At 62.2% G+C, this 227,640-nt stretch carries 201 protein-coding genes, 5 tRNA genes and 8 pseudogenes (1 of these 214 running past the window's edge); 109 read left to right on the forward strand and 105 right to left on the reverse strand.

From position 1 onward, the window contains the following. From AC56QQ_RS15535 to AC56QQ_RS15545, 3 genes are all read right to left on the reverse strand, one after another. A protein-coding gene (locus AC56QQ_RS15535; protein ID WP_497128372.1) for a sarcosine oxidase subunit alpha crosses the window boundary here: on the reverse strand, positions 1–2,927 show its 5' portion. Its footprint begins 67 nt before the window's first position; only the first 2,927 of its 2,994 coding nucleotides appear in the window; its start codon is at positions 2,925–2,927; its stop codon lies beyond the left edge, outside the window. Continuing rightward, positions 2,924–3,220: a sarcosine oxidase subunit delta gene (locus tag AC56QQ_RS15540; protein WP_497128375.1), complete on the reverse strand. Its 297-nt coding sequence runs from the start codon at positions 3,218–3,220 to the stop codon at positions 2,924–2,926. Before AC56QQ_RS15540 ends, AC56QQ_RS15535 begins: the two co-directional genes overlap by 4 nt. Positions 3,221–3,310: 90 nt before the next feature. Further along, a complete protein-coding gene (locus AC56QQ_RS15545; protein ID WP_269906303.1) occupies positions 3,311–4,570 on the reverse strand; it encodes a sarcosine oxidase subunit beta in 1,260 nt (419 codons plus the stop codon). Between the two features lie 196 nt (positions 4,571–4,766). On the opposite strand from AC56QQ_RS15545, the gene AC56QQ_RS15550 reads away from it, so the two are divergent. The 15 genes from AC56QQ_RS15550 to AC56QQ_RS15620 all read left to right on the forward strand — a co-directional run bounded on the left by AC56QQ_RS15550 (position 4,767) and on the right by AC56QQ_RS15620 (position 22,737). Beyond that, positions 4,767–7,256 carry a mechanosensitive ion channel family protein gene (locus AC56QQ_RS15550; RefSeq protein ID WP_497128378.1) on the forward strand — a complete coding sequence of 830 codons (2,490 nt, stop codon included), beginning with the start codon at positions 4,767–4,769 and terminating at the stop codon, positions 7,254–7,256. Positions 7,257–7,476: 220 nt separating this feature from the next. After that, on the forward strand, positions 7,477–7,740 hold the full coding sequence (locus AC56QQ_RS15555; protein ID WP_269906300.1) for a hypothetical protein: 264 nt from the start codon (positions 7,477–7,479) through the stop codon (positions 7,738–7,740). 228 nt (positions 7,741–7,968) lie between these two features. Then, positions 7,969–9,402, forward strand: a complete 1,434-nt coding sequence (locus AC56QQ_RS15560) for a UbiA family prenyltransferase (RefSeq protein WP_497128381.1) — start codon at positions 7,969–7,971, stop codon at positions 9,400–9,402. A gap of 2 nt (positions 9,403–9,404) precedes the next feature. Further along, positions 9,405–10,757, forward strand: coding sequence for an FAD-binding oxidoreductase (locus AC56QQ_RS15565; RefSeq protein WP_497128384.1), 1,353 nt, complete (start codon positions 9,405–9,407; stop codon positions 10,755–10,757). A gap of 124 nt (positions 10,758–10,881) precedes the next feature. Beyond that, complete coding sequence (locus AC56QQ_RS15570; RefSeq protein WP_091575504.1) at positions 10,882–11,313, forward strand: EamA family transporter; 432 nt, start codon at positions 10,882–10,884, stop codon at positions 11,311–11,313. After that, positions 11,310–12,317: an NAD-dependent epimerase/dehydratase family protein gene (locus tag AC56QQ_RS15575; protein WP_497128387.1), complete on the forward strand. Its 1,008-nt coding sequence runs from the start codon at positions 11,310–11,312 to the stop codon at positions 12,315–12,317. Before AC56QQ_RS15570 ends, AC56QQ_RS15575 begins: the two co-directional genes overlap by 4 nt. A gap of 105 nt (positions 12,318–12,422) precedes the next feature. Next, the gene (locus tag AC56QQ_RS15580) at positions 12,423–13,853 is read left to right on the forward strand and encodes an aspartate aminotransferase family protein (RefSeq protein ID WP_497129021.1); all 1,431 of its coding nucleotides are present in this window, start codon (positions 12,423–12,425) and stop codon (positions 13,851–13,853) included. Positions 13,854–13,871: 18 nt separating this feature from the next. Continuing rightward, positions 13,872–15,104 carry a hypothetical protein gene (locus AC56QQ_RS15585; protein WP_497128390.1) on the forward strand — a complete coding sequence of 411 codons (1,233 nt, stop codon included), beginning with the start codon at positions 13,872–13,874 and terminating at the stop codon, positions 15,102–15,104. Next, on the forward strand, positions 15,101–15,859 hold the full coding sequence (locus tag AC56QQ_RS15590) for an FkbM family methyltransferase (protein ID WP_497128392.1): 759 nt from the start codon (positions 15,101–15,103) through the stop codon (positions 15,857–15,859). Before AC56QQ_RS15585 ends, AC56QQ_RS15590 begins: the two co-directional genes overlap by 4 nt. Positions 15,860–16,007: 148 nt before the next feature. Continuing rightward, positions 16,008–18,569: a GcvT family protein gene (locus AC56QQ_RS15595; protein ID WP_497128394.1), complete on the forward strand. Its 2,562-nt coding sequence runs from the start codon at positions 16,008–16,010 to the stop codon at positions 18,567–18,569. Between the two features lie 93 nt (positions 18,570–18,662). Continuing rightward, the gene (locus tag AC56QQ_RS15600; protein WP_497128397.1) at positions 18,663–19,511 is read left to right on the forward strand and encodes a DUF1194 domain-containing protein; all 849 of its coding nucleotides are present in this window, start codon (positions 18,663–18,665) and stop codon (positions 19,509–19,511) included. Between the two features lie 105 nt (positions 19,512–19,616). Next, positions 19,617–19,958: a peptidase inhibitor family I36 protein gene (locus tag AC56QQ_RS15605; protein WP_497128399.1), complete on the forward strand. Its 342-nt coding sequence runs from the start codon at positions 19,617–19,619 to the stop codon at positions 19,956–19,958. Between the two features lie 159 nt (positions 19,959–20,117). Beyond that, positions 20,118–21,068, forward strand: a complete 951-nt coding sequence (locus AC56QQ_RS15610; RefSeq protein ID WP_497128401.1) for an ABC transporter substrate-binding protein — start codon at positions 20,118–20,120, stop codon at positions 21,066–21,068. A 107-nt stretch (positions 21,069–21,175) separates the two neighbouring features. After that, the gene (locus AC56QQ_RS15615) at positions 21,176–21,949 is read left to right on the forward strand and encodes an ABC transporter permease (RefSeq protein WP_091575491.1); all 774 of its coding nucleotides are present in this window, start codon (positions 21,176–21,178) and stop codon (positions 21,947–21,949) included. Then, on the forward strand, positions 21,946–22,737 hold the full coding sequence (locus AC56QQ_RS15620; protein WP_497128403.1) for an ABC transporter ATP-binding protein: 792 nt from the start codon (positions 21,946–21,948) through the stop codon (positions 22,735–22,737). Before AC56QQ_RS15615 ends, AC56QQ_RS15620 begins: the two co-directional genes overlap by 4 nt. A gap of 17 nt (positions 22,738–22,754) precedes the next feature. Here the strand turns inward: AC56QQ_RS15620 and AC56QQ_RS15625 are convergent, their stop codons facing one another. The 3 genes from AC56QQ_RS15625 to AC56QQ_RS15635 form a co-directional block, all read right to left on the reverse strand. Further along, positions 22,755–23,693, reverse strand: coding sequence for a GlxA family transcriptional regulator (locus AC56QQ_RS15625; protein ID WP_375162704.1), 939 nt, complete (start codon positions 23,691–23,693; stop codon positions 22,755–22,757). A 344-nt stretch (positions 23,694–24,037) separates the two neighbouring features. Beyond that, a complete protein-coding gene (locus AC56QQ_RS15630) occupies positions 24,038–24,172 on the reverse strand; it encodes a hypothetical protein (protein WP_013894968.1) in 135 nt (44 codons plus the stop codon). Between the two features lie 360 nt (positions 24,173–24,532). After that, positions 24,533–24,718: a hypothetical protein gene (locus AC56QQ_RS15635; protein ID WP_489861935.1), complete on the reverse strand. Its 186-nt coding sequence runs from the start codon at positions 24,716–24,718 to the stop codon at positions 24,533–24,535. Between AC56QQ_RS15635 and AC56QQ_RS15640 the strand changes: the two genes are divergently transcribed. Further along, positions 24,699–24,938 carry a hypothetical protein gene (locus AC56QQ_RS15640; RefSeq protein WP_497128405.1) on the forward strand — a complete coding sequence of 80 codons (240 nt, stop codon included), beginning with the start codon at positions 24,699–24,701 and terminating at the stop codon, positions 24,936–24,938. The two genes, AC56QQ_RS15635 and AC56QQ_RS15640, sit on opposite strands and share 20 nt — an antisense overlap. A 12-nt stretch (positions 24,939–24,950) precedes the next feature. Beyond that, positions 24,951–25,850 carry a LysR substrate-binding domain-containing protein gene (locus AC56QQ_RS15645; RefSeq protein ID WP_497128407.1) on the forward strand — a complete coding sequence of 300 codons (900 nt, stop codon included), beginning with the start codon at positions 24,951–24,953 and terminating at the stop codon, positions 25,848–25,850. A gap of 33 nt (positions 25,851–25,883) precedes the next feature. Here AC56QQ_RS15645 and AC56QQ_RS15650 read toward each other — a convergent pair whose 3' ends face one another. From AC56QQ_RS15650 to AC56QQ_RS15690, 9 genes and pseudogenes are all read right to left on the reverse strand, one after another. Then, positions 25,884–26,837 (reverse strand): alpha/beta hydrolase, encoded by a 954-nt coding sequence (locus tag AC56QQ_RS15650; protein WP_497128409.1) that lies wholly within the window; start codon positions 26,835–26,837, stop codon positions 25,884–25,886. 233 nt (positions 26,838–27,070) lie between these two features. Next, positions 27,071–27,256: a hypothetical protein gene (locus tag AC56QQ_RS15655; protein ID WP_091575661.1), complete on the reverse strand. Its 186-nt coding sequence runs from the start codon at positions 27,254–27,256 to the stop codon at positions 27,071–27,073. A 189-nt stretch (positions 27,257–27,445) separates the two neighbouring features. Continuing rightward, complete coding sequence (locus tag AC56QQ_RS15660; RefSeq protein ID WP_497128411.1) at positions 27,446–29,515, reverse strand: ASKHA domain-containing protein; 2,070 nt, start codon at positions 29,513–29,515, stop codon at positions 27,446–27,448. Positions 29,516–29,525: 10 nt separating this feature from the next. Continuing rightward, positions 29,526–30,499: pseudogene (locus AC56QQ_RS15665) on the reverse strand (methyltetrahydrofolate cobalamin methyltransferase). An 80-nt stretch (positions 30,500–30,579) separates the two neighbouring features. Further along, positions 30,580–31,671: a methylenetetrahydrofolate reductase gene (locus AC56QQ_RS15670; protein ID WP_497128413.1), complete on the reverse strand. Its 1,092-nt coding sequence runs from the start codon at positions 31,669–31,671 to the stop codon at positions 30,580–30,582. Further along, positions 31,668–32,273 carry a methylenetetrahydrofolate reductase C-terminal domain-containing protein gene (locus AC56QQ_RS15675; protein ID WP_497128415.1) on the reverse strand — a complete coding sequence of 202 codons (606 nt, stop codon included), beginning with the start codon at positions 32,271–32,273 and terminating at the stop codon, positions 31,668–31,670. The genes AC56QQ_RS15670 and AC56QQ_RS15675 overlap by 4 nt, the downstream gene beginning before the upstream one ends. Beyond that, the gene (locus AC56QQ_RS15680) at positions 32,266–32,568 is read right to left on the reverse strand and encodes a virulence factor (protein WP_489861930.1); all 303 of its coding nucleotides are present in this window, start codon (positions 32,566–32,568) and stop codon (positions 32,266–32,268) included. Before AC56QQ_RS15680 ends, AC56QQ_RS15675 begins: the two co-directional genes overlap by 8 nt. A gap of 204 nt (positions 32,569–32,772) precedes the next feature. Then, the gene (locus AC56QQ_RS15685) at positions 32,773–33,546 is read right to left on the reverse strand and encodes a formyl transferase (RefSeq protein WP_497128417.1); all 774 of its coding nucleotides are present in this window, start codon (positions 33,544–33,546) and stop codon (positions 32,773–32,775) included. 106 nt (positions 33,547–33,652) lie between these two features. After that, entirely contained in the window at positions 33,653–34,228 is a 576-nt protein-coding gene (locus tag AC56QQ_RS15690; protein ID WP_497128419.1) for a DUF4893 domain-containing protein, read from the reverse strand. Positions 34,229–34,350: 122 nt separating this feature from the next. Between AC56QQ_RS15690 and AC56QQ_RS15695 the strand changes: the two genes are divergently transcribed. Then, complete coding sequence (locus AC56QQ_RS15695) at positions 34,351–35,274, forward strand: NAD-dependent epimerase/dehydratase family protein (RefSeq protein WP_497128421.1); 924 nt, start codon at positions 34,351–34,353, stop codon at positions 35,272–35,274. Between the two features lie 8 nt (positions 35,275–35,282). Here the strand turns inward: AC56QQ_RS15695 and AC56QQ_RS15700 are convergent, their stop codons facing one another. Beyond that, positions 35,283–35,912, reverse strand: a complete 630-nt coding sequence (locus tag AC56QQ_RS15700) for a DUF1638 domain-containing protein (protein WP_497128423.1) — start codon at positions 35,910–35,912, stop codon at positions 35,283–35,285. Between the two features lie 65 nt (positions 35,913–35,977). Here AC56QQ_RS15700 and AC56QQ_RS15705 point away from each other — a divergent pair, with 65 nt between their 5' ends. Continuing rightward, complete coding sequence (locus AC56QQ_RS15705; protein WP_256751310.1) at positions 35,978–36,133, forward strand: entericidin domain-containing protein; 156 nt, start codon at positions 35,978–35,980, stop codon at positions 36,131–36,133. Positions 36,134–36,207: 74 nt separating this feature from the next. Here AC56QQ_RS15705 and AC56QQ_RS15710 read toward each other — a convergent pair whose 3' ends face one another. Beyond that, a complete protein-coding gene (locus tag AC56QQ_RS15710; RefSeq protein WP_091575474.1) occupies positions 36,208–36,906 on the reverse strand; it encodes a corrinoid protein in 699 nt (232 codons plus the stop codon). A gap of 290 nt (positions 36,907–37,196) precedes the next feature. Here AC56QQ_RS15710 and AC56QQ_RS15715 point away from each other — a divergent pair, with 290 nt between their 5' ends. Further along, a complete protein-coding gene (locus tag AC56QQ_RS15715) occupies positions 37,197–38,771 on the forward strand; it encodes a trimethylamine methyltransferase family protein (protein ID WP_497128425.1) in 1,575 nt (524 codons plus the stop codon). 37 nt (positions 38,772–38,808) lie between these two features. Here AC56QQ_RS15715 and AC56QQ_RS15720 read toward each other — a convergent pair whose 3' ends face one another. Further along, entirely contained in the window at positions 38,809–39,285 is a 477-nt protein-coding gene (locus AC56QQ_RS15720) for a hypothetical protein (RefSeq protein ID WP_497128427.1), read from the reverse strand. A gap of 61 nt (positions 39,286–39,346) precedes the next feature. On the opposite strand from AC56QQ_RS15720, the gene AC56QQ_RS15725 reads away from it, so the two are divergent. From AC56QQ_RS15725 to AC56QQ_RS15735, 3 genes are all read left to right on the forward strand, one after another. Further along, positions 39,347–40,057, forward strand: a complete 711-nt coding sequence (locus tag AC56QQ_RS15725; protein WP_497129023.1) for a hypothetical protein — start codon at positions 39,347–39,349, stop codon at positions 40,055–40,057. A 106-nt stretch (positions 40,058–40,163) separates the two neighbouring features. Next, positions 40,164–40,901: a dienelactone hydrolase family protein gene (locus AC56QQ_RS15730; protein WP_497128429.1), complete on the forward strand. Its 738-nt coding sequence runs from the start codon at positions 40,164–40,166 to the stop codon at positions 40,899–40,901. Positions 40,902–41,011: 110 nt separating this feature from the next. Next, positions 41,012–42,190, forward strand: coding sequence for a BaiN/RdsA family NAD(P)/FAD-dependent oxidoreductase (locus tag AC56QQ_RS15735; RefSeq protein WP_497129025.1), 1,179 nt, complete (start codon positions 41,012–41,014; stop codon positions 42,188–42,190). Between the two features lie 60 nt (positions 42,191–42,250). Here the strand turns inward: AC56QQ_RS15735 and AC56QQ_RS15740 are convergent, their stop codons facing one another. The 6 genes from AC56QQ_RS15740 to AC56QQ_RS15765 form a co-directional block, all read right to left on the reverse strand. Next, complete coding sequence (locus AC56QQ_RS15740) at positions 42,251–42,658, reverse strand: DUF1801 domain-containing protein (protein ID WP_497128431.1); 408 nt, start codon at positions 42,656–42,658, stop codon at positions 42,251–42,253. A gap of 47 nt (positions 42,659–42,705) precedes the next feature. Next, positions 42,706–43,098 carry a VOC family protein gene (locus tag AC56QQ_RS15745; protein WP_497128433.1) on the reverse strand — a complete coding sequence of 131 codons (393 nt, stop codon included), beginning with the start codon at positions 43,096–43,098 and terminating at the stop codon, positions 42,706–42,708. A 144-nt stretch (positions 43,099–43,242) separates the two neighbouring features. Further along, positions 43,243–43,701 (reverse strand): DUF1801 domain-containing protein, encoded by a 459-nt coding sequence (locus AC56QQ_RS15750; RefSeq protein ID WP_497128436.1) that lies wholly within the window; start codon positions 43,699–43,701, stop codon positions 43,243–43,245. 2 nt (positions 43,702–43,703) lie between these two features. Further along, positions 43,704–43,925, reverse strand: a complete 222-nt coding sequence (locus AC56QQ_RS15755) for a hypothetical protein (protein WP_269907863.1) — start codon at positions 43,923–43,925, stop codon at positions 43,704–43,706. A gap of 57 nt (positions 43,926–43,982) precedes the next feature. Next, entirely contained in the window at positions 43,983–44,393 is a 411-nt protein-coding gene (locus AC56QQ_RS15760) for an SRPBCC family protein (protein ID WP_489861918.1), read from the reverse strand. After that, on the reverse strand, positions 44,390–44,713 hold the full coding sequence (locus tag AC56QQ_RS15765; protein ID WP_497128438.1) for an ArsR/SmtB family transcription factor: 324 nt from the start codon (positions 44,711–44,713) through the stop codon (positions 44,390–44,392). The genes AC56QQ_RS15760 and AC56QQ_RS15765 overlap by 4 nt, the downstream gene beginning before the upstream one ends. 169 nt (positions 44,714–44,882) lie before the next feature. On the opposite strand from AC56QQ_RS15765, the gene AC56QQ_RS15770 reads away from it, so the two are divergent. The 3 genes from AC56QQ_RS15770 to AC56QQ_RS15780 all read left to right on the forward strand — a co-directional run bounded on the left by AC56QQ_RS15770 (position 44,883) and on the right by AC56QQ_RS15780 (position 48,421). Beyond that, positions 44,883–45,443 carry an RNA polymerase sigma factor gene (locus AC56QQ_RS15770; protein WP_256750674.1) on the forward strand — a complete coding sequence of 187 codons (561 nt, stop codon included), beginning with the start codon at positions 44,883–44,885 and terminating at the stop codon, positions 45,441–45,443. A 2-nt stretch (positions 45,444–45,445) separates the two neighbouring features. After that, positions 45,446–47,560 carry a vWA domain-containing protein gene (locus tag AC56QQ_RS15775; protein ID WP_497128440.1) on the forward strand — a complete coding sequence of 705 codons (2,115 nt, stop codon included), beginning with the start codon at positions 45,446–45,448 and terminating at the stop codon, positions 47,558–47,560. A 165-nt stretch (positions 47,561–47,725) separates the two neighbouring features. Further along, positions 47,726–48,421: a glutamine amidotransferase-related protein gene (locus AC56QQ_RS15780; protein ID WP_497128442.1), complete on the forward strand. Its 696-nt coding sequence runs from the start codon at positions 47,726–47,728 to the stop codon at positions 48,419–48,421. A gap of 577 nt (positions 48,422–48,998) precedes the next feature. Here AC56QQ_RS15780 and AC56QQ_RS15785 read toward each other — a convergent pair. Beyond that, positions 48,999–50,030 (reverse strand): IS110 family RNA-guided transposase, encoded by a 1,032-nt coding sequence (locus AC56QQ_RS15785; RefSeq protein ID WP_497123285.1) that lies wholly within the window; start codon positions 50,028–50,030, stop codon positions 48,999–49,001. A 154-nt stretch (positions 50,031–50,184) separates the two neighbouring features. Here AC56QQ_RS15785 and AC56QQ_RS15790 point away from each other — a divergent pair, with 154 nt between their 5' ends. After that, entirely contained in the window at positions 50,185–50,454 is a 270-nt protein-coding gene (locus tag AC56QQ_RS15790; RefSeq protein ID WP_497128444.1) for a hypothetical protein, read from the forward strand. A gap of 18 nt (positions 50,455–50,472) precedes the next feature. On the opposite strand, the gene bmt is transcribed toward AC56QQ_RS15790, so the two are convergent. Together bmt and AC56QQ_RS15800 are read right to left on the reverse strand one after the other, a co-directional pair. Further along, complete coding sequence (gene bmt, locus AC56QQ_RS15795; RefSeq protein WP_497128446.1) at positions 50,473–51,495, reverse strand: betaine--homocysteine S-methyltransferase; 1,023 nt, start codon at positions 51,493–51,495, stop codon at positions 50,473–50,475. 110 nt (positions 51,496–51,605) lie between these two features. Then, the gene (locus AC56QQ_RS15800) at positions 51,606–52,463 is read right to left on the reverse strand and encodes a helix-turn-helix domain-containing protein (RefSeq protein WP_497128448.1); all 858 of its coding nucleotides are present in this window, start codon (positions 52,461–52,463) and stop codon (positions 51,606–51,608) included. A gap of 228 nt (positions 52,464–52,691) precedes the next feature. On the opposite strand from AC56QQ_RS15800, the pseudogene AC56QQ_RS15805 reads away from it, so the two are divergent. Together AC56QQ_RS15805 and AC56QQ_RS15810 are read left to right on the forward strand one after the other, a co-directional pair. Then, positions 52,692–53,701: pseudogene (locus AC56QQ_RS15805) on the forward strand (fatty acid desaturase). A 91-nt stretch (positions 53,702–53,792) separates the two neighbouring features. Continuing rightward, a complete protein-coding gene (locus tag AC56QQ_RS15810; RefSeq protein WP_497128450.1) occupies positions 53,793–54,620 on the forward strand; it encodes a phosphate/phosphite/phosphonate ABC transporter substrate-binding protein in 828 nt (275 codons plus the stop codon). Here AC56QQ_RS15810 and AC56QQ_RS15815 read toward each other — a convergent pair. From AC56QQ_RS15815 to AC56QQ_RS15825, 3 genes are all read right to left on the reverse strand, one after another. After that, positions 54,585–55,940: a M24 family metallopeptidase gene (locus AC56QQ_RS15815; protein ID WP_497128452.1), complete on the reverse strand. Its 1,356-nt coding sequence runs from the start codon at positions 55,938–55,940 to the stop codon at positions 54,585–54,587. The two genes, AC56QQ_RS15810 and AC56QQ_RS15815, sit on opposite strands and share 36 nt — an antisense overlap. A 9-nt stretch (positions 55,941–55,949) precedes the next feature. Continuing rightward, complete coding sequence (locus AC56QQ_RS15820) at positions 55,950–58,520, reverse strand: GcvT family protein (RefSeq protein ID WP_497128454.1); 2,571 nt, start codon at positions 58,518–58,520, stop codon at positions 55,950–55,952. A gap of 96 nt (positions 58,521–58,616) precedes the next feature. Next, positions 58,617–60,194: a trimethylamine methyltransferase family protein gene (locus tag AC56QQ_RS15825; protein WP_497128456.1), complete on the reverse strand. Its 1,578-nt coding sequence runs from the start codon at positions 60,192–60,194 to the stop codon at positions 58,617–58,619. Between the two features lie 260 nt (positions 60,195–60,454). Here AC56QQ_RS15825 and AC56QQ_RS15830 point away from each other — a divergent pair, with 260 nt between their 5' ends. The 8 genes from AC56QQ_RS15830 (at position 60,455) to AC56QQ_RS15865 (ending at position 70,048) form a co-directional block, all read left to right on the forward strand. Beyond that, positions 60,455–62,362, forward strand: coding sequence for a phospholipase D-like domain-containing protein (locus tag AC56QQ_RS15830; protein WP_497128458.1), 1,908 nt, complete (start codon positions 60,455–60,457; stop codon positions 62,360–62,362). A gap of 173 nt (positions 62,363–62,535) precedes the next feature. Then, positions 62,536–63,711 (forward strand): MFS transporter, encoded by a 1,176-nt coding sequence (locus AC56QQ_RS15835; protein WP_489861907.1) that lies wholly within the window; start codon positions 62,536–62,538, stop codon positions 63,709–63,711. Between the two features lie 92 nt (positions 63,712–63,803). Further along, positions 63,804–64,964: an MFS transporter gene (locus AC56QQ_RS15840; RefSeq protein WP_497128460.1), complete on the forward strand. Its 1,161-nt coding sequence runs from the start codon at positions 63,804–63,806 to the stop codon at positions 64,962–64,964. Between the two features lie 85 nt (positions 64,965–65,049). Further along, positions 65,050–67,113, forward strand: coding sequence for a prolyl oligopeptidase family serine peptidase (locus AC56QQ_RS15845; RefSeq protein WP_497128462.1), 2,064 nt, complete (start codon positions 65,050–65,052; stop codon positions 67,111–67,113). 68 nt (positions 67,114–67,181) lie between these two features. Next, the gene (locus tag AC56QQ_RS15850) at positions 67,182–67,307 is read left to right on the forward strand and encodes a capsid protein (RefSeq protein WP_091575440.1); all 126 of its coding nucleotides are present in this window, start codon (positions 67,182–67,184) and stop codon (positions 67,305–67,307) included. Positions 67,308–67,358: 51 nt separating this feature from the next. Beyond that, positions 67,359–68,738 carry an aspartate aminotransferase family protein gene (locus tag AC56QQ_RS15855; protein ID WP_497128464.1) on the forward strand — a complete coding sequence of 460 codons (1,380 nt, stop codon included), beginning with the start codon at positions 67,359–67,361 and terminating at the stop codon, positions 68,736–68,738. A gap of 136 nt (positions 68,739–68,874) precedes the next feature. Then, positions 68,875–69,240 carry a hypothetical protein gene (locus AC56QQ_RS15860; RefSeq protein ID WP_497128466.1) on the forward strand — a complete coding sequence of 122 codons (366 nt, stop codon included), beginning with the start codon at positions 68,875–68,877 and terminating at the stop codon, positions 69,238–69,240. A 163-nt stretch (positions 69,241–69,403) separates the two neighbouring features. After that, complete coding sequence (locus AC56QQ_RS15865) at positions 69,404–70,048, forward strand: cytochrome c oxidase assembly factor Coa1 family protein (RefSeq protein WP_497128468.1); 645 nt, start codon at positions 69,404–69,406, stop codon at positions 70,046–70,048. 281 nt (positions 70,049–70,329) lie between these two features. Here AC56QQ_RS15865 and mmsB read toward each other — a convergent pair whose 3' ends face one another. The 3 genes and pseudogenes from mmsB to AC56QQ_RS15880 form a co-directional block, all read right to left on the reverse strand. Further along, positions 70,330–71,214, reverse strand: a complete 885-nt coding sequence (mmsB, locus tag AC56QQ_RS15870; RefSeq protein WP_497128470.1) for a 3-hydroxyisobutyrate dehydrogenase — start codon at positions 71,212–71,214, stop codon at positions 70,330–70,332. Between the two features lie 157 nt (positions 71,215–71,371). Then, a pseudogene (locus tag AC56QQ_RS15875) lies at positions 71,372–71,731 on the reverse strand (four helix bundle protein); the annotation flags it as partial. A gap of 60 nt (positions 71,732–71,791) precedes the next feature. Continuing rightward, positions 71,792–72,958, reverse strand: a complete 1,167-nt coding sequence (locus AC56QQ_RS15880) for an isobutyryl-CoA dehydrogenase (RefSeq protein ID WP_497128472.1) — start codon at positions 72,956–72,958, stop codon at positions 71,792–71,794. A gap of 144 nt (positions 72,959–73,102) precedes the next feature. Between AC56QQ_RS15880 and AC56QQ_RS15885 the strand changes: the two genes are divergently transcribed. Both AC56QQ_RS15885 and AC56QQ_RS15890 read left to right on the forward strand, forming a co-directional pair. Further along, positions 73,103–73,717, forward strand: a complete 615-nt coding sequence (locus AC56QQ_RS15885) for a dimethylsulfonioproprionate lyase family protein (RefSeq protein WP_497128474.1) — start codon at positions 73,103–73,105, stop codon at positions 73,715–73,717. After that, positions 73,717–75,192, forward strand: coding sequence for a cobyric acid synthase (locus tag AC56QQ_RS15890; RefSeq protein ID WP_497128476.1), 1,476 nt, complete (start codon positions 73,717–73,719; stop codon positions 75,190–75,192). Before AC56QQ_RS15885 ends, AC56QQ_RS15890 begins: the two co-directional genes overlap by 1 nt. Before the next feature lie 8 nt (positions 75,193–75,200). On the opposite strand, the gene AC56QQ_RS15895 is transcribed toward AC56QQ_RS15890, so the two are convergent. The 4 genes from AC56QQ_RS15895 to AC56QQ_RS15910 form a co-directional block, all read right to left on the reverse strand. Continuing rightward, positions 75,201–75,620, reverse strand: coding sequence for a VOC family protein (locus tag AC56QQ_RS15895; protein WP_497128478.1), 420 nt, complete (start codon positions 75,618–75,620; stop codon positions 75,201–75,203). 72 nt (positions 75,621–75,692) lie between these two features. Then, positions 75,693–76,523, reverse strand: a complete 831-nt coding sequence (locus tag AC56QQ_RS15900; RefSeq protein WP_497128480.1) for a helix-turn-helix domain-containing protein — start codon at positions 76,521–76,523, stop codon at positions 75,693–75,695. Between the two features lie 101 nt (positions 76,524–76,624). After that, positions 76,625–76,795, reverse strand: a complete 171-nt coding sequence (locus AC56QQ_RS15905; protein ID WP_080511798.1) for a hypothetical protein — start codon at positions 76,793–76,795, stop codon at positions 76,625–76,627. A gap of 52 nt (positions 76,796–76,847) precedes the next feature. Further along, a complete protein-coding gene (locus AC56QQ_RS15910) occupies positions 76,848–77,633 on the reverse strand; it encodes a TSUP family transporter (protein WP_497128482.1) in 786 nt (261 codons plus the stop codon). A 216-nt stretch (positions 77,634–77,849) separates the two neighbouring features. Here AC56QQ_RS15910 and AC56QQ_RS15915 point away from each other — a divergent pair, with 216 nt between their 5' ends. Continuing rightward, positions 77,850–78,281: a TerB family tellurite resistance protein gene (locus tag AC56QQ_RS15915; protein ID WP_497101024.1), complete on the forward strand. Its 432-nt coding sequence runs from the start codon at positions 77,850–77,852 to the stop codon at positions 78,279–78,281. 35 nt (positions 78,282–78,316) lie between these two features. Here the strand turns inward: AC56QQ_RS15915 and AC56QQ_RS15920 are convergent, their stop codons facing one another. The 5 genes from AC56QQ_RS15920 to AC56QQ_RS15940 form a co-directional block, all read right to left on the reverse strand. Continuing rightward, a complete protein-coding gene (locus tag AC56QQ_RS15920) occupies positions 78,317–79,942 on the reverse strand; it encodes an ABC transporter ATP-binding protein (RefSeq protein ID WP_497128484.1) in 1,626 nt (541 codons plus the stop codon). Then, positions 79,939–80,808 carry an ABC transporter permease gene (locus tag AC56QQ_RS15925; protein WP_497128486.1) on the reverse strand — a complete coding sequence of 290 codons (870 nt, stop codon included), beginning with the start codon at positions 80,806–80,808 and terminating at the stop codon, positions 79,939–79,941. The genes AC56QQ_RS15920 and AC56QQ_RS15925 overlap by 4 nt, the downstream gene beginning before the upstream one ends. Beyond that, positions 80,805–81,752, reverse strand: a complete 948-nt coding sequence (locus AC56QQ_RS15930) for an ABC transporter permease (RefSeq protein WP_497128488.1) — start codon at positions 81,750–81,752, stop codon at positions 80,805–80,807. Before AC56QQ_RS15930 ends, AC56QQ_RS15925 begins: the two co-directional genes overlap by 4 nt. A 254-nt stretch (positions 81,753–82,006) precedes the next feature. Next, positions 82,007–83,485 carry an ABC transporter substrate-binding protein gene (locus AC56QQ_RS15935; protein ID WP_497128490.1) on the reverse strand — a complete coding sequence of 493 codons (1,479 nt, stop codon included), beginning with the start codon at positions 83,483–83,485 and terminating at the stop codon, positions 82,007–82,009. Positions 83,486–83,646: 161 nt separating this feature from the next. After that, positions 83,647–84,927 carry an acetylornithine deacetylase/succinyl-diaminopimelate desuccinylase family protein gene (locus AC56QQ_RS15940; RefSeq protein WP_497128492.1) on the reverse strand — a complete coding sequence of 427 codons (1,281 nt, stop codon included), beginning with the start codon at positions 84,925–84,927 and terminating at the stop codon, positions 83,647–83,649. Positions 84,928–85,217: 290 nt separating this feature from the next. On the opposite strand from AC56QQ_RS15940, the gene AC56QQ_RS15945 reads away from it, so the two are divergent. The 3 genes from AC56QQ_RS15945 to AC56QQ_RS15955 all read left to right on the forward strand — a co-directional run bounded on the left by AC56QQ_RS15945 (position 85,218) and on the right by AC56QQ_RS15955 (position 88,405). Next, entirely contained in the window at positions 85,218–85,646 is a 429-nt protein-coding gene (locus AC56QQ_RS15945) for a L,D-transpeptidase (protein WP_497128494.1), read from the forward strand. Between the two features lie 279 nt (positions 85,647–85,925). Further along, a complete protein-coding gene (locus tag AC56QQ_RS15950; RefSeq protein ID WP_497128496.1) occupies positions 85,926–87,020 on the forward strand; it encodes a carboxylate--amine ligase in 1,095 nt (364 codons plus the stop codon). 161 nt (positions 87,021–87,181) lie between these two features. Continuing rightward, positions 87,182–88,405 (forward strand): NAD(P)-binding domain-containing protein, encoded by a 1,224-nt coding sequence (locus AC56QQ_RS15955; RefSeq protein WP_497128498.1) that lies wholly within the window; start codon positions 87,182–87,184, stop codon positions 88,403–88,405. Here the strand turns inward: AC56QQ_RS15955 and AC56QQ_RS15960 are convergent. The 11 genes and pseudogenes from AC56QQ_RS15960 to AC56QQ_RS16010 all read right to left on the reverse strand — a co-directional run bounded on the left by AC56QQ_RS15960 (position 88,384) and on the right by AC56QQ_RS16010 (position 100,033). Then, positions 88,384–89,217: a class I SAM-dependent methyltransferase gene (locus AC56QQ_RS15960; protein ID WP_497128500.1), complete on the reverse strand. Its 834-nt coding sequence runs from the start codon at positions 89,215–89,217 to the stop codon at positions 88,384–88,386. The genes AC56QQ_RS15955 and AC56QQ_RS15960 overlap by 22 nt on opposite strands. A 142-nt stretch (positions 89,218–89,359) precedes the next feature. Next, complete coding sequence (locus tag AC56QQ_RS15965) at positions 89,360–90,355, reverse strand: lipid A biosynthesis lauroyl acyltransferase (RefSeq protein WP_497128502.1); 996 nt, start codon at positions 90,353–90,355, stop codon at positions 89,360–89,362. Positions 90,356–90,359: 4 nt separating this feature from the next. Then, positions 90,360–91,387, reverse strand: a pseudogene (locus AC56QQ_RS15970) (zinc-binding dehydrogenase). A 36-nt stretch (positions 91,388–91,423) separates the two neighbouring features. Continuing rightward, the gene (locus tag AC56QQ_RS15975; protein ID WP_497128504.1) at positions 91,424–92,701 is read right to left on the reverse strand and encodes a beta-ketoacyl-ACP synthase; all 1,278 of its coding nucleotides are present in this window, start codon (positions 92,699–92,701) and stop codon (positions 91,424–91,426) included. Positions 92,702–92,751: 50 nt separating this feature from the next. Beyond that, positions 92,752–93,942 carry a beta-ketoacyl-ACP synthase gene (locus AC56QQ_RS15980; protein ID WP_497128506.1) on the reverse strand — a complete coding sequence of 397 codons (1,191 nt, stop codon included), beginning with the start codon at positions 93,940–93,942 and terminating at the stop codon, positions 92,752–92,754. Positions 93,943–93,996: 54 nt separating this feature from the next. Then, positions 93,997–94,278: an acyl carrier protein gene (locus tag AC56QQ_RS15985; RefSeq protein ID WP_006335407.1), complete on the reverse strand. Its 282-nt coding sequence runs from the start codon at positions 94,276–94,278 to the stop codon at positions 93,997–93,999. A 232-nt stretch (positions 94,279–94,510) separates the two neighbouring features. Further along, positions 94,511–95,653, reverse strand: coding sequence for a slipin family protein (locus AC56QQ_RS15990; protein WP_497128508.1), 1,143 nt, complete (start codon positions 95,651–95,653; stop codon positions 94,511–94,513). 359 nt (positions 95,654–96,012) lie between these two features. Next, a tRNA-Asn gene (locus AC56QQ_RS15995) sits at positions 96,013–96,082 on the reverse strand. A 2-nt stretch (positions 96,083–96,084) separates the two neighbouring features. After that, positions 96,085–96,154 (reverse strand) — tRNA-OTHER (locus AC56QQ_RS16000). A gap of 212 nt (positions 96,155–96,366) precedes the next feature. Then, complete coding sequence (locus AC56QQ_RS16005) at positions 96,367–96,915, reverse strand: histidine phosphatase family protein (RefSeq protein WP_489861884.1); 549 nt, start codon at positions 96,913–96,915, stop codon at positions 96,367–96,369. Between the two features lie 97 nt (positions 96,916–97,012). After that, the gene (locus tag AC56QQ_RS16010) at positions 97,013–100,033 is read right to left on the reverse strand and encodes a caspase family protein (RefSeq protein WP_497128510.1); all 3,021 of its coding nucleotides are present in this window, start codon (positions 100,031–100,033) and stop codon (positions 97,013–97,015) included. A 145-nt stretch (positions 100,034–100,178) separates the two neighbouring features. Between AC56QQ_RS16010 and AC56QQ_RS16015 the strand changes: the two genes are divergently transcribed. The 3 genes from AC56QQ_RS16015 to AC56QQ_RS16025 all read left to right on the forward strand — a co-directional run bounded on the left by AC56QQ_RS16015 (position 100,179) and on the right by AC56QQ_RS16025 (position 103,924). Further along, entirely contained in the window at positions 100,179–101,129 is a 951-nt protein-coding gene (locus AC56QQ_RS16015) for an AEC family transporter (RefSeq protein ID WP_269907926.1), read from the forward strand. A gap of 222 nt (positions 101,130–101,351) precedes the next feature. Then, complete coding sequence (locus AC56QQ_RS16020) at positions 101,352–102,809, forward strand: NAD-dependent succinate-semialdehyde dehydrogenase (protein ID WP_497128512.1); 1,458 nt, start codon at positions 101,352–101,354, stop codon at positions 102,807–102,809. Between the two features lie 92 nt (positions 102,810–102,901). Further along, positions 102,902–103,924, forward strand: coding sequence for an aldose epimerase family protein (locus AC56QQ_RS16025; RefSeq protein ID WP_497128514.1), 1,023 nt, complete (start codon positions 102,902–102,904; stop codon positions 103,922–103,924). A gap of 2 nt (positions 103,925–103,926) precedes the next feature. Here the strand turns inward: AC56QQ_RS16025 and AC56QQ_RS16030 are convergent, their stop codons facing one another. Further along, on the reverse strand, positions 103,927–104,847 hold the full coding sequence (locus tag AC56QQ_RS16030) for a sugar kinase (protein ID WP_497128516.1): 921 nt from the start codon (positions 104,845–104,847) through the stop codon (positions 103,927–103,929). A gap of 151 nt (positions 104,848–104,998) precedes the next feature. Here AC56QQ_RS16030 and AC56QQ_RS16035 point away from each other — a divergent pair, with 151 nt between their 5' ends. After that, positions 104,999–105,448 (forward strand): FixH family protein, encoded by a 450-nt coding sequence (locus tag AC56QQ_RS16035; protein ID WP_497128518.1) that lies wholly within the window; start codon positions 104,999–105,001, stop codon positions 105,446–105,448. 7 nt (positions 105,449–105,455) lie between these two features. Continuing rightward, positions 105,456–106,655, forward strand: coding sequence for a cytochrome-c peroxidase (locus AC56QQ_RS16040; protein ID WP_497128520.1), 1,200 nt, complete (start codon positions 105,456–105,458; stop codon positions 106,653–106,655). Between the two features lie 98 nt (positions 106,656–106,753). Here AC56QQ_RS16040 and AC56QQ_RS16045 read toward each other — a convergent pair whose 3' ends face one another. Continuing rightward, a complete protein-coding gene (locus AC56QQ_RS16045; RefSeq protein ID WP_497128522.1) occupies positions 106,754–107,206 on the reverse strand; it encodes an Lrp/AsnC family transcriptional regulator in 453 nt (150 codons plus the stop codon). 163 nt (positions 107,207–107,369) lie between these two features. Here AC56QQ_RS16045 and putA point away from each other — a divergent pair, with 163 nt between their 5' ends. Continuing rightward, entirely contained in the window at positions 107,370–110,981 is a 3,612-nt protein-coding gene (gene putA, locus AC56QQ_RS16050; protein WP_497128524.1) for a bifunctional proline dehydrogenase/L-glutamate gamma-semialdehyde dehydrogenase PutA, read from the forward strand. Between the two features lie 7 nt (positions 110,982–110,988). Here putA and hmuQ read toward each other — a convergent pair whose 3' ends face one another. From hmuQ to AC56QQ_RS16070, 4 genes are all read right to left on the reverse strand, one after another. Beyond that, positions 110,989–111,303, reverse strand: a complete 315-nt coding sequence (gene hmuQ / locus AC56QQ_RS16055; RefSeq protein WP_497128526.1) for a heme-degrading protein HmuQ — start codon at positions 111,301–111,303, stop codon at positions 110,989–110,991. A 67-nt stretch (positions 111,304–111,370) separates the two neighbouring features. Then, positions 111,371–112,111 carry an energy transducer TonB family protein gene (locus AC56QQ_RS16060; protein WP_497128528.1) on the reverse strand — a complete coding sequence of 247 codons (741 nt, stop codon included), beginning with the start codon at positions 112,109–112,111 and terminating at the stop codon, positions 111,371–111,373. Positions 112,112–112,478: 367 nt separating this feature from the next. Continuing rightward, entirely contained in the window at positions 112,479–112,922 is a 444-nt protein-coding gene (locus AC56QQ_RS16065; protein ID WP_497128530.1) for a hypothetical protein, read from the reverse strand. Positions 112,923–112,927: 5 nt separating this feature from the next. Continuing rightward, positions 112,928–115,147 (reverse strand): TonB-dependent hemoglobin/transferrin/lactoferrin family receptor, encoded by a 2,220-nt coding sequence (locus AC56QQ_RS16070; protein ID WP_497128532.1) that lies wholly within the window; start codon positions 115,145–115,147, stop codon positions 112,928–112,930. Positions 115,148–115,347: 200 nt separating this feature from the next. On the opposite strand from AC56QQ_RS16070, the gene hemP reads away from it, so the two are divergent. The 5 genes from hemP to AC56QQ_RS16095 are packed head-to-tail and all read left to right on the forward strand — an operon-like array spanning position 115,348 to position 119,460. Next, the gene (hemP, locus tag AC56QQ_RS16075; protein WP_023757683.1) at positions 115,348–115,554 is read left to right on the forward strand and encodes a hemin uptake protein HemP; all 207 of its coding nucleotides are present in this window, start codon (positions 115,348–115,350) and stop codon (positions 115,552–115,554) included. 22 nt (positions 115,555–115,576) lie between these two features. Next, positions 115,577–116,638: a hemin-degrading factor gene (locus AC56QQ_RS16080; RefSeq protein ID WP_497128534.1), complete on the forward strand. Its 1,062-nt coding sequence runs from the start codon at positions 115,577–115,579 to the stop codon at positions 116,636–116,638. 11 nt (positions 116,639–116,649) lie between these two features. After that, positions 116,650–117,540, forward strand: coding sequence for a heme/hemin ABC transporter substrate-binding protein (locus AC56QQ_RS16085; RefSeq protein WP_497128535.1), 891 nt, complete (start codon positions 116,650–116,652; stop codon positions 117,538–117,540). A gap of 11 nt (positions 117,541–117,551) precedes the next feature. Next, positions 117,552–118,655, forward strand: a complete 1,104-nt coding sequence (locus AC56QQ_RS16090) for a FecCD family ABC transporter permease (protein WP_497128536.1) — start codon at positions 117,552–117,554, stop codon at positions 118,653–118,655. A gap of 16 nt (positions 118,656–118,671) precedes the next feature. After that, the gene (locus AC56QQ_RS16095; protein WP_497128538.1) at positions 118,672–119,460 is read left to right on the forward strand and encodes a heme ABC transporter ATP-binding protein; all 789 of its coding nucleotides are present in this window, start codon (positions 118,672–118,674) and stop codon (positions 119,458–119,460) included. A 37-nt stretch (positions 119,461–119,497) separates the two neighbouring features. Here AC56QQ_RS16095 and rirA read toward each other — a convergent pair whose 3' ends face one another. Further along, entirely contained in the window at positions 119,498–119,962 is a 465-nt protein-coding gene (rirA, locus tag AC56QQ_RS16100; RefSeq protein ID WP_091575374.1) for an iron-responsive transcriptional regulator RirA, read from the reverse strand. Positions 119,963–120,239: 277 nt separating this feature from the next. On the opposite strand from rirA, the gene AC56QQ_RS16105 reads away from it, so the two are divergent. Continuing rightward, the gene (locus AC56QQ_RS16105) at positions 120,240–121,535 is read left to right on the forward strand and encodes a DUF445 domain-containing protein (RefSeq protein WP_497128540.1); all 1,296 of its coding nucleotides are present in this window, start codon (positions 120,240–120,242) and stop codon (positions 121,533–121,535) included. A gap of 67 nt (positions 121,536–121,602) precedes the next feature. Here the strand turns inward: AC56QQ_RS16105 and AC56QQ_RS16110 are convergent, their stop codons facing one another. Continuing rightward, positions 121,603–122,043, reverse strand: a complete 441-nt coding sequence (locus AC56QQ_RS16110) for a DUF4826 family protein (protein WP_497128542.1) — start codon at positions 122,041–122,043, stop codon at positions 121,603–121,605. Positions 122,044–122,184: 141 nt separating this feature from the next. Between AC56QQ_RS16110 and AC56QQ_RS16115 the strand changes: the two genes are divergently transcribed. Together AC56QQ_RS16115 and AC56QQ_RS16120 are read left to right on the forward strand one after the other, a co-directional pair. Further along, a complete protein-coding gene (locus tag AC56QQ_RS16115; RefSeq protein WP_497128544.1) occupies positions 122,185–122,613 on the forward strand; it encodes a phasin family protein in 429 nt (142 codons plus the stop codon). A 169-nt stretch (positions 122,614–122,782) separates the two neighbouring features. Further along, on the forward strand, positions 122,783–123,280 hold the full coding sequence (locus AC56QQ_RS16120) for a MaoC family dehydratase (protein ID WP_489861867.1): 498 nt from the start codon (positions 122,783–122,785) through the stop codon (positions 123,278–123,280). Between the two features lie 49 nt (positions 123,281–123,329). On the opposite strand, the gene AC56QQ_RS16125 is transcribed toward AC56QQ_RS16120, so the two are convergent. Then, the gene (locus tag AC56QQ_RS16125) at positions 123,330–124,790 is read right to left on the reverse strand and encodes an MFS transporter (RefSeq protein WP_497128546.1); all 1,461 of its coding nucleotides are present in this window, start codon (positions 124,788–124,790) and stop codon (positions 123,330–123,332) included. Between the two features lie 140 nt (positions 124,791–124,930). Between AC56QQ_RS16125 and AC56QQ_RS16130 the strand changes: the two are divergent. After that, positions 124,931–125,804, forward strand: a pseudogene (locus tag AC56QQ_RS16130) (LysR family transcriptional regulator). A gap of 17 nt (positions 125,805–125,821) precedes the next feature. Here AC56QQ_RS16130 and AC56QQ_RS16135 read toward each other — a convergent pair. Next, a complete protein-coding gene (locus AC56QQ_RS16135; RefSeq protein WP_497128548.1) occupies positions 125,822–127,225 on the reverse strand; it encodes an aminotransferase-like domain-containing protein in 1,404 nt (467 codons plus the stop codon). Between the two features lie 106 nt (positions 127,226–127,331). On the opposite strand from AC56QQ_RS16135, the gene AC56QQ_RS16140 reads away from it, so the two are divergent. Next, positions 127,332–128,195 (forward strand): DMT family transporter, encoded by an 864-nt coding sequence (locus AC56QQ_RS16140; RefSeq protein WP_497128550.1) that lies wholly within the window; start codon positions 127,332–127,334, stop codon positions 128,193–128,195. Between the two features lie 29 nt (positions 128,196–128,224). On the opposite strand, the gene AC56QQ_RS16145 is transcribed toward AC56QQ_RS16140, so the two are convergent. The 3 genes from AC56QQ_RS16145 to AC56QQ_RS16155 form a co-directional block, all read right to left on the reverse strand. Further along, entirely contained in the window at positions 128,225–129,265 is a 1,041-nt protein-coding gene (locus AC56QQ_RS16145; RefSeq protein WP_497128552.1) for a zinc-dependent alcohol dehydrogenase family protein, read from the reverse strand. Between the two features lie 123 nt (positions 129,266–129,388). Further along, on the reverse strand, positions 129,389–130,039 hold the full coding sequence (gene maiA / locus AC56QQ_RS16150; protein WP_497128554.1) for a maleylacetoacetate isomerase: 651 nt from the start codon (positions 130,037–130,039) through the stop codon (positions 129,389–129,391). 4 nt (positions 130,040–130,043) lie between these two features. After that, on the reverse strand, positions 130,044–130,739 hold the full coding sequence (locus AC56QQ_RS16155; RefSeq protein ID WP_497128556.1) for a fumarylacetoacetate hydrolase family protein: 696 nt from the start codon (positions 130,737–130,739) through the stop codon (positions 130,044–130,046). 175 nt (positions 130,740–130,914) lie between these two features. Here AC56QQ_RS16155 and AC56QQ_RS16160 point away from each other — a divergent pair, with 175 nt between their 5' ends. Further along, positions 130,915–131,655, forward strand: a complete 741-nt coding sequence (locus AC56QQ_RS16160) for a response regulator (protein WP_497128558.1) — start codon at positions 130,915–130,917, stop codon at positions 131,653–131,655. On the opposite strand, the gene AC56QQ_RS16165 is transcribed toward AC56QQ_RS16160, so the two are convergent. Both AC56QQ_RS16165 and AC56QQ_RS16170 read right to left on the reverse strand, forming a co-directional pair. After that, positions 131,652–132,992: a hybrid sensor histidine kinase/response regulator gene (locus AC56QQ_RS16165; RefSeq protein ID WP_497128560.1), complete on the reverse strand. Its 1,341-nt coding sequence runs from the start codon at positions 132,990–132,992 to the stop codon at positions 131,652–131,654. The genes AC56QQ_RS16160 and AC56QQ_RS16165 overlap by 4 nt on opposite strands. 1 nt (position 132,993) lies before the next feature. Then, the gene (locus AC56QQ_RS16170) at positions 132,994–134,178 is read right to left on the reverse strand and encodes an FIST N-terminal domain-containing protein (protein ID WP_489861860.1); all 1,185 of its coding nucleotides are present in this window, start codon (positions 134,176–134,178) and stop codon (positions 132,994–132,996) included. Between the two features lie 245 nt (positions 134,179–134,423). Between AC56QQ_RS16170 and AC56QQ_RS16175 the strand changes: the two genes are divergently transcribed. The 4 genes from AC56QQ_RS16175 (at position 134,424) to AC56QQ_RS16190 (ending at position 139,643) form a co-directional block, all read left to right on the forward strand. Beyond that, entirely contained in the window at positions 134,424–134,924 is a 501-nt protein-coding gene (locus AC56QQ_RS16175; RefSeq protein ID WP_489861859.1) for a (2Fe-2S)-binding protein, read from the forward strand. A 135-nt stretch (positions 134,925–135,059) separates the two neighbouring features. After that, complete coding sequence (locus tag AC56QQ_RS16180; protein ID WP_091575352.1) at positions 135,060–137,411, forward strand: xanthine dehydrogenase family protein molybdopterin-binding subunit; 2,352 nt, start codon at positions 135,060–135,062, stop codon at positions 137,409–137,411. A gap of 12 nt (positions 137,412–137,423) precedes the next feature. After that, positions 137,424–138,221, forward strand: coding sequence for an FAD binding domain-containing protein (locus tag AC56QQ_RS16185; protein ID WP_497128563.1), 798 nt, complete (start codon positions 137,424–137,426; stop codon positions 138,219–138,221). Positions 138,222–138,620: 399 nt separating this feature from the next. Beyond that, on the forward strand, positions 138,621–139,643 hold the full coding sequence (locus AC56QQ_RS16190) for an acyltransferase family protein (protein WP_497128565.1): 1,023 nt from the start codon (positions 138,621–138,623) through the stop codon (positions 139,641–139,643). A 15-nt stretch (positions 139,644–139,658) separates the two neighbouring features. Here AC56QQ_RS16190 and AC56QQ_RS16195 read toward each other — a convergent pair whose 3' ends face one another. The 3 genes from AC56QQ_RS16195 to AC56QQ_RS16205 form a co-directional block, all read right to left on the reverse strand. Beyond that, positions 139,659–140,147, reverse strand: a complete 489-nt coding sequence (locus AC56QQ_RS16195) for an SRPBCC family protein (protein ID WP_497128567.1) — start codon at positions 140,145–140,147, stop codon at positions 139,659–139,661. A gap of 69 nt (positions 140,148–140,216) precedes the next feature. Further along, positions 140,217–140,714 (reverse strand): GNAT family N-acetyltransferase, encoded by a 498-nt coding sequence (locus tag AC56QQ_RS16200; protein WP_497128569.1) that lies wholly within the window; start codon positions 140,712–140,714, stop codon positions 140,217–140,219. Then, positions 140,711–141,469 (reverse strand): copper homeostasis protein CutC, encoded by a 759-nt coding sequence (locus AC56QQ_RS16205; protein WP_497128571.1) that lies wholly within the window; start codon positions 141,467–141,469, stop codon positions 140,711–140,713. The genes AC56QQ_RS16200 and AC56QQ_RS16205 overlap by 4 nt, the downstream gene beginning before the upstream one ends. 205 nt (positions 141,470–141,674) lie before the next feature. Here AC56QQ_RS16205 and AC56QQ_RS16210 point away from each other — a divergent pair, with 205 nt between their 5' ends. Both AC56QQ_RS16210 and AC56QQ_RS16215 read left to right on the forward strand, forming a co-directional pair. Then, positions 141,675–142,103 (forward strand): SRPBCC family protein, encoded by a 429-nt coding sequence (locus AC56QQ_RS16210; protein ID WP_497128573.1) that lies wholly within the window; start codon positions 141,675–141,677, stop codon positions 142,101–142,103. Between the two features lie 124 nt (positions 142,104–142,227). After that, entirely contained in the window at positions 142,228–142,683 is a 456-nt protein-coding gene (locus AC56QQ_RS16215) for a carboxymuconolactone decarboxylase family protein (protein WP_497128575.1), read from the forward strand. Between the two features lie 132 nt (positions 142,684–142,815). Here the strand turns inward: AC56QQ_RS16215 and AC56QQ_RS16220 are convergent, their stop codons facing one another. From AC56QQ_RS16220 to AC56QQ_RS16240, 5 genes are all read right to left on the reverse strand, one after another. Beyond that, the gene (locus AC56QQ_RS16220) at positions 142,816–143,247 is read right to left on the reverse strand and encodes a cupin domain-containing protein (protein ID WP_497128577.1); all 432 of its coding nucleotides are present in this window, start codon (positions 143,245–143,247) and stop codon (positions 142,816–142,818) included. 1,319 nt (positions 143,248–144,566) lie between these two features. After that, positions 144,567–144,761 (reverse strand): hypothetical protein, encoded by a 195-nt coding sequence (locus AC56QQ_RS16225; RefSeq protein ID WP_497128580.1) that lies wholly within the window; start codon positions 144,759–144,761, stop codon positions 144,567–144,569. 1,073 nt (positions 144,762–145,834) lie between these two features. Then, the gene (locus AC56QQ_RS16230; protein ID WP_497100921.1) at positions 145,835–146,113 is read right to left on the reverse strand and encodes a hypothetical protein; all 279 of its coding nucleotides are present in this window, start codon (positions 146,111–146,113) and stop codon (positions 145,835–145,837) included. A gap of 598 nt (positions 146,114–146,711) precedes the next feature. Beyond that, complete coding sequence (locus AC56QQ_RS16235; protein ID WP_497128583.1) at positions 146,712–147,287, reverse strand: nucleoside/nucleotide kinase family protein; 576 nt, start codon at positions 147,285–147,287, stop codon at positions 146,712–146,714. A gap of 37 nt (positions 147,288–147,324) precedes the next feature. Continuing rightward, complete coding sequence (locus tag AC56QQ_RS16240) at positions 147,325–147,657, reverse strand: hypothetical protein (RefSeq protein ID WP_497128586.1); 333 nt, start codon at positions 147,655–147,657, stop codon at positions 147,325–147,327. 1,296 nt (positions 147,658–148,953) lie between these two features. Between AC56QQ_RS16240 and AC56QQ_RS16245 the strand changes: the two genes are divergently transcribed. Then, complete coding sequence (locus tag AC56QQ_RS16245; protein ID WP_497128589.1) at positions 148,954–150,279, forward strand: tyrosine-type recombinase/integrase; 1,326 nt, start codon at positions 148,954–148,956, stop codon at positions 150,277–150,279. A gap of 240 nt (positions 150,280–150,519) precedes the next feature. On the opposite strand, the gene AC56QQ_RS16250 is transcribed toward AC56QQ_RS16245, so the two are convergent. Together AC56QQ_RS16250 and AC56QQ_RS16255 are read right to left on the reverse strand one after the other, a co-directional pair. Further along, entirely contained in the window at positions 150,520–150,933 is a 414-nt protein-coding gene (locus AC56QQ_RS16250; protein WP_497129027.1) for a Ros/MucR family transcriptional regulator, read from the reverse strand. Between the two features lie 717 nt (positions 150,934–151,650). Then, positions 151,651–151,857 carry a helix-turn-helix domain-containing protein gene (locus AC56QQ_RS16255; protein WP_497129029.1) on the reverse strand — a complete coding sequence of 69 codons (207 nt, stop codon included), beginning with the start codon at positions 151,855–151,857 and terminating at the stop codon, positions 151,651–151,653. Between the two features lie 156 nt (positions 151,858–152,013). Here AC56QQ_RS16255 and AC56QQ_RS16260 point away from each other — a divergent pair, with 156 nt between their 5' ends. Continuing rightward, complete coding sequence (locus tag AC56QQ_RS16260; protein WP_497128592.1) at positions 152,014–152,700, forward strand: hypothetical protein; 687 nt, start codon at positions 152,014–152,016, stop codon at positions 152,698–152,700. A gap of 348 nt (positions 152,701–153,048) precedes the next feature. On the opposite strand, the gene AC56QQ_RS16265 is transcribed toward AC56QQ_RS16260, so the two are convergent. Together AC56QQ_RS16265 and traA are read right to left on the reverse strand one after the other, a co-directional pair. After that, a complete protein-coding gene (locus AC56QQ_RS16265) occupies positions 153,049–153,261 on the reverse strand; it encodes a helix-turn-helix transcriptional regulator (protein ID WP_140623337.1) in 213 nt (70 codons plus the stop codon). Between the two features lie 129 nt (positions 153,262–153,390). Continuing rightward, positions 153,391–156,390 (reverse strand): Ti-type conjugative transfer relaxase TraA, encoded by a 3,000-nt coding sequence (traA, locus tag AC56QQ_RS16270; protein WP_497128596.1) that lies wholly within the window; start codon positions 156,388–156,390, stop codon positions 153,391–153,393. 313 nt (positions 156,391–156,703) lie between these two features. On the opposite strand from traA, the gene AC56QQ_RS16275 reads away from it, so the two are divergent. The 7 genes from AC56QQ_RS16275 (at position 156,704) to AC56QQ_RS16305 (ending at position 167,712) form a co-directional block, all read left to right on the forward strand. Next, on the forward strand, positions 156,704–157,735 hold the full coding sequence (locus tag AC56QQ_RS16275) for an IS110 family RNA-guided transposase (protein ID WP_497123285.1): 1,032 nt from the start codon (positions 156,704–156,706) through the stop codon (positions 157,733–157,735). Between the two features lie 315 nt (positions 157,736–158,050). Further along, positions 158,051–158,377 carry a conjugal transfer protein TraD gene (locus tag AC56QQ_RS16280; protein ID WP_497129031.1) on the forward strand — a complete coding sequence of 109 codons (327 nt, stop codon included), beginning with the start codon at positions 158,051–158,053 and terminating at the stop codon, positions 158,375–158,377. A 1-nt stretch (position 158,378) separates the two neighbouring features. Then, complete coding sequence (locus AC56QQ_RS16285; protein ID WP_497128599.1) at positions 158,379–158,600, forward strand: conjugal transfer protein TraD; 222 nt, start codon at positions 158,379–158,381, stop codon at positions 158,598–158,600. A 686-nt stretch (positions 158,601–159,286) separates the two neighbouring features. After that, entirely contained in the window at positions 159,287–159,781 is a 495-nt protein-coding gene (locus tag AC56QQ_RS16290; protein ID WP_497128603.1) for an HNH endonuclease, read from the forward strand. Between the two features lie 886 nt (positions 159,782–160,667). Further along, positions 160,668–166,040: a glycoside hydrolase family 99-like domain-containing protein gene (locus AC56QQ_RS16295; protein ID WP_497128606.1), complete on the forward strand. Its 5,373-nt coding sequence runs from the start codon at positions 160,668–160,670 to the stop codon at positions 166,038–166,040. Then, a complete protein-coding gene (locus AC56QQ_RS16300; RefSeq protein WP_497128609.1) occupies positions 166,037–167,005 on the forward strand; it encodes an NAD-dependent epimerase/dehydratase family protein in 969 nt (322 codons plus the stop codon). The genes AC56QQ_RS16295 and AC56QQ_RS16300 overlap by 4 nt, the downstream gene beginning before the upstream one ends. 59 nt (positions 167,006–167,064) lie before the next feature. Next, a complete protein-coding gene (locus tag AC56QQ_RS16305) occupies positions 167,065–167,712 on the forward strand; it encodes a class I SAM-dependent methyltransferase (RefSeq protein WP_497128612.1) in 648 nt (215 codons plus the stop codon). A 90-nt stretch (positions 167,713–167,802) separates the two neighbouring features. Here AC56QQ_RS16305 and AC56QQ_RS16310 read toward each other — a convergent pair whose 3' ends face one another. Both AC56QQ_RS16310 and AC56QQ_RS16315 read right to left on the reverse strand, forming a co-directional pair. Continuing rightward, entirely contained in the window at positions 167,803–168,528 is a 726-nt protein-coding gene (locus AC56QQ_RS16310; protein ID WP_497128615.1) for a class I SAM-dependent methyltransferase, read from the reverse strand. Between the two features lie 936 nt (positions 168,529–169,464). Continuing rightward, positions 169,465–170,259 (reverse strand): hypothetical protein, encoded by a 795-nt coding sequence (locus AC56QQ_RS16315; protein ID WP_497128618.1) that lies wholly within the window; start codon positions 170,257–170,259, stop codon positions 169,465–169,467. A gap of 502 nt (positions 170,260–170,761) precedes the next feature. Between AC56QQ_RS16315 and AC56QQ_RS16320 the strand changes: the two genes are divergently transcribed. After that, positions 170,762–171,427 carry a class I SAM-dependent methyltransferase gene (locus AC56QQ_RS16320; RefSeq protein WP_497128620.1) on the forward strand — a complete coding sequence of 222 codons (666 nt, stop codon included), beginning with the start codon at positions 170,762–170,764 and terminating at the stop codon, positions 171,425–171,427. Between the two features lie 199 nt (positions 171,428–171,626). Here the strand turns inward: AC56QQ_RS16320 and AC56QQ_RS16325 are convergent, their stop codons facing one another. From AC56QQ_RS16325 to AC56QQ_RS16335, 3 genes and pseudogenes are all read right to left on the reverse strand, one after another. Beyond that, positions 171,627–172,103, reverse strand: coding sequence for a DEAD/DEAH box helicase family protein (locus AC56QQ_RS16325; protein ID WP_497128623.1), 477 nt, complete (start codon positions 172,101–172,103; stop codon positions 171,627–171,629). Positions 172,104–172,279: 176 nt separating this feature from the next. After that, positions 172,280–172,351, reverse strand: a pseudogene (locus AC56QQ_RS16330) (hypothetical protein); the annotation flags it as partial. 384 nt (positions 172,352–172,735) lie between these two features. After that, a tRNA-Asn gene (locus tag AC56QQ_RS16335) sits at positions 172,736–172,810 on the reverse strand. Positions 172,811–173,033: 223 nt separating this feature from the next. On the opposite strand from AC56QQ_RS16335, the gene AC56QQ_RS16340 reads away from it, so the two are divergent. From AC56QQ_RS16340 to AC56QQ_RS16380, 9 genes and pseudogenes are all read left to right on the forward strand, one after another. Continuing rightward, positions 173,034–173,291 carry a PGPGW domain-containing protein gene (locus AC56QQ_RS16340; protein ID WP_256750595.1) on the forward strand — a complete coding sequence of 86 codons (258 nt, stop codon included), beginning with the start codon at positions 173,034–173,036 and terminating at the stop codon, positions 173,289–173,291. 457 nt (positions 173,292–173,748) lie between these two features. Beyond that, positions 173,749–173,822: transfer RNA gene (locus AC56QQ_RS16345), tRNA-Cys, on the forward strand. A gap of 90 nt (positions 173,823–173,912) precedes the next feature. Next, positions 173,913–174,580 (forward strand): annotated as a pseudogene (locus AC56QQ_RS16350) (protein-L-isoaspartate O-methyltransferase family protein). Positions 174,581–174,763: 183 nt separating this feature from the next. Then, positions 174,764–176,149 carry a TolC family outer membrane protein gene (locus AC56QQ_RS16355; RefSeq protein WP_497129033.1) on the forward strand — a complete coding sequence of 462 codons (1,386 nt, stop codon included), beginning with the start codon at positions 174,764–174,766 and terminating at the stop codon, positions 176,147–176,149. A 218-nt stretch (positions 176,150–176,367) separates the two neighbouring features. Continuing rightward, positions 176,368–177,225 (forward strand): PopZ family protein, encoded by an 858-nt coding sequence (locus tag AC56QQ_RS16360; protein WP_497128626.1) that lies wholly within the window; start codon positions 176,368–176,370, stop codon positions 177,223–177,225. 204 nt (positions 177,226–177,429) lie between these two features. After that, entirely contained in the window at positions 177,430–180,213 is a 2,784-nt protein-coding gene (locus tag AC56QQ_RS16365; protein WP_497128629.1) for a valine--tRNA ligase, read from the forward strand. A gap of 359 nt (positions 180,214–180,572) precedes the next feature. Continuing rightward, positions 180,573–181,787, forward strand: coding sequence for an outer membrane protein transport protein (locus tag AC56QQ_RS16370; RefSeq protein ID WP_497128631.1), 1,215 nt, complete (start codon positions 180,573–180,575; stop codon positions 181,785–181,787). A gap of 284 nt (positions 181,788–182,071) precedes the next feature. Beyond that, positions 182,072–183,796, forward strand: coding sequence for a dihydroxy-acid dehydratase (ilvD, locus tag AC56QQ_RS16375; protein WP_497128634.1), 1,725 nt, complete (start codon positions 182,072–182,074; stop codon positions 183,794–183,796). Continuing rightward, on the forward strand, positions 183,783–184,610 hold the full coding sequence (locus AC56QQ_RS16380) for a tetratricopeptide repeat protein (protein WP_091575314.1): 828 nt from the start codon (positions 183,783–183,785) through the stop codon (positions 184,608–184,610). Before ilvD ends, AC56QQ_RS16380 begins: the two co-directional genes overlap by 14 nt. A 52-nt stretch (positions 184,611–184,662) precedes the next feature. Here AC56QQ_RS16380 and AC56QQ_RS16385 read toward each other — a convergent pair whose 3' ends face one another. The 4 genes from AC56QQ_RS16385 to erpA all read right to left on the reverse strand — a co-directional run bounded on the left by AC56QQ_RS16385 (position 184,663) and on the right by erpA (position 186,635). Further along, on the reverse strand, positions 184,663–184,962 hold the full coding sequence (locus AC56QQ_RS16385) for a hypothetical protein (RefSeq protein ID WP_489861843.1): 300 nt from the start codon (positions 184,960–184,962) through the stop codon (positions 184,663–184,665). 120 nt (positions 184,963–185,082) lie between these two features. Further along, positions 185,083–185,877, reverse strand: coding sequence for an exodeoxyribonuclease III (xth, locus tag AC56QQ_RS16390; protein WP_497128636.1), 795 nt, complete (start codon positions 185,875–185,877; stop codon positions 185,083–185,085). 7 nt (positions 185,878–185,884) lie between these two features. Beyond that, positions 185,885–186,277, reverse strand: a complete 393-nt coding sequence (locus AC56QQ_RS16395) for a VOC family protein (RefSeq protein ID WP_497128638.1) — start codon at positions 186,275–186,277, stop codon at positions 185,885–185,887. Positions 186,278–186,287: 10 nt separating this feature from the next. Continuing rightward, positions 186,288–186,635, reverse strand: a complete 348-nt coding sequence (gene erpA, locus AC56QQ_RS16400; RefSeq protein WP_111547384.1) for an iron-sulfur cluster insertion protein ErpA — start codon at positions 186,633–186,635, stop codon at positions 186,288–186,290. 76 nt (positions 186,636–186,711) lie between these two features. On the opposite strand from erpA, the gene AC56QQ_RS16405 reads away from it, so the two are divergent. The 13 genes from AC56QQ_RS16405 to AC56QQ_RS16465 all read left to right on the forward strand — a co-directional run bounded on the left by AC56QQ_RS16405 (position 186,712) and on the right by AC56QQ_RS16465 (position 202,708). Continuing rightward, positions 186,712–187,926: a deoxyguanosinetriphosphate triphosphohydrolase gene (locus AC56QQ_RS16405; RefSeq protein ID WP_497128640.1), complete on the forward strand. Its 1,215-nt coding sequence runs from the start codon at positions 186,712–186,714 to the stop codon at positions 187,924–187,926. A gap of 75 nt (positions 187,927–188,001) precedes the next feature. Then, entirely contained in the window at positions 188,002–189,759 is a 1,758-nt protein-coding gene (gene argS / locus AC56QQ_RS16410) for an arginine--tRNA ligase (protein ID WP_497128642.1), read from the forward strand. 103 nt (positions 189,760–189,862) lie between these two features. After that, on the forward strand, positions 189,863–193,186 hold the full coding sequence (locus AC56QQ_RS16415; RefSeq protein ID WP_497128644.1) for an SPOR domain-containing protein: 3,324 nt from the start codon (positions 189,863–189,865) through the stop codon (positions 193,184–193,186). A gap of 170 nt (positions 193,187–193,356) precedes the next feature. Beyond that, entirely contained in the window at positions 193,357–194,376 is a 1,020-nt protein-coding gene (gene nagZ, locus AC56QQ_RS16420) for a beta-N-acetylhexosaminidase (protein ID WP_497128646.1), read from the forward strand. 60 nt (positions 194,377–194,436) lie between these two features. Further along, positions 194,437–195,237 (forward strand): segregation and condensation protein A, encoded by an 801-nt coding sequence (locus AC56QQ_RS16425; RefSeq protein ID WP_489863462.1) that lies wholly within the window; start codon positions 194,437–194,439, stop codon positions 195,235–195,237. Then, positions 195,234–195,998, forward strand: coding sequence for an SMC-Scp complex subunit ScpB (scpB, locus tag AC56QQ_RS16430; RefSeq protein ID WP_497128648.1), 765 nt, complete (start codon positions 195,234–195,236; stop codon positions 195,996–195,998). The genes AC56QQ_RS16425 and scpB overlap by 4 nt, the downstream gene beginning before the upstream one ends. Positions 195,999–196,167: 169 nt before the next feature. After that, the gene (locus tag AC56QQ_RS16435; protein WP_095087696.1) at positions 196,168–196,389 is read left to right on the forward strand and encodes a twin-arginine translocase TatA/TatE family subunit; all 222 of its coding nucleotides are present in this window, start codon (positions 196,168–196,170) and stop codon (positions 196,387–196,389) included. A gap of 29 nt (positions 196,390–196,418) precedes the next feature. Then, positions 196,419–197,144: a Sec-independent protein translocase protein TatB gene (tatB, locus tag AC56QQ_RS16440; protein ID WP_497128651.1), complete on the forward strand. Its 726-nt coding sequence runs from the start codon at positions 196,419–196,421 to the stop codon at positions 197,142–197,144. Further along, positions 197,141–198,016, forward strand: a complete 876-nt coding sequence (gene tatC, locus AC56QQ_RS16445) for a twin-arginine translocase subunit TatC (RefSeq protein WP_091575296.1) — start codon at positions 197,141–197,143, stop codon at positions 198,014–198,016. The genes tatB and tatC overlap by 4 nt, the downstream gene beginning before the upstream one ends. A gap of 199 nt (positions 198,017–198,215) precedes the next feature. Then, the gene (serS, locus tag AC56QQ_RS16450; protein WP_497128654.1) at positions 198,216–199,520 is read left to right on the forward strand and encodes a serine--tRNA ligase; all 1,305 of its coding nucleotides are present in this window, start codon (positions 198,216–198,218) and stop codon (positions 199,518–199,520) included. Next, a complete protein-coding gene (surE, locus tag AC56QQ_RS16455) occupies positions 199,520–200,278 on the forward strand; it encodes a 5'/3'-nucleotidase SurE (RefSeq protein WP_489863461.1) in 759 nt (252 codons plus the stop codon). Before serS ends, surE begins: the two co-directional genes overlap by 1 nt. Then, positions 200,275–200,934: a protein-L-isoaspartate(D-aspartate) O-methyltransferase gene (locus AC56QQ_RS16460; protein ID WP_256750576.1), complete on the forward strand. Its 660-nt coding sequence runs from the start codon at positions 200,275–200,277 to the stop codon at positions 200,932–200,934. Before surE ends, AC56QQ_RS16460 begins: the two co-directional genes overlap by 4 nt. A 244-nt stretch (positions 200,935–201,178) precedes the next feature. Further along, positions 201,179–202,708 carry a peptidoglycan DD-metalloendopeptidase family protein gene (locus AC56QQ_RS16465; RefSeq protein WP_497128656.1) on the forward strand — a complete coding sequence of 510 codons (1,530 nt, stop codon included), beginning with the start codon at positions 201,179–201,181 and terminating at the stop codon, positions 202,706–202,708. Between the two features lie 98 nt (positions 202,709–202,806). On the opposite strand, the gene AC56QQ_RS16470 is transcribed toward AC56QQ_RS16465, so the two are convergent. Beyond that, the gene (locus AC56QQ_RS16470) at positions 202,807–203,682 is read right to left on the reverse strand and encodes an ATP-binding protein (RefSeq protein ID WP_489861833.1); all 876 of its coding nucleotides are present in this window, start codon (positions 203,680–203,682) and stop codon (positions 202,807–202,809) included. 293 nt (positions 203,683–203,975) lie between these two features. On the opposite strand from AC56QQ_RS16470, the gene yajC reads away from it, so the two are divergent. The 6 genes from yajC (at position 203,976) to AC56QQ_RS16500 (ending at position 209,661) form a co-directional block, all read left to right on the forward strand. Further along, positions 203,976–204,317, forward strand: coding sequence for a preprotein translocase subunit YajC (gene yajC / locus AC56QQ_RS16475; RefSeq protein WP_010909882.1), 342 nt, complete (start codon positions 203,976–203,978; stop codon positions 204,315–204,317). Positions 204,318–204,368: 51 nt separating this feature from the next. Further along, the gene (secDF, locus tag AC56QQ_RS16480; protein WP_489861832.1) at positions 204,369–206,921 is read left to right on the forward strand and encodes a protein translocase subunit SecDF; all 2,553 of its coding nucleotides are present in this window, start codon (positions 204,369–204,371) and stop codon (positions 206,919–206,921) included. 28 nt (positions 206,922–206,949) lie between these two features. After that, a complete protein-coding gene (locus tag AC56QQ_RS16485; protein WP_497128658.1) occupies positions 206,950–207,342 on the forward strand; it encodes an Mth938-like domain-containing protein in 393 nt (130 codons plus the stop codon). Position 207,343: 1 nt separating this feature from the next. Next, a complete protein-coding gene (locus AC56QQ_RS16490) occupies positions 207,344–208,192 on the forward strand; it encodes a phytoene/squalene synthase family protein (RefSeq protein WP_497128660.1) in 849 nt (282 codons plus the stop codon). A gap of 84 nt (positions 208,193–208,276) precedes the next feature. Beyond that, on the forward strand, positions 208,277–208,711 hold the full coding sequence (locus AC56QQ_RS16495) for a hypothetical protein (RefSeq protein ID WP_497128662.1): 435 nt from the start codon (positions 208,277–208,279) through the stop codon (positions 208,709–208,711). After that, complete coding sequence (locus AC56QQ_RS16500) at positions 208,711–209,661, forward strand: sterol desaturase family protein (RefSeq protein WP_489861828.1); 951 nt, start codon at positions 208,711–208,713, stop codon at positions 209,659–209,661. Before AC56QQ_RS16495 ends, AC56QQ_RS16500 begins: the two co-directional genes overlap by 1 nt. A gap of 6 nt (positions 209,662–209,667) precedes the next feature. On the opposite strand, the gene trmFO is transcribed toward AC56QQ_RS16500, so the two are convergent. The 3 genes from trmFO to AC56QQ_RS16515 all read right to left on the reverse strand — a co-directional run bounded on the left by trmFO (position 209,668) and on the right by AC56QQ_RS16515 (position 211,787). Further along, positions 209,668–211,080, reverse strand: a complete 1,413-nt coding sequence (gene trmFO, locus AC56QQ_RS16505; RefSeq protein ID WP_497128664.1) for a methylenetetrahydrofolate--tRNA-(uracil(54)-C(5))-methyltransferase (FADH(2)-oxidizing) TrmFO — start codon at positions 211,078–211,080, stop codon at positions 209,668–209,670. Between the two features lie 375 nt (positions 211,081–211,455). Then, the gene (locus AC56QQ_RS16510) at positions 211,456–211,596 is read right to left on the reverse strand and encodes a DUF1127 domain-containing protein (RefSeq protein WP_256750565.1); all 141 of its coding nucleotides are present in this window, start codon (positions 211,594–211,596) and stop codon (positions 211,456–211,458) included. A 50-nt stretch (positions 211,597–211,646) separates the two neighbouring features. Further along, positions 211,647–211,787, reverse strand: a complete 141-nt coding sequence (locus AC56QQ_RS16515) for a DUF1127 domain-containing protein (RefSeq protein ID WP_013531315.1) — start codon at positions 211,785–211,787, stop codon at positions 211,647–211,649. A gap of 237 nt (positions 211,788–212,024) precedes the next feature. Between AC56QQ_RS16515 and AC56QQ_RS16520 the strand changes: the two genes are divergently transcribed. From AC56QQ_RS16520 to AC56QQ_RS16530, 3 genes are read left to right on the forward strand one after another with little or no spacing between them, the layout of a single operon-like run. Then, positions 212,025–213,143: a DUF2157 domain-containing protein gene (locus tag AC56QQ_RS16520; protein ID WP_489861826.1), complete on the forward strand. Its 1,119-nt coding sequence runs from the start codon at positions 212,025–212,027 to the stop codon at positions 213,141–213,143. Further along, a complete protein-coding gene (locus tag AC56QQ_RS16525) occupies positions 213,140–213,724 on the forward strand; it encodes a GDYXXLXY domain-containing protein (protein WP_489861825.1) in 585 nt (194 codons plus the stop codon). Before AC56QQ_RS16520 ends, AC56QQ_RS16525 begins: the two co-directional genes overlap by 4 nt. A gap of 28 nt (positions 213,725–213,752) precedes the next feature. Continuing rightward, positions 213,753–215,201 carry an aromatic amino acid lyase gene (locus AC56QQ_RS16530; RefSeq protein ID WP_489861824.1) on the forward strand — a complete coding sequence of 483 codons (1,449 nt, stop codon included), beginning with the start codon at positions 213,753–213,755 and terminating at the stop codon, positions 215,199–215,201. Between the two features lie 28 nt (positions 215,202–215,229). Here the strand turns inward: AC56QQ_RS16530 and AC56QQ_RS16535 are convergent. Beyond that, positions 215,230–215,314 (reverse strand) — tRNA-Leu (locus AC56QQ_RS16535). 342 nt (positions 215,315–215,656) lie between these two features. Here AC56QQ_RS16535 and tig point away from each other — a divergent pair. Both tig and AC56QQ_RS16545 read left to right on the forward strand, forming a co-directional pair. Further along, positions 215,657–217,132, forward strand: coding sequence for a trigger factor (gene tig, locus AC56QQ_RS16540; protein ID WP_489861823.1), 1,476 nt, complete (start codon positions 215,657–215,659; stop codon positions 217,130–217,132). A 161-nt stretch (positions 217,133–217,293) separates the two neighbouring features. Next, complete coding sequence (locus AC56QQ_RS16545; protein ID WP_497128666.1) at positions 217,294–217,818, forward strand: hypothetical protein; 525 nt, start codon at positions 217,294–217,296, stop codon at positions 217,816–217,818. Between the two features lie 94 nt (positions 217,819–217,912). On the opposite strand, the gene AC56QQ_RS16550 is transcribed toward AC56QQ_RS16545, so the two are convergent. From AC56QQ_RS16550 to AC56QQ_RS16600, 11 genes and pseudogenes are all read right to left on the reverse strand, one after another. Next, a complete protein-coding gene (locus tag AC56QQ_RS16550; protein WP_497128668.1) occupies positions 217,913–219,229 on the reverse strand; it encodes a M20 family metallopeptidase in 1,317 nt (438 codons plus the stop codon). After that, the gene (locus AC56QQ_RS16555; RefSeq protein ID WP_497128670.1) at positions 219,229–220,188 is read right to left on the reverse strand and encodes an ABC transporter permease; all 960 of its coding nucleotides are present in this window, start codon (positions 220,186–220,188) and stop codon (positions 219,229–219,231) included. Before AC56QQ_RS16555 ends, AC56QQ_RS16550 begins: the two co-directional genes overlap by 1 nt. Continuing rightward, positions 220,185–221,171, reverse strand: coding sequence for an ABC transporter permease (locus AC56QQ_RS16560; protein ID WP_497128672.1), 987 nt, complete (start codon positions 221,169–221,171; stop codon positions 220,185–220,187). Before AC56QQ_RS16560 ends, AC56QQ_RS16555 begins: the two co-directional genes overlap by 4 nt. 8 nt (positions 221,172–221,179) lie before the next feature. Further along, positions 221,180–222,166, reverse strand: a complete 987-nt coding sequence (locus tag AC56QQ_RS16565) for an autoinducer 2 ABC transporter substrate-binding protein (protein WP_497128675.1) — start codon at positions 222,164–222,166, stop codon at positions 221,180–221,182. A 34-nt stretch (positions 222,167–222,200) separates the two neighbouring features. After that, a complete protein-coding gene (locus AC56QQ_RS16570; RefSeq protein WP_497128678.1) occupies positions 222,201–222,971 on the reverse strand; it encodes an ATP-binding cassette domain-containing protein in 771 nt (256 codons plus the stop codon). A 93-nt stretch (positions 222,972–223,064) separates the two neighbouring features. Beyond that, positions 223,065–223,841: a glutamine amidotransferase gene (locus AC56QQ_RS16575; RefSeq protein ID WP_497128680.1), complete on the reverse strand. Its 777-nt coding sequence runs from the start codon at positions 223,839–223,841 to the stop codon at positions 223,065–223,067. A 72-nt stretch (positions 223,842–223,913) separates the two neighbouring features. Next, positions 223,914–225,101 (reverse strand): carbohydrate kinase family protein, encoded by a 1,188-nt coding sequence (locus AC56QQ_RS16580; protein ID WP_497128682.1) that lies wholly within the window; start codon positions 225,099–225,101, stop codon positions 223,914–223,916. 293 nt (positions 225,102–225,394) lie between these two features. Next, positions 225,395–225,559, reverse strand: a pseudogene (locus AC56QQ_RS16585) (JAB domain-containing protein); the annotation flags it as partial. A gap of 154 nt (positions 225,560–225,713) precedes the next feature. Continuing rightward, positions 225,714–225,905, reverse strand: coding sequence for a hypothetical protein (locus AC56QQ_RS16590; protein ID WP_497128684.1), 192 nt, complete (start codon positions 225,903–225,905; stop codon positions 225,714–225,716). Between the two features lie 857 nt (positions 225,906–226,762). Then, a complete protein-coding gene (locus AC56QQ_RS16595) occupies positions 226,763–227,053 on the reverse strand; it encodes a hypothetical protein (RefSeq protein WP_497128686.1) in 291 nt (96 codons plus the stop codon). A gap of 58 nt (positions 227,054–227,111) precedes the next feature. Beyond that, positions 227,112–227,342: a helix-turn-helix transcriptional regulator gene (locus tag AC56QQ_RS16600; protein ID WP_497128688.1), complete on the reverse strand. Its 231-nt coding sequence runs from the start codon at positions 227,340–227,342 to the stop codon at positions 227,112–227,114. Positions 227,343–227,640 lie beyond the last annotated feature (298 nt).

Genomic DNA, 227,640 nt, shown 5'->3' on the forward strand with positions numbered 1-227,640 from the left:
CGGTTGCGCAGGGGATCGGAGACATGCGCGCGCGTGCCGCGCCGCGCCTTGCCGCCCTTGACCAGGGCGAGCGCGATATGCTTGCCCAACGCCGGCGAATAGCAACAAGCGGTGATGTGGCCGATCGAGCCGTGCGGATTGGCCTCGTCAATCTCCTCGACGATGTGCGCGCCGCCATTCAGTGGCCGATTGTCGAGTGCGATCACGCCGACCAGTTCCAGGCGGTCAGACGCAATCAGGCCCTCGCGGTCCATCATCGCCGAACCGATGAACGGCTTTTTCTTCGACAGCATCCAGTCGAGATGCAGGTCGCGCGCCGTAGTGCGGCCGTCGATTTCGGCGCCGGTGACATGGCCCTTCTCGATGCGCATCGTGCCCAGCGCCTCGAGCCCGTAGGTGACCAGCCCGAACGGCTTGCCGGCCGCGATCAGCGCTTCCCAGACATGGGTGCCATGGCCGGCGCCGGAATAAACCTCGAACGCCATTTCGCCGGAGAAGGAGAGCCGGCAGATCATGACCGGTACGCCTGATATCTCGCCGCGCACGATGCCCATGAAGGGCAAGGTGGCGTTGTCGACTGCCGTGCCGGTGACACAAGCGGCAAGGATCTGCCTGGCCTTCGGCCCGCCAATCGCGGCGCCCGCCCATTCGTCGGTCACCGAGGTGACGTGGACTTTCAGCTCCGGCCAGATGACGTCGAGGAAATATTCCAGATGCTGCATCACCTTGCCGGCGTTCGCAGTGGTGGTGGTCATCAGGAAATCCTGCTCGTCAAGCCGCCAGGTGGTGCCGTCGTCAAAGGCGAGGCCGTCCTCGCGCAGCATCAGCCCGTAGCGCGCCTTGCCGACCGCCAGCGTCGAAAACATGTTGGTGTAGACGCGGTCGAGGAATGCGGCGGCATCAGGACCTTGCACGGCAATCTTGCCCAGTGTCGAGACATCGACAATGCCGGCGCTTTCGCGCGTCGCCTTGGCCTCGCGCACATAGGCCTGCTCGACCGTTTCGCCTGAAAGCCCGTAGATCATCGGCCGGTACCAGAGGCCGGCCGAATACATGGTCGCGCCATTGGCGACATGCCAGTCATGCATCGGTGTCAGCCGCTCGGGCTTCAGGTCGCCGAAGCGCTCCGCCGCCAGCGAGCCGATCGAGACCGGTGCAAAAGGCGGCCGGAAGCGCGTCGTGCCGACCTCGGGGATCGGCTTGCCCAGCGCTTCGGCCATGATGGCAAGGCCGGGGATATTGGAACTCTTTCCCTGGTCGGTCGCCATGCCAAGCGTGGTGTAGCGCTTCAGATGCTCGACCGAGACGAAGCCTTCGCGGTGCGCCAGCCGCACATCTTCCGCCGTCACGTCGTGCTGGAAATCGACAAAGCTCTTGCCCTTGGCCCGGATTTCAAAAACCGGCGCCGGGTCTGGATCTCCTGGGACGGCTTCGACGGTGGGCAATGCAATCGGCGTGCCTGTTCCGCCGGCCGCGGCAAGGCCGGCGGCGCGGCCTTCGGCGATCGCCTCGGCAGTCGAAAAGCTGCCGGTGAAGGCGCCAGCACCGATCCACTTTTGTGTCGGCTTCGGTGGCAGGAAGGCCTGACGCGCGGCATTCCATTCCGCCTTGGCGCCGGCCTGGCTGGCCAGATGGATGGTCGGCGACCAACCACCCGACATCAGCAGGCAATCGGCGTGGATGCTGCGTGCATCGCCGGTGAGTGTGCCATTGGCCATATCGAAGCGCTGCAGCTTGAGGCCGGACAGCGCCCTGCCACCCTCGGTGGCGACGACGGCATGGCCGGGAAAGATCTCAGCCTCGACTTCCTCGGCCAGCTTGCGCATCTCGGCTGAAAGCTCCGGCCGGACATCGGCGATGGCGACGATCAGAGCGCCGGCCTTCTTCAGGGCAAGGGCGGCGCGATAGGCGCTGTCGTTGTTGGTGAACAGCGCGATCCGCTCGCCCGGCAGCACGCCGAACTCGTTGGCATAGCGCTCGGCGGCATGCGCCAGCATCACGCCCGGCCTGTCATTGCCCGGGAAGACCAGCGGCCGCTCAAAAGCACCCGTGGCCAAAACAACAGACTTGGCGCGGATCGCCCAGTAGCGATGGCGCGGCTCGCCCTTGCCGGGTTGCTCCTTGTGGTCGCTGACCCGCTCGAGCGCGGCAAGCGTGTTGTTGTCGTAATAGCCCCAGACCGTGGTGCGCGGCAAAAGCCGGACATTGTCGCGTCCTTCGAGCTGGGCGACGGTGCGCCGCGCCCAATCGGAGGCCGGTGCGCCATCAATCGTCTCGCCCGACCAGTTGGCCGAGCCGCCGAAACGCGGCTCGAGATCGGCCACCATGACACGGGCGCCCTGATCGGCGGCGGCCTTGGCGGCCATCAGCCCGGCGGGGCCGGAACCGACCACCAGCACATCGCAAAAAGCATTCATGCGTTCGTAGCGGGCCGGGTCCTTTGCCGATCCGGCGCTGCCGAGGCCGGCGGCGCGGCGGATGAAATGCTCGCAGACCATCCAGAAGCGCGTACCCTTCAGCGGACCGACCACCGGTCCCATGAAGGTCTTGTAGTAGAAGCCGGCCGACAGGAGCTTGCCGCCGAGCTGGTTGACGGCGTTGATATCCCAGGCCAGCGACGGAAAACGGTTCTGGCTAATCGCCACCAGCCCGTCATGGATATCGACCATGGTCGCCGGGATGTTGGGCTCGCGGACCTCGCCCCTCAACACCGTCACCAGGGCGTTGGGCTCCTCAACGCCAGCGGTGAGCAGGCCGCGCGGACGGTGGTATTTGAACGAGCGCCCGAAAAGGCTGATGCCCTTGGCCAACAGGGCCGATGCCAGCGTGTCGCCGGCATGGCCGGTATAGGCCACACCGTCAAAGGTGAAGCGGATGGTTTTCAGCCTGTCGATGCGGCCGCCGGTGTCGGTGCGGCGCGGGCTCATGACTTGCCCTCGGTCTTGCGACGCGCGCTCGAGGTGTGATCGCCGCGCGCGAAGGCGACACTGGAAATCTCATGCGTGAGCGTGTTGCGCACGACCCGCAGATGCGCGCGGCAACCGCCGGAATGCTGCCAGATTTCGTTGTGGTCGCCGGCCGGGTTCAGCCGGTCGTAGACATAGGCGTTCCACGCTTCGAAATTCTGCGATGCGGGGTCGGGGCGCTCGCGGTTGCCGTCACCCTGATAGGTGAACTCGATGACATCGCGAGGGCCGCAATACGGACAGGTGATCAACATTGAATTCTATCTTCTTGTTTGACCGTGATCCGGTCGGAAAGCCGGGTTTCCATTTTTCGCTGGCGCGGTCCTTCGGTTCCGGATCATGGTCTAATGCAGCCGCGGGTTTGCGCCCTGGCCCTTGTCGTCGATCACCAGACCGCGGTGGAAGCGGTCGAGCGTGAAGGGGGCGTTGAAGTCGTGCGGTTGATCCTTGGCAATGGTCCAGGCAAAGCACCAGCCGGAAGCCGGCGTCGCCTTGAAGCCGCCATAGCACCAGCCGCAGTTGAGGTACATGCCGGGCAGGGGACCGGTGGTGATGATCGGCGAGCCGTCCATCGACATGTCGCAGACGCCGCCCCAGGAGCGCAGCATGCGCACGCGGGCAAGGCCCGGGAACAGCGCCAGCATCTCGCTCATCACTTCGTCGACGATGGGCAGATTGCCGCGCTGGGCGTAGCTGTTGTAGCCGTCGAGGTCGCCGCCATAGACAAGGCCGCCCTTGTCCGACTGCGACATGTAGAAATGGCCCATGCCGAACGTCACGACGGTGTCGATGAAGGGCTTCAGCGATTCCGTGACGAAGGCCTGCAGCACATGGCTCTCGATCGGCATCGTCTCGATGCCGGCCAGTTGCATGACGCGTCCGGTGCTGCCGGCCACGGCAACCGCGACCTTCTTGGCGCGGATGTCGCCACGCGAGGTTGACACGCCGGTGACGCGGTCGCCATCGCGCAGGAAGCCGGTGACCTCGCAATTCTCGATGATGTCGACGCCGCGTCGGTCGGCGCCGCGCGCATAGCCCCAGGCCACCGCATCATGGCGGGCGGTGCCGGCGCGCCGTTGCATCAGGCCGCCGACCACCGGGAAGCGTGCGCTGTCGGAGATATCGAGCGCCGGGATCAGACGCTTGATCTGCGCTGGCGTCATCAATTCGGCGTCGACGCCGAGATGGCGCATGGCATTGCCGCGCCTTGCATAGTCGTCGAACTGGGCCGGCGTGTGCGCCAGGTTCAGGCAGCCGCGCTGCGAGAACATGACGTTGTAGTTGAGCTCGTGCGACAGGTTCTCCCACAGCTTCATCGAGTGTTCGTAGAATCGGGTGTTCGCGGGCAGCAGATAGTTCGAGCGCACAGCCGTCGTGTTGCGGCCGACATTGCCGGAGCCGAGCCAGCCTTTTTCCAGCACGGCGACATTGGTGATGCCGTGTTCCTTGGCGAGATAATAAGCTGTCGCCAACCCATGGCCGCCGCCGCCGATGATGATGACATCATAGGACGCCTTCGGATCCGGCTTGCGCCAGGCCGGCTTCCAGTCCTTGTTTCCCTTGAGCGCGTTCGCGAGCAGCGAAAAGGCCGAGTACTCTGCCATCATTGTCATCCGGTTCGGGCGATGCGGCAGACTATAGGGCAGGCCGCATCCGCAAAGCCAGTATTGCGCCATCGCCTTTCGACTGGCCGACGCCTTTGGCTACGACCCAATGCGACGGCTTGCCCCATGATATGGCCGTCTTTATCAAGGACAGGCTTTCAAACTGCTCTTTGCGCCCGTGAGTCGCCGACAAATCATGCTTTTGAGATTGCTTCGCCTCGTTTTGGTTTTCGCGCTCGTCGTTTCGGCGTCGCCTTCGTTTGACGCGATGGCGCAAGCGCTCGGCCAGGGCGCGGCCGGATTGATCACTGATCAGCAGAAAGTCATCCAGGGCCTGACGGCCAAGACTGACGATCTCGAGAAGAAAATACAGCAGGACGGTGACGACGATGCCTCACTGGTGGATATCCGTCTGCAACTGGAGGATCTGTCGCGGGCGGCACTAACCAGTGCGCTGGCTTTCCGTTCGCGCCTCACCGACATCAACAATCGCATCGAGGTGCTGGGCCCGCCGCCGGCGGCGGGCCAGCCGCAGGAGCCCGACATAGTGACGGGCGAACGCCAGGCGCTGGCGTCGGAAAAGGCCGAGATCAACGCGGTCGTCGCCGCCGCGCAGAACCTGTCGATCCGTATCAGCGGACTGATCGACAAGATCGGCAACATGCGCAGCGCGCTGTTCCGCAATCTGCTCACCAAGCGCTATGTGCTGTCCGATGCGCTAAGCCCGCAGGTCTTTTCGGATGCCAGTGACGAGTTCGGCAATTTCTACAAGGCGGTTTCGTCCTGGCTGAGCTTCGCCTTCAAGTTCAAGTTCCAGGCCGTCCTCGCGGCAACCTTCGTGGCGCTCGGGTTGGCGCTGGTGCTGCTGGTCGGCGGCCGGCGCCTGTTCGGGCGGGTATTCGAGGCCGACCCCGCAAACGAAGACCCGTCCTACCTCAGCCGCCTGTCGGTGGCCTTCTGGTCGACATTGCTGCCGACCCTGGCAGTCGGCGCCTTTCTCGGTTCGACCATCTTCTTTTTCAATTATTACAATGTGTTGCGCGGCGACATAGGCCTCTTCCTCAATGCGCTGGCGACGGTCATCGGGGTGGTGTTCTGCGTCAACCGGCTGACCAATGCGGCGCTATCGCCGCGGCTGCCGAACTGGCGTCTTATCCCGGTCGAAACGGGGCCGGCGCGCTGGCTGGTTCGCCTGGCTACCGCCATGGCCGTGGTCATCAGCGTCAACACTTTCCTGTCGGTCATCAACGACAAGATGGGCTCGCCGCTGTCGCTGACCATCGCCCGCAGTTTCGTCGCCACAATCATCGTCGGCATCATCCTGATCCTGATGGCGATGCTGCGACCGTTCAAGGCGCGCGATGGAAGCTGGCGGCCATGGCCGGCATGGCTGCGTTACCTGTCGCTGGCGCTTGGTCTGTTCACCATCATAACGGCCTTGCTTGGCTATATCGGCCTTGCCCTGTTCGTGTCGCTGCAGGTCGTGGTCACCGGCACCGCCTTGATCACTGCCTATATCGGCTTCCTGTCGGCGCGGGCGATCGGCGAGGAGGGGGCTTTCGCCAACACCTCGGTAGGGCGCTGGCTATCGGCCAATTCCAGCTACGAGGATACGGCACTCGACCAGCTCGGCCTTGTCGTCAGCGTCGCCATCAACCTGATGATCGTGCTGGTGTTCCTGCCGCTGATCCTGCTGATGTGGGGGTTCCAGCCGGGCGACATCCAGGCGTGGGCCTACAAGCTGGCAACCGGGATCAATATCGGGTCGGTGACGATTTCGGTCACCGGCATCCTCTCCGGCATCGTCGTCTTCATCATCGGCTATTTCCTGACGCGCTGGTTCCAGGGCTGGCTCGACGGGTCGGTGATGGCGCGCGGCAAGGTCGATACCGGGGTGCGCAACTCGATCCGGCTGGCGGTCGGCTATGCCGGCGTTGCCCTTGCGGCGCTCGTCGGCATCTCGGCGGCGGGCATCGACCTGTCCAGTCTTGCGCTGGTCGCCGGTGCTCTTTCCCTCGGTATCGGCTTTGGCCTGCAGAATGTCGTGTCCAATTTCGTCTCAGGCCTGATCCTGCTGGCCGAGCGGCCATTCAAGGTCGGTGACTGGATCGTGGCCGGGGATGTCAGCGGCACGGTCAAGAAGATCAGCGTGCGCGCGACCGAGATCGAGACCTTCCAGCGTCAGTCGGTGATCTTGCCCAATTCGAACCTGATCAACAATTCTGTCGGCAACTGGACGCATCGCAACAAGCTCGGCCGCATCGACATCAAGGTCGGCGTCGCCTATGGCAGCGACGTCAAGCAGGTCCATGCCATCCTGCTGGAGATCGCGCGCAACCATCCGCTGGTGCTGAAGAACCCCGAACCCTTCGTGCTGTTTTCCAATTTTGGCACGGCCGCGCTCGAATTCGAGATCAGGGTTTTCCTGGCCGATGTGATGAACGGCAACATCGTGCAGAACGACGTCCGCTTCGCCGTGCTCGAAAAATTCAACGACGAGCACATCGAAATTCCCTCGACGCCACGCGCCGTGGTCGAGACCAAGAAGCCCAAGGCCTGGCCGATCGACGATGACAAGATCGAGGCCGACTTCGCCGAACAGGAACAGGTGAAGGCCGAGGCCGAGGCGGAGAAGAAGCGACTGGCCAAGACCGGGCGCAAGGTGCGCAAGCCCGATCCCGACTAGGCTTCTTGTTGCCTGTCAGCCATTCACGATCAGCGCGGGCAGCGCGGCGCGAAGGTCGGTCTCGCCGTGTCTGTAACCGGTGTCGGAGAAGCCAAAGCCGATTGCGGCATGAATGCGGCATTCAGTTGCGGTTCAGCTTCCATCTCATATAAGCTCCCATGCAAAGGCGAAAATGCCTTGCGAAATGCAACAGAGGCGGTGGGAACACCGATATTGCAACATGTGGAAGTCTCTCGTCGCTGCCGTCGCCCTGGTCGCTGCCATCGGCTCGGCCAATGCCGCGAGCGCGGTCAACAAGGACGCCGAGACCCGCACGCTGGTCGTGACGGAGGGCGGCAGCAAGACCGACCTCGCGCTGGCCGCTGGTGAAACCGTCGAATTCTGCCCCAATGGCTGCTTCGTCACCTTGCCCAACGGCGACCTCGAAGCCCTGACCGGTTCTGAAACGGTCGAGATATCGGGTGGCGTCGCCCGCATCAAGTAAGTCTCGACGGTATGATAGGAAAGGCCGGGCATTCGCTCGGCCTTTTATCGTTTCCGGTAGCAGTTGTTTAACAATGACGCCGGAAATACAGCCGCGGCAGCCGCCTGCAACCGGACGTTTTAACGTTCGCTACGCCATCCCCCGCTATACCAGCTTTCAAGACGCCGAAACGCGGCGCGCAACAAGATTCCGGTTTCCCGGATCATACGCTGGCAGGGCAGGACGGACATGGATGCGCGCTCGGACAGGAACGCAATACCGCTTGCGGTCGATCTCGACGGCACGCTGATCGCGACCGACCTGTTGTGGGAAGGACTGTTCATCCTTCTCAAGAAGAACCCGCTCTATATTTTCCTCGTGCCTTTCTGGGCCGCCAGCGGACCGGCGCGGCTGAAGCAGGCGATCGCCCAACGCATCGACATCGACCCGGCGTCGCTGCCCTATCGCGAGCCGCTACTCGACCGTATTCGCACCGAGCACGCCGAAGGCCGCAGGATCGTGCTGGCGACCGGCACGCCACGCAAGTTCGCCGACGCCATCGCGAACCATCTCGGCATTTTCGACCGGGTGCTGGCAACCGACGGTCTCGACAATCTCACTTCGGGCAAGAAGCGCGCCTCGCTGATCGCGGCCTATGGTGACGGCGGTTTCGATTATGCCGGCAACAGCCGTCACGATCTCCAGGTCTTCGATGCCGCGCGCGCCGCGATCGTCGTGGCGCCCGACCGTCACGCCGCTCGCTGGCAAGCGGCACACGGCGCCGAGACCATGCCGGTACCGAAGCCGACATTGCGGACCATCATCAAGATGCTGCGTGTCCATCAGTGGCTGAAGAACTCGCTGATCGCGGTGCCGATGGTGCTCTCGCACGAATATTTCAACTCCGACATGATCTGGGAATGCCTGCTGGCGTTCATCTCGTTCAGCGCGGTGGCGTCGGCCATCTACATCCTCAACGATTTCTTCGACCTCGCGCTCGACCGCAAGCACGTCACCAAGCGCAACAGGCCGTTTGCGAGCGGCGCCCTGTCGATCCCGTTCGGCCTTGGCTCGATCGTTGTGCTTCTGGCGATCGGCATCGGCACCGCGCTGCTTTTGCCGGTGGAATTCCTGGCCGTGCTCGGCGGCTACATGGTCGTCACGACAGCCTACTCGCTGTCGTTCAAGCGCATGCTGCTGGTCGACGTGCTGACGCTCGCCGGCCTCTACACGATCCGCGTCCTGGCGGGTGCGGCCGCGACCGGCGTCGACGTCTCGTTCTGGCTGCTTGCCTTCTCAATCTTCTTCTTCCTGTCGCTGGCGCTGGTGAAGCGCTTTGTCGAATTGCGCACCACCGCCATTCCGCCTGGCGAGCGCATCGCCGGCCGCGGCTATCGCACCGAGGACCAGGAGATTGTCGCCCAGGCCGGCATGGCCTCGGCCTTCTCCTCGGCGCTGGTTCTGGCGCTCTACATGGACAGTGTTTCGGTGCGCGAGCTTTATCCGCATCCGTGGCTGATCTGGCCGCTGGCGCCGATCGTGCTCTATATCACCATGCGCGTCTGGATCCTCGCCCGCCGCGACGAGATGCATGACGACCCGGTCGTCTTCATCATCCGTGACTGGCGCAGCCAGATCGTCGTGCTGATCGGCGCGGTGCTGCTGGTCATCGGGGGCTGGTAGGCATGGCTGGCGAACGGCTCCAGAGTTTTGGCCTCGCCACGCCGCCAGCGCCACGCGCGATCGGCGCCGAGGATGGCATTGCGCTGCTGAGGGCAGGCCAGGCCGAGCCGGCGTCGCTGCTGGCCTATGGCAATGGGCGCTCCTATGGCGATTCCTGCCAGAACGAGGCCGGCACGATCGTCGACATGCGGTCGTTGAACCGTATCCGAGCCTTCAACGCCGAGACGGGTCTTATCGAGGCGGACTCCGGCGTGCTCCTCTCCGACATCATCGCCCACGCCGCGCCATACGGCTTCTTCCCGGCGGTTGTTCCGGGCACGCAATTCGTCACGCTCGGCGGCGCCATCGCCAATGACGTCCATGGCAAGAACCATCATCGGCGCGGCACCTTCGGCTGCCATGTCGAGACCTTCACGCTGCTACGGTCCGATGGAAAGACCTATCGCTGTTCGGCGACAGACAATCCGCGGTTGTTTCGGGCGACGATCGGCGGCATGGGACTGACCGGCCTTATCCTGTCGGTCTCGATCCGGTTGATGCGGGTTCCTTCACTCGACATCGTCGAGAAGGCGACGCCGTTTTGCGACCTTGGCGAGTTCTTCGGCTTGGCCGAGGCCGCTGATCAGGCCAATGAATACGCGGTCGCCTGGATCGACCAGCTTGCCGGCGGTCGCAACAGCGGCCGTGGGTTGCTGTTCACCGGTAATCATGCCGAGCACGGTTCGCATGCCGCCTCGCGTGCCGGCGGCAATCTCTCGATACCGGTCCAGCCGCCGTTCAATGTGCTCAATCGCCCGTTCCTGACCGCATTCAACGCCGCCTATCGTTGGAAGAAGGGGCGGTCGACGGCGCCGCGCCAGGTCGGCTACCACAGTTTCTTCTTTCCGCTTGACGGCGTGCGCGACTGGAACCGGCTTTACGGGCCGAAAGGGCTTTTCCAGCACCAGAGCGTGATACCGGAAGCGGCCGCGCGCGCCGTGGTGCCGGAGCTACTCGCCGCCGCCAGGCAAGCCGGGCAGGGGTCGTTCCTCACCGTGCTGAAACGCTTCGGCAGCGTACGCTCGCCGGCGCTGCTTTCATTCCCGCGTCCCGGCTACACACTGACGCTTGATTTCCCCAACAGGGGAGCGGCGACGCTGGCCTTGCTGCGGGAACTCGACCGCATCACGGTCGAGGCCGGCGGCGCGGTCAACCCCTACAAGGACGCCCGCATGGGCGCCGATATCTTCGCTTCGTCCTTTCCTGAATGGCCGCGGCTGGAGGCGCTTCGCGATCCAGCCTTCATGTCAAGCTTCTGGGCGCGGACCGCAAAGAAGCTCGACACGCGGCGCGGTGCTGTCGAAGCCGCGGAATAGATAGAATTTGAAACAATCTTGGTTAGCATATCGATAATACTGCGGTTCACTCAAAAAACTCTTTTGACTTCACGAAATATTCGCGGGTTTGTAATAGGAAACGTGAAGGGGTGGCTTGGAAAACATGAAATACATCGTCTTCATTCTCTTTACGGTCATGACCAATGCCGCGGCGCAGCTGATGCTGAAGCAAGGCATGATGTCGCTCGGGCCGATCTCGTTCGAAGGCGTCAACCCGCTCATCAAACTGTTGCAGATCGTCTTCAGCCCCTGGGTGTTCCTTGGCCTGTGCACCTTCGTCATCTCGATGGCCTCGCACCTCTATGTACTGTCCAAGGTCGAGCTTTCCTTCGCCTATCCGTTCCTCAGCCTCGCCTATGTCGCCGTCGCCATCTTCGCTTATTTCGTCTTCCGCGAGGATCTCAATGGCTGGCGCATCGCCGGCATCGCCTGCATCTGCGTCGGCACGGTGCTGATCGCGCAAAGTGGGCGCGGGCATGACGAGGAAACGGCTTCCCTTTCGTCCGACAAGATTCACAGCGAGACCGTTCGATGAGACATGTGATTTTCGGCGGCGACGGTTTCGTCGGCCGCCACCTTGCCCCGAAGCTTGTGGCCGATGGTGAGGAGGTTGTCGTCGCCGACATCGTCAAGAGCGACCTGCCGCACTATCGCACCGTCCGTTTCGTCCAGTGCGACGTGACCGAGGCTGCCTCGGTGGCCTGTGTCGGCATCAAGCCGGACGACATGGTCTACAATTTGTCGGCCAAGATGCTGTCGCCGATCCAGGTGCGCGCCAAGCGGCACGATTTCTTCTTTCCAGTCAATTTCCATGGCACCGAGCACATCATGCAGGCCATGGACAGAGCCGGCGCACCCAAGCTCGTCCACTATACGACCGACATGATCTACGGCCACACGGTCACGCAGCCGATGACCGAAGAGCACCCGGTCGCGCCGCTTGGCGAGTATGGCTGGTCGAAGCAGAAGACCGAGGAACTGGCCGCCGAATGGCGCAAGCGCGGCATGTCGATCTCGCTGTTTCGCCCGCGCCTGATCATCGGCCCCGGCCGGCTCGGCATCCTGGAAAAGCTGTTCAAGCTGATCGACTGGAATCTGCCCGTGCCGATGATCGGTTCGGGCCGCAACCCGTATCAGTTCATCTCTGTTTTCGATTGTGCGGAAGCTGCCCGCGCGGCCTGGAAGGCCGGCGTGCCAAACGAAGCCTATAATCTCGGCTCGCTCAACCCGCCGCCGGTGAAGAAACTGCTCGGCGATCTGATCCGGCATGCCGGCTCGAAGTCGATCCTGCTGCCCACGCCGGGCTGGGCGGTCAAGCGCACGCTCGACCTGCTCGATCTCATGAACATGCCGATCATGGACCCGGAGCAATATCTGATCGCCGACGAGGAGTGCGTGCTCGACGTCTCCAAGGCCGGACGCCAGCTCGGCTGGGTGCCGCAGTATCGCGACGAGGACATGCTGATCGCCGCCTACAGCGAGTACCGCGCCAAGAAGGCCGGTCACGCTGTCGCCGCCAAACATGTGCCCGCCGAATAGCGGGCTCGCAAAACAGCTTTCGTGGCGCACGATCCTGCTCGTGCGCGCAGACAGGAGATTGAAATGACCGTCATGGCCAAGCCCGAACAGACGAATGCGCGCACCATGGTCAGCGCGCCGGCGCTGTCGCCCGCCACCATAGCCAAGCCCGACCTGATCAGCGTCGAGCAGGCCAAGTCGATGGATGTCGCGCGCATGACCGACCTGTTCAAGGCGCATCTCAATCCTGGCCAGCTGCATTTCATGAAGCTGCTCGGCTTCCACAAGATCAAGATCGAGCGCGCCGAAGGCATGTTCTACATCGACCAGAATGGCCGCAAGATCCTAGACTTCTTCGGCGGTTTCGGTTCCCTGGCCTTCGGCCATAACCATCCGCGTATCCTGGAGGCGCGGAAAAGATTCCAGGAGGAGAAGCGGCAGGAAATCGCCATCGCCTTCATGTCGCAATATGCGGCGGCACTTGCGCACAACATTGCCAAATGCTCGCCGGGCGATCTCGACATGGTGTTCCTCGGTTCGTCCGGCTCCGAAGCCATGGAAGCCGCGGTGAAGCTTGCCGAGCGCGCCGCCGGCCCGAAGCGGCCGAAAATCGTCTATGCCGAGAATTCCTTCCACGGTAAGACCAAGGGCGTGCTGGGCATTACGGACGGCCAGCTCTATCGCGCCGACTTCAAGATGGCGGACAACACGGTCCGTATTCCCTTTGCCGACATCGAGGCGGTCGAGCGCCTGTTCCGCTCCGACCCGGAGGTCGGCGTCATCGTGCTCGAAACCATCCAGGGCGGTGGTGGCATCATCCAGGCGCCCGCCGAATACTGGCAGAAGCTGCGCGCCCTGTGCGACCAGTATGGCGTGCTGTGGGTCGCCGACGAAGTGCAGTGCGGCTATGGCCGCTCGGGCCGCTTCTATGCCTTCGAGCATTACGGCGTGATTCCCGATGTGACGGCTCTGGCCAAGTCGCTTGGCGGCGGCAAGGCGGCGGTCGGCGCGATGATTGCCCGGCGCGAGGTCTACATGAAGGCCTATGGCACGCCGAAGACGGCAATGATCCATGCGATGGCGACTTTCGGTGGCATGGGCGAGGCCTGTGTCACCTCGATCGAGGCGCTCAACGTGCTGTATGACGAGGGGTTGATCGACAACGCCGCCGTCACCGGCGACTATCTGCTGCAGCGGCTGCAGGCACTGAAGGAGAAGTACCCGAAGATCATCAAGGACGTGCGCGGCAAGGGCCTCATGGTCGGCCTGGAGTTCCACGACTTCTCGCAAACCTTGCCGATGGTGCTGCGCCCGATCGTCAGCGTGCTCGACGACAAGCTGAAGGGCTCCCTGTCGGGCTTCGTCGGCGCGCTGCTCTTGCGCGACTATGACGTGCTCGTTGCCTTCACCGAATACAATCGCAACGTCATCCGGCTCGAGCCACCGCTGATCTGCCAGCGCGAGCATGTCGACCGCTTCGTCGATGCCTTCGACAGCCTGCTGTCGCGCGGCATCGTGTCGATCGTGAAGGATTTCGTCAAAAGCCAAGTCCGCTAGATAGAAGTTCGCTGAGCAATGCTGACCAAATCTCCCACCGCGAAAAACCCGCTCGACCGGCTCACCGAGGCCGGTCTGGCGTGGGGCGAGGGGACTTATGCGCGGCTGGCCGCGCCGATCGGCGCGGCGGCCTTCGCGCTCTATATTCTTTTGACGGCGTTTACGGCATGGGTGATGCCCGACGCCAACTGGGACATGCTGCCCTATCTCGCCATATCAGAGGAAGGCAGCTATCCCGATGCGCAGGCGCTGCATGACTACGCCTACAACACTGTCAAATCAGGTGTTTCGGCCGCCGATTACAAGACGTTGACCGATGATGGCGGCGGCTTCCGCAGCCACATGACGGAAAATGCCGCCGACTTCCACTCGCTGCTTGGCATGTACCGGATCAAGTTCCTCTACGCCGAGATCCTGTCGACGATGAGTTCTGTGATGTCGCCGGTCGAGGCGATGCGGCTCGTCTCGGTGTTCTCCGTCTTGCTGTTCGGCGCGATCGCCTTGCTCTGGCTGCGCTCGCAGAAGGCATTGGCGTTGGCGCCTGTGGTCGGCGCTGTGCTGATCATGGCCGATTTCGGCGATGCGGCGCGTGCCTCGACGCCCGATCTGTTGTGTTCGGCGCTGTTTCTCGGCGGGCTCTACGCCTATGTCCGGGGCCACGAGGTGGCAACCGCGGTCCTGCTCTTCCTCGCCTTCATGGCGCGGCCGGACACTATAGTTTTCCTGGCTATTTTCGCGGTGCTGTTGGTCGCGTTCCGGCAGAAGGCATGGGGCGCGCTGGCCGGCTTTGCGGCTTCCTTCGTCGCCTATTTCGCCATCTCGCACTGGGCCCATCATCCCGGCTGGTGGCCGCATCTGTGGTTCTCCAGCATCGAGCAGCATTACAACATGGACGGGTTCGAGCCGCCATTTTCGGTCACAGCCTATCTCCGGGCGTTTGCCACGTCGCTGCTGCGCGCGGTCAGCCTGAACAGCTGGGTCGGCGTGTCGGTGCTCGCACTGGCCGGCTGGTATGCGGCCGGCCGCGCCGGCTTCCGCCTCGACCGTCGTGCAGGCATCCTGTTTGCGGCGCTGGTGCTCGGCGCGCTGGCGAAGTTCGTCGTCTTCCCGATTCACGACACCCGCATCTATTTCCCGCATCTGGTCCCGCCATTCCTGCTGCTGGCGACGCCGCTGATGGCACTGTGGGCGACAGTGGCCCGTGGCCAGCAGCGCGCCGCCTTGCACGTCATTCCTGGAGACAAGTCATGAGTTCCGTATCCAGCCTGGCGCGCATTGCCCTGTCGCTTGGTCTTCCCGAGGGCGTACTCGATCGGGGGCCGTCGCTGCGCGGGACAAAGTTCCTGGCCAAGGCGGCGCTGAAGGCGCGCCTCAATGGGGCGGGACGGCCGTTCCAGATGGTCAATGTCGGGGCCTGCGACGGTGCGCTGTTCGACGACGTCACGCCATGGCTGCACAGGATTGCTGGCGCTCGCGCCGTGCTGGTTGAGCCGATCCCCTATAATCAGAAACGACTGCGCGCCAACTATCCCGACACGAGCCGGTTTATCATCGAGCCGGTGGCTGTCACCAAGACGAAGGGGACGATCACCGTCCATACCTTCGATGCCGCCGCGCTCGAGGCGGGTACGCTGCCCATCGAGTTCATAGGCTGCTCGTCGGTCACCGACACCAATCTGATGTCGGGCAAGAATGCCTGGGGCGAGGCCGACGCCAACTTCAACAAGTTCGCACCGCATCTCAGGGATATCGAGGTGCCGTCGGAAACGCTGCAGACATTGCTCGACCGCAACGGCATCACCCACATCGACGCCTTCCTCGTCGATTGCGAGGGCGCCGATTGGATCGTCTTCGAACAGCTCGACCTCAAGCGCTATCGTCCAGGCATGATCAAGGTCGAGGTCGGCGCGCTGCCGGCAGCGGAGATCGGCCAGGTCGTGGTCAAGATGAAGACCGCGGGCTACCAGGTCGGCTTCCAGGCCGAGGACATCTGGGCCTTCGCCTGAAGGGTAGCGATTCCTGATTCATATCGGGTCGCGCCGCATCTGTGGCGTGTCGCAAACAGGCGGTAGCCTGGTGGCCGTCGCCTGCATATTGTGCGCCGATCAAACGGGCGCCGACGCAGCCCGCAATAGCACTTTGGAGTCGCGGGCAATGGCAGAGTTTCCGAAAAAGGCGAAGGTCGTCATCGTCGGCCTGGGCGGTATTGTCGGCGCGTCGATCGCCCACCACCTGATCGAGCGCGGCTGGGACGACATTGTCGGCATCGACAAGTCCGGCATCCCGACCGACATCGGCTCGACGGCGCACGCCTCCGACTTCTGCTATACGACCAGCCACGATTTCCTGTCTTGCTGGACGACGCTCTATTCCATCGATTTCTACGAGAAGATGGGCCACTACGCGCGTATCGGCGGCCTTGAGGTCGCGCGCGTCGGCGACGACAGCCGCATGGAGGAAATCAAGCGCAAGATCGCCTCGGCGAAGGCCTTCGGCACCCGCGCGCGCCTGATCGAACCCGCCGAGATCAAGGAAAAATTTCCGCTGATCGAACAGGACATGGTGCAGGGCGGGCTGTGGGACCCGGATGCCGGCCTCGTCATACCGCGCTCGCAGACCGTTGCCGGCAAGCTGGTCGACCAGGCCGAAGCCTCCGGCAAGCTGAAGTCCTTCGCCAACACGCCGGCGAGGTCACTCGTCGTCAAGAACGGCCGCATCAGCGCCGTGGTGACCGATCGTGGCACCATCGAGGCCGACTATGTCATCGTCTGCGCCGGCATCTGGGGCCGGCTGATCGCGGAGATGGTCGGCGAGGATCTTCCGGTCATGCCGATTGACCATCCGCTGACTTTCTTCGGGCCCTACAATGAGTTCGCCGGCACCGGCAAGGAGATCGGCTGGCCGCTGCTGCGCGACCAGGGCAACTCGGCCTATATGCGCGACACCGGCGACCCCAAGACCGCCGAGGGCGGCCAGATCGAATGGGGCTATTACGAGGAGACCAATCCGCGTCTCTGCCATCCGCGCGACCTGCTGGAGAAGGACCAGGCGCGGCTTTCGCCGTCGCAGCGCGACCTCGACATGGAACAGATCCCGGCGCCGCTCGAGCGCGCCATGGAACTGACGCCGATCCTGGGTGAACTCGGCTACAACGAAAGCCATTCCTTCAACGGCCTGCTGCAAGTGACGGCGGATGGCGGCCCGTCGATGGGCGAGAGCCAGAAGGTGCGGGGCCTGTGGTATGCCGTCGCCATCTGGGTCAAGGACGGCCCCGGCATGGGCAAGCTGATCGCCGACTGGATGACCGACGGCCGCACCTCGATCGACCACCACGCCATCGACTATGCGCGCTTCTATCCGCACCAGATGAAGGAGCAGTTCATCTGGGATCGCTGCACCGAGACGGCGATGAAGGTCTACAATCCGGCGGTGCACCCGCGCGAGCCGTTCTCCAAGGGCCGCAACATCAGGCGCTCGCCGTTCTGGGAGCGCGAGAAGGAACTCGGCGGCTATTTCATGGAACTGGGCGGCTGGGAGCGGGCGCACGGCTATGCCGCCAACGAGCACCTTTTGGAGAAATACGGCAACCGGGTGCCGGTGCGCGAGAATGAGTGGGACAACCGCCATTTCTGGCGCGTCTCCAATGCCGAACATCTGGCGATGAGCGAGGATTGCGGCATCGTCAACCTGTCGCACTTCGCCATGTATGACATCGAAGGCCCAGACCATGTCGCGCTGCTGGAATGGCTGTGCGCGGCCAAGATCGGTGGCGACAACAACGTAGGCAAGGGCATCTACACCCACTTCCTCGACGAGGAAGGCATGGTGCGCGCCGACTTTACCGTGATCCGCATGGCCGACCGCTGCCGTTTGATCGACGGCGCCGACGCCGGCCCGCGCGACTTCCAGTACATGCGCCGCACCGCGCAGGACAAAGGCTTTGATGTCACCATCACCGACGTGACGGAAAAATTCGTCACCATCGGCATCTGGGGTCCGAATGCCCGCGCTACACTGCAAAAGGTGGTCGAAAATCCGGACGGGCTTTCGCACGAGAACTTCCCCTTCGCGGCGATCAAGCCGGTCCGGATCGGCGGCAAGGATGTCACCGCTTTCCGCATTTCCTATGTCGGCGAGCAGGGCTGGGAATTGCATATGCGCTACGAGGACGGCCTCGCCGTCTGGGACGCGCTACGCTCGACCGGGGTGATGCCGTTCGGCGTCGAGACCTATGCCAACACCCGCCGCATGGAAAAGAGCCTGCGCCTGCAGAACGCCGATCTTCTGACCGAGTACAATCTGCTCGAAGCCGATCTCGCGCGTCCAAAGGTCAAGGAGAACGATTTCTGCGGCAAGGCCAAGCATGTGGAGTATCGCGCCCGTGAGCATCAGCCCGCCATGCTGTGCACGCTTGTCATGACCGACAATGTCGATGCGAAAGGCGTTGCCCGCTATCCGGTCGGCACGATGCCGGTGATGGACCCGAAGACGGGCGAAACGCTGGTCGACGAACTCGGCCGCCGGTCGTTCACCACTTCGATGGCCTATGGCCCGACCATCGGCAAGAACATCGGTCTCGCCTACCTGCCGTGGGCCTATGCCCAGGAAGGCCGCAAGCTTGCCATCGAATATTTCGGCGAGACCTATCCGGTGGAAGTGGCCGCCGTCGGTTACAAGCCACTTTACGACCCGGAGAACCTCAAGCCGCGCAGCTGATTGCCTGATGGAGCAACGGACTGATCGCAAAAGCCTGGCCTTCGGCCGGGCTTTTGTCTTTTTAACGGGGCTGTTTTCGCTTACCCTCGGAGAATGTCTGCTTCCTCATACGCAAGACATGTCCTGTCGAGCGGCGCCGCGCTGGCGCTGATGCTTTGGCTGGCACCTGCGTCCCTGGCCGACGAGCCGGTCGACGTCGAACTGGTGCTGGCGGTCGATGTGTCGCTGTCGATGTCGGCGGACGAACTCGAGATCCAGCGTCACGGCTACGCGGCGGCGCTGACACATGACAACGTGCTGCAGGCCATCGCCGACGGTGCTTATGGCAAGATCGCCGTCACCTATGTCGAATGGGCCGGCACCACCTGGCAGCGCGTCATCGTGCCGTGGACGGTGATCGCCAACCGTGCCGACGCCGAGCGGGTGGTTGCGCGATTGTCCGCCCAGCCGCCCAACAGCGCGCGGCGCACCTCGATTTCCGGCGCGCTGGAGTTCGGCAGCGACCTCTTCACCGAAAGCGGCTACCAGGGGACGAAGCGGGTGATCGACATTTCAGGCGACGGTCCCAACAACCAGGGCGCGCCGGTCAATCTGATCCGCGATGGCGTGGTCAAGCAGGGCATCGTCATTAACGGCCTGCCGCTGATGACCCGGGGCGGCTTCACCGGCGCCTACGATGTCAACAATCTCAATCGCTACTACAGCGATTGCGTCATCGGCGGTCCCGGAGCCTTCATGATCCCGGTCAACGACTGGACGCAATTTCCCGAAGCCATCCGCCGCAAGTTGGTGCTGGAGCTTGCCGGTCCGGCCTCGCCGCAATGGGCGGCCGAGGAGGCAGATCATCCGCCGGTGGTGCTAGCTCAGGACAGGTCCGCCACCGACTGCCTGGTCGGCGAGAAAATGTGGCGTAACCGCAGCTGGATGTTCGACAGCCGCTAGGCCGGATCTCGTGTTGCCACAGGCTTGCCTCGTCGCCCGAAGCAGTGGCAAATTGGGACCACCCGCGAAGGGTCGGGGCCGCGGTCAAACCGAGGAAACATCAGAATGAAACGTCTTGTAATCCTGACTGCGGTCGCATCCGTGCTCTATGCCGACGGTGCGAACGCCCAGTACAACGATCAGCCCGCCTGCGTCATGTTCGAGCATGTGAATTTTCGCGGACGGTCGATCGAGATGGAGGCCGACGATGCCGTCAGTTTTCGCGGCGGCCAGTTCTGGAACGACCGCGTGTCCTCGGTGTTCGTGCGCCGTGGCTGCACGCTCGTCGCCTATGAGCACACTGGCATGAGGGGGGAATGGATCGAGATCAGGCGCAGGGCCCGTGAGCTCGGAGGCGACTGGAACGACCGCATCTCGTCGGCGGAATGCTATTGCGACGGCTACTGATACTGGATTTCAGGCGGCCGGGTGCCGTTTCGGCAGCCGGGCGCCAATCGGGTGCGTGTCGCCGCCCGGTCCACCCATGTGCCTCACCAAGCTGTTGATTGACAAGCCGATTGGCGTCTGTGAACAATTCCCCATCCAGGAAACAAAAGGGGAACTGAGATGACCAGGATCGCCGTTTTTGCCGCAACATTGACGCTTGCCGCCGGTCTGTCCGCACCGGTGATGGCCGCAACATCGCTCACCATCGGCATCAGCGGATGGACCGGATTCGCGCCGCTGACGCTTGCCAAGCAGGCAGGTATCTTCAAGAAACACGGTCTCGACGTGACCTTGAAGAAAGTACCGCAAGCGAGCCGGCCGCTTGCCATCGCCAGCGGCGACCTGCAATGCGCTGCCACCACGGTCGAGACCTGGCTGGTGTGGAACGCCAGCGGGGTGACTACCAAGCAGATATTCCAGCTCGACAAATCCTATGGCGCCGACGGCATCGTCGCCCGCAACGACATCAAGACCGTCGCCGATCTCAAGGGCAAGAATGTCGCGTCCTCGGCACCGGGAACGTCGCCCTATTTCATGCTGGCCTGGGTGCTGAACAAGAACGGCATGTCGACCAAGGACGTGACCGTCGTCAACCTGGAGCCGGACGCCGCGGCGCAGGCCTTCCTTGCCGGCCAGAACGACGCCGCTGTCACCTATGAGCCGTTCATCTCGGCCGTGCGCGACAAGTCCGATCAGGGCCACATCCTGGCGACCACGCTCGACTACCCGATGGTGCTCGACACGGTCGGCTGCACGCCCGAATTCCTCAAGGCCAATCCCGACGCGGCAAAGGCGCTCGCCGACAGCTATTTCGATGCGCTCGACCTGATCAAGAAGGACCCGCAGAAATCCTACGAGATCATGGGCGCCGATGTGAAGCAGTCGGCCAAGGAGTTCGAGGATTCGGCGAAGTACCTGAAATGGGCCGACCGGGCGGAGAACAAGCAGTTCTTCACCAAGGAATTCCAGGACTTTTCCAAGACCGCGGGCGAACTGCTGCTGCAGATGGGGCTGATCAAGGAAGCGCCCGACGTTTCCACGCTGGCCGATACCAGCGCCGTGTCGAACTGACCGTCCGGCTTCTGACCACAATGCGGCGGCGCCCGGCGCCGTCGTCTTCTCCTGGACAAAGCACGATTTGAGCACGGGGACGATTTGAAGATGGGGACGATTTGACGATGCGCCCCTTGCATCCAGTCCCGCCGGGCATCCGGACCGTGCTCGGCATATCCTTCTTCGTGCTGTTCGTTGCGTTCTGGGCGTGGATCACGCTTGGCGGCCACGTCAATCGCATCTTCCTCGCCGATCCGCTGTCGATGCTCCGGGACGGTTGGCGGCTGCTCGTCGAGGATCGTTTCTGGCTCGACATACTGATCACCATCTGGCGGGTCTTCGGCGGCTTCCTGCTAGCGTCCGTTGTCGCGGTGCCGCTCGGTATCGCGATGGGGGCCTGGAAGCCGGTGGAGGCGTTTCTGGAGCCATTCGTCTCCTTCGCCCGCTATCTGCCGGCCTCCGCCTTCATTCCGCTGCTGATCCTGTGGGCGGGCATCGGCGAACTGGAAAAGCTGCTCGTCATCTTCGTCGGCTCGGTGTTCCAGATCATCCTGATCATCGCGGTCAAGGTCGGCTCCACGCGGCGCGACCTGGTCGAGGCCGCCTATACGCTGGGTTCCACGAACAATGGCATCGTCAGCCGGGTGATCATGCCGGCCAACGCGCCGGAGATCGCCGAGACGCTGCGGCTGGTGCTCGGCTGGGCCTGGACCTATGTCATCGTCGCCGAGCTGATCGGCTCGTCTTCCGGCATCGGCTACATGATCATCAACAGCCAGTCGCGGCTGGCGACGGGACAGATCATCTTCGGCATCATCATCATCGGGTTGATCGGGCTGTTGTCCGATTTCGCCTTCAAGGCGTTCAACCGCTGGCTCTTTCCATGGAGCCTGGCGTGAGCAAGCTGCTGATCGAAAATGTCAGCCGCACCTTTGCCGGCGTGCGCGGTGGTCAACCGGTCAAGGCGTTGATGCCGATCGACCTGGCGGTCGCCGCCAACGACTTCATCACCATCCTTGGGCCGTCCGGCTGCGGAAAGTCGACGCTGTTGAGGATCGTCGCGGGCCTGGAAGCGCCGAGCGAAGGCCGTGTGCTGCTCGACGGCAAGGCGGTCAATCGGCCTGGCCCCGATCGCGGCATGGTCTTCCAGTCCTACACGCTTTTCCCCTGGCTGACGGTCGCCGAGAACATCGCCTTCGGCATGCGCGAACGTGGCATGGCCGAAAAGGAGCGGGACGGGATGGTTGCTTCCTATGTCGACCTCGTCGGACTGAAGGGGTTCGAGAACCATTGGCCGAAGCAGCTTTCCGGCGGCATGCAACAGCGCACGGCGATCGCCGGGGCGCTTGCCAACGATCCCGAGATCCTGTTGCTGGACGAGCCGTTCGGCGCGCTCGACAACCAGACGCGCGGGCTGATGCAGGAACTGCTGCTCGGCATCTGGGAACGGCGCAAGAAGACGGTGCTGTTCGTCACCCACGACATCGAGGAGGCCATCTTCATGGCCTCGCGTGTGATCGTGATGACGGCGCGGCCTGGCCGCATCAAGTCGGATGTCGCCGTCGACCTGCCGCATCCGCGCCATTACACGCTGAAGACCAGCCCGGAATTCTCGGCGCTGAAGGCAAGGCTGACCGAGGACATCCGCGTCGAGGCGATGCGCACGGCGCAGGCGCAGCCGGCCTAGGTTCGTGGATTGCCGGATCAGGCCGCCAACAACTGCTTGCGGTCGACGCGCTCCTGCTGCGGCGAGCGGGCGTAGAGCTCGCGGTAGCATTTCGAGAAATGCGAGGCCGAGACGAAGCCACAGGCGACCGCCACCTCGACCACCGGCATCGACGACTGGATCAGCAGATGCCTGGCGCGGTCGAGCCGGATTTCCAGATAGTAGCGGGCGGGGGAGCGTCCCATCTCGGTGCGGAACAGCCGCTCGATTTGGCGGCGCGACAGGTCGACATGGTCGGCGATCTCGATCAGCGACAGCGGCTCGGACAAATTGCCCTCCATCAACTCGATGATGGTCAGCACTTTCGAGTTCTGCACGCCGAGGCGCGCGCGCAGCGGCAGGCGCTGGCGGTCTGTCGGGCTGCGCACGCGGTCGGTCAGCACCTGCTCGCACACGCGGTTGACGAGGTTCTCGTCGAAATCGTCGCCGATCAGCTTCAGCATCATGTCGAGTGCGGCCGTGCCGCCGGCGCAGGTGTAGACGTTCTGGTCGATCTCGAAGAGATCGGCAAAGACGTTGGCCTTCGGGAACGCCTCGGAAAAGCCCGGCAGGTTCTCCCAATGGATGGCACAGCGCTTGTTGGACAGAAGTCCGGCGGCCGCCAATATGTGCGCGCCGGTGCACAGGCCACCGACGGCGACGCCGCGATTGTATTCCTCGCGCAACCAGGCGAAGGCCGACTTGTTCTGGTAGCGCTCGACATTGATGCCGCTGCAGACGATGGCGATATTAGGTCGCTCGGGGCCGGCCATCTTCTTGCGTTCTTCTTCCAGCGAGGTGTTGACCGCGCATTCGACACCGTTCGAGGCGCGCACCGGCTTGCCGTCGATGCTGGCAAGGCGCCAGCGATAGGCTTCGTAGCCGAGCATGCGGTTGGCCGAGCGCAGCGGGTCGAGCGCGGTCGCAAAGGCGATCATGGTGAAATCGGGGACAAGGAAGAATACAAACGATCGCTTGATCGGATGCTTTACGGCGTTCAAGGGAACCTCACGCTGCGATGGCGCGAACAGGATGTCGCGAATAGCATAGCGACATCAGGAAAAACCATTCCTGTCAATCGGCTACGCCGTCCGAACGAGATTAAATTTGCGACACGGGTCGCAAATGGGCAATTGGCGGGCAGCGCGCCCTGGAAGCGGGCCGCGACTGTTCAAAGGATAGTCAGAGTCCACGGCGCAAGACAAAAACGCCGCCTCGGCCGGGGCCGGGCGGCGTTGCAGTCAAAAAAGCAGCGGCAGGGAAGCGCTGCCTGGAAAAATCTTCAGGCGACGAAGCCGAGGCGGGCCGCGGCCATTGCGCCGGTCTGGCCGGGCATGGTGTTGGCAAGACGCTGACGCTCGAGAGCGGTGGTCAGGTTCATTTCGCGGCGGGCAAAGAGGCGGGCAAAAAGCTTCATGATCATCTCCATTTGTTGCTCAGACGGGTCGCCTTCGCTTGATGGAGTGGGGCAGCTCGTTTGCTGGCGCTGATATAGGCTTGCGCTGCGTAAAACTAAATCGCAAAAGCGAAGCGCTTGACATGAAAAGCGACACAAAATGCGACAAGTTTGGGCAGGGTGCCTGAAATTTGGGGCCGGGTGCCTGAAATTTGCGATTATTTACAAGGCATTAAATGAAAACATGAGCCGCTATGCGGCTTGCTCATATGCGCCATGCAGCCGTCGCATGGCTTCAAAATTCATTTGAATACAAATTAAATAGAGAAGGCCTGCCGGGCTGTTTCGCGCGGCAGGCCTTCAGCACTTGATACACACGATCTACTTTGCTCCAGCCCAGGATCCGATGCCGTTGCGGATACCGGTCCTGCTGTCGGAAGCTTCAGGCCAACCGATGTCCTTCTGCAGTTCGATCGGCAGGGAGCGGATGGCGCGTTCGGTCTGGTAGCGGGCACGGGCCGCGCTGAATTCGGTCGCGATACGACCGATGGATGACAGGATAGACATTTCATTCTCCTTGCTTGCCGGGCTGGAAGGGTTCCAGCGCTGGATGGGTGAGGTGTTACGCGTGGTGTGTTTCAGCTTCATTTCATGTCGATTGCAGGTTTGTGTCGTGGTCGTTTCGTGGCTGCTTGTGGCAGCAACCTGCTTCGATGGAGTTGACTATCCTCCCAATCTGATGTTCAATCAAACGAAATGGAATGATGCTTTGTATCAGAAAAATTGAAGATCACTTCCCATGAACGCCCCACTCAATCATCCGCTGCCATTGCTCGATCTCGACGTTTTGCGCACCTTCGTGGCGATCGCCGAGACCGGCAGCTTCACCACAGCCGCCAACGCCGTCTTCCGCACGCCGTCGGCTGTCTCCATGCAGATCAAGAAGCTGGAGGACATTCTTGGCCGCTCGGTGTTCGCGCGCGACGCGCGCTCGGTGACGCTGACCACGGACGGCGAAATGCTGCTCGGCTATGCCCGCAGGCTGCTGTCGATCAACCGCGAGGTGGTGTCGAAGTTCATCATTCCCGACATCGTCGGCGTTGTCCGGCTCGGCTCCCCGGATGATTATGGCGAGCGCGTGCTGCCGCATGTGCTGAAGCGTTTCGCGCAGTCGCATCCGTCGATCGCCGTCGACGTCACCATCGACCAGAGCATCAATCTGCGCCGGCGCATGGACGACCGGGCGCTCGACATCACGCTCCTGACCAATTCCTACAAGACCAGCGCGCTCGGCGCCGAGGTGCTGTTGACCGAGCCGATCGTGTGGGCTGGCGCCAAGGGCGGCTGCGCGCATCTGCGCGAACCCTTGCCGGTGTCGCTGTGGGAAGAGGGCTGCGCCCGGCGGGCCGGGGCGCTCGACGCGCTCGGCCGCGAGGGCCGCAATTACCGCATCGCCTATATGAGTGCCCACACAGCCGGCCAACGTGCCGCGATCATGTCCGACCTTGCGGTGGCGCCGCTGCCGAAGTCGTTCCTCGGCAACGACATGGTCGAACTCAGCCCGAAGGACGGCATGCCCGACATCGGCACCTATAATCTGGCCATGGTGGTGGCGCCGGACGCCAGCGCGCCGGTCAAGGCCGTTGCCGACCATATCCGGGCGACCTTCGAAGTGTTCCGGGAAACCGGAAAATTCTGATCCGCCAATAGTGCCGGATCCAAAGTAGAGGCGCTACTCCGCCGCCTCGGCGGAGGGCGCTTCAAATCTTGTTCTCGTGTCCTGCCTGATCGGCGAGCGGCTCTCGTTGAGGAACGCGACGATGTGTTGGCGGGCGCGACGTGATTCCGGCATGTCGATCAACGGCCAGACGTGGAACATGCCTTCCTCGTGAACGACATCGACCTCGACACCGGCCGCACGTGCCTTTTCGGCGAAGATCAGATTGTCGGGGGTCAACAGATCGCGCGAGCCAGTCAGAAGCAGCGTTTTCGGCAGCACCGACAGATCGCCATAGACCGGGCTGATGTGCCAGTCGCTGCGGTCGATGCCAGCACTGTAGAGCCTGATCGCTTCCAACCCGCCGGGGATGCCGAGCCAGGGATCGTTACGCTCCGCCTCGAACACCGCGGGGTTGGCGAGCGACATGTCGAGCCCGGGCGAGATCAGCACATGGCGCGACGGCAGGGGCAGGGCCTCTTCCGCGGCCATCATGGTCAGGACCACGGCCATGTTGCCGCCGGCGGAATCACCCATGAAGATGATGTCCTCCGCCTCGGTCTCGTCGAGCATTTGCCGGTAGACATCGCCGACCATGCCGAACATGGCATGGAAGTCATGTTCGGGGGCAATGGGATAGATCGGCACCGTGATGCCATAGCCGAGCCGGTCGGCCATCTCGGCAATCAGGTGCCAATGATAGGGTGTGATTTCAAAGACATAGGCGCCGCCATGCAGGTAGAGAATCCGCTTTTGTTCACCGGCTCTGGGTGCGATTTCGTAGACCGGGAAGCCGTCGATGGTTCGTGTTTCGATGGCGAGGCGCTGGTGCAGCGAGGCCGGCGGATGGTGGTCCTCCGTCTTGCGCGCGGCAGCGATCCAGCGCTGCAGGTTTTCCGGGCTGGAAAACGCCTTCTTGCGGCTGTGCCTGAGCACGAAAGACACGACGTGGCTTTTGAAACTTGGCATGCGAATACACGAACTTCGGCAAGAGCCGACTAAGAGAAACCTCCACTATCTGCGAAGATCGTACCTTGGCCCGAAATGTCAAGTTTTACGCTCTGTCCACACGCGGGTGTGATCCGAGCCGCAGGGTCAACGGCGCGGCAGGAGTGCCGCGCGCAGCCTATTGCTGGTGGCCGCCGGGGGTGTGCGAGATCCCCGGCGGGCGCCGAGCAGTTTGCATTTGTCGGCGAATGTCATCAGCGCGGCGTACCCAGAAGCAGCGCGGTGAGCGCGGCCTGCGGGTCGCTGGGCGGCGATGCCGGCCAGCCGATGTCCTTCTGGACATGCGCCGGCAGGTTGTTCATGGCCCGGATCGACTTCTTCCTGTCATGGGCAATCTTGATGGCCACACCATAGCGGCCGAGGCTTTCGAACATCGACATTTTGGTTTCCTCCGGAAGGTCACTACAGCGGGAAGACATTTCCGGCCGGCCCTTCGATGGCGGCTTAAATGCACCGCGCATGTATCGGATGGATTTCGCGAAAACAGCGGTTCGGTTTCCGGATCCGTGCGATCCGGAAACATTTGCATGCAAATGAAATGAGGGCGCGGCTTGCCCGCGAACGTCAGGTTACTCCCGGCCGCGCCGGGCCGCGTGGCCTTCGCGCGAACGCCGGCGCGGGGCGGCGTCGCCCGCAATGCCATCCTCGCTGACTGTCTTGCGTGGCGGCAGTTTCACCGCCGCCGACAGTTTCGGGAACGGATCGACCTTGTTCGGCAGCGCCATGGCGTAGACGAAATGCTCCTGGAATTTCGGTTCCAGCGCCGTCTCGATCTTTTCGATCTTGCTGACCGTGTCCTCGATCTCGCGGCGATAGCCGCGATTGAGCAGCGCCATGCGCGCACCTGCGCCGGCGGCGTTGCCGACAGCCGACACCTTGTCGAGGTCGCAATCGGGGATCAGGCCCAGCACCATGGCGTATTTCGGATCGATGAAGGAGCCAAAGGCGCCGGCGAAATGGATGCGGTCGACATGGTCCGTATGCTGCTTCTCCATCAACAGCTTGGTGCCGGCATAGAGCGCTGCCTTGGCAAGCTGGATGGCGCGCACGTCGGTCTGGGTAATGGTGATCTTCGGCTCACCTTCCTTCAGCACATAGGAGAAGGTGCGGCCGTTGGCGGTAACGCGCGGCGAGCGGGCGGATAGCCCGCCGTCGATGACACCGTCCTCGGAGATGATGCCGGCGAGATACATTTCCGCCACCACCTCGATGATGCCGGAGCCGCAGATGCCGGTGACACCGGTTGCCTGCACGCTGTCGAGGAAGCCCGGCTCGTCGGACCACAGTTCGGAGCCGATGACGCGGTATTTCGGCTCCAGCGTGTCGGGATCGATGCGCACGCGCTCGATGGCGCCGGGCGCCGCGCGCTGTCCGCCGGAGATTTCCGCGCCCTCGAAGGCCGGCCCGGTGGGAGACGAAGCAGCCACGACCCGCGCACGATTGCCAAGCACGATCTCGGCATTGGTGCCGACGTCGACGATCAGCATCATCTCGTCCTGGCGATGCGGGCCTTCCGACAGCGTCACCGCTGCCGCATCGGCGCCGACATGGCCGGCGATGCAAGGCAGCATGTAGAGCCTGGCGCCCTGGTTGAGCTTGAGGCCGATATCGGATGCCTTGATGTGCACCGCGCCGGAGACGGCCAGTGCGAAGGGCGCGCCCCCGAGCTCGGTCGGGTCGATGCCGAGGAACAGATGGTGCATGATCGGATTGCCGACGAAGACGGAATCCAGGATGTCGTTGCGCTGAACATTGCCCTCGGCGCAAACCTTGTCGACCAGACCCGAGATCGCCTCGCGCACGGCGACCGTCATGCCTTCGCGGCCATCCGGGTTCATCATCACATAGGAGACGCGGCTCATCAGATCCTCGCCGAAGCGGATCTGCGGGTTCGATGTGCCGGACGAGGCGGCGACGCGACCCGACAGCAGCGACACCAGATGCATGGCTATGGTGGTCGAGCCGATGTCGCAGGCCAGGCCATAGGCCTCGTTCTTGAGCCCAGGCCATAGCGCAACGACGCGCGCGGTCTCGGTGTCGGCATCCTTGTAGATGGCGGCGGTCGCGGTCCAGTTGCCCTTGCGCAAGATGCCTTGCACCTGCGGCAGCAGATGAAAATCGAAATCGAGGCTTTTCAGACCCCAGTCGTGCATCAGCGCGATCTTCAGCCGGTCGAGATCGCCGAGCGGCTTGTGCATGTCGGGTTCTTCGATTTCGACATAGCACATGCGAATCGCCGCATCGCGGGCAATCACCCTGGTGTCGGCATCCTTGCGGATGGTTTGCGCATTGATGACCGTATCCTGCGGCACATCGATGACGAGATCGCCGAGGATCTGCGCCGAGCAGGAGAGGCGGCGCCGTTCAGGCAGGCCGCGGACGCGCTCATAGCGCTCTTCCTTGGGCCCCTTGGGCGTGATGTGGTCGTTGGAGGAGACGATCTTGTGCTTGGCGAAATTGCCTTCCTGCACTTCGATCTGGCAGCGCCCGCAAGTGGCGCGTCCCCCGCAGACGCTTTCGACATAGACGCCGAGTTGGCGCGCGGCATCGAGCACCGGCGTGCCGACTGGAAACCGCCCGCGCTTGCCAGACGGCATGAACAGCACGAGCGGATCGGTGATGTTGGCGGGTGAATTCACGATTGCGCGCTTATCCCCGACCCATCCGGGCCTCACGGCCGCCACGGCGACGACCGCCGTTGCTGGCGCCATCGCCCGGCGCATTGACTTGCGTCGGTGCGGCAACCGCCTGGCCGCCTTCGGCCGGCTTGTAGTCCTTGTAGGTCCTGATCCAGTTGGTGCAGTTCTCGTCGGTGCCGTTGAGCACATTGGCGCCGCGCACGGCTTCCATTTCCTGCGGGCGCACCGGGTTCATGATGGCCGATGTCATGCCGGCGCCGATCACCATCGGGATGAAGGCGGCGTTGATGCCATGGCGGTGCGGCAGGCCGAAGGAGATGTTGGACAGGCCGCAAGTGGTGTTGACCTTCAGCTCCTCACGCAGGCGGCGCAGCAGCGCGAACACCGGCGGCCGGCATCGCCCAGCGCGCCGATCGGCATGACCAGCGGGTCGACGACGACATCATGCGCGGGAATGCCGAAATCGGCGCAGCGCTGCACGATCTTCTTGGCGACCGCGAAGCGAACGTCCGGATCCATGGAAATGCCGGTCTCGTCGTTGGAAATGGCGACGACCGGCACGTTGTATTTCTTGACCAGCGGCAGGATGGCTTCGAGCTTTTCTTCCTCGCCGGTGACGGAGTTGACCAGCGGGCGGCCCTTGGCGACCTTCAGCGCCGCCTCGATCGCGGCGGTCACGGAACTGTCGATCGACAGCGGCAGGTCGACCAGCCCCTGCACGATCTCCAGCGTCTGCACCAAAAGGCCAGGCTCGGTCTCATTCGGGTTGACCGAGGTGACGCCGGCGTTGACGTCGAGCATGGTGGCGCCACAGGCTGCCTGCTCAAGCGCGTCCCGGATCACCGTCTCGAAATTGCCCGCGATCATCTCCGCGGCCAGTTTCTTGCGGCCGGTCGGGTTGATGCGCTCGCCGATCACGCAGAAGGGCTGGTCGAAGCCGATGATGATTTCTCGTGTCGCCGAGGCGACGATGGTACGGGTCATGAATTTTCTCCGCCGTGATATAAAGAGTTCTTTATATCGTTATCTGATTTCGATCAAGCGAATGGTGACCGTTTGCGCCATCAATGCGCGGTCTTCACCATGTCCACCTGGGTTTCGGTAATCTCATCGTGCAGTATGTGGTCGAGCCGGTCGGCGACGAGCTGATCGTCGCGGCGGATTTCGCGTTTCCAGGGCTGGCGGCCCTTGAGCACGCCCGATTCATCGACGATCTCGGCAACATATTCCTCCTGGCGATAGGCCATCACATGGACGCCGGAAACGCCGGGGATTTCCTTGACCTCGTTGATGATGTCGATGCAGAGCTGCTTGCCTTCCTTCTTCTGGTCCTGGGCGCCTTCCAGTCGCTTGATGACCGAATCGGGGATGTGGATGCCCGGCACGTTCGAGCGGATCCATTTGGCCGTCTTGGCCGAGGCCAGCGGGCCGACGCCGCACAGGATGAAGCACTGTTCGGTGTAGCCGAGGTCGCGGACCTTCTGCATGTAGGCGCGGAACATCGGCACGTCGAAACAGTACTGGCTCTGCACGAATTGCGCGCCGGAGGCGATCTTCTTGCCCAGGCGATGCGGGCGGAAGTCGATGGGCGGCGCGAACGGGTTGATCGCCGCGCCGAGGAAAAGCTGCGGCGGCGTCGTCAGCTTGCGGCCGGACAGGAACTTGCCGTTGTCGCGCATGATGCGGCAGGTCTCGAGCAGCGACATGCAGTCGAGGTCGAAAACCGGCTTGGCGCCGGGCTGGTCGCCGGCCTGCACGCCGTCGCCGGTAAGGCACAGCATGTTGGCGACGCCCATCGCCGCGCCACCCAGCACGTCGCCCTGGATGGCGATGCGGTTCTTGTCGCGGCAGGCGATCTGCATGATCGGCGCGTAGCCCATGCGGGTCAGCAGCGCGCAGATGCCGACCGACGACATGTGGCAGTTGGCGCCCGACGCATCGACGGCGTTGATGGCGTCGACCCAGCCGTCGAAGATCCCGGCACGGTTGTAGACGTCTTCCGGGTCGGCACTGTCGGGTGGGTTGAGTTCCGTCGTCACCGCGAACTCGCCACGCCGAAGCACGCGCTCCAGACGGCCGCGCGAGGTGTGGCCGGGCAGGGGATCGAGCGGCAGATGGATGCCGGCCGGGTTTTCGTCGCGCTGGCCTCCGATCATGCCGATGCCCCGGTCTTGGTGGCGGCTTCGCGCGCGGCGGCCGCCTGCGCGGTGACCCGCAGCCAGGCCGAGGTTTCACGCAACGACTGGTCGACAGGCTTCTGCACGGTCAGGATCCTGTCGCCATGCACCATGTTCTGGGAGCCTTCCCAGGCCTTGACCCAGACGCATGGCATGTCGGGCTCGACCTCGCAATTGCCGTTGGCGCGTACGCCGCCGCAAGGGCCGTTGCGCAATTGCTTGGGGCAGTTCATCGGGCACGACATGCCAGTCGAGGAGAGAATGCACTGGCCGCACATGCGGCAGTCGAACATGAAACCCTTGACGCGCTTTTCGACGAATTTGATCGGCCCCTCGACCCTGCTATAGCCGATGCCTTTCCACAAGGGATGCAACAGCAGGAACGTGTCGGCGAATTTGGCATAGAACCACTCGAGCAGCTTCGAGTGCCGCACCGACCAGAGCCGCACCGCGAAGGAACGCTGAACGCGCCGCTGCGGCGACACATCGGCCGGCTTGTAGTCGGATTTCGGGGCTACCTTCTTGTTCAGAGTGGCCTGCGTAACTGTCGGGCCATCCTTGGCAGGGGCGGTTTCAGACATTTTCTTTCCCGCCGGCTTTGACGAGAGCGACCAGCCGGTCGCGGTCGTATTTCGTGTCGAGGTCCTGAAAGGCCTTTTCGACCTCGGCTTCGAGGTCGTCACCGACAGGAACAGGATCGGCCTTGCGCCACTCGGCCAGATAGTCGTCGGTGCCGCCGGCGCCGGTGCGCATGGCGCACATGTCGATCGCCTCGGTGAAGCGCAGCGGCAGTTCGCGCTTGGCGTTCTGCCGGCCCTTCTTGACGATGACCTGGGCGGGGATGTCGCGCCAGTAGACGACGATCAGATCGGCCATGAATTCTCACTCCTAGAAGGATCGAGCATTGCCGCATGTGCTGTGGTGCTGCTTGTTATGGGACGACGCGCGCGCATTCAAAAGCGACGCATTTGGATGTCGTAAAATGAAAGGCGCGTTTATTCGTTTGCGGCTTGTGCCGGCGGCGGATTCGACGCGCCAGGAAAACCGGCGCCCGGCCTCGGGTTTCGGGCGCAAAACGCGTCACCAGATGCCGGTTCTCAGGCCTGTCCAGAGATAGAACCAGATCGTCGGATGATACCATTGTCGCGATGGCAGGCCCGGGTCGATGGTGGCGAGTTTCCCGGCCAGTACGTCGCTGACCGCCTCGACGCAGATCCCGCGCGAGAAGGCCGCCTGCCGCAGCGCGTAGCTCGAAATACTGTCGCCGCGCTCAGGCTTGCCGCGCGCCTGCCGCAGCACGCCGCCGGTGTCGACGCCGGCATCGACCAGCAGCACGGTGGTGCCAAAATTCTCCGCGTCATCGCTCACCAGCGCCCAGTAGCCGCCGTTCATGCCGCGATATTTGGGCGTGATTCCGGCGTGATAATTGATGACGGGGCAAGGGATTTTCGACAACGTTTCCCGCGTCAGCATGCGGCAACCGGCGAGAAACACGACGCCCGGCTTGAGCCCTGCGATTGCCTCCAGGCATTCCGGCGAATTCGCCGAGGCAACGTGGATGATCGACTGGCCCGGCCTCGGTTCGGTCTGCAGCTTCTGCTCAGCGATCATCCGCGCGGCATGGCCGGCGAAGAAGCGCTTTCCCAGACGCGTCAGCACCATCGTGCCCAATTGGCCAATGACAGAAATCCAGCCTTGGCGGCGGGCGCGCCTGAGTAGCAATTGTTTTTTTGATTCAGGGGTTTCGAGGATGACGCTGACAGACCCCAACCGATCGGCGATGGCGTTGACGATCGCCCAGATGTGCGGCCCGCCCTCGGTGACGACCACAATATTGGATTTCGGGGGTTCCATGGTTCGCGACGCACCGCTGAACAAGATGCGGCCTGTACCGGCCTTGGCTGGCCGGATGCTAGGGCGTCCGGGTTAATCCTTGATGATCAGGCCTTCGATGGCCGGATCAGCGCTTGAATTCGATGATATCGAGCTTGGATTCGTAGTAGGGCGCGGGAAATTCAATACGCCATTCCTTGGCGCTGTTGCGGAAGGTGTAGCCGACCTGGTCGGTTTGCGGGCCACTGCCATAGGGCTTTGCCGGATCATTGTTGACGTAGGCTGAGCCGAGATAGATCGCGCGTTTCTCGCCGTCGTCGAAGAAGCGGCCCTTGGTGCGCTGCGAGCCGCTGATCTTTTCCAGCCGCCAGCCGGAACCGTCATCTGTCACCTTGCATTTGAACCACCCGTAGATGACGAGCGGGGGAAGTCCGCCGGCCTTGATGGTGCGGCATTGCCAGTTGCCGGTCAGATCCTTGTCGGAGAAAGACACCAGCGGCTTCGCCAGCAAGGCATCGAGCTGCTTGACCTCGGCGGGGTTGCCCGCTCTGGCCTCGGCAAGAGCCGCCTTGCGCGTCTCGCCATATTTGTCGAGCCGTGCCTTGTCGGCGGCGGTGATGAGTTTCTGCACCTCACCGTCGGCGAGCGCGGGCAGGGTGCAGCAGAGCACGCCGACAAGGGCGAAAAGCGGGCGAAGGGTCATGGCAGGCCTCCCTGTTGATGTCCGGAGCAGCGCCGCCGCTCATCTGGCGCACAACTTACCGGGTCGCAGGCGCCTGTCATCCGTGCTTAACAGCGTCACGGTCAAAAATCATGGTGTGCCGAATGCGAATCTTGCTCACAGGGTCGTCGGGTTGGCTGGGCAGCGCGCTGGCGCCCCGCCTGCGAGAGCTTGGTCACGATGTCACCGGCCTCGATCCCGTGCCATCGGTGGAGACCCACATTGTCGGTTCGATCGCGGATCGCGACCTTGTCATGCGCACGGTCCGCAACAGCCGGATCGACGCGATCATCCACAGTGGCGCGTTGCACAAGCCGAACATCGAGAACCGCGCCTACAGCGATTTCGTCGCCATCAATGTGCAAGGCACGCTCAACCTTCTCGATGCGGCGGTGGTGGCCGGCGTACAGCGCTTCGTCTTCACCTCGACGACCTCGCTGATGATTTCGCAAGCGATACGCGACGGATTGACGGGCGGTGCCCGCAAGGCGGCCTGGCTGACGGAGGAGATGTCGCCCGAGCCGCGCAACATCTACGGCGTCACCAAGCTCTCGGCCGAGCATCTCTGCCGCCTCTATCACATCCAGCATGGGCTGTCGGTGGTGGTGTTGCGCACGGCCCGCTTCTTTCCCGAAGCCGATGACATGGCGCATGCGATCGAGCAGTCGGACGCCAACACCAAGGCCAATGAATTGCTGTTCCGCCGGTTGACGGTGGAGGACGCGGCCGATGCCCACATCCTTGCTCTCGAAGAAGCGCCGCGGCTCGGTTTCGATACTTTCATCGTCTGCGCGCCAACGCCGTTCCGGCCTGATGACTGCGCGGCACTGATCGCCGACGCGCCATCGGTTGTCGCACTCTATTTTCCGGAATTTCCGGGGCTCTACGCGCGAAAAGGCTGGACGATGTTTTCCTCCATCGACCGCGTCTACGACGCGTCGCGGGCGAAGGACAGGCTGGGTTTCGTCTGCAAAACGAGCTTTGCCGATGTGCTTGCCGGGCTTGCGGGCGAGGAGGGCAGGGCCTAGTCCGCGCGTCAGGAATGCGTCGCGGCCTGCGCCATTCCGGCCGTCAGGTCGCCATAGCCGGTCGCGCGGCGTTCATAGACGAGGCCGAGCATTTTCGCGGCCTTTTCGGCGACCTTGTCGAGCTCCGGATCGTCGGTCTGGGCCAGATAGATCAGCTTCTCATAATTGCCAAAATAGTCCTTGATCAGCTCTGGGTGCTTGTCGAGCCCGAGCGGCTTCATGAAGAAGGCGTCGAACTGGCGGCACAGGAAGTCGGTCATATAGAAGGACATCATGTCGCCATCGGCGACCTTCGCATAGGCTTCCATGCCCTGATAGAAAGCGAAGCAATGCGGGCCGGCCATGCGCTCGACGCCATGCTTCTCGCAGATACGGTCGAGCAGGCCGCCGGTTCCGCAATCGGCATAGCCGACGAAGATGTGCTCGTAGCCCTCGGCCTTGGCCTTTTCGATGGCCTTGTCCATGGCCGGCGCGATGCGGTCCGGATAGAAATGAAACTCCGCCGGCAGGCAGGTCAATTCGAGGTGATCCAGCCCCAGCTGTTCCTTGACGGCCAATACCTCGCGCGCAATCATCCCGCAGGCGATGACGAGCAACCTGTCCGCTTCGGTCGATTTCCTATTTTGTGTCTTGGCCATGGAACCCAGCTAAGCCGGTTTTCGTTGCTGTGGGGCGAATCTACCGAGAGAGGGATAAACCGTCCATGAAAACACAGACATATGCAGTCATAGCGTTGCTCGCCAGCGTGTTGCTGGTTTCGGCATGCGCGAACACCATCCGTGGCGTCGGCAAGGATGCTGCCAATACGGTCAATGCTACACAGAATGCCGGCAAGAGAGTTGCCAACGCCGCTCAGTGAGCCGAATTTCCCTTGGCGAGGCATACATTGCCTCGCCTCAAGTGAGGCGGCCGCCATGATTGGCGGCCTTTTATTCAGGCCGAAGCGCGCACGTTGTGCTTGCGCTTCATGTAGTCCTTGGCGGTCTCGACCGCCACCGCGGCGTCGCGACAATAGGCGTCGGCGCCAACGGCCTTGCCGAATTCCTCGTTCAGCGGCGCGCCGCCGACCAGCACGACATAGTCGTCGCGGATGCCCTTTTCCTTCATCGTGTCGATGACGACCTTCATGTAGGGCATGGTCGTGGTCAGCAGGGCCGACATGCCGATGATGTCGGGCTGATGCTGCTCGATCGCATCGAGATATTTCTCGACCGCGTTGTTGATGCCGAGGTCGATGACGTCGAAGCCGGCGCCTTCCATCATCATGCCGACGAGGTTCTTGCCGATGTCGTGGATGTCGCCCTTGACGGTGCCGATCACCATCTTGCCCTGCTTGGGCGCGCCGGTGGCGGCCAGCAGCGGGCGCAGGATGAACATGCCGGCCTTCATGGCATTGGCCGAAAGCAGCACTTCCGGCACGAACAGAATGCCGTCACGAAAATCCTCGCCGACGATGCGCATGCCTTCAACCAGCGCCTCGGTCAGCACCTTGTAGGGCACCCAGCCGCGCTCGAGCAGGATCTGCGTGCCTTCCTCGATCTCTTCCTTCAGCCCGTCATAAAGATCGTCGTGCATCTGCTGCACCAACTCGTCGTCGGAAAGTTCGGAAAGGATGATCTCGTCGTCGGACATATGTATCGAGCTCCTGCCGGCATCGCGACCGTGTCGCAAAGCACAAAATATTCGCGTTCATACCTAACCCGCTAGGGGCATGCATCCATAGCTGATTTGCGACTTCCCGCAAAAGGAAAGCGACCGCAAATCTATTGGATTTCTTGTCGATTTTGCGACAGGCGTTGGCGCTGACGGGCCGTTTCGAATAGGGTGCATGGCTACGATCCGGCAAGCAGCGGCGATATGCGGCCGCAACGGTTCCGGACCTGTCCATATTCGGGCCAGGCGATACTCAGGGAAGAGCGATCATGAGCGAGCACGCGGCAGTCGACCAAGAGGCGTCAAACGCGCGGCGCGGACGCGGCGCGAGCGGTGGGGCTGCCGCACGGCGTGCGGCGCGTTCGGGCGGCGGTCCCGGCACCCAGCTCACCTACATCAAGCGCAAGATCAACGTCTACGAGGTGCTCGACGAGGAAGGCCTGGCGCTGATCGAGAAGAACACCGACACGGTGCTGGAAGAGATCGGCATCATCTTCCGCGACGATGCGGAAGCGCTGCAGCTGTGGAAAGAAGCCGGCGCCGACGTCAAGGGCGAGCGCGTGCATTTCCCCAAAGGCCTCTGCCGCTCGCTGCTCAAGACCGCGCCGTCCGTTTACACCCAGCATGCCCGTAATTCCGAACGCTCGGTGCAGATCGGCGGCAACGCCACTGTCTTCGCGCCGGTCTACGGCCCGCCCTTCGTGCGCGACCTCGATGGCGTCAGGCGCTACGCGACGATCGAGGATTTCCAGAATTTCGTGAAGCTCGCCTACATGGCGCCATCGATCCATCATTCCGGTGGCACGGTTTGCGAGCCGGTCGACGTGCCGGTCAACAAGCGCCATCTCGACATGATCTATTCGCACATAAAGTATTCGGACAAGCCGTTCATGGGGTCGGTGACGGCGCCGGAGCGCGCCGAGGATACGGTGGCGATGGCCAAGATCGTGTTCGGCGACGATTTCGTCGAAAACAACACTGTGCTGACCAGCCTGATCAACGCCAACTCGCCGATGGTGTTCGACGAGACCATGCTTGGCGCGCTGAAGGTCTATGCGCGCCACAACCAGGCCTGCATCGTCACGCCGTTCATCCTCGCCGGCGCGATGAGCCCGGTGACGGTTGCCGGCACGCTGACGCAGGTGCTGGCCGAGGTGCTGGCCGGCGCGTCGTTCACGCAGCTGATCCGCCCCGGTGCACCGGTGCTGTTCGGCACCTTTGCTTCCTCCATCTCGATGCAGTCGGGAGCGCCGACCTTCGGCACGCCGGAGCCGTCGCTGGTGTCCTATGGCGCGGCACAGCTTGCGCGTCGCCTCGGCCTGCCGTTCCGCACCGGCGGCTCGCTGTGCGCCTCGAAGATCCCGGATGCGCAGGCGGCTTACGAGAGCGCCAACACGCTGAACTCGACCATCCTGGCCGGCACCAATTTCGTCCTCCACTCGGCCGGCTGGCTCGAGGGTGGGCTGGCGTCCTGCTACGAAAAGTTCATGATGGACATCGACCAGCTCGGCATGACGCAGAAGTTCTCCGAAGGCGTCGACCTGTCGGAAAACGGCCAGGCGATGGACGCCATCCGCCAGGTCGGCCCGGGCAGCCACTATCTCGGCTGCGACCACACCCAGGCGAATTTCCAGACCGCTTTCTACCGTTCCAACATCGCCGACAACAATTCCTACGAGCAATGGCTGGCCGAGGGTGAGAAGACCGCGCCGCAGCGCGCCAACGAGCTCGCACGCCGCTGGCTGGAAAGCTACGAGGCGCCGCATCTCGACCCCGCCATCGACGAAGCGTTGAAGGACTTCATCGCCAAGAAGAAGGGGTCGATGCCCGACGCCTTCACCTGAAAGGAGCCCGAGTCAGGCGGGGCTAAAGTCGCCAACATCATCCACAAGGAAGTCTGGCGGAGTGCATTCTCCGATCCGGACAAGAAGGGATGATTCTTGCGCGGAGGCCGAAATGGCTCGAAGGAGTGCTTTCAAGGGTATCGCGAACGACGTGATCAGCTCGTTTGTAAGCCGCAACAACGACGTTGACGGATATTGGGGCATCGGGATGCTCCATTCGTCGGCGCGAGAAAATTCGACATCCAAAGTTAGAGTGGAATTGGCTGACGAGTCGTCTCCGGTTCCACAAGTCCTTGCTTCGCTTATAGAGCGGTATCGTTCCATGATCGAAGAGCAGGCTGCGGATAAAGGCTTGAGGTTTCGGGCGTGTTCGATTGAAGTCGAGTTCGATTTGCCTCGAAATAGCTCCGGCATTGATCTTTGCAGGGGTGACGAAAGCGCCTTCAGATGCTTGCTGACAATCGTCGATGATCGGGGAAAGGCTTGGAAACATATGATTTCCGGTTGTTCCCATCCCCACGATCCCGCCCGAGAGTCTCGTAGCAGCAGAGCTTCGTAGCGCTATCGTGTCCGACATGACGTCGCTTGGGCAACAATCGCAGAATGCTCGACGCCGTGTTGACGGCATTGGCGAGGCCTTGGCCCCTCATGGTCTCATTCTTCGCGGCGGCTTCGATTTCACAGCAAGTGATACGCCACCGTATGGTTTGTCGGGTGCGCACGCCAAATCCGTGCTGCTGGTGGGTCAGGCGGGGGCGGCGCCCTGGCCGCATTTCCTGGGCTGGCGAGAGCGGCAGCCGCAGACAATCGCCAATCCGTTGGACAACTGGTCGCGGCAGGTCATCGGCGCCGTGGCGGACACATTCGGGGCGAGGGCGGTTTCGCCCTCGGACAAGCCCTATTTGCCATTCCAGCAATGGGCGATGCGGGCGGAAGGGCTGAAGCCGTCGCCGCTCGGTATTCTCGTGCATCCGCAATACGGGCTTTGGCATGCCTATCGCGGCGCATTGCTGTTCGAGGACGAGATCGCGCTTCCAGAGCAGGCCGCGGCAATCCACCTTTGCGACGCCTGTGTCGAGAAACCTTGCCTGAAATCCTGTCCGGTCGATGCCTATTCCAGGGAAGGCTTCGCCTACCAGGCCTGCCTGGCGCATGTGCGTGGCGCGGACGGGGCGCCTTGCCGAGCCGGCGGCTGTCTCGACCGCAATGCCTGCCCTTACGGCGCGGACTATCGCTATCCCCCCGAGGTCCAGGCCTTCCATATGGCGGCATTCGCCGGTCTGTAACTCGTCACGCGACCTTGCACGAAATGTTGACTGCCAGGTTCAGGGAATGCCTTGCCCCGGCGGCTCGCGCGGATATGTATCGCCCAACCAGCGAACGGAGCGGGCGATGACGAGACAGGACCTCCAGATCAAGACCAATGACGGCACGGCAAAGGCCGGGCTGTTCCGCCCGTCAGTCGCGTCCCCGGCCAAGGCCGGCGTCATCCTCTACATGGACGCCTTCGGTCCGCGGCCGGCGCTCCATGGCATGGCCGAGCGGCTGGCGAACGTGGGCTATGCCGTGCTGGTGCCGGACCTGTTCTACCGCAATGCGCCCTACGGGCCGTTTGACGCCAAGACTGCCTTCGTCGAGGAGAAGACGAAGGCAGCACTGATGGCACTGGTCAGCGGCACCACGCAGGACATGACCATCCGCGACAGCGCCGCGTTCCTCGATGCGCTCGCCGGCGAAGGTGTCACCGGGCCGATCGGTACCGTCGGCTATTGCATGGGCGGCGCACGGTCACTGAACGCCGCCGCCAGCTATCCCGAGAGGATAGGGGCGACCGCGAGCTTCCATGGCGGCAATCTGGCCAGCGACGCCGCCGACAGCCCGCATCGCAAGGCAGCCTCGATCAAGGCGCGTCTCTATGTCGGCACGGCGGGTGTCGACAGGAGTTTCCCGCCGGAACAGTCGGCGCGACTGGCCGAGGCGCTGCGGGTTGCGGAAGTCGACCACACAATCGAGAACTATGTCGGCATGGCGCATGGCTGGTGCGTGCCGGACCACAGCGTCTTCGATGCGACCGGCGCCGAGCGCCACTGGAAGCGGTTGACGACGCTCTTCGCCGAGACGCTGAGCTAGAGCCCTTCGTTCGGCTGTTCTTGTCTGTTGGCTGTCCGGCCTGTTCGCGGTATCAGGCAGCATAAGTGGCGCGCCCCAGAATGAGTGGGTCGAGCGGGAACGACTGGCTGATGCAATCCTATGATGTCGTGATCATCGGCGCCGGTGCCGCCGGAATGATGTGCGCCGCGGAGGCGGCCAAGCGCGGCCGTTCGGTGCTGATCCTCGATCACGCCGCGATGCCTGGCGAAAAGATCCGGATCTCGGGCGGTGGCCGGTGCAACTTCACCAACATCCACGCCAGCCCCAAGAATTTTCTGTCGGCGAATCCGCATTTCTGCATTTCGGCGCTCAGCCGCTATACGCAGCGCGACTTCATCGCGCTCGTCGAACGCCACCGCATCGCCTATCACGAGAAGACGCTGGGGCAACTGTTCTGCGACGGTTCCGCGCGCCAGATCATCGACATGCTGGTCTCGGAAATGCAGGGCAGGGGCGCGGAGCTGGTACTGTCGACCGAGGTGACGGATGTCCGCAAAACCCTGGAAGGGTTCGTGCTCACTCTCTCCACCGGCACGGTCGCTTGTCAGTCCCTGGTCGTGGCGTGCGGCGGCAAGTCGATCCCCAAGATGGGGGCGACGGGCTTTGGCTATGAGCTTGCCGAACGGTTTGGCCTTGCCGTTGTCGAAACACGGCCGGCGCTGGTGCCGCTGACCTTCGACGCAAAAACGCTCGAACGGCTGGCGCCGTTGGCCGGCAATGCCGTCGACGCGGAAGTCGCTTGCGGCAAGGCGCGGTTTTCCGAAGCGATGCTGTTCACGCATCGCGGCGTCAGCGGACCATCCATCCTGCAAATCTCGTCCTATTGGCGCGAGGGCGACGAAATCCGTATCGCCATGCTGCCGGGGGTGGATGTGGCTGACCTCATTCGCGCCGCCAAGCACGGCAATGGGCGTCAGGCGGTGCAGACGGTGGTGGCAAATCACCTGCCGAAACGGCTTGCACAATCAATCGCCGAGCGCACCGGGATCGACGGCAATCTTGCCGATCTTTCGGACGCCCAGATCAGAACCGTCGCCGCAGCAGTCAATGACTGGCGCATCAAGCCGGCCGGTTCGGAGGGCTACCGCACCGCCGAAGTGACGCTTGGCGGGGTGGACACCAACGGGCTTGACCAGAAGACAATGCAGGCGAAATCCGTGCCGGGCCTGTTCTTCATCGGCGAAGCCGTCGATGTCACGGGTTGGCTGGGTGGCTATAATTTCCAGTGGGCGTGGTCGTCGGGCTGGGTGGCGGGGCAGGCGGCGTAAGGTCAAAAGCGTCCACCTTGGCCGGCTTGTCTTTCGCCTTATCGCGCGCCTGATATCTCGTTACTCCTGAGCCTTCGCTCGAGTAGAGGCGGGCGCTTTCTTCTTCGTTTTGGCCTTGTTGTAATCGATGGCGGCACGGACGAGCTGTTTCAGAGCACTCTCATCGATCTTGTCACCCTCGAAGAGATCGATCGCTCGCCACACCTTGCCGCCAAAGCCGTTGTTGAACAGCTTGTCGGGATCGGGCAGGCTGGCGCCGTGGGAAAAAGTGAGCTTCACCTTGTCCTTGTGGGCGTTGCCGATCGCGACGATCCCGTCGCGGGACCATACCGGGCTGCCCATCCACTTCCACTCCTCGATCATCTCCGGGTCGGCTTCAAGGACGGTCTTGCGGACGCTGGCGAGCGTCTTGCCGCGCCAGTCCGTCAGTCCTGCAATCAATTGGTCGATCTGTTCCGATGGAGTCATTGGGCACCTCGAATTCCTGTGTCTCGCCGCGTTTCAATTGCCGCCCATCACCAGCGCGCCAGCTGGGTGATTTGAACGAGGTTGCCGCAGGTGTCGTTCAACTGGGCGATGGTTGAGCCGGTCACCTCGGTCGGCGGCTTGGTGAAGGTGGCACCGTTCGCCTTGATGCGCTCGTAGTCGCCCTTGATGTCGTCGGTGAAGAACATGACCGCCGGCTGGCCCTGCTTGAAGATGGCTTCCTGATAGGCTTTGGCGGCCGGGTTGTCATTGAGTGCGAGCTGCAGCTCTGTTCCATCGGGATCATCGGGGGAGGTCACGGTCAGCCAGCGATAGGGCCCGTTGCTGAAATCGGCCTTCTTAGTGAAGCCCAGCACGTCGGTGTAGAAGCGCAGTGCGTTTTCCTGGTTGTCCACATGGATGGTTGTCAGCTTGATCTTCATCGATATTCCTCCTTTGTCGCGTTCGGTGCCGCCCTGTGTGGGGTCGGGCTTTGAACCGTGTCGTCAGGCTTTCAACCGGTCCGCGCCAGCATCCGCATCAGACCGCGATGCGCTTGGCGTCCGATAGGGCTGTTCCTGCAGTCGCTACGGAATCCAGCCGGGCAGGGCGGCCGCCTGCTTTACCCAAGCCGCCATTTGCGCCTCGTCGAACTCGTCGCCTTCGCGGATGTCGATCCAGCGCGCGTCCTTGCTTTTCACCGTGCCGCCGGGCGGAACCGGCCGCAGCGACATGCCGCTGAAGAAGGTCACCTTCACGTAGTGGGCAAAGACATGGAACGTCGTGAACCAGCCCTGGCCCTCGATGCCGTAGAACGGTGAGTTCCATCTTACCGCCTTGCGCAGGTCAGGCACGTTCCGCTCGATGAGCGCGTCGAGGCACTCGCCCAGGCCGCGCTTCCAGCCCGGCATTGCGGCGATATGCGCCTGCACCGGAGCGTTGCCGTCGCCCTTGGCGATTTGCGGGTTGCCGCCCGAGAGCAGGACCGGTGCGGCCTTGGCCGCGACCTTGGTCGATTGCCCTTGCGTCCTGGCCACTCCGCCCATTCTTATCCGCTTGCTCGCTGCGCGCCGCGTCCCTTGGCGACATACGGCAGCACGAACATGTACAAGCCGCTGAACAGCAGCAAGAAGAGCGGTAAGAGCGGCGAGTAGACCACCCAGGCGGGAGGCTGCCCCAATGCCATGGCGACGAAGTTGGCGATGACGGTCAGCGTAAAGATGATCGACAGCCAGCGATGAATTTGCCGAACCCAATAGTTCCAGTCCAATGAGACCTCCCGTCAAAACGAGCCGAAGCGGACCAGCGATCCGCCTGCCGGCGAGTTTCAATCTATCCGCGCCAGGACCTCTTCCAGGGCTGCGAGGAACTTCGGCCATCCGACCGTGGCGCCACGGTAGTAGGGCTGCTGATCCGACCGGAAGCCGGTTTGCTCCATGCGCAGGTGGGTTCCCGTGCTCGTAGCCGTGAGCGTCCAGGTGACCACGCTCTCGAGATCCTTGGTGTCCCAGGTGTAGGACAGCGTCTTGTTGGGCTCGACCGTCTGGACCTGACAGTCGACGCCGCCCCAGTCCGCGCTAAGATTGAAACGGTGGTCCACGACTGGCTTGAAGTTGTTCTTCATGAGCCACTCCTCGATCAGGTGCGGTTGGGTGAGCGCGCGCCAGATCTTTTCCGGCGGATACGGTATCTCACGTTCGACAATGACGGAGCGCGTTTCGGTCGCAGTGTTGGTCATTGGTCCATTCTTTTGAGCAGATTTTCGAGGTCGTCGAACCGGCTCTGCCAGAACGCGTTCATCTGGTTCGTCCAGTCGGTCAGCGGCGCCAGCGCGGCGAGCTGGGCGCTGTAATGGGTCTGGCGTCCCTCATGGCGGTCGCGCACCAGGCCGGCTTGCCTGAGAAGGCCGAGATGCTTTGACACCGCCGGCTGCGAGACCCCGGACTGCGCAGTCAGGGCTCCGACTGTCTGCTCGCCCTCCCGGCACAGGCGCTCGAAGATCGCCCGGCGCGTGGGATCGGCGAGCGTTCTGAAGAGCGTGTCGTGCGCGTTCGTCATTTGGGATCGATAACTCTCTGGCTATTGATCGACGTATAACCGTTGAGATATGTATGAGTCAAGCGGGAAGGTGTTCCGGGGCGTCGATGGTCAGGATCCCGGCTGTTTCCAAAAAAATCTTTCCATCGCCCCAAGGAATCACCATTAGCCTTCGTCCAACAGGCAAATGATGGCGATGATGCTGGATGAGAGCGAAGCCTCCGACGCCGAACTGATCGGGCGGGCGAAGGGCGGAGACAGGGGGGCCTTCGGCAAATTGCTGGAGCGTCACTACGACTTCGTCTATCGCGCCGCCTATCGTTGGTGCGGCAAGAAGGCGGATGCCGAGGACATCGCCCAGGAAGTCTGCGTCCGGCTTGGCCGGGCGATTCGTGACTATCGTGGCGGCGGCGCTTTCACGACATGGCTTTACTCCGTGACCTTGAACGCCGCGCGCGACATGATGCGCAAGTCCGCCCGCGACATGGCCAAGACCGAGGCCTACGGCGTTCATGCGCTGATTTCTGGCGAAGCTTCAGCCGAACCGGAAGACCCGGCCGAGGCGCTGTGGGCGGCGGTGCGGCAATTGCCGGACAAGCAGCGCGACGCCGTGCTGCTTGTCTATGGCGAGGGCCTGAGCCACGCAGCCGCCGCCGAGGCGATGGCGATCTCGGAGACGACGGTTTCCTGGCACATCCATGAAGCGAAGAAACGGCTGAAGACGCTGATGCGCTCGGCCGGGGAAGTGTGACCATGGTCGACGACAACGAACTCAGCAGACTGCGCGACATCGCGGCGCCGGCACCTGCCCAGGATGCCAAGGCGCGCGCTTTCGAAGCCGCGCTGCGCGCTTTCGATCAGGAAAATATTTCGACAGTTACCCAAGGATCGGTTGGCGGTCTTCGTCTCACAGAGCGAGCACAAAAGCTCTGGAGCGAGATCATGCAAAAGAAACTTTTCGCCACGCCGGCCATTGCCGGGCTCGTTGCCCTGCCGATCGCCGGATACGCCACCTTCCATCTGCTGAGGGAACAGCCGCCCAAATTCGGCGGCGACGAGAAGATCACCGAGACGCTGGCCGACAAGCCCGCGACCATCAAGCCGACAACCGCCGAACCGAAGCCGGCTCCCACCGAACTGGCGAAGGACAAGAAGGCCGACACGGATGTGGAAAGCCGCGACGCTGCCGACGCGCTGCTTGCCCCAGCTTCGCCGCCGAAAGCCGATGCTCCGGCGAAAATCAACGAAACAGAATACGGCACTTTGCAGACCAATAAGCAGGCGCCCACGCCTGCCCCGACTGGTGGGTTTGCGCTCGATGGCGCGACAAGTGCGCCCAGCACGTCGCGGGTCGCCCGCATGCCGGCTGCCGAGTCCAAGCTGATGGCGCCGCAGCAGCCGGCCATGGCGCCGGCCGATCAGGTTGTCCGCCAAGAGGAAAACCGCGACCGCGTCCAGGATTTCAAGACCAATCCGGTGCATGCCGCGCTCGAGGATCCGGTCTCGACCTTCTCGATCGATGTCGACACCGCTTCCTATTCCTTCGTGCGCCGTTCGCTGAAGGAGGGGTTCGTGCCGCAGGCCGACACGGTCCGCGTCGAGGAGATGATCAACTACTTCCCCTATGACTGGAAGGGGCCGGATTCCGCTTCGACGCCGTTCAACTCGACGGTCAGCGTCATGCCGACGCCGTGGAACACGCACACCAGGCTGATGCACGTCGCCATCAAGGGGTTCGATATCAAGCCGACCGAGCAGCCCAAGGCCAATCTGGTCTTCCTGATCGATGTCTCGGGCTCCATGGATGAACCCGACAAGCTGCCGCTGCTCAAATCGGCATTCCGGCTGTTGGTGAGCAAGTTGAAGGCCGACGACACGATCTCGATCGTCACCTATGCCGGTGACGCCGGCACCGTGCTGATGCCGACCAAGGTTGCCGAGAAGGACAAGATCCTCAACGCCATCGACAATTTGCAACCTGGTGGCTCGACCGCCGGCGAGGCCGGCATCAAGGAGGCCTACAGGCTTGCCCAGCAGTCCTTCGTCAAGGACGGCGTCAACCGGGTGATGCTGGCCACCGATGGCGATTTCAATGTCGGACAGACCGACGATGACGACCTGAAGCGGCTGATCGAGAGCGAGCGCAAGACCGGTGTCTTCCTGTCGGTGTTCGGCTTCGGCCGCGGCAATCTGAACGACCAGATGATGCAAACAATCGCCCAGAACGGCAATGGCACCGCGGCCTATATCGACACGCTGGCCGAGGCGGAAAAAGTGCTGGTCGAGGATGCCTCCTCGACGCTGTTCACCATCGCTAAGGACGTGAAGATCCAGGTCGAGTTCAATCCGAACAAGGTCTCGGAATATCGCCTGATCGGCTACGAGACGAGGGCGTTGAACCGCGAGGATTTCAACAATGACCGCGTCGATGCCGGTGAGATCGGTTCCGGCCACTCGGTCACCGCGATCTACGAAATCACGCCCAAGGGCAGCGGCGGCGAGCAGATCGATCCGCTGCGCTACGGCCAGGCGGCGGTGAACAATGGCGGCGTCGCCAATGCGGACGAATATGCCTTCGTCAAGATCCGCTACAAGCTGCCGAACGAGGACATCTCGAAGCTGATCACCACGCCGGTGACGTCAGCCAACGAGGTGGCGTCCTTCGACCAGGCCAGCACCGACCAGCGGTTCTCGGTTGCTGTCGCGGCCTTCGGCCAGAAGCTGCGCGACGAGGATGCGACCGCGAAGTTCGGTTACGACAAGATCATGGAGATCGCCACTGCCGCTCGAGGAGCCGACCCGTTTGGGTACAGGTCCGAGTTCCTCTCGCTTGTGCGCCTTGCCTCGGCGCTGGGCGGTAATCGGTAGTGGTGATGACGGCCGGTTTCTTTCAGATGGGATCGTTCTGATAGGGGAAACCGACCCACGGGCGGGTGAGGCAGGCCGGCGAGGGATTCATTCCCTTGCCGGCCTTTTTTTCGTTGCAACGCGGCCTGCCGTCACTCATTCATCGGCAAGATGAAAGGCACAGCCATGACGAGACGTGTTGTTCTGGTGCGGCACAGCGACGAGCCGGCGGACGACCGTGTTTTCGCCTATCTCCGGCAAAACGGCTATGAGCCGGTCTTGCGTCGGGCCTATGCCGGAGAGGCGCTGGATGCGGACGACGCTGTCGCGGGCGGCGTGGTCTATGGCGGCATGTACAACGTCTACGATACAGCGCTGCATCCATTCTTGCTGGACGAATACCGGTTTATCGACTTCTGCATGAAGTCCGATATTCCGTTGCTCGGTATCTGCCAAGGTGCGCAGCAGATTGCGTGGCATCGCGGTGCGCATGTTGGCCCGCCAGCGACCGGCATGCATGAATTCGGCTATTATCCACTCTATCCGGCCGTGGGCGCCGAAGATTTCCTGCCTGCGTCGATCCATGTGACACAATCCCATTGGCATGGCTTTGAACTGCCGGACGGCGCCGAGCACCTCGCCTCGAGCGCCCTGTTTCCCAATCAGGCTTTCCGCATCGGCGACAAGGTCTACGGACTGCAATTCCATGCGGAGGTCACGCCGACCGGTTTTGAGCGCGTGCAAAATCGTCCGGGCGCGAACTATGGCAAGCCGGGTGCACAGACGCGTGAGGAACAGGATCGGCTCATGAGCCTGCACGACGCCGCGCAAGCTGCCTGGTTCCACGGCTTCTTGCGGAAGCTTTTTCCTCCGTTGATTTAGCCGCATCCACGCCGGTGCTCGCGGCGGGATAGCTGGTTTCGTTCGACGATCGCAGCCAGGGGGTGGTCCATACGCCGAGCGTGCGCATCGAACGCCTTGCGCGCTCGTTTTCCGAATCGAGGTCAGAAAAAAATCGTTGCCGACGTTCGCTGACGCGGCCCTGTGGGTTCCGGGGTTATGCGCAGGATCGTTAAATTGCACGGTTTTTCCGGAACTGGATCGCAATTCCTGCTTGCTATGCAATAGCTCATGGTTGTCTAATCGCTCTCATCTGGTCAACTCCATTTCTAGTCGGGCGATGGATTGCACCGCCGCAGGTTGGAACGAAGAATGGGCATGCCCGCAGTGGCCGCTTTCGCGCGAGTCATAGGCGAGTGCCGGGAGCAGGGTTGTCTCCGCGATCGGCATTTGGCCGTCGCATTATGGGTCTTCGCAGGCGAGGCCTTCCTGTGTTTGCGCCGCAGTCTCCGGAGAGCTGCAATCACGAGAACGGAATGGTCTGACCCACGTCCCGGCAGGGACGCCTCGGCGCGCTAGAATGACGACGCGCTGAGAGTGTAGAGCTGGGTTGCCTAGGCTAGGCGCTGGCCCCAGCCGATCGGTTGAAAGCTTCTCCTGACTTAAGCATCGCGTGCATGATGACTGACAGTTTACGCGCCACCGCGATCGCTGCGCGCTTGAAGCCCAGGCGCTCACGTAGCTGGAGTCCCCAGGTCTTGAGGCTGCTCTCGTTCTTGGCGCCGGTTCGGGTGAGGATCACCAGCGCTGCTTCATAGAGCAAGCTGCGCAGGCGTTTGTCACCTCGTCGTGAGATGTGGCCGTCATAGTCGACCTCACCGGACTGGTAACGCCGTGTGGTCAGGCCCAGCCAAGCGCCCACCGCGCGTGACTTGCGGAAATTGTCGGGGTCCTCAATCGCTGCGACATAGGAAATAGCCGTCACCGCACCAATGCCGGGGACGGTCATCAGCAACTGAGCCCGCTGACTTTTGCGCACCGTCGCAAGTAGCTGACGATCGAGATCGGCCGCGCGCTTGCGAACGTCGCGCCAGGCTTCGAGCAGCGGCAGCATGATCCGAGCCAGACCTTCTTCGCCGTCCAGAAGGTTCCGGACATTGTTTTCGAACGCGCCTCCTTTGCCCCGCGGAACGATGAGCCCAAACGTCTTCATTGTTCCGCGTATCTGGTTGCCAAGTTGCGTCGAGATGAGGATGAATTGATTGCGTGCCGCCACCAGCGTGCGGATCAACATCGTGTCGTACGACTTGACTCGGACCGCTTTGAAGAAGCCCGCTTCGGCAAGCCGGGCTAACCCATCCGCGTCATTGGCATCGGTCTTGTTGAGCGTTTCGCTCAGCACCTTCTGCGCATGGCGCGCTTCGATGCAGATCGCAGGCAGACCTTTAGCCGCCAACGTGTGATAGAACCAAGTTGCCAATGGCCCAGTCTCGAAGACGACGCGGCTGGCGTGCGGTGCATGCTTGCGGATCACTTGCGCCAGTATCTGAGGGTCAGAAGGACATTTTCCACGCCAAATCCGCTCACCATCCTGGCGGATCGAAATTGCGGTGTCCTTCAAGGAAACATCAAGGCCGACATACTGCTCCATGGTTGCTCTCCGTCCGATATTTGGGCCCGGCGCCAATCGTGAGCCCGCTTCCGATTCTATCGAGGAGCAACCGCCTTCACCATCCGCCGTCCCGACGGAATAGATCGTGAGTCGCGCCGCGATTAGCCCATGTTTGGGCTTGAGGGGGCCGGAATTGCTGATCAGGAATGTTGCGAGCCCGACGCCGAATACAAGGGGCATATCGGCTGCCTCGTCCGCGCCGTCCGAGGAAACCAGGCGTATCAGCGACGATGTCGCCGCTGCCCACAGCACCGCCATGTCGGCGCTGAACAACGACCGCTTTCGCGTCATGCTGGAGCAGATCACCGACCCGAGCGCTTCTGGCGCGCTGATGACGATGCGCAGCGATGCGGGCACCGACTTCAAGTCGGCGCAGTCGAGCTACGCCGATAACAGCGAATAATCGAAGAGACGAATCGCGTCAGGCCCGGCCGCGGCGACGCTCGCGACGGGCTTCGCTGGTCTCGGCGGTGTTTTCCGTCGCCACCTTGTTGCGCATCGGACCGATGCGCTCGACAATCGCGGCTACAGTCGGGCGATCCGCCTTGGTGTGCGCGTCGAGCGCCTTGCGCATGGCGGCAAGGTGCTGGAACGAGGTGCCGCAGCAGCCGCCGACAATTTTCGCGCCGGCATCGACGGCAAGGCGCACATAGTCGGCCATCAGTTCCGGCGTGCCGGAATAATGGATCTCGGTGCCGCGAAATTCGGGGATGCCGCAATTGCCCTTGACGATCACTGTCGCCTGCGGCCTCGCCTTGGTCATGTCGAGCAGCGAAGCGAGGATGTCGGACGCGCCGACACCGCAATTGGCGCCGACGCCAAGCGGCGCTTCGGAAAGGCCATCGACGACTCCGTGGATGTCCTTCGGCAGCAGCCCCATCATGGTGCGGCCGGCGGTGTCGAAGGACCCGGTGTAGGTGTAGGGCAGGCCGACGCGTATGGCGGCTTCGGCGGCGGCACGGATCTCGTCGGGGGCCGACATGGTCTCGATCCAGGCGACTTCGGCGCCGCCGGCCTTGAGACCCTCGATCTGTTCGGCGAAGGCGTCGACCGCCTCGTCATAGGTCATGGCACCAAGCGGCACCAGCAACTCGCCGGTCGGGCCGACCGAGCCGGCGACGATCACCTTGCGGCCGGCCTTGTCGGCAACGGCGCGGGCGATTTCGGCGGCGCGCTTGTTGAGCGCGTGCACGCGATCCTGCGCATGATGCAGCTTCAGCCGGTGACGGGTGCCGCCGAAGGAATTGGTGAGGATGATATCGGCGCCGGCATCGACGAAATTCTGATGCAGGCTGGTGATGGTGTCGGGCGCCGTCTCGTTCAGCAACTCGGGGGCCTCGCCGGCCTCCAGCCCCATGGCGAACAGGTTGGTGCCGGTGGCGCCATCGGCCAGCAGCACGCCCTTTTCAGCCAGCAGCGCATCGATCGGGTTGGTGGTCGTCATCGGATTGGCTTTCATGTTTCGAAGTCGGATAAGGATATAAAGAAGTCTTTATGTGTAGTCAATGAAATAGCGGGCGCGGCATCGCCGATGCGGACGCCCTCGCACCGAGCTCAGGGGGTGCCTGACGGGAACGACATGCCGGCCAGCCTCTGCGCGAAGCCGGCTGCCTCATGCGCGTTGATGTCGGCGGCGCGGATCAGATTGTCGAAGTGGCGGATCAGCGTCTGGATCGGCTGGGTGGCGTTGAGCACCAGATACATGTCGCCGACGTAGATGGCGGCGCGATAGGGCCCGAAGATGGTGTAGGGGATCGAGTAGCGCATGCGTCCGTCATAGAGGAACAGGCGGAAGGTCGGGTAGAGGTCGTCGAGCAGCGTGGCCATGTGCAGAAGCTGGGCGCGGCGGTCGGCTTCCGGAAAACGGTCCCACACACCCAGCCCGCGCGCGAAAATCTCCAGCGTGTGGCGCGGCATGCAGACTTCCATGTCGGTTTCCGGCCGCCGGTTGTAGTCGATGCGGTATTGCGTTTCGCCGGCCTGCGCCAGGCGGCTCTTGTTGGTGATGCCCGCCTCGTAGTCGACCAGCGCCTCGGTGCGCAGAAGATCCGGAATGCCGGCCGGCACGTAACGGATCTTGGTGCCGGCCGCCTCGGCGTGCCATTTGGCCAGCAGCGTACGGTCGAAGCCGTCGGGCGCCTCCTCGATCTCCAGGCTTTCGCGGATTTCGCCGGTCAGGCCCTCGTCCTGGCTGAGGCCGAGAAGCCAGTCGAGCGATACCTTGAACTCGGCGGCGATGTTGAGCAGCGTCTCGGCGCGGGGCAGGCGGGTCGAGGCGCCCGACAGCAGCTGCGAGAGCGCCGAGCGGTCGATGCCGACCGCGGTTGCGAAGGCCGACTGGTTGAGGTCGGACCGTGTCAAGAGCATTTTCAGGCGTTCGCGGAAGATGGTCGACAGATCGCGCTTGTCCATCTCGGTGCTCCAGTCCGATTGAGGAAAAATTTGCGCCGAAGCCCCTCTGGAGCTGCCTCAGGCGTAAATGAATCCCTAAGTATGTTTACAATGTATAACATGTGCGGCTGAAAATGCGCAATCGCAACAGTTTGTGCGCGTTGTCGCGTTGCTGCAACCCAACACTCCTGACACAATGCTGTCAGGAATCACAGGGATTCCGGCGACTGAGGGGCGGTGGTCGATAGCATGACGAGCAAGAGCATCAGGCAACGCAGCGTACCGGCCATCGAGTGGCCGACCGTGTTTCTCGCTTTCTTCTGTTACGGAACATGGCTCGCCACCGGCTTCCTGCTTTGGCCCACTCATCCGATCCTGGCGCTCGCCATCCTGGCCTTTACCGCCGCGCTGCAATCCTCGCTCATGCACGAAGTGCTGCATGGCCATCCGACCCGCAACGCGCTGGCCAACGAAGCCTTTGTCTTCCTGCCGATCGGTCTCGTCTGGCCGTTCCGCCGTTTCAAGACCATTCATCTGCGCCACCATGCCGACGAGCGGCTGACCGATCCGCTGGACGATCCGGAAAGCTACTACCAGGCGCTCTGGCTGCATGAGGAACTGCCGCCGCTGATGAAATTCCTGCTCAAGATCAACAACACCATGGCTGGCCGCCTGGTGCTCGGCCCTGGCTGTCCTGCATCGGCTTCTTCATCGACGACGCCAGGCAGGTGATGGCCGGAGACAAGGCAATCCGCAAGGCGTGGCTGCTGCACGCGATCGGGCTCGCCATCGTAGTGCCGATCGTTCAGTTCGGCTTCGGCATTCCGCTGTGGCTCTATATCCTGGTCCCGGTCTGGCTCGGCCAGTCGCTGATTTCAATCCGCACCTTCGCCGAGCATCAATGGTCCGAGTATCCGGAGGGCCGCACGGTGATCGTCGAGCGCTCGCCGCTGTCGTTCCTGTTCCTCAACAACAATCTGCACCTCGTCCACCACAAGAGCCCGACAGTGGCCTGGTACCGACTGCCAAAACTGTTTCGCGACCGCCGTGATGAATGGCTGCGATTGAACAATGGCTATGCCTATCCGAACTATTTCGCGCTGATCAAAGCCTATGCCTTCAAGGCGAAGGAACCAGTCGTGCATCCGGTCCTGCGGCGCGCGCCGGAGCCGGGCAGGGCCTTCAAGCCGCGCGTCAGGGCCCGCAGCATCAACGGGCTTGGCAGCGCGCCCGTCCCGGCCGAGCCGCCGAAGGAGTAGTTCCGGCGTATCCGGGATCCGTGTCGGCCAATTCTGATTGGGCGCCGTGTTTTTGAGATCCTTTCTCCAGACATGGTGATTGAGTGTCGGCATGAGCGAATTGGTTGCGGCGTTGCCGATGTATGACTGGCCTGAGGTGCGCGACGAGGTCGACGCCCAATGGGCGCTGCTGCGCGATGCCTTCAGGCAGAAGGGTATCGACGCGCCGCAAACCATCGCACGCCGCAATGCCGACTTGCCGCCGGTTCCGGGCGGCATTCGTGATGCCCAGGGAGCATTGATCGCGCCCGATCCGGCGACATTGCCGCCCGACGAATTCGATTTCCACAGATTGTGGCTGCACCCGGCGTTGCTGTTCGCGCAGACTTGCTGGGGACCAATGGAGCTCGGCCTGTCCAGGCATGTGCAGGTGGTCGCCCAGCCAAGCTACGATGCCTATGAAGGCGGGCAGGGCGAGCTTTATTCGAGTGCGGTGGTGATGCGGACAGGCGAGGGGCCGGAGGCTCGATCGCCGGCGGACGGCGGCGCTCTCATCCCGCTGGATCTGATCCGCGGCAGGCGCTTCACCTTCAACAACCTCGATTCCATGTCGGGCCTCATCGGGCTGACGCGCGACCTGGAAGCGATGGGCGAAAGTCTTGATATCTTTTCGTCGCGCAGCGAAAGCGGCGGTCACCGAAGCTCGATTGTCGCCGTGGCCGAAGGCAAGGCGGATGTCGCGGCGATCGATTGCGAAAGCTGGGCGCTGGCGCAGCGTTTCGAGCCAGCGGCACAGAAGGTAGCAGTGGTCGGCTGGACCAGACGGCGCAAAGGCCTGCCATTCATCACCGCCAGGACAACGCCGGAAAAGACAGTCACGGCGCTCCGCGAGGTCCTTGCCAGGCTAGCCGAGCAGCCTCGCATCCAACGGGTAGGTTGAAAGCTTCTCGTTACCGCTCTCGGTGATGAGGATCTGCTCTTCGATCTTGACGCCCTCGCGGCCGCCAAGCCTGCCGATATAGCTTTCCACGCACAGCACCATGCCAGGTTCGAGCACACCATCAGGCGTGTCAGCGGTCCAGTCGCTGGCATGCGGCAGGGTCGGATATTCGTCGGCCAGACCGACGCCGTGATAGAGGACGCCGTAGCGCGTCGGGAAGCAGTCTCCGGGCGGTATCACTGAGCGTTCGACCAGATCGCGGAACGAGATGCCGGGCCGCATCAATTGGGTGTTGTGCTCGATCTGGTCGGCGGCGATGCGGAAGAGGTCACGTTGTGCATTGGTCGGTTTTGCGTCGCCGCACAGCCATGTGCGCGACAGGTCGGCGCAGAAGCCGTAAGGGCCGATCAGGTCGGTGTCGAAGGCAACGAGATCGCCGGCCTCGATGATGCGCGACGAGCATTCCTGGAACCATGGATTGGTGCGCGGCCCTGACGCCAGCAGCCGCGTTTCGATCCATTCGCCGCCGCGCGCGATGTTGCCGCGATGGAGTTCGGCCCACAATTCGTTCTCGGAAATCCCCGGCTTCAGCGCATGCTCCATTTCGCCCATCGCCGCCTCGCAGGCGACGATGGCGCGGCGCATGGCGAGGATTTCGTCCGGCGATTTGATCAGCCGCGCGTTTTCCATCACCGCCTCGCCGTTGCCGATCGAAATACCGAGGCGGGCCAGTTCCTCGACGCCTTCCGGGTTGATGTGGTCAACCGCAATGCGGCCATTGCCGTCACCATGTTCCTTCACCAGGTCAGCGATGCCGGCCGCCCAACGGCGGACTTTCTGCTCCGTCAGTTCGCCGCCATAGAGATACATCCACGAGACGGCTGGCCGCACCTCGTCGACGACTCCGGAATGGTCGGACAGGTGCTCGCAGGAAAAATAGTCGAACAGCACCACCGGCCCGTCGGTGGCAACGAAACAATGCCGCGTCGGATTGTGCGCCACCCACAGCTGCATGTTGGTGGAATCGGTCGCATAGCGGATGTTGACGGGGTCGTAGAGCAGGGCGCCGGCATAGCCGCGACGTTTCAGCTCGGCGCGGATGCGCTCCAGCCGGTATTTGCGCATCGCCGGAAGATCGGGGGCGGCAATGCCTGCCGCCACCCATTCTGCCTCCGCCTGTGCGCCATAGCCCAGAACATGCTGGTTGAGCGAAGCCGCCTTCTGGCGGGAGGCGTCACGCAGAGCCTCGATCGAGCCCGGCTCGAACGGCATGATCTTGCGATGGCGGCCAAAGCTGCCCTTTGGCACCGCGCTGTCCATGGTCGTGCCTCAGGTCCGCATTTTCTCACCGCTCGGGTCAAAGGGCGCTTCGACGTTGATGCGGGCCGGCCGGCGGTGTCCAAGAATCTCGATCTCGAACAGCCCCGCACTTTCGTCCTCGGCAAGGGCCGCTGGTACATAGCCCTGCGCCATCGACTTCCGCACATAGTGGGCATAGCCGCCCGACGTGACCCAGCCGACCACACGCCATTCGCCGTCGACGATGCCGCGCACGGCGGAAGCGCCTTCGGCGGCTTTGGATCCACGCACTTCCTTGCACTTGTCGTCGAAGCGTGGCGCGCCGTAGCCATGCGGCTTTTCCACCGTGCCGTAGTCCTTGCTGACCTTGGCCCAGATCGGCTCGTCGCCCATCACGTCGGCGTCGGCAGCGTCGACGATGAAGGAGACGCGGCGCAGTTTCGGCCCTTCGGCGTGTTCCTTGGCGGCGGCCTCGCGGCCGATGAAGTCGTTCTTCTCAAGCTTGATGAAGCGGTCCATCGAGCCTTCGAACGGCCCGTAGATCGGCCGCAACTCGCGGAACCAGGTCGGGAAGTTCTTTTCCAGCCGCATCGACAGCAAAGCGCGCATGCCGAAATCGACGAGGCCGAACTCCTCGCCGGCATCCTTGATCGCCTTGTACACCAAGCGCTGGTAGGCCGGCGCCATCCAGATCTCGTAGCCGAGGTCGCCGGTGTAGGTAATGCGGTTGACCATGCAGGGCGCGCCGCCGACCGCCATCTCGCGGAAATCCATGAAGCGGAAGGCTTTTGTCGAGATATCGACATCAACCAGCTTCTGCAGCAAGTCGCGGGATTTCGGCCCGGCGATCGACAGGCCGACCAGCGTCTGGTCGAAGCGGTGGATGCGCACTGAACCGTCCTTCGGCAGATGCTTTTCGAACCAGCGCATGTGGTACTTCTGCGCGGCCGACGAGCCCCAGATCATGAAGCGGTCTTCCCCGGCCTTGGCGATGGTGAAGTCGCCGATCAGCTTGCCGAATTCGTTGATCATCGGCGTCAGCACGATGCGGCCGGTCTTCGGCATGCGGTTGGTCATCAGCCGGTTGAGGAACTCTTCCGCCCCCGGTCCCGACACTTCGTATTTGGCGAAGTTGGCGATCTCGGTGACGCCGACGCGCTCGCGCGTGGCGCGCACTTCCTCGCCAATCGGACCAAAGTCGTTGGAGCGGTGGAAGGAGACGATGTCCTTCGGCTCCTTCCCCTTTGGAGCGAACCAGAGCGGGGTTTCGAGACCCCACGAGTCGCCCATGACGGCGTTGTTCGCCAGCATCGTGTCGTAGAGCGGCGTCGTCTGCGCCGGGCGTGCCGCCGGCAGTTCCTCGTTGGGGAAGCGGATGGAGAAGCGGCGCGAGTAGTTTTCGCGCACCTTGGCATTGGTGTAGCGCAGGCCGGCCCATTCGCCGAAGCGGGCGACATCCATGCCCCAGACGTCGAAGCCGGGATCGCCATGGACCATCCAGTTCGACAGCGCCAGGCCGACGCCACCGCCCTGGCTGAAGCCGGCCATGACGGCGCAGGCGCACCAGAAATTGGTCAGGCCCTGCACCGGGCCGACCAGCGGGTTGCCGTCGAGCGCGAAGGTGAAGGGGCCGTTGATGATCTGCTTGATGCCGGCCTTCTCGATGCCGGGGAAATGCTTGAAGCCGATCTCCAGCGATGGTGCGATGCGATCGAGGTCGGGCGGCAGCAACTCGTGGCCGAAATCCCACGGCGTGTTGACCGGCGACCACGGCTTGCAGGCTTTTTCATAGGTGCCGAGCAGGATGCCGTTGCGCTCCTGTCGGGTGTAGATTTCGCCCTTGAAGTCGAGCACGCCGATCATCTCGCGGCCGGTCGACTTGTTGAATTCCTCGACCTCCGGCATCGGCTCGGTCAGCAGATACATGTGCTCCATGGCCAGCACCGGCAGTTCGACACCGACCATGCGGCCGATCTCGCGCGCCCACAGGCCGCCGCAGTTGACGACATGCTCGGCCTTCACCGTGCCTTGCTCGGTGACGACGTTCCAGGTGCCGTCGACTTCTTGCGTCAGTTCGACGACACGGTTGCGCAGCACGATCTCGGCGCCCAGCTTCTTCGCCGCCTTGGAATAGGCGATCGTCGTGCCGGACGGATCGAGATGGCCTTCGACCGGGTCCCACATGGCGCCGACGAAATTGGTCTCGTCCATCAGCGGGAACATCGCCTTGGCTTCGGACGGCGTGATCAGTTCGGTGTCCATGCCGAGATAGCGGCCCTTGGCGTGGGCGAGACGCAGGAAGTCCATGCGCTCGGGCGTATCGGCCATCATCACGCCGCCGGTCAGGTGCAGCGAGCAGGACTGGCCGGAGATCTCCTCGATCTCCTTGTAGAGCTGCACCGTATAGGCCTGCAGCTTGGCGACGTTGGGGTCGCCGTTCAGCGTGTGGAAGCCGCCGGCCGCATGCCAGGACGAGCCGGAGGTAAGCTCCGAGCGCTCGATCAGCATGATGTCGGTCCAGCCAGCCTTGGCCAGATGATAGAGAACCGAACAGCCGACGACGCCGCCGCCGATGACAACCGCTTTTACGTGAGATTTCATCAAGATAGGTCCGTTTTTGCGTAAACTGAATCAGGTTTTTTGATCGGCGGCGGGCGGCGCCTCGACGCCGAAATCAAGCTCGTCGCCGCGTGATGATCAAAAATCGGTCGGCGCGCCGCCTTCGGACCGCCGCTTGGCGACGAAGGCGTTGAGTTCCTCGCGGATGGCCGGGTCCATGTAAGGTTCGTCATAGGAGGCCAGCCGCTCCTTCCACACCTTGTTGGCCTTTTCGAGCGCCGTCGGCGAACCGGCTTCCGCCCAGGTCTCGAAATTGCGCCAGTCGGAAAGGATCGGCGAATAGAAGGCCGTCTTGTAGCGGTCCTGGGTGTGCTGGGTGCCGAAGAAATGACCGCCTGGACCGACGGACTGGATGGCGTCGAAACCGAGCGCCTCTTCGGAGAGGTCGAGCGGGGTCAGGAATTCCGCCACCATCTGCAACAGGTCAATGTCGAGGATGGTCTTCTCGTAGGAGCATCGCAGGCCGCCCTCGAGCCAGCCGGCCGCGTGCATCATCAAATTGCCGCCGCCCTGGATTGCGCCCCACAGCGAGAACACGCTCTCGTAGGCCGCCTGCGCGTCGACCGTGTTGGCGGCGCAGGTGTTGGAGGTGCGGTAGGGGATGTTGTAGCGGCGGGCAAGCTGGCCGCCGACGAGCTGCGCCTTCATGTATTCAGGCGTGCCGAAGGCCGGTGAACCGGACTTCATGTCGACATTGGAGGTGAAGCCGCCATAGCCGACCGGCGCGCCCTTGCGCACCATCTGGGCAAAGGCGATGCCGGACAGCGCCTCGGCATTCTGCTGCACCAGCGCGCCGGCAATCGTCACCGGCGCCATCGCGCCCGACAGGGTGAACGGCGTGACAATGACGACCTGGCCCTTGCTCGACATCTGGATGATGCCTTCCATCATCGGCACGTCGAGCTTCAGCGGCGAATTGGTGTTGATGATGGTGAAGACGGACGGTTCTGCGAGCAACTGCTCATGGCTGATGCCGCGCGCGATGCGAGTGATCTCGATGCCGTCGACGTTGCGTTCCTTGCCGAGCGAATAGATGTGGAACACCTTGTCGGTCAGCGTGGCGAGGTCGCGGATGCACTCCAGGTGGCGGACGGACGGATGGATATCGGTCGGCTCGACAGGATAGCCGCCCGTGCAGTTCAGGATGTTGTGCATCTGCGCGAGCTTGAGGAAGTTGCGGTAGTCCTGCTGGTTGCCGGGCCGGCGGCCCCGATCGAGGTCGGAACAGTTGGGCGCCGACGCCATCATCGAAAGGATCAGGTTGTTACCGCCAAACTGTACGTTGTGCGCGGGGTTGCGGGCATGGATGGTGAATTCCGAAGGGCAGTGCGAGACCAGCTCGAGGATCATGTCGCTGTCGAAGCGCACCCGCTCGCTGCCATCGCGCACGTCGGCGCCATGCGCCTTCATGATGCGGCGGGCTTCGTCGTGCAGAACGTCGACGCCGATCTCCGTCAGCACGCGCAGGGAGGCGAGGTGGATCGATTCCAGCTCGTCGTCCGAGACCAGCTTGGTCGGCGTCATCGGGATTTTCAGCTGACGGAAGGGCGGTTGCTCGAACGCGGCCGAGCCGCCGGCGCGCTTTCCGGCGCGGCCGCCGCGACGGGCACGGTCGTTGGCCAATGCCGGTTCTGCAGGTTGTAGGGCGGCGGTCATGATGGTCCTCGTACGATGCGATAGCGGGCGGCATAATGGACCGGCGGCTGTCCAGCCATTGCGGAGGCGGCGACCACTAGGGCGAGGGAAGCGACATGCCGGGACGGCAGCCGCGCGGCCGCGACATCCCCTTGGCCACATCGGCCCGCCGGCGGGCGCCTGAGCGCGGCCGATCGGACGGATGCCAATGTAAAGCGCGTTACAGTACTGTCTTTTACTTCTGACATATTTGCGCGTTGAACTTTCGTGGAGGGACAGCCATGCCTGACGTCATCAAGGTGCGTGCCGCGACCAACAACGAAGTCGCGTTCCTTTCCTGGGATATTGACGGGATGATCCCGGGCTGCCTCGGTTTCGAGATCGTACGCCTCTACCCCGATACCGGCGAGGAACGCTGCCTGGCCTCCTGGGTGCCGTTCAAGGGGCAGCGCAATCCGAGATGGATTCCGCAGGACACCGGCGTCTGGCCGGTGCAGAAGACATTCTGGCGCGATCTGACCGTGCGGCGCCGGCGCGACAGCCTCGATGTCAGGCCGGAGGGCGAGATGATCGCCTACCGCGTGCGTCCGGTCGGCGACATGAAGCCTGGCCTCGATCAGGTGCCGGTGCGCCCCGATCAGGTCGTTGACGGTAAACCCGCCTATACCGGGCCGGCGCGCCCGCTCGGCTATCTCGGCCAGGGTGCCGTCAGCCCACCGATCTTCCTGGGGCAGATGTTCGGCAAGGCGCGCGTTGCGTTCACCAACGGCGTGCTGTCGACGCAATGGATGTCGCACGCGCTTCAGGAGGCCGGCATCAAGGTCGGCCAACGCGACAAGATCAGGGCGGTGCTGCAGGATCCGACCAGCAAGATACGCGCCTATCTGCATGGCGATGTGCCTGATGTGCTGACCAGCCTCCTGAAACGCGCCAAGACCGAAGGCGGCACCGTCAGGCTTGCCCTCTATGAGCTTGGTGACGACGAATTGTGCGACGCCATCATCGCCGCCAAGGATGTCGTCGAGGTCATCCTTTCCAATTCGGGCAGGGACGACCAGACCAAGGCCTGGGACGCAGGCAATGCACCTTACCGGAAGCGCCTGCACGATGCGGGCGTGGTGGTGACGGACCGCTTGTTCAACAACAACCATATCGGCCACAACAAGTTTGCCGTCTACCGCGATGCCCAGGGCAAACCGCAAGCGGTGATGACCGGCAGCACCAACTGGACGTCGACGGGCATTTGCGGTCAGTCCAACAACGCCTTCATCCGCGACGATCCTGATATGGCAGAGGTGTTCGACGCCTATTGGCAGCGCATGAAGGCCGATGTGTTCCCACCGCCGGCTTCGGAGAGCGCTGCCGGTCATGTCGTGCAGACGCAGGGCGTGCCGTTCCGCAAGGAAAACCACCTGCCAAACCCGTTCAACGGCGCCTCGGTGGCGTTGGACGGCATGACGGTGTGGTTTTCGCCGAACGACCCGAACCGCAACAAGAAGGACATCTCGGTGCGTCCGGTCGACCTCGAGGATGTCTTCGCCCGCATCAAGGCGGCCAAGCGGGCGGTGCTGTTCCTGGTGTTCAACCCTTCGCTGCTCGGCGAAAACTCGATCGTCGACCAGGCCGTCGCGGCAGCGAAGGCCGATCCGAAGCTGATCGTGCAAGGCGCGATCAGCGACGAAACCGCGATGCCCAACTATGTCGCGCCGACCAAGGATCCGGTCACCCACAAGTCGAACAAGGACGGCAAGTCGCCCTTTGTCTATCCGGAGAAGGTCTGGGAGGCGCCCAATGTCTCGATCGTGCGGGCCGCAAACCTGACCGGCGCCACGATCGCCCGCGACTTCCAGGCGGAGGTGCTGACGGTCGGCCATGCGATCGTACACGACAAGATCGTCATCATCGATCCGATGGAGGACAACGCCACCGTCATCACCGGCAGCCATAACCTCGGCTACAAGGCTTCCTACGAAAACGACGAGAATCTGGTCATCGTGGAAGGCGACAAGACATTTGCAGCGGCCTATGCCGTGCACATGCTCGACGTCTTCGACCACTACAAGTTCCGCGCCTGGCGCAGGACGATCGGCAAGGGGCCTTCAGACGATGACGGGATTTCCATCGACGACAAGTGGCTAAAGCCCTATGCCGACGGCAAGAAGGGCGCGATCGCCCGCTATTTTCCATAGCGCCGCCGCGTTTTGCATCCGAGATTCGTTCAATCTGGACCGATCGGCTTCGGCCGGCCGGTCGATCCCGTTGGTGCAAACGGATCTCCGATCCGGGCCTTCCTTTCCTCTGGTCGAACCAGTAGCTAGTGAGGCTTGCAGGCCGGATGGCCAGCCCTCACATGGATGACAGCATGGTCGCGACCGGCTCGAGCGAAGGCGAAGCGGGGACGCAGTGGGCAGCGCTCGCCGGCGTTACCGCCGCACTTGCCATGTTCGGCGCGGCGCAAGGGCTGAGCTCGCCGCTGTTCACGCTTTTGATGCAGAAGCAAGGCATGTCACCTGGTTTGATCGGCCTGTCGGCGGCGATGATGCCGCTCGGGCTGATCCTGTCGGCCTCATTCGTGCCGGCGGCGGTGCGGCTGGTCGGTGCGCGAAACCTGGCGGTCGGCTGCTCGCTGATCGGTGCGCTTTGCTTTCTGGGGATCGGCTATCTGCAGAACTGGGTGGCCTGGTACGTCATCCGCTTCATCATCGGCGTGGTCATCAACCCGCTGTATATCCTTGGCGAGGTCTGGGCGTTGTCGCTGGCGCCGCCTTCGCGGCGCGGCCGGGTGATGGGCGTGTTCAACACGCTGATGGGCGCTGGCTACGCAGCGGGGCCCTTCACCCTGACTCTGGTCGGCACATCGGGCTGGGCGCCCTTCAGCGTCGGTGTCGGTGGCTTCATGCTCTGCGCCGTCATTCTGCGCCTTGTCTCCTCAAAGCTCACCGGGTTCGAGGATGACGGCCAGCCCTCCGGCAGCTTTGTCGGTTTCGCCCGGTTGGCGCCGGCGCTGCTGCTGGCCGTGCTGGTCTCGGCCGCGGTCCAGCAAAGCACCTATGCGCTGGTCCCGGTCTTCGGTGCCGGTTATGGCCTGCCGGAAGCCGTGCTCGCCGCGCTGGTGATGGCGCTGTCCCTGGGCAATATCTTGCTGCAGATCCCGCTCGGGCTGCTCGCCGAACGGTTCGGCGGCCGCCCGATGATCCTGGCCTGCGCGATGGCGACGACCGCCTGCGCGCTTCTGCTGCCGCTGCTGATCTTGACACCACTGATCTGGGGCGTGTTGCTGGTGATGGGCGCGGTCGGCTACGGCGTCTATACGATGGCGCTGGTCGAACTCGGCAGCCGGTTCAAGGGCACGCTGCTCGTCACCGGCAACGCGGCCTTCGCCTTGCTGTGGGGCGTTGGCGGTATCGTCGGCCCGCCGGGCGCCGGCCTGCTCATGCAGGGCATCGGTCCGCTGGGGCTGCCCGTGGTGATCGCCGGTCTCGACGCGGTTCTGATCGCCTTCGCTTTGTACCGCTCCTCGCGACGTCGAGCCTCCTGACATGGATCTGGCTGGAGCAAGCGCTTTCCTCCGGCGGCGCCTACCGCGGTTTGATCAAACCGTTAATCCTACCGCGCAGCAACGATAGGACCATGGCCGCGACGGATTCGGAAACTGACGAAGGAATACAATGGGCAGCGATCACCGGCGTGATCGCGACCGTGTCGGTGTTCGCCATCGCGCAGGGGCTGTCCTATCCGTTGTTGAGCTTCATCCTGCAGCGTCAGGGCGTCTCGCCGGCGATGATCGGCCTGTCGGCGGCGATGACGCCAGTCGGGTTCATCCTGTCGTCGCCGCTGATCCCGGCGCTGGCGCGGCGGTTCGGGGCAAGGCGCACGGCGCTCACCTGTGCGGCTCTTTCGGCTGTTGTGCTGGCGCTGATCGGCTGGACGCAGAATGTCTATCTGTGGTTTCCGCTACGCTTCCTGATCGGCGTCGTGACCAATCCGCTCTACGTGCTGAGCGAAATCTGGGTGATCGCGCTGGCGCCGCCTTCCCGGCGCGGCCGCGTCATGGGCGTCTATTCGACGATCATCTCGGCCGGCTTCGCGGCCGGGCCGCTCTGCCTGCTTGCCGTCGGCACGGAAGGCTGGCCGCCATTCCTCGTCGGCATTTCCGCCTTCGTGCTGTGCGGCGTCTGCCTGGCTTGCGTGCTGCCACGCCTGCCGAAGGTGGACGAAGCCGGCCATCGGGTTTCCGTCCTGGGCTTTGTGCCGCTGGCCTGGCTGCTCTTGTTCGCCGTCGTGGTGGCTGCCGGCTTCGAACAAGCAGCACTGGCGCTGCTGCCGGTCTACGGGACCTACCACGGCATCGCTGAAGCCCGCATGTCGGCGCTGCTTTCGGTGATGATTGCCGGCAACATCGCCATGCAAGTGCCGCTTGGCTTGCTGGCTGAAAGGCTGACGGCGCGGTCTGTGCGACTGGTCTGCATAGCCATGACGATTTTTGGATGCATGCTGTTGCCGCTTCTCATCGAAACGCCGCTGATCTGGCCGATGATCTTCGTCTGGGGTGCCGTCTCCTACGGCATCTACACGATGTCGATCATCGAGCTCGGCGAGCGATTCACCGGATCGACCTTGATCGCCGGCAACGCCGCCTTCTCCTTGATGTGGGGCGTCGGCGGTATCTCCATGCCGCCGCTGGCCGGAAGCGCCATGGATGTCCTGGGCGCCGGCGGCCTGCCGATCACGCTCGGTCTGCTGTGCCCGGCGCTGGCGCTCGCCAGTGTCGTTGGTCGAGGGAAAGCCTGAATCCTTGGCCAAGGCGTCGCGGCTATTGAATATCGGGCACGGCATGTCGATGTTGCATGCCGAAGCCTTGCCTATCGGAGATTCCATGACCAAGCCCATCACGAAGCCAGAATCCAGCACTGAAGATCCCTTCCTGTGGCTGGAGGACAGGACAGCCACCCAGTCGCTCGACTGGGTGCATCGCCAGAACGAGGTCACGGTCGGCGAATTGCAGGGCGACCCGTCCTATCAGGCGGCGTTCCAGACCGCGCTCGACCTGATGACGGCCGAGGACAACATCGCGGTCGGCTCCGCGCTGAAAGGCCACGTCTACAATTTCTGGCAGGACAAGACCAACGTGCTTGGCCTTTGGCGCCGCACCACGGTCGCTTCCTACAAGACCGAGAAACCCGACTGGGAAACGATCATCGACTTCGACCAGCTTGCGGCGAAGGAAGGGATCAAATGGGTGTTCAGTGGCGCCAGCCGGCTCTATCCGGACTTCAACCTATGCCTTGTCTCAATGTCGCCGGATGGCGGTGATGCCAGCGAGATGCGCGAATTCGACATAGAGACCAAATCCTTTGTCGATGGCGGATTTCGTGCTCCCGCCTCGAAATCAGGTTTCGGCTGGCTGGACAAGGACACCGTCATCGTCTCGGCGGCCTTCGAGGAGGCGGACAAGACCGAGTCGGGCTATCCGCGCGTCGTCAAGCTGTGGAAGCGCGGCGCCAAGCTGGAAGACGCGACACCGATCTTCGAGGCGCAGAAGGAAGATCTCGCCGTGGGTGCCGCTCTCGAGTTCGATGGCGACAGACGCTATCTGGTTCTGGCCAGGACGCTCGATTTCTTCGCCTCGCACATCTTCCTGCGCCTGCCTTCCGGCGAGAACAAGCGTCTGCCGCTGCCTGATGACATGACCGACACCGCAATCTTTCGGGATCAACTCGTCTTCGGCGTGCGCAGCCCGTGGACGGCGCCCGACGGCACGCTGTGCAAGCCCGACGGCCTCTATTCGCTGGATCTGGCGCGGTGGGTCGAGAGCGGCGTGCTCGGACCCGTGGAGACCTTGTTCGAGCCGCCGTATCGCGTGTCCATCGCCGGCATTGCCCGTACGCAGGACCGGCTGTTCATCAACCTGATGGACAATGTGCGCGGCAAGGTCGTCGTCTGCGAACGCAAGGAGGGAGGCTGGTCGCTGAAGCCGGTCGCGCTGCCCGAAAACGGCAATGTCGGCATCAGCCATGCCGAGCAGTTCGGATCGAGCGTATCTTTCTCCTTCACCGATTTCCTGACGCCGAGTTCGATCATCTGGTCGGACGACAATGGCGAGACGCTGGCCACCGTGAAGTCGCAGCCGGCGCGTTTCGATGCGTCGCCGCTGATTTCGGAACAGTTCGAGGCGCGCTCGAAGGACGGCACGATGATCCCCTATTTCGTCGTCCGGCGGCGCGACCAGAAGGGTCCGGTGCCGACGCTGCTCTATGGCTATGGCGGCTTCGAAGTGCCGCTGCTGCCGGGCTATGCCGGCGTGCGTGGCAGGCTGTGGCTGGAGAAGGGCAACGCCTATGTGCAAGCCTGCATCCGCGGCGGCGGCGAGTTCGGCCCGGCCTGGCATCAGGCGGCGCTGAAGGGCAACCGCCAGAATGGGTTCGACGACTTCGCCGCGGTCGCCCAGGACGTCGTCAGTCGCGGCATCGCGACGCCTTCCTCGCTCGGCATCCAGGGTGGCTCGAATGGCGGCCTGCTGACCGGCGTTTCCTTGACCCAGCACCCCGAGCTTTTTGGCGCGGTCATCATCGAGGTGCCGTTGCTCGACATGCTGCGCTACACCGAATTGCCGCCCGGCGCTTCGTGGATGGCCGAATATGGCGATCCCTCAAAACCGGAAGACGCGGCGTGGCTTTCGGCCTATTCGCCCTACCAGCACGTCGACGCCGGCGCCGCCTATCCGCCGGTGCTGCTGACCACCTCGACGGCGGATGACCGGGTTCATCCCGGTCATGCGCGCAAGATGGCCGCCCGCCTGCAGGAGGCAGGCCATGCAAGGACGCTGTTCTTCGAGGAGACCGAAGGCGGACATGGTGGCCGCGGCGACCGCCGGCCGCAGGCGGCGCAGACGGCGATGAAGTACGTCTTCCTGCAAAGGGCGCTGACCGCCAAGGCTTGAACTCATTCCCTGGGCACTCTTGCAAAGGGTGGTTCACCTCGACCGTCCTTTGCTCTAAGGTGCCGGCCATGGCTCACGTCAGGATATCGGCTCGCGCATTCCGGGTCGCGGTGACACCGTCACCGCGCACGCTGCGTGCCGAGCTTTTGCGGCTGTGCGCCCGCATCGGGTATTCGCCACCTGCCTTCCTCTGATGAATTCGCCCCCGGCACGGCCGGATAGAATCCAGAGGAAAGATCAGACCCATGACCTATCAGAACTATTCGCTGAAGCAGCTTCAGCAGATCGACGCCGCGCATCATCTCCACCCGTTCACCGACCACAAGGAACTGCGCGAGGTCGGCTCACGCATCATCACCCACGCCAACGGACCGTTCATCTACGATTCCGAAGGGGCCGAGATCCTCGACGGCATGGCCGGGCTGTGGTGCGTCAACATCGGCTATGGCCGCGACGAACTGGCCGAGGCCGCCTACACCCAGATGAAGGAATTGCCTTACTACAACTCCTTCTTCAAATGCTCGACGCCGACGCCGGTGCTGTTGTCCAGGAAGCTGGCCGAGATCGCGCCGAAGCACGTCAACCAGGTTTTCTACGGCTCGTCCGGTTCGGAAGCCAACGACACGGCGCTGCGTCTCGTGCGCCATTACTGGGCGCTGGAAGGCAAGCCGGAGAAGAACCGCATCATCTCGCGCAAGATGGCCTATCACGGCTCGACCGTTGCCGGCACTTCGCTTGGCGGCATGGATGCCATGCACAAGCAACTCGGCGGCGCGGTGCCCAACATCGTCCATGTGATGATGCCTTATGCCTATGAGTTGGCGCTGCCCGGCGAGAGCGATCACGATTTCGGCCTGCGTGCGGCAAAGGCGGTCGAGGATGCGATCCTCGAAGCCGGCGCCGACAAGGTTGCCGCCTTCATTGGCGAGCCAGTGATGGGGGCGGGCGGCGTGAAAATACCGCCGGCCAGCTATTGGCCGGAAGTGCAGCGCATCTGCCGCAAATACGACGTGCTGCTGATGCTCGACGAGGTTATCACCGGCTATGGCCGCACCGGCGAATGGTTCGCCGCGCAGACCTTCGGCATCGAACCGGACACCATCACCACCGCCAAGGCGCTGACCTCAGGCTACCAGCCGCTGTCGGCGCTGCTGGTCGGCGATCGCATCGCGGCGACGCTGGTCGAGAAAGGCGGCGAGTTCTATCACGGCTACACCTATTCCGGTCATCCGGTGGCCTGTGCCGTGGCGCTGAAGAACCTCGAGATCATCGAGAATGAAGGGCTGGTCGATCGCGTCAGGAACGAAACCGGCCCTTATTTCGCCAAGGCCCTGCAGGAACGCATTGCCGGGCATGATCTGGTCGGCGAGGTGCGTTCGATCGGGTTGATGGGCGCGATCGAAATCGTCAAGGACAAGGCGACCAAGGAGCGGTTCCTGCCATCGGGAAGTGCGGCGGTCACCGTCCGCGACCACGCGATCGGGCAAGGCATGATGCTGCGCGCCACGGGCGACACGATGATCCTGTCGCCGCCGCTGATCTGGACCCGCGACACCATCGACATGGCTTGCGAGCGCATAGCCAAGGCGCTGGATCTGGCGCAAGCGGATCTGCGCAAGCGGTAGGTTCGAACCTCGACCGGGCGTTCTTCGACAGGAACGCCCGGTGAGAAACATGCTGTCGCGATGGGGAACGATTCCACCTTCGGCGCGTAGTGTGTCAGGCAGCAACCGATTCGGTTGCGACAAGGGGTTCGTTTTCATGAGAAAAACTGGCAAGAGCCGACGCGTGCAAGAAGCAACCAGCATCGGTGGCGACCTGATGCTGGCGCCGATGGTGGCGATGATGCGTCTGCCCTTGATGGCCATGGATGCCGGGAGCGGCCAGCCATGGAGCACGGAGACGGCCCGCGCGGTGAACGAGAAGACCGTTGCAATGGCCGAAGGCGCTTTTGCGGCGCATATGTCTATCCTGCAGTCGGTATCGCGGTTCTGGCCGGAAGTCTTTTCCGGCCGCACGCCGTCGCTGTTCAACGGCGTCGCGGCGGAACTGTCGATCGGCGCCGCGCTGAGGCCGGCCAGCCGCGCCGTAAAAGCGAACTTTCACCGGCTGTCCAACAAAGCCTGACCGAGGCGATCCATTAGACCTATTTGACTGTCGGCCAAACGAAAACCGATTACGGTTTTCGGGATGATGGTCTAGAACCCGCTGAGGCACATTTGCCTGAAGCGCGTTATGCATGTCCGTACCCCAAGCCGATTCTTGGGCGACATGCATCAGAGGGGGTATGATGGCAGGACAAGCGCTCAACGAGCCCGCTGAAATTCCGGCCGAACTTGATCGCTGGAACTGGGGCGCTTTCTTCCTCAACTGGATCTGGGGTATCGGCAACAGCACCTTTATCGCACTGCTGGCGGTGATCCCGTTCGTCAACATCATCATGATCATCGTGCTTGGCGCGCGCGGCAGCCGCTGGGCCTGGCGGAACCGGGCGTGGCGCGATGCCGAGCAGTTTCGCAAGACCCAGCGCAACTGGGCGATCGCCGGCCTTGTCGTCTGGGTGGTTGGGATCGGCGGCTGTGCGACGATGGTGGGCAGCATTCCCTACCTGCTGAAAGGCAGCGATGCCTATCACATGACCATGGACAAGCTTCGCGCCGACGATCGCGTCAAGGCCGCTCTCGGCGACGTCGTGACCGACAATTTCTGGGTCGGCGGCCATCTCAATGTCGACGCGAATGGGTCGGGGGAGGCTCAGTTCAGCATTCCGGTCCATGGCGCCAAGGGCAAGGGCACTGCGTTCTCGACCGCTACCCGAACAGCCGGCACATGGAGCGTGCGTCTGCTGGTCGTCAAGGTGGAAGGGGTCGATGCACCGATCGTGCTGCTCAATGAGGATCATGTGCCAATTCCGAATGCGGCGATCGGAATATAAATCGGGATCGTGTAGCCAGGTCGGCAAAACGCAAAAACCGCGCTCCATCGGGAACGCGGCTTTGCCAGATACGCATGGCGCTTCGCTACTCAAACACTTGGCGAAACTTACGGGCTCCGGTACGCGAGACCTGATCCGGAGCGCCGGGCGGATGCGATATGTCCGCCTCGCAATCCGTTTTATAGAGACATCGTTACCGCGGAGTTATCGAGAGCTTAAGCAAACCTAAATTTGGCGCGTTTGTCGCGAGGTCCGCGAAAAAATCCAATTATATTAGCGGCTTATGGATTGCTTCCGCGTAGAAAATTAATGATGCCGGAAAAATCGGCGCCGGCGTGCCCCTGGGCGTTGAACAGCGCATAGAGCTGGGCCGCCTCGGCGCCCAGCGGTGTCACCGCGCCAGACCCAAGTGCTGCTTCCTGCGCCAGCTTCAGGTCCTTCAGCATCAGGGCAGCGGCAAAACCGGGCTTGTAGTCGCGGTTGGCAGGCGAGGTGGGCACCGGGCCGGGCACCGGACAGTAGGTGGTCAGCGCCCAGCACTGGCCGGACGAGGTCGAGGCGACGTCGAACAGCGCCTGATGCGACAGGCCCAGTTTTTCCGCCAGCACGAAGGCTTCGGCGACGCCGATCATCGAAATGCCGAGGATCATGTTGTTACAGATTTTTGCCGCCTGTCCGGCACCGTCGCCACCGCAATGGACGATGCGGCCAGCCATCGGCTTCAGGATCGGCTCGGCGGCGGCGAAGGCATCGCTGGAGCCGCCGGCCATGAACGTCAGCGTGCCGGCCGCCGCACCGCCGGTGCCGCCCGAGACCGGCGCATCGATCGACAGCAGGCCGTGTTTTGCGGCGACGGCATGCGCCTTGCGCGCCGATTCGACGTCGATGGTCGAGGAATCGATGAACAGCGCACCTTTCCTGGTCCTGGGGGCGATGTCCTCATAGACCGACAGCACATGCTTGCCGGCCGGCAGCATGGTGATCACCACGTCGGCGTCCTTCACCGCGGCCGGCGCGTTGGCCATGATGACGACGCCGTGGTCGCGGGCGACCGTGAGGTTCTCCGGCATCAGGTCGAAGCCATGTACCGCGTGCCCGGCCTTGACCAGATTGGCGGCCATCGGATTGCCCATGTTGCCGAGGCCGATGAAGGCGATGATGGTCATAGCGACGCTCCATGATTGGGTAAGGCGGTAGGCAGTAGGCAGTGGGCAGTAGGCAGTAGGCAGTAGGCAGTAGGCAGTAGGCAGTAGGCAGTAGGCAGTAGGCAGTAGGCAGTAGGCAGTAGGCAGTAGGCAGTAGGCAGTAGGTACGCAACTCGGGGGCAAGTTTGATAATGAGTTGCCGAAGCATTTTTCCGAGACCCTCGGTCGCTAACAGCATCTGATGAACTTGATCATGCGTGGCGATTCCGATGCGTTCAGCGATTTGGAGGTGTGTCTCGAACTCCTTCAATGACCCTTGGGCGATCCTGAGAAATTGCTGATAGGATCCTCTATTGTCTCGGCCGTAACCTTCCGCGATGTTTGCAGGGATAGAGGTTGCTGAGCGGCGGATTTGACTGGTCAACCCATACAATTCCTCTTTCGGCCATGTCTTGGTCAAGGAGTAGGTGGCGACGGTCAAATCCATCGCCTGCTGCCACACGATAAGATCCTTGTACGAGTTGATCTTGCCTGTCATCTCACTGCCTACTGCCTACTGCCTACTGCCTACTGCCTACTGCCTACCGCCTACATTTTATTACCGGCCGATCAGGGCGCGCGCGATGATGACGCGCATGATCTCGTTGGTGCCTTCGAGGATCTGGTGCACGCGAAGGTCCCGCACAAGCTTCTCGATGCCGTAGTCGTGCAGGTAGCCGTAACCGCCGAGCAACTGCAGCGCATCGTTGGCGACGGTGAAGCCGGTGTCGGTGACGAAGCGCTTGGCCATCGCAGACCATTTCCCAGCATCCGGCGCCTTGCGGTCGAGCTTGGAGGCGGCGGCATAGAGGAAGATGCGTGCCGCCTGCAACTCGGTCTCCATATCGGCCAGCCTGAACTGCAGCGCCTGGAACTGGTTGATCTTCGAGCCGAAGGCCTTGCGGTCGGCGGTGTAAGACAGTGCCTTGTCGAGCGCCGACTGCGCGCCGCCCAGCGAACAGGCAGCGATGTTCAGCCGGCCGCCATCGAGGCCGGCCATGGCGATGCCGAAGCCGGCGCCTTCACCCGACAAAAGGTTTTCCGCCGGTACCTTGCAGTCCTCAAAGATGACCTGGCGGGTCGACTGCATGTGCCAGCCCATCTTGTGCTCGTTGGCGCCGAAGGAAAGGCCGGGTGCATCCTTTGGCACGACGATGGTGGAAATGCCTTTCGGCCCCTCGGCGCCGGTGCGCACCATGACGGCATAGACATCGCTGTCGCCGGCGCCCGAGATGAACTGCTTGGCGCCGTTGAGGACATAGTCGCCGCCGCTCTTCACCGCGCGGGTTTTCAGCGCCGCGGCGTCCGATCCCGAACCCGGTTCGGTCAGGCAATAGCTCGCCAGCCATTCCATCGAGGTGAGCTTCGGCAGAAAGCGCTGGCGCTGCTCGTCATTGCCGAAGCGGTCGATCATCGAGGCCACCATGTTGTGGATAGAGATGAACGACGAAAAGGCCGGATCGGCATGTGACAACGCCTCGAAGATCAGCACCGCGTCGAGCCGGCCGAGCGCCGAACCGCCGACATCGTCGCGGACATAGATGCCGCCGAGGCCAAGCGGCCCGGTCTCGCGAATCACGTCGGCGGGGAAGTGTTTCCTTCGGTCCCAGTCGAGTGCATTCGGCGCGACGCGATCGGCGGCGAACGCCTGCGCCATCTCCTGGATGGCGCGCTGTTGCTCGTTGAGTTCGAACTGGCTGGTGCTCGCATCGACCGCGGCGTCCATGGCGTGCTCCCTATATGCTGGCCAACTAGCCCGCTGGCCTGTCGTTTTTGGCTTTGCGCGCGCACCAATCTAGACCAATGATGCCGCCGCGCAACCCGACCGTCCGCGGAGCGGCTGTGCATCAATGCATGTCCGGAGCGAGATGTGACGACAAAATTCGATGATCTGCTTGGACGGTTCCACGGCTATCTCGCTTCGGGGGATGACGCCCTGGTGCGCGACGCCGTGGCGCGCATAGGCTGGGCAATGCCAGCCCGTGCCCTCGAGCCACATCCGCTCGGCTGCCTGCGTCATCTCGATCGCGCCGCCGAACTGGCGCCGGTGGAAGCCAGACCGCTGGTGCGGATGGTCGCGGATCAGCGCAACGATCTCTGCTGGGGGCAGACCTACAGCGAGGCGGATTTCGGAAAAGAGTTCATCGACAATTACGGCTGGCTCGAGGTGTTCGGGACGCGCGGCCATTTCGTCAACGACGAGGTCGCCGCCGGCCTGCTGTTGCTTGGGCCTGATATCGTCTATCCAGACCACCACCACGTCGCCGAGGAAATCTACATTCCGCTGACCGGGGACACCGAGTGGCGGATGGGCGAGGGCGGCTTTCGCATGCGCGCGGCCGGCGAGGTGATCCACCACGCCTCGAATGTCGGCCATGCCATGCGAACGGCCGAGGAGCCTCTCCTGGCGCTCTATATCTGGCGTGGCGGGCCACTGGCGCAGAAATCGAACATCACCGGAACCGTCGCGCGGGGCAGGGACTGATGGCCAGGGCGATCATGCTGCAAGGCACCGGTTCGGATGTCGGCAAGACGGTGCTGGTCGCCGGCCTTTGCCGTGCGGCCAGGAACCGTGGGCTGAAGGTGCGGCCGTTCAAGCCGCAGAACATGTCGAACAATGCCGCCGTCGCCGATATCCCCGGCGACAACAATGCCGGTGGCGGCGAGATCGGCCGCGCGCAATGGCTGCAGGCGATCGCGTGCGGCGTAGCACCGAGCGTCCACATGAACCCGGTGCTGCTCAAGCCGCAGACCGATGTCGGCGCCCAGGTCATCGTGCAGGGCAAGGTGTTTGGCGAAGCGCGGGCGCGCGACTACCAGGCGCTGAAGGGCCGTCTGATGGATGCGGTGCTCGATTCCTGGGCGAAGGTCGGCGAGGGCGCCGACCTCGTCATTGTCGAGGGTGCCGGCTCGCCAGCCGAAATCAACCTGCGCAGCCGCGACATCGCCAATATGGGCTTTGCCACCCGTGCCGACGTGCCGGTGGTGCTGGTTGGCGATATCGATCGCGGCGGCGTCATCGCTTCGGTCGCCGGCACGCATCTGATCCTGCCGGAAGACGACCGGCGCATGATTGTCGGCTACCTCATCAACAAGTTCCGTGGCGACGTCTCGCTGTTCGATGACGGCCTGAAGGCGATCGAGAAATTCACCGGCTGGCGCTGCTTTGGCGTCGTGCCCTGGCTGAAGGCGGCGGCGCGGCTGCCCTCGGAGGATTCGGTGGTGCTGGAGCGGCTGGCATCAGGCGAGGCGCGTGCGCTGAAGGTAGCGGTGCCGATGCTTGGCCGCATCGCCAATTTCGACGATCTCGACCCGCTCAAGGCCGAACCGCAGGTGGAAGTGGTGTTCGTGCCCCCTGGAAAGCCGCTGCCGGCCGATGCCGGGCTAGTGGTCATTCCCGGCTCCAAGTCGACGATCGGCGATCTCCTGAGATTTCGAGAGAATGGCTGGGACCGGGATCTTGCCGCGCACCGCAAGCGCGGCGGCCATGTCGTCGGCATTTGCGGCGGCTTCCAGATGCTCGGCCGCACCGTGCGCGATCCCGACGGCATCGAAGGCAGCGTCACCGAGGCCGAAGGGCTCGGCCTGCTCGATATTGAAACGGTGATGGAGCCAGAGAAGACCGTGCGCAATGTCAGTGCCCGGTCGGTGCAATTCGACCTGCCGCTCGAGGGCTACGAAATCCATCTCGGCCGCACCACCGGGCCAGATACGCTGCGGCCGTCCGCCACCATAAACGGCGCCGATGACGGGGCGGTGTCGGCCGATGGCAAGGTGTTGGGCACCTATATGCATGGTCTGTTTGGCGCCGACGCGTTTCGCGGGAAATTCCTGGAAAGTCTCGGCATCAAGGGCGGTGGCATCGACTATCGCGCCGAGGTCGAGCGGGCGCTTGACGAGATCGCTGCCGAACTGGAAATCCACCTCGACTGCGACGCGATTTTCGCCCTGGCGCGCTGAAGGCCAGTTCAGGCCCTTTCGCCCGCCTTCGGCCAGTAGGTGCCGAACGACCACACATTGCCTTCCGGATCGCGGCAGATGAACTCACGGCTGCCATAGTCGCGGTCCGTCAGTTCCTGGATGATCGTCGCACCGGCTTTTTTCGCCTTTGCGTAGGCGGCGTCGGCATCATCGACTGCGATATAGATCGACTTGCCGCCGCCCGAGCCGGGTTCGCCAACCATCTTGCCGTAGTCGTCGTCGCGCACCGTGCCCAGCATGATCATAGAAGAACCGAAGACCAGTTCGGCATGGTGCACGACATCGCCTTCGCCATAGCGGGCGCGGACGCTGAAGCCGAAGGCTTCGCCCAGCCAGTCGATCATTTTTGCTGCATTCTTGTAGCGCAGGGCTGGGTACAGGCGGGGCGCTTCTGTGGTGGTGGGCATGGGAAACTCCTTCATCCGAGTTGGCCGATGCCCCATCCTGGGCGAAGGCCGTTCCAGCGTCTTGAAGAAATGTTACCTGGCCGAAAGCGCCCCCGGCGTCTGGCCGGCAAGGTCGCGGAATTCGCGCACCAGATGCGCCTGGTCAGCGTAGCCGCAATCGGCGGCGATATCCGCCCAGTCGACGGTCTGCTGCCTCGCCAGGCCGAGCGCGCGGTTGAAGCGGACGATGCGTGACAGAGTCTTGGGGCCGATGCCGATAGCGTTGGAGAAGCTGCTGGCGAGATGTTTGCGGCTCCAGCCCAGCCGTTCGGCAAGCGATGAGATGCGGGTCCGGCCACCAGACATGATGATGCGGTCATAGGCCCAGGCAATTTCGAGCGGCGTTTCGACGGCATTGCCGAGGCGGGCGGCGACGAAGGTCTCGGCGATGTCGAAACGCGCCGTCCAGTCCGGCGCGTTGCCAAGCCTTTCGCGCAGTGCCATGCCTTCAGCGCCGAGCACGTCGTCGAGAACGACCATGCTGTCGGTCAGTTCGCTCATCGGTCGGCGGAAGAAGCGGCGTGCGCCAAGCGGCGTGAAATTGACCTGGACGCAGCAGGCGCAGCCGAAGGATTCGATTATCACCGGCCCGGCAAAGAGGCCGGCGGCGAAGCTGCCGAAGCGGTCATTGTCGCCCGGCGCCTTGCCAAGCCCGATGGCGAAGGGCTCGGCGAAGCTGATGACCAGCGGCACGGTCAGCGACGCATATTCGATGGCGCGGAGATGGCCGGACGCGGTTTCGCGGTAGCCGCAGATGTCGGTGACGATGCCTTCAAGTCCAGGATTGGGAAGGCGCCGGCGCATCTCGAACCGTCCGGCGACCGAGCGATCCTGGTCCTGCTGGCGCTGCGTCTCGACTGGCATCGGCCATCCTTCCGCGGGAAAATCTAGCAGACCCTGGATCAGAATCAAAAGCGCCCGGCTTTTGGCCGGGCGCTCCGTATCCCCACTTCAAGGGAAACGTATCAGGCGCCGCGCATCAAACAACCGGCGGCAAGCACGATGTAGGCGATAAGCACGATCCACACCGATGCGAGTGGAATGAACGCAAGAACGCCAAGCGCGGCGAGAATGCCGATGATGGCGATAACAAGGGATATGATGAAAACGATCTGGGTAGGTGCGCTGAGATTCATGCGTGGCTCCTCCGACATGATTCGAACACCGGCATTCTATCAGGACGTGTGATCACACACCAATCATGACCCGCAAGGGGTTCGCCGGGTCGGCCAGCAGCTTCACCGCCAGCGCCACGCAGACAAGCACCAGCAGCGGCTTGATCAGTTTGGCGCCGATGCGCATGGCCAGGCTGGCGCCGAGGCGAGCGCCGAGGAACTGGGCAACGCCCATCATCAGGCCGATCTTCCAGTAGATGACACCGACAGCGGCGAAGACGATGAAGCCGCCGATGTTGGAGGCGAAGTTGAGCAATTTGGTGTGCGCCGTCGCCTTGAGCACGCCGTATCCGGCAAGCGCCACGAAGGCCAGCATATAGAAGGAGCCGGCGCCCGGTCCGAACAGGCCATCGTAGAAGCCGATTGCCGGCACCAGGGTCAGGCCGAACAGGAACGGCGACAAACGCTCGGCCCGGTCGACGTCGTTCATGTTGGGCTTGAGCGCGAAATAGAACGCAATGGCGATCAAAACCAGGGGCAGGAGGGCGCGTAGGAGATCGCCCGGCACGATCGTGGCCAGCAGCGCGCCGGCAGCGCTTCCCGCAAGTGCCAGCAGCGCCGAGGGCAATTGGCGGCGCAGGTCGACATGACCCTTCGAGGCATAGTGGATGGTCGCCGACCCGGAGCCGAACATGCCCTGCAGCTTGTTGGTTCCAAGCGCCTCGACCGGCGAGAAACCGGCAAGCAGCAGCGCCGGAATGGTGATCAGCCCGCCGCCGCCGGCGATGGAATCGACAAAGCCCGCGGCAAAGCCGGCGAACGCCAGCATGGCGACTGTCTGGATGCTGAGGTCGATCATCGAATGCGTGGGGAAATCCGGTCGGGCAGGATACCGGGCGTTCGACCACGGCCGACCTGTTTGCGCAAGGCCGATTTCGCGCTACCTCTATCCAGGCGCGCCGCGCTTGGACGGAATCACACGACGCGCTTGGTTTTTTTGATGTGCATGTCGTTATGCCAAAACCGCCGCGCAGTTTTGGGCTACATGCACTGGACGAATCGGAAAGGGACCATGATGGCGTTCGCATTGCTGGACCAGATACGCTCGATCTTCGACGGCGACCCGGGCGTGCGCAAGGTGGCGGACGATCCTGTCCTGTCGGCGGAGCTTCTGATGCTGTTCCGCATGATCCTGGCCGACGGATCGGTCAGCGAGAGCGAGATGGTTGCCTTTCGGCGTATCTGCAAGGAAGCCTTTGGCATTCCGGAAACCAGCATCGACAGCGTCATCGAGTATCTCAACGAGTTCGGCTACGAGACCAACGGCTCGCAGGCCGTTGCGCTGTTTCGCGATCTCGACATCGAGCGGCGCACGCAACTGGCTCGCCATATGGCCGAGATCGCCAAGGCGGATTCGCAACTGGCCGAGAGCGAAGTGCGCCTGTTGCGCCGCACGCTCGACCTGCTCGACATCAGCCCGGTCGATGTGGTGAAGTCGGAAGAATAGGCTCCATCTGAGTTCGACGGCAGCCCGGCTGCTGCTCACCCCTGTTCCTGCATCCGGCGTGCAATCGCCCGATGCAGGTCCGGCGCAGCAGTGACCAGGGCCTGCGCCGCCTCGGACCGAGGATGATCGAACACCTCGTTCGTCTTGCCGCGCTCGACGATCTTGCCGTCCTGCATGACCAACACCTCGTCCGTGATGGCGCGGGCGACGGTCAGATCGTGGGTGATGAAGAGATAGGCGATGCCGAGCTTCTGGTTGAGCTCGGCGAACAGGTCGAGAATCTGCGCACGGATCGAGACGTCGAGCGCCGAGACCGGCTCGTCGGCGACGACCAGCTTGGGGCGGGTGATGATGGCGCGGGCGATCGACAGCCGCTGGCGTTGGCCGCCCGAGAACTCGTGCGGGTATTTGTCCATGTCGCGCTGGTCGAGGCCGACTTCGTGCAGCGCATGCGCCACCATCTCGCGGCGCTCGGCGCGCGTTGGTTTCTTGTCCAGTACATGCAGGGGTTCGGCGACCAGTTTTTCGACCTTCTGGCGCGGATCGAACGAGCCGTAAGGATCCTGAAAGACAACCTGCATGTCGCGCCCGGCAGGCTTCAGTTCGGCTTCGCTCTTGCCGGTGATGGTCTCGCCGCGAAACCGGATCGTGCCCGAGCTCGGCCGGTCCAGCGCCAGGATCATGCGGGCGAGCGTTGACTTGCCGCAGCCGGAGCGGCCGACCAGCGCTATCGATTGACCCGGCGCTATCGACAGGGAGACATCGTCGACGGCGCGGACATCAGGCGCGCGCCACAACAGCGAGCTGCGGCGGCCGGGATAGTCGCGGGTCACGCTCTCGACCTGAAGCAAGGCTTGGCCGCCCGACGCGGCGCCATGCGGCCTGGGGCGCGCCGGAACATGCATCGAGGCCTGCGCCAATTGACGCGTGTAGGGGTGGGACTGTTCGGACAGTGTGCGCGCCGTATCGCCGGCCTCCATCACCTCGCCGCGTCGCAGGATGGTGATACGATCCGCCATCTCGGTCACCACGGCGAGGTCGTGCGAGATCAACAGCAGTCCCATGCGGCTTTCTGTGACGAGATCGCGCAACAGGTCGAGGATCTGTGCCTGCAGCACGACGTCGAGCGCCGTCGTTGGCTCGTCGGCGATCAGCAGTTTTGGCTTCAATGCGCAGGCGATGGCGATGACGACGCGCTGGCGCTGGCCGCCGGACAGTTCGTGCGGATAGCGCGACAGCGGGAATATTGCCGAGGGAAGGCCGACGCGGTCGAGCATTTTTCGCGCCCGTTCCTCGGCGTCCGCGCGGCTCGCCCTGGTGTGCCAGCGTATGCCTTCGGCCACCTGTTCGCCGATGGTCTTGACCGGGTTGAGCGCCGTCATCGGCTCCTGGAACACCATGCCGATGTCGTCGCCGCGCAGCGCGCACATCTGGTCCTCCGTTGCCGCGAGGATGTTGATGCCGTCGAACGAGACGCGCCCGGTGGCTCGCGCGGCATGCGGCAGAAGCCGCATCACCGTCAGCGCGGTCATCGATTTGCCTGAGCCGGATTCGCCGACCAGCCCCATGACCTCGCCGGGCGCGACGGAAAGCTCCACGTCCTTGAGGATCGGCGTGTCGCCGATGGTCAGCGACAGGTTGTCGATTTCCAGCAGGCTCATCGCTGCCGTCGCGATTTCGGGTCGAGGATGTCGGCGATGCCGTCGCCCAGGAGGTTCAGCCCGAGCACGGTGACGACGATGGCCATGCCGGGAAAGATCGCCATCCACGGCGCCACCACCATACGGGTCTGTGCGTCGAACAGCATGCGGCCCCAGCTCGGCATTGGCGGCTGCGCGCCCAGGCCCAGATAGGAAAGCCCGGCCTCGGCCAGGATACCCAGCGCGAACTGGATGGTGCCTTGCACCAGGAGCAGCGTGGCAATGTTGGGCAACACATGTTCGACGGTGATCTGCGTGCTGCTCTTGCCGGCGGCGCGCGCGGCGAGAATGAACTCGCGCGGCCAGATCGCCAGCGCGCCGGCGCGGGCGACCCGCGCGAACACCGGAATGTTGAAGATGCCGATGGCGATGATGGCGTTGACGGCGCCCGGTCCGAAGATGGCGGTGATCATGATGGCCGACAGCAGCGCAGGGAAGGCGAAGACGAGATCGTTGAGGCGCATCAGCGCATCGTCGACGAGCCCACCACGCGCGGCGGCAAAAGCGCCAAGCGGCACGCCGACGCCCATGCCGATGCCGACCGCGACCAACGCCACGGCAATCGAGTTGCGGGCGCCGACCATGACCATCGACAGGATGTCGCGTCCGAAATGGTCGGTGCCGAACCAATGCGCCAGCGAGGGTGCCTGCGTCTTGTCCGATATGACCAGCCTGGTGACGTCGTAAGGCGTCCAGACGTAGGAGGCGATCGCCATCGCCAGGATCAACAAGGTGATGACGAAACCGGCAACGAAGGCGCTGTTCCTGAACGCCTTGGCCATGATGCCGCTGAACGTCTCCTCGGGGATGTCGATGTGCAGCGTCATTGGCGGCTTCTCAGGCGCGGATCGACGACCGCGTAGGAGAGGTCGACGACGAGGTTGACGGCAATGACGGCGGCGACCAAAAGCATGACGACGCTCTCGACGACGATCAGGTCGCGCTGGGTGATCGCCCGGAACACCAACCGGCCGAGGCCGGGCAGGTAAAAGACATTCTCGATGATGATGGTGCCGGCAAGCAGGAAGGCGAACTGCAGGCCGAGGATGGTCAGCACCGGGATCATGGCGTTGCGCAGCGCGTGCCGCCACAAGACGGCGCGATAGGGCAGGCCCTTGGCGCGGGCGGTGCGGATATAGTCCTCGTTCAGCACCTCGATCAACGCCGAGCGGGTAACGCGCGCCAGGATCGCCGCCTGCGGCAAGGCAAGCGCCACCGCCGGCAGCAGCAGCGATTTCAGCGCCGGCCAGACGCCGGCGGCCCAGCCAGGAAAGCCACCGGCCGGCACCAGCCGCAGCCAGACGGCGAAGACATAGATCAGCATCAGCGCGAACCAGAAATTGGGCACGGCGACGCCAAGCTGCGCGGCGCCCATAGCCACGGTGTCACCGGCCCGGCCGCGCCGGCTGGCGGAAAACAGGCCGACGGGAATCGCGATGATGGTGGAGAGCGCGAGCGCGATCAGCGCCAGCGGCAGCGAGACGGCAAGCCGTTCGCGCACGAGATCGATGACCGGCACCGAATAGGTGTAGGAGCGGCCGAAATCGAGGCTGAGCAAACCACCGGCCCAGCGCAGATAGCGCAAGGCAAGTGGTGCGTTGAGACCCATCTGGTTGCGCAGCAGTTCGACTTGGTCGGCGCTGGCGTTCATGCCCAGCATCAGGCGCGCCGGGTCGCCGGGGAGAACCTCCAGCACGGCGAACACCACTATCGAAGCCAGCACCAGCGTGGCGAGGGCGATGGCCAGGCGCTTGAGAAGATAGGCGGTCATGGAAGCTCGACGCCAGCGTCGTCATCCTGGGGCGAAGCAGGAGCGAAGCGACGTCGCGAAGACCCCAGGATCCATGCCGTGACGGAGTTCGAAGAGCGCGACGATCCAAAGCTCGCGTCGCCTCTTTCTATCTTCACTGCTGCGTCTCCCAGATTCTGCACCGTACGGGCGTTCGCAAGTCACGGAATGGATCCTGGGGTCCGCGCTGTTCGCTGCGCTCACTGCTTCGCCCCAGGATGACGAAATCCAGAGGTTCAATCCGACCACTTTACCTTGGTCAGGTCATTGGCCTGGATCGGCGCGTTTTCCCACAAGCCTTGCAGCTTGGCGTCCCAGACACCAACCTTGGGCAGTTCGAAGAGGAAACCGACCACGGCATCGTCGGCCAGGATCTTCTGCGCCTGTCCCAGCAATTTCTTGCGCTTGGCTTCGTCGGAGGTGAGGTTTAGGTCGGCGATGAGCTTGTCGAAGGCCGGATTGTCATAGTTGAAATAATAGTCCTTGCGCGAATAGATATCGATGTCGCTGGGCTCGGTGTGCGAGACGATGGTCAGGTCGTAGTCTTTCTTGGTGAACACCTGGTCCAGCCACTGCGCCCATTCGACCGGAATGATTTCGAGGTCGATGCCCACGTCGCGAAGCTCCGAGGCGATGATCTCGCCGCCGAGCCCGGCATAGGCGGGCGGCGGCAGTTTCAACGTCGCCTTGAAGCCATTTTCCAGCCCGGCTTCCTTCAACAGTTCCTTGGCCTTGGCGACGTCATGCGGGTAGCGGCCGGTGAGGTCGACATAGTCCTTGTTGGCTGGCGACATGTGCGAACCGATCGGCTGGCCGAGGCCCGCCGAGGCGCCGTCGATGATCGCCTTGCGGTCGAGTGCGTAGGAAATCGCTTGCCTGACCTGCAGCTTGTCGAAGGGCGACTTCTTGTTGTTGATCGACAGGATGGTTTCACCTTCGGTCGAACCGATCACCACCTTGAAACGCGGGTCGTCCTTGACCTGGGCGACGCTGTCGGCATCGAAGAATGGAAAGGCCTGGATGTCGCCGGAGAGCAGCGCCGGCACGTAGGCGGCGGCGTCCGGCACGATGCGGAACTCGGCCTTGTCGAGGGACGCCGGCGTGCCCCAGTAATTGTCGGACTTCACCAGCGTGATCGAAGACCCCTTGGCCCAGCTCTGGAATTTGAACGGGCCGGTGCCGATCGGTTTCTCCTTGTTGGTGTCGGCTGTCTCCGGCGCCACGATCACCGCGTCGCCCCAGCCCATATTGTAGAGGAAAGACCCTTGCGGGTTCTTCAGAGTGACCTTGACCGTCGCCGGATCGATCACATCGACCTTGTCGATGGCGGCGAACAGGCCCTTTTGCGCATTGACCGAATTGTCGGCACGGGCCCGGTCGAGCGAGAATTTCACGTCGTTGGCGTCGAAGTCGGTGCCGTCGTGGAATTTCACCCGGGTGTGCAGCTTGAAGGTATAGGTCTTGCCGTCGTCGGAGATGGTCCAGCTTTCGGCCAGATCCGGCAGCACCTCGCCCTTTGGCCCGATGCGGGTCAGACCCTCGAACACATTGGCGTAAAGCACCTCGTCGATCGCCGCTGCCGCGCCGGCGGTCGGATCCAGGTGCGGCGGTTCAAGCGGAATGCCGATGACCAGGTCGGTTCGCGCGGCAAATGCAGAGGTGCCAGTGGCCAGTGCCAGGACCGTCGCGGCCAGAATGGTTTTCCACAATTTCATCGTGCAACTCCCCATGTGTCAAACACGTGCTCAAACCCGGGCGATAGAAGCGTGATTTTGCGGTGGAGTAAATTGCGTTTCGTACTGCCCGACGGCGTGGCTGGAAATGTTTTTGTCCTGACAGCCCGATTGCCAGGTCGAAGTCTTTCGCCATGCAGGGATCATCCCGCGACCGTACCCCGCAGCAGCACGTTGAGGCCGATCGCCATCACCTTGGCCGATTCCACCATGTCCGATATCCCGACCCATTCGTCCGGCCGGTGGGCGAGGTCGAGAATGCCCGGACCATAGGCGATGCAATCATAGATGTGACCAATGCGGGCTATGTGCTTCTGGTCGTAAGTGCCTGGCGAAATGACATAGTCGGGTTCGCGGTCGAAGATCGCCATGATGCCTTGCGCCACCGCCTTGACCACCGGCGCGTCGCGCTCGGTCATCAGAGGCAGCACTTCCATCAGGTCACGGATCTCATAGTCGAACTTCTTGCGCTCGCGCTTCAGCCGATCGAGAATGCCTGTCACTTCGCCTTTGACCGTGTCGAGATCCTCCTCGAGCAGGAAGCGGCGATCGATTGTCAGCCTGCAGGAATCGGGCACGTTGGGCGAGGGCAGGCCGGGCCGGAAATCCTCGGTCTGTCCGCCATGGATGGAGTTGATGTTCATGGTCGAGCGCTTGGCGCCTTCCGGCACCACCGGCATGCGCGTCATCTTGCGATCGAGGGCCGGAAACAGCTCGTCCTCGAAAGCCTGCAGCACGGCGCCCATGTGGCGTACCGCATTGTCGCCCAGAAACGGCATCGAGCCGTGCGCGATCTCGCCCTTGGTCTCGATCTCCGCCCACCAGACGCCGCGATGGCCAAGGCAGATACGGTCCTTGTTCAAGGGCTCGGGGATGATGACGTGGTCGACCCTGGGTTTCGAGAAATAGCCAAGCCTGGCCAGGTGGGCGACGCCGCCGAAGCCGCCGGACTCCTCGTCGACGGTGCCGGATATCTCGATGGCACCTGGAAAGTCGGGAAAGACTTCCATGAAGGCTTCGGCGGCGATGATCGAAGCGGCCAGGCCGCCCTTCATGTCGCAGGCGCCGCGGCCGTAGACCTTGCCGTCCCTGACGACACCGGCGAACGGATCGAGGGTCCAGCCGTCACCAGCTTCGACTACGTCGATATGCGAGTTGAAGTGGACGCAGGCGCCGGGCGACCTTCCGTCGAAACGGGCGACGACGTTGACGCGCGGGTAGCGATCGGTGTCACCGGGGGTGCCCTCGGCGCGGATGAATTCGGTTTCGAAGCCGCGTTTCCTCAGCCGCGCGCCGATGTACTCGGCACAGGGCCGGTAGGCCTCGCCGGGCGGGTTGATGGTCGGAAAACGGATCAGGTCGGCGGTCAGCGCGACAACATCGTCGCGCCGGTCATCGATTGCCTGGAGGAGTCGTTCGTTCATCGGCAGAGTTGAGCAGCGAACGGCGTGGCATTGCAAGCCTGTTTGCGCCACCGCCAGCGTGGCGGGTTTGGAGCCGCTGGCGCCCTGACAGCTTCAGCGGCCGGCAACGTCAGTCCACATCAAAGTGCGACGTGTCGTTGTGGCAACTATCGCGGGAAATCATTCAAATTCGCTGCTTTGGATTGGCGAATTGGTCAAGGACTGTGTGGTATCTCATTCACCTGCCATTAAAAAGATGAAAAACAACGTGATGGCAGGCAGGCAAGGGGCAATCAAAGGGGTTTGATCGCATGAAAAAGACAGTTCTCATGGCAGCAGTGTTTGTCGCGATGCTGTTCGGTGCTTCGGGGCAGAGCTGGGCAGCCAGTCTCGTTGCAAACATAGACGTGTCGTCGCAGACGATGACGGTAAGATATGGCCTGTCGGTTTACCGGTGGAGCGTGTCCACCGCGCGTCCAGGCTATTTCACACCGCGCGGCACCTATCGGCCGCAGCGCACGGCTCGGATTTGGTATTCGCGCAAATATCATATGTCGCCAATGCCCTATTCGGTTTTCTTCCATGGCGGCTATGCCATCCATGGAACCGGCGCAGTCAGGCAGCTCGGCCGGCCGGCATCGCATGGTTGCGTGCGGCTGCACACCGCCAACGCCGCGACCTTCTATTCGATGGTGCGGGAAGTGGGTTTCGGCAACACGCGGATTGTGGTGACGAACTAGGTCTGTCGCGCATCGTCCAGGCCGCGGCTCAGTCGTGACTTATGCTAGATCGGTTCAGTGTCGATAGAGCCACTGAACCGCTTTGGCTGTTGGTTTTTATGCGCTTGCATTTTCAGGCCAGTCAATCGGTGCGCCGGGAAACTTGCCGTTTGCCGGAATAGACAGATGCTTTCCCAGCCTGAAATCGACGATCGTGTTTCAAGTCGACCCGCCGGAGTGGTCATTCTCGGTGGCGCGCATGGGACGCTGGCGCTGGCCAGAAGCCTTGGCGCACAGAAAGTGCCTGTCTGGCTGGTGAGCGCCGATACACCTTTGCCGCGTTTCTCGCGTTATGCTCATCGACAGATGACGTGGCCCGGCCCCGATGATGGCGGCGCGGTTGCCTTCCTGCTCGATCTGGCCGCGACCCAGGGACTGGACGGCTTTCTCCTGATCCCTGGCGGTGATCCTGAAGTGCGGCTGGTGTCGCAATCCATCGACCAACTGTCTGATGTCTTCGACGTGATGCTGCCACCATGGGAGCAACTGAAATGGGTTTGTGAAAAACCGCTTCTGTATCGCCGGGCCCAGGAACTGGCAGTCGCCATTCCGTTGACGCACGAGTTCGCTTCGCTTCAGCAGGCAACGGCCGCCGAGCTTCGCTTTCCTGTCGTCCTGAAGCCGAATATGGGCGGGAGCAGCCGTTTTGCGCGCGCGAAAGCCATTCTCGCCAACGACCAGGCGTCGTTTTTGACAGCCTACGGACGGGCTGCCGAAGAGATCGGCATTGAGAATGTTGTCGTTCAGGAAATGATACCGGGGGGAGGAGAAAGTCAGTTCTCCTATGCGGCGCTGTGGAACCGGGGAGCGCCGGTGGCGGAATTTACCGCCCGCCGTACACGGCAATATCCGGTCGACTTCGGCTATACCAGCACGTTCGTGGAGGTCGTCGACGAACCGCAACTGATCGACGCCGCGCGCCGGCTGCTTGGGTCGATCGCGCATCACGGATTGGTGGAGGTCGAATTCAAACGCGACCCTCGCGATGGCTCGATGAAGATACTCGACGTCAATCCGCGGCCCTGGACATGGTTCGGGCTCGCCGCCGCCGCGGGCGTCGATCTCGGCGCCATGCTTTGGGCGATCAAGTCGGGCCACAAGATCGAGACGGCCTCGGCGCGGCCAAATACGTCCTGGATGTATCTGGTTCGGGACATGGTCGCGGCCGGCAAGTTGATCTCACGTGGTCGGCTGACAAGGCGAGCTTATTTGCGCTCATTCGCCTCGGTGCGAGCATGGGCGACATTCGCGGCAAGCGATCCCATGCCCGGCCTTATCGACATACCATTGACTGTCTGGAGAGTGCTGACGAGGCGGATACTTCGTAAGCTGTGAAAACAATTAACTGATAGGGCCAGTTAATCTGCCGGCCCCTGCGGCAGGACCCGTTCTATTTCCGCATTCTTAACCTGGGAATGTTTAGGACGATGACGTGCCGGAGTGAACTCCCGGTTGAGATCAGGCCACCAGAAAACAGATCCGCGAGACCAACTGACATGACCGCTTCCATGCCCAGGACTGATTGCGAGGTGGCTGTGATCGGCGCTGGACCCTTTGGGCTGTCCGTTGCCGCCGCCCTCAAGGCTGCGCGCGTCGAAACGCTTGCGCTTGGCGGCGCAATGTCCTTCTGGCGCGACCATATGCCAAGGGGCATGAGGCTGCGCTCGCCCTGGCACGCGACCTATATCGGCCACACGAACGGTCCGCTCTCGCTCGACTCCTATGCAGGAATCCTTGGCATCTCGCCGCGCGAACCGCTTTTGCTCGAGAACTTCGTCGACTATGGACTGTGGATACAGGCCCAGACGGTTCCGGATCTGGATACGCGGATGGTAAGTCGCGTCGAGGCGGCGAACGGAGGGTTTCGTCTCGCCCTGGCCTATGGAGATGCCGTCCACGCGCGTCGCGTCGTCATCGCCACCGGTCTGATGAACCAGCAGATGATACCCGCCGTCTTCAATGGATTGCCCGGCGAACTGGTCAGCCATGCCAGCGAGCATGCCGGCTACGAGGCTTTTCGCGGCAAGCGCGTCGCTGTCGTCGGTCGCGGGCAAAGTGCGTGCGAATCCGCTGTGTTGCTCAAGCGAAGCGGGGCGGATGTCGAACTTGTCTGCCATGGCGACATCCATTGGCTGGGCTATCGAGCGCTGTCGGGAAAGCAAGGATGGAGTTTACGCGATTTCGCTTCGGAGCGTCTTGCGTCTCCCTCCAGGGTTGGCCCGTTCCCACTGTCCTGGCTGGTCGAAGTTCCAGGCTTTGTGCACCGCTTTCCGGAGGCAGCCCGGGCCGGGCTCAACAAGCGCAGTCTTGGTGCCGGCGCGTCAGGCTGGCTGAAGCCGGACTTCGACGGAATAAAGGTCAATGCCGGCAGCAGGATTGTCGGCGCCGCCGCCAAGGGGCACGCCATTGAACTGCGGTTCGAGAAGGATGCCGCCACCTTCGATCACGTCCTGCTCGGCACCGGCTACCAGATCGATATTGCCAGGCTCGGATTGTTCGCGCCCGCCATGCTTGCCGCGATTGCGCGCCGGGAAGGGGCTCCCGTGCTCTCGGCGGGGTTCGAGTCGAGCGTTCCAGGCCTGCATTTCGTCGGCGCGAGCGCGGTCGGTAGTTTCGGCCCGCTGATGCGGTTCACCGCCGGTACGCCATACGCGGCCCGAAACGTCACGCGTTTCGTCCGGAAGGCCGGAAGCAGGGGCTATGCCGCGAGCCGAGATTGAAAGACCGCATAGTCGACGGTTCGGATCGCATCGAGGAAGTGAGGCATCGGCGGCACGGGAAGTTCCGCGAAAATGCCGGCCTCGCGGATCGCGGGCCTCGCCCAATCGATGGCGCGGTGGCTTGAGCTTCCGTAGACGATGAAACAGTCCCGCGGCCGCCGTTCGAGCGACGACACGAGATTGTTCAGCACGATGTCGAAAACATCCTTTGAAAAAGGATTGTAGAAATAGACCACCAGGGGTGCCTCGGGAAATTCGTAAGCCGCCGCATCCGCCTGGACGACACTGAGCGCCCGGCATTTCTGCGACGGATCCCTGAAGCGCTCGATGTTGCTTCTGGCGATTTCCACCAGCTCGCGGGCGAACTCGACGCCGATGATGGTTGCGAATGGATATCGCGACGCCAGCAGCAGTGTTCGCGACTTTCCAGAGCCGATGTCGATGAATGTGTGATCCTGGAGATCGCGGGGCAGCGACCGCATGATGAAGTCAAAGGTTCTGGGCGAGGTGCAGACGGCTTCATTGCCCTTGCCGCGATGCGGGCCGACGACATCCAGCGCGCCGAGCTGGATGGAGCCGGCGGTGTCGACGCCGTGCTGGCGATCCCATTTTCGCGCGAGAAGGTCGGCGAGGATGTAACGGAGATTTCGCAGGACAAAGCCAACGCTTGCGCCGAGTCCATGCCGGCGGACGAGCCTGATCGGCTCCAGCAAGCCCCGCTGACGGATATAGGACCATGCCCTGCCGAAACGGCCATACGAACGATCTTCGAGGCCATCCCGATCCAGGCGACGCGTCTCGAGATTTGCCATGCAACGGGCTCCATCCCAGCCGATGAACATCGTTCGGGATACTTGCACCGTGGTCCTTTAAGATTCCCTGACCAGTGAAGCTACGAATGTCAGTATCGGATCATCGGGGTGGTGCATGGCTGGCATACCCTGATGATCGATCTCAGGCATCCGCGACCGGCGCTTTTGCCTGCGGGGGACGCTTTCCGCGCCTGCCGCTGATCTCCCACCTCTTGTGGAACCACATCCACTGACCAGGGTCTTCGCGCACCCAGCGTTCGACCACGTCGTTGAGAAGCTGGGTGGTGGCGTGGACGTCCACGCTGCCGTCGGCGGTGCGCGGCAATGCCAGTTTGTCCTCGATCTCCAGCCGGAAGCGGTTGCCTGGCAGCCTGACGCAGCGTGCCGGATAGACGTCGCAGTCGTAGTGACGGGCGAGGGTGCCCAGCACCCGGTTGCTCTGGCAGGGACGGCCGAAGAATGTCGTGTCCAGGCCATTGGAGAATTTCTGGTCGACAAGGACGCCGATATTGCCGCCGTTTTCCAGCACCCCCGCCAACGCAAACGAAGCGCCGGCCATCGACGGCAGCAGCGCTCCCATGGTCGAGCGGCGCGTCGAAAGGATATAGTCGGCAAGGTAGGGGTTGTTGGGCGGGCGAAACAGCGCCGTGATGTTCATGCCGAAGGTCGCCGCGGCCACCGGCAGCAGTTCGAAATTGCCGAGATGGCCGGTGAAGACGATATGCGGCTGCTTTTCGGCCGCGATCTCGGTGAAGTGCTCTACTCCCTTGACCTCGACGCGGCCGGGCTTGGTGGCGGCCGGGTCATAGTCGAACAGGGCATCGAGGAAGATATACTCGGCGGCGAGCCGGGCCATGTTGCCCCACATGTCGGAGGCGATGGCCTGGATCTCGTCTTCGCTCTTTTCCGGATAAGCCTTGCGCAGATTGTCGACGGCGACCTGATGACGCCCTACCTTGGGGCCGATAAGGCGCGCCACGCGATCGGCGAAATTCAGCGCACTGTCGGCCGGCAGCAGGCGCAGTATCGAGATGATCAGCATCGCCGCGCGTGCAACCAGCCAGTAATTCAACTGGCGCAACTGCCTGCCGTAACGATATCTCAAGTCCCGGCGAAGCTTCTTGAACACAGAGGTCAAGGCTTTAGCCGACGCGCAGAATGATCTTGCCGAACACGTCGCGGCCTTCCATGCGCTTCAGCGCGGCATCGATGTCGTCGAAGCCGACTTCGGTGTCGATGACCGGCGCGACCTGTCCAGCCGCCATTTTCTGCATGGCGTTGGCCATGTTCTCCATGCGGCAGCCGAAGGATCCGAGCAGTTTCAATTGCTGCTGGAAGAGCTGCATCAGGTTGATCTGCGTCGACACGCCCGAGGTCGAGCCGCAGGTAACCAGGCGGCCGCCGCGCTTCAGGCACAGCATCGAGGCGGCAAAGGTGTCGGCGCCGACATGTTCGAAGACGACATCGACGCCCTTCTTCTTGGTCAGCTTGCGTACGACGCCTTCGAAACGGTCCTCCCGGTAGTTGATCACGTGGTCGGCGCCGAGCGCCTCGGCCTTGTCGATCTTGTCGTTCGAGCCGACAGTGGTGATGATCGTGCAGCCCATCCGCTTCGCCAGCTGGATGGCCGCCGAGCCGATGCCGGATCCGCCGGCATGGACAAGGATCGTCTCGCCGGGCTGAAGCCGGCATTGTCGAACAGCATGTGCTCGACCGTGCCGAAGGTGACGGGCGCCACCGCGGCGCCGATATCGGTCACGCCGGGCGGCGCGGGGACGAGCAGGCGCGCCGGCAGGTTGATCTTTTCCTGCGCGAAGCCGTCGAGATGGAAGCCGTGAACGCCCGAAACATGTTCGCACAGATTGTCGCGGCCTTCGCGACAGGCCCGGCACAGGCCGCAGGTGCGGGCGCCATAGATCGACACCAATTGCCCGGGCAGGAGGCCGGAAACGCCAGGACCGACCGCCTCGACCTCACCGGAGGCCTCGGCGCCGATGACCAGCGGCAGCTTGCGCTTGGCGAAAGCCATGCCGCGCCAGCCCCAGACATCGATGTGGTTCAGCGCCACCGCCTTGATGCGCAGCGTGACTTCGCCGAGTGCGGGCGGTGGCGGGGGCGGCAGGTCCACCGTTTCAAGGCGGCGGTCCTCGATGAGTTGCAGTGCGCGCATGGAGCCCGTCGGTTCTGTTGAGCGGAAAGCGCTCGCTTAGACCGGTTCCCGCGCCATGACAAGGCAAGTGTTCTGGCCGCCAAAGCCGAAGGAGTTCGACAGGACAGTGCGAACCTCGGCGTTGCGCTTCTTGTTCGGCACCACGTCGAGCACGATCGCCGGGTCAGGATTGTCGTAGTTGATGGTCGGCGGAATGACGCTTTCGCGCATGGTCATCAGCGAGAACGCGGCCTCGACAGCTCCGGCCGCCGACAGCGTGTGGCCGATCATCGACTTGTTCGACGAAACCGGCATGGAGCTTATGCGCTCGCCGAACACGGTCGACAGCGCCAGATGTTCCATCTTGTCGTTCTCCGGTGTCGACGTGCCATGGGCGTTGACATAGTCGATCTCGTCCTCACCCAGGCCGGCATCGGCGAGCGCGGCGCGAACCGCGGCGATGGCCGGCGAAGCGTCCGGCTTCGAGCGGGTGCGGTGGAAGTCGTCGGCCTTCTCGCCGCAACCGCCCAGGATGCCGAGGACAGTCGCGCCGCGAGCCAATGCAGCCTCGAGCGATTCCAACACCAGCGCCCCGGATCCCTCGGCCAACACGAAGCCGTCGCGATCCCCGGAGAAAGGCTTCGATGCCTTTTCGGGGATGTCGTTGTGCGTGGACAGCGCCGAAAGCAATGAGAAACGGATCAATGCCTCGGCGGTCGCGGAACCGTCGGCGCCGATCGACAGCGCACGGTCGCATTCGCCGCGTCGGATCGCCTCGACACCGAGCTGGATCGCGGTGGCACCCGAAGCGCAAGCCGTCGACAGCGTGATCGGCAGACCGCGTGTGCCGAGGCGGTCGGCAAGGCGGTCGGCGATCGAACCGAACTGGGTGGTCTCGAAAATATCCAGCTCTTTCAGGCTGCGCGCCACCCGAAGCAGTCTTTCGGCGGCGGTGTCATCCTTGTCCTTGTCGGAATTGTAGAGCGAGAAGCGCTCGGCCCAGTCGAGTTCGACCGGCGGCGATGCGAGGAAGAGCGGCCCGCCGAAATCGCTGGAATCAAGACCGGCTTCGGCCACCGCTTCCAGGCCCGCGAGCTCGGCCAGCTCGTAGGTGAGTGGGCTAGCACCTTTCGAACTCGACGCCAGGAAATCGACCATGCCGGAGATGCGGGTGTTCAGTTGATCGATGGGAAAGCGGGTGATCGGGTGAATGCCCGACTTGCCCGAAGTCAGCGCCGCCCAATTGTCGGTTTTGCCGACACCAAGGGAGGTCACCACGCCGATGCCGGTGACGGCGACGATCGGCCTGCCCATGTGATCGTTCAGTTTGGCCATCCGGTAGCCCTCGAGCGTTATCGTTGCAGCATGGTGCGTGGAGCGCCGCCTTAGGCGGCGGTGACCAGCGCCATGCCCTCGAATTGGTGATAGCCGATCGCCGTTGCAAGGACGGTTGCGGGAATGCCTTCGAACGGCTTCTCGGCAGTGGCATCAAAAACAGGGTAAGCGGCCTTGCGGTCGACAGCCAGTGCAGCCAGCGCCACGGCGAAAGGAAACTGCGCTTCCTTCATATGTCCGGTCAGCGTCGAGAAGCCGCGCACGGCGATCGCCGGATTGGCATCGAGCGCTGTTTTTTCCGCGGTGGTTGCCGCATGAGCGCCCGACGCGCCTGAGATGGCAAGCAGTTTGCCGTTCGGCAATGCCACCTGCTTGAGCAACGCGGCGATCTCGGCGTCAAGTTCTCCCTGCCGCCGTCTGGCGCGGCCGGAGACGATCGGCCCGAGTTCGGCATAGATCTTGCGCCCCCGGCTTGTCGCGTGTTCCCGCTGTTCGAGAACCAGGAAGGCACCGCCCGATCCGGTGACGACGCCGCCACCCTCAGCACCCTGTCTTTGCCATACTGGTTTCCAGGGGCCGCGATGCAGGTAGCCGGCGAGCTCGTAGCCGAGCAGCATGTCGGAATGTTCGGTCTGGAAGGCGCCGCCGACCAGGATGTGCGTCGACTGGCCGGAGCGGATGCGCGCGGCGGCCGTCTCGACGGCGGCAACGCCTGCACCTTCTTCGCCCATGAAGGTCCGCGACGACCCCGTCACCTTGTGGACGATGGAGATATTGCCGGCCAGCAGGTTGGAGAGCTGGGCCGGGAACAGCGTCGGCCGCAGTTCGGTGGTCAGCTTCTCGTTGAGCAGCACGTCGCGGTCGTTGCGGCTTTCCGAAGCGGCGAGAATGGCGGCATCGACCGCCTCGTCGCGCTCGCCACCGCCGGCGGCCACCACCATGTCCATGGTCGCGCAGAGCTCGTCATTGCCCTTGATGCCGGCATCGTCCAGCGCAAGTCCTGCAGCATAGGTGCCGAGCCTCTGCCATGTTTCCATCTGGCGCTGGTCGCCGCGCTTGGCGATCTGCAGGTTCCAGTCGATCTCGGGCAGCGGATGGACGGTGTAGGGCGCGAACCGCGCGGTTTCGAGCACCGGCTCCAGGCCCGGTTGCGCGAGCTTGTGCCAGTGCGCATCCGAGCCCTCTCCCAGCGAGGAGACAAGGCCAATGCCTGATATGACGACGTCGTGGGGGCTGCTCATGGGCGGCTTTGTGGGTCAGGCGGTGGAGCGCGTCAAGATCGCGCTCAGCTGACGTCAGGCGTTCTTGGCGGCGACCAGCGCGTCGATCTTGGCGCACAGGTTCTTCATGACGAAGTAGTCGTCGGTCGAAGCCTTGCCGTCATTGACCTCCTGCGTCCACTTTTCCAGCGGCACCTTGATGCCGAATTCCTTGTCGATGGCGAAGACGATGTCGAGGAAATCGAGGCTATCGATACCGAGATCGTCGATCGTGTGGCTCTCGGGGGTGATGGTGTCGATATCGATCTCGCTGGTATCGGCAATGATCTTGGCGACTTTGTCGAACGTGGTGGACAACGGCTTTTCCTTTGGTTGCGGGCGGAATCTGTCCGCATGTGTTTGGGCGCTGTCTAATCGGTTTTTCCCGGCAGGAAAAGGCCCGATGCGCCGGGCGCAGATGGGAAGCCTGCTCTGCAAAGGCAAGAAGGGCCGCCGGCAGGCCCGGCGGCCCTTCCCATTGACGTGACGTCAGTCTTTTTTCGATGCATGTCGTTTTCCCAAAGCCGGAACCACTTTTGGGCGACATCCATCAGCTGTCGCGGAGCTTGACGAGGTCGTTCAGCAGTCCGCCCGTTCCGTTGTGGACGGTCAGCCGCTCGACCTTGCCGGCGATGGTCTCCAGAGCCTCGAGCTCCTTCAGGCGCAGCATCACCGGGTTCTCCGCCATCACCCTGGCCGTGTTGAGCAGGGAACGCGTGGCGTTCGTCTCCTCGCGGCGGCGGATGATGTTGGCCTCGGCCTGCTTTTCGGCCGACACCACCTGGTTGAGGATCTCGCGCATCTCGCCCGGCAGGATGACATCCTTGAGCGCGATATCGCTGACCTCGACCCCGATCTCGGCCATATCGGTGCGGACCTTGCCGGCGGCCTCCTCGTCGATCGTCACCTTCTTTTCAAGGATCTGGTCGAGCGTCAGCGCGCCCAGCGTCTTGCGAAAGGCGTACTGGAGGGCGCGGTAAAGAGCTTCGGAGAAGTCCTTCACAGCGCTCACCGCCTTGACCGGGTCGATAACCCGGTATTCGGCGGCAATGTTGACGCGGATCGTGACGCGATCCTTGGTCAGCACTTCCTGCCCGGCGACGTCGAGCGACTGGCGCTTGAGGTCGACGACCTTGATCTGCACCATGCGCCCGACGTTCCAGAAGCCATGCACGCCCGCGGCAAGCGTCCGCACGAGGACACCGTCGATGAAGAGCAGCCCGGCTTGACCGTCGACGACCGGATGGACGGACATCAACTCCGTCTTCCGGGCCTGGCCAAGCCGACGCATGACCGCTGGATCGATGGCGAGATCGGCGGATGTGTCGATCATCGTCACCTTCCACGGCCCGGCATCCGTCCACAGCACGAGCTTGCGGTCCGGCGCCAGCACGGCATGCAGGTTGCCGTCCCGCTCGATGACGGCGACGTCCGTGCGCCCGGTGCGAACGACGGTGAAATGACGCGCGGCCACATCGGGTAGCTTGTCGAACAATGCCTTCTCGTACGCCGAAACGAATTCCGGGTTCTTCAGATCGTGCCGGGACACTTCAAGGCTTCCGCGCCGGTTGGCGAGCCAATGTTCGCCCGGCATCAGGACGGCCTTGATCTCACCCTTGTAGAGGGTGAGGGCACGTTCGTTTTCCCTTACGAGGACGCGCTCGCGTCCAAGAACCTTATCGAGAACAGTCATTGTCTTACTCCTGTCGGGCATGGCCCCATGCGAGGCGTCAAGTCATGCGTCGATCTTCCCTTTCGTTTTTCGTTCATGTCGTCACAGTCCGGGCACGAATGATCCGGGGACTGGTGGCATCAATCCGTGGCGGACCTTCGGGAGCGGATCACGAGGCAGCGAAGCGGGCGCCGAAGGCCTTGGCCTCCCTTGCCGGCGACGCTGCGCCTTGATCGTCACCGCGGGCCTGGCCGCGAGCCGATGGCGTCAGACTTTCAGGACTGTCCGCGCCCGAGGGCTTGGGCTGTCCGTCAGGTCTTTCGCATTCCAGTCCCCGGACCGTTTTCAGATAACACCTGGCAGGGTGCTGGCTTATCAGGCCAATGGAGAAGGAATCGAACCTTCGACAGTCAGATCAACAATCTGATGCTCTAACCAAACTGAGCTATCCGTGGTGGGTGGAGGGACTCGAACCCCCGACCTCCGGACCCAAATCCGGCGCTCTTCCGCTGAGCTACACCCCAATCCCAATCCCCAAAGCGGCGCCGTATACAGGGCGGCAATGCCGCCTGCACGGGCGGAGACGAAAGCTCCAGCCGTTGTGCTCGCTTCGGTTCTCGTGACCGGGAGCGCGCCTATAGCCCCTGCGACGGGTTGTCGCAAGCGGCATTGTCGTGGCCAAATCTCGGCTTCATTCAGAGGTGGCAATTCGGCAACACTGGCGATGCCGGCCTTCAGAATGTCACGCGGCCGAGTACGCGCAGGCCATCGCCTTGCGGCTCGACGATCACCGCTTCGCCCTCGCGCGGCGCGACGCCGGTCAGCGCCACGATATTTTCGAGATGAGTGACCATGACCAGATTGTCGGAGCCGGAATAGCCGCGGATCTCTGTCATGATGGCCGTGATCTGGGCGGCTTTCTCCTTCTCGTCGGTTTTCAGGAGATCAAGCGGCGCGAACGGCTTCGGCTCGGCCTCGAAGGCGATGCGGGCAGTGTCGAGGCACCGGCAATAGCGACTGGACAACACGCGATCGATGGGCGCTGCACGGGCGGCAAACAAGGCGCCGATCTTGCTCGCCTGCTGCTTGCCGCGTGCCGACAGGTTGACCTGGGTGGCGCAGCTGCCGATGTCGAAATTGGCCGGATCGGTGGTGCCGGTGACCATGGCATGACGAAGCAGCACGACATGGCCGCCGTCACGCAGCAAAGCCCAGCCGGCATCCGTCGCACTGGCTGCCGTGGGCACGGCGAGCAGAAGCAAAGCCAGCACAAATCGAATCATCGGCTATCCTTCTGCGGTTCCCGGCAATGGGTTCCGGTGGCAGGACATATAGGGACGGCAAAGCCGGACGAAAGACAAGGCGCGGTCGGCGGGAGCCCTACTTCTTGGCCATCTGCTTCTTCACCAGATCGATCTTCTGGTCGGTGAGCGGGATGGGAATCGTGTAGCCGGCTTCGGTGAAACCCTGCTTCGCGCTCTCGAAGAACTCGATCGCCTTCTGATATTCGGCCTTGCCGCCGCCATAGCTGGCGCGGTTCCAGTGGATGTCGCCGAGATTGTTCTGTTCGAAGGCCCACTGCATGGGCTGGCTTTCCCTAGTGAAAACCTTCAGCGCCGCCATGAAGGCGGCCTCGGCATCGCCAAGATATTTGTCGGTCCGTTCGAGATTGCCAAGATTGAGCAAGCTCATGCCGATGCCGTTCTGGGCGTTGGCCCAGTCGATGGGCGCAGCCTCAAGGGTCAGCACTTCAAGCGCCGCCTGACGCGCCGCGACGGAATCGGCCAGGGTCTTGGGATCGGCATTGCTCATGCTTAGCCAGTGCAGCGCCGAGCCGAGGCCCGCCTCGCACAGCGCCCATTGCCGCGGGTTCGTCTCTCGCTTGTATTCACGCAAGGCATCGCGATAGGCGGTGGCCGCCTCGCTGTAACGTTCCGGTTTGTCCGTCAGGCCGCCAAGAAGCTGCAGCGTGTTGCCGAGATTGTAGTGGCTCATTGCCCAGTCGAGGGGGAATGCCCTTCTGGTGTAAACCCGGCGGGCCGCCTGAAATGCGGCTACCGACTCTTCGAGCCTGGCCGGGTCGCGGGTGCGCTGGCCCAGCGTCTGGTAGATCGAACCGAGATTGTTCTGGGCCGACGCCCAGTCCATCGGAAAACGCTGCCGGGTGAACACCGTCAATGCGTCGCCATAGGCAACCGCGGCCTCCTCGAGCGCTCCGGTGCCCATGTCGAAGCGGGCGACACCGCTGAGCGCATTGCCGAGGTTGAGCCGGCTGGTCGCCCACGACACCGGGAAGGTTTCCCTGGTTCGCACCTGAAGCGCGGCGCGGAAGGCGTCGGCCGCCTCGTTGATCTTCGCCTTGTCGTTGAGCTGAATGCCGAGCGACACAAGCGTGTTGCCGAGATTGTTCTCGACCATCGCCCACTCCACCGGCGCCTTTTCGCGCGTGTATTCCTCAAGCGCCAGCCGGTAGGCCGCTTCCGCTTGTGTCAGATGCTCGCCGGCGGGCTCACGCTCGGAAAGCGCGTACAGCGCGATACCGAGATTCATCTGCGATGCCGCCCAGTCGAGTGGCACCTTGTCGCGGGGCCGCTTCTCCAGCGTGGCCCGCATTGCCGTCACCGCTTCATTCAATCGCTTCGGGTCGCTCTGCCGTTCGCCGAGCTTCAACAGCACATTGGCCAGGTTGTTCTGTGCGGCGGCCCAGTTGAGGTCGTCCTTCTCGCGTTCGAAGACGACAAGCGAATCGCGAAAGATCCGAGCCGCTTCTTCGAGATGCGCCGTTTCGGTCTCGCGCTCGCCGATCGTCTGCAGCACCACCGCCATGTTGTTGCGGGTGATCGCCCAGTCGCGGTTCTGTTCGCCATTGGGAATGAAGTTCAGGATGATGCGGTAGGCGTCGATGGAACGCTGCAGCGCATCCAGGTCGCCGGTCGCATAGCCATAAGCGTTCAGCGCCTCGGCTTCCTGGTTCTTGTAGTTCCAGCGCAGCTTGTCATCCCACTTCTCGACCAGCGAAAACGCCTTGGCGTAGTCATTGGCGGCGGGTTGGTAGTCGAAGGCCAGCGCCGAGGCATCCGCCCGCCTGGCGTAGATCGCGGCATCGGCAAGGCGCTTCCGCTTGACCAACTCCTCGGCCTCGTCGACCGCGTTGCCGGTCTGCTCGACCCGGCCGACGGCCTCATCGAGGAATTTGCGCGCCGTCGCGATCGCGCCCTGGCCGATGGCCTTGTCGGCGGAGGCAACCAGGCGCTTGATCTCCGGATCGTCGGTGCGCAGCGCGGCGCGCTCGGACATCATCTTCTTCAAGCGCTCGGCCTGGGCGTCCAGCAGCTTTTGCAGATCGGTCGGATCCTCCGGCATCTTCTCGTTGCCGAGCGCCTTGAGCACGCCATAGAGTGCGTCGAGCGGCACGCCGTCCTGCAGCGAGGCCAGCTCCACCTGCGCCCGTTTCGGGCCGGGCAGGTCGGAAATGGTCAACAGCAGCTGCCGCCTTTCGCCGGTGATCAGCCCGTCGTCGCCTGTCGGTTCGGGTGGCGCGATGCCGAAATAGAGCAGCCGGCGCAGGCTCTCATTAACCCAAGGACGCTGCTTTGCCTTGGTGTCGAGATAGACTTCCTCCGTCACCATGCGCATGACCGAGCCGAATTCCGTGCCCTTCATCGCCGCGAGATGGCGCAGCAGCGCCGCCGCGTAGGGGCTGTTCTCGCCGGCGGCGCCATCGAGCGCCGGGCGTCCCGGCTCCGCGGCAAAGCCGACCACGGTGCCAAGGCTTTCGTCCGTCGCCGGCGTGTTGCCGAGGGCCTTGGCGCCGCGCACCGGCTCCAGTCCGCCTGCACCAATGGGCGAAGCCGAAGCGGTCGGTGCGCGCCGTACCTGGGCATCCGGCGGAAACGGATTGGTGCGACAGGCATCGAGCAGCATGATCGTCACCGGCACGGTCTTTTTCAACGCGTCCATGACGATGGAAATTGGCACCAGCGCCTGGTCGGCGTCCTTCAGCGATGAAACGTCGGCATCGACCGGCACCAGATAGTTCTCGCCGCCGGCCTCGATGCCGTGGCCGGAATAATAGATGAAGGCGACGTCGGCGCCTTCGGCATCCTCCGTGAAACGTTCCAGGTCGCGCTTCAGCTTCGCGGCATCTCGATCGGTGACGCTGCGGGCGTCGAAGCCGAGATCGGTCAGCATCTTGGCCATGTCGCGGGCGTCATTGGCCGGGTTGGGAAGCGCGGCGATGTGTTCGTATTTCGACTGGCCGATGATCAGCGCCACGCCCTTGAGGTTCTTCGTCTCGGCGGCCTGAAGCGTCGTCGCGGCAAGGCAAAACAGCACGGCGACGAAAGCCGTCAGCCACGTCCGATGGAAAAGATGCTGTTTTGAAGTTTCGACAAACGTCATTTGTCGTTTCGTGTCCGCCCTGAAGATCGCAAGCCCTCTATAACGCTGCCAGTCTACCATGATCAAATTCGGGCATGATCAAATTCGGGCGCGATCAAATTCGGGCGCGATTGCGCCGCGACCGTGGCTCGCCTATCCCTGAAAAATGTCTCCGCTCACCGAAACCGTCCTCTTTGTCTTCAGCCTTGTGGCGCTCGGCTATCTCGCCGGGTTTACCGGCTATCTGAAGCCGGCGAGCGGCGAGGGGATAGCCGATTTCGCGGTCAGCGTGGCGATGCCGCTGCTGTTGTTCCAGACGATGGTGACGTCCGATTTCCACGGCGTGGCGCCGTGGCCCCTGTGGGGTGCGTATTTCACGGCAGTGGCAATCACCTGGGCCGCCGGCCATTTCGTCACCACGAGGATATTCGGACGGGATGCACGCGCCGGCGTGGTCGGTGGCGTGTCGTCGGCCTACTCCAATGTCGTCCTGCTGGGCGCTCCCTTCATTCTTGGCATATTCGGCCCGAGCGGCTTCGAAGTGCTGTCGCTGCTGGTCTCCGTGCACTTGCCGATCATGATGATGGCCTCGATCGTCCTGTTCGAGATGTTCGGCCGGAGCGGCGGCGAACCAGTGCATCCGCTGCGCATCATCCGGAGTTTCCTGAGGCGGCTGTTCATCAATCCGCTGATCATCGGCATTCTGGCGGGGCTTGCATGGCGCCTCGGCGGCGCGCCGCTGCCGGACCTCGTCATGCGGCTCGTCAATGCGCTGGCCGATACAGCCGGGCCGGTGGCGCTGTTCGCCATGGGGCTCAGCCTGCGTCGCTTCGGCGTTTCCGGCAATGTCCGGCCTGCGCTGGCACTTTCGGCGCTGAAGCTGTTCCTGATGCCGGCGCTGGTCCTCGCGCTTGTCTGGTTGCTCGGCCTGCCGCCGTTGACGGCCAAGGTGGCCGTCGTGGTTGCAGCACTGCCGTCGGGCGTCAATTCGTATCTCATCGCCGTCCAGTTCAACACCGGGCAGGCGCTGGCGTCCAACCAGATGACCATCGCCACGGCCTGCGCCGTCGTCACCACAGCCTTCTGGCTGACGGTGGTCGTGCACGTCTTCGGCTAGGGTATGTCGATATTCAGGTGATGCCGGCCCGCGAACGGCATAACATAGGTCGGCCTGCTCTCGTCTCGCGCTGGCCCAACCCCTATATGCCATCTTGCGATTGCTTGCGGGCCTTGCCCTAGGTAAAGAGCAGTGGCTCCGGCGTGCCGGCTTCCATGGCCCAGCGCACGCCCAGCGCAGAATTCACAGACCGGCCCTTCAGCGCCGAACGGAGGATAGACCATGCTTCAGAAAACCAGCCATTTCATGCGGCAGGCCAATCTCATCAACGGCGAATGGGTGCAGGCCGACAGCGGCCAGACGGTCGATGTCAACAACCCGGCCACCGGGCTCAAGATCGGCACCGTGCCGAAGTCGGGCAAGGCCGAGACCCGCCGCGCCATCGAGGCGGCCGAAGCCGCCTTCAAGTCATGGCGCAAGACGACCGCGCTCGAGCGCTCGAAGCTGCTGCGCAAGCTGCATGACGCGATGATGGACAATCAGGACGTGCTGGCCGAACTCTTGACCATCGAGCAGGGCAAGTCGCTGTTCGAATCCAAGGGCGAGATCGGCTCGGCCGCGGCCTACATCCTGTGGTTCGCCGAAGAGGGCCGCCGCACCTATGGCGACGTCGTGCCCTCGCCATGGGCGGACCGCCGCATCCTGGTGACCAAGGAGCCGGTCGGCGTCATCGCCGCCATCACGCCGTGGAACTTCCCGTCCTCGATGCTGGCCCGCAAGCTCGGGCCGGCTCTCGCCGCCGGCTGCACCGCCGTGGTCAAGCCGGCCTCGCAGACGCCGTACTCGGGTCTCGCCCGGGGCGCGCTCGCCGAGGAAGTCGGTTTCCCCAAGGGTGTCATCAACATCCTGACCGGTGCCGCCGGCGAGATCGGCGACGAGATCTGCGCCAACCCGCTGGTCAAGAAGATCACCTTCACCGGGTCGACCGAGGTCGGCAAGATCCTGATCCAGAAGTCTTCCGTCACCGTCAAGAAGGTCTCGATGGAGCTCGGCGGCAACGCGCCGTTCATCGTCTTCGATGACGCCAACCTCGAGCGCGCCATCGCTGGTGCAATCACCGCCAAATACCGCAACTCAGGCCAGACCTGCGTCTGCACCAACCGCTTCCTGGTTCAGGCCGGCGTCTATGACAAATTTGTCGAAGGGCTTGCAGCGGCCAGCAACGGGCTGAAGGTCGGTTCCGGCCTTGAGGATGGCGTGCAGCAGGGACCGCTGATCGACGTGAAGGCGGTCGAGAAGGTCGAGGAACTGATCGCCGACGCCACCGCCAAGGGCGGCAAGGTCGTCGCCGGCGGCAAGCGCCACGCGCTCGGCGGTTCGTTCTTCCAGCCGACGGTCATCGCCAACGCGACGCCCAAGATGCGCTTCATGAAGGAAGAGATCTTTGGCCCGGTCGCGCCGGTGTTCAAGTTCGAGACGGAAGAGGAAGCCATTACGCTCGCCAACGACACCGAATTCGGCCTCGCCTGTTATTTCTACACTGGCGATCTCGGCCGCGCCTTCCGCGTCATGGAGGGGCTGAAATACGGCATGGTCGGCGTCAATGAAGGCCTCATCACCACACCGGAAGCGCCGTTCGGCGGCGTCAAGGAATCCGGCCTCGGCAAGGAAGGCGGACATCAGGGCATCGAGGACTACCTCGACACCAAATATGTCTGCATCGGCGGCCTCGGCCTCTGATAGACTATCGCTGAGGCGGGCAGGCCTACGACCTGCCTGCCCAGGATCTGAAAACCAGCCGAAATCCTCTGGATCAACTGACGTTTGCGGGCATGGCGATGAAGGATGGCGAGGTTTTCGGCACGACGCAGGCAGGCGAGCCGGTGCGTCGCTTCACCATCAGGGGCGGCGGTCTCACCGCCAACATCATCGGGCTCGGTGCGATCATCCAGGATTTGCGGCTGACCGGGCACGATGCGCCGCTGGTGCTCGGCTATGATCGCCTGGAAGCGTACGAGACGGATACGGCCTTCTTCGGAGCTGTCGTCGGCCGCTATGCCAACCGCATCCGCGACGGCCGTTTCACCATCGCCGGCAAGCGCTACCAGACCGAACGAAATTTCCTTGACAAGCACACGCTGCATGGCGGCTCGCAAGGCTATTTCCACCGGCCGTGGGCAGTTTCGCTGCATGGCAGGGATTTCGTCACGCTGACCCTGCACGATCCCGACGGCACGATGGGTTTTCCCGCCGCGCTCGACGTCACCTGCACCTACCGGCTGAAGATCCCCGGCACGCTGAGCGTCGAACTGACCGCCACCTGCGAGGAGCCGACGCTGTGCAATCTCACCCAGCATTCCTATTTCAACCTCGATGATGGCGGCGCCGGCGACATTCTCGATCACAGGATGATGCTGAATGCCGGTGCCTATCTGCCGGTTGACGGCGACATGATCCCGACCGGCGTGGTCAAGCCGGTTGACGGCACGCCCTTCGATTTCCGCCAGGCACGGCCGCTGCGCATGGAGACCGAGGGCGAGCAACTGCCTTACGACCAGAATTTCTGCCTTGCCTCGACGCGCGGACCGCTTCGGCAGGCCGCGTGGGTGCAAGCAGCGAACTCCGGTGTCGAGATGGAGGTCTGGACCACGGAGCCCGGCATCCAGCTCTATACCGGCCAGTACGTGACACCGCGCGCGGGGTTGGAAGGGCGGGCCTACAAGGCTTTTTGCGGCTTCTGCCTGGAGCCGCAGGTATGGCCGGATGCACCGAACCGGCCGTATTTTCCGCAGGCGACACTGTGGCCCGGCGAGGCCTATCACCACGTGACGGAATATCGCTTCCGTCTGCCTTGATCTTAGCCCTCGAACGCCGCCCGCAGCGTCTCGAACGGCGCCAGCGCGCCGCGAACCTGTACCACGGCGGCGGCGACGCGATGGGCGCGGCGTGCGGCTTCCAACGGGTCATGGCCGGCAAGACGGGCCGCAAGATAGCCGCCATTGAAGGAATCACCGGCGCCCGTCGTATCGACGGGCGTGGCGACATGGATTGCGGGGACTTCGCGCAGCGTTCCGTTTGCGGTGATCAGCGCCGGCGCTTCGCCATTCTTGACGACGACTTCGCCGACCAGTTTTCCGATCCGCGCGGCGGTCGCCTGCGGCGCCTTGTCATCAAACAGCATCTGCTCGTCGAGGAAGGTCGGCAAGGCGATGTCGGTGACGGCAAGCGCTTCGACGATCGCCGCTTGCGCATCCTGGCGCCCGCGCCAGAGCCGTGGCCGGTAGTTTGGATCGAAGGCGACAGTCGAGCCAGCCGCCCGCGCCTTGGCCACGGCCGCCAGCAATGCGGCGCGCGCGGCATCGTCCAGAATTGCCAAGGTGATTCCAGAAAAGTAGACAAGCGATTGATTTTCAAGGTTTTTCGATAGTGCTGTTGGATCCGAGGCGAGCTGCCGGGCGGCGGCATCGCTGCGCCAGTAGGTGAAGGAGCGCTCGGCGCCGTTCAGCGTGATCGCGTAGAGGCCGGGCCGTGCCCCCGGTATGACCGGGCTGGAACCGATGCCGATGCCGTTTTCGGCGAAGAAGGCGATCTGGCCTTGCGAGAAGGGATCATCGCCGAAGGCCGAGACATAGGTTGCCGGCCGATCGCCACTCAACGCATGCAGCGCCCACAGCGTGTTGAACGTGTCGCCGGCAAAGCCCATGCGCCAGTTCGGGCCCGTCTGACCCGACAGTTCGAGCATGCATTCGCCGATCGAGGCAACGCCGTTTCCCGCCATGCACAGTCCTCCAGTGACTCCGGTGCTGTAGCTTTTTGCCACCGACAGCGCCATGCTTGGCAAGCGGGCTTTTTTCCGCCACAGCGTTTTCCCACAGGCTGGCGGGATGTGATCCGCCTGGCAGAACGTTGTCTGCAGAAGAGGAACCGGTTTGGCATCGATATGGCGTTATCTTCTGGCAGGTCTGGGTCTGGCTGCTTTGCTGGCTTGCATTCTCGCTGTGGTCTACCTGACGGCGCCGCGATCGTCGCAGCCTGCCGGTCCGGATGTCTCGCGGACGAAGCCGACCGACAACGGGCTGTTCGTGGCAAGCTTCGCGCCGGAGCGCGGCGTTGTGCGACTGGGCGAACTGGAATCCTGGCTGCTGACCCTGAAGACAAAGGCTGGAGCGCCGGTGGAAGGCGCGGCGATCGCGATCTCCGGTGGCATGCCGCAGCACAATCACGGCCTGCCGACCAGCCCACAGGCGACCGACTATCTTGGCGATGGACGCTATCGGATCGAGGGGCTGAAATTCACGATGAGCGGCTGGTGGCAACTGCATTTCGCCATCTCGGCCACCGCCGGTTCCGACACGGTGCTGTTCAACGTGGTGCTGTGAGCGGCCAATGAAGCGCCTTTCATGTGTTCTGGCGCTGATGGTGGCCGTCATGCTTGCCGGCTGCGGCAAGCCGGATTTTTCCGACGCCGAGAAGCAGACCATCGCTTCGCTGGCGTTGTCGAGGCTGCCGCCGCTCAAACCCGACACCACCAACCGTTTCGCCGATGTGCCGGCGGCCGCGGCACTTGGCTCGACGCTGTTCTTCGACCTGGGGATGAGCCGCGACGGCACCGTGTCGTGCTCGACCTGCCACAAGATCGACCGCCAGTTCCAGGACGACCTGCCGCAAGCGGTGGGCGTCGGCCACACCAACCGGCGCACGATGCCGCTGGCCGGCGTGGCGCGCGATCCGTGGTTCTTCTGGGATGGCCGTCGCGACAGCCTGTGGGCGCAAGCGCTGACGCCGCTCGAAAACCCGCTGGAGCAGGCGGGAAACCGCGCCGCCTACGCGCATTACATCAAGGCGCGCTTCGGCGAGCGCTATGAGCGCATCTTCGGGCCGCTGCCGGATCTTTCCGCCATGCCATTGAATGCCAGCCCGCTTGGAACCGATGCCGAGAAGGCTGCACGGAACGCGATGAGCGGAGCGCAACGCGACGCGATCAACGGCGTCTATGCCAATATCGGCAAGGCGATCGCCGCTTTCGAACGCTCGATCGAACCGACGCCGACGCGCTTCGACCGCTTTGCGCTGGACCTTAGCACCGGAGCCGAACCGAAAGGCGATGCCGTCTTTTCCAAGGATGAAGTCCTTGGGCTGAAACTGTTCATCGGCAAGGCCAATTGCGTGAGCTGTCACAACGGTCCGCGCTTCACCGACAACGGTTTCCACAACACCGGCGTACCCCCCGTCGTGGGCCTGCCGCCGGATCGCGGACGCATCGATGCGGTACGCCAGGTCGAGGCCGATCCGTTCAACTGCTTCGGCGCCTTCCGTGATGGCGACGTCAGTGCCTGCGGTGAACTGCGCTTCGTGGTCAAGTCCGCACCGGAACTCATCCGTGCTTACAAGACGCCCTCGTTGCGCGGCGCGGCAACGCGGCCGCCCTACATGCATGCCGGGCAGTTTTCCTCGCTCGACGAGGTGGTGGCGCATTACGCCAAGGCTGCCCCGAGTGTCGAAGGCGTGTCGGAGGTCCATCCGCTGGAGCTTTCAGACCGTGAACGCGGGGCGCTGGTGGCCTTCCTGAAAACGTTGTCCGAGTGAGTCTGGTCCATCCCGATAGTGTCGGGATGGGGCTCTATTTTCTTTTTGTTTGACCATGATCTAGTCCGAAAACCGGCTTCCACTTTTCGGGATCATGGTCATCGGTCCTTGACCGTCTCCATCGCCACGAAAGTCGAGGTCTGGGCGACATGGGGCAGGGCAGAGATGCGCTCGCCCAGCACGCGCCGATAGGCGGCGATGTCCCTGGTGCGGACTTTCAGGAGGTAGTCGAAGCTCGATGCCATCATATGGCACTGCTCGATCTCCGGTACGGCCTGCACGGACCGATTGAAGGCGTCGAGCGCGGCGGAACGGGTATCGGACAATTTCACCTGGACGAAGGCGACATGGCCTTCGCCCATGCGCTCACGGTCGATGATCGCCTGGTAGCCCCTGATGAAGCCGTCCTTCTCCAGCCGTTTGACCCGCGCCTGTACCGGCGTCTTCGACAGGCCGACCTTTGCCGACAGTTCGGACATCGAAAGCCGGCCATCGCTTGCCAATGCCGACAAGATATTCCGGTCGATGCGGTCCAATTGGTCTTCTATCATCGAAATCGCAGTCCATTCTCCTACTTTAAGACGATATGATAGATAGAATGACCTGCCATGTCGATTTCTTTGGACCGGCTGAAATTTCGGAGCTGTGCTAGCTTGCGCCATTCGGTCCGGTGACCGCCGGCCCCATCCCCTTTGCTCGATCCACGGGACAGCCATGCCAGCGCTCGATGCCATCCGCCAGCAGATCCGCGCCAACTATTTGCCCGACGAAGACGGGGCCGTGAAGCGGCTGGCCGAGGCCACAGAGCTATCGGCGAAGGACCGCAAGGCTATCTCGGCCCGTGCCGCCGACCTGGTGCGTGCGGTGCGCGGCTCTTCCGATCCCCGGCTGATGGAAGTGTTCCTTTCCGCCTACGGCCTTTCCACCAAGGAGGGCGTGGCGCTGATGTGCCTGGCCGAGGCGCTGTTGCGCGTGCCGGACACCGAGACGATGGACGATCTCATCGCCGACAAGATCGCGCCGCACGACTGGTCGGCGCATTCCGGCGGTTCGAGCTCGATCTTCGTCAACGCCTCGACCTGGGCGCTGATGCTGACTGGGCGTGTCCTGGATGAGGGCGAGGGCGGCATCGAAGGCACACTGCGTTCGATGGTGCGGCGGTTGGGCGAGCCGGTCATCCGCAAGGCGGTGGCCGCCGCCATGCGCGAGATGGGCGAACAGTTCGTGCTCGGCCGCACCATCGCGGAAGCCGTCAAGCGCGGCCGGCCGATGACGCAGAAGGGTTATCTCTATTCCTTCGACATGCTGGGCGAGGCGGCCCGCACCGAGGCCGACGCGCTTCGCTATCACAAGGCCTATGCCGACGCCATTTCCTCGCTTGATGCCGGCTCCAACGGCCCGGACATCCGCCAGAACCACGGCATCTCGGTCAAGCTTTCGGCGCTGCATCCGCGCTACGAGGTGGCGCAGAAGGAGGAGATGCTGCCGGTCATGGCCGAGCGGCTGCTGTCGCTGGCGCTCGCAGCTAGACATTCGCGCATGGGCCTCAACATCGACGCCGAGGAGGCCGACCGCCTCGATCTGTCGCTGGACGTCATCGAGCGGGTGCTGGCCGAGCCGGAACTGGCCGGCTGGAATGGTTTTGGGGTTGTCGTCCAGGCCTATGGGCCGCGCGCGGCCTTTGCCATCGACTGGCTCTACGCGCTGGCCAAGAAGTATGACCGCAACATCATGGTGCGGCTGGTCAAGGGCGCCTATTGGGATACCGAGATCAAGCGCGCGCAGACACTTGGGCTCACGGGCTATCCGGTCTTCACCCGCAAGGCCAACACCGACGTTTCCTACATAGCCTGTGCGAAGAAGCTGCTGTCGATGACCGACCGCATCTATCCGCAATTCGCCACCCACAACGCCCACACCGTCGCCGCCATCCTGTCGATGGCTGGTAATCGCGACTCCTTCGAGTTCCAGCGCCTGCATGGCATGGGCGAAGCGCTGCACGAGACGGTGCGGCAGGCAGAAGGCACACGCTGCCGCATCTATGCCCCGGTCGGCGCGCATTCGGACCTGCTTGCCTATCTGGTCCGCCGGCTGCTGGAAAACGGCGCCAATTCCTCCTTCGTGCATCAGCTGACTGACGAAGACGTCGAGCCGGAGGATATCGCCCGCGATCCGCTCGAGACGGTCGAGAACCAGGGTCCGGCCGCCAATCCGGCGATTGCCCGGCCTTCCCAGATCTTCGGCACCGGCCGTCGCAACTCGAAGGGTTTTGACATCACCGACACGGTGACGCTGGCGGCGATCGACAAGGCCAAGGCGGCGTTCGCTGGCCGCGATCGCTGGCATGCCAAGCCGATCACGCGGGCGGCCGGCTACGGCAAGCAGCGCCCGATCGTCAATCCGGCAAAGCCTGACGAAGTGGTTGGCACGGTCAGCGAGGCCGCCGCCAAGCAGGTGGCGACAGCCGTGCGCTTCGCCGTGGAAGCGCAGCCGGCCTGGGCAAAACGCCCGGTTTCCGAGCGCGCTGCCATCCTCAACCGCGCCGCCGATCTTTATGAGGCGAATGCCGTCGAGTTTTTCGCGCTCGCCACCCGCGAGGCCGGAAAATCGCTGGCCGACGGCGTCGCCGAGGTGCGCGAGGCGGTGGACTTCCTGCGCTACTACGCCACCGAGGCGGCCAATGCCGAGACGGGCACGCAAGCGCGCGGCGCCATCGTCTGCATTTCGCCGTGGAATTTCCCGCTCGCCATCTTCACCGGCCAGGTCGCGGCGGCGCTCGTCACCGGCAATTCGGTCATCGCCAAGCCGGCCGAGCAGACGCCGCTGATTGCCTTCCGCGCCGTCGAACTGCTGCGCGAGGCCGGCGTGCCGGAAGACGTCATCCAGCTTCTGCCCGGCGATGGCCCGTCGGTCGGTGCGCCGCTCACCGCCGATCCGCGCATTGCCGGCGTCTGCTTCACCGGTTCGACTGAGGTCGCGAAGCTGATCGAAAAGCAACTGGCGGAAACCGCTGCGCCCGATGCCATGCTGATCGCCGAGACCGGTGGATTGAATGCGATGATCGTCGATTCCACCGCGCTGCCTGAGCAAGCGGTGCGCGACATCCTCGCCTCGGCCTTCCAGAGCGCCGGCCAGCGCTGCTCGGCGCTACGCGTGCTCTATGTGCAGAAGGATGTCGAGAAGAAGATGCTGGAGATGCTGAAGGGCGCCATGGAAGCGCTCAGCATCGGCGATCCCCGGCATATCTCAACCGATGTCGGCCCGGTCATCGATGACGAGGCGCAAAGCTCGATCCGCGACTACTGCACCAAAATGGGGCTGCAGGGCCGGCTGATCGCCAAGCTGGAAGCACCGAAGGATGGGCGCTTCGTCGCGCCGCATGTCTTCCGGGTCAAGGGCATCGAGGAAATGGAGCGCGAGGTGTTCGGGCCGGTGCTGCATGTCGCGACGTTCGATGCCGACCAGATCGACGCGGTGATCGCCGCCATCAACCGCAAGGGCTATGGCCTGACCTTCGGCCTGCACACCCGCATCGAGGGCCGCGTGCAGCATTTCGTCGACGGCATCCATGCCGGCAACATCTATGTCAACCGCAACCAGATCGGCGCCGTCGTCGGGTCGCAGCCGTTTGGCGGCGAGGGGCTGTCCGGCACCGGGCCGAAGGCCGGTGGCCCGCACTATCTCCGCCGCTTCCGAAAAGGGCCGGAGGCCGGCACGGATCTCGCCGAGGGCCACAAGGTGACGGCAACGGAACTCGCCGACAATCTGCCCGATCCCGCGCTTGGCGGCTGGTCGACGCGGCCCGACCGGGTCGCCATCCTGAGGAAGCATCTGCGTGGCAAGGGCGCGGCGGCCATCGGTGCCGCCGCCGGCATCGATTTCGGCCAGGTCGACCTGCCCGGGCCGACCGGCGAGGCCAACACGTTGTCGCTGTCGCCGCGCGGACGGGTGCTGTGTCTCGGTCCCGATGCCGACACGCTGCTGGCGCAGACCATCCAGGCGCTCGCCGCCGGCAATGCGGTGCTTGCGGTGGCGCCGGGCGCACCGGCGGCACTCTCCGCATTGACCGGCAAGGGCCTGCCCCTGGCGGCCATCGACGGCCGCCCGGATCCGGTCGAAGCGCGTTCGCTGCGTGTCGATGTTGTTGCTTTCTCGGGCACGCCCGAGGCCGCACGCATCGTGCGCAAGGTGATTGCCGATCGCGCGGGACCGATCGTGCCGCTGGTCAGCGAGGTGCTCAATCCCGCCGCCTATGCGCATGAACGCGCCGTTTGCGTCGACACCACGGCAGCCGGCGGCAATGCGAGCCTGCTGGCGAGCGCTTGACCTTGGTCTAAGCGCCCTCGACGACGGAAAAACCCTCGAACTGCGGGTGGCCGAGATAGTGGACCTTTGTCGTGCCGACATTTCTGTGGGCGGCGCGGAAATTCTCCGACCTGGTCCAGGCGATGAAATCGTCTTGGCTCGCCCACACAGTGTGCGAAGCAAACAGCGTGTAGCCTTCGGCTTCGTTGACCGGACCGCGCAGCAGATGGAATTCCCGGAACCCCTTCATCTCCGAAAGGCTGGAATCACGGTTCTTCCATACGGCCTCGAAATCGGCTTCCGAGCCGTTCTGCACCTTGAAGCGGTTCATGGCGATGTACATTGGGTCCCTTTCAACATTGGTGGATTGCAACGATTGGTGGATGGTTGAGACGGCGAGGCGAAGGCTCTCAAAACGGACCGATTGCCCCGGTGAAGACCAAACTGTTGCCGACTTTCGGCGGAATGGGCGGGAAGGGCGCTGCCTTGCGGATGATGCCGAGCACGACCTGATCGAAGTTTTCCGATCCGGAGCTTTGCAGGATTCGCAGATCATCGATGCCGCCACGGCTGCCGATGACGAATGTCACAACGGCATTGTTGCGGGCGGTCAGTTGCACCGAAGGCGGCACAGCACGATTGACACGGCTCAGCTTTCTGATGACGTCGCCGCGGTAGCTGTCTTCCGTGGCACTGCCTGCCTCTTTCTGTTTCTTGCCCTTGCTGGCTGCCTGCGCCAGCCGGTCCTGGCCATCCGCCGTGCCCCGCTTTGCATCCGCTGTCTTTGAAGAGGTAGCCGCCGGACTCGGTCTGGCGCTGGGGATCGGCGGTTGTTCTGGAACCGGGGCAGGCGCCTCGGTGTCTTCGGCCTGAACAGTCGGCTGTACCGGTGTCTCGGTCTTGGGAGCCACGCTCTGGTTGTCGGAACGTGGGGCGCCAGCCACCAATATGTCAGGCGTGACGGTCGGCTGTTTGGCGGGTTCCGGCAAAGGTTTTGGGGGCTGCTTCGTTGCTTCCTGCACGGGCTGTGAAGGTTCTGTTGGCGGCGCCGGCTTGGCCGGCTTTGCTGGCTGTGGTTTGGTTGGTTGCGGGTTCGGCACCAGCGCAACATTTATTGCCGCCGGGTCCTTATCCAGCGCGCTGCCGACCACATTGGCGCCCGCCTGATCTGTGCCTTGCGACTGCATCGTGTCCCTGGAATCGAATGTCCCGGGAGGCGAGATCAGAAAGGCCGCCGCCACGGCGGCGTGGAGCAGGCAGGAGATGACGATCGCCGCTCCCCACTTGCCGTTCCAGGCCGCTGGCCGGGCCTGCGCAAGCGGCTCGGTTGGCTTGATCGCCAGTTCGGCGCTGGCTTCGGGGAGAGGACTGATTGCACGCATGTCGCGGGACGAGACCTGCAGCGAGCCGTGCGGAATTGTCAAATCAAGATCGCTTGGTCGAAACGACAAAGCATGGGGGCCGGCCAGCGGCCATGCCACGGTATTCTGCGCGAATGCCGGGTGCAGTCCCACTGCTTCAGACGCCGAAAGCGATACCGGTCCTGGTATCCGTCTTCAGCTTGCGCATGCAGGCGTTCGGTTCGACGCCGGTGCCGGCGCATTCGGTGGCGCTGTTGATCAGCACGCGGCTGACCTTGGCACAGTCGGCGCCGGCCAGATCGAAGCGCGTCACCTTGGTCTTGCCGACAGGCAGGTCCTTGAAGTCGAGCACGGTCAGCCGGTCGACGACGCCGGCTTCATTGAAAAGTGCGATCTCGAACGCGGCCTTGGAAAGGTCGGCGCCAAGATTGTTGTTGACCACGAAGGTCAGGCGGCAACCCTTTTCGGAAGGTTGTGCGCCATTGAGTTCAAGCGTCAGCGCCGGGACCGGCGCGGACTCTTGTGCCCGCGCCGGAACCACCGCAAGCGACATCGCCAGCGTCGAGGTCAGCAGACGAAGCGATGCCGTCAAGCCTGTCATGGCCGTCAGCCTCCAAAACGCATGGTCGCCGCCAGCTTCAACGTTATGCCCGGTTCATAGACCGCGACTGTCGTGCCGCCGTTCAAGGGGTTGGCGTATTTGACATCGAACAGATTGTCGGCGCGGAAATCGACCTTCAGATTGTCGGTCGCCTGATAGCTGGCGAAGGCATTGACCAGCGTGTAGTCCCCGGCCACTGCATTGCCCTTCGGTTTGCCATTGTACTGCACCTCGCCGCCGACGGTCAGCCTGTCTTCGAGGAAGCGCAGTCCGAGCTGCGCCGTAACCTGCGAGGATGGGATGGTGGCGAGGTCTGCTCGAACGCCCTCGTAGGAGATGGTGTGGCCGTTGGTGATCGAGGCCGAGAGGCCGGCATAGCCCCATCCGGCGTCATAAACCCCTTCCAGTTCAAAGCCGTTGATCTTGGCCTTGGCGAAGTTCTGGTATTGATAGCAGATCGGGATGTATCCTGGGTTGTTCATCAGTTGATCCCAATCGACCGGGCAGGCGCTTGTCGGGTCGCTGAACGAAGCTCCGAAGGATGTACCCTCGATGTAGTCGTCCACATCGTTGTTGAAATAAGCCGCCTTGATGCGGAGCGCGTCGCCCGCCTCGAGGATGTCGTTCTGCTTGTAGTTGACACCGAATTCGACTGTCTTGCCGGTCTCGGGCCTCAGGTTGGGATTGGGCAGGAACGGGAAAGTGACGCCGGCCGGATGGTTGCCGCTGATCAGCGTTTCCGTCAGCGAAGGCGAGCGGTAGCCTTCCGCATAGGTACCATAGAATTGCAGTCCCGACAGGCTTGGGGTGTCGAAAGGCGTGACCCCGACGGTGATCCGTGGCGAAAGCCGGTCACCTGATGTCTCGTGGGTGCTGTCCTTGAGGCTATAGCTGTCATAACGCAGCCCGGCGATGATTTCGAGCCAGTCCCAGGTGAGCTTGTCCTGGACATAGGCGCCAGACACGTTGCGCTTGCCCGAAGGGGTGTAGAAACTGTCGCCGCCCGCGGTGCCGCCAGTCTTGACGTCATCATTCACCCAGTCGCCGCCATATGTCAGTTCGTGCGCGACGCCGCCAGTTTCGAATCTCGACGTGTTCCAGATATCGATCGCTGCCGTACCGACGTCGAAGGTCGATGTCGAACCCGCCGGGAGGACTATGGAATCACCGGTGGTCGGATCGAACCGGTTGAGCGGGACGAGGCTGGTCAGGCCCAGATTGGTCTTGTTGTAGGAGGTGTTGATATGGAGATCGAGCCAGCTCTTGTCTTCGTCAGTGATGTTGTAGCGGGCGGTGAAGGTGTTCGACTTCAGGTCTGCATCATTGATCGGAACACCACTGCTGATCTCGCTCCAGCCGTCGCTTGAACCGACCCAGCCGAGCTTCAACTCACTGTTGTCGGTCGGGCGGATGGTGGTCTTGAGCAGGCCGCTCAGCACGTCGAAGCCGGTGCCCTTGACCGTGTCGCCACCGCCATCCTTGTAGTCGTTAAAGTCGCGGTAGACGATGTTGCCCAAGACATCCCAGTTCTCATTGAAGCGGTAGGCGCCGGATGCGCTGGTGGTCCAGCCCTTGCCGTTGCTTTCGTAACGTCCAGTTACCGAAGCGCCCCATGTTTCTTCCGGCTTCAGGAAGTCCTCGGCGTCCTTTGTATCGAAGAAGACAACGCCGCCGATGGCGCCCGAACCATAGGTGTTGGCGACGGGACCCCGGATCACGTCCACGGATTTGACGAGCTCGGGATCGATATAGAAGGTCGACTGCGTGCCGTGGTCGGAGCGCTGGAAGTCCTGGCGCGCGCCGTCGACGATGACCGCGACGCGACCGAAATCCTGCAAGCCGCGAATGTTGATGCTGGTGCTGACGCGCCTGGCGTCGGCTTGCGCGGCGACACCGGGCACGCCCAACAGCATCTCATTGGGCGTCGTTGCCATGCGGCGGTCGAGCTGTTCCTGGCCGACATGGCTTGCCGAGGCCAGCGATTCGATCGCCGTTTCGCCGGTACGGCTGAGTACCAGGATCTTGTCGAGCAGGGTAGCTCCGGCAGACGCTGCTTTTTCCTGGGCAGCCTTCTTCGATTGATCCGTCTGCTCGCCCGCCGGCTGCGTTGCCTGTTGGGCGTGGGCTGATGGCGCGGACAAGGCGATCGCCGCCACGCTTGCCAATAGAGCCGCTATACCGTTCGCCGCCGACCGGCCGCGCCATTCCCAATTCATCAACCCCATGCCCCAACTCCAAAATCCAGGTTCGATGCTGGCTGGCCCGGGGCTGGCTGGCATTTTTCATCGTGTCCGGCGTCTTAAATGTTGACTCATTTGCTCCGGTATTGCACTGACTAGTAAACATGATTATTCGAGTCAAGAAATGAATCGGAATTTATGCAGCGCCTAGCCAGATGCCCGGCACAGGAAAGGGATCGACCCAGATGAACACGCACAATCCCAATGACTTTCGCTATCGCGTCCGCCGTTCCGACGATGCCTCCGCCCGTTTTGATCGGGTTCCGCTGGCGGTGCGAACGCTCTCCAGCAACACCCTGTTCCAGGGCGAGCACGAGATCGGCATCGAACATCACGGCGCGCTCTATCGGCTGAAGATCACCCGCCAGGGCAAGCTCATTCTCAACAAGTAAGGCAAGGCAGTAGGGACGAGACATGGACCAGCGCGTAAAACCCGCCCCGCATGAAATCCGGCGGGCACGGACAGAGAATCCGAAGGCGCGCGAGCGTGACCTGGCCGCGCAACTTGGTATTTCGGAGGCCGAACTGGTCGCCGCGCATTGCGGCGACGGCGTCGTCCGCATTGAGCCGCGTGTCAACGATCTGCTGACCGGCCTCGAGGCCGTCGGCGAGGTCATGGCGCTGACCCGCAACGAAAGCGCGGTGCACGAGAAGATCGGCGTCTACGACAAGGTCGTCACCGGTAACCACAATGCCATGGTGCTTGGCGAGAACATCGACCTGCGCATCTTCCCGAAAGTCTGGGCGCATGGTTTTGCCGTGGAAAAACGCGATGGCGACCAGATCCGCCGCAGCCTGCAGTTCTTCGACGCGGCCGGCGAGGCCGTGCACAAGGTGCATCTGCGGCCGGCTTCCAGCCTCTATGCCTATCAGAAGCTGGTGGCTGCGCTCGAATCGTCGAACCAGGAGCCGTCGGTCGACATTTCAGGACCACCCTCCGACGACGAGATCCATGGTGACGAAACGGCCGCTAATCTCAACGATCTGCGCGACCGCTGGAGCCGGTTGACCGACGTGCACCAGTTCTTCGGCATGCTGAAGACGCTGAAGCTCAGCCGCCGCCAGGCAGTGCGCATGGTCGGCCAGGATTATGCCTGGCTGCTCGACAATGACGCCGTCGGGGCCATGTTCCATCATGCCGCCGGGGGCGAAATGCCGATCATGTGCTTTGTCGGCAATCGCGGCTGCATCCAGATCCATTCCGGCCCGGTCAAATCCATCAAGCCGATGGGGGCCTGGATCAACGTGCTGGACGAGACTTTCCACCTGCATCTGCGAACCGACCACATCCACGAGGTGTGGGCGGTGCGCAAGCCGACCAAAGACGGTCATGTCACTTCGCTCGAAGTCTATGCCGCCGACGGCAAGATGATCATCCAGTTCTTCGGCAAACGTCACGAGGGCGAAAGCGAGCGCGACGACTGGCGGTTCCTGGCCGAGAACCTGCCGCGCATCCCAAGTCCGACCGCGGCCTGAGGAGAACGACAATGGGTTGCTTTTCCAGGATCGTCGTCGGGCCGGCGATCGGCCTCTCCCTGGCTTTTGCCGCGCTGCTGCCGTCCAATGCCAGCGAAGGCACGGCCGTGTTTGCAGACCCGGCGAGGATCGCGGCCATCGGCGGCTCGATCACCGAGATCGTCTATGCGCTCGGCGAGGAGAACCATCTGGTGGCTCGCGATTCCACCAGCAATTATCCGAAAGCGGCTCTCGATCTGCCTGACGTCGGCTACATGCGCCAGCTGTCCCCGGAGGGTGTCCTGTCGGTCAACCCGACCGGCATCCTGGCGCTGCACGGCAGCGGCCCCGGGGAAGCCGTCGATGTGCTGAAGAAGACGAGCATCCCGTTCATCGAAGTGCCCGAGCACTATAGCCACGAAGGCATCCTCGAGAAGGTCCGCATCGTCGGCAAGGCGCTCGGCGTCGATGCCAAGGCTGAAGTCCTGGCCAAGGCGCTTGATGCCAAGCTCAGCGCCGCCGAACAGAAGACGGCCTCGATCAAGGAGCGCAAGCGCATCCTGTTCGTGCTGTCGATGCAGGGCGGCAAGATCCTGGCCGCCGGCAGGGAGACCGCAGCCGACGGCATCATCAAGCTGGCGGGTGGCGTCAATGCCGTCGAGGGTTTTTCCGGCTACAAGCAGATGTCCGACGAGGCGATCATCACCGCCGGTCCGGACGTAATCCTGATGATGAGCAATGCCGGGCCCCCGGTATCGGACGACGAACTGTTCGCCAATCCGTCCATCGCCTCGACGCCGGCGGGTGCCACACACAAGCTGATCCGCATGGATGGTGCCTATCTGCTCGGCTTCGGGCCGCGCACGGCCGACGCCATCCACGACCTCGCCGTCTCGCTCTATGGCGGGCAGGTCACGGACTGAGCGCGCAGATCATGGCCGATCAATCGATCGCCGACCCGGTGAAGGCGATGACGAGTGCATCCGAAGGCGGCCGCTCGGCGCGCGCCCGCATCGTCATCCTGCTTTTGTGGCTGGGGCTCGTCATTGCCGCTTTGCTGTCGCTGACGTCTGGAGCGTCGGACGCGTCGGCGGTCGATGTTATCAGGGACGGGCTGTTCGGCGCGATGCCGGGCGATGCCGCGTTGAGCGCCCGCGACAGCCTGATCGTCTTCGACATCCGCCTGCCGCGCGTCATTCTCGGCATGCTGGTCGGGGCAGCGCTTGCGGTTTCCGGCGCCGTCATGCAGGGACTTTTCCGCAATCCGCTCGCCGATCCTGGCCTGGTCGGCGTGTCGGCTGGTTCGAGCCTTGGCGCCGTTGCCGTCATCGTGCTTGGTGGGACAATGCTGGCACCGCTGACGGCCTTGCTCGGAACACTCGCGCTGCCTCTGGCGGCTTTTTGCGGCGGCCTAGCCACGACATTGGTGCTTTATCAGGTTGCCACGCGGCAGGGCCGCACCTCGGTTGCCACCATGCTGCTCGCCGGCATCGCGCTGGCGGCGCTCGCCATGGCGCTGACCGGCATCCTGATCTTCCTGGCGGACGACCGCCAGTTGCGCGACCTGACCTTCTGGCAACTCGGATCGCTCAGTGGCGCGACTTGGGCGAAGATCGCTTCGGTCGGGCCGGTCATCGTGCTGGCGCTGGCGGCGATGCCATTCCTGGCGCGCGGGCTCAACGCGCTGGCGCTGGGCGAGGCGACAGCAGGCCATCTCGGCATTCCGGTGCAGCGGCTGAAATACACCGCGATCATCGGCGTTTCGGCGGCGGTGGGTGCCTCGGTCGCCGTCAGCGGCGGCATCGGCTTCGTCGGCATCGTGGTGCCGCATCTGCTGCGCCTGCTGATCGGTCCGGACAATCGCTATTTGCTGCCGGCGTCGGCGCTGCTCGGCGCCTCGCTGCTGCTCTTGGCCGATGCCGTCGCCCGCACCATCGTGGCGCCGGCCGAACTGCCGATCGGCATCGTCACCGCGATATCAGGTGCACCGTTCTTCCTGTGGATCCTGCTGCGCAAGCGCGGCGTGGTTGATTTGTGAGACTTGGGAGGCCTGGATGATCGAGGCAAGGGATGTTTCGGTGGATATCGCCGGCAAGCGTATCGTTGGCGGTGTCGATTTCGATGCGCGGCCCGGCGAAGTGGCGGCAATCGTCGGCCCCAACGGCTCCGGCAAGACGACCTTCCTCAAGGCGTTGTCCGGCGAACTCGCCTATACAGGGCGCGTCGACCTCAATGGCCGCGATCTCTCGGCGATGAAGCCGGTCGAGATCGCCGTCCAGCGGGCAGTGCTGCCGCAGGCGACGACGCTGTCGTTCCCGTTCACGGTGCGCGAGGTTGTCAAGCTCGGCCTTGTCGGCGGCCGCTCGGGTGTCTTGCCCGGCGAGGATGCACGGTTGCCGGAGCGGGCGCTGGCTCGCGTCGATCTCGACGGTTTTGCCGGACGTTTCTACCAAGAGCTTTCGGGTGGCGAGCAACAGCGCGTCCAGCTTGCGCGCGTGCTGTGCCAGGTCTGGGCGCCGCTGCTCGACGGCCGGCCGCGCTATCTGTTCCTCGACGAGCCGGTTTCCAGCCTCGACATCAAGCACCAGCTGATCATCATGAACATCGCCCGTGACTTCGCCAGAAGGGGCGGCGGCGTCGTCGCCATCCTGCACGACCTCAACCTGACGGCCATGTATGCCGACCGGATCTTCGTCATGCATCGCGGCAGGCTGGCCGCCACCGGGTCGCCGCAGGAGGTGCTGAGTGATGATCTGATCGAGAAAGTGTTCGACTGCCGGCTCAAGGTCGGCGTGCTGCCGGCCGGCAATATGCCGTTCGTGCTGCCGCAATCTGTCGCTTAGGCCTCAACAGACCCAGCCCACCCACGATGTGGCTGGGTTAGGCGGCCGGGGCGCGGCGCTCCACCAGCATGTCGATGCCGAGCAGGTTGCGCACATTTGGCCGTGCCGCAACGAGGTCGGCGATCGTATGGCGCGACAGCACAGCGAAGAATGCGTTCAGCGCCTCGCGCAGCGCCGAATTCAGCGCGCAACTGTCGACCAGCGGGCACTCGGCGGCATCGTTCTCGAAGCACTCGGCCATGGCGAAGCTTTCCTCGGTCACGCGCACGACGTCGAACAGGCTGATCGCTTCGGCGGCGCGACCCAGCCTGACGCCGCCATTCCTGCCCCGTACAGTCTCGACCAGGCCGTGCTCGACCAGCGGCTGCAGGATCTTGAACAGGAAAAGCTCCGAAACCGAATAGGCGGCTGCGATCTCCGGAATGCGGCTCAACCGGTCATTGTTGGCCGCACAATACATCAGGATGCGCATGGCATAGTTGGTCTGGCGGGTAAGCCGCATCTTGTCCTCACAAGGCGCTGGTGCGATGCAACAACGCCAGATTTCAAAACTCTGCTGGCGCGGCTTTGATCCGAGATTTTTCGGATTCGCCACGCTGGCCTGGGCGGAATATGGCCTATACCTTGGAACAATTCCAGACTAGCTGGGCGTAATAGATGAATATCCTCGTCAACTTTGTGTGCGCGACCGGACAAGATACGGGCGAAGTCCACTGTCGCGCGCATTTCGTCAGGCGAAACACTAAATAGGCCTGAGATCGACGAGGAGCGGCTCATCCATGTCTCAATCGGCCTCTTCCCTGGCGCCCGCGCGTTTCGATGCCGACGCGGATGCCAAACTTTCCGCGCTGCGGTGGACAAAATTCATCGCCACCGCCGCACTGGCGCTTTGCGTGGCGGTGTTTGCGCTCGCCAAGTCGTTCGAGAGCACCTATCCGTGGCTGGGGTTCGTCGCTGCTTTTGCCGAGGCGGCGACCATCGGTGGCCTCGCCGACTGGTACGCGGTGGTGGCGTTGTTCAGGCGGCCGCTCGGGCTGCCGATCCCGCACACCGCAATCATCCCCGAGAACCAGAACCGCATCGCCGACAATCTCGGCCGCTTCATCGAGGTCAATTTCCTGGCGCCGGAACCGGTGCGCGAGAAGCTTGCCGAGGTCGATTTTGCAGCACTCGTCGCCGACTGGCTGGCCGATGCCGAACGCGCCGCCGGCCTCTCGCGCTTCGTCGTGCGGCTGGTGCCGCAGACCCTTGCCGCCGTCGAGCAATCCGGCCTGCGTGGCTTCGTCACCAACCGTATGCTCGAGCAGATCGAAAAGGTGCCCTTGGCGCCGTTGGCAGCTGAACTCTTGTCGGCACTCACCGATGACCGCCGCCACCAGAAACTTTTCGACGAGTTCATCAAGGTGATCGGCCGGTTCCTCAACGATGAACAGGCCTTGGCGACGATGCGCGAGAAGATTCGCGAGGAACTGCCGTCGCTGTTCAACCTGTTTCGCGCCGACGCCTACCTGTTGAAGAAGATCGTTGCCTCGGCCGGCTCGTTGCTCGACGAGGTGCGGGCCGATCCAGACCACCCGATGCGTGCCGAATTCGATCGCTTCGCCCAAAGCTTCGTCGAGCGGCTGCGCACGTCCAAGCAATACGCCAAGCGTGCCGAGAAGATGAAGCGCGATTTTCTCGCCAGACCCGAAGTCAGGGCGCTGGCCGGCGACATGTGGGCAAGCCTTAGCCAGTTCATCGAGCAGGACGCCAAGGCGCCGAATTCGGTGATCCGCGCGCATCTCGCCAACATGTTCGTCGAGGTGGGGCGGCATCTCGCAGGCGATGCGCAGATCCGGGCCGACATGAACCAGGGGTTCGTGGTGGCTCTCTCGTCGTTCGTGGAGAGTCAGAAGAGCAGCGTGTCGAAATTCATCGCCGACCAGGTCAAGCGCTGGGACCTTGCCCAACTGACGCGGCTGATCGAGATGAACATCGGCAGGGACCTGCAATATATCCGCTTCAACGGCATGATCATTGGCGGGCTTGCGGGTGTCGTGCTGTACGTGGCCGAGCGGCTGTTCCTCGCCGGCTGACGAGCAGTATAGCAGTATATGATAGCCCCGCCGTTCCGTAGCGGTGTTCGCTAGCAGGTGGAAGCAGTCATAAATCAGCCCAGATGCTTGGATCGTCGGCCCAACCCAGGAGTATTTCTGCCCTTGAAGCGAGGAGAGGAATTAACGCGGGTCGATGCCGAAGATCGCTACCAATAGTAAAGCCTTCAACCTCCCTGCCATGAGACCATTCCGCTGCAACCGTTTGCCAGCGGGTTCCTATGTCTTTCAAGGCTCCACGCGGTGTGCGATCGGTTCCGCAGGGGACATAGTCGGTGGGAAGGTCGCCGGAAATTACCCACCATCCCACCCAATTCGGGCGCGCAATGCTCTCAATTGCCCAAACGGCGACATGCGGATGGACGTGCCAAGCGGGCCATTCTCCAACACGGCCATGCACTAGACCTTCATTCCGCAAATAGTCGATTACTCGATGGCGCTCGCTCAAGCACCACTGGTCTTCTTCAGCTTCTTCATCTGGCTTTTCCATATCACCAATGTCTCATGGGAAAAGTCGGACAGCAATGTTCGAGAGGATTCTTGGTAGTCCTGACCGAATGGACTCATGGCACGCGAGTGCTATTCTCCCAATGAGGGTACCCGCATCCGCGGTGACAGGGGAGAAGACATCATGGCAAAACAACCGGAATCCGATTCCTTCATGGACATGTTCGGCAGGTTCGGCCGCGACCTGAAGGTGCCCAATGTCGATATCGAGGCGATCCTTGCCCATCACCGCAAGAACCTCGAAGCGCTGGAGAAATCGGCGCGAGCCAGTGCCGCCGGCGCATCCTCGCTGTTTTCCAGGCAACGCGAAATGCTGCAGGACACGCTGCGTGAGATCGTCGACATGGCGCAGGACTACAAAGTGCCGGGCAATCCGCAGGAACTGATGGCCAAACAGACGGAATTTGCCCGCAAATCCTTCGAGGCGGCGCTGAAGAACGCCGGCGAAGCGGCTGAACTGGTCAAGAAATCCGGCACCGAATCGGTCGACATCCTGCGCACGCGCATCAAGGAGGCGATGGAGGAAATCCGCGCCGGCTACGAGAAGAAGTAGCGTTCTCTGACAGTCTTGAAAGCCAAGGATTCCCGATTTGACCTGCCGTTGTGCCGGGAGGCATGGGACGGTTGCGGCCGGATTCGGCGGAACGGATTCATGCAGGACGAATTGACAGAGGCCGCCAGTTCGTGATCCGGAGGCGGGGCAAGCGATCGGGAAAGCAGGAATGACCGAAGTACGGCCTAAAACGCCGCCGACCTACGAGCAGTTGAGGACGATGGCCGGGCAGGAGCTAGGCGTATCGGAATGGACGACGGTCGATCAGAACCGTATCGACCAGTTCGCCGAATGCACCGGCGACCACCAATGGATCCATGTCGATCCTGAAAGGGCGCGGCGGCAAAGCCCGTTCCGCACGACGATCGCGCATGGCTACCTGACGCTGTCGATCATCGGCGCGCTGGCGCTGGGCATGGGGATCGTGCCGGAGAACACCCAGGCCGCTTTCAACTATGGCTTTGACAAGGTGCGGTTCCTGGCGCCGGTCAAGGTCGGCGCGCGCATCAGGTTGCGCATCACCCTGCTTTCCATGGAGGACAGGGGTCCCGGCCAATATCTGATGAAGGCTGCCAACACGGTGGAGATCGAAGGCGAGGAAAGGCCCGCTCTGATGGCTGAAACGCTGGTCATGCTCTACGAGCGCCGCAAGCGGGCAGGGGCCTGAGCGTTCGACGATATCCGCTTCGATGGCCTGCCGCCAGACAGGTCGCGCGTCACGAAACTCCGGGTTCCAAGATGCTCGCGGCGCGAGCCGAGAGCAGCGCGAGGAACAGCGCGACCAGCGCCAGGGCCGTTGCCGTCTGGAAGGTGACCTGCATCCCATGGGCGGCTGCCGCTGAACTCAGGATATCCTGTCCAATGCCTGGCTGCCCGCCGGCCGACGCGATGGCGAATATGGCGCCCATCAATGACGCGCCGGTGATGAGGCCAAGATTGCGCGAAAGATTGAGCAGGCCGGAGACGACGCCGCGCTCGCCGGCGCCGACACCGCTCATGACGGCCGCATTGTTGGACGTCTGGAACAGAGCGTAGCCGAAGCAGGTGACGGTGATCGGGACGACATAGCTGGCAATGCCGAGTTTGGTCATGGCCAGCGACAGCAGGAATGTGCCGGTGGCGAGGCCAAGCAGGCCGATGACCATCATCCTGTGGGCTCCGAAGCGATCGGCAAGGCGACCGGCCGCCAGCGCCGAGAGGGTCGAAACCAGAGGGCCGGTCGAAAGCACGAGGCCGACCATCGCGGCATCCAGACCGAGGCCGCGGGACAGGTAGAACGGGGCAACCACCAGGGTCGCCATCATCACGGTGGCGACGATGAGGCTCATGACCAGGCTGGCGCTCAGCTGGAGGTCACGGAAGCTGGCAAGCTGGATCAACGGGGTTTTCACTTTCGTCTGCACCCTGGCGAACAGAAGAACGCCGATGCCGGCCGCGACCAGCAGGCCGATGTTGAGGACGCCGAAATTGCCTCTGCCAAGCGTCATGGCCAACGCATAGGCGGCCAGCGTCAGGGCCAGCAGGGCGGTACCGGTCGCATCGAACTTGCCCCGGTCGGCCTGCACTGTCTTGCCGCGGGCCGGCAAGGCGCGATAGGCGAGAGCGAAGGTCACCACGCCCAAAGGGACATTGACGAGGAAAATCGCGCGCCAGCCGAGACCGGCGATCAAAAGACCGCCGAGCGACGGGCCAAGCGTCGTGCCGATCGCCGACATGGCGCCGAGCAGGCCCATGGCGCTGCCAGTCTTGGCCTTGGTCACGGTTTCGGCGACAAAGGCCAGCGTCAGCGCCATCATCAACGCCGCGCCCAGCCCTTGTATGGTGCGCGCGGCGATTAGCAACCACAGCGTCGGCGCCAGGCCGCAGAGCACCGAAGCCGATGTGAACAGCGCGATGCCGCCAAGCAGCAACGGCCGGCGCCCGAACATATCGGCCAACCGTCCGGCGCTGACGATCAACGTGGTGATGGCGAGCAGATAGGCGAGAACAACCCATTGCACGGACTGGAACGACGCCCCGAATGTCTGCATCAGCGAGGGAAGGCCGACACTGGCAATGCTGGTTCCCAGCGACGACAGCAGCGTGGCGAGCGACAGGCTTGCCAGCGCCCAGCCGGTGGATTGGGTCTGTTGCGGCGCCGATACGCGCCCGTCCAGATTTTGCTCAACGATTGCCACGGCGATCTCCTTTCCATCGGCCCCGGAACCGGAGCTGTCGGAGATCTAGTTCCTTGGCGGATATGGCGGAAGGCGCAGCCTTTGCATCTTATTCATGCATGAAACGCCACATCATGATGGATCCATGCTACGATCCCGTCATGTCTTCACCTGATCTCAATCTGCTCGTCGCCCTGGATGTCCTGCTGACGGAAGGCAGCGTGGCGCGCGCCGCCAATCGCCTTCGCCTCAGCCCATCGGCGATGAGCCGGACGCTGGCACGGCTGCGTGAAACAACTGGCGATCCGCTGCTGGTCCGCGCCGGTCGCGGCCTTGTTCCGACACCGCGCGCGCAGGAATTGCGGCAGCAGGCCGGTCGTGTCGTTCAGGATGCGGAAGCCCTCCTGCGTCCTGCCAAGCTTCTCAATCTCTCAAGCCTCGACAGGACGTTCACGCTGCGCACCAATGAGAGCTTTGTCGAGGAGTTCGCGCCGCGTCTTGTTGCCCGCATCGAAGCGGAGGCGCCTCTCGTGCGGCTGCGTTTCGCGCCGAAGTTTGACAAGGATGTCACGTCGCTGCGCGAGGCGGCGATTGACCTGGAAATCGGCGTTGCCGGTGAAACTGGACCCGAGATGCGCATTCAGGCGCTGTTTCGCGACCGCTTCATCGGCGCCGTTCGATCTGGCCATCCCCTGAGCGAGGGCATTGTGACGCCGGAGCGCTACGCGGCCGGCCGCCACATCAGTGTTTCGCGACGTGGCCGCGAGAAAGGGCCGATCGATGAAGCCCTGGAGCGGCTTGGACTCCGGCGGACAATCGTGTGCATGGTTTCCGGCTTTTCGGCCACGCTTGCCATGGCGCGCGCATCCGACCTGATCGCCAGTGTGCCCGAGCGGCACACCGAAGGCGCGCGCGCCGGCATGCACAGCTTTCCGCTGCCGGTCGCCACGGTCGAGGTCACCACGCCTCGATGCCGATCCGGCGCAACGCTGGCTACGCGACTGCGTGCGGGAGATCTGTGCGGCTTCTCGCTGACTGACGACCGTACGAAATCAACGCGCCATTGCCGTCTCGAGCACCTTGAAAATCCGCTCGTCTTGGCACTGGGCAACGTTGAAGCGCAGGAAGCGGCTGGCCGTCCGGGACAGGCTGAACGCGTTGCCGGGCGCCAGCACGATGTTGTCGGCGAGAGCGTGGCGGGCCACGTCGGCCGCATCCACGCCATCCGGCAGGCCGCACCACAGGAACAGGCCGGCCGGCTGGTCGATCCAGGGCGTAATGCCGATCGCCTTCAGGCGAGTGCTGGTCTCGCCCATGGCGCGCGAGAGCTTCGCGCGCAGCAAATCCATGTGCTTGCGGTAGCTGCCGTCCTTCAAGAGAGTCAGCACCAGTTCGGCGGCAAGCCGCCCGCCGCCGAACGTCGTGGCAATCTTGAGATCGGTCAGGCGCTCGATCCAGTCGCGCGGTGCGGCGATGAAGCCGCAGCGCACCGACGCCGACAACGTCTTGGAGAAGCTGCCGATGTGAACAACGCGGCTCAGGCCATCGAACGCCGCCAGCCTGGGAGCGGGGACATGTTCGAAATCGGCGAAGATGTCGTCCTCGATGATGGTCAGCTCCGATTGGTCGGCGAGTTTCAGCAGTCGATGCGCGGTGACCGGTGACAGGATCGCGCCGGTCGGATTGTGGATGGCGGAATTGGTGATGTAGAGGCGCGGCCGGTGTTCGGCCAGCGCCTGTGCGAACAGCTCGATATCCGGCCCCGACGGCGTGTAGGGAACGCTGACGACCTTGGCCCGGTGCGCGCGCAACAGAGCGTGGAAGTTGAAATAGCAGGGGTCGTCGACCAGCACCGTATCGCCGGGCTCGATCAGAAACCGGCACAGGAGGTCGATGGCCTGCGTGCCCGATTCCGTCAGTATGATCTGTTCAGGCGAGGCTTCGATGCCACGCCCGGCCATGCGCCGTGCCAGAAGTTGGCGCAGCGGCGGCAGACCAAGCGGCGTGCCGTAGTCCGCCAGGGCCACGTCGTCGGCACGCGCCGCCGTACGCAGCGCCCGGCGGAGTCCTGCCTGCGGCATCCAGGAAGCCGGCAGCCAGCCGCAGCCGGGTTTCAACATATCGTCGCCGGCGTCGAGCGACTGTCGCGAGATCCAGAGCGGATCGACGGCGCGGTCGAGCCGGGGGCCGATCTCGGCCAGCGATAGCGGCGCCAGCGATCCGGCGGCATAAAAGCCCGAGCCGGGCCGGGAGCGGATCGCGCCTTCCGCCGCGAGCCTTTCATACGCTTCGACCACGGTGGATTTGGACACCTGCATGCATTTGGCGAAGGCTCGGATCGAGGGCAATCGCGCTCCCGGCGTCAGGCTGCGCGCGGCGATCCGCTGACGGATAGTCGCCATCACACCCTCGACAAGGGTTCGCACGCCGTCGGTTTCCAAAGCGAAGTCCGTCATCCGTACTGCTCGATATGCCATTACAGTTTTGTGAAATTGTACCCCATTGTCTCTGGCTAGACCATATGCGCCGGCCCGATAGAGGGCGAAAGAAATGGAGCCTGGAATGGACAAGACCGCGAGCGGCTGGGTGAACGGATTCGTCGGCGTGCTGATCTTCAGCGGCTCGCTGCCGGCGACGCGCGTGGCGGTCATGGATTTCGACCCGACCTTCGTGACATCGGCCCGGGCCGCGATTGCCGGACTGCTTGGCCTGGCAATGCTGCTCCTGTTCCGGCAGAAGCGCCCGGAGCGGGGGGATCTGTTGTCGTTGGTGATCGTGGCGCTGGGCGTGGTGGTCGGCTTTCCCTTGCTGACCGCTCTGGCACTCAAGCACGTCACCTCGGCCCACTCGATCATTTTCATCGGCCTGCTGCCGCTGGCGACCGCGATCTTCGGCGTGCTGCGTGGCGGTGATCGTCCTCGTCCGGCGTTCTGGCTGTTTTCGTGCGTGGGCAGCGCGCTCGTCGCGGGCTTCGCGTTTATCCAAGGGGTGACCGCCTCGCCGGTGGGCGACGGTCTGATGCTTGCGGCCATCGTCGTCTGCGGCCTGGGCTATGCCGAGGGAGCGGCGCTGTCACGTAGGCTCGGCGGCTGGCAGGTGATCTGCTGGGCGCTGGTGCTGTCGCTGCCGGTCATGCTGGTGCTGACTTTTGCAACGCTACCGCCGTCCTTCGCCACCGTCGGCTCCAACGCCTGGATCGGCCTGGCCTATGTCTCGCTGTTCAGCATGCTGATCGGCTTCGTGTTCTGGTATCGTGGCCTGGCACAGGGCGGCATCGCCGCGGTGGGCCAGTTGCAGCTGCTGCAGCCCTTCTTCGGCCTGGCACTGGCCGCGACGCTGCTGCATGAACAGGTCAGTTCGTTGATGGTTGTCGTCACGCTCGGTGTGGTGCTGTGCGTGTTCGGCGCGAAGAAGTTTGCGCGGTAGAGGTCTTCGCGGGAAGGTGGCTCCCGCCGTTAGAACTTCGTCACCACACCGATGCCGATGCCCTCGAAGCCACCCATCGCCATCAATGCGGCCGGCGCTTCGTCGAGGCTGATCTTCTTGCCGACCAGCAGTTCGGGCTTGAGCTTGCCGTGGCGGATCATTTCCATCATCGCTGGGTAGCGATAGGCCTGCATGCCATGGCTGCCGAGAATCTCGAGTTCGAAGGCGATCACCTTGTCCATCGGCACCTGCGGGCGGGCGTGCTCGCCCAGCATCAGGCCGACCTGCACATGGCGACCGCGCCGGCGCAGGTTCGCAATCGAGTTGAACGAGGTGGTGGGGTGGCCGAGCGCGTCCATCGACATATGCGCGCCGCCATTGGTGATCTGCTTGACCGCCTTGACCACATTCGGCGTCGTGGACGCATTGATGGTCGCCACGGCACCGATCTTCTTGGCGAACTCCAGTTTCTCGTCGGTGAGGTCGATGGCGATGACATTGGCGCCCATGGCGCTGGCGATCATGATCGCCGACAGGCCGACGCCGCCGCAGCCATGCACCGCCACCCATTCGCCCGGTGTCACCCGGCCCTGGTCGACGATGGCGCGGAACGAGGTGACGAAGCGGCAGCCGAGGCTGGCGGCGGTGGCGAATTCCATTTCGTCAGGCAAGCGCACGAGATTGGTGTCGGCATGCTCGATGCCGACATATTCGGCGAAGGAGCCCCAGGCGTTGAAGCCGGGCTGGGACTGGTGTTCGCAGACCTGATGGTTGCCCGAGGTGCATTCGAAGCAGCGGCCGCAGCCGACGGCGAAGGGCACGGTGACACGCTCGCCGGCCTTCCAGCGGGTCACCTGCTTGCCTGCGGCAACCACGATGCCGGCCAGTTCATGACCCGGCACGTGCGGCAGCGTGATATCGGCGTCATGACCCATCCAGCCATGCCAGTCGCTGCGGCACAGGCCGGTCGCCTCGACCTTGATGACGACGCCATCGGCAGCCGGCTTCGGATCGGGAACGGTCTGGATCGTCGGCGCTTCGCCGAATTTCTCGAAGACGACGGCTCTCATTGGTCACTCCACCCTTCACGCGGCCCTCAGGAAACGATAGCCGATTCCCTGTCCGGTCAAGCGGAAATCGATTCCGCCAGACATGCTGCTCCGGATGCTGATGCTGCGTGGACCAATGAAGCCCTATTCGGCATCGACCTGGTTCTGGGGAGCGGCTTTCTGGAAGGCGGGCAAAGCCATGCAGGCGGCGTTGATACGGGCGATCGTTGGGTAAGGTGTCATGTCGACGCCGAAGCGGGCATTGCTGGTGACCTGCGCGGCCAGGCAGATGTCGGCCAGCCCCGGCGTGTCGCCATGGCAGAACTTTCCGGTCTCTTGCGACGACGCGAGGATCTTTTCGAGCGGCTGAAAACCCTCGTTCACCCAGTGACGGAACCAGTTGGTGATGTCCTGGTCGCCGGCACCGAACAGTGTGCGCAGCGAGGTCAGCACGCGCAGGTTGTTCACCGGATGGATGTCGCAGGCGATCATCTGCGCCAGCATCCTGACATGGGCCCGGCCGATCGCGTCCTTGGGAAGCAGCGGCGGTTCGGGATTGGTCTCGTCAAGAAATTCGATGATCGCCAGCGACTGGGTCAGCAGCGTGCCATTGCTCAACACAAGGGCCGGCACCAATCCTTGCGGATTGACCGCGAGATAGGCGGGCTCCAGATGCTCGCCATGGCGCAGATGATGGGGAATGTAGTCGTAGGTCAGTCCCTTCATCTCCAGCGCGATCCGCACCCGATATGAGGTGGAGGAGCGATAGTAGTTGTGCAGGACGATATCGCTCATGCGGTCACTTCGGCTGGCCGATGGTTATTTCGATCGTGCCGATGCCGTCGACGCCGCCAGTCATTTTGTCGCCGGCACGAACCGCGCCAACGCCGGCCGGCGTGCCGGTGAAGATCAGATCGCCTGGCTGCAATTCCATGGCCTCGCTGCAGATCGAGACGATATCTGATATCGGCCAGATCAGCTCGGTGAGGTCGGCGTCCTGCCTGACCTTGCCGTTGACGGCGAGCCAGATGCGGCCCTTTTGCGGGTGGCCGGATTTTGCCGCGGGGATGAGCGGGCCGCAGGGGGCGGAACGGTCAAAGGCTTTCGACCAGTCCCAGGGTCGCGCCATCTTCTTGGCTTCGTCCTGCAGGTCGCGGCGGGTGAGGTCGATGCCGACGCCGTAACCCCAGACATGATCCAGCGCCTGCTCGCGGGCGATGCGGAAGCCCGGCTTGCCGATCGCGGCAACGAGTTCGATCTCGTGGTGCAAATTGCCGGTCAAGGGTGGGTAGGGGATCGTCGCCCCGGAATCGACCACCGCGTCGGCCGGCTTTGTGAAGAAGAAGGGCGGATCGCGCTCGTCATTGCCGAACTCGCGGGCATGCGCCGCATAGTTGCGGCCGACGCAGAAGATGCGCCGCACCGCGAAACGTTCCGGCGAACCCGCAATGGCCACCGATGCGATTGCTGGCGGGGGAAGGACGAACTCTGTCATGTAAGGTCTCTGCTTGGTTGCCGGAACATTCGACCGATTTGGATGGCCGGGCAAGACGATTGTCATCGGAAACGCCGGACCCGGCTCTTTCCAAGAGATGGCGATATACTATTTGGCAATAATCTGGCCATGCTGGCGAGATTATTCTGATCGCCTCTGAACTGAAATGAACTCCATGACCGCAGTCCACGATCGCGCCCGGTTCCTGATCATCGACGACCACCCGCTGTTTCGCGAGGCGCTGCACAGCGCGGTGCAGATGGCCTATCCGGAAGTTGACACGGTGGAGGCGCGCTCGATCACCGAGGCGCTCGAGCTTCTGGCCGGCGCCAAGCCGTTCGATCTTGCGCTGCTCGACCTCAGCATGCCCGACGTGCACGGATTTGATGGCCTGCTGCAACTCAGGACCCGTTATCCGCGCCTGCCGGTGGTCATCGTCTCGGGCTATGAGGAGCCGAAGATCATTTCCGAGGCGCTGTCTTACGGCGCGGCCGGCTTCATTCCGAAATCGGCGCGCAAGAGCGACTTGGCTGCTGCCATCCGCTCGGTGATGGAAGGCGCGATCTACGTACCGGAAACCTATGAAGGCCGTACACCGGACGCCGATAGCGTCGACCGTGCCGACATGGTGCAGCGCCTGTCCACGCTGACGCCGCAACAGTTGCGGGTGCTGCAGATGCTGCGCCAGGGCCTGCTCAACAAGCAGATCGCCTATGAGCTGCAGGTCGGCGAAACCACGGTCAAGGCGCATGTCTCCGAAATCCTGCGCAAGCTCAATGTCTATAGTCGCACGCAGGCTGTCATCGAGGTTTCGAAGCTGGACAATGCGGAGCTGTTTCGGGATCAGGGGGATTTTGACCTTTCACCTTGCCCGACGCTACGGGCAGCTTCCAACAGGGGAATGGTGGAGGGCTAAGCCAGCAGATGCGCCAGCAGCGCGCGCAGTTGCGCCGGCTTCACCGGCTTGCGCATCAGTTCGATGCCACCCGCACGGGCTGCCTTGGCGACGGCTTCGGAACTATCAGCGGTGACGATCAGCGCCGGCACGGCGCGGCCGAGATAGTCGCGGACCTCGGCGATGGTGGCGGTGCCGAGATCGCCGCCGTCGAGATGCTGGTCGGCAATGACGATGTCGGGCACCCAGTCGGTGTCGCCGAGCAGATCGAGCGCATCGTCGGTCGAGGTCGCGGCCCGCACCAGGCATTGCCAGCGTTCGAGCAGGAAGGTCATGGCCTGCAGCACCTCGGCATCGTTCTCGACCAGCAGCACCTTGGTGCCGAACAGGCCGTAGCCGCGCGGCCGCTCCATGTCGGCGAGATTGGCGATGGCGTCGGCGGGGGCGCCGATGCCGACCGGAACATCGATGTGGAAGATGGTGCCGCGCCCGACCTTCGATGAAAATGTCACGGGATGGCCGAGCGCGCTGGCCATGCGGCGCACGATGGCGAGCCCGAGCCCAAGACCACCGCCGTCCAGTTCGGCATTGGCCGGCGAGGTGCCGCGGTGGAATTCCTCGAACACCGCCTCGCGCTGGTCGTCGGGAATTCCGCAACCGGTATCGGCGACGTCGATGCGAATGGTGTCGCCGCGATGCCCGGTGCCGACAAGCACGCCGCCCGAGCGCGTATAGCCCAGCGCGTTGGAAAGAATGTTCTGCAGGATGCGGCGCAGCAACGTCCGGTCGGAGCGGACCACGGCATTGACCGGCCGGAACTTCAGCGACAGCCCCTTCAGTTCCGCGACCGGCTGGAAATCCGAACGCAGCGACGAGAACAGCGCCTCCAGGCTGACGTCGCCGATGTCGGGTTGCACCACGCCGGCGTCGAGCTTGGAGATGTCGAGCAGCGTGCGCAGCAGGTCCTCCATCGTCTCCAGCGAGCGCTCGACCTGCCGCACCAGCTTCCTGCCCTCGTCGCTGGTCTGCACTTCGGCGAGCGCCGAGACGGAGAGGTGGGCGGCGTTCAGCGGTTGCAGCACGTCGTGGCTGGCGGCGGCGAGGAAGCGGGTCTTGGACAGGTTCGCCAGTTCGGCGTTTTCCTTGGCGGCGCTGAGATCGATGTTGGATTGTTCCAGCCTGCGCAGCGTCGAGTGCAACTCCTCGGTGCGCGTACGCACTCGATTTTCCAGCGAAATCGCGGTCTGGAACAACGAGAAGGCGTTGCCTTGCTGGTCCATCGATCGCTCGACGCGGCTGACCAGCGCCGCGTTGATCTTCTTCAGCCTCTCGAGGTCGTTGATGTCCCTGAGCGGCATCTTATTCCGCCGCCTGGCGTTCGCCAAAGGCGATGCCGGTGAAAGTCTGGTTCAAATGCATGGACCGGTACTGTTCGCCATAGGTGCCGAAGCCGATGACATTGTTGACCCGGTAGAGCTCCGAAATGTCTCGGAAGACCTGACGGTTGCGCGCGTCCAGCCGGCGCAGCACGCAGTCGAAGCCGAGGATCATGTCGATGCCGCCAAGCCTCTCCTCGACATCACGCAGCGCGGCGCGCGTCGATTCGACCATGTCCATCGGCTGGGCGATCGACAGCACGACGCCGTCGTCGATGGCGCAGAAGAACGACAGCGAGCCGTCCGGGTGCATCTTCTGAATGGAGCGGCAATAGTATTCGCCGCCCACCTTCACCACCACCGGATGCGAGGCAAAGCTCAGCGGCGTCAATGTCTGCGGGAGGATACCGACAGAGGCGGCATATTCCTCCGCCGCGTTGGTGGCGTTGAACTCGCGCACGATGCGGTGATCGGGATCGGATGACGTCACCACCAGCTTTTCGTCGGTGGGAACGAAATTGTCGGTCTTGAAGACATGGAAGGGAATTTCCGTGGCGATCAGCACGATGATGGCGCTGTCGGAGGTGACCCTGCCATTCGAGATCAGCCGTGTCGTCTCGAATTTCAGGTCATCGCCAGCCGAGCCGCCGAGCAGCGGTATGTCGTCGAGACCCCAGTGGATGGCCGAACTCACCGCCTCCTCGGCATAGGAGAGCCCATCGATGAAGCAAAGCGCGAACGTGTTCCTGGTCTGCTCGTGGCCGACGCGCCCACGCAACGCGCGCCTCAGCGCCTCGACCTCACCGGTGATCCTGTCCATGCCCGAGGAGGACAGATCGTCGACCATCGTGCTGACCGCGGTGAATGACGCGGAGGGAAGCAGCATGGCGAGCACGTGGCCGTCCTCGAGGCCTTGCGGCGTGATCTCGCCGGCGGTCGAGCAACCGGCGTGGTGGAGCGCCGGCGCATGGGTCTTGAGTGCCCGGGAAAGGGCGCTGGCCTCGACCAGGCTTTGGGAAAAGAACAACAGGGCAAAGCCGGCATCGATGGCGGCGGCCTCAGTGGCCACCGCACGTGCAAAGGCGTTCGGGTCGGGCTCGTCCGAGGTGAGCACCGACAGACCGCATGCATAGCGGGTCCTTGAACTGGCCAGCGGCGTCCTCCGCATTTCCTCCGACGCTGTTTTTATGCGCGTCGGGCGCGCGGGCGTCGCATGGCATTGTTGTCTCCAATCGGCGTTTTGGCAATGGGGCGACCGGATTGCACGTTTTGCCGGCCATGACCGAAAGTACAATGAGCCGAGTTTTCGACGTGCTGTTTTTTGTACGTTATGCGGTGTACGAATAACGCATGGCCGAAGCGCCAACACCGCGTCGGCAGCGTGATGACCAAGGTTATACCCAGGGAGGATTCATGTCGGACGTTTCGTTGATGGTGAACGGAAAGCGGGTCAGCGGCGTTGCCGAGGATCGAACGCTGCTGGTTCATTTCTTGAGGGAGAATCTCGGCCTTACCGGCACGCATGTCGGTTGTGACACCTCGCAATGCGGTACCTGCGTCGTGCATGTAGACGGCAAGGCGGTCAAGTCGTGCACGATGCTCGCGGTACAGGCCTCCGGCTCGACCATCGTGACGATCGAAGGCCTGGCCAATGGCGCCGACCTGCATCCGGTGCAGGCCGCGTTCAAGGAGCATCATGGGCTCCAGTGCGGCTTCTGCACGCCGGGAATGATCATGACGGCGACCGACATGATCAACCGCCACCCCGAAGGCCTCGACGAGGCGACGGTGCGCGCCGAACTCGAAGGCAATATCTGCCGCTGCACCGGCTACCACAACATCGTGAAGGCGATCCTCGCCGCATCGAAGACGATGTCCAAGGCGTCGAAGGGCAAAGCCAGACAGGCTGCCTAGGGAAAACGCGAATAGGGAATGGCGAACAGGGATCAGCGCGGTCAGTTCCTCTGACCAGGCGCCAACCCATCCCAACCGCCCCTTGCTATTCGCTACTCACTATTCGCTATTTCGGCAATTCGGGAGGAATTTCTGATGGGTATTGAAGGTGTTGGCGCTCGTGTGGCGCGCAAGGAAGACAAAAGGTTCATCACCGGTGCCGGCCGCTATGTCGACGATATGGTGGTCCCCGGCATGAAGCATGCGGCCTTCGTGCGCAGCCCGCACGCGCATGCGCAGATCAAGAAGATCGACGTCAAAAAGGCACAAGCCATGCCCGGCGTCATTGGCGTGCTGACCGGCAAGGAGCTCAAGGCCGACGGTATCGGCAACCTCATCTGCGGCTGGATGATCCACTCCAAGGATGGCTCGCCGATGAAGATGGGGGCGTGGTCACCGCTGGCCTTCGACAAGGTGCGGTATGTCGGCGATGCCGTCGTCATCGTCGTCGCCGAGACCAAGGGGCAGGCGCGTGACGCGGCCGAGGCGGTCGAGATCACCTACAAGGAGCTGAAGGCCGTCGTCGACGCCTCGAAGGCGATGGACAAGGGCGCGCCGCAGATCCATCCCGAGGCCGACAACAACCTGATCTTCGACTGGGACATCGGCAACGCCGACGATACGGCGGCAGCCTTCCAGAAGGCGGCTCATGTCGTCAAGATGGACATCATCAACAATCGCCTGGTGCCCAACGCCATGGAGCCGCGCGCCGCCCTTGGTCATTACGACAAGGCGGAGGACCACTACACCTGCTGGACGACGTCGCAGAACCCGCATGTCGCGCGGCTGGTGATGAGCGCCTTCTACAATGTCGCGCCGGAAAACAAGCTGCGCGTCATAGCACCGGACGTCGGTGGCGGCTTCGGCTCGAAGATCTACATCTACCCCGAAGAGATCGTCTGCCTTTGGGCGTCGAAGAAGACCGGCGTGCCGGTCAAATGGGTGGCCGACCGCACCGAGAGCTTCCTCACCGACGCGCATGGCCGCGACCATCACACCCACGCTGAAATGGCTTTCGACAAGGACCACAAGATTCTTGGCCTGAAGGTCGAGACCAAGGCCAATCTCGGCGCCTACATGTCGCTGTTCTCGTCGGCGACGCCGACCTATCTCTACGCGACGCTGCTGTCGGGCCAGTACAACATCCCGGCCATCCACGCCAATGTGAAGGCGATCTACACCAACACCGCGCCGGTCGATGCCTATCGCGGGGCGGGGCGGCCGGAAGCGACCTTCGTCATGGAGCGCATGATGGAGACCGCGGCGCGCCAGTTCGGCGTTTCGCCGGCGGAGCTGCGGCGCAAGAACTTCATCACCTCGTTCCCGCACCAGACGCCGGTCATCATGTGCTATGACGCCGGCGACTACGCGGCCTCTCTCGATGCCGCGATGAAGGCGTCGGACTATGCCGGCTTTGCCAAGCGCAAGGCCGCCGCCGCCAAGAAGGGGCTGCTGCGCGGCATCGGCATGAGCTGCTACATCGAGGCCTGCGGTATCGCGCCGTCGGCGGCGGTCGGCAGCCTCGGGGCCGGTGTCGGCCTTTGGGAAAGTGCCGAGGTTCGCGTCAACGCGGTCGGCACGATCGAGGTTCTGACCGGTTCGCACAGCCACGGCCAGGGCCATGAAACGACCTTCGCGCAACTGGTCAACGAGCGCTTTGGTGTGCCGCTCGATTCGGTCTCGATCATTCACGGCGACACCGACAAGGTGCAGATGGGCATGGGCACCTATGGTTCACGCTCGGGCGCGGTCGGCATGTCGGCGATCGTCAAGGCGCTCGACAAGGTCGAGGCCAAGGCCAAGAAGATTGCCGCCCACCTGCTCGAGGCCGATGAGGGTGACATCGTCATCGAGAACGGCGCGCTGAAGGTGGCCGGCACCGACAAGAACGTGCCGTGGTTCCAGATGGCGCTCGCCGCCTATACCGCCCACAATCTGCCGGGCGGGATGGAGCCCGGGTTGAAGGAGACGGCGTTCTACGATCCGTCGAACTTCACCTTCCCGGCCGGCTGCTACATTTGCGAGGTCGAGGTCGACCCGGAAACCGGTACCACCGAGATCATCCAGTTCGTCGCCGCCGACGATTTCGGCAACATCATCAACCCGATGATCGTCGAAGGCCAGGTGCATGGCGGGCTGGCGCAAGGCATCGGCCAGGCTCTGCTCGAGGGGGCCCACTATGACAATAGCGGCCAGCTTTTGACCGCGAGCTACATGGACTACACCATGCCGCGCGCCGGCGACCTGCCGTCGTTCAAGGTCTCGACCTCGAACACGCCGTGCCCGGGCAATCCGCTCGGCATCAAGGGTTGTGGCGAGGCTGGCGCCATCGGCTCGCCGCCGGCGGTGATCAACGCCATCACCGACGCCATCGGCAGCAACGATCTCGCCATGCCGGCTTCGCCGTCCACCGTGTGGGCAGCGATCCGCGCGACGACGAAACACTGAGGAGGAAGAAGCATGTATTCGGTCAACTATCACCGCGCCGCCTCGGTCACGGATGCCGCCAAGCTCGTCAAGACCGGCGACGCCAAGCTGCTGTCGGGCGGCATGACGCTGATCCCGGCCATGAAGACGCGGCTCGCAGCACCTTCCGATCTTGTCGACCTGTCGCGGATCAAGGAACTGCAAGGCATCAAGGTGTCGGGCAAGACTGTCACCATCGGCGCCGCCACCACGCATTACGATGTCGCCCGGGACGAGAAGCTGAAGAAGGCCTGTCCGGCGCTTGCCCATCTCGCGTCGCTGATCGGCGATCCGGCGGTGCGCCACCGGGGAACGATCGGTGGCTCGATCGCCAACAACGATCCGGCGGCCGACTATCCGGCGGCGCTGCTGGCGCTCGGCGCCACCATCGTCACCAACAAGCGCCAGATCGCCGCCGACAAGTTCTTCAAGGGCCTGTTCGAGACGTCTTTGAAGGACGGCGAAATCGTCACCGCCATCACCTTCACGGCGCCAGCCAAGGCGGCCTATGAGAAGTTCCGCAACCCGGCATCGCGCTACGCGATCGTCGGCGTGTTCGTGGCCAAGGGCAAGGACGGCGTCAGCGTTGCCGTCACCGGCGCCGGCGATGACGGCGTCTTCCGCTCGAAGGAGATCGAGGCAGCGCTCGCCAAGAATTTCGCGGCCGCCGCGCTCGACGGCGTCAAGGTGCCGGCGAAGAATTTGATGACCGACATCCACGCCTCGGCCGACTACCGCGCAAATCTGATCGCGGTGATGGCCAAGCGCGCGGTGGCGGCAGCCAACGCCTGACGACAAAGCGGTTCATCGTTCACGAAAACGCCGAACCGCTCCCTCTCTTTGTCTTGAGGCAATTCCCAGGGGAAAGCGCTATGCGCTTTTCCCGGGAAAACCGTCTCACACTTTCCCCTGGAATCGCTTGGTAGTTGCCGACATGGAAAGGGGCCTTCGCGGCCCCTTTTCGTATGTGGCGGGCTGTAGTCGTCCAGTTCCTGAAAGAATCGTTGCCGCACCAACCTCCTTTGCTTCAAGCAGTTCCGGCCGCTCGCTGCCCCTGAAACTGCCGTGGCAGCAATCTCGCACTTGCACAAATTGATATTGCACTGCAATATGATTTGGGGCGGGAATGCGAGCCGGGTTCGGACAGCGTACCGCCGTACCCTTTCGCATGACCAATGCGAAAGGATCGGAATGTCCGACATTTCCGCAACCCATATGGTTCGGTCTCTAACCGTCACCGACAGATCGGCCAGGACAAGATTGGCCTATCTCGACGGCTGGCGCGGCCTGTCGATAGCCCTGGTGCTGATCGGCCATTTTTTCCCTGTTCCCGGAATCAATCTCGGGGTGCTGGGCGTCGAGTTCTTCTTCGTACTCAGCGGCCGGCTGATGGCCGAGATCCTTTTCATCGAACACTACCCGCTGAAGAAATTCTTCAAGCGCCGCTTCTCGCGCATCTATCCGGCTCTGCTGGTGTTCGTCATCGTTGCCATGATTGCGCTCTCCGGCACATTCATCGCCTTCAAATGGAAGGCGGCGCTGACGGCGCTGACATTCACCTACAATTATGCCGGCATTCTCGTTACTCGGGCCGGGGCGCTGGACCATATCTGGTCGCTCTGCGTCGAGGAGCACGCCTATATCATCCTGGCGCTGATCAGCGCGCTCGTCTTCAGCCGCAACCGCGTGATCCCACTGCTGGTGACACTGGCCCTGCTTGCCATGGCGAACGGCGCGATCTCGTACTGGGTGTTCGATCTGGACTACGAGACCACCTACTGGCGCACCGACGTGCACATCGCGTCGATCCTGCTGTCGGCATCGATCTGCCTGCTCAAGGCCGAGGGCAGGCTGCCGGCGGTGTTCAGGGGCACGCACGTGGCGCTGGCGGCAACGGTCGGCGCGATTGTGCTTTTCCTCGATCCGGTGCCGACGCCGATCCACTATCTCGTGGCGGTGCCGCTGCTGGCGCTCGCCGTCAACGCGCTCGATTTCAACACCGGCTATCTGACCGGATTGCTGTCCTCATCGCCGATGACGATGCTGGGGCTGTGGTCGTATTCGCTGTATCTGTGGCAGCAGCCGTTCTACAAATTCGTCTATGAGCAAGGCAGCAACCCATGGCCGATGCTGGCCGGGGTCTTTGCCTGCGCGCTCTGCAGCTACTACGTCGTCGAGCGGCCGGCACGCGAATGGCTCAACCGCAATTGGTGAAGACCGCCGGCATCGTCAGGCCGAGGCGCTGTTTTTCCGCGCCCTAAGATAGCGCCGCAGGCCGGCTTCGCCGCGCGGCGTCGTCCAGCGGTGGTTCCAGGCGAAGGCCGGCCGCAGCAGCGGTGCGAGGAATTTGAGGATAGGTCTCTCGACCGTGACCTGCCAGGTCAGCTGGACATGGGTGCCGGTGCCCGACGGCGACAATTCGGCCCGCCACAGCCCGTCGAAATCGCCATGGGTCTTAACCACCACCAGCCGGCCTGGTTCGAGCTCCGCGGCCTCGATGATGAAATTCAGCTCATAGGGCAGGGCGCCGCGAGCCCGTGCCCTTGCGCGCGAACCGATGGTCGCCTTGCCTCTCCTGTCCAGCGGCACCACTTCCTTGTAGACGTCACCCCACCAGAGCGGCAGCAGTTCGGCATCCGAGAGCACCTCCCACACTTCCAGTGGCGTGCCCTCGGGGATGTGCCAGCTTTCGTCGAAACGGAAGACATTGCTTGCCATCGGGTTTCCTCCGGTTGGCGGAAACACCCATATTAGCTGCGGCTTTTTTATGTGGCCAGCGCCAGCGGATCAGGCGGGGATCTGCCTGACATAGTAGCGCACCGCCTTCTTGCCGCCATGGATGACGGCGTCGCCGACTTCGGCGAAGCCGAGGGCGGCGTGAAAGGCATCGGAAGCCGGGTTGGGCGGATCGATATTGACCTCGCAGGTGACCAGCGTGTGACCGGCGGCCGCGACATGGTCGAACAGGTCCTGGTAGAGCCGGCGGGCATGGCCGCGGCCACGCGCTTGCGCCGCGACAACAACACGATCGACATAGACAAAACGTGGATAGCGTTCGCAAAACCACAGAAAATTGGGACTGTCGTAGCCGGCGTCCTGATCGAAGGTCATGATGAAGGCTTCGAGGTCGCCGATGCGGCGCGCATAGAACGCCTCGCCGAGCAGGAAGGACAGCCGCTCTGGCTCCAGCCAGGACAGTTCGGCTGCGTGCTCGTTGTTGAGCGCCAGGATCGCCGCTTCGTCTTCGGGCGCTACAGGGCTGATCACGGCAGGGGTCGCGGTCATGCCTTGGCCGCCGCGATCGTCGCCGCCACCAGCGGTGTGTCGGTCAGAGTGTTGCGATACTCACGGTCGAGGTCGGAGCCGCCCATGCCGACGTGGGGATTGCGGTAATGCATGGCGCTCGACACCTCCTTGAGGGCGGCGAAATGCATTTCGGCCAGTCCGGTTTTCCTCCGCACTTCGGCGATATTGCCAAGATCGAGCCCGCCACATCCGAGGATAACGATGCGGTCGCCGGCCTGCCGCACCAGATCCGCCAACAGCGAGATGCCTTCGATGGCGGTATCGCGCTGGCCGCTGGTCAGCACGCGGCCGACCTTGCAGCGGATCAGCATTTCCAGCGCTTCGGCCGGATCGCGCGTCATGTCGAAGGCTCGGTGGCAGGTAACGTTCAGAGGCCCGGCGGCCTTCGTCAACTCGCTCATGCGCTCTTCGTCGATGGTGCCATCGGCGTTCAGGCAACCGAACACCACACCGGGCACGCCGAGGTCGCGCAGCGCGGCGACATCGGCGAGCATCGAGCGATATTCGGCGTCGCTGTAGAGAAAATCGCCGCCGCGCGGCCGCACCATGACGTGAAACGGCACGGTCGCCTGGTCGAGGGCGGCGTGTACCGTGCCGAGGCTCGGCGTGATGCCGCCTTCGACCAGGCTGGCGCACAGTTCGACCCGGTCGGCGCCGGCAGCCTGCGCTGCCAAAAGGCCATCGATGCCCTCGACACAGATTTCGATCAGCGGCAGGCGAGGTTGTTTGGTCAAGGGGCGATCCAGTCGATGATGTCGGCGCCAGCCCTAGCATCGGGCCGGTTGGCGCGAAAGCGCGAACAGCGCGCCGCCACTTGGGCCAGGCTAAATTTCCCGGCTTGACAGTCTTATAACCGTTGAGTTATTGATCAACCCATAGCCAACGGGTTATTGATCGTCTGGGCAGCGCGGCGTCGTTCTCGATCGACAAGGAGTGGACATGACTGAAACCAAATCGATTGTCGTCGAACGTCTGATCCCGCACGCTGCCGAAAAGATATGGCGCGCATTGACCGTGCCTCATCTCGTTGCCGAATGGCTGATGCAGAATGACTTCGTGGCGGAAGAGGGACATCGCTTTACCTTTCGGGCAACACCGGTGCCAGGCTGGTCCGGCGTGACGAATTGCGTGGTGCTGAGGGTCGATGCGCCGCGCCTGCTTGCCTATAGCTGGGGCGACGGGACGGAATCGGACAGTGGGCTGAGAACCGTGGTGACATGGTCGCTCACTCCCGAGGGCGCGGCGACCCGAGTGCGGATGGAGCAGTCGGGATTCCGGCCCGCCGACGAACGCGGATATGCCGGCATGGGGGGCGGGTGGCCGCGTATCCTCGAGCGGCTCGAACAGGTGGCCGCCAGGCAGAGCTGACGCTGGGCTTTTTCTCAAACAGATCAGTCGGGGTAACTGGCGATCGCAACAATTCAACCCGGATGCTCGGCGTCCGGGTCTGGCAAAACACACCCTGACGAAACGCTTCAAGAAGGAGGCAGATATGCAAGCAAGAATCAAAAATCCGGTAGCGCTCTTTCCCGGCTCGCTGCAGGCCCTGCTGGCGCTGGACAAGTCGACCGAGGCGGCTGAGGTGCCTTATGTGACGCGCAAGCTCATCCATTTGCGCGCCAGCCAGATCAACAGCTGCAGCGCCTGCGTCGACATGCATGCGCGCGAACTGAAGAAGGCCGGCGAAAAGGACGAGCGCATCTTTGCCCTCGCGGCATGGCGGGAGACGCCCTACTTCACCGATGCCGAACGGGCGGCCCTGGCGCTCGCCGAGGCCGGCACAAGGCTCGCCGACCGGCCGGACGCGGTGCCGGACGATGTCTGGGACGAAGCCGCCCGGCACTATGATGAAAAGGCGCTGGCCGCCCTGGTCGTCCAGATCGCCTTGATCAACGCCTTCAACCGGCTAAACGCCACGACACGACAGATGGTCGGCGCCTGGGGGTAGTGGGGCAGGGCGGCGCTGGCGGTGCTGCTCACCGGAATGATCGCTCTCCACCTTGCCGGTGTGCTTCAGTTCGTCCCGAAGGACGGGCTGCGTCGGCACATCGGTTTCGGGCGGCGACCGTGAGGCAGGCCGCTATTGGCGCAACTCCGTATTCTTGGCGCCTTCCTCGACCTGATCGATCACCAGCAGCTTTACCGGACCGTCGCCGATATTGGTGGCCTGGTGCCACTGTCCGATCATTTCGATGATGAAATCGCCCGTCTTGTAGGTGTTGCTGTTGCCGCTCTCGACATTGGTGACCTTCAGCGTCCCGGCCTCGACATAGGCGTAGCGGGGAAAGGGATGCCTGTGCACCGGCAAGGTGGCGCCCGGCGCGATGTCATAGGTCGAAACCAGGACCTGCACGTTTTTCCCCGGCAGGATGATCGGCTGGCCGGAAGCGGTTGTCGTGCGTGACGCAAGCGGCGTGACGACGACCGGTGTGCCGCTGCTGTCCAGTGCCCAAACCGGGTTTGCGGAAAAGACGGCCGCGAGCAGCAGCCCAGACATCAGAATTTTTCGCATGATTCGCTCCAGCGCAGTGTCAGCATCGCGCGGCGGCCCTCCGCGTGCAAGGTAGGGTCTTTGGCGAGAAGCCTGCCGGCCCGCGTCCTTCGTCCGGCCGCGCCGGGGGCCGGGTTGTTCCGTGATTGCCGCTGTCCGATCGTGGGCTATGCCGCGGCACTGAGCCTGGGTTCTGCGAGCGTCCCCAGGCCGGCACATCCAGAACAGGCGAGCGTCTCTCCTGGGCAACCGGTCTGATGGGTGCCTTGCGGGCAGCAATGCCCCTTTGACGCATCCCATCTGGAGCAGTCGAAAACCCTGCCGCTGCCATGACAGTGCGGGCATTCCGCATTCACTAAAGCCGTTGCCAATTTTTCTTACCCAAGCCAAACGCACTAACCCCACGCCGCAAGTAACAGAGATCGCTGCGCTTTCAAGCACGGCGCGCTGACTTAAATTGGGTGGGTCGATGACAGGGGTAGGTGGCCGGTGCCGGCCGCGCGACGAACGGAGTGGCGTTTTGCCCCGCTGCAGGAAGCCGCGGTAGGCCGGCGCCGCGTCTTGGAGAGACAACGTGACACCGGCCAGACGAACCGTCAGGTCCGCCGCCCCGCACACATGGCCTATTCGGACGGTCGGGGTTATGGCGTGATCGCGGAAGCTGGAGGCTGCTGGTCGGAACTGTCGCCATCCGTTGGGGCAAAGCAAACCGCGCGCCGCAAGGCATCTCGATCAGAACAGCAGGAGCAAACGAGCTCGCTCGAAAGAACATGCCAGGCTAGCCGATTGAGGTATCCGAGCATCGTCACTCTCCTTGTGAAAGGCAGATATAATTCCGGCGTTCCCGACGCCGGATAGGCCGGTTTCGGCGAACAGGAGGGTAAGATGCTACGTGCAATATCTAGGGTTCTGGCTATCGTCGTCCTCTGCTCCACCGCCGTCGGAATCACGACAAGTCTGACCATGGCCGACACGCGCGATGCGGGCCACAAGCCGGGTGATAGGGGACACTAGGTCCACCGCCCAATGCCGACGCGCTATCGGTCAATTTGTCACTGCCGAAGTTGATGGCCCGTTGCTCGCGCAGCGGGCCTATCTTTCGCCCGAGGCAGCAAGACCGCCGGGAGTGTGACAGGTAAGCTTGGGGAATGAGCCGACAGTTCGAACCTCGGCAAATCTTGCAAAGGTGGCCCAGGAAACAGCGCTGATCGGAAGGCAGCACCTTGTGTTCCTGCCGGATCAATATGCGCCTTAACCAATACAATAACAGGCCCGGTCGGACGGGCGCGGATAGCATCGCCAAGGCGAGCTTCGCCTCAGCAGGCGCGCTTGAACGAATGTCAGTAGCGACGTCGCCGCAATGAAAGTATCAGCCCGACCACCAAGCCGAGAACGAACCCGAGTGGCCCGGTAATGAAGATGCCGAGCAGCGGTCCCTGGTTGGCCTCGGGCGTGAAGATGAGCGGTCCAACGAACCCGCCGACAAAGCCGATGACGCCCAGGATCACGCCCCAGCGGAACATCGTAGCGATCATGTATCCCCCAAACCTCGTCCCGACTTGCTTACGAATCCGTAAGTCGCGCATCTGAGCCTAGTCCCATAGGCTGACCGAGAGCAGCGAATTCATTCAGCCCTTCGCTGCTCCCTGGGTTCCCACACCCGACAGCCCGCTGCCACCCCCCCAAAGTCCCGGCAGCGGGCTGGTCCCACGCTGGTCCTGAACGCAAGACCACCGACGGATCAAGTCGTCAAGTTGGCGATACGACCCGCTGCCTCGATGTCGGCCTCTTGGCCGGGAACAAAAGGGCTGCGATCCGGTTTCGAGGGATGGGAGGAAATAGATATGCCAAGCCAAGTCAAGGATCCGCCACCGAAGCCCGACCACGAAAAGGCACCCGTCCGTCGTCGTGACAAGGAAGCACCGCCAGAGCCTAAACATGTCGATCCGCCACCGCGAGATGTGCGAGAGGCGCCGGTTCCAAATCCAAACGGCGAGAAGAATCGTTAAGCGCCGGCCGCATGCGGCGCGCCGATGAGTGGCGGGCAGCTGTACGTTTAGCCAGTGCACCTCCGGCACGATAATTGCTTCCACATCCCTGAAGGGGAAATGGCTGGGCTAATGCATCGAAGTAATGAAGAACTGTGCAATTGGGCGGGCGAAAGGGGGATTACGATCTACCAACGATCAAAGACTGTCTGGATTGCGGCAGGAACGTATCGGGGCCGTGAATATGAGGTGAAGGGTCGTACTCCTGCCCTTGCGCTCGCATTGTGGATGGAGGCCGCACAGTACCGAGGTTCGGGAATATAGGGCTGACCCGCTTCCGCCCAGCAGGGTGCGGCCGACGCCCTCGGGTCAGGGTGGCTCCATCGAGCGCCGGCCTTGGCAGGGTTGGGGTCCTGCCACCGAATAAAATTAGCTGATTCTAAAATATCGAGGAATAGTTCGATTGCGGAAAGGTGCCGCTTCGATCGTCGCCTTCGCCGAACTCGTCTCTGTCGATGGGGCGGGACTCCGCTGCCCCGTTGTCAATGAAGGGCGAGGCGCTCGGTACGCATTGCAAAATGGCAGGGGAGGCGCGGACGCCTCCCGCGTCTCCCGGCATCTTAGAATCGATCGTTCACCGCCGTGAACCGGTCATGTGTGAATAGGAGCGATGGGTTGCGCTCCAGCCGCACGACCGTCGGGGGCTTGATGTGATTCCTCTGGCTTTCCGCGAATGCCAGGGCGAATGATTTCAGCGCAAAAGCGTAGGTGCGCTCTTCGTCGTGCTCGACAACACGCACGAACCACTCGCCGTCGGCCTCAAACACTTCCACGCGGGTTCCCGAGAGCCCGCCGTAGCTGGTCAGATAACCGTCGATGTCGCGTTGGGGACGAGCCACCGCTTTCCTCCCATGTAGCAAGATATGCAACTACGCTAATGAAGATACCCTGCAACAGACTATGACATAGCTCACATAGCTTTCGGCCGCCCGCGCAAGGCCCCATCGTTCTATTTGCAAAAGCGACGCCAAATGCGGCGAGAAGGGATCACGCCGAAGGTGAAGCGCCAAACGTTGCGGCCGGCGCCACGCCTTGGAGAGATAACGAGGCACAGGTCTAGCCAGAGCCGCATCAGGTCCGCCGCGGTCGCACCATGGGCGGCCCGCTGCTGCCGTGAATGGAGCAGCGGCTTTACTTGGCTACGCAATAAAATGAAAATGGCCGGCGCCAGTTGGGCGGGGGTGGGCTTAGGGCAAGCGCCGGCCAGACGAACCGTCAGGTCCGCCGCCCCGCACACATGGCCTATTCGGACGGTCGGAGTTATGGCGTGATCGCGGAATGCCCAGCTTGCCGCTAGACGCCCATGGCGGGCAGGCTGTACTTTAGCGATGCCTGAAAAGCCTGCGACCACCTACGTCGTGAGCGTGTTCGAGAAGCCGCATTGGCGCACGGTGCTGACCACCAAGGATAAGATCGAGGCTGTGGATGCCGGCAGGGTCAAGTTGTAGGTTTATTCTTCGAAGCCAGATATTCCCGGTACTCGCTCATTGCCATCGGTGCGATCGTGACCAGATTGCCGAAATTCGGATTTGACTCTATCGGCACGTAAAGCCAGCGCTGCCCCTTCTGCGTGAACCGAAGCATTTTGCCGCCGTGCAGGACAAACGAAATCGTCGTGTTTCTGCGGTCGAGGGATTCGACATATCGTGTGCCGATGTGGCAACCCGTTTCAATGAATGCGCTGTCAGTGGCGATCATTCTTATACGCAGGTGCGACAATGGACCAAATACAGAGATCGTCGCGATGGTCGCGAGCGCCGCTATCCCGCTGATGACCAGGGCTGGTTTCACGGTCGGATCAGCTTTCATAGCCTCCCAATCCCATCTGAAGCCACCTGGTGCTGTCAGTCCGCTGAAGCAGACGATCGCGATCAAAATGGCGACAAAAACGGCGATGAAGGCAAATACCTTGAAGTAGGCGATTAACGCCAACTGCAAGCACGTCGGCGTTGCAAAAGAACCGTCGAGCAGCAGGTCAGGCATGTTGACAATGATGGCCAGAGCTCTTGCCAAGCGCAAGCCCGCTGCCTCACGGTGGCGGGCTTTTTCTTTATTTGAACTTTATGGCGTGCTCCATCGGAAGCCATGTGACCTCACCCGTTGCCGTTCGGATTAAGTACCAAGTCTCGGCGGTCTGTCGGTCAAGCAAGATGGTTGTCGGCTGCGACTGCCCCGGGTTCATCCAGGTTGAGATCGAGCCCTGTGAAACCTCATATCGAGGTTCGCTGTTCGAGCAGCCGGCCAAGGGAACCAAAACAATTAGTAAAATCGCCGCCCTGCGCATTTTCTCTCCCCTGTTTGGCAATCGTTTCTCACCGTCCCAATAAAGTGCGTTTGTCCTTCGATCGACACTGATGTGATCAAGCCCGTTGATGCTGATCATTCTGACGTTCTTGGGCTAATCCGTTGGCGGGGTGCCGTCGGAATAAATCTGACTCATTGCTCGGCCCCCCATACACCTTCGCCCCCAAAAGGAGGACTTGAAGTATAATTGCACAAGCGCATCTTGTCCGTGGGCTTGGCAACCTGGACCGCCATAAGCAGGAATATCGATTGTATCGGAGGTGCTGCGGAGGCGTACGATGTCTTAACAGTCTTTATGTGCGGCCGATGGGGCACCGGTCGTTAGCAAGCTGGAGGACCTGATGTGATGAACGCTCATATTCCAACCGTCGAAACATTTTGCGTTTCCGATACCTTTGTAACGGGCTCTGCCCCTCTCCAATTCTTGGGCGATAATATCAGGCTGACGTTGTTCGTATCGCAGCGCTCCTATGATGGCGCCGCAGAGAACGCCGTAGTGTCGAAGCTGGTAGGGAGCCGTTCCGACATGCTCCAGATTGCCGCCGCCATCCTACGGGGTTGCAGCGCCAATAATAGCGCTGACGACGCGGCAGCGGTCGCGCAGTTTCTAAAGGCTCCAGCCGGTCGCCACTGATCGGTAAGCGGTTCGTTACCTAGCCCGCTGCCTCAGGTGGCGGCCTTTTTATGATGCTGATTGCGCAAACCGCCGAGCAGGCCACCAACAAACGAGCCTATTTTCCCGTACGTTCCGCGCCGAGAGCCGCTTCCGGCTTTGCCTCAACGGCCTGCCGTATTGACCCTGAAGCGCCGTCAAACGTCCCTTGTTCGACGGCGGCGATACCTTTGGACGTAAGCTGCACGCCGAAATATCCGCCACCTCCGTAGGCGCCTTGTCTTATGATAAGTTTCTCAGCGTGCAACCAACTGACCACGTCGGCAAAGTGGTAGCTCTTTTTGTGGTCACATCCGGCGTAACATCCTTGGCTTCGAGTTCCTGCCTTCGCGGTCCGCCAAGAATTAGCTTCGCTAGGATACGGCCGATGACCTCGTACGACTCAGCAAGTGACGTCATTGTTGACCCAAATGTTGCCCCAGCGCCGAAAGGCCTTGTTGGAGGCCGCTTGATAGTCCAGCTAAGTCTTTGAAAGATTTGGCTCCCCGGGCCGGATTCGAACCAGCGACCAACCGGTTAACAGAGGTTTTCTATTGAGTTTCTCTGCGTCGTCTTGCGACAGCCTGAAACATTGCAAGCCTTTGTAATTCAAATAATTTATTTCTCCTTTGTGTCTCAAATCGTCGCATCACATCTCGACAAAGCGCGCGGGTTTATGTAGATCATTGTGTAGATCACGCGAACCGGTTGGTCGAGGTGCGGATGCCGCAGATCGAACTTACGGACAAACTTTGCCAGTCTGCGAAGGCGACATCTGGCCGAAAGGTGGACTACTTTGACACGCTCGTAAAAGGGCTCGTCTTGCGTGCGTCGGCAGGCGGAACGAAGTCCTGGTATCTAGTCTATGGCCCGCCGGCGAAACGCCAATGGCTGAAACTCGGCTCCTATCCGGATGTATCGCTTGGTGGTGACAGGGGAGCCCGCCAGCGCGCGCGGGATGCGCGCGCCGAGGTGGGGGATGGAGGCGACCCGGTCGCCGACAAGAAGGCGCAGGCCGCTTCCCAGACCGTGGCCGACTTGGTCGACAACTACATCAAGCGTCACGCCTCGACCAAGCGCTCGGGCGACGAGATCGCCCGCCGCCTTCGCAAGAATGTTTCCGGCCGGAACGCCGACGGCGGGAAGTTGGAGAAGAGTTCCGTGGGGTGCATTGGCGACGTCAAGCTTTCCGAGCTGCATCGCCGCGATATTACGAAAGCGATCGACGCCCTGAAGGACCGGGGCGCCGACGTTGAGGCGAACAGGCTCTTCGAAGATGTCCGCGCCATGATCCGATGGGCTAGAGGCAGGGGCGACCTTGATCAGAACCTCGTCGAGGGCATGCGCAAGCCCACCGAGACAGTTGAGCGCGATCGTGTGCTATCACCCGACGAAATCGGATCTATGTGGGGAGCCTTGGCACACGCTGATATGCGGGAGTCGACGAGGCGCGTCATCCGCTTGTGTCTTGTCACCGCGCAGCGGGTAGGCGAGATCTGCGGGATGACAGTTGGCGAACTCGATCTCGACAGGTCGGTGTGGACTATTCCATCTGTACGTTCAAAGAACAAACGCGAGCATGCGGTCCCTCTATCGCCAATCGCCGCTATGATCATTCGCGACCAACTTGCCGACGTGAAAGCGCTTGCCGAGCGTAAGGGCAGGGCCATGCCCGCATTTGTCTTCCCTGGACCTGGAGCCTATGCGCCTGTGACCGGTGCCGCGATCGCCAAGGCGATCAAGCGTGAAGAGATCATGAAGCGCGGTAAAGCGACGATCTTGGGCGTTGAGCCTTGGACCTCACACGACCTTCGTAGGTCGGCGGCAACGCATATGGAAGAACTCGGCATCTCGCCTTTCGTCATAGGCCACGTTTTGAATCACGTAAGCGCGACGAAGGCTAGCATCACTAGCCGCGTTTATGCTCGCTACGATTACATGAGAGAAAAGCGAGAAGCACTCGCCCTTTGGGCTGATCGATTGGTCGGAATTGTCAGCGGTGGCGCTGAGATCGTGCCGATCGGCTTGGTGGGCGCTGCGTTACCCTGACTTCCGCCGCGTCGTATGGATTGTCGGGAAGGGCGTCAGGCTCGTCTCCATCACGTAGGAGATGGACGAGCATCCCAGCATGTGATGATGCGCCAGATCATGCCGCAGTTCGATGAATATCGGTCCAAGCAGAATGCCAAGCACGTACTCCTCATTTCAGCGTATGCCGGAACAACCCGAGAAGTGGCTGCGAGGTGCCGCTACGGGCCGGGGGACGCAAGAACTGTCCAACAAACAAAGCTAGCGCGATTTTTTCGAAGCCTTCTTTACCGGCTTCGTACTCGGCTTCCGCCCAAGGCCCGACGCCTTAGCCAACGCTGATCTCTGAGCGGCGTAGTTCGGCGCCACCATTGGATAATCGGCCTTCAAACCCCATTTGACGCGGTATTCGTCCGGCGTCAGACCATAATCGGTCGCCAGGTGCCGCTTCAGCGATTTGAATTTCTTCCCATCCTCAAGGCAGATGAGGTAGTCGGGAAATACCGAGCGCTTAGGATTGACCGCAGGATCCTGTTTGGCCTGTTCGGCCGATACTGGATGGCCGATGCCAGACAGGGACGAATGTACTGAGGCAATCAAGTCCGGAAGACCGGCGGCGGGGAGGGGATTGTTGCTAACATATGCAGAGACGATGTCTGCGGTGAGGCTGATCATCTCGTTGTCCGATTCTGTCAGGTCGATCACTTTCTAACTCCCTGCTGCACTTCGTTCGTATAAGGGAATATCAGCCAAAACAATAAGGACACGTATCAAGATGGATTCTGGCGGGCGCGTCAGTCAGCGTACGCCCCAAATTGCGGCCATGACGACTAGCATTGTGCCAATCCAATAGAGGCCCCGGAACCACCACGCGTTCACTCGTTCCGTAAGGCTGACGCCGCTCCAAGTTTGTATTTCCCACCCTTTCAATGCAAGTGTCGCCCAAAGAAGGATTGCTGTTCCCAAGGAAGCAGCAGTCGCCAGCGCGAACGTTCCGGGTTGGAAAAAATACGTCGTCGCACTGCCAAATATAGCTCCGACAAAGGCCGCAGAAATTCCCCAAGCAAACGAATAGGCGAAAGCTCGTCTAACGGACCAAATGCCAGCTGGCTTCGATGGTACTTTGTCGGAATTGCGGATGACATTGTCTTGCCGCTCAAGCTCTTCGAAGCGGGCAGGGCCAAAAATATCTAGCCAAGACAACTTAACAATACGCCAAGGGGATGCCGGCGTTGGTGTGGTTGATGCCGATGCTTCTCATCCTATTCGCAAGGTCGGCGATATCGTATGCGGAATGTCAGCGAAGTCTCTCTAAATCCGTCCGCTGACCTGTTCTTTCTACCAATCGCGACTGCCAATCAAGCGAGGCCCGGCCCACACTGCCCGCCGCCTCTAATTTCGCTTGGCCAAGCGCACACCAGGGCCTCCGCCGTTTTCTGCTATGAATTCGACTCCTGCCGCCTCAAAGGCGGCACGTACCGCTTGAAGCGTTTTGGATTTGAGGCGATCGCCTTGTTCCAGACGAGTAATCGTTTGCGTGGCAACTTGCGCTGCTTCGGCCAATTCACGCACTCCCCAGCCAAGCGCCGCCCTCGCCATCCTGCACTGGACAGGATGTATTTCATCACAGGGTGATGATTTCTGTTGCCCGTCCACGTTCCGACCTGTAGTCTATCAACCCACAAAAGACGGCCGGAAGGTGCTCGAACACCCACTCCGGCCTGACCACAACCTAAGCTTCAGGGAGCTCGGATCATGCCTGATTCCGACAATAGCATGAGTTTGTCGTTCGTCACCCGGCGGCGCTTGCTGGCGGGCACGGCGACGGCCGCACTGGCATGGCCTTTCCAGGTAAAGTCGCGGGCCGCCGAACTGACGGACGGCAGCAGTGCGGCCGATCCTGCTCTTCGTCTGTGTGGGAACTGGCAAAAGATCCACGATGAGACACTGGCGCTGTGCCGCGAACAGCAGCGGTTGGAGACATACCTCGCCAGGACGGTCGGCTTTCCCTGCGCCAAGGTGCGGCTTGCCGATGGTACGGACGTGACACTCCATTCCATCGAGTGCTTGAACGATGCCTACTCTCCTGAAAACGAAGTCGAATGGGGCAGGGCGCTCGCGGATTTCGCGGCGCACCAGTCGCGCTGGGACGCTGCTGATGCTGAGATCGGCTATTCGAGAACAGACGAACTGATCCGGCAATCGGAAACAGCCGAAAGCGCACTTCTGGATGATCTACCGCAGACAGCGGCCACGTCCATCGAAGGCATATTTGCCAAGCTCAAGGTCATCCTGCGTGACGGTGAGCACTGGGAACATCCAGACGATTTCCCCTGGCCGCATATCCGATCTGTGCTGGATGACCTCGCCGCCACCATAGATATCGATCCGGCGACGATTGCCAGATCGATTGGGCAACCGTTAGTTGACAGCCCCTCATAGGCGGTGAGGAAGCAGTCTGCCTCGAAGTAGGCCTGATCGGTGGCCGCTGTCTCGGCCGCTGCGCTGAACGCTTGCTGTGTCAGTCTCAGGGGCGGCCACCGATCCGGCGCGGGCTGGGAAAGCAGATGAGCGGCCAGTTGTATGCGGTTCGATCCCAAGTTGCCCTGCTTGAGTAACCCATCTTGAAATGGGCGCGAGGCCGACTATCGCTTCTGGTTTGCCGTGTTCGTTCGCCTCGGCGATGATCCTAATGGACATGGTCCACATGGGTTCAAGCAATTGCCTCGCCGCCGTGACCGCTGCGTCTCGATGAAGCCCAGCTTTCCGCGCAGTTGTGCATCACTCTCATCACAACTTGTCGCCCTGGTCTTGCGGACGCCACGAGAGGGGATTGGTGATCCAGCGACTGATGTCGGATTCGTGCCAGCCTGCACCGTGGATACTGATCTGTATCTGGCGTGGAAAGGTGCCTTCGGCGATCTTGCGATAGATCGTGGACCGAGACAGGCCGGTCCGGAAAAGGACGGTTTTCAGGCGGATGATCCGGTCGGGTTCAGGCATGGTCGCACTGCCTCTTGCTGGTTGGTTCTGATTGCTCCTGATCCAGAGAGGACAGACACTTACGGGCGCGCAAGAGGGGTTTCCGGGTTGTCTTGCCCCGGCGTGGAAACGGCGGCGAATCGGACGTGTTCAGATTCCAATGCCACGGCCTCTGCCGATGCCGTGGCTGAATGCGAGTTCCGTAGCGAGGCTACGGCCGGAATCTGTATGAATGCCAAGATCGCGTTTGCGGTTGGCAAGGAGGGATTCCAGTTGAGGATCGCGTTCGAGGCTTTTGGCCATGTCGGACATGGCCGAGCGGGTTGACTTGTAACCGGACATGTCGCCGACCCGGTATTGGTGCTGGCTCGTTCGGTCGAGCTGTTGCCAGCGTTCCAAAAAACGGTCGGCGCGGACGCTCGGATCGGTGTTCAGTCCGGTGCGGATTTCCGTTTCAAGCTGGAGAGCCAGGACAATGCGGTTGACCCGGCCGGCCGCCGCTTCACGAACCAGTTCAGGGTTCTTGACGTATGCCGCTTCGGCATCGCGCCAGCCATGGGGCCGAACCTTCTCGAAAGCGCTGCGGGCATCTCGCAATTCGGGCATCTGCTCGGGACTACTCTGCCCGTCCGCGTTTCCGGTGTGCATGATAACATCGATCGCGCGCGCATGGCGCACAAGCGCGTTCGTGCGAGCGCGCCGCAACGCCGCTTCCGGGTCCATCGGCATATCCGTGTCGCGCCGCGCTCCCCTACCGGGAGCTTCTCTTCCCGGCCTGCGAGCACGCTCCCGCCCGGGCTCGGGGTCTCCGGGTGAGCGCAACCCGTCCAGCAGCCCGTCGATCCGGTCGCGGAGCTTTTCCGGAACAATCCGGCGCACAATCTCGACCACGCGCTCGCGGAAAGTGATTCCGCGCCGCTCTGCATAGCTCTGCGCTGGGTCGATCTGCTCGTAGTCCGACGCCATGTCCTTGGCGCGGTCGCGTGACAACGTGCGAACCAGCCGATCCTGTGTGGCGAAGTCATCGCCGCCGTAATGCAGGTCCATCCCGTCTCGATGCCGCGATAGCGCAACGTAGCTCCCGTGTGCGTCCATGCCCGGCGTCGCCAGCACATGGGTGCGGTCAACCGTCATGCCCTGCGCCTTGTGGACGGTCGCGGCATAGCCGTGGTCAAAGTGGGCGTAGTCTTTCAGATCGAAGCGCACCGACCTGCCGTCGTCGGTGCGCACCGTCATGCTCTGCGTGCTGACCTCTTCGATCATACCAAGCGTGCCGTTCTTGACGCCGAGCCCACGCTCGTTGCGCAGGAACATGACGCGGTCGCCGCTGGCAAAGTTTCTTGCACCGCATTCGACATTCACCTGAACCTCGTCGCCGAGATCTCCAGAAGCGCGCATGCGCTCGCGCGCTGCCTGGTTGAGCGCGCGTACTTCGTCGTTTGTATGGGTGAGGATGATCCGGCTTGCCTCTGGATGCGCCTGCCTGTCGCGATCCCAGCAGTCGACGAGTTCAGCTCGCGCCTCATTGCGCGTTGCAGCCTGATGCACCATGCCTTGCGCGTCGTAGGCGCTGATTGCAGCGCCGATCCTGCCGGTTGCCAGATCGCGCGTGGCGTCTCGCTGCCAGTCCTCGCGCTGCCGGCGCACCTGGCCGATCTCGACGCCGCCGTGACGCTCATGGATGGAGCGGAATGCAGCGCCGGCCTCGATCGCCTGCAACTGCTGCGGATCACCGACCAGCACGACCTTTGCGCCAACGTCCGCCGCATGGAAGAGCACGCGCTCCAACTGGCGCGTGCCGACCATGCCTGCTTCGTCGATCACCAGGACATCGCGCGCGGTGAGCAAATCGCGGCCCTGTCCCCAGCCGTGTTCCATGCTGGCGATGGTGCGCGAGGCAATGCCTGATCCGCCTTCGAGATTCTCTGCGGCAATGCCGGAGAGTGCGGCGCCTTTAACCTCATAGCCCGCTGCCGCCCATGCCTGGCGTGCAACGCCGAGCATCGCGCTCTTCCCCGTGCCGGCAAAACCAACCACGACACCAAGACCGCGGCCGTCGGTGATGTGATCCAGTGCATCGGCCTGCTCGCCTGACAGAACAAGCCCGCGCTTCTTGGCGTGTGCCAGAGCAGCATTGCGATGCTGATCATTCACCGCATGGCGCTCATCTCTGGCCATGCGTTCCGCTGCGCGATGCAGGCGCTGTTCGGTATCGATCATTTGCCGGGTGGTGAATCGGTCATCGCCGCGTCTGTCCTTGCCGAGTTCGACCAGATCAGGCGCGCTGCCGATCGCGCCCGTTACCTGTTCGAACTGCTCGAGCCCATCGCTGTGCCGATGCGCGAACTTCGCCATGTCGCGGCGGGTGAATGTCGATTGCTGATGTGTGATTGCATCCAGCGCCAAGGATGGATTCGCAATGATGCGCACGCCATTGTTGCGCGCGATCTCGCGGTGCAGTTCGGCGCGATCGGCTTCAATGCCGGCAGCATCGAGGCCGCTGTCCTCAATGCGTTGGGCCGGCGCACCGATCTGGGTCTGCGGCTCCAAGGCAATGCCCTGCGCTTCCAGACTGCGATGATCGATGCGGGCGTCGATGTCGAGTTCGGCCAGGCGTTCATTGGCCAGTTCCGCCCATCGCTCGCGCCAGCGCTCGACCAGTTCGGTGCGGTTCCAGTCGCGCACCTTTGCCCCGAAACCGTTCTCATCCACGGACCGCATGGCGAGCATGACATGGGCATGCGGTTTTGGACTGCCGTCCTCTGCCCTGTCCCAATGCACATTGAGATCGGCGACCATGCCCTGGCTGACGAACTCCGACTGCACGAAGTCGCGCGCCAACTCGGTGCCTTGCGCCTGGCTGAGTTCGCGCGGGAGGGCAAACTCCACTTCTCGGGCAAGCTGCGCGTCCTTGCGCACCTCGAACGCCTCGACATCGTTCCAAAGCCTCTCGCGATCGCGCCAAGCCTTCGGTGCATCCTCCGGCAACATCACCTCGGAATGGACGACACCGCGCTTGGCGAAGAAGTCGTGGCTGCGTTCGATCCGCTCGTCGCGCAACCGCGAAGCCGAGCGGTAGGCGGCAGACGCCACGGCGCTGGAGCCGGCCTTGCGGCCAATGACCTTGACGTGAAGATGATAGATTGCCATCGCGACCAGATCATTTGCACGTCAAAGCGCACGTCGGCACGACGTATAAGCGCGCCCTCCCTCGAAAAAATCTCGGGATGGACCAGCCCGTCCCGGGCTGTCTCGGCAACATGGAAGCCTTCCGGCAGGCGCTCCCCTATCATCGCTGCATCGACAATCGATGGAGACAGCCATGCGCAAACATGGGCTAATCGCGGCGCGACTCACGATCTATTCCGTCGGGACGGCGGATGGTGAAGGCGGTTGCTCCTCGATAGAATCGGAAGCGGGCTCACGATTGGCGCCGGGCCCAAATATCGGACGGAGAGCAACCATGGAGCAGTATGTCGGCCTTGATGTTTCCTTGAAGGACACCGCAATTTCGATCCGCCAGGATGGTGAGCGGATTTGGCGTGGAAAATGTCCTTCTGACCCTCAGATACTGGCGCAAGTGATCCGCAAGCATGCACCGCACGCCAGCCGCGTCGTCTTCGAGACTGGGCCATTGGCAACTTGGTTCTATCACACGTTGGCGGCTAAAGGTCTGCCTGCGATCTGCATCGAAGCGCGCCATGCGCAGAAGGTGCTGAGCGAAACGCTCAACAAGACCGATGCCAATGACGCGGATGGGTTAGCCCGGCTTGCCGAAGCGGGCTTCTTCAAAGCGGTCCGAGTCAAGTCGTACGACACGATGTTGATCCGCACGCTGGTGGCGGCACGCAATCAATTCATCCTCATCTCGACGCAACTTGGCAACCAGATACGCGGAACAATGAAGACGTTTGGGCTCATCGTTCCGCGGGGCAAAGGAGGCGCGTTCGAAAACAATGTCCGGAACCTTCTGGACGGCGAAGAAGGTCTGGCTCGGATCATGCTGCCGCTGCTCGAAGCCTGGCGCGACGTTCGCAAGCGCGCGGCCGATCTCGATCGTCAGCTACTTGCGACGGTGCGCAAAAGTCAGCGGGCTCAGTTGCTGATGACCGTCCCCGGCATTGGTGCGGTGACGGCTATTTCCTATGTCGCAGCGATTGAGGACCCCGACAATTTCCGCAAGTCACGCGCGGTGGGCGCTTGGCTGGGCCTGACCACACGGCGTTACCAGTCCGGTGAGGTCGACTATGACGGCCACATCTCACGACGAGGTGACAAACGCCTGCGCAGCTTGCTCTATGAAGCAGCGCTGGTGATCCTCACCCGAACCGGCGCCAAGAACGAGAGCAGCCTCAAGACCTGGGGACTCCAGCTACGTGAGCGCCTGGGCTTCAAGCGCGCAGCGATCGCGGTGGCGCGTAAACTGTCAGTCATCATGCACGCGATGCTTAAGTCAGGAGAAGCTTTCAACCGATCGGCTGGGGCCAGCGCCTAGCCTAGGCAACCCAGCTCTACACTCTCAGCGCGTCGTCATTCTAGCGCGCCGAGGCGTCCCTGCCGGGACGTGGGTCAGACCATTCCGTTCTCGTGATTGCAGCTCTCCGGAGACTGCGGCGCAAACACAGGAAGGCCTCGCCTGCGAAGACCCATAATGCGACGGCCAAATGCCGATCGCGGAGACAACCCTGCTCCCGGCACTCGCCTATGACTCGCGCGAAAGCGGCCACTGCGGGCATGCCCATTCTTCGTTCCAACCTGCGGCGGTGCAATCCATCGCCCGACTAGAAATGGAGTTGACCAGATGAGAGCGATTAGACAACCACGAGACTTCGACGCCGAACTGAAGGCGCTGGAAGAAAAAGCGCGGGAACTCAAAACGCGAAAGGTGCAGCAACTTGGCGAGCTGGTGATCGCCACCGGCGCCGATCAGCTCGGCACCGACGAACTGGCCGGCGCGCTGGTCGCCATCGCTGAAACGAAAGATAGCGGAAAGCGTGAGGCATGGGCCAAGCGTGGGGTGATGTTTTTCGAGAGCCGGCACCGGCGAACTGCTCAGGCATCTGGAAGCAACAGGCGTAGCGCTCCAGCGCAACCGGGCAGTCCGCAATCGCCTCCAAGCGATTCTGGCTCGCAATGACATGCGCACCTGGCAGGTGGAGCGCCGCAAACGCACCCGACACCTGATCGAACTCGGCGGTCTCGTCGTCAAGGCAGGCATCGTCGAGCTGACCAATGATGATCGCGCCATCATCTATGGCGCGATGCTTTGGATCGCGGAGAAGCTCCAAAGCGAGGACGCCGAACGCGCACGAGTTCGCTGGGCTCAAAAAGGGAAAGATGCTTTACGCGGGCAGGTATGAACGGTTGAAAAGCTGGCGAATGTAACTCTTTTGGGTCGATCGGCGGGCGACGCGGAGACCTCAAATATCGCACCGTCGCCCGCTACGCGCCGGGCAGTCGACTTGAAGCTCTAGAACCTCAAAGGCCTCGATCGGGCTGTTTGCAGCGATGGATTGGGGGCAGATAGCTGCCGTCCGGCGAAACTTGTCAGTAGAATTCGGAAGCAGCGCTTGTTTCGAAAAAAGCGGTTAAATATCCTCTGCTCCTAGGGGAACGGATAGTAGCCAAAGATGACGCGGAAACCCGGGAACTCGATGAACCGGCGGCACGTTCTCACACCCCTATAGGCTGGCCGATTGAAGTGATCGAGTTCAGTGCCAGTGGGAAGGCACCAAAGAAATATGGACCGAACACCTATCGGTTCGGAGCTTCCCTCACGCTGAGCGTGATTCTTCCCAGGCGGGGATGGACGCTGGTCAAGCAGACAAAGAATTACGCATATCTGAGACCACCCACAGATCAGCCAGGCCCCAACTTCCGGATCTCAATAGCAGTTCCACCCGCTTCGGAATGCTTGGCCATCGCGCGCAGGTGTCACGCTCGTGCGGAATCTTGGGCATACCAACTTGGCGAGTGGCCGGCATGGTATCTCCATGAGCGAAATCGCGACATGCGCCGCTTATGGCGCGACCCGGTGACAGGAGAGATGGCATCGGAGTTGCATCCCGTCCCGCCGGAATCCAGCCTTTCCATCGGTCAGTTGGGTATCTGGGAGATGCACGTCACTGGAGTCGCGGGGGATTTCGTGATTGGACGCGCACCTCCCGCTACGCCGACCGATAGCGGCCTTGGCATCCCGACCGGCATTCTAATCGAAGGTGAGCTAAAATCGGTTGAACTCACGAAGTACGAACGCAACGCTGTAGCTCGAAACGAGTGTATCAAGCACTTCGGCTCCAGATGCCAGGCATGTGACCTTAGCTATGAGGACAGGTATGGTTCGATCGGCGCCGATCTAATCCACGTTCACCATATAACGCCGCTCTCGGAGATCGGCGAAGCATATCAGGTCGATCCGATTCGCGATTTGGTGCCGCTCTGCGCAAACTGTCACCACGTCGTGCATCGCCGGAGTCCTCCGTATTCAATAGCCGAACTGCGAAATGCGATCGCCGCGCAGGCAAATCGCACTTCGGCCTAGCCCTGTCAAACGGCCCAAAACTGACCCCCGATCGGCGTCCAATTTTGCACGCCGATTCACAATGTGGTGTTGGGCGCTGCTTCAATGAAGTCCGAGGCCTGCTTACGGAAACCAATTATTTGCTGCTAGAAGCCACACCGGCTGCTGGTGGGTGCGGTTGGACTTTCCAGACAGGAAGACCCCCGGACCCGCTGCGCCTCCGCTCTTTGGCTCGATCGTGGCAATGGATCATCCGGCCTATTCGGAGCCACCGTGTTTCGAGGTGTCTTCGGCAGCGTCGACCAAGCAATGGCAGTTCTGCGCGCAGAAGGATATGTCGTGTGAGTGTCGGTGCCCGCCATGCTAGGAGGCGCTGCAAATACAGTCCGAAAGACCACTCGACGACATCTCGGAGCAACTCTATGGCGGCTGGAAGTAAGCGCTGCCGGGGACGTTTGAGGTAATGCCCAGTCCGCGCTGACCGTGCGTCAGAAGCAAGCGGGTAGTGTGGCAACCCCGTTCTCGTCGCACTAAGTGGCAAGCTCTCTCGGATGTTTTATTGAGGCGTCAAAGCACACCACCCCGACACAAACGGAACTCTGTGTTGGCCGGTATCTATCTCCCTTCGAGCAGACCTCACCGGTGGCACGGCGTTATATTGTCACTGTCCACCATACGTGCGGTTGATGTCCGCAGGAATTTCTTCTAAGAGGGGTCAGATCGTTGTCACATGTGAGCGCGGCGGGGATCCGGTCCCAGAGAAGCATGGCCTTTGCCAATAAACTCGTCGTACTTAAAGACGAACGAGAGTTCTCCACCTGTGCTCAGTTGCTTGCTTTGGCGTATTGATGGTGCACAGAATTTAGACGAAGCTGTGTAGGGCGTTGCAATCTTGGATGTGCCTGTGATGGATCAGCGAATTGTCGAGGAGAACCCGCGCATATTTCTTGCGGGCAATCAAAGGTTGGCCGAGCATCTGCGGTGGAACAGTTATCTCTCAGAGCGGCGCAAGCTCTTGTATGTGAGTACCCCCAAGGTGGGATGCACCACCCTCAAGTGGTGGTTCGCTGCTCTGGAGGGCTATTCCCAAGCTTTGCGAGCGAACGTTGACAGTGCGGAAAGCGATCAGGATCTGGCCGTTCATGAAGCTAACAAAGTTGCACCGCATGTTACAGGGCTGGACTTTGAGCACCTGTCCGAGGCGTTGACCTCTGGTGCTTATTTTCGCTTTGCGGTCGTCCGGAATCCCTACACCAGAATCTTTTCTGCGTGGCAGTCAAAGCTGCTGGTCCGGGAGCCTCTGCAAATTGGACCTTATATCAACTCGGAGTTTTTCCATCACCCGATACAGCAGGGACGGGATATTGTTGCCGCCTTCGAGAGTTTTCTGGAACATTTGGCGAGCAACGAGGCCCCGTCGTTTTGGGATCACCATTGGACGCCTCAGGCAGCTTTGCTGCGGCCCGACCTGATCGACTACACCAAACTGACGAAAATCGAGAATGCCGGCGAGCTAAGCAAAGCATTGGGAGAATGGCTTGGCGGAGATGTGCCGGACCCTTTTCTACTGCGGCGAACGAATGAGAGCCTAATCCCCTACCTGCCTGAGTTCATATCCGAACGCAGTGCGCAGTTGATCCGTGCGCTGTATGCTGAGGACTTCGATACCTTCGGCTACGACAGCCAACTTCCTTCACCCTTAGAGACCTTCTCCGCGGAACAGTTGAACGTCGCGATCAAGGCCATCAAGCTCATTCGCGCGCGGCACGAACAGCTAGGCAACCGGGCCGCCCGGATCCAGGTCCTCATGCGGACGACCGCTGAAAACAAGAGCGAGATTGCCGATCTAAGACGGGCCATCGCCGAAAGGGACGAGGAAGTCTCCAGTCTCACCCTGGTTGTTTCGGAGCGTGATGCCCGAATCGCAAATCTGGAGAAGGCTGCAGCGGAGTACGACGAACAGGTTGCGAGCCTCGGTCGGGCCATCGCCGGCAGAGACGCGGACGTCGCCAGTCTGACACTGGTTGTTTCAGAGCGCGATGCACACATTGCAAACTTGGATAAGGTCGCAGCAGAGTACGACGAACAGGTTGCGAGCCTCGGTCAGGTCGTCGCCCGCAGGGAAGAGGAACTCGCCAGGCTCACCCTGGTTATTTCAGAGCGGGATGCGCGCATTGTCGATACGCAGAAGGCCGCAGCGGACTACGACGAACAAGTCGCGAGTCTCGCTCGGGCCATCGCCGGCAGAGACGCGGACGTCGCCAGTCTGACGCTGGTTGTTTCAGAGCGCGATGCGCAGATCATCCGTCTCAGCCAAATCGCTGCTGAGGGCGAAAAACAAACTCACACTCTCGCGCATGAACGTGAGCAGACCGTAGCCGAAAAGAACCGAGAGCTTCAGGCGCTTCGGTTCGAGTTGACCCAGGTCGTGCATTCCCGTTCCTGGCGCGCAACTGCGCCTCTCCGCAAGCTGGCGGCGCCTGGCTGGCGCGCGCTGTCTTTCGGCAAGAAGGTAAGCAAATTTCTCAAGGTGCGGCGCGACCTGATTCTCACTTCCGCGACCCGCCGGATTCGCGCGAGTTCGCTTTTTGATGCGGAATATTATTTGGAGACTTATCCGGACGTTAGAGACGCCCGATTGGACCCCGCAACGCATTACCTAATTCATGGCTGGAAGGAACACCGGAACCCGTCTGCCGCGTTCAATACCGCGAGTTATCTTTCTGCCCATCCGGATGTTGCTGCGGCTGGCCGGAATCCCCTCATTCACTATCTGCGGCATGGCCAGAAGGAGGGCCGCCCGCTTGGAGTTGGGATAATCTCGACGGGAGATGATGCCGTTTCCATGTTTGCCGCACCAATTTTGTTGGACGATAGCACAGCGGATCCCGTCGCCTCGCGTGCTGATGAATTTATCCCTGACGCGGCAGCGATTGATGCCGAGGCGCAAGCTATCAGAGAGTCAGGTCTCTTCGACGAGGCTTTCTATCTTGCCATGTATCAAGACTTGCGGCCGGCGCCTCGGGATCTGGTCAGGCACTACTGCGAGCGTGGTTGGCGTGAAGGGCGCGATCCGTCGGACGACTTTAGCACGCGGTTCTACTTGGAGACCTACGGTGATATTCGCAATGCAGGGATGAACCCGTTCTGGCACTATGTGGTTTGGGGGGCATCGGAAAGCCGCGATGCCGTGCCAGATATGTCGCCACGCTATGAGGACGATGTCCGGTTTGGCCCCGTCGAAACCGACGTCAAGCTACTTGCGTTCTATACTTCGCCGGATTGGGTCGCTTTGCGCAGCGGACGGCCTCTCTTCACGGGACACACTCAACCCAAGGTGCCGAGCGAGGAGCTCGACAATTATGATCCTCTGGATTGGCGGGTTTTGAAGGGCCAGGCGCAAATGGCCTCGCGCCATGGGGTTCACGCCTTCTGTTTCGATCTGAATGTCGCGTCCCGTAAAGCGCTTCGGCTGCAGCCGATTGGACAGTTCCTCGCGCACCACGAGATTGATATCCGCTTCTGCGCGCAAATTGTCATTTCACCGGACTGTTTGCTCGAGCCTGCCGCTAAGTCGCTGGCGCGGATCTTTGCAGATCGGCGTCACGTCTGCGTGGAGGATCGGCCCGTCCTCCTTGTCAGAGTAGCGAAGGGCTGGCTGGGCGCATCCACCTACCTGGCTCAATTGTGCCAACTGCTCGTCGAGCGGGGCGCCGGGACTCCCTTCGTGATTGTCCGATCGACGGGAGATGAGGGATCGACGCTCGAAGATTTTGGCGATGCCGCCCTTGACCTGCCTTCTGTTCCAGTATCCGACCAGGCAGATCAGGTTTATCCGTTGGAGAAGAATGGCGTCGGCGCGGTTCCTTACTCCGTGGTTGCGTCCTACGGCGTGGCGCAAACTGAAATGGTGCAGCATTCCGAACGGCCACTTTACCATACCGTCTCATTAGACCGCGATAATACGGCGCAGAATTCGTTGCGCCCTTTGGTCTTCACACGCTTTCATATCCGCGACTACCGACGTTGGCTCGACGCGGCCATCGCCAGCACAAGAAAGGGTCACCGCGACGATCGTCGCTTTGTGTTTGTGAACGCGTGGAATGACTGGAATGAAGGTCTTTATCTTGAGCCGGATACCAAAGGTGGCTTCGGCCGTTTGAATGAGACCACCCGTGCGCTTTTGAACCTGGAATCGGGACTGCGGATGCCGAAGGTTTCCGTGATTGTCCCCAACTACAATCACGAGCCCTACCTTCGCCGTCGCTTGGATAGCGTCTACGGACAAACCTACAAGAACGTTGAAGTAATCCTCCTCGACGACTGCTCCTCCGATCGCAGCCAATCCGTGTTGGACGAGTATGCAACTAGGCATGAGGAAATAACTCGCACCATCTATAACGAAAAGAACTCCGGCGGTGCGTTCCGCCAATGGGCGAAGGGGCTCAAGCAGGCGACTGGGGAACTGGTCTGGATAGCTGAAAGCGATGACTTCTGCGACAAAAGCTTTCTCGAATTGCTGGTCCCTAGTTTCGCTGACGAAGCAGTCTTGCTCGCCTACGGAAATTCCGTCTTTGTTGACCGGGACGAAACCCCCCTGGATCGCAATGACGATTTCCAAGCGCACGTGAAGGATCTAGATTGCGGAAATAAATGGGCTAGTCCATACGTGGCCACGGCTCACCATGAAGTTATAAGTGCATTGGGCATCAAGAACACGATTCCCAACGCAAGTGGCGTTGTTTTCAAGCGACCGCTCGATATGCAATTGCTGAACGACGAGTCCTGGCTGTCGATGCGCGTTGCTGGCGATTGGGTGTTCTATCTTCACATACTTCGTGGCGGAAAGATCGCCTATCGGCCCGAGGCGCTCAATTTTTTCCGCCGCTACAACGGGAGTGCGGCAGAGCTCACCTACAAACATGAAATTTTCTATCGGGAGGTCGGGTTTGCAAGTCGCGCAGTTGCAGCATTGTATGATGTTCCCGAGGAAGTCCTCGATCGCTGCCGGAATAGTTGTAGGAAAGCTTATTCCTGGCACGTCCCCAATGGAAATAGTGAGGAATTCGAGCGCTGGTATGACTACGAAGCAATTGTGCTGGCGCGCAACACCCGTTCGCTAAACATTATGATCTCGACCATGGGCTTCTACCCGGGAGGAGCGGAGATACTACCCATCCGGATGGCCAATGAGTTCAAGCGCCAGGGGCATTCTGTGCTCTTCTTCAGTTGCGGCCTGACGGTACGTCAGGATGGTGTCCGTAGGATGCTCAGAAATGATGTGCCGATGATTGAAACATCCAACGTCGAGGACGTGAGGGACCTCATTGGCGAATTTGGTATCGAGGCGCTGAACACGCATCAGTGGCACATGCAGAAGTATCCGCTCCGAGTTCCGGATGTGTTTGACGGATTGCGCGCCCATGTTGCGTCTCTGCACGGCATGATCGAGCATGGCGATGCTTTTGAAGCCACTGATAAGCAACTCCGGGGCGCAGACGGGAAGGTCACGACCTGGGTCTATACCGCCGAGAAGAATCTGGGACCTTTCTTCAAACACGGGCTCTGCGATAAATCGTCGGGGCGGTTCGTGAAGCTACCCAATGGTATCGAGGCCCCCCACGTCGTGCCGATCCCTCGAGCACGGATGAACATTCCTGAAGATGCATTTGTGCTTTGCTGCGTGAGCCGTGCGATTCCGGACAAAGGATGGGCAGAAACGATCGAAGCTGTGGCAGCAGCTCGGGCGATTTCGGGTCGGGATATTCGTCTCATCTTGGTGGGGAATGGACCAGTTTACGACGAATATTGCCGAGTGGGCACACCGGATTTTGTGTATTTGGCAGGATTCAGCAACAATTCGGTTGGCCACTATGCGTCGGCAGATATGGGTATTATGCTGAGTAAGTTTAAATCCGAAAGCTTTCCGCTGACGATTGTAGACTGCCTTTTTGCTGGAAGGCCCTACATAGCATCGGACATTGGTGACATTAGAAACATGTTGACGGTCGATCACGATGTCGCGGGATCCATCATCGAACTGGACAATTGGGAGATCCCCGTCGAAAGGGCTGCGCAGGATATTGCAGCCTTTGCTTCCGACCCCCAAAGGTACCTGAATGCATCGGCCTTGGTCGCCGCAGCAGCGAGCCGCTGTCGCATCGATGCAGTGGTCTCTCAATACGTTAAACTTTTCGAGGCCGAGCGTAACAGCCCGACGCTGGGCGAAAGGAGCCGCGTTGGCGTTGAAACGGTAGGCAGCGTCAGGGAACCTAATTGAGCCAACTGAAGGACCGCTGCTCGGATGAGCCGAACCGATGCCTGGTTTTGGGCGGGCGCGGCTTCATTGGCTCACACCTGGTCGAGGCGTTGCTGAATCGCGGATACCTCGTCCGCTGCTTCGGCCGCCCGAATACCCAACCGCTCAGTAAATCTCATCTGGAAAATAACAGGTTTGAACTCCGCGAAGGAGACCTTGTCAGTGAGGCCGATGTGGCCAGCGCATTGGAAGGCTGTCAGGCGTGCTTTCACTTGGTGTCCACCACCCTGCCCAAATCTTCGAATGCTGACCCCATATTTGACGTTGAGAGCAACGTTCTTAGCACTGTTCGACTGCTAGCTCGTGCCACCCAGTCCGGACTCAAGAAGATCGTTTTCGTGTCCTCCGGAGGCACGGTGTATGGCGTGCCGGAACAGATTCCGATCCTTGAAACACATTCGACGGATCCGGTGTGCTCATACGGAATCACCAAGCTTTCGATAGAAAAATACTTGCATCTCTTCTTCGTCCTTCACGGGCTGGATTATACTGTGCTGCGCTTGGCAAACCCATTTGGCGAAGGACAGCGCGTCCACGCAAGCCAGGGTGCTGTCGCAGTTTTTCTGGGAAAGATTTTGCGCGGGGAACCGGTCGAGATCTGGGGGGACGGATCTGTGGTGCGCGACTACATTCACATCCGGGATGTAGTGGATGCATTGTTGGCAGCGCTGGAGCGAACAACCGACGAGCGCGTCTTCAACATCGGTTCGGGATGCGGGCGCAGCCTCAACGAACTGATCGATTCGATCGAAACCGTAACAGGCTGCTACGCAGACCGTCGGTATATGCCGGGTCGACAATTCGATGTCCCCGCAAACGTGTTGAGCATAGCAAGGGCACGAGAATTGCTTGATTGGTCACCAAAGGTCAGCTTTGAGAGCGGACTTAAGGATTTTGCCGATTGGGTGCGAAGTCAGAAGAACTAGCCGCCGTTCGCGGAGCGCGTTGAAAGGGGTAAGTTTTGATCCGATCATTAGAGAATGCCTTGTTCGAACCCGCCATGAACGAGAACTGGCACATGCAGCTCAGCGAGCGCGTTGCCTTAGCGTATGCGCTCAGTCGGTTTCAGCCCGACATCAGCATTGAAATAGGCACCTACCTGGGGGGTAGCCTGCGGCCGATATCTGCCGCTAGCCGTCAAGTTTACTCCTTTGACGTTGACGACAGGTCTTTGCCCGGGTTGCCGAATGTCGAGTTTGTCATCGGCGATTCAAAAGCGACGCTTCCACTCATAATCGACGGCATAAATGCGTCCGACAGGGAGATTAACTTCATATTGATCGACGGCGACCATTCCGAAGAGGGTGTAAGAATCGACATAACAAACTGCCTGGAGTATCGCCCAAAAACTCGACCGACCATTATTCTCATGCACGACAGCTGCAATCCAACTGTCCGGAATGGCATCAAAGACGCCCCTTGGTCCGACAGTCCCTACCTTCACGAAGTCTTTTTCGATTTCGTTCCGGGCGTGCTCTTCGACTGGGATAGTCTCAAGGGCCAGATATGGGGCGGCTTTGCCGCAGCGGTTATGTTCCCTGAGAAACGTTCTGGCAGTGTCAGTATTCAAGCACCATTCGAGCCATCAAGGTTGGCAATGGTAGCAAAGTCAATTTATGCCAATCAATCATAGGGCCGCGCTTAGGCATTATCTCCGTCAATCGATCCTCTGAGGAGTCGTGGCCCGGTGTTGTCGGAAAGGACCATTTGTTTCGTTCGAACGTCAGAGTAAGTTCATTTGGCGCGACCGACGCGCAGTCGTCGCGAACACTGGCCTGCCAGGCGCTTTGCTCCGCCTGACCTTTATGATCTGACGCGAAATCTCGATGTTGTCGATCACATCGGAATTGATCATATCTTCCATGAGGTCGATCGCGAGATTTGCCAGTGAATTTTGATTGAACCAGCCGTTGGAGGGGCTTTGAAAATCCGGCTGGAAGCTCCATGACCAATCTTCAATGAAATAGTAGCCGCCCGGTTTCACATGCGGGAACACGGTGCGGAACGTCGATTTGGAATATTCGTACCAATGCGAAGCGTCATCAACAACGAAATCCACCTGACCCCCAAAGTCTTGCTGAATGATGGTTTTGATTTTCTCCGAGTCGTCTTGAGACGTGCCATAATAAATCCTCACGCGGCCGTCAGAATTCTGGGCGTATCTATCGAGCGCAGGGATTGCTTGTTGCGTCAATTCGATCGCGGAAAGTTTTTTCGGGTGGAATAATTTATCCAGAAAGACGACAGACCCGCCTTGGTAGACTCCAAACTCAAGCACTTTTTCAATCCCGGTCTTTTCTAGATCGGTGTAGTGGCCGATAAAATCTCGGCCCTTCATCATTGTAAAGTCGCGGTCGGAGGACGCACGTTTGCTTCCGCCGGCAGCCCAATCCAGCGCAATGCGACAACCTTCGATTTCAAAGGAGGAGTTGTTGATCCAGTTAATCACGAATCCTCTCAAAAAAAGTCACTGCAGCGTTGATCGGTATGCTCGTTGTGGCCCATCGAGCAAGTCCGAACACATGCCATTGTGGACCACGCAACTGTGGCACCTTGTTGTTCATGCTGGTCTCCGCATCCCTTGCCAGCCGCCGCAATTCCGCCATTCATGGCCTGCTGCCAGACATGGGTGTAAAGTATTCGTCCGACGCGAGCCCCGAATTGGCGCGTAGATCGTCGGCAATTTTCCAGAGTTCCGCCTCGCGACAATAGGTACATCTCCGAGGCCCGTTAACCGTTCGCTTTCCACATCTTGGGGGGTAGCGGCACGATCACCACCTCCTCGGCCAGCGGCGCGTATCGGCAACTTGGCAAGTCAGGTCATTCACCCTGACGGTAGCCGTTACTACAAATGGCACAGGGGCCGGTAATGTTAAGCCCACCCTGCCGTTTACTGCGGGGCTTAACAAGGTTGTCGTACCAGGCAAAGCAAATGCCGGCAGCGGCAAGATGCTACAGGGCTTCATTAGCGCTTCTTCAAACCAAGTGGTCATTACAGACTACACTAACGCATATCCTGCTGCGGACGGGTCGAGCATCACTGTATCCGGCACTTTTGAAAGGAACTAGTCCATGCCGGGGCCGGTCAGGATGGCGGGGGGGCTGTCAGCCCATCCTCTTGAGGACGGCGCTTTTTTCCTCGCCATTGTGTTGCGGGTTCAAAACGGCCGCCCGGAACTCTCCGGCAGCAGTCGCTAATATTGTACCGGCCTTCGCGAAAGCACCGGCGCGTCCTCCGCCATCCGCCTTAAACATTACCCTTACCACCATCGACTGCGACTGCGATTATGTCTGCGTAGTCTTGCCCGTCTTCGTGGCGGAAATTGATTTCGGCACGTTCGAACAGATTCATTTTACCGCCCTGACTTTTTGCTATCGACACTTCTCACTTTGGAAGCGCGTCTGCTATTTCCTCGATCAACATCGCCAGATGGCCAGATATGGCCGTCCAATCTGGCTTGAATGGTGTCCAGTCTGGATCGTCATTGAAGTTCCAGAGGTCTAGGAAAACAGCAATGTCGCCCAAGCCAAACTTATCAGCTACTGGTTGATTGCTGTCGACAAAGGTTTCGTTAAATCGCTGTCTATCTGTGGCAGATCGAAAGAATCGCCCCGGGCTGGCGTCGGAAGAAAGAGGGTTTCGCGTCAAAAGCGCCACGGCCAATTGCTTACCCCGTAGTGTTTTTATCAATGAGAGCATAAAACTCTCCTGTCTGGATAGCGATTGATTGGCAGGCTCAACTGGTCGCAGTGAACCGTGGATGCCTTTGAGGCCGGTCGCAGCAAAGAAGTCGGCGCCGAGATCGCCATTAAACCAAAGCGCGCGGTTGTAAGGGCGGATGATGATTTGCTTTGTGCCGATAGCCTCGATGAACGGGGCTATGATGTCGCCATAGTCGAATGGATACCAGGCGCGGCTAATATCCCCGACAAGCGAATCCTTTACCGTTTGTGAGTAGACGCTTTCAATCATATGATCGAAGCGGCGTAGATAAAAGACAAAGCGCAGTTCTGCGAGTGGGGCGAACTGTTTGAGCCCGGCAATGAAGCCCGGGATATCCTTCACGCGCCAGAATTCCTCGCCTGAAATCAGCAGCGTGTCGCAGCCGGATTCGAGGTCCACAAATTTGGAAAGGTTTGCCTCCGCGCCAAGAGGCGGATCGTATGAAACCGCGATCATGCTGTGGTTGCCTTTGTGGTACGCCGCATTTTCGGGGTTTCGGAAGTCCGGGAAGTAAACTGATTTGCTCCGCAGCACGTCCTGATTGGCTAGAAATAAGCGCTGAAGATATGACGACCCCGTCTTGTGTAGACCGCAATGCACAATGATCTGGCGATAACCTCTATAAGACATCTATATACCCCAGTCGGTAAGAATATTTTAGCCAGCCTGCATACCGCGCAAAGAAAACGCTAGCATAGCCTGCTGCCTCGACCGTCTTAGCCGAAAATCTTATCCCTGAACACCTGCCCGCAAGGGCGGAAAGGCGCCCTATGGATCTCAACGGCCAAGGCTCTAATCGCCGCTGGATGAATGTTCAGTGGCAGGTCACAACTTCGCGAAATCGCTTGCGCTCTGCCTAACTGGTAAAGGCTGCAGGTTTATTCGCCCACGAATTTTAGATTGACAACCAGGGTCTCGTATCTCAGGTCAGGGAATGACCATCTCTAAGAACATCACTATGATATCTGAACTCGCGCACCTTTCCAGCCGCGCCGACATATGGGCGTCATGCGTCAACAAAATCGATGCACGAACGATTCTAGAACTTGGAGTTTGGAAGGGTGAGTTCGCCGAGATCTTATTGAAGGCGTGCCCGGCGATTGAACGGTTTTACCTGATCGACCCTTGGCGGAATCTGGATACGTGGAACAAGCCATGGAATGTCGACGATGAAAAGTTCCGGGCCGTTTATGAAGAAGCATTGAACCGAACGCGGATCGGAGGCGACCGCTGTGTCCGGTTGCGCGGAACCACGATGGAGGTCATAGACCGAATTCCAGACGGTTCGCTAGATCTCGGTTATGTGGACGGCGATCACACGCTGCGTGGAATTTCCATCGATCTCGTTAAAGCGTACCCCAAAATTCGGCCGGGTGGCATCCTCGGTGGCGATGACTATACCCCGACGATCTGGCAGCATAGCGAGCAGTTTGAACCGTCTCTCGTGTGTCCATTCGCTGCGTACTTCGCTGAAAGTCAAAACGCCCCGCTGGTTATACTGCCCTTCAGTCAGTTTGCCATCCTTAAGCCATTAAAGGACGAAGTGAGCAGCTTTCAAATAATCGACACGACAGGATGCTACGGCCATCGGGATCTGATTTCGCAGGTCAAGAAACGGGACTGAAAAAGAATTCGATTCGGCGTTTGGCCGCTGACGCCTCGCTCACCGCAAATAGCACTCATGAACATTTGAAGGGCAAAATGCGCCGGCCAGGCGGTTTTTTCAGATCCGCCGCCCCTTCAAGCTAACAGAGGTGTGCCGGCGCGTATGGCGTGACCACCGAAGCTATGTCGCAGGCGACCGAATTACGCCGGATCCTTTTTTAGCATGGAGCGAAGACGGTACCTAAAAGGCAGGCCGTCTCCAGCATCCGCCGAGGATTGATAACGCGCGAGCCCTGCGCGGTCTGTGGTGACCCGAAACGGACGCGCATCACGAACCGGGCAGATACCATGAGGTCGTACTGATCGACTGGCAGAGCCTCGGACGTGTCGGCGGCGAACAGCACCCGCTTGACCAGCCCCTGAATCGTGCAGATGTGGACCTTGGTTTCCAATTCTGGCGTGACATCCTCCAGCCCCTTCAGACCGAAAATCTCGGCAAAGGTCTTGCCCGACACGACTTTGGTGGTCGAGAACTCGCCTTCGGTCTGGATGCCGAGGGCACTGCGATCCACGACGAAACAGATTCGGCGGAACCGTTTTGCCGACAGGAGACGATAGAGCAGTGCAATGGCGATCTTGGTCTTGCCTGTGCCGGTCGCCATCGCCACCAGCATCGACCGCTGTTCGGCGAACAATGCGGTCTCAACGGCGCGGATAGCCCCTTCCTGATAGGGACGCAGCGGAAGCCGAAGTCGAAGGGCTGCGTTTTCAGCGCGTCCGTGGCGGCATCCTGATCGACTTCCAATTGACCGGGCAGTCCTTGCGGCGTCGGCCAATCCACCAGTGCACGGCGATGGTTGGCCCTGCGCCGGGTGTCACGGAACCAAATGCCGCTCTCGGTCTCAATCTGTTTCAGGTAGGACCAGCCATTGGCGGCAAACACGAAGGGTGCGCGATCCTCGCCCCACGGGCCTCCAGCCAGGACGAAATCCGACGAGGACTTGATGCCGACCGAACAACAGGAACGCCGGCGAAAGCAATCAGGTGCCGTTCACGCAAATTCGCAGACGTTTATTCGGCCGATATTCGACGTAAGAAGGGAGGGGGACGCTAAGTGCTTGAAATCTCTGGTACGCCCAAGGGGAATCGAACCCCTGTTACCGCCGTGAAAGGGCGTTGGGCGATGGTGAAGTTCGTCCAAAGCCTTCCGTCACGCTGATCGCGGCAATCATCAGAACAGGTCCATAGCGAACCCAGATTCTGTAGATATGCTGTAGATCAGCCGTTTTCCGGAGCTTGTTAGGATCGACTAAATCTTTGAAAATGTTGGCTCCCCGGGCCGGATTCGAACCAGCGACCAACCGGTTAACAGCCGGTTGCTCTACCACTGAGCTACCGGGGAACGGAGGCTCTGATGTGAGTGGCGCAGCCTATAGCTGCCCTTTTCGGCTTTGCAAAGAAGCATTTCGCATTTTTCCGAGGCTTTTTCGCACGATGGTTTCTGGCAATCGTCCATAGAGGCCCTCATATAAGCCGTCATACGAGGGATAGGGAACCAAAAAGCGCGGCGCGGCTTTGGTTCAATGACGCTCCTGAACGGTCAAACGGGTCAATCTTTCGAGACGATGACAGCACAAGACAGCCAGATGCCAGCGCGTAAAATTTCGGTTTTGGGACGCGAGTTCAAAATGCCGCGCTCGCGCGGCCTCAGAATCGCAATCGGCATGCTGCTGACCGTCGGCGGCATCCTCGGTTTCCTGCCGATCCTCGGCTTCTGGATGGTGCCGCTCGGATTGTTGGTGCTGTCTTATGAATTCGCCATGGTTCGCCGCCACCGTCGACGCTTCGTCGTCTGGTGGGAACGGCGCCGCCGACCGGATTAGGTCGATAGGGCAAGATGGCACGCCTCAGCGGCCCGGTGTGCTCCTTCATTGCCTCGCGGATCTGCCTGAGAGTCGCCACGGCTGAGGCGAGCTTCGCCCGGTCCAGGCGCGACAGGCTGCTGGCACCGCCGATACACGGGCCGTCAAAGGCGCAGCGCAAAGAGCTCTTCGCATCGCGGCAGCGAGAGGCGGCGGGGGCGTTCTTGTCTTTTGCTGCCATTGCCCGGCGCATGACTGGCGCCTCCTGTCCTGCTCGACACCCGGGTGGCGTCGGTTTATTCCCGCGGCGGGTCATGCTAAACAAATCGCTAATATATCGCTGCGATTCCCGGAGCTTGAGGATTTGACACATGCTGCCCGGATTGGCGCTGAGGAAACCGTTCGGAATGCACGGTGGCCGCTTGACGGCATTTTCGCCGCAACCTATTGGAACCGGGTGGAACGCCGGGAGCAACGAGGCCTCGTGGCGGAGTGGTTACGCAGAGGACTGCAAATCCTTGCACCCCGGTTCGATTCCGGGCGAGGCCTCCAATGCCCGAGCTCCCGCGCATCTGCGCCGGAGCTTGAAGTTCGGGTCGAAATGAGCCGCGCTTCTGGCGCGGCAAGCGGATTGGTTGGGACATGAGCGCTGATTTTTCCGAACGTCGCGTCAAGATGGTCGATGGTCAGGTTCGAACCACCGATGTGACCAGCGCGCCATTGCTGGAAGCAATGCTTGTCGTGCCACGAGAGGTCTTTGTCGGCGCCGGCCAGCGCGATCTCGCCTATATCGACGAGGACATCCGCATTGCCGATGGCGCCGATGGCGCGCGCTACCTCATGGAACCTTCGCCGTTGGCCAAGCTGTTGCAGCTGGCTGAGATAAACCCGACCGATTCGGTGCTCGATGTCGGCTGCGGCACCGGCTACGCCGCGGCCATCCTGTCGCGACTGGCCGGGTCCGTGGTGGCGCTTGAGAGCGATTCGGCGCTGGCCGAGGCCGCCAGATCGACGCTTTCATCGCTTGGCTGCGGCAATGTGACCGTGGTGCAGGGGGCCTTGTCGCAAGGTCATGCCGCCAAGGCGCCTTATGACGTCATTTTCATCGGCGGCAGCGTCGAGGACGTGCCGACACCGCTGCTCGACCAGCTTGCTGAAGGCGGCCGCCTTGTCGCCGTTGAAGGGCAAGGCAATTCAGGTGTGGCCCGGCTTTTTTTCAAAGAAGGGGGGTTGTAACCGGAAGACGCGCGTTTAATGCGGCAATTAAGCCACTACCGGGGTTCGAACGTGCGCATGCCTTCCAATTCTGAGTGATTTTGCCTTGCAGGAGAGGCCTTGTCATGGTCGCTTGTGTTTGAACAATCGTTGCTGATCCGCAAACTGGGGGCGCTTTGGGGCTGAGCAGCAGGGAACACTAAACACGCGGCGCCGGTTGCTCACAAGGAGAGGCTGGCGTGGCGCGGTTCCCATGGAAAACGAATGAGGGATACACCGTGCTGTCTGTACGCAAGAGCCTTTTTGCCGCCGTCCTCGTTTCCGCGACCGCGCTTTCTCCATTCTCGGCCTCTGCGGAAACCATCCTTGGCGCGCTTGCAAAGGCCTATCAGAACAATTCCCAGCTCAATTCCGCCCGCGCAGGCGTCCGTGTCACCGATGAAGGCGTCGCCATCGCCAAGTCAGGCTGGCGGCCGACAGTCACAGGCTCGGCAAATATCGATTACTCCAGCAGCCACCTCAACGGCACGAATCAGAGCGTGCGTCTGACCACCGGCAATTTTGGCGTCCAGATCGATCAGACGCTGTTCGACGGCTTTCAGACCAGGAACAATGTGGCGGCCGCCGAATCGCAGGTCCGCGCGTCGGTTGAAAGCCTGCGCAACACCGAAGAGAACATCCTGTTCAGCGCGGCCCAGGCGTATATGAACGTGATTCGCGACCGGCAGGTGGCCGTGTTGACCGAACAGAACCTGCAATTCCTGACCGAAACGGCGCGTGCGGCGCGTTCGCGCTTCGATGTTGGCGAAGGCACGCGTACCGACGTGGCGCAGGCCGACGCTTCGCGGGCCGCCGCCGTGGCATCGCTGAGCGCCGCCCGGGCGCAGGCGCTGGCAAGTGCCGCGCTCTATCGTCAGATCGTCGGCGACGAGCCGGGCAAGCTCAAAGCCGCTTCGCCGGTGGCAAAGCTGTTGCCGTCCAGCCTCGCCGCCGCCGTCGGTGTAGCCTCGAATGAGCACCCGGCCATCCTTGCCACCCAGCATCTGGTCGACGCCGCTGCCTTTTCGGTGAAGTCGGCCGAAGGCGCCCTGCTGCCGCAGCTGTCTGCTTCCGCCGGTGTCTCGAGCGCCTATCGCAATACCGTGCCGGGCGTCTCGGCACAGGATGGCACGACAAATTCGGCCAGCGTCGGGGCCACGCTGACCATCCCGATCTATTCGGGCGGCCGCACGTCAGCGATCGTGCGCCGGGACAAGGAATCGCTCAGCCAGGCCCGCATCGAGGTCGACGTCAGCCGCGACCAGGTGCGCCAGGCCGTCACCGCCGCCTGGACCGAGTACACCGCCGCGCAGCAAAGCCTCGCGGCCAATAGGCAAGTGATCGAGGCCGCGAAGCTGGCGCTCAACGGTGTCATCGAAGAACGCAATGTCGGCCAGCGCACCACGCTCGACGTCCTCAACGCGCAGGCGACGGTCATCACCGCCGAGATCAACCAGGCCGGCTATGAGCACGACGTGGTGGTGGCGAGTTACGCCATCCTGCAGGCGACCGGCCGCCTGTCTGTCGATCGCCTTGGCTTGCAGGTGACGAAATACAGACCCGAAGAGCATTACAACGCGGTCAAGGACAAGTGGTTCGGCCTGCGCACGCCGGATGGCCGCTGAGGGCGTTCGGTTCGGATTCCGCGGTCTTCCTGTTCGAACGTGATCTTTCCGAACTGGTTCCCGCTTTCTGGAATCATGCTCTAATCTGTTGAAATCCCACAAGTCCCCAGATTGGGGATTCTCGTGCGGCGATCCGTCGGTTACGCTGTCGCCATGATTCGATCCGGCTTTGCCGGAGCGGAAATCTGCAATGGGTCACAAGGGCGGCGGATGTGACGATGGCAACGGCAAGCAGCGCACAGCGCGAACCTTCGATGGAAGAGATACTGGCTTCCATCAGGAGGATCATCGAAGACAGCGATACCGGCCGCAAGCAGCCGGGTGAGGTCGATGAGCCGCGCCAGGATCTGGAGCCGGCGTCGAGCGCCGATCCAGTCCCCGACGTCGAGGCATTCCGTGCCGACCTGCATGCCGCGCCGGAGGTCAGGAAGCCGGTCAAGCTGGCGGAAGTGCAGGCGCTGGTGACGACGGCCGAGCCAGTGATCGGGCGGATGGAAGCACCGGTGCGTTCCGAACCCACCCCGGCAAAGCCATCGATGACACTTGCCGAGGTCAGCGCCCGGGTCGCAGCCGAGCCGACCCCGCCGGCCGCTACCGAGGCGCCGGCGGTGCGTCCTGTCGCTACCTCAGATGCCACCGTTGCCGATTGGCGGCGCGAGATCGCCGCCGTCGGCGAGCAGGCCAAGATGGAGCAGGACAGGGGCGAGGCGCGCAACCCGGTTGCCCAGCCGGAGGTGGACAACCCCAGGGACGAGCCGACCCCCAGGGACGAACCGACCATGAACCGGGCCTTCGAGCAGTCTCATCCGGGCGGAAGTCCGACACGGCCGGCGATGGTCAGCGAGGCGCCGTCAGCTCGTCCGGCCATCGTTTCCGAGCACACGGGCCGGCAGGTTGCCGCTGCCTTTGGCGAGCTTTCCGATGCGTTTGCCAGCCGCAGCAAGAAGACATTCGACGAGATGGCCGAGGAGATGCTGAGGCCGATGCTGCAGGATTGGCTGGACAACAATCTGCCGACCCTTGTCGAGCGGCTGGTGCGCGAGGAGATCGAGCGCGTGGCGCGTGGAGCGCAGTAGTCGCCATCCAGATCACCGATGAAACGCCGCCCCAGAGGCGGCGTTTCTGTTCGTGCGGTCCGCTGGCGCATGGCCTTCCTTGACCTGATCCCGGCCGTGTCTATCTGACGTCGAGAGCCCGGGGCTGCCCTTGCGGTTGACTTGGTCAAGACCTTCCGATTTACACCGGGCCAGCAAAAATCCCGACAGCGCGGACCATTTCCCATGCTTGAAAAGACCTACGACGCAAAAACCGTCGAGCCGAAGATCGCCAAAGTCTGGGGAGAGGCCGACGCATTTCGCGCTGGCGCCGGCGCTGACGAGGGGGCCGAGGCCTTCACCATCGTCATTCCGCCGCCGAACGTTACCGGCTCGCTGCATATGGGCCACGCGCTCAACAACACGTTGCAGGACATATTGGTGCGCTTCGAGCGCATGCGCGGCAAGAACGTGTTGTGGCAGCCGGGCATGGACCATGCCGGCATCGCCACGCAGATGGTCGTCGAGCGGCAGTTGATGGAGAAGCAGATCCATCGCCGCGACCTGACGCGCGAGCAGTTCATCGAGAAAGTGTGGGAGTGGAAGGCCGAATCCGGCGGCGCGATCTTCAACCAGCTGAAGCGGCTCGGCGCCTCGGCGGATTGGTCACGCGAACGCTTCACCATGGACGAAGGCCTGTCCAAGGCCGTGCTCGAAGTGTTCGTCACCCTGTACAAGGAAGGGCTGATCTATAAGGACAAGCGCCTTGTGAACTGGGATCCGAAGCTGTTGACCGCGATCTCCGATCTCGAGGTCGAGCAGCAAGAGGTCAACGGCAATCTCTGGCACTTCCGTTATCCCATAGAGGGTGAGGTCTTCGATCCGGAGAATCCCAAGACCTTCATCACGGTGGCGACGACCCGCCCCGAGACGATGCTCGGCGACACGGCCGTCGCCGTGCATCCTGACGACGAACGGTTCCGGCATCTGGTCGGCAAGAACATCGTGCTGCCGATCGTCGGCCGCAAGATACCAGTGGTGGCGGATGAGTATTCCGACCCCGAGAAGGGCTCTGGCGCGGTCAAGATCACGCCGGCACACGACTTCAACGACTTTGAGGTCGGAAAGCGCCACAAGCTGCCGGCGATCAACATCCTCACCATCGAGGCCGCGGTCAGTCTGACAGACAACGAGGATTTTCTCGCTGGGCTCGAGGTGACGCCGGAGCGCCAGGCGGTGTGGGACGAACTCAACGGCCTCGACCGCTTTATCGCGCGCAAGAAAATCGTCGAACTGATGGAAGCCGGCGGCTTCCTCGAAAAGGTCGAACCGCATCGCCATGCCGTTCCGCATGGCGACCGCGGCGGCGTGCCGATCGAGCCGTTCCTGACCGAGCAGTGGTACGCCAATGCCGCCGAACTCGCCAAGCCGGCGATCGCCTCGGTGCGCGAGGGCCGCACCAACTTCGTGCCTAGGAACTGGGAAAAGACCTATTTCGACTGGATGGAAAACATCCAGCCCTGGTGCATATCGCGCCAGCTGTGGTGGGGCCACCAGATACCGGCCTGGTACGGGCCGGATGGGCGCGTCTTCGTCGAGAAGACCGAGGAAGAGGCGCTGGGTGCCGCGATCGAATATTATCTGGCGCTGGAAGGCCCATGGAAGGCCTGGGTCGAGGACAAGCTCGAGAACTTCAAGCCGGGCGAGATCCTGACCCGCGACGAGGACGTGCTCGACACCTGGTTCTCATCGGCGCTGTGGCCGTTCTCGACGCTCGGCTGGCCGGACCAGACGCCCGAACTGAAGACCTACTACCAGACCGACGTGCTGGTGACCGGCTTCGACATCATCTTCTTCTGGGTTGCCCGCATGATGATGATGGGCCTGCACTTCATGGACGAAGAGCCGTTCCACACCGTCTATGTCCACGCGTTGGTGCGCGACAAGAACGGGCAGAAGATGTCGAAGTCGAAAGGCAACGTCATCGATCCGCTCGATCTCATCGACGAATACGGCGCCGACGCCTTGCGCTTCACCTTGACGGTGATGGCGGCGCAAGGCCGCGACGTGAAGCTCGACCCGGCGCGCATCGCCGGTTATCGCAATTTCGGCACCAAGCTGTGGAACGCGACACGTTTCGCCGAAATGAACGAAGTCGCGCGCAACGACGATTTCTGGCTGAACGATGCCAAGCTGGCGGTCAACCGCTGGATCCTCACCGAACTGACGCGCGCCGCGCGGGAGATAACGGACGGCATCACCTCATACCGCTTCAACGAGGCGGCGGGTGCCGCCTACCGCTTCGTCTGGAACCTGTTCTGCGACTGGTACCTGGAACTGCTGAAGCCGGTGTTCATGGGCACGGACGAGGCGGCCAAGGCCGAAAGCCGCGCCTGCGTCGCCTTCGTGCTCGACGAGATCTACAAGCTGCTGCACCCGATGATGCCGTTCATGACCGAGGAGTTGTGGGCGCAGACAGCCGGCGAGGGCAGGGAACGGGGCTCGCTGCTGTGTCATGCCGCGTGGCCGTCGCCGGATTTCGAAGACGCGGATGCGGCCGCCGACATCAACTGGCTGGTCGACCTCGTCTCCGGTATCCGCTCGGTGCGCTCCGAGATGAACGTGCCGCCGGCGGCCATTGCGCCCCTCGTGGTGGTTGGCGCCAACGACGTAACGCGCGAAAGGCTCGCTCGTGAGGATTCGGCGATCAAGCGACTGGCGCGGGTCGGTGACATCTCGCTGGCCGATACTGCCCCAAAGGGGTCGGCACAGATCGTTCTCAACGAGGCGACGATCTGCCTGCCGCTTGGCAGCCTGATCGATCTCGCTGCCGAGGCCGCGCGGCTGCAGAAGGAACTGGCCAAGTTGACCGAGGAAATCGCCCGCCTGCACAAGAAGCTGTCCAATGACAGGTTCGTCGCCAGTGCGCCGGCCGAGATCGTCGAGGCCGAGCGCGAAAAGCTCGCCGAATACCGCGATGCGCAGGACAAGCTTTCGGTGGCATTGACCAGGGTTCGCGATGCCGGCTGAAGGGCAGATTCGCGATGTTTCGACTTGCCCCGAAAGAGGGTCTTTTTGCCTCGAAAACAGGCATTCCGTTGCGTTAATTTTGACGTAAACGGAAAGTTTTCGCCCCATTGTTGCCATAATGTAACAATGGGGCCAGATACCCCAGAAAATGCTATTTTGGAGCCTTTCTTAGCTGGATTTTTCAATTTTTTCTGTTCGATGTCTCGCAAATGACCGTTTTTCAGCCTTGCGGCGCTGGCCGGCATTTTGTCGAAAATGCGTTCGACGGACATGTACATGTACGCCTCAAGAATTCGTTGTTGCAGCGTTAACCTGAATTGGTTCTAGCTTGAGCTACTAGTTATTCGGGGAGGACATCCATGAACAATTTGCGTCTGAGAGCACTGCTGGGGGCAGGGTGCTTTTCGCTTGCTTTGATCGGGACGGCGATGCATCCGGCGCATGCCGGTGGCCTGGAACGCGGCGGTTACGACATCGACCTTTTATTTGACCCGGCGCCGTTCGCTACAGAAGCGGAATCGACCTTTGTGATGCCGGATCGCAAGTACAAGAATGCGCTCGGACCAGGGGGGACCAACCTCGGCTTGAGCAGCACCGCCGACGGAGCCGAGGGCTATTGGGTCCCGCGCATTGGAGCCAAGGCCCAGGTTGTGCAAGGCGTCGACTGCATGGTCGACTATTCGCAGCCCTGGGGTGCGCATACCGCGCCGGGTAGTACGTGGAACGGCGCTTTTTCTAACATAGAAACCGATATCAAGAGCAACAATTACGCAGGGACCTGTTCCTATAAGATGGATGCTGGCAAGGGCCAGATCCGCTTTATCGGAGGGTTGTTCTATCAGGATATCTCGGGGTTCAAGGAAAGCTTAGTGAACCTCACTCCGGCATTGTCAGGTCGTGTCGATCTGAAGGCCAGCGGATGGGGCTGGCGCGCCGGCATTGCTTACGAAATCCCTGATATCGCTCTCCGCGCTAGCTTGGTCTACAACTCTCAGGTCAAGCTTGATAATATCTCCGGCACACTCACGTTGCCAGGAAGTTCTACCCCGATCTTCGGTGCGACGGAGTACATGCCGGACTCGTTGGAACTGAAATTGCAATCGGGCATCGCCCCCGGCTGGCTCGCCTTCGGTTCGGTCAAGTGGGTCAACTGGAGCCTGCTGCAAAGCGTCCCGATCTGCCCAGTGGGTTTTCCCACTTCGTCATGCGTCACTGGTTCTCCGGTTGCTGTGACATCGCTGGACCTAATGTATCGTGATGGCTGGACTGTCACCGGTGGTATTGGTCACAAGTTCAACGATGCATGGAGCGCAGCCGGTCAGCTCTCGTGGGACCGTGGCACTTCACACGGCTATGGGGCGCAGTCCGATACGTGGACGCTCGGCGGTGGCGTCGCCTATACGCCGAAGCCGAATATCGAAGTTCGCTTGGCGGGTGCGATTGGCGTCATGACCAGTGGTCACTCCGGCACGCTCGCTGGCGAAAACGGTTATGTGGCCGGCGTCGACGCCAGCTACGACTTCGGCAACGATCTCGTGACGGCGATTTCCGGCGGTCTCAAGATCAAGTTCTAAACCGCTGAAATTTTTAGCAAAAGGCCGGGCGACGCCCGGCCTTTTTTGTTTGGGCGGGCGGCGTTCCCGGTATCCAAGCTGCGTTGCATATAAGTCGCACAGCTTTCCCCTTGTGCGATTGTTGCGTTTTGGCAACACTTTCTGAACAACCCCTGCGCTAGAAGTCAGGCCGAGGGAATTGCCTATTTCCCGCCATAAACCCGGCGCACCTCGATCTTGTCTCGGGACACGCGCCAAAAGGCTCGGCGATGGGACAGGCCGCACCGCCCGCGGCAAGGAAGAGTATGGACGCCAGAGTCATTTCCAAGGCCAAGCTGCCCAGCCGCCATGTGACCGTCGGTCCGGCGCGTGCGCCGCACCGTTCCTATCTCTATGCGATGGGATTGTCGGCGGCCGAGATCGCGCAGCCGCTGGTCGGTGTCGCGTCCTGCTGGAACGAGGCGGCCCCCTGCAACATCTCGCTGATGCGCCAGGCGCAGGTGGTCAAGAAGGGCGTCGCGGCCGCCAGCGGCACGCCGCGCGAATTCTGCACCATCACCGTCACCGACGGCATCGCCATGGGCCACCAGGGCATGAAGTCATCGCTGGTGTCGCGCGAGGTCATCGCCGATTCAGTCGAACTCACCATGCGCGGCCATTGCTACGATGCGCTTGTCGGCCTCGCCGGCTGCGACAAGTCGCTGCCCGGCATGATGATGGCCATGGTGCGTCTCAACGTGCCGTCGATCTTCATCTATGGCGGCTCGATCCTGCCCGGCAGCTATCGCGGCCGCCAGATCACCGTGCAGGATGTGTTCGAGGCGGTCGGCCAGCATTCGGTCGGCACGGTCAGCGATTCCGAGCTGCTTGAAATCGAGCAGGCGGCCTGTCCGTCGGCCGGCTCCTGCGGCGCCCAGTTCACCGCCAACACGATGGCCACGGTCGCCGAGGCGATCGGTCTGGCGCTGCCCTATTCCTGCGGCGCGCCGGCGCCCTATGAGATGCGCGACCGTTTCAATTTCGCCTCGGGCGAAAAGATCATGGAGCTGATCGCGAAAAATATAAGGCCGCGCGACATCGTCACGCTGAAGGCCCTGGAAAATGCCGCGACCGTGGTCTCCGCCACCGGCGGCTCGACCAACGCCGCGTTGCACCTGCCGGCGATCGCACACGAGGCAGGCATCAAGTTCGACCTGTTCGATGTGGCGAAGATCTTCGAGAAGACGCCTTACATCGCCGACCTCAAGCCCGGCGGAAAATACGTCGCCAAGGACATGTTCGAGGCCGGCGGCATTCCGCTGCTGATGAAGACGCTGCTCGACCACGGCTACCTGCATGGCGATTGCCTGACCGTGACTGGCCGCACTTTGGCCGAAAATATGGAGCACGTTGCCTGGAATGAACATCAGGACGTTGTCCGCCCGGCCAACAGACCCATTACTCAAACCGGCGGCGTTGTGGGCTTGAAGGGAAACCTTGCCCCCGAAGGCGCGATCGTCAAGGTCGCGGGCATGTCGGAGTTGAAGTTCTCCGGTCCGGCGCGCTGTTTCGATTCGGAGGAGGAATGTTTCGAGGCGGTGACGCATCGCAACTACAGGGAAGGCGAGGTTCTCGTCATCCGTTACGAAGGGCCGCGCGGCGGCCCCGGCATGCGTGAGATGCTGTCGACGACGGCGGCCCTCTACGGCCAGGGCATGGGCGGCAAGGTGGCGCTGATCACCGATGGGCGCTTCTCGGGCGCGACGCGCGGTTTCTGCATCGGCCATGTCGGGCCGGAAGCGGCCGTCGGCGGCCCGATCGGGCTGCTTAGGGATGGCGACGTGATTTCGATCGATGCGGTGAATGGCACGATCGACGTGGCGCTGTCGGAAACCGAACTGACGGAGAGGGCAAAGACTTGGAAGGCGCGCACGACCGATTATCAATCGGGCGCGATTTGGAAATATGCACAGACGGTAGGGCCAGCGCGTGATGGCGCGGTCACCCATCCGGGTGGTGCGAAAGAAACACACTGCTATGCGGACATCTGAGTTGCTGAGGTCGTCTGTCTTTTCGGCACTGGTCGCGGTCGCGATCTTTGGCGCCGTGGGCCAGGCCATGGCCTTCGACGACAAGGTGTTCGATGACAAGACCGGGGTGAAGCCGCAGTCCAGCCCGTGGGCGGTGTTCCAGTTCGGCTTCTCCGCTTACAAGAACGGCCACAAGGAACAGGCCGCCGAGGCCTACAAATACGCTGCCGAAAACGGCCAGATCGGCGCCACCTGGAAACTTGCGCGCATGTATGCCGAGGGCGACGGCGTGGCGCGCGACGACTATGAGGCATTCAAGTTCTTCTCGGAGATCGTCGACCAGGATGTCGAGCCCGGCTCGCCCGAGGAAAGCTACGTCTCCGACGCGCTGGTGGCGCTTGGCGACTATCTGCGCAAGGGTATTCCCGGCAGCCCGATCACCGAGAACGAGGTGGCGGCCCAGGAATATTACATGCGCGCCGCCGCCAACTATCGCAATCCGAACGCGCAGTTCGAGATGGGGCAGATGTTCCTGAAGGGCGAGGGCGGCGTGAAGGCCAGCGTCAAGCAGGCCGGGCGTTGGTTCCAGCTCGCCGCCGAGAAGGGCCATGCCGGCGCGCAGGCGACATTGGGCCACCTGTTGTTCCAGAGCGGCAAGATCGTTCGCGGCTTGGCGATGATGACCGCGGCGCTCGAACGCGCTTCGCCGGCCGATCAGCCCTGGATCCGCGGCATGCAGGAAGAGGCATTTGCCACCGCCGGCGAAGCCGACCGCCGCACCGCGATCTCGCTGGCGGATGACATCCTCACCAAGGGCGGCAACGCCGACCAGTAGGGACGCGGCCACGCAGGCCTCACCGACCGCGGCACTCAATTCTCGATCTTGATCAGTTCTCGGTCGGTTCCGTCGGCACCATGCTGGGAGCCGGTGTCGAGATCGGCGTGACATGCGGGTGCGGCGCCAGCGTGTTTTCAGGACAGCTGTCCTGAATCTTCGTCCACGACGTGTTGTTGAGCACCATCTCGCAGCGGGCAAGATGGCTTTTGTCGGCAACCGTCAGGCATACGACCTGGCCAAGTGGGTACGATTTTCCATTGGCTAGGCATTCCTGGGCGGCAAGTGCCGCTGCAGGCGCGACCATGGCAAATGCCAGGCCGATCGGACAAAGAGCAAATCGTATGGTCATGGAAACCCAGCCGCCACGCTGATCCCGAGTCAACGGCGCGATTGTGGCGATATGAGGGTTGGGAGGCGGTATCAGCGCACGAGGCGGGCGGTATTTACCACACTCCGCGGTAGAAGGCCGTTAGGCGGGCTGCAGCGCGAGATCGATCGCCACCGGCACGTGATCGGACGGCTTTTCCCAGGCGCGCACATGCTTTTCGATCGAGGCGGATGAAAACCGGTTGGCGGCTTCCGGCGACAGCAGCAAATGGTCGATGCGGATGCCGTTGTTCTTCTGCCAGGCGCCGGCTTGATAGTCCCAGAACGTATAGGTGTCGGGTGCGTCGGTGACGGCGCGCACCGCCTCGGTGAAACCCAGATTGAGGAGACGTCGGAAGGCCTGCCGTGTCTGCGGCTGGAACAGCGCGTCGCCCAGCCAGTTTTCCGGAAACCGCGCATCGATCGGCTCGGGAATGACGTTGTAGTCACCGGCAAGCACGAGGGCCTCCTCCAACTTGAGCCGATCCTCGGCCCAGCGTTCCAGACGTGCCATCCAGGACAGCTTGAAGGGGAACTTCTTCTCGTCGTCGATCGGGTTGCCGTTCGGTAGATAGAGCGAGACGACGCGCAGCGCGCCCTTGTCGGTCGAGAAAACGCCTTCGATGAAACGCGCCTGCTCGTCGGCATCGTCGCCGGGCAGGCCTCTGATGACTTCGTCGAAGCGCAGCTTCGACAGGATGGCGACACCGTTGAAACCCTTCTGGCCATGAGTTTCGACATTGTAGCCAAGCGCCTCGATCTCGGCGCGCGGGAACTGCTCGTCGACTGTCTTGATCTCCTGCAGGCAGACGATGTCGGGTGCGCTTTCGGTCAGCCAATGGGTGAGGTTGCCGATGCGGGCGCGGACGCCGTTGATGTTCCAGGTGACGATTTTCATGACGGTCTCATTGTTCTTGCGGCGGATGGCGTTCGACCAGGCCGATCGTATTGCCGGCCGGGTCCTTTAGGAAGGCCATCCATTCGCTTTCCCCCGCCGGACCGAACTGGCCTTCGGTGTCACGGTGGACGAGCGTCGGCGGCGCGGTGAACGGCACACCCGCGTTTTTCGCCTGGGCATGGAAATCGCCGAGGCCTGATATGTCGAGATAGACGGTGCCAGCCGGTATGCCGTCAGTGAACAGCAACCGCACATCGCCGGCCATGATGAAGGCAATGCCCGGCGGATCGAAGCGCGCATGCAGGTTCATGCCGAGCACATCGCGCCAGAAGGCCAATGTCGCGTCGAGGTCGCGTCCGGCCGACAGCGCGATCTGACGGACCGCGCCAATGGCAGGCATCGCACTATCGCTAGATGGAGAAGCTGGTGCCGCAGCCGCAGGAAGCGACCGCGTTCGGATTGCGGATCTGGAAGGACTGGCCCATCAGGTCGTCGACGAAGTCGATCACCGAGCCGCCCATATAGACCAGCGACAGGTCGTCGATCAGCACCGTGGCGCCATCCTTCTCGATGGCGACATCATCGTCGTTGCGGGTGTCGACCAGATCGAACTTGTAGGAAAAGCCGGAGCAACCGCCGCCTTCGACCGAAACGCGCAACGCCGTCTTGCCGGCTTGCCCCGAGACAATCTTGGCGATCCGCTTGGCAGCGGCCTCGGTCATATCGACTTTCATGGCAGTCTTGGCATCCGCGCCCATGGGCGTCACCTTGCTTTCGGTTTCACATGATAGGTATGAAGCGCGACGGGGCAAGTCAACTGCGGCGGCATCAGCCATGACAAATGAGCTTGGCGACATCGGATTCGGCTATCGGCCGCGCGCGGCCTATGCCTGCGACCCGGCAAAGTCGCGCGGACGGCTTTTCGACGAGGTCGAAAGCCCGACCCGCACGCCGTTCCAGCGCGATCGTGACCGCATCATCCATTCAACGGCATTCCGGCGGCTGAAGCACAAGACTCAAGTCTTCATTGCCCATGAAGGCGACCATTACCGCACCCGGCTGACCCATTCGATCGAAGTGGCGCAGATCGCCCGCGCGCTGGCGCGAGCGTTGCGCGGCGACGAGGATCTCGCCGAGGCGGTGGCGCTTGTGCATGATTTCGGCCACACGCCCTTTGGCCACACCGGCGAGGACGCGCTGAACGAGAAAATGGTAGAATGGGGCGGCTTCGACCACAATGCGCAATCGCTGCGCATTGTGACAAGGCTGGAGGCGCGCTACGCCGAATTCGACGGGCTGAACCTGACCTGGGAGACGCTCGAAGGCTTGGTCAAGCACAACGGGCCGATGACGGACGCCAACGGCAAGGGCCTGAAAGGGCCGGTGCCGCAAGCGATCCGTGACTACTCGCAACTGCACGACCTCGAGCTGGATCGGTTTGCCGGCATCGAGGCGCAGTGCGCGGCGATCGCCGACGATATCGCCTACAACACGCACGATATCGACGACGGCCTGAGGGCGGGGCTGCTGACGCTGGACATGCTGGAGACCGTCTCGCTACCGGGAACGATCCTGCGCGGCGTGCGTGCACGCTATCCAGTGCTCGATGCCGTGCGCACCGGCCACGAACTGATGCGCCGGCAGATCACCGCCATGGTCGAGGATGTGATCAAGTCGACGACCGCCAATCTGGAGCGCATCAGGCCGCAGAGCGCCGACGCGGTGAGGGGGGCAGGCGAGACCATGGTCACCTTCTCCACTGCGATGGCTGCGGCCGAGAAGGAACTGAAGGCTTTTCTCTACAAGCATCTCTATCGGCACGAGGAGGTCATGCGGGTGCGCGCCGACGCCGAGCAGATCGTCAGGGACCTTTTCGACGTCTACTTCGCCGACCCTCGCGCCATGCCGGATGGCTGGCGCGAGGGGCTGGATCGGGCCGACGACCGCATCAAGGCGCGCAGCGTCGCCGATTTCCTGGCCGGCATGACCGACACCTACGCGCTCAAGGAGCACCGGCGTTTGTTTGACCATACGCCGGATTTGAGCTAGGGCGGGCTCGATTTTGCCGGCCAACGAGCCGGATTCCCTGCAAAGCCGCCAGCGCCAGACCCCAGAGTCAGACCAATGAACATTTTCGCCGATTTCACCGCGCGAATCATAAAAGCCGTCGAAGCGCTTGATTTGAAAGACAATGACGGCGTTTCGCCCGACCTGTCGCGCATTGCCGTCGAGCCACCACGCGACGCCAGCCACGGCGACCTGGCGACCAATGCGGCAATGGTGCTGGCCAAGCCGACGGGCCAGAATCCGCGCGTCCTGGCCGAAAGGCTGGCGCAAGCGCTGCGGGACGACAAGGATGTCGCCGCCGCCGAAGTGGCCGGGCCTGGTTTCGTCAATCTCCGGCTGAAGGACGGTTTCTGGCAGGCGCATCTTACCGCACTGCTTGGCGAAGGCCGCAATTATGGCCGCTCGACTGTCGGTGGTGGCAGGAAAACCAATGTCGAATATGTCTCGGCCAATCCGACGGGTCCGATGCATGTCGGCCATTGCCGGGGCGCCGTGGTCGGCGACGCGCTCGCCAATCTGATGGCCTTCGCCGGCTACGACGTGACCAAGGAATATATCATCAACGATGCCGGCTCGCAGATCGATGTGCTCGGCCGTTCGGTTGTGCTGCGCTACCGCGAGGCACTTGGCGAGGATATCGGTGAGATCCCGGCCGGGCTTTACCCTGGCGATTACCTGGTCCCTGTCGGCCAGGCGCTGGCCAAGGAATTTGGCCACTCGTTGCTGCAGATGCCGGATGACGAGGCTCTCGCCATCGTCAAGGATCGCACCATCGATGCGATGATGGCCATGATCCGCGAGGATCTGGCGCTGCTCAACGTGCATCACGACGTGTTCTTTTCCGAGCGCACGCTGCACGCCGACAATGCGAGGAAGATCCGCTCGGCGATCAACGACCTGACGCTGAAAGGCCATATCTACAAGGGCAAGCTGCCGCCACCCAAGGGCGAGAAGCCCGACGATTGGGAGGATCGCGAGCAGACCCTGTTCCGCTCGACGGCCGTCGGCGACGACATGGACCGGGCGCTGGTCAAGTCCGATGGCTCTTTCACCTATTTCGCCGCCGACGTCGCCTATCTCAAGGACAAGGTCGATCGCGGCTTCGTCGACCTGATCTATGTGCTTGGCGCCGACCATGGCGGCTACGTCAAACGTCTCGAAGCCCTGGCGCGGGCGATTGCCGGCGACAAAGTGAAGCTCACGGTGCTGCTGTGCCAACTGGTGAAACTGTTTCGCGACGGCGAACCGGTGCGCATGTCGAAGCGCTCCGGCGACTTCGTCACCCTGCGCGAAGTGGTGGAGGAGGTTGGCCGCGACGCGATCCGCTTCATGATGCTCTATCGCAAGAACGATGCGCCGCTCGATTTCGACTTCGCCAAGGTGACCGAGCAGTCCAAGGACAACCCGGTGTTCTACGTGCAGTACGCCTCGGCGCGCTGCCATTCGGTGTTCCGGCAGGCGAGTGAGCAGTTGGGCGAGGCAAATTTCGACCGCGCCAGCCTTGCCGCCGCCGTGACATTGCTGACCGACGAGGGCGAGATCGGCCTGATCCGCAAGCTTGCCGAATATCCACGACTGATCGAGTCCGCGGCACTTGCGCTCGAGCCGCATCGACTGGCATTTTATCTCTACGATCTGGCTTCCAGTTTCCATGGACACTGGAACCGCGGTACCGATAATCCGGACTTACGTTTTGTTAAGGTTAACGACCGACAATTGACGCATGCCAGACTAGGGCTGGTGCAGGCTGTTTCGGACGTTCTGACGTCCGGCCTGACGTTGATCGGAGCCGCCGCGCCCACCGAAATGCGTTAGGTTTGACTAAAAAACCTGTCACCTTTTGCCCACATTGCGCTGGTAAGGGCCAACCCTACGCGACGTCCATGGCGTCCGAATGAGTGCGAGTTCGGGAACAATAATGGCAGACAGAACCCAGCTGAGAGCAGCCGACCACAACGACATCGCCGCCGATGATCCGTTTGCGGAACTGACAAGGATCATGGGATTCGACCCGCGCCAGCCGGTCAGGCCGCAAGCGGCTGCCCAGCCGAGAGCTGCCGTCGCCGATCAGCTGGCGGAAGAGGGCGATTTCGACATCGACCTCGAAAAGGAGTTGATGGGCGAGTTCGGCGCCGATGACAGTGACGCCGCTCCCGTTGTCGAGGCTCCTGAGCCGGCGTTCGAAACGGCTGCCGTCAGTGCGGCGGAAGACGATCTTGCTGTGTCGCTTGACGACGATTTCCATCTGGACATGGCGGATTTCGACGATCATGCGGCCGTCGCCGACCATGCTGATCTCGGCGCTGCCGAAACCGCGCCATCCGTCGAGGCGGCATTCGGTTCCGATTTCGACAATGCCGTCGCCAGTTCGCTCGAAGACGTTTCGCCCTTCGAAGACGATCAGCCGATGGAAGACGAACTCGCGGCGTCGCTCGATCAGGATTTCCAGATCGATGACGAAGCCGACGAAGCCCAGCACGTTGTTGCCGCTGCCGACATGCATGCCTCTGTCGAGCCGGCCTACGATCCTGAATTCGACGATGCGGTTGCGAATTCGCTCGAGGACGAGCTGATGCTGGACGACCATTCGTTCGCGGAGCAGTCCTACACGGCGGTGGATGCCGTCGCGTACCCCGTGCCTGCCGAGGCAGCCGCGAGTGACACCCAGGCAATCTCCGACGGCGAGTTCGCCGATCACGCGGACGATGCCATGGCCGATGTCGACATGGATTTCGATCTTGCCGCGGATCGACCCGTCGCTTTCGATGCGCCGGAAACGCATGACTTGCTCCCTGATGAAGTGGACGCGGAGGGCGAAAGCCACCGCCCCGAAAAGACGTCGGACGATGCTTTCCACCTGAACTTCGACGATGCGCTTGTCGACGCGGCCGAAGAGCCGGTTGCCGAGGTTGCTGCCGTTCAGCCGGTAGCGCCGGCGGCCGCTGTGGCCGAGCCGGTGCATGCCCCCATCGCGGATGAACGAAGCCTGGAAGACGAGTTGAACGCGCTGCTGGGCGCCATGACCGCGCGCACGGCGCCGGTGGCGAGCGAGGCCGTCATGGTTCAGCCAGTCGTTGCCGCCCAGCCGGCCGTTACCGCGGCAACAAGCGCCGATGAACCGACTGACCTCGCTGGCGACCTCGACTGGGATCTTGACGAGACCACGCCCGATGAGCCGCAACACCTTGGCGCCGCCCAGGCCGCCAAAGCGGATCTCGACGATCTTCTGCTTGACGAACTTCAAGGCCAGGATCTGGGCTCGAATGTCGCCGGACAAGCTGATGTCGATTTCGACAATGATGCGTTCGACGCGGCGCTGGCCAAAAGCCTCGATCCGCGTGACGTGGCCGCTCCCCGGCAAGATCAGGCTGATTCTCTCGATTGGCTGGCTGAGCGTTCCACACCGGCAGAACCTGCCCGCTCGTGGAGCCGCGTGACACCGGTTCCGCAACAGCCGGCATTTGCCGCTCAACCGACGGCTTCGGTGGCATCCATGGCCGCGACGGCGGCAGTGGCTGCCGTGCCGTCCTACCGTTCGGCCGAGCCGGTTGAGACTGTCGCCCCTGCAGCCCCAGTATCCGTGCCGCAGTCGCGACAGCCCGCGCGTTACGAAGAAATGCCTGATGTCGAGACAGTCGATGTGCCGGAACGTGTCGTGGCGCTGGCGGATGATCTCGACATTCCGGAACTGCACTTCGAGGAAGACGAGCCGGCGGCATCTGGCTATGACGATCTTGATGCCGAGTTCGCCAGTCTTCTCACCGACATGAACACGGTGGATGTCGCTGCCGCTCCGGCGGCCAAAGCACCCAGCGCGTCCTATGACGATGAATCCTACAATGCCGGTTTCAAGCCGGGCTATGACCAAGTCAAGCCGGGCTATGATCAAGTCAAGCCGGGCTATGAGGGGCTCAAGCCGGCCTATCAACCGGAAGCGCGGACCTATGTCGCGCGGCCGATGGAAATGCCTGCCCGCGCGGCGGCGTCCATGGGCTATGCCGATGCCGCTGACGGCTTCAATCTCGACAACCTGCCCGGCAGCCAGCCGGTTTCACAGGCGGACGATTTCACCGTCGACGAGCTCGACTACGATCCCGAACTGGACGAGGCGATGTCTGTTCCGGGGCTCGGCGAGCGGGAGGCCGCAAGATCCTCACGTGGGCGTGGCATGTTCATTGCCGCGATTATCGGTGCCGTGGCCGTGGCTGGCGGCCTCGGTGCCTTTGCGCTGTCATTCGGTGGCAAGGGCGGCAGCGAGGCGCCGGCAATCGTCAAGGCCGACAATACACCGATCAAGGTCAAGCCGGAAAATCCGGGCGGCGCGGTGGTGCCCAACCAGGACAACAAGGTCTACGACGCGGTGGCCAAGGGGGCGAGGCCCGCCGAGCCGGTCCAGGAAAAGCTGGTCACCAATACCGAAGAGCCAGTTGATGTTCAGGCGAAGGACCCGGCTCGTGCCATCGATCTTTCGCCGGGTACGGCCGATGATGCCACCGCCGCCGTTGATGGAGCGGATACGGCCGGCAATGCCGTCGCGGCCGCTCCGGCGCCGAAATCCGAGGATCGCATCGCCCAGGTGCTGCAGGACGCCGACAAGGGTACGAACGCCGATGTCGTCGCGGTTGCGCCACGCAAGGTGAGGACCATGGTGGTCAAATCAGACGGTTCGCTGGTGCCGCGCGAGGACCCGGCGCCCGCCGCACCGCAGGTGGCCGCCACCGAGCCGGTCGATCCGGCGCCGCAGCATGTTGCCCCGTCGGCGCAGGCCGATGTGGACCAGACTGGCACCGTGGCGTCCGCCGCCGTCCAGGCGGATGACGAGCCGGCGCTCAAGCCGGCAGCCAAGCCCAAGGCTGAGGCCAAGGCCCAGTCGGCCAACACGCCGGCCAAGGTTCCGGTCGCGCCGCAGCGCCCGTCCGACCAGCCGGTTGATGTCGTCGGCGAGGTCAAGCCCGATCAGGTTGCGTCCATCGATCCGTCGTCAACCGCGACCGGCGGGGGTTCATGGTCGATGCAGATCGCTTCGCAGCCGACGGTCGAAAGCGCCCAGTCCAGCTATCAGGACCTGCAGCGCCGCTACGGCAGCGTGCTTGCCGGCCGCACCGCCAACATCGTCAAGGCCGAGATCGCCGGCAAGGGTACGTTCTACCGTGTCCGCGTGCCCGCGCAGTCGCGCAACGATGCGATCAACCTGTGCACCAGCTACAAGGCGGCCGGCGGCAATTGCTTCGTGTCGCGCTAAGAGCTGACCAACCAATCAAAGCCGGCGTGACCCAAGGGCCACGCCGGCTTTTTCATGTGCCCGACTTGTTCATGTGCTGCGACTTGTTCATGCGGAGCCAGATCTGACGTTTGACCACATGTGGCCCGGGGACGATTCCCTTTGATCGCGCGAAGCCTTAGACTCCTGATATGACCGAATCAAAATCCATGATCCTCGGCTGTGCCGGGAAATCGCTCACCCGCGAAGAAATCAATTTCTATCGCAATGAATGCCCTTGGGCCTTCATCCTGTTTGCGCGCAACATTGGCGAGACCGAGCAGATCCGCGATCTGGTCGCCGAGATGCGCGACTGCATCGGACGCCCGGACGCGCTGGTGTTCATCGACCAGGAGGGAGGCCGGGTGCAGCGCCTGCGCCCGCCGCTGGCGCCGAACTATCCGGCCGGCGGCGCGCTTGGCGCCTTGTGGCGCAACGATCACGACGCCGGCGCGCGCGCGGCGTGGCTGCTGGCGCGGCTGCATGCTTTCGATCTCTTGCGCTACGGCATCACGGCGGATTGCCTGCCGGTGCTCGACGTGCCGATCGATGGCGCCAGCGACGTCATCGGCGCGCGTGCTTACGGCAAGGAGCCGCGCCCCGTCATCGAACTGGGCCGGGCCGCGGCTGAAGGCCTGATGGCGGGCGGGGTGTTGCCGGTCATGAAGCACATTCCGGGCCACGGCAGGGCTTTTGCCGACACGCATTTCGAATTGCCGATAGTCAATGCCTCGCTGAGCGATCTGCAGCGGCATGATTTTGCCCCGTTCAGGGAGCTCAACCATCTGCCGATGGCGATGACGGCGCATGTCGTCTACAGCGCGATCGATCCCAACAACCCGGCGACCACCTCCGGCAAGGTCATCGATGAGATCATTCGTCGCGAGATCGGTTTCGACGGGCTGCTGATGAGCGACGACACCTCGATGAAGGCACTTTCTGGGGATTTCCCGACAAAGGCGGCCTCGATCCTTGCGGCGGGCTGCGATCTGGTCCTTCACTGTAACGGTGTTTTCGAGGAGATGGCGGGCATCGCATCGCGCACCACAGGGCTTGAAGGCACGTCGCTTGAGCGCGCCAAGCGGGCGCTGACCTATATTAAGAAACACGACGCGGCTGAAGAAGCCGAGATTCGTGCGGAATTTGCCACCTATTTCGACGCGGTGGCCTGACAAAGGAAGCGAGACGAAGTGGCGGAGACATTGGAAAGCAAGGCCGCGAAGGCCGCACCGATGGACCGTCTGTGGGCCGAGAACGACGATTCACGCGTCACTGGCGATCCGTCGCTGGTCGTCGATGTGGCCGGCTTCGAAGGTCCGCTTGATCTGCTCCTGCATCTCGCCCGCACGCAGAAGGTCGATCTGGCGCGGATCTCGATCCTCGCGCTGGTTGAGCAATATCTGACCTTCGTCGAGACGGCGAGGGCGCTGCGGCTCGAGCTTGCCGCCGACTATCTGGTGATGGCGGCGTGGCTGGCCTTCCTCAAGTCGAAGCTTCTCATTCCCAAGCAGCCGGGCGACGACGGCGAAAGCGGCGAGGAACTCGCGGCGGTGCTGCAGTTCCGGCTGAAGCGCCTGGAAGCCATGCGCGATGCCTCGGCGCGGCTGGTCAACCGCAACCGGCTCGGCCGCGACGTGTTTGCGCGCGGCATGCCGGAAATGGTCATCGTCGACAGGCGCAACGCCTATTCGGCGTCGCTCTACGATCTCTTGACCGCTTACGCCCAGCAGCGGCAGAAGCAGGCGATCAACAATGTGACGATCGCCAGGCGCGGTGTCTGGTCGCTCAAGGATGCGCGCGATATCCTGACCCGGCTGGTCGGGGCCCTGCATGACTGGGCGACGCTGGAAAGTTTTCTGATCGAGTACATGACCAGCCCCGAGGAGCGGCGCACGGCGATCGCCAGCTCCTTTGCGGCCACGCTGGAACTGGTGCGCGAAGGCAAGATGGATGTGCGGCAGGACGAAGTGTTCGCGCCGATCTATCTGCGCGGCCGTGTGCAGGCAATCAAGGCAGTCGAGGTGGCATCATGAGCGAACGCGCCAACGCTTCGGTTATCCCGTTCAAGGTTGGTGATGAACCGGAAGAGGCGCTGTTTTCCGAGGAGCCGGCCGAGCAGGTACAGAACCCGGCCGAGCGGTTGCATCTGGCGGAAGCCGTGCGCATGGCCGAGGCGATCGTGTTCGCCAGCGCCGAACCGGTCAGCGAAAAGCAGCTTGCGGCACGCCTGCCTGACGGCATCAATGTCGCCGTCGCCATGGCTGAACTGCAGCAGATCTATGCACGGCGCGGCGTCAATCTGGTGCGCGTCGGCGAGGCCTGGGCATTTCGCACCGCCGGCGATCTGGCCTTCCTGATGAGCCGCGACACGGTGCAGCAGCGCAAGCTGTCACGCGCCGCGCTCGAAGTGCTGGCGATCATCGCCTATCACCAGCCGGTGACGCGTGCCGAGATCGAGGACATCCGTGGTGTCGAAACCTCGAAAGGCACGCTCGACACGCTGCTGGAAACGGAATGGGTGCGCATGCGTGGCCGGCGCCGGACGCCCGGCCGTCCGGTAACCTATGGCACGACCGACACGTTCCTCGACCATTTCGCGCTGGAGGAAATCAGGGATCTTCCCGGTATGGAGGAACTGAAGGGCGCCGGGCTGCTTTCAGGCCGCATGCCGTCGAATTTCTCCATTCCACAGCCGCCGGCCGATCCCGACGCGCTGACCGACGACGAGGATGCGCTGACCGACATCGATCTCGAGGAACTCGGCCTGCTGACGCCCCGCGTCACGGAAGATTGACTGGCAATTGCAGCCCATTTGTCGAGGATGCGCGGATTCGTAGCGGGCCATGGCGTCGAAAATGCGTGACATCCGCCACCCTTTCATAAACTCTGTCGCAGTTGTGTTTGAATCCCAACGCGAAAACGCATAGATCATCGCCAGGGAAAACATTCGAGAGAGATTTGCTATGGGTTCATTTTCGATTTGGCATTGGATGATCGTGCTGGTGATCGTGCTTTTGGTGTTCGGCCGCGGCAAGATTCCCGAGTTGATGGGCGACATGGCCAAGGGCATCAAGAGCTTCAAGAAGGGCATGGCCGACGACGACGTTGCCGAAGACAAGCGCACCGTCGAACACCGTGCCGACGAGACCGTCTCGGCCGCGAAGGAAAAAGCCAGCAAGAGCTGAGCCACAGGTTCTAGTCGGAACAGATAGCCATGTTTGAAGTCGGCTGGACCGAAATGCTGGTGATTGCGATCGTCATGATCGTGGTCGTCGGGCCCAAGGATTTGCCCAATATGCTGCGCACCTTCGGCCGCACGACGGCCAAGCTGCGCGCCATGGCGGCCGATTTTCAGAAACAGTTCAACGAAGCGCTGAAGGAAGCCGAGCTCGACGACGTCAAGAAGTCGGTCGACGAGCTCAGGAACCTCAGTCCGGCCGCCGAGATCCGCAAACAGCTCAATCCATTCGAGCAGGCGGCAGCCGATGTGCGTTCGGGCGTCGACGCGGCGATGAAGCCGAAGCCGGCCGCCGATCCGGCGGCGCCTGCCGCTTCGACCCTGCAGGCAGCCGAGCCGCTTAAGAACGGCGCAACGACGATGCCCGGCGTCAACGGACCGGAGGCTGCGCCAGCAGCCCCGACCTTCCCGGCAATGACCGATGAATCGGTGGTGACATCGTCCGCGCCCGAACCGGTCTTGGCGCCGAAGGCGTCCGCGAAGAAAATGGCCAAGGCTCCACCGGCAAAGGCGACGCCGGCGGCAAAAGCGGCGGCCAAGGCACCAGCGAAGGTGGTGACGGCGTCAAAGCCTGAAATGCCCAAGACAGCGAAGCCGGCCGCGGCCAGGGCGGTCGCGACCAAAACCGTGGCGAAAGCCGAGCCGAAACCGGTTGCGGCGAAGAAGCCGGCGGCCAAGAAGACGGCTGGAGCCGCCAAGTGAGCGTTTCGGACAAGGAAAAGGACGAGATCGAAAAATCGTCGGCGCCGCTGATGGAGCATCTCATCGAGTTGCGCCGGCGGCTGATCTGGTCGCTCGGTGGCTTCTTCGTCGCCTTCCTGGTCTGCTTCTTCTTCGCCAAGAAGCTGTTCAATCTCTTGGTCGTTCCGTTCAAATGGGCGACGAAGTGGGCGGGGCTCGATCCGCACAAGGTCGAGCTGATCTACACCGCGCCTCAGGAATTCTTCTTCACCCAGGTCAAGCTCGCCATGTTCGGCGGCATGGTCATCGCCTTTCCGCTGATCGCCACGCAGATCTACAAATTCATCGCACCCGGCCTCTACAAGAACGAGCGCAACGCCTTCCTGCCGTTCCTGATCGCGTCGCCCATCCTGTTCCTGATGGGCGCCTCGCTGGTCTATTTCTTTTTCACGCCGATGGTGATGTGGTTCTTCCTCGCCATGCAGCAGGCCGGCACCGACGACCAGGTGCAGATTTCGCTGCTGCCGAAAGTGTCGGAATATCTCAGCCTAATCATGACGCTGATCTTCTCCTTCGGCCTGGTGTTCCAACTGCCGGTGGTGACCAGCCTGATGACGCGCGTCGGCATGCTATCGTCCAAGGGGCTGGCCGAGAAACGCAAATGGGCGATCGTCATTGCGTTCATCGTCGCGGCGGTGCTGACGCCGCCCGATCCGATGAGCCAGATCGGCCTAGCCCTTCCAACCATCCTGCTCTACGAGGTTTCCATCTGGGCCGCGCGGTGGATCGAGCGCGACCAGGAAAGGCAGCGTGTGGCGCGCGAGAAGCAGGACGCCGCGGAAGCCGTGGCGGACAAAGCGCCGGACGAGCCACCGGCGCCGGCAGCCTCGTAAGGCAACGGAGCGCTAGCGGCGGCGGAAAACCACACCCGCCGGCCAGCCTCATCTTGCATCGATCAAGGATGCGGTTTACGCCCTCTGGCTGAAACGCATCGCTATCAGGCGATGCGTTTCAGTTTTGTTTTGAGCCTGTCATTGTCCCAAAACCGCTGCGCATTTTTGGGCGACATGCTACCCGAGGAGCGTTCAAACCATGCTTGATATCAAATGGATTCGCGACAACCCGAAGGCCCTTGTCGAGGCGCTGGTGAAGCGCTCCTGGTCGGCCGATGTCGCGCAATCCACGGTCGATGGGCTGATCGCCTCGGACGAGGCGCGGCGCGAGCACGTCACCGAGCTGCAGACGAAGCAGGAGCGTCGCAACGCCGCCTCGAAGGAGATCGGCAACGCCATGCGTTCGGGCGATGCGGCACTTGCCGAAAAATTGAAAACCGAAGTCGGCGAGATCAAGACCTTCATCCAGAACGGCGAGGCACGCGAACGCGAACTCGACAAGGCGCTGAACGATGCGCTGGCGGTGCTGCCCAATGTGCCGCTCGACGATGTGCCGGTCGGCAAGGACGAGCACGACAATGTGGTCAAGCACATCGTCGGCAAGATACCGACGCGTCCGAACTGGGTGAAAGAGCATTTCGAGATTGGCGAAGCGCTTGGCATGATGGATTTCGAGCGGGCGGCGAAACTGTCGGGATCGCGCTTCACCGTGCTGAAGAGCGGGTTGGCGCGGATGGAACGCGCGCTTGGCCAGTTCATGCTCGACCTGCACACGACCGAGCATGGCTATGAGGAAGTCATCCCGCCATTGATGGTCAAGGACGACGTTCTTTTCGGCACCAACCAGCTGCCGAAGTTCGAGGAGGATCTGTTTTTCACGTCGCACGGGGAGGGTAGGCTTGGCTTGATCCCGACCGCCGAGGTGCCGCTCACCAATCTGGTGCGCGAGGAGATCGCAGCGCATGAAAAACTGCCGCTGCGCTTCACAGCGCTGACACCATGCTTCCGTTCGGAAGCGGGTTCGGCCGGACGCGACACGCGCGGCATGCTTCGCCAGCACCAGTTCTACAAGGTCGAACTGGTGTCGATCACCGACCAGGAATCGTCGCTCGCCGAGCATGAGCGGATGACGCAATGCGCCGAGGAAGTGCTGAAGCGGCTCGGCCTGCCGTTCCGCACCATGACGCTGTGCACCGGCGATATGGGCTTTGGCGCACGCAAGACCTACGACATCGAGGTCTGGCTGCCCGGCCAGAACGCCTATCGCGAAATCTCGTCCTGCTCGGTGTGCGGCGATTTCCAGGCGCGCCGCATGGACGCCCGCTACAAGGACAAGGACGGCAAGGGCAACCGCTTCGTCCATACGCTGAACGGCTCGGGCACCGCGGTTGGCCGCGCGCTCATCGCTGTCATCGAAAACTACCAGAATGAGGATGGCAGCGTAACCATTCCTGAAGTGCTGCGGCCTTACATGGGCGGTCTGGAAAAGATCGAATCGAAATGATGCGTATCCTCCTGACCAATGACGACGGCATTCATGCCGAGGGCCTGGCGTCGCTCGAACGCGTCGCGCGCACGCTGTCCGACGATGTCTGGGTGGTGGCGCCGGAGCAGGACCAGTCCGGCTATGCGCATTCGCTGTCGATCTCGGAGCCGCTGCGGCTGCGCAAGATCGGCGAGAAGCATTTTGCCGTGCGCGGCACGCCGACCGATTGCGTCATCATGGGCGTCAAGAAGATTCTGCCGGGGGCACCGGACCTGATCCTGTCCGGCATCAATTCCGGCGCCAACATCGCCGACGACGTCACCTATTCGGGAACCGTCGCCGGCGCCATGGAAGGCGCGCTGCTCGGCATCCGCTCGATCGCGCTCAGCCAGGGCTACAGCTATGTCGGCGAGGATCGTGTCGTCCCTTACGAGACGACCGAGGCGCTGGCGCCGGCGCTGCTGAAGAAGCTTGTCGCGACGCCGTTACCGGACGGCGTGCTGCTCAACGTCAATTTTCCGAACTGCCTCCCCGAGGACGTCGCCGGTACGGTGGTCACCTCGCAAGGCAAGCTTGTGCATAGCCTGTGGGTCGACGAGCGCCGCGACGGGCGCGGGCTGCCTTACTACTGGCTGCGCTTCGGCCGCGAGCCGGTCGAAGGCAAGCGTGGCACCGACCTCTACGCCTTGCACAACAGGCTGGTGTCGGTGACGCCGTTGCATCTCGACCTCACCGCGCATGAAATCCGTGACCAACTGAGCAAGGCGCTTGCATGAATCAGGGGCTTCCAATCGATGATCGCGAAGGCTTCGCCGCCTTTTTGTTGCGCTTGCGCGGCCGGGGAACGGTGCCGAAGGCGCTGATCGCTGCTTTCGAGGCGACACCGCGGCGTGGTTTTCTTGGTGCCCAGTTCCATCAGATCGCCTGGTCGGACCGCATGCTGCCGATTGAATGCGGTGAGGCGATCGAAGGCGCCGACATGCAGGCGGCGGTGATCGCGGCGCTCACCATCGAGCAGGGTAATCGCGTGCTCGAGATCGGGACCGGCTCAGGCTACACAGCAGCGGTGATGTCGCGGCTGGCGGCGCGGGTTGTCACCACGGATCGCTACAAGACGCTTGTCGAGCAGGCCAGGCAGCGTTTCGAGGCGCTTGGCATCGGCAATGTCATCGTGCGCCAGGCGGATGGTTCCGGCGGGCTGCCGAACGAAGGACCGTTTGATCGTATCGTCGCCTGGGCCGCCTTCGACAGCCTGCCGCGCTTCCTGCTCGACCAGTTGTCGAGCGGCGGCATCGTCATCGCCCCGATCGGTCCCGAAGAGGGCGAACAGGTGCTGGCGAAGCTGACCAAAGTCGGCAGCCGGTTCGAACGCGAGGACATCGGCCTTGTTCGCCTGCAGCCGATCCTGCGCAGCGTGGCCGCCGTCATCTAGCTTGTTGTTCAGGCGATGCCGCCTGCGCACCGCGGGTCATGATCTCATGACAGCACGGCGCGATCCACTTGCGCTCGTTTAGGGAGACCGCTTGCAAGCTCGCCTGAGCCGGTCTCGCTCGCTTCTCCAAGCAGGCTCAAATATTTTAAGAAAATTTGCGTCTGATTTTAAGGGGTTAACCGACCAGTAACATTAACGCGCTTTAATCATGCCCAGTTGGTAAGCGTATGTGCGGGTTATTGCGATGCAACTCAGTGTTTTGAAGGCAAACGGGCGCAATCTGGCGCGAGGCTGCGCCGTCCTCATGATTGCAGGCGCTGCGGCCGGGTGCAGTTCCCAGGCCTCTCGGTTCAACAGCGTCGACGACGTCTTCACGTCCTCGACCAACAATCAGCGCGCCATCATCAACAAGCAGGATGCCGTACAGCCCTATCCGGGCGATGTCGCGGCCGCTCCGCTCGACGGCAGCCATACGCAGTCGGTCAGCCGCTCCAGCCTCGAGCCGGTTTCGTCTCGGCCGCTGCCGCCGCCGGTTGCCCAGGCGCAGCCGGCTCCCGCGCTTGCGCCTGCCGCAAACCCGGTCCGCGTCGCATCGGCGCCGGCCTTGGTGCGTCCGGCTCCTCACGTCGACAGGACCACGACCGGCACTGTTGCTCCCGCGGCATCACCTTTCAAGGTCGCACAGCCTGACGCTCCGCGCGTGGCCACCGCCGGTACGCCACATGCCACCGAGATCGTCGTCAGGGATGGCGAAACGATTGGCGGCCTGGCGCACCGCTACAAGGTGCCCGCCGACGTCATCATGAAGGTCAATGGGCTGAGTGCGACCAAGGGGCTGAAGACCGGCCAGAAGCTGATCATCCCGGCCTATGCTTATTCGAGCAAGGCCGAAGCGAAAGTTGCCGACGCCAAGCCAGCAAACGGCGGCAAGCGCGACCTGCCGGCCACCGCACCGGACAAGGTTGCGGTGCTGCCACAGCAGCCGAAGCTCAAGGAGGGCAAGTCCGCCGCTCAGGTCGATGCTTCGGCCGCCGCAAGCCAGCCCAAGGAGCCCAAGCCCGTGCAGGTCGCCAAGGCGACCGGCGCCGCCGGCACCTATACGGTCCAGTCGGGGGACACGATGTCCTCGATTTCCAGGAAGACCGGCGTCGGCGTCGTCGCGCTTAAGCAGGCCAACGGCATGAAGGATGGCTTGCTCAAGATCGGCCAGACCCTGAAGGTGCCGGCCGGTGGAACGGCGACGGTTGCCAGTGCCAAGCCGGCCAAAGTCGATCCGGTGACCACGGCGACGACACAGCCGGCTGCAAAGACGACGCCGTCGGAAACGCTGGCGTCCTACACGCCGCCGAAGAAAGATTCGAAGGTCATTCAGCAGGCCGAGGACGATGATGCTGTCGCGCCCGACGCCACCGGCATAGGCAAGATGCGCTGGCCGGTGCGCGGCCGCGTGATCTCCGGTTTCGGATCCGGCAAGGACGGCGTCGATATCGCGGTGCCGACTGGCACGCCGGTCAAGGCAGCCGAGAATGGCGTCGTCATCTATGCCGGCGACGGCCTCAAGGAGTTCGGCAATACGGTGCTGGTGCGCCACGAGAATGGCCTGGTCACCGTCTATGGCCATGCCAGTTCGATCGAGGTTCAGCGCGGCCAGAAGGTCAAGCGCGGCCAGGAAATCGCACTGTCAGGCATGAGCGGCACGACGGACTCGCCGAAGCTTCACTTCGAAGTGCGCAAGAACTCGGCTCCGGTCGATCCGTCGGGCTATCTCGAATAGAACAAAAAAAGCGATTTGCAGGCCGTCTGACCTCCAGTCCGGCCCGCCGGCTCAGCCCGCTCCGCAAGGAGCGGGCTTTTTCAGTTGGTTTGGGCAGGTTAATCCTTCAGCGGCTTGCCAAGCCGGCCTGCCAGGTCCTGGGTGAACTGCCAGGCGACGCGGCCCGAGCGGCTGCCGCGCGTCGTCGCCCACTCCAGTGCCTCGGCGCGTAATGTCTCGGGATCGATGGCCAGGCCATGATGGCGGACATAGCCGTCGATCATGTCGAGATACTCGTCCTGCGAACATTTATGGAAGCCGAGCCACAGGCCGAAACGGTCGGACAGCGAGACCTTTTCCTCGACCGCCTCGGACGGGTTGATGGCGGTCGAGCGCTCATTGTCGATCATGTCGCGCGGCAACAGATGGCGGCGGTTCGAGGTGGCGTAGAAGATGACATTGGCCGGGCGTCCCTCGACGCCGCCCTCGAGTGCTGCCTTCAGCGATTTGTAGGACGTATCGTCGTGGTCGAAGGAGAGGTCGTCGCAAAACAGGATGAAGCGAAAGGGAGCCGCCTTGAGCAGGCCCATCAGTTTCGGCAGCGTGTCGATGTCCTCACGGTGGATCTCGATCAGCTTCAGCGGCAGGTCGGACCTGGCCTTGGCATTGATGTCCGCGTGCACGGCCTTGACCAGCGACGATTTGCCCATGCCGCGCGCGCCCCACAACAGCACGTTGTTGGCGGCATAGCCGGCGGCGAAGCGTTCGGTGTTGTCGACAAGGATGTCACGAACGCGGTCGACACCACGGATCAGGCCGATGTCGACGCGATTGACCTTGCGTACCGGCTCCAGAAAACCAGGGTCGGCCTGCCAGACGAAGCAATCGGCCTCGCCGAGATCGGTTCGAGGCACCGGTTGCGGGGCGAGGCGGCTGACCGCCTCGATCAGGCGGTCGAGCTTCTGGTTCAGGGCGTCAATGCTGCTGTCGGTCATGTCTGGCTTTTGTTTTTTCGCGGTTTTGAAGTGTGGGAGCGTGGACCTGTCCGATTCCGTCGGGTTCGAAACCGGTTGCAACCTTTTGTTCGAGCGTGATCTTTTCCGAAAACCGGCTCGCGCTTTTCCCGGTCATGCTCTAACACGGCTCAACAGGCCGGAAAAGCAGCCGATTTGCCCAGCCGCGCAGTTGCATTGACAACTTTACCGACTATATTCCGGCCAAATTTCAAGGGGCCGCCAGACTCCGCAGGACGGTTGGCGGCTGTTTTCAAAATTCAGGAGTACTCTCGATGTTCGTGACACCGGCATACGCCCAAGGCATCGGCGGCGCCTCTCCAGATATGTTCATCAGCATTTTGCCGTTTGTCCTGATTTTCGTGATCATGTATTTTCTGATCATCCGGCCGCAGCGCACGCAGCTGAAGAAGCGCGGTGAGATGCTGGCGGCGGTTCGTCGCGGCGACACGGTCGTCACCGGCGGCGGCTTTGTCGGCAAGGTGACCAAGGTGATCGACGACAACGAGCTCGAGATCGACCTCGGCGGTGGCACCAAGGTGACCGCGCTGCGCTCGACGATCGCCGACGTGCGCGTCAAGGGTGAGCCGGTGGCCAACCAGAACGCCAAGAAATAACCTAATTTCAGGCGGAGCGATCCGCGGACACGCTCTGACGGACGACGCCATATGCTGTATTTTTCGCGCTTCAAGATGATCCTGATCTGGGTGGCCGTGGCCATCACAGTGATCCTCGCCGCGCCCAACCTGTTCTCCGCCAGTACGCTGGCCCAACTGCCCAACTGGGTGCCGAAGCGGCAGATGACGCTCGGCCTCGATCTGCAGGGCGGCTCGCACATCCTGCTCAGGATGGATCCCAACGATCTGATCAAGGATCGGCTGGAAACGACGCGGGACGAGATCAGGACGCTGCTTCGCGATGCCAAGGTCGGCTATACCGGCCTTGCCGGATCGGGCCGCACCGTGCAGGTCCGCATCACCGATCTCGCCCAGGTCGATGCCGCCAAGAAGGCGCTGAAGACATTGACCGATCCGGTCGCCGCCGGCCTGTTCAGCGGCGGCTCCATCCAGGAAATGACGCTGGATGATTCCGAGCCCGGCCTGCTCAAGTTCACCGTCACCGACGCCGGCATCAAATACCGCACCTCGACGGCGCTGACGCAATCGATCGAAGTCGTCGGCCGCCGCGTCAATGAACTCGGCACCACCGAGCCGATCGTGCAGCGCCAGGGCGATGACCGTATCCTGGTCCAGGTGCCGGGCCTGCAGGATCCTCAAAGGCTCAAGGAAATTCTCGGCCAGACCGCCAAGCTGACCTTCCAGATGGTCGACCAGTCGATGCCGGTGCAGGATGCGCTCAACGGCCGCCCGCCCGCCGGCTCCTCGGTGCTCTACTCGCAGGACGATCCGCCGGTTCCCTACCTGATCGAAAACCGCGTCATCGTTTCGGGTGAGAACCTCGTCGATGCGCAGGCGACATACAACTCGCAGAACAACGAGCCGGTGGTTTCGTTCCGCTTCGATTCGAAGGGCGCGGCGCGTTTCGGCCAGGCCACCTCGCAGAATGTCGGCAAGCTGTTCGCCATCGTACTCGACAATCAGGTGATCTCGGCGCCGCAGATCCGTGAGCCGATCCTCGGCGGCACTGGCCAGATCTCCGGCAATTTCACCGCCCAGAGCGCCAACGATCTCGCCGTGCTGCTGCGCGCTGGTGCGCTGCCGGCGACACTGACGGTGATCGAAGAACGCACCGTGGGCCCAGGCCTTGGCCAGGATTCGATCCATGCCGGCAAGGTCGCGGGCATCATCGGCTCGATCCTCGTCGTTGCCTTCATGTTCGTCGCCTACGGCTTCCTCGGCTTCCTCGCCAACATCGCGCTGGCGGTGCACGTGGCGATGATCGTCGGGCTGTTGTCACTGCTTGGCGCGACGCTGACCTTGCCCGGTATCGCCGGTATCGTGCTGACCATCGGCATGGCGGTGGATTCCAACGTGCTGATCTACGAACGTATTCGCGAGGAGCGACGTAACGGCCGCTCCGTGATCCAGGCGATCGACACCGGCTTCTCGAAGGCGCTGGCGACCATCGTCGATTCCAACGTCACCTCGCTGATCGCCACCGTGGTGTTGTTCTATCTCGGCACCGGTCCGGTGAAGGGCTTTGCCATCACCTACGCCATCGGTATCCTGACCACCGTCTTCACAGCCTTCACCTTCACCCGGCTGCTGGTCTCGATCTGGCTGCGCCGTGCCCGTCCGAAGGAATTGCCGAAGGCGCCGGTGACCTTCATTCCGCCAGGCACGAAGATTCCGTTCATGGGCATCCGCCGCTGGACCTTCGCGCTGTCGAGCTTCCTGTCGGTGCTGTCGGTCGTGCTGTTCATGACCGTCGACATCAATTACGGCATCGACTTCAAGGGCGGTTCGCTGATCGAGGTGAAGGCCAAGAGCGGCACCGCCGATCTCGCCGATATCAGAGGCAGATTGACGGAACTCAACATTGGCGAAGTGCAGGTCCAGCAGTTCGGCGAGCCGAACGACGTGCTGATCCGTGTCGGGACGCAGGATGGCGGCGAGAACGCCGAGCAGACGGTCATCGACAAGGTGCGCGGCGAGCTGCAGGACCAGTATGATTTCCGCCGCGTCGAAGTGGTGGGACCGACGGTTTCCGGCGAGTTGGCCAAGCAAGGCACGATCGCCATGCTGGTCGCGCTGCTCGGCATCCTGGTCTATGTCTGGTTCCGCTTCGAATGGCAGTTCGCGGTCGGCGCCATCGTGGCGACCGTGCACGATGTTGTCATGACGCTCGGCTTCTTCGTCATCACCGGGCTTGAGTTCAACCAGTCATCGCTGGCGGCGATCCTGACCATCATCGGCTATTCGCTGAACGACACCATCGTGGTCTATGACCGTGTTCGCGAGGATCTGCGAAAATACAAGCGAATGCCGCTGCCGCAGCTGTTGAACAACGCCATCAACGAGACGCTGTCGCGAACGACGCTGACCTCGGTGACGACGATCCTCGCCTTGCTGGCGCTGGTGCTGTTCGGTGGCGAGGTGATCCGCTCCTTCACCATGGCCATGCTGTTCGGCGTCGTGTTCGGCACCTATTCGTCGATCTTCATCGCGGCACCGCTGCTGATCCTGTTCAAGTTGCGGCCGCAGGCTACAGCCTCCGACGAGGAGAAGCCGGTCGGTGGCGGCAAGGCTGTCGCGACCTGACGCGCGGCCGCGAAGTGGTGACACAACGGTGACCGGCAAAGGCATCGTCATCCGCGAGGCGCATTTTCCTGGCCGCGCGCCGATTGAGGCCTACGGCAATGGGGGGTTCCGCTTTGCCGACATGTCGCATCGCGGCTCACTGCTGTGCCTGCCATCCGGCATCCATGGCTGGGAGCCGACGGATGCCGCAGCGCTGACAGTGGCTGATTTCGACAGGCTGCTGGCCGAGGCCGACAAGGTCGAGATCCTGCTGGTCGGCATGGGCAGGGAACTCAGGCCATTGCCAGCGGCGCTGCGCGCGGCGCTGAAGGCTGCAGGCATTGCGTCTGACCCGATGTCGACAGGTGCCGCGGTGCGGACCTACAATGTCCTTCTGGCGGAAGACCGCGCCGTGGCCGCCGCCCTCATCGCCGTCGATTGACATGTCCCAAAATGCCCAAATCGTCATGGACGCGGTGCGCGCCGCCGACCATGACCGCTATCTAACCGCGCTCTACGCGCCGTCCGATAAGCGCGCCGCGCTGTTTTCGCTCTATGCCTTCAATGCCGAGATCGCAGGCATTCGCGACCGCATCCACGAGGCTCTGCCGGGCGAGGTCCGTCTGCAATGGTGGCGCGACATCATCATTGCCGCCGAGGCTGATGGAACAGCCATCGGCCATCCGGTCGCCGATGCCCTGAAGGCGACGATTTCCGCTCACCGCCTGCCGAAACCGGCCTTCGACAACATGCTCGAGGCGCGCATTTTCGACCTCTATGACGATCCGATGCCGTCGCGCACCGATCTGGAAGGCTATTGCGGCGAGACTGCAGCCGCGCTCATCCAGCTTGCGGCGATGGTTCTCGACCCCGTCGAGGCACCGCGTTTTGCCGAGCTGGCGGGCAGGGCCGGCTGCGCCCAGGCGATAACCGGCCTCTTGCTCCTGCTGCCGCTGCACCGCAAGCGCGGACAGTGTTTTGTCCCGGCCGATATCCTGGCGGCGGCGGGCGCTTCGCCGGAGGAGTTTGTTGCCGGTGACGGCGGCCCCGGCGCCAAGCGCGCGGTGGCGGCGATGATTGCGCTGGCGCGGGATCACCTTTCCGCCTTCGAGCAAGGGGCGTCGGCTCTGCCGATTTCGCTGCGTCCGGCATTTCTGCCGCTGGCCCTGTCGCGCGCTTACCTGACGAAAATGGAAAGTGGCTCGCCGATCGACGGCGTGGCGCGGCTGTCGGCCCTGCGCCGGCATTGGCTGCTGCTGCGTCGAGCAGGCAAGGGTTGGCCCGCACTTTGACGTAAACGTCAATCGTGTTAAGGAATCTCCGAGCTGAGAACTGTTGCCGCAGACGACAGACCGGCCCGGAGGAGATACCCATCCATGAGCTTGCCCGTCCTGGTCGCGATCGTCGCCCTTGGCATTGCGCTGTCGGTCGCCGCCGTTCATTTCACCGGCGGCAGCAAGACAGCGGCGCTGGCCGGCCCTGATCAGGCGCTGGGCCGTTTCGCCGAGGATTTTCCCGATGACATTGCTACGCGGGTTCGCCTGACGGCGGATGCCAGGACAGCATTTCTGGATATCGGGCAAGGGCGCATCGGAATCGTGCATAGCATCGGCGACTGCTTTTTGACGCGCATCGTCACGTCCGCGGATGTCACGGATCTGACCGCCAGCGATGCAAACACGGTTTCGTTCCAGCTTGCCGATTTCACCTGGAAGGGCGGTCGCTTCAGCTTTGCCGACGCCCTTGATGCGCAGGACTTGCTGGACGCTCTCGGGTCGCAACACCGCAATTCCACGAAGGAGGCCGCGTGATGGACAGTTACGATTTCCCGCAGGTCACCCAACTGGCCATTCCGTTCTTCGTCGCCGCGATCCTGATCGAGCTTTGGCTGGTGCGCACGGGCCGCGCCAAGGGCTCGTTCGAGACGCGCGACACGCTGACCAGCCTGATGATGGGCACCGGCAATGTCGTCGCCGGGTTGCTGCTTGGCGTCGTGTCCTATTGGGCACTGCTGTGGCTGTGGCAATTCCGGATCTTCAATCTCGGGCTGTCGTTCTGGGTGTTCCTGACCGCCTTCCTGCTCGACGATTTGCGCTACTATGTCTATCACCGCATCGCGCACCGGGTGCGCTGGGTTTGGGCCGAGCACGTCAACCATCATTCCAGCCAGCACTACAATCTGTCGACGGCGTTGAGACAAAGCTGGACCGGGCTGTTCACCTTCATGTTCGTGCTGCAGGCACCGCTGGTGCTGCTCGGCTTCCATCCGGCGGTGATTGCCTTCACCTTCGGCTTCAACCTGGTTTGGCAGTTCTGGATCCACACCGAGACCATCGGCAAGATGTGGGGCTGGTTCGAGTACATCTTCAACACGCCCTCGCACCACCGCGTCCACCACGCCACCAATCCGCGCTATCTCGACGCCAATTATGCCGGCACGCTGATCATCTGGGACCGAATGTTCGGCACCTTCGTCGAGGAATTGGAAGAGGACCAACCGCGCTACGGCATCGTCAAGAATCTGGGCACGTTCAATCCGCTGAAAGTGGCGTTCCACGAATGGATCGGCATGTTCGGGGATGCCTTTGCGCCAGGGCTTTCGCTCAGCGATCGTCTCAACTACCTGATCAAGCCGCCCGGCTGGAGCCATGACGGCTCGCGCGAAACCTCGGAGAGCCTGAAGGCCGCCTATGTCAGGCGGAATCCCAGCGAGGCAGGCAAGCCGGGGCTGCCGATGGCGGGCACCGAGGCTGCAGAATAGAAGGCTCTATTCCGCTGCTTGCGCCGTCGGCGCCGGCAAGCCCAGCCATTGCCGGCAGTCGGCCTGGGCGCGCGACGTGATCGCATGGCGCTTGGCGACCGTCTTGTCCTTGCCGCGCATACGTTTGCCCTCGGTTTTCGGGGCTTCGACGGGCGGAAACAGGCCGAAATTGACGTTCATCGGCTGGAAGGACCGCTTGCCCGGCTCGTCATCCGAGACGATGTGGCCCCCGGTGATGTGGTTGAGCAGGGCGCCGAAGGCTGTTGTGAGCGGCGGCAGCGAGGGCGCATGGCCGAGCCTTTCGGCGGCGGCGAAGCGTCCGGCGAGCAGGCCGATTGCGGCGCTCTCGACATAGCCCTCGCAGCCGGTGATCTGGCCGGCGAAACGCAGGCCGGGGCGCGATTTCAGCTGCAGCGAAGCATCGAGCAGGGTCGGCGAGTTGATGTAGGTGTTGCGGTGCAGGCCGCCGAGGCGGGCGAAGTCGGCGTTTTCGAGGCCCGGGATGGTGCGGAACACGCGCACCTGTTCGGCATGCTTCAGCTTGGTCTGGAAGCCGACCATGTTGTAGAGCGTGCCCAGCGCATTGTCCTGCCGCAGCTGCACGACGGCATAGGCTTTCACCGTCGGATTGTGGGCATTGGTTAGCCCCATCGGCTTCATCGGCCCATAGCGCAGCGTCTCGACGCCGCGTTCGGCCATGATCTCGATCGGCAGGCAGCCGTCGAAATAGGGCGTGCCTTCCCATTGCTTGAATTCGGTTTTCTGGCCGTCGACCAGCGCCTGTACGAAGGCAAGGTACTGGTCTTTGTCCAGGGGACAGTTGATGTAGTCCTTGCCGGTGCCGCCGGGCCCGACCTTGTCGTAGCGCGACTGGAACCAGCAGGTGTCCATGTCGATCGTATCGAAATGGACGATCGGCGCGATGGCGTCGAAGAAGGCGAGCGCGTCGGCGCCGGTCGCCTCGGCGATCGACTGGGCGAGCGATGGGGCGGTCAACGGGCCCGTGGCGATGATTGCCTGATCCCAATCCGCAGCTGGCAGGCCCGGCACTTCCTCGCGCTGGATGGTGATCAGCGGGTGCGCTTCGAGCTTTTTCGTCACGGCCTCGGAGAATCCGTCGCGGTCGACGGCTAGCGCGCCGCCCGCCGGCACCTGGTTGGCGTCGCCGGCGCTCATGATCAAGGAGCCGGCCAGCCGCATTTCCGCGTGCAGCAGGCCGACGGCGTTGTTTTCGGCGTCATCGGAGCGGAAAGAATTGGAACAGACAAGCTCGGCCAGACCATCGGTCTTGTGCGCATCGGTGCCGCGAACGGGCCGCATTTCATGCAGGACAACCGGCACGCCCGCTTGCGCCGCCTGCCAGGCGGCTTCGGAGCCAGCGAGGCCGCCGCCAATGATGTGAATAGGATTTTTGCTCATGAGCGCCGGAATAATCGCTTGATGCGGCGATTGCAATTGCCGTGCGTGATGCCGGGCAAAACAGCTCCCGGAGGAACCAGCCTCTGAAAACAACTACACCCGCCGGGGGAGGAGGTCCGGCGGGTGTCGTTTTGGGGGTCGACCCTCGGGAGGAGGTGAAGGCCGACCGTATTCGTCATCGCCGGGGAGGAGGTCGGCTTTGACGAAATCTCTTTCGCTAGTTTTGAAAGGGGCGAAACCCTTTTTGGGAAACAGCGCCCGCCGCGGGAGGAGGTGCGGCGGGCGCCGTTTTGGTGGTCAACCCTTGGGAGGAGGTAAGGGGTGACCGTATTCGTCAGGGTCGGGGAGGAGGTCGACCCTGGCGAAATTCCTGGATTAGATCGCCCGGCGGGCGACGCTCTTGATTTCGTCGCGGACGATACCAAGATCATGCAGCTGGCGGTTCGAAAGGCGACCCAGCTCGGAAACCGTCTCGCGATAAACGCGCCAGTTACGATAGTTGCGGATCAGGTTCATTGTCTTTCTCTTTTTCAAAACTGGTTCGGACCATTTGCGGTCCGAAGAATTTAGACCGCCTTGCGAGCGACGTAAGGAATGTCGCTGCGGCTGATGCCGAGGTCGGTCAGTTCACGGTTGCTCAGGCGGCTCAGCTCGGAGACAGTGTCCCGGTAGCGGCGCCAGTTGCGGTAGTTGCGGATCAGGTTCATGGTATTTCTCGTTTCGTCTTTCTTCCGGATCATTCCGTCTTTGTGTACGAAGCATAAATAGGCGGACCCATATCGATTTAAAAGCGCTATGGCTGCATGGCAGCAATGCAAATTGTGCAATGCAACATTAACGCGCGTTCACGGACCTGACACAAAGAAACCCGAATCGGAAAATGCCGTTGCGTCAACGGTTTGACCGGATCGGCTAAAAAAAGACCAAACGGGGGAAGGGGCAACATGGCGAGCTATTCGTCGCGGATCAGGTCCGATATCGCGCGCTGGCAACAGACCGGCCTGATCGACGCGGCGACCGCCGATTCCCTTGCGCGCGATGTCGAGGCCAACGAGCGCAAATCACTCAACTTCGGTTCGATCCTGGCGATGATGGCCGCCTTGCTGTTCGGCGCCGCCATCCTGATTTTCGTCGCCGCCAACTGGGACGCGATCCCGCGGCTGGCACGCGTAGCGGCACTGTTTGCCGTCATCCTTGGCGGCTATGTCGGCGGCGCGGTGCTGAAGACGCGCGACCATGCGGCGATCGGCGAGGCGCTGTGGATCGTGGCGGCCGCGGCTTTCGGCGGTTCGATCGCGCTGATAGGCCAGATGTATCATCTGTCCGGCGACGAGGCGTCTGCTTTGGTCACCTGGGGTGCTGGTACGGCATTGGCGGCGATCGCGCTGCGTTCGAACCCGCTGACCGTCGCATCGGTCGGCATCGCCGATGCATGGCTGTTCCTGAAAGGGTTCGACTATTTCAATCGCAGCGAATTTCCGCATGCCTTCGTCGTTATGGCGATCGTGCTGTTTGTCGTCTCGTTCTGGACCCGCAGCCAGCCGGCGCGGCACCTCATTATCCTGTCGCTGCTCTTCTACCTCGTCCTGTTCGCCATGGATCACGCGACGCTGCAGGTGGCGATCCCCTTGGTCATCGTGTCGGTGCTGCTGTTCGCGGCCTCAGTCTTCGCGCCGGATCCGGTCGACAAGATCGTCCAGCTCGGCGGTCGCTTGCCCTTGCACGCGCTGCTCGGCTTCCTCACCGGCCTGGCGATGATCCAGTTCGAACTGGCCGATGAAAGCACCTACAATAGCGGTTTTGCCATCGCCTCGGTCGTCGCGCTGGCCGGTATCGTCGCGGCGATCGTGCTGGCGGGCCGGGAGAGCCGCGGGCTGCGCTGGCTCGCCTATCTCGGCTTCGCCTTCGAACTCGCCATCATCTATGTCGTGACCTTGCAATCGATGCTCGACACGGCTGGCTTCTTCCTTGCGGCCGCGGTGCTGCTCGGCATCCTTGCGCTCGTCATCATCCGCGTGGAGAAGCGCATGAAAGGTCCAGCAACCGGGGGAGCCACGGCATGATGACCGGAAAGCGGCTGATCATCTCGGCGCTGGTGCTGGCGCTCGTCCAGATAGGCTTCCTGAGCTGGATCATCGCCGGCCGGGCGGCAATCCTGCGCAACGGCAAGGAGGTGCTGCTGAAGATCGAACCCGTCGATCCACGCGATCTCCTGCGCGGCGACTACATCATCCTCGGCTACGAGATTTCGCGGATACCGGTGAAAATGATCGCCAACATTCCGGCCGACAAACTCTCCAGCGACGACACGTCGATCGTCGTCCGCCTGAAGAAGGGCGCCGAGGGCTACTGGACGCCGACCACCGCCTGGTTCGGCAAGGCACCGACGCCGGCCGCCGCCGACGAGGCCGATATATCAGGCCATGTCGCCGAAGGCTGGGATCTTCGTGGCGAGGGAATGACCATCGCGCCGGATTATGGCATCGAACGCTTCTACCTGCCGGAAGGCGAGGGGATGGCGATCCAGAACGACATGCGGGTGCGCCCGTTCGGGATACGCCTCGCGCTCTCCGGCGATGGCACCGCCCAGATCAAGGCGCTGGTGGATGGCGACAAGACGCTGTTCGAGGAGCCGCTTTACTAGAATGTCCGTGCCTGCCGTGGTGTGAAGCATGCCAGTCATCCTGACGACACGTGAAGATATCAACCTCGACACCGTTTTGCGCGTCGCCTGGAAAAAGGACACGGTGGAGATCGGCGAGACAGCCTTGCGGCGCATCGCCGACTGCCGCGCCTCGTTCCTGAAGCTGATTGAAACCGATCCGCCACCGGTTATCTATGGTGTCACCACCGCCATGGGGGAACTGGCGAGCCAACGGCTCGCGCATGACGAGCGGGACCGCCATGCGCGCATCAAGGCGTTCGCCGCCGCGACTTCGTTCGGTGAGCCTTTGCCTGATCGCGTGGTCAGGGCGATCGTGCTTGCCCGGCTGACGAACTTCATCGAGGGCAACGCCGCCACCACGCCGCGCATCGCGCTCGCCGTTGCCGCGATGCTCGACGGCGGCCCGATGCCAATGGTGCCGGCCGCAGGTCAGGGCGGCGCCGGCGAAATCCTGGCGCTCTATCCGCTGTTTGCCGAGCTTTCGACGCGTTTCGACCTGGAGGTCAAGGAACGGGGCTCGCTGATCAACGGCTCGCCCTGTGCTGCCGCTCTGGTGGCCGACGCAGCGCTCGCGGCACGCCGCCGTATCCGGATCGCGCACAAGGTGTTCGCGCTGTCGATCGAAGCGTTTCGCGCCCCGCTCGAACACTACGACGCGGCGCTCGAGACACTCTGGGGCGATGAGCACGAGGCGGCGGCCCTCCAGGGGCTGCGGCAATTTCTGGTCGATGCTGGAGATGGCAGGCGCAACTATCAGGCGCCGGTCAGCTACCGCATCGTGCCGCGTGTTCTCGGCCAGGCGCATCGCGCACTCTCGTCGGCCGAGCGGGCGGCAGATGTCTCGCTGGCCTCGATATCGGACAATCCAGTGTACATCCCGCCCGATGAGGCGCATCCGTTCGGGCGCTGCATCAGCACGGGGGGCTATCACAACGCCATGGCGACGCCGGCGTTGGACGACCTCGCGGCGATATGGGCCGATATCTGCCTGCTCTGCGACCGTCACGCCTCCAAGCTTCTGAATGGCAAGGTGTCGCTGCTGCCCGATCTCCTGATGACTGGACGGCATTGGGCCGACAGCGATGGCCACGGCAATGTCGGCTATGTGCCGATGGCGATCACCGGCTATCTCGAGCAGGCCAAGCTTGCCGCCCAGCGCACCTTCATTCCGGGGACGGAATCGGCCGGCGCCGGGCAGGATGATGTCGCCACCACGGCGTTCTTCGCATGGACCAAGGAGGCGACCGCCGGCCGCTGCGTCGACGCGGCGATGGCGATGCTGGCGATGATGGCCTCGCAGGCGTTGCACGTCACCGAACGCACGGCTCCGCCGGCCCTGCGGTCATTCGTCGACGAAATCAGAGGCGTCGTGCCGCCTGTCGGCGAGGATCGCGTGCTGGGGCCGGAGCTTGCAAAGCTGGCCGAGTGGTTCACAGGCAGAGCGTTCGAGGCCTAGACACCGATGCCAGGAATGGCAGGCGGCTTGGTGCGGATGAAGGGACTCGAACCCCCACGCCTTTCGGCACTGGAACCTAAATCCAGGGCGTCTACCAGTTCCGCCACATCCGCATGAACCGGCAATCTCATGTGGCCATCATTCTGTCAATGTCAGGGCCAAAATGATGGTTATTCGCCGAAATGCGAAGATGGTTGAAAATTAGGCTCGCCTGTGACAAAAGGCGTGTCGAATGTGACGGGACGCGACGATCCGCTTCTACAAAATGTGATAAGAAGTAGGAAAAACAAAGACTTATTCACATTTTGGAACGCAGTTTGGGAGAATTTGAGCCGTATTTTCGGTCAAATCGCCAGGTTCCGTGCCAAAAGCCATTCCCGGCAAGAATATACCGGCAGGCTGTAAACGGCAGAAAGCCGTTTGGCAGCCTCATTGGTGAAAACAAAGGTTTTACGATGCAGGTCACCGAAACACTCAACTCCGGTCTCAAGCGCGAGATCAAGATCACCGTGCCGGCCGGTGACATGGAAGCCAAGCTGATGGCGCGGCTTTCGGACGCCAGGAACAAGGTCCGCATCAACGGCTTCCGTCCCGGCAAGGTGCCGGTTCAGCACCTGCGCAAGGTCTACGGCAAGTCGTTCATGGCCGAAGTGGTCAATGAGATCCTCAACGATTCGACCCGTTCGATCATTTCGGGCCGCGGCGAAAAGGCCGCCATGCAGCCCGAGGTCATCATGACCGAGGACGAGAAGGAAGCCGAGAAGATCCTGGCTGGCGGCGCCGACTTCGAATTCCGCCTCAACTACGAAATCATTCCGGCGATAGAGATCAAGGATTTCTCCGACATCAAGGTGACGCGTCAGGTGTTCGACGTGCCTGACACCGAGATCGACGAGCAGGTCCAGCGCGTTGCCGAATCGGCACGCAGCTACGAGCCGAAGACCGGCAAGGCCGCCAATGGCGACCGCGTGACGATCGACTATGTCGGCAAGATCGACGGCGAGGCCTTCGCGGGCGGCGCCGGCACCGATCAGCCGCTGGTGCTGGGCTCCAAGGAGTTCATCCCGGGTTTCGAGGATCAGCTGGTCGGCGCCAAGGCCGGTGACGAAAAGCAGGTCACCGTGACCTTCCCGGAGAATTACCAGGCGGCGAACCTGGCCGGCAAGGAAGCGACCTTCGACGTCACCGTCAAGGAAGTCTCCCAGCCTGGCGCGCTGGAAATCAACGACGAAACCGCCAAGAACCTCGGTCTGGAGTCGCTGGAGCGCCTGCGTGACGTGGTGCGTGGCCAGATCGAGAACCAGTTCGGGGCCATGACGCGCCAGAAGGTCAAGCGCCAGCTGCTCGACCAGCTCGACGCGTCCTACTCGTTCGAGGCACCGTCGAAGCTCGTCGACGCCGAGTTCAACAACATCTGGGCGCAGGTCAATCGTGACCTGGAAGCTGCCGGACGCACCTTCGCCGACGAAGAGACGACGGAAGAAGAGGCACGCGCCGAATATCTGCGTCTCGCCGAGCGCCGCGTGCGTCTCGGCCTGGTGCTGGCTGAAATCGGCGAGAAGGCCGGCGTCACCGTGTCGGATGAAGAGTTGCAGCGCGGTCTGTTCGAGCAGGTGCGTCGCTATCCGGCCAACCAGCAGCAGGAAGTCTTCGAGTTCTATCGCAGCAATCCGGAAGCGCTGAACACGCTACGCGCGCCAATGTTCGAGGAGAAAGTGGTCGACCATCTACTCGGCCAGATCTCCGTCACCGACGTCAAGGTCAGCAAGGAAGAGCTGATGGCCGACGATGAGGAGGCCGAAACCACGACCAAGGCGAAGCCGGCGAAGAAGGCCGCCGCCAAGAAGGCCGACGACAAGAAGGCCGACGAGGCGGAAGAGCCCAAGAAGAAGGCCGCGCCGAAGAAGAAGGCCACCAAGGACGCCGAATAATTCGAGAATTTCGTTGAAACAGGAAAGGCCGCCCTCGAGGCGGCCTTTTTTGTTGCGAAACTGCCACAGCGGGAACGCTTCGCGAGCGACGGCCTGTAGCGATACCAAGCTTTGATTCTTATCTGCTTGTATTGCAAGCCGCTTGGCTGTTGGAGGGCGTGTTGAGGCTGTTGGTTGAAGTGGGACACGCTGCGGCAATCGCGCTGGTTCTTGTCTCGGTCTGTGGCATTGCCCAAGCCGATACGGTTCTTGATAATTGGCGGTTCGGTGCGGGCGAAGACGGTCTCGTCACGGCATCGCTTTATGCGACCAACAAGCTGATCACCGGCGGTGGCGCCCTGAGCTACAGCCCGATCCTGACGATTGCCTGCCGGGCAAACAGCGAACCGCGCTGGACTGAATGGTTGCAGCTGAATGACGCCGTCTCAGCCAGCCGCAGGATCACCATGTACGTCACGGTCGACCAGGGCAGCAAGTTCGCTGAAAGTTGGTCGGTCGGGCCGCGCGGCAGGATGCTGGTTCGCGACGGTGCCGACGGCATCAGACGCCTTGTTTCCGCCAGCCGTCTGTTGCTTTCCTGGCGGTTCGGGCTGCTGTCGGGGCGCGGCGAGGCCGATTTCGATCTCGCCGGGCTCGGCAAAGCCGTCGACCAGATTGCCGGCAGCTGCAACACCGATCCGCCGTAATCGCAGCGCGAGGCCAGGGCAGGATAGGGGCGACGTCTTTGGGCGGCCTCATCCCGCTATTGGCATCGCTGAAGAAGGCGACCTTGTCGTGGCGTCAGCGGCACCATTTCTCGACGGCGATTGCAATCGCCTTTGTGCAATCGACGAGATCACGCACTGAAACGCGCTCGTTCGGCTGATGCGCCTGTGCCGGGTCGCCAGGGCCGAAGTTGACGGTCGGGGTGTTGCCAAGGCCGGTCGGCAGGCCGATGTCGCTGTGTGCGCCAAACCCGCTCAGGACCGGCGACAGCTTGGCTTCCCTGACGGCCTCCTGGAAGACGCCGACGAACGGATTGTCCGACGGAATCTCGGCGCAATCCGCGTCGAGGATCCATTCGACACGGGCAGGATGCTTCCGCAGATAGGGATCAGCCTGGCAGACATTGGCGATGTGCTCTTCGATTTCGCGCTTGACGTTGCCGCCCAGCTTGAACGCGTCATGTTCGCTCGGCAGATACTGCGCGTCGATGATGATTTCGCCGCGACCTGCCATGGAGGAGGGGTGTTCGCCAGCACTCATCTGGGTGACGATGATCTGGTTCGGCAGGTCCATCAGCGGATGGTTCTTCTTCGGATCGAACATCCAACGCCGGTTGAGGATGTCTATGCCGTCGAGGATCTGCCGGCAAAGCTGGACGGCATCGACCGGGCCGCTCGAGTACCAGGCATTCGGCGTCAGTTCCGCATGGCCGCCTATACCGTCGATGATGATCTTTCCCCACAAAATGCCGTGACAGAGCGGCGCGATCTTGTTCGCCGTCGGTTCGGTCATGATGCCGGCGTCGGCGTGAAAGCCGCGATCGACCATGGCGAGCGAACCCATGCCACCGATTTCCTCGTCAACGACGGTCGTGAAGACGACGTCTCCGGACAGGGGAATGTCGAGCTCCTTCAGGATTTCGATGGCCATCAGCATGCAGGCAACGCCGCCCTTCATGTCGACGGTGCCGCGACCATGCAGAAATCCGTCCTTGAGAACGGGCTGGAACGGGTCGGTCGTCCAATGTCCGGCGGCGCCCGGTGGGACGACGTCGATGTGGCCGGTCAGCATGATGGAACGCCCGCCGCCTGTGCCCTTCAGGACGCCGCCCAGATTGGGTCTGCCCTCGAACGTCCTGCCCTTGTTGGCGCCGGCGCGGCCCTTGTACTTTTCGTAGAGCGCCGGGCCGTCCGGGTCCCAGAGATCGGTCGAGAAGCCAAGCGCCTCGATGCGTTTTTGCAGATATAGCTGGCAATCACGCTCACCGGGGCCGGCGTCCTTCGGATTGGATTTCACAATCGAGGGGAAAGCGACGAGATCGCTCAGCGTTGCGACGATGCGGTCGGCGGTTGCCTCGACGCGCGCGGCAATGATCTCTTCAATGGACGGCATTATGATCTCCAACGTTGGGAAAGTCGGTCGACGAGAAGGACGAAAACCAGTAGGGCGCCGACAATTCCCACCTGCCAGACCGTGTTGATATTCAGTTGCAGAAGACCGGTCTTCAGCGTGACCAGAAGCAGGACGGCCGCGAACACGCCGCCGACGCCGCCACGTCCGCCGGTGATGGCGATGCCCCCAAGCATGGCGGCAGTCAGCGATTCGAGCTCGAGGTTCTGGCCGATATTGGGCCTGCCGCTGCCGAGCCAGGCGAGCGAGACGAGACCGGCGGCACCGGCGAGCGCGCCACTCAAGGAATAGAGGATGAAGCGAACGCGGTCGACCGGAATGCCGACCAGTTTGGCCGAGCGTTCATTGAAGCCCATCGCGTAGATCCAGCGTCCCCAGGCCGTCGAGAGCAGCACCAGGCCGGCCAGGGCAAAGCAGGGGATGGCAAGCGTGAGGAAGGGCACGGGAATGCCCATGACGACGCCGCGCCCCCACAGGAGCAGCCAGGAGGGTACGCCTGCCTGGGCCGCGCCGCCGGTGACGGCAAGTGCCGCGCCGGAATAGACGAAGAATGTGCCCAGTGTCGCGATGAAGGGAAGAAGCGCGAGCCCGTTCACCAGCCATCCGTTCAAGGCACCGAGCATCGCGCCGGCCAGAATGCAGACGACAGGCAGCAGAACGGGCGGCAAGCCCAGCTTGACGCAAAGCATTCCGACGACGGCGGAGAGTGAGACCGCGCCGCCGACCGACAGGTCGATGCCGGCGCCGCCGGCCATGATGACCAGCCCTTGCCCAAGGCCGACCAGGGCCAGGATCGTCGAGAACTGAAGAATGGTGGTGACGGTGCCGAGATTGTAGACCGAAGGCTTGAGCGCCAGCAGGCCAACAATCACGATCAGCCAAAGTCCGCACAGCAAAGTCAGGGTGAGGGCCGGGCCCTGCAGATTCCGGAGCGTCCTCATGCGCGGGCTCGCAAGAGTTGGACCACAGGGAAGCGGTTGGAGATGGCTTCGAAGCCAAGCACGCCGATGATGAGAACGCCGGTGACGACGGGCTGCCAGAGCGAGGGGACACCGATCAGCAGCAGTCCGTTCTGGAGAATTCTCAGCAGAAGCACGCCGAGCACCGTACCGACTAGGCTGCATTTGCCGCCCAGTATGCTTGTGCCGCCCAGAATGACCGCGGCAATGGCATCGAGCGCCAGCGTGCTGCCGATCGTCATTTCCACATTGCGGTAGGTGGCGACATAGAAAGTGGCGGCAATGCCGGTCAGGACACCGCTGATGACGAAGGTCATGAAGCGGGTCTTGATGACCGGGATGCCAGACAGCCGCGCCTTTTCCTCCGAATTGCCGATCGCCAGCAAATGCAGCCCATAGGGGGTTCGCCGCAACGCCAGCCAGACGACCAGATAGGCAACGGCAATCACCAGGGCAGGGACGGGGACGCCGAGCACGGTGGTTGCAAGCAGATTGGTGAGGCTCGCGGGCAAGCCGGAAAGCCATTGCCCGCCAAGAAGGACAAAGACAGCCGTGCGGTAGACGCCGAGCAGGCCGAGCGTTCCGACGATCGCCGGAACGCGGCCGAGGACGACGACAGTGGCGGTGACGCATCCCAGCAGCGCGCCCACCACAGGGCCTGCGACGAGCGCCAGCAGCGGATTGCCGTCGGCACCGAGCACGCGACCGATTGCGATGGCCGCCAGACCCATGACGATGCCGATCGACACATCGATGCCGCCCATGGCCAGCAACAATGTCATGCCAAGGCCGATCAGCAACAGTTCGACGCTATTGCGCAAGACCGTGGCTGCATTGCCTGACGTCGCGTAGTGGGGCGATGCGACAGAAAAGATGATGACCGCCAGCAAACAGGCGACAAGCAGAGACCACTCCCGCCCGTTCATGGAGAAGACACCGTTTCCAAACTGCCGCACCGCGTTCATGCCAGGGCTCAGAAGTTGAACTTGTCGACATTGTCCTTGGTGAAGACGGCCGGCGGCCCGAGCAGCAGAATGCCTTTCGCGGCGTCATAGGTGACGGGCTTGTCGAGGCCCGCAATCTTGTTTTCCGCCTCGAAGGTCTTGCCGTCGATCAGCTGCTTGCCGGCCCAGACCGTGAGGTAGCCGAGCTGCTCGGGGTCCCACAGCACGGTGAAGCCGAAGGCGCCGCTCTTCAGGTAGGACCGTGCCGTGTTCGGGCTGCAATAGCCGGCGCCGATGACAGAGCCGATCTTGCCGGCGGTTTCGATGGCCTGGGCAACGCCCGGGCATGTCGAGGAGGCAACGGCGATGATGGCCTTGATATCGGGGTTGGCGGCCATCAGGTCGCCGGAGATTTGCGCGGCGCGTTCAGCGGTGCCACCGGCGAATTGCGGCGAGAGCAGCTTCAGCTTCGGATATTTCGCGGCGGCTTCTTTCTGCATGAAGCCGATCCAGGCGTTGAGGTTGGACGCCGTTGCTTCGCCGGACACGATGCCGATCGTTGCATCCTCGCCAGCGCGCTTGACGAGTTCGTCGACGATCGTCGTGCCGAGGCCTTCGTCGGTCGCCTGGGCCACATAGACCGCGCGGCCGCTGTCGGGCGCATCGCTGTCGCTGGTGAACAGCTTGATGCCCTTCGCCTTGGCGCTCTCGACCACGGGAGCGATGCTGGAGGCATCGAGAACGCTGACCGAGACCGCCTCGACGCCCTGGTCAATCAGGTTCTGGACGATCTGCAACTGGTCGACCGGATTGGTGTCGACGGGACCCGAATAGATGAAATCGACGCCCAGGTCCTTGGCGGCGCGATTGCCGCCGGCCTCCATGGCGTTGAAGTAGGGGATACCGATCAGCTGCGGGACGAAGGCGACCTTGTGTTTGTCGGCGGCATGCGCCGCGGTTGCGACAACCAGTGACAGCACGGAGACCGCGAGCGCTTTTTTGAACTGTGAAAGCATTGTGGTTTGATCCTCTCTGGAAATGACGTGCGTTTCAGTTTGTTTTTTCGAGCGCCCGCACGTCGGGATGAGCGCCTGTTATGAGCGAAACGACTTCCTCGTGACTGGTCTCGGCTGCCAGCCGCTCAGCCACCTTGCGGCCACGCCGGAACACCACGATGCGGTCGGCGACTTCGAAGACTTCGGAAATGTTGTGGCTGATAAGGACGACGGCGCAGCCGCGCGCGGCAAGCCGCCGCGTCAGTGCCAGGACCTTGCGGGTCTCGGCAACGGCAAGGGCCGCCGTCGGCTCATCCATGATGACCAGCCTGGCGTTCAGATTGAGCGCCCGGCAGATGGCGACGGCCTGGCGTTGACCGCCCGACAGGCTGCCGACGGGGGCTTCCGGGTCGGAGATATGGGCGTCGAGTTCCTGCAGAAGGTCGTCGACGCGCTGTCGCATTTCCTTGCGCTTCAGAAACGGAATGCCAAAAATGGAGCGTTTCAATTCGCGGCCCAAAAAGACGTTTTCGGCGATCGAAAGGTTTTCCGAAAGCGCCAGTTCCTGGAAGATCGTCGCGATCCCCGATGACGCGGCATCCTTGGGCGAGGAAAAGGCCACCGGATTGCCCTCGATGACCAGTTCGCCATCGCTGGGTGGATGAGCGCCCGCAAGAATCTTGATGAAGGTCGATTTGCCGGCGCCATTGTCGCCGAGAAGCGCCAGCACTTCTCCGGAGCGGATCTCCAGGTCGACATTTACAAGCGCGGTCAGCGCGCCGAAGCGTTTGGCGATGTTCCTGGCCACTAGAAACGGTTCTGTCATGGCGGTTCCCCAGCGGTTGCTGATTGGCCTTAAATCCTTGTTTTCATGCAAGTCGTTGTCCCAAAACCGCTGCGCACTTTTGGGCGACATGCATTAGACGGCCTTGCTGACCCAGCGCAGCACATTGGTCCAAAGGCGCGCGTAGCCGGGCCATTCGACAAAGCTGCTCGGCAGCCAGTGCGGGCCGATATCCGATGTCCACGCCAGGGTGCGCCCCTCGCCATGACGTCCGGTGACCAGCAGGGGATGCCCGCCCTGGTCCTGCGGCAACCGCGCCAAAACCTCGACATCATCCCGATCGCGGGCAATGACCTCGTTGGCGCCGAGCAGCAGCGGCCAGTCGCCTTCGATGCCGGCAAAAATCGGATGATCGCTGGGGCCGGTGATCGAGGGCCGAAAGCCTTCGGGGATTTCAAGCCGGTCATCGTTGGGAAGGCAGGTCACCGGCAAGGCGTCCTCGACCGCCGTGCGATGCCAGCGGGCCTTGCCGTCTATGCCCTGGAAGCTGAAATAGCCGCCGATCATGATCAGGCCGCCACCGGCCAGCGTCCAGTCGCGCAGAAGCTTGAGCCGGTTGGGTACTGTCTTGCCGTGCAGCCAGACATCGGGGTGGAGCAGGAGCGAGTTCGCGCCAATATCGGAAAGGATGATCGCCTTGTATTGCGACAGGCCCTCCATGGTAAAAGGCAGCTTCTCGACAGCCTCGTGAGCCGGCATGTAATCAAGATCGAATTCGCTGTCCTTCAAGGCGTCAACCAGAGGCGTTGCGCCCAGATGAAAGGTAACGCTGCCGAACTGATCGAACCCCTTGTAGTGGGTCGCCGAACTCACCCAGCTCTCGCCGACCAGAAGCACTTTTGTTTTCGCCATGGTCATGTTCTCCTGATTTCGCCAGATGGGACGGCTGTCTGCTGTTGGTCGCAAAGTCGATAAGCCATCGATTTAGCTTGCCATCATGGCGCTGTTCGCCAAGGCGGCAGCCTTCAATGTCGCAAAGTCGGCGATGTGGCCCTGCGCGCCTTCGACGGTCGTCGTCAGGCTCGCGCCAATCGCCGCATGGCGGGCGGCGTCTTCCAGCGACGCACCGTGCAGCCACAGGCTGAGGAATATCCCGGCAAAGCTGTCGCCGGCGCCGGTCGCGTCGACGCGGTTGACCGGCAGTGCCGGAACTTCGATCTGCGGGCCGCCACTCGCCGGAAAGACGACGGCGCCGAATTCACCGAGGGTGAGTACGACCGTTCCGCGCGGCTTGATGCGTGACAGCATCAGCCGCACCTCTTCGATCATCGTCGCCATCCGGGAGCGAAAGTCGAAAATCTCCCGCATCATCACGTCGTTGATGAAGGTCAGGTCGATCTGCCTGACCATCTGCGTGAAGATTTCCGGCGTGCGCGCGCTTTTGGGCAGGCCGGCTGAATGCAGGCTCACCTTCCAGCCGGCCTGATGAAAGCGCGCTATGGAAGCGGTCATCGTTTCATAGTGAAAGCCTTCGATGTGAAGACAGGCCGGGCGCTGCTCGGGCTGGATGTCGAGATTGGCGGTCAGGTCGACCTCGCCAAGCTCAAACGGTTCGCTGATGATCGTGCGGCTGCCGTTGCGCTCGATGATCACGATCGCCTGCGAGAGGCGGTTGTTGGGCGTACTGCGGATCGGCAAGGCGTGGACGCCCAGTTTCGAAAGCTCGCCCAGCGCCCAGTCGCTCTCGGGATCCTCGCCGACCGCCGTCGCCAGTTCCACGTCAAGAGCGTAGGGGGCACCGACGCCGGCGGCGGCAACCGCGAGATTGGCAGCCGGCCCGCCCAGTGCCTTTTCGATATGGCTTGCGGTGATCCGGTCGTCGCGATGCGGCAACACGTCGACGCGGCAAAGGAAGTCGACGCTCACCCGGCCGGCGACCAGAAGCCTCGGCAGATGATCGAGGTTCTTTGGCCTGCGCGGCGCGCGGCCGGGGAGCGAGCGTGCAAACGAGCTGGGCCGGTACATCAACGCAGCAACCGCCTTTTCTATGCGGTCGCGCGTGCCTTCCTTGAGGCTGGCGGTTCCATTGATGAAGTTCGATACCGTGCCGATTGAGACACCGGCGGTTCGAGCGACATCCGCTATGGTCGGGCGCTTGCGTTGCAATTGCATGGTTCCAATTGAAGCGTTTCAAACGGTAGCAGTGGAAATGCTACGCCTCAATGAAATGATCTTCCAAAAAACTGGACATATTCCGTTGGCTTGGGAAATTTTCCTGTGCCACGGTCGATTCTGGAATTGATCTTTCCACGATTGAACGATTTTCAATTTTCCAGCAAAAAGATTGTGCAGGCGAATTTTCTGCATTTTATTCGATCTGTCAGGCTCTATCGGGCGTTGGGCACACAGGTCCGATTTGTCGCATGGAGTATCGCGATACAGTCGCTTAGCACCAGTCCCGCCGCCTAGATCAGCAACAGGCCCTTCATGCTGGAATAGCCTTTCCGCCCGATGATGATGTCGTCATGCACGGCGATGCCCAGCCGTTTGGCCGCGTCGATGATCTCCTTGGTCATCTCGATATCGGCGCGCGACGGCGTCGGGTCGCCCGATGGATGATTGTGCATCAAACCACTCTTGCGAGAATCTTTATATATATCAAGTGCTTGTGCGATTGTTCTGGAGAGCTGGGGCTGCTAGGTGGGGTATGTAGAAAGTGTCTACTCGTGATTTCCTCCGCTTGGGCATGGTCGCATTTGCCCAGTAATCTGACGTCCCGATCAATCACGGATTCCGACGCCTTTTAACTTTGAATGGGGCATTGACAGCCTCGATTATGAAGATCCACACGTCGGGATCGGCGAGGATTCCGCCATCTTCATCTACCTGAAATATCGGTTCGCCGTTGGCGTCCACGAGCGAGGAGTAATCGCCTTCTCTATCTAGGCGCCACGGACGCGGGGCTTTGTTCGTCATCGTCGTCACCTGTAAAGCTTCAACCTAGCCGTTGGCTATCCCGTCTCTCCTTCGGAGAAACATGCCATCTAGGCTCGTAGTCGATTGCCGTCACGTTTTCAAATTCGTGTCCACCGCCAATGAACCTCAGATGCTCGAAGAGGCATAGGCACCTTCCTGCCGTGGCCCTTGGCAATCCTGATGGCCGCCTCAATTCGTTGCGCCAGTGCTTTTGTCATGTGGAGCATAGAAGCATCCGGCTACTTGGGCCGTCTGGAGAAATTCAATTTCACCAAATGAAGCAAACCTGGCTTCATCGATCGCGCAACCTCGTCTAGATTGAATGAACCAGCATTCCATGGAGTGAACATGCGCGAAGCGTTGGCGATGCTGAGAGATCGTCGAGAGCAGGCAGGGCCGCTCCGCGCCGGCGACCGTCGGCGCTCTAAAGGAAAAACGGCGTATAAGCCGCAATCCTGGGCGCGTCCGCGACAGCGGACGATTGTCGCGCGTAGGACGGAGGAATTCGCCCCCGCCACGGGCGGTGAACGGGACAGCCGTAGGAGCCTCAGCATAGCGCCGGCCGCAGGACGGGACGCGGGACCGACTGTCCCCGTCCGCGGTGATCCGAATGCTGTATCAGGGATGGAAGCCGAACGGACGAGCCCGCGCGGGCTCGGTTCTACGACAGCCCGGCCGCTGATCGGCGGCGATGCTCGCTAGTTGCGACCCTTCGCGCATCTTCGGCATGACTCCCGCATCGGCGAGCATGTAGGCAATTTAGCTAAACTCGTCCACGCGCCCCAAACTGAGCAGCTCGGCACCTAATCCTCGTAACGGAGGGGTCGGTAATTTGGAAAGACGAATGATCGCAGCCGCTAAGCGCTTCCGTCCGTTTTATTCTCTTCATCGATCAACCGCACTGGCAGATACGCGTTGGTTTCCAACCACTCGCGCAGTACGATCCGAATGAGGTCCGACCTGCCTATTTCCATTTCAGTTGCGATTGAGTTGAGCGCGTCCTCAATCGCCGGTTCCAGCGGCACGCCGGCGATGTTTCGGAGCATTAGTGCAGCGCGACGCAAAATGATTTGCAGATCCGCGCGCGACATGTCTGCGATACGATTTGCGGCGCTTTCAAGCTCTTCCGCAACCGATAGGCGCGTCATTTCGACAACTCATTTGAGCCAATCAGCATTTCCGAATTCTAATGCTCATCAGTGACTTTCACTCCTCGTCCCGCGAGCTCTCGGCGAGTCGATTTGGCGCACGACAAACCACCGTATTCCTTTGATCCCAGGCTTCAAGGTGTTCGACGGGATAGAGGACGGCTTTGCCAATCTTGATGAAGGTCGGTCCGATCTTCATCGCTCGCCAGTTTCGCAGTGTTCCAACCGAGACGCCCCCACGATAGCGATCAGAGACTTCCTCGGCAGTTAGGTATTTCCTCTCGTCCATTGAGTTCTCCATCCATATCGCCACCTGTCGCCACCGTGCGTGCCTCGGAGTGCAGCGCTCTGGGGGTGGATCCGCTTGGCGATGCGATCAAGCAATCCAATCATGCATGACAATGCTCCCGAATTCTCAATCACGCGGCCATACGGAAATGAATGGGATCAGTTGTCCGATGATGGAAGGGGTCAAACATAGTGAGTAGTGTTTGAGGATATGGCCGGATAGAAATCGGAGGGTCCGCCAACCAAGATCGCAGGCTGACCGAGGCTCGGACAAGTCGGTCCAGTCTAACACAGCTTAA

The organism is Mesorhizobium sp. RCAM 05099 (assembly GCF_059683685.1).

Excerpts from the sequence above, each read along its gene's own strand:
- secDF (WP_489861832.1), top strand. The coding sequence starts at position 204,369 with ATGCTGTATTTTTCGCGCTTCAAGATGATCCTGATCTGGGTGGCCGTG.
- AC56QQ_RS16490 (WP_497128660.1), top strand. The coding sequence starts at position 207,344 with ATGTCCCAAAATGCCCAAATCGTCATGGACGCGGTGCGCGCCGCCGAC.
- AC56QQ_RS15810 (WP_497128450.1), top strand. The coding sequence starts at position 53,793 with ATGAGCGAATTGGTTGCGGCGTTGCCGATGTATGACTGGCCTGAGGTG.
- AC56QQ_RS15585 (WP_497128390.1), top strand. The coding sequence starts at position 13,872 with ATGCTGACCAAATCTCCCACCGCGAAAAACCCGCTCGACCGGCTCACC.
- AC56QQ_RS16565 (WP_497128675.1), bottom strand. The coding sequence starts at position 222,166 with ATGCTTTCACAGTTCAAAAAAGCGCTCGCGGTCTCCGTGCTGTCACTG.
- AC56QQ_RS15590 (WP_497128392.1), top strand. The coding sequence starts at position 15,101 with ATGAGTTCCGTATCCAGCCTGGCGCGCATTGCCCTGTCGCTTGGTCTT.
- AC56QQ_RS16495 (WP_497128662.1), top strand. The coding sequence starts at position 208,277 with ATGAGCTTGCCCGTCCTGGTCGCGATCGTCGCCCTTGGCATTGCGCTG.
- AC56QQ_RS15690 (WP_497128419.1), bottom strand. The coding sequence starts at position 34,228 with ATGACCCTTCGCCCGCTTTTCGCCCTTGTCGGCGTGCTCTGCTGCACC.
- tatB (WP_497128651.1), top strand. The coding sequence starts at position 196,419 with ATGTTTGAAGTCGGCTGGACCGAAATGCTGGTGATTGCGATCGTCATG.
- AC56QQ_RS15975 (WP_497128504.1), bottom strand. The coding sequence starts at position 92,701 with ATGGCCAAACTGAACGATCACATGGGCAGGCCGATCGTCGCCGTCACC.
- AC56QQ_RS15980 (WP_497128506.1), bottom strand. The coding sequence starts at position 93,942 with ATGAGCAGCCCCCACGACGTCGTCATATCAGGCATTGGCCTTGTCTCC.
- AC56QQ_RS15640 (WP_497128405.1), top strand. The coding sequence starts at position 24,699 with ATGGATGACAGGATAGACATTTCATTCTCCTTGCTTGCCGGGCTGGAA.
- AC56QQ_RS16165 (WP_497128560.1), bottom strand. The coding sequence starts at position 132,992 with ATGCCGCTCAGGGACATCAACGACCTCGAGAGGCTGAAGAAGATCAAC.
- AC56QQ_RS15635 (WP_489861935.1), bottom strand. The coding sequence starts at position 24,718 with ATGTCTATCCTGTCATCCATCGGTCGTATCGCGACCGAATTCAGCGCG.
- AC56QQ_RS15785 (WP_497123285.1), bottom strand. The coding sequence starts at position 50,030 with ATGGAGCAGTATGTCGGCCTTGATGTTTCCTTGAAGGACACCGCAATT.
- AC56QQ_RS15960 (WP_497128500.1), bottom strand. The coding sequence starts at position 89,217 with ATGGCAAATCTCGAGACGCGTCGCCTGGATCGGGATGGCCTCGAAGAT.
- AC56QQ_RS16550 (WP_497128668.1), bottom strand. The coding sequence starts at position 219,229 with ATGCCGTCCATTGAAGAGATCATTGCCGCGCGCGTCGAGGCAACCGCC.
- AC56QQ_RS15705 (WP_256751310.1), top strand. The coding sequence starts at position 35,978 with ATGAAAACACAGACATATGCAGTCATAGCGTTGCTCGCCAGCGTGTTG.
- AC56QQ_RS16015 (WP_269907926.1), top strand. The coding sequence starts at position 100,179 with ATGTCTCCGCTCACCGAAACCGTCCTCTTTGTCTTCAGCCTTGTGGCG.
- AC56QQ_RS16275 (WP_497123285.1), top strand. The coding sequence starts at position 156,704 with ATGGAGCAGTATGTCGGCCTTGATGTTTCCTTGAAGGACACCGCAATT.
- scpB (WP_497128648.1), top strand. The coding sequence starts at position 195,234 with ATGAGCGAACGCGCCAACGCTTCGGTTATCCCGTTCAAGGTTGGTGAT.
- AC56QQ_RS15910 (WP_497128482.1), bottom strand. The coding sequence starts at position 77,633 with ATGATCGACCTCAGCATCCAGACAGTCGCCATGCTGGCGTTCGCCGGC.
- AC56QQ_RS16405 (WP_497128640.1), top strand. The coding sequence starts at position 186,712 with ATGACAAATGAGCTTGGCGACATCGGATTCGGCTATCGGCCGCGCGCG.
- AC56QQ_RS16020 (WP_497128512.1), top strand. The coding sequence starts at position 101,352 with ATGCTTCAGAAAACCAGCCATTTCATGCGGCAGGCCAATCTCATCAAC.
- AC56QQ_RS16530 (WP_489861824.1), top strand. The coding sequence starts at position 213,753 with ATGCCAGTCATCCTGACGACACGTGAAGATATCAACCTCGACACCGTT.
- AC56QQ_RS16380 (WP_091575314.1), top strand. The coding sequence starts at position 183,783 with ATGCGGACATCTGAGTTGCTGAGGTCGTCTGTCTTTTCGGCACTGGTC.
- AC56QQ_RS16250 (WP_497129027.1), bottom strand. The coding sequence starts at position 150,933 with ATGATCAGCCTCACCGCAGACATCGTCTCTGCATATGTTAGCAACAAT.
- AC56QQ_RS16025 (WP_497128514.1), top strand. The coding sequence starts at position 102,902 with ATGGCGATGAAGGATGGCGAGGTTTTCGGCACGACGCAGGCAGGCGAG.
- AC56QQ_RS15695 (WP_497128421.1), top strand. The coding sequence starts at position 34,351 with ATGCGAATCTTGCTCACAGGGTCGTCGGGTTGGCTGGGCAGCGCGCTG.
- AC56QQ_RS16105 (WP_497128540.1), top strand. The coding sequence starts at position 120,240 with ATGTCTCAATCGGCCTCTTCCCTGGCGCCCGCGCGTTTCGATGCCGAC.
- AC56QQ_RS16190 (WP_497128565.1), top strand. The coding sequence starts at position 138,621 with ATGTCCGACATTTCCGCAACCCATATGGTTCGGTCTCTAACCGTCACC.
- AC56QQ_RS16215 (WP_497128575.1), top strand. The coding sequence starts at position 142,228 with ATGCAAGCAAGAATCAAAAATCCGGTAGCGCTCTTTCCCGGCTCGCTG.
- AC56QQ_RS16500 (WP_489861828.1), top strand. The coding sequence starts at position 208,711 with ATGGACAGTTACGATTTCCCGCAGGTCACCCAACTGGCCATTCCGTTC.
- AC56QQ_RS15570 (WP_091575504.1), top strand. The coding sequence starts at position 10,882 with ATGAAATACATCGTCTTCATTCTCTTTACGGTCATGACCAATGCCGCG.
- traA (WP_497128596.1), bottom strand. The coding sequence starts at position 156,390 with ATGGCAATCTATCATCTTCACGTCAAGGTCATTGGCCGCAAGGCCGGC.
- AC56QQ_RS15615 (WP_091575491.1), top strand. The coding sequence starts at position 21,176 with ATGCGCCCCTTGCATCCAGTCCCGCCGGGCATCCGGACCGTGCTCGGC.
- AC56QQ_RS15680 (WP_489861930.1), bottom strand. The coding sequence starts at position 32,568 with ATGGCCGATCTGATCGTCGTCTACTGGCGCGACATCCCCGCCCAGGTC.
- yajC (WP_010909882.1), top strand. The coding sequence starts at position 203,976 with ATGTTCGTGACACCGGCATACGCCCAAGGCATCGGCGGCGCCTCTCCA.
- AC56QQ_RS16290 (WP_497128603.1), top strand. The coding sequence starts at position 159,287 with ATGGCATCGGAGTTGCATCCCGTCCCGCCGGAATCCAGCCTTTCCATC.
- AC56QQ_RS16085 (WP_497128535.1), top strand. The coding sequence starts at position 116,650 with ATGGGTTGCTTTTCCAGGATCGTCGTCGGGCCGGCGATCGGCCTCTCC.
- AC56QQ_RS15600 (WP_497128397.1), top strand. The coding sequence starts at position 18,663 with ATGTCTGCTTCCTCATACGCAAGACATGTCCTGTCGAGCGGCGCCGCG.
- AC56QQ_RS15545 (WP_269906303.1), bottom strand. The coding sequence starts at position 4,570 with ATGGCAGAGTACTCGGCCTTTTCGCTGCTCGCGAACGCGCTCAAGGGA.
- AC56QQ_RS16520 (WP_489861826.1), top strand. The coding sequence starts at position 212,025 with ATGGCGAGCTATTCGTCGCGGATCAGGTCCGATATCGCGCGCTGGCAA.
- AC56QQ_RS16560 (WP_497128672.1), bottom strand. The coding sequence starts at position 221,171 with ATGAACGCGGTGCGGCAGTTTGGAAACGGTGTCTTCTCCATGAACGGG.
- AC56QQ_RS15645 (WP_497128407.1), top strand. The coding sequence starts at position 24,951 with ATGAACGCCCCACTCAATCATCCGCTGCCATTGCTCGATCTCGACGTT.
- AC56QQ_RS15715 (WP_497128425.1), top strand. The coding sequence starts at position 37,197 with ATGAGCGAGCACGCGGCAGTCGACCAAGAGGCGTCAAACGCGCGGCGC.
- AC56QQ_RS16285 (WP_497128599.1), top strand. The coding sequence starts at position 158,379 with ATGCGCACCTGGCAGGTGGAGCGCCGCAAACGCACCCGACACCTGATC.
- AC56QQ_RS15780 (WP_497128442.1), top strand. The coding sequence starts at position 47,726 with ATGACGAGACGTGTTGTTCTGGTGCGGCACAGCGACGAGCCGGCGGAC.
- AC56QQ_RS16260 (WP_497128592.1), top strand. The coding sequence starts at position 152,014 with ATGCCTGATTCCGACAATAGCATGAGTTTGTCGTTCGTCACCCGGCGG.
- AC56QQ_RS16210 (WP_497128573.1), top strand. The coding sequence starts at position 141,675 with ATGACTGAAACCAAATCGATTGTCGTCGAACGTCTGATCCCGCACGCT.
- AC56QQ_RS16395 (WP_497128638.1), bottom strand. The coding sequence starts at position 186,277 with ATGCCTGCCATTGGCGCGGTCCGTCAGATCGCGCTGTCGGCCGGACGC.
- trmFO (WP_497128664.1), bottom strand. The coding sequence starts at position 211,080 with ATGAGCAAAAATCCTATTCACATCATTGGCGGCGGCCTCGCTGGCTCC.
- AC56QQ_RS15540 (WP_497128375.1), bottom strand. The coding sequence starts at position 3,220 with ATGTTGATCACCTGTCCGTATTGCGGCCCTCGCGATGTCATCGAGTTC.
- AC56QQ_RS15650 (WP_497128409.1), bottom strand. The coding sequence starts at position 26,837 with ATGCCAAGTTTCAAAAGCCACGTCGTGTCTTTCGTGCTCAGGCACAGC.
- AC56QQ_RS15845 (WP_497128462.1), top strand. The coding sequence starts at position 65,050 with ATGACCAAGCCCATCACGAAGCCAGAATCCAGCACTGAAGATCCCTTC.
- AC56QQ_RS15605 (WP_497128399.1), top strand. The coding sequence starts at position 19,617 with ATGAAACGTCTTGTAATCCTGACTGCGGTCGCATCCGTGCTCTATGCC.
- argS (WP_497128642.1), top strand. The coding sequence starts at position 188,002 with ATGAACATTTTCGCCGATTTCACCGCGCGAATCATAAAAGCCGTCGAA.
- AC56QQ_RS15750 (WP_497128436.1), bottom strand. The coding sequence starts at position 43,701 with ATGGGCGGAGTGGCCAGGACGCAAGGGCAATCGACCAAGGTCGCGGCC.
- AC56QQ_RS16220 (WP_497128577.1), bottom strand. The coding sequence starts at position 143,247 with ATGCGAAAAATTCTGATGTCTGGGCTGCTGCTCGCGGCCGTCTTTTCC.
- AC56QQ_RS15925 (WP_497128486.1), bottom strand. The coding sequence starts at position 80,808 with ATGACGCTGCACATCGACATCCCCGAGGAGACGTTCAGCGGCATCATG.
- AC56QQ_RS15655 (WP_091575661.1), bottom strand. The coding sequence starts at position 27,256 with ATGTCGATGTTCGAAAGCCTCGGCCGCTATGGTGTGGCCATCAAGATT.
- AC56QQ_RS15580 (WP_497129021.1), top strand. The coding sequence starts at position 12,423 with ATGGTCAGCGCGCCGGCGCTGTCGCCCGCCACCATAGCCAAGCCCGAC.
- AC56QQ_RS15740 (WP_497128431.1), bottom strand. The coding sequence starts at position 42,658 with ATGACTCCATCGGAACAGATCGACCAATTGATTGCAGGACTGACGGAC.
- AC56QQ_RS15825 (WP_497128456.1), bottom strand. The coding sequence starts at position 60,194 with ATGACCGCCGCCCTACAACCTGCAGAACCGGCATTGGCCAACGACCGT.
- hmuQ (WP_497128526.1), bottom strand. The coding sequence starts at position 111,303 with ATGTACATCGCCATGAACCGCTTCAAGGTGCAGAACGGCTCGGAAGCC.
- AC56QQ_RS15720 (WP_497128427.1), bottom strand. The coding sequence starts at position 39,285 with ATGGGAACAACCGGAAATCATATGTTTCCAAGCCTTTCCCCGATCATC.
- AC56QQ_RS15900 (WP_497128480.1), bottom strand. The coding sequence starts at position 76,523 with ATGCCAGTCGAGACGCAGCGCCAGCAGGACCAGGATCGCTCGGTCGCC.
- AC56QQ_RS16460 (WP_256750576.1), top strand. The coding sequence starts at position 200,275 with ATGAATCAGGGGCTTCCAATCGATGATCGCGAAGGCTTCGCCGCCTTT.
- AC56QQ_RS16385 (WP_489861843.1), bottom strand. The coding sequence starts at position 184,962 with ATGACCATACGATTTGCTCTTTGTCCGATCGGCCTGGCATTTGCCATG.
- AC56QQ_RS15565 (WP_497128384.1), top strand. The coding sequence starts at position 9,405 with ATGGCTGGCGAACGGCTCCAGAGTTTTGGCCTCGCCACGCCGCCAGCG.
- AC56QQ_RS16595 (WP_497128686.1), bottom strand. The coding sequence starts at position 227,053 with ATGACGCGCCTATCGGTTGCGGAAGAGCTTGAAAGCGCCGCAAATCGT.
- AC56QQ_RS16365 (WP_497128629.1), top strand. The coding sequence starts at position 177,430 with ATGCTTGAAAAGACCTACGACGCAAAAACCGTCGAGCCGAAGATCGCC.
- AC56QQ_RS16320 (WP_497128620.1), top strand. The coding sequence starts at position 170,762 with ATGATATCTGAACTCGCGCACCTTTCCAGCCGCGCCGACATATGGGCG.
- AC56QQ_RS16175 (WP_489861859.1), top strand. The coding sequence starts at position 134,424 with ATGTCGGACGTTTCGTTGATGGTGAACGGAAAGCGGGTCAGCGGCGTT.
- AC56QQ_RS15630 (WP_013894968.1), bottom strand. The coding sequence starts at position 24,172 with ATGAAGCTTTTTGCCCGCCTCTTTGCCCGCCGCGAAATGAACCTGACC.
- AC56QQ_RS15865 (WP_497128468.1), top strand. The coding sequence starts at position 69,404 with ATGGCAGGACAAGCGCTCAACGAGCCCGCTGAAATTCCGGCCGAACTT.
- AC56QQ_RS16045 (WP_497128522.1), bottom strand. The coding sequence starts at position 107,206 with ATGATAGAAGACCAATTGGACCGCATCGACCGGAATATCTTGTCGGCA.
- AC56QQ_RS15550 (WP_497128378.1), top strand. The coding sequence starts at position 4,767 with ATGCTTTTGAGATTGCTTCGCCTCGTTTTGGTTTTCGCGCTCGTCGTT.
- AC56QQ_RS16155 (WP_497128556.1), bottom strand. The coding sequence starts at position 130,739 with ATGACAGAGTTCGTCCTTCCCCCGCCAGCAATCGCATCGGTGGCCATT.
- AC56QQ_RS16510 (WP_256750565.1), bottom strand. The coding sequence starts at position 211,596 with ATGAACCTGATCCGCAACTATCGTAACTGGCGCGTTTATCGCGAGACG.
- AC56QQ_RS15990 (WP_497128508.1), bottom strand. The coding sequence starts at position 95,653 with ATGACTGTTCTCGATAAGGTTCTTGGACGCGAGCGCGTCCTCGTAAGG.
- AC56QQ_RS15935 (WP_497128490.1), bottom strand. The coding sequence starts at position 83,485 with ATGAAATTGTGGAAAACCATTCTGGCCGCGACGGTCCTGGCACTGGCC.
- AC56QQ_RS15860 (WP_497128466.1), top strand. The coding sequence starts at position 68,875 with ATGAGAAAAACTGGCAAGAGCCGACGCGTGCAAGAAGCAACCAGCATC.
- AC56QQ_RS15880 (WP_497128472.1), bottom strand. The coding sequence starts at position 72,958 with ATGGACGCCGCGGTCGATGCGAGCACCAGCCAGTTCGAACTCAACGAG.
- AC56QQ_RS16370 (WP_497128631.1), top strand. The coding sequence starts at position 180,573 with ATGAACAATTTGCGTCTGAGAGCACTGCTGGGGGCAGGGTGCTTTTCG.
- AC56QQ_RS16590 (WP_497128684.1), bottom strand. The coding sequence starts at position 225,905 with ATGACGAACAAAGCCCCGCGTCCGTGGCGCCTAGATAGAGAAGGCGAT.
- AC56QQ_RS16030 (WP_497128516.1), bottom strand. The coding sequence starts at position 104,847 with ATGGCGGGAAACGGCGTTGCCTCGATCGGCGAATGCATGCTCGAACTG.
- AC56QQ_RS15770 (WP_256750674.1), top strand. The coding sequence starts at position 44,883 with ATGGCGATGATGCTGGATGAGAGCGAAGCCTCCGACGCCGAACTGATC.
- AC56QQ_RS16160 (WP_497128558.1), top strand. The coding sequence starts at position 130,915 with ATGACCGCAGTCCACGATCGCGCCCGGTTCCTGATCATCGACGACCAC.
- AC56QQ_RS15945 (WP_497128494.1), top strand. The coding sequence starts at position 85,218 with ATGAAAAAGACAGTTCTCATGGCAGCAGTGTTTGTCGCGATGCTGTTC.
- AC56QQ_RS15940 (WP_497128492.1), bottom strand. The coding sequence starts at position 84,927 with ATGAACGAACGACTCCTCCAGGCAATCGATGACCGGCGCGACGATGTT.
- AC56QQ_RS15835 (WP_489861907.1), top strand. The coding sequence starts at position 62,536 with ATGGTCGCGACCGGCTCGAGCGAAGGCGAAGCGGGGACGCAGTGGGCA.
- AC56QQ_RS15855 (WP_497128464.1), top strand. The coding sequence starts at position 67,359 with ATGACCTATCAGAACTATTCGCTGAAGCAGCTTCAGCAGATCGACGCC.
- AC56QQ_RS16580 (WP_497128682.1), bottom strand. The coding sequence starts at position 225,101 with ATGCAATTGCAACGCAAGCGCCCGACCATAGCGGATGTCGCTCGAACC.
- AC56QQ_RS16415 (WP_497128644.1), top strand. The coding sequence starts at position 189,863 with ATGGCAGACAGAACCCAGCTGAGAGCAGCCGACCACAACGACATCGCC.
- AC56QQ_RS16240 (WP_497128586.1), bottom strand. The coding sequence starts at position 147,657 with ATGATCAGCATCAACGGGCTTGATCACATCAGTGTCGATCGAAGGACA.
- AC56QQ_RS16065 (WP_497128530.1), bottom strand. The coding sequence starts at position 112,922 with ATGACAGGCTTGACGGCATCGCTTCGTCTGCTGACCTCGACGCTGGCG.
- AC56QQ_RS16525 (WP_489861825.1), top strand. The coding sequence starts at position 213,140 with ATGATGACCGGAAAGCGGCTGATCATCTCGGCGCTGGTGCTGGCGCTC.
- AC56QQ_RS15765 (WP_497128438.1), bottom strand. The coding sequence starts at position 44,713 with ATGACGAACGCGCACGACACGCTCTTCAGAACGCTCGCCGATCCCACG.
- AC56QQ_RS16295 (WP_497128606.1), top strand. The coding sequence starts at position 160,668 with ATGGATCAGCGAATTGTCGAGGAGAACCCGCGCATATTTCTTGCGGGC.
- AC56QQ_RS16005 (WP_489861884.1), bottom strand. The coding sequence starts at position 96,915 with ATGATTCGATTTGTGCTGGCTTTGCTTCTGCTCGCCGTGCCCACGGCA.
- AC56QQ_RS15625 (WP_375162704.1), bottom strand. The coding sequence starts at position 23,693 with ATGATCGCCTTTGCGACCGCGCTCGACCCGCTGCGCTCGGCCAACCGC.
- AC56QQ_RS16225 (WP_497128580.1), bottom strand. The coding sequence starts at position 144,761 with ATGATCGCTACGATGTTCCGCTGGGGCGTGATCCTGGGCGTCATCGGC.
- hemP (WP_023757683.1), top strand. The coding sequence starts at position 115,348 with ATGAACACGCACAATCCCAATGACTTTCGCTATCGCGTCCGCCGTTCC.
- AC56QQ_RS15905 (WP_080511798.1), bottom strand. The coding sequence starts at position 76,795 with ATGAATCTCAGCGCACCTACCCAGATCGTTTTCATCATATCCCTTGTT.
- AC56QQ_RS15800 (WP_497128448.1), bottom strand. The coding sequence starts at position 52,463 with ATGGACAAGCGCGATCTGTCGACCATCTTCCGCGAACGCCTGAAAATG.
- AC56QQ_RS16465 (WP_497128656.1), top strand. The coding sequence starts at position 201,179 with ATGCAACTCAGTGTTTTGAAGGCAAACGGGCGCAATCTGGCGCGAGGC.
- AC56QQ_RS15710 (WP_091575474.1), bottom strand. The coding sequence starts at position 36,906 with ATGTCCGACGACGAGATCATCCTTTCCGAACTTTCCGACGACGAGTTG.
- AC56QQ_RS16070 (WP_497128532.1), bottom strand. The coding sequence starts at position 115,147 with ATGGGGTTGATGAATTGGGAATGGCGCGGCCGGTCGGCGGCGAACGGT.
- maiA (WP_497128554.1), bottom strand. The coding sequence starts at position 130,039 with ATGAGCGATATCGTCCTGCACAACTACTATCGCTCCTCCACCTCATAT.
- AC56QQ_RS16315 (WP_497128618.1), bottom strand. The coding sequence starts at position 170,259 with ATGATCGCGGTTTCATACGATCCGCCTCTTGGCGCGGAGGCAAACCTT.
- nagZ (WP_497128646.1), top strand. The coding sequence starts at position 193,357 with ATGACCGAATCAAAATCCATGATCCTCGGCTGTGCCGGGAAATCGCTC.
- AC56QQ_RS16040 (WP_497128520.1), top strand. The coding sequence starts at position 105,456 with ATGAAGCGCCTTTCATGTGTTCTGGCGCTGATGGTGGCCGTCATGCTT.
- AC56QQ_RS16570 (WP_497128678.1), bottom strand. The coding sequence starts at position 222,971 with ATGACAGAACCGTTTCTAGTGGCCAGGAACATCGCCAAACGCTTCGGC.
- tig (WP_489861823.1), top strand. The coding sequence starts at position 215,657 with ATGCAGGTCACCGAAACACTCAACTCCGGTCTCAAGCGCGAGATCAAG.
- AC56QQ_RS16195 (WP_497128567.1), bottom strand. The coding sequence starts at position 140,147 with ATGGCAAGCAATGTCTTCCGTTTCGACGAAAGCTGGCACATCCCCGAG.
- AC56QQ_RS16135 (WP_497128548.1), bottom strand. The coding sequence starts at position 127,225 with ATGACGGACTTCGCTTTGGAAACCGACGGCGTGCGAACCCTTGTCGAG.
- AC56QQ_RS15890 (WP_497128476.1), top strand. The coding sequence starts at position 73,717 with ATGGCCAGGGCGATCATGCTGCAAGGCACCGGTTCGGATGTCGGCAAG.
- AC56QQ_RS15955 (WP_497128498.1), top strand. The coding sequence starts at position 87,182 with ATGACCGCTTCCATGCCCAGGACTGATTGCGAGGTGGCTGTGATCGGC.
- AC56QQ_RS16140 (WP_497128550.1), top strand. The coding sequence starts at position 127,332 with ATGGACAAGACCGCGAGCGGCTGGGTGAACGGATTCGTCGGCGTGCTG.
- AC56QQ_RS16555 (WP_497128670.1), bottom strand. The coding sequence starts at position 220,188 with ATGAGGACGCTCCGGAATCTGCAGGGCCCGGCCCTCACCCTGACTTTG.
- ilvD (WP_497128634.1), top strand. The coding sequence starts at position 182,072 with ATGGACGCCAGAGTCATTTCCAAGGCCAAGCTGCCCAGCCGCCATGTG.
- AC56QQ_RS15850 (WP_091575440.1), top strand. The coding sequence starts at position 67,182 with ATGGCTCACGTCAGGATATCGGCTCGCGCATTCCGGGTCGCGGTGACA.
- AC56QQ_RS16265 (WP_140623337.1), bottom strand. The coding sequence starts at position 153,261 with ATGCCTGAACCCGACCGGATCATCCGCCTGAAAACCGTCCTTTTCCGG.
- mmsB (WP_497128470.1), bottom strand. The coding sequence starts at position 71,214 with ATGACCATCATCGCCTTCATCGGCCTCGGCAACATGGGCAATCCGATG.
- AC56QQ_RS16360 (WP_497128626.1), top strand. The coding sequence starts at position 176,368 with ATGGCAACGGCAAGCAGCGCACAGCGCGAACCTTCGATGGAAGAGATA.
- AC56QQ_RS15840 (WP_497128460.1), top strand. The coding sequence starts at position 63,804 with ATGGCCGCGACGGATTCGGAAACTGACGAAGGAATACAATGGGCAGCG.
- AC56QQ_RS16110 (WP_497128542.1), bottom strand. The coding sequence starts at position 122,043 with ATGGAAAAGCCAGATGAAGAAGCTGAAGAAGACCAGTGGTGCTTGAGC.
- AC56QQ_RS15915 (WP_497101024.1), top strand. The coding sequence starts at position 77,850 with ATGGCGTTCGCATTGCTGGACCAGATACGCTCGATCTTCGACGGCGAC.
- AC56QQ_RS16010 (WP_497128510.1), bottom strand. The coding sequence starts at position 100,033 with ATGACGTTTGTCGAAACTTCAAAACAGCATCTTTTCCATCGGACGTGG.
- AC56QQ_RS16080 (WP_497128534.1), top strand. The coding sequence starts at position 115,577 with ATGGACCAGCGCGTAAAACCCGCCCCGCATGAAATCCGGCGGGCACGG.
- AC56QQ_RS15820 (WP_497128454.1), bottom strand. The coding sequence starts at position 58,520 with ATGAAATCTCACGTAAAAGCGGTTGTCATCGGCGGCGGCGTCGTCGGC.
- AC56QQ_RS16120 (WP_489861867.1), top strand. The coding sequence starts at position 122,783 with ATGACCGAAGTACGGCCTAAAACGCCGCCGACCTACGAGCAGTTGAGG.
- AC56QQ_RS16470 (WP_489861833.1), bottom strand. The coding sequence starts at position 203,682 with ATGACCGACAGCAGCATTGACGCCCTGAACCAGAAGCTCGACCGCCTG.
- AC56QQ_RS15595 (WP_497128394.1), top strand. The coding sequence starts at position 16,008 with ATGGCAGAGTTTCCGAAAAAGGCGAAGGTCGTCATCGTCGGCCTGGGC.
- AC56QQ_RS16095 (WP_497128538.1), top strand. The coding sequence starts at position 118,672 with ATGATCGAGGCAAGGGATGTTTCGGTGGATATCGCCGGCAAGCGTATC.
- AC56QQ_RS15930 (WP_497128488.1), bottom strand. The coding sequence starts at position 81,752 with ATGACCGCCTATCTTCTCAAGCGCCTGGCCATCGCCCTCGCCACGCTG.
- AC56QQ_RS15735 (WP_497129025.1), top strand. The coding sequence starts at position 41,012 with ATGCAATCCTATGATGTCGTGATCATCGGCGCCGGTGCCGCCGGAATG.
- AC56QQ_RS15700 (WP_497128423.1), bottom strand. The coding sequence starts at position 35,912 with ATGGCCAAGACACAAAATAGGAAATCGACCGAAGCGGACAGGTTGCTC.
- AC56QQ_RS15775 (WP_497128440.1), top strand. The coding sequence starts at position 45,446 with ATGGTCGACGACAACGAACTCAGCAGACTGCGCGACATCGCGGCGCCG.
- AC56QQ_RS15575 (WP_497128387.1), top strand. The coding sequence starts at position 11,310 with ATGAGACATGTGATTTTCGGCGGCGACGGTTTCGTCGGCCGCCACCTT.
- AC56QQ_RS15760 (WP_489861918.1), bottom strand. The coding sequence starts at position 44,393 with ATGACCAACACTGCGACCGAAACGCGCTCCGTCATTGTCGAACGTGAG.
- AC56QQ_RS16245 (WP_497128589.1), top strand. The coding sequence starts at position 148,954 with ATGCCGCAGATCGAACTTACGGACAAACTTTGCCAGTCTGCGAAGGCG.
- AC56QQ_RS16185 (WP_497128563.1), top strand. The coding sequence starts at position 137,424 with ATGTATTCGGTCAACTATCACCGCGCCGCCTCGGTCACGGATGCCGCC.
- AC56QQ_RS16170 (WP_489861860.1), bottom strand. The coding sequence starts at position 134,178 with ATGCGGAGGACGCCGCTGGCCAGTTCAAGGACCCGCTATGCATGCGGT.
- AC56QQ_RS16115 (WP_497128544.1), top strand. The coding sequence starts at position 122,185 with ATGGCAAAACAACCGGAATCCGATTCCTTCATGGACATGTTCGGCAGG.
- AC56QQ_RS15815 (WP_497128452.1), bottom strand. The coding sequence starts at position 55,940 with ATGGACAGCGCGGTGCCAAAGGGCAGCTTTGGCCGCCATCGCAAGATC.
- AC56QQ_RS16425 (WP_489863462.1), top strand. The coding sequence starts at position 194,437 with ATGGACCGTCTGTGGGCCGAGAACGACGATTCACGCGTCACTGGCGAT.
- AC56QQ_RS16200 (WP_497128569.1), bottom strand. The coding sequence starts at position 140,714 with ATGACCGCGACCCCTGCCGTGATCAGCCCTGTAGCGCCCGAAGACGAA.
- rirA (WP_091575374.1), bottom strand. The coding sequence starts at position 119,962 with ATGCGGCTTACCCGCCAGACCAACTATGCCATGCGCATCCTGATGTAT.
- AC56QQ_RS16180 (WP_091575352.1), top strand. The coding sequence starts at position 135,060 with ATGGGTATTGAAGGTGTTGGCGCTCGTGTGGCGCGCAAGGAAGACAAA.
- erpA (WP_111547384.1), bottom strand. The coding sequence starts at position 186,635 with ATGGGCGCGGATGCCAAGACTGCCATGAAAGTCGATATGACCGAGGCC.
- AC56QQ_RS15555 (WP_269906300.1), top strand. The coding sequence starts at position 7,477 with ATGTGGAAGTCTCTCGTCGCTGCCGTCGCCCTGGTCGCTGCCATCGGC.
- AC56QQ_RS15725 (WP_497129023.1), top strand. The coding sequence starts at position 39,347 with ATGACGTCGCTTGGGCAACAATCGCAGAATGCTCGACGCCGTGTTGAC.
- AC56QQ_RS15745 (WP_497128433.1), bottom strand. The coding sequence starts at position 43,098 with ATGAAGATCAAGCTGACAACCATCCATGTGGACAACCAGGAAAACGCA.
- surE (WP_489863461.1), top strand. The coding sequence starts at position 199,520 with ATGCGTATCCTCCTGACCAATGACGACGGCATTCATGCCGAGGGCCTG.
- AC56QQ_RS15560 (WP_497128381.1), top strand. The coding sequence starts at position 7,969 with ATGGATGCGCGCTCGGACAGGAACGCAATACCGCTTGCGGTCGATCTC.
- AC56QQ_RS16600 (WP_497128688.1), bottom strand. The coding sequence starts at position 227,342 with ATGGACGAGAGGAAATACCTAACTGCCGAGGAAGTCTCTGATCGCTAT.
- AC56QQ_RS15895 (WP_497128478.1), bottom strand. The coding sequence starts at position 75,620 with ATGCCCACCACCACAGAAGCGCCCCGCCTGTACCCAGCCCTGCGCTAC.
- AC56QQ_RS16145 (WP_497128552.1), bottom strand. The coding sequence starts at position 129,265 with ATGAGAGCCGTCGTCTTCGAGAAATTCGGCGAAGCGCCGACGATCCAG.
- bmt (WP_497128446.1), bottom strand. The coding sequence starts at position 51,495 with ATGACGACCACCAACCCGATCGATGCGCTGCTGGCTGAAAAGGGCGTG.
- AC56QQ_RS16255 (WP_497129029.1), bottom strand. The coding sequence starts at position 151,857 with ATGGCGAGGGCGGCGCTTGGCTGGGGAGTGCGTGAATTGGCCGAAGCA.
- putA (WP_497128524.1), top strand. The coding sequence starts at position 107,370 with ATGCCAGCGCTCGATGCCATCCGCCAGCAGATCCGCGCCAACTATTTG.
- AC56QQ_RS15730 (WP_497128429.1), top strand. The coding sequence starts at position 40,164 with ATGACGAGACAGGACCTCCAGATCAAGACCAATGACGGCACGGCAAAG.
- AC56QQ_RS15610 (WP_497128401.1), top strand. The coding sequence starts at position 20,118 with ATGACCAGGATCGCCGTTTTTGCCGCAACATTGACGCTTGCCGCCGGT.
- xth (WP_497128636.1), bottom strand. The coding sequence starts at position 185,877 with ATGAAAATCGTCACCTGGAACATCAACGGCGTCCGCGCCCGCATCGGC.
- AC56QQ_RS15675 (WP_497128415.1), bottom strand. The coding sequence starts at position 32,273 with ATGTCTGAAACCGCCCCTGCCAAGGATGGCCCGACAGTTACGCAGGCC.
- AC56QQ_RS16575 (WP_497128680.1), bottom strand. The coding sequence starts at position 223,841 with ATGGCGAAAACAAAAGTGCTTCTGGTCGGCGAGAGCTGGGTGAGTTCG.
- AC56QQ_RS15920 (WP_497128484.1), bottom strand. The coding sequence starts at position 79,942 with ATGAGCCTGCTGGAAATCGACAACCTGTCGCTGACCATCGGCGACACG.
- AC56QQ_RS15830 (WP_497128458.1), top strand. The coding sequence starts at position 60,455 with ATGCCTGACGTCATCAAGGTGCGTGCCGCGACCAACAACGAAGTCGCG.
- AC56QQ_RS16435 (WP_095087696.1), top strand. The coding sequence starts at position 196,168 with ATGGGTTCATTTTCGATTTGGCATTGGATGATCGTGCTGGTGATCGTG.
- AC56QQ_RS16515 (WP_013531315.1), bottom strand. The coding sequence starts at position 211,787 with ATGAACCTGATCCGCAACTACCGCAACTGGCGCCGCTACCGGGACACT.
- AC56QQ_RS15670 (WP_497128413.1), bottom strand. The coding sequence starts at position 31,671 with ATGATCGGAGGCCAGCGCGACGAAAACCCGGCCGGCATCCATCTGCCG.
- AC56QQ_RS16340 (WP_256750595.1), top strand. The coding sequence starts at position 173,034 with ATGACAGCACAAGACAGCCAGATGCCAGCGCGTAAAATTTCGGTTTTG.
- serS (WP_497128654.1), top strand. The coding sequence starts at position 198,216 with ATGCTTGATATCAAATGGATTCGCGACAACCCGAAGGCCCTTGTCGAG.
- AC56QQ_RS15685 (WP_497128417.1), bottom strand. The coding sequence starts at position 33,546 with ATGGAACCCCCGAAATCCAATATTGTGGTCGTCACCGAGGGCGGGCCG.
- AC56QQ_RS16090 (WP_497128536.1), top strand. The coding sequence starts at position 117,552 with ATGGCCGATCAATCGATCGCCGACCCGGTGAAGGCGATGACGAGTGCA.